This window comes from Devosia beringensis (assembly GCF_014926585.1).
In the GTDB taxonomy this organism is placed as follows: Bacteria; Pseudomonadota; Alphaproteobacteria; order Rhizobiales; family Devosiaceae; genus Devosia; species Devosia beringensis.
The window spans coordinates 450,084-672,831 of sequence record NZ_CP045422.1; the positions used below are offsets into that span (position 1 = coordinate 450,084).

A 222,748-nucleotide genomic window follows, 5' to 3' on the forward strand; every position below is an offset into this window, starting at 1 on the left:
GCCGTCACCTTGGCGGTCGATGCTATACCCACCCGTTTCAACACCGTCACCCGCGCCAGCCTGATCCAGGCCGCCGCGCCCGACATGCCCACCTGGCCAAGCCAGACCGTGCCGGCCGGGGTGCATGGCACGCTGGCGCTCGAAGCGGCGCCGGATAGCCTGTGGACGACCATTGCCCAGCGCGGCGGCATTGCCTTTGCGCTTGCCGGCCTGCTGATCGCCCTGGCCTGGCGCCGCACGCAGCGCGAGCTGCCCGACAGCCAGCAGCGCCGCAATTACCAGACGCTGGCCGCCGCCATTCCCATGGGCGTGGCATGCTGGACCCGCGATGGCGCGCTGGTGGTGTGCAATGAGCAATATCGCGCCCGGCTCGATCTGCGCGGCCGCAGCGTCACCTATCACGACGCGGTCAAGCGGATGATCGAGGGCGGCTATATGAAGCTGCTCAATGAGGACGAGAACAACCGCCTGCTCGAGCTGCACCGGCAGGACGGCTCCTGCCTGCTGATCGACGAGCGGCCCCTGGCCGATGGTGGCTTCATGACGCTGGTCAGCGACGTGACCGAGCGCAAGAAGACCGACACCATGCTGCATTCGATCCGCGAGGAGCAGCGCCAGCTGGCCCGGCGCTATCATGAGGAAAAGCTCAAGGCCGAGGCGGCCAGCCGCTCCAAGACCAATTTCCTGGCCCATCTCAGCCACGACATCCGCACCCCGCTCAACCACATTATCGGCTTTGCCGACCTGATGCGGCATCAGGCCTATGGCCCGCTGGGCGATGCCCGCTATGCCGATTATGTGCAGTCGATCAAGAGCTCGGGCGAGCACCTGCTGACTTCGTTCGCCACCATTCTCGACCTCGCCGAATTCGAGAGCGGTCACAAGGCCTTGCGGCAGGATCCGGTGGCGGTTGACGAGCTGCTCGACGGCGTCATGGAGCGATTTGCCGGGCCAGCGGCGCGGGCGCGGCTGCGGCTGACCGTCAGCCAGACCTGCAATGCCACCATAGAAGGCGACCAGCTGGGCCTCGTGCGCATGATCTCCAATATCGTCGAAAATTCCCTGCGCTTCACCCCGGCCGGCGGCCAGATAACCCTGGCGGCCTTTGCGGCACGCGACGGCGTGGTGATCGAGATCACCGATACCGGGCGCGGCATGAGTGAAGAGCGTCTCGCCAGCCTGGCGCAGCCCTTTGCCCTGGGCGACGCCACCTTCACCCGCGAGGGCATCGGCCCCGGGCTGGGCATTTCCATCGCCCGCGCCATTGCCGAACTCAGCGGCGGGCGGCTGGCCATCGATTCCAGCCCGGCTCTGGGCACTACCGTGGCCATTTCCCTGCCACTGCATGTGGCCGATATGTCGGTCGCCGCCTGATGATGAACCTGGAATGGCACGAAGCCCACAAGATGCCCGACAATCCCACGCTGGAGCAGCGCATCGAATGGCATCTCGACCACCGGGCCCATTGCGACTGCCGCGATATACCCGACAGCATCAAGCAGGCGCTGGCGGAACGCGGCGTGGCTCTGCCTCAGCCTCCAACACACTAAGCTTAAAGCGTGCGTGCCTTGTCGTACCAGGCGGCCGCGGCCGCAGTGACTTCGGCGCGCATGGCGGCCAGGTCGAGTTCGAGCCGGCCGAAATCGGGATAATGTGTCAGGCCGGCCAGCAATTCCTTGAAGGCGTCCGGCCAGGGCTCGTCCTTGAGCGGGTGGATCAGGGCTGAACTCATCACCTGCAGCACGGTGGCATAGGTGCGGTGGATTTCCGCCAACCTGGCGCCATCGGGCACCAGGCCCAGCGCCCCGAGGCGCAGCAGTACCGGCGCCGTGGCCGCCTGCGGCAAGGCGATGTCGAGCCCAGCCACCAATTGCGCCGACTGGGCGATGAATTCGAGGTCGACCAGCCCACCCTGGGCCATCTTGAGATCGAAGGCGTGCCGGGCCGGCCGTTCCTTGGCCATCAGGGCGCGCATGGTCACCACGTCGTTGATGGCCTTGGCGGCATCGCGCGGGCGCGACATGACCTCGGTAATGGCAGCATCAACGACAAAGCCAAAGCTGTCATGGGCCAGCACGACGCGGGCGCGGGTGAGCGCCAGATGTTCCCAGGTCCAGGCATTGTCGCGGTGATAGGAGGTAAAGCCGCTCAGGCTCGTCGCCAGCGGCCCGGCATTGCCCGATGGGCGCAGCCGCATGTCCGCCTCGTAGAGCACGCCCTCGGCGGTCGGCGCGGTGATGGCGGCGACAAGGCGCTGGGTCAGGCGGGTATAGTACTGATTGGTGCTGAGCGGCTTGGCACCATCGGATTCCCCGTCCGGCGCGTCATAGAGCAGGATGAAATCGAGGTCGGAGGCGACGGTCATTTCCCGGCTGGCCATCTTGCCGAAGGCCAGCAGCGCCACCTTGCCGCCCGCCAGGACACCGTGGCGCCGCTCGAACTCGGTGCGCACGCTGCCGAACAGGCGGTTGAGCAGGGTCTCGGCCAAAGCGGTGAACTGTTCCCCTGCCCCGCGCGCCTCCACCGTGCCCGAGAGCAGGCCGGCGGCGATGAGGAATTTCTGCTCCTGGCCGATGATGCGGGCGCGGTCGATGACTTCCTCATAGGAGCGGGCATCGGCGAGGAAGGCATCGACCTTGGCGACCAGCACGTCGCGATGGGTGACGTCATTGGCAAAGGCCGGGTCGATCAGCCCGTCCATGACATGGGCGCGGTGGATCACCGCCTCGGACATGCGCGGCGCCGAGGCCATCAACTGCACCAGCAGGGTGCGCAGATTGGGGTGGTTGCGCAGCAAAGCGAAGAGCTGCACGCCAGTGGGCAGACGGGACAGGAAATTGTCGAACTTGGCGAGCGCCTCGTCGGCATTGCCGGCATTGCTCAGCGTGGTCAGCAGCGCCGGCAACAGCTCGGTCAGGTGGCCACGCGCCGCGGCGGCGCGGGTCGCCGGATAGCCGCCATAGTGCCATTTGCGCACGGTCTCGATGACCTTGGAAGCGTCGGCAAAGCCCATGGTGGTAAGAGTTTCGAGCGTGCCCGGATCATCGTCGCTGCCGGTAAAGACCAGGTTGCCGGTGCCGCTGCCCAGCGTCTCGCCTTCGGTGAACAGCTCGGCATAGTAGGACGCGACGCGTTCGAGCGCCGAGCGATAGTCGATCTCGAAGGCGCGCAGGTCTGCCTGGCCCATCAGCCGGCCGATGACGGCGACCTCGGCGGGCGTGGCCGGCATCACATGGGTCTGCTCGTCGGCAAGCATCTGCAGCCGGTTTTCCACGGCGCGCAGATACCAGTAGGTCTGCGTCAGCTCGGTGGCGGCGCGCGGGGTAATCCAGTTGGCGTCGGCCAAAGCGGCCAAGGCATGGGCAGTCGGCTTGACGCGCAGCGTCTTGTCGCGGCCGCCGGCGATCAGCTGCTGGGTCTGGGTGAAGAACTCGATCTCGCGGATGCCGCCGCGGCCCAGCTTGACGTTGTGGCCCTCGACGCGGATATCGCCGACATTCTTGGCGATATTGATCTGCCGCTTCATGGCCTGGATGTCGGCAATGGTGGCGAAGTCGAGATGCTTGCGCCAGATATAGGGCGCCAGTTCCTTGAGGAAGGAATGGCCGACCTGGCGATCACCGGCGCAGGGCCGGGCCTTGATCCAGGCGGCGCGTTCCCAGTTCTGGCCGCGGCTTTCGTAATAGGCGAGCGCGGCATCAAAGGAGATGGCGACCGGGGTCGAGCCCGGGTCGGGGCGCAGGCGCAGGTCGGTGCGGAACACATAGCCATGCGTCTGGCGGTCCTCCATCAGCCCGACCAGCTTCTGCACCATGCGCGAATAGGTCTTGGTAGCCTCCTCGGGATCCTTGAGCACGCCTTTTTCGAGATCGTAGAACACCACGATGTCGATGTCGGAGGAGTAGTTGAGCTCCTGGCCGCCATGCTTGCCTAGGGCAAAGATGGCGAGGCCGGAATTGGCCGCGGTAGCGTCTTCGGGTGGCAGCGTCAGCAGGCCCTTTTCCGAAGCCTGGCGCATCAGCAGGTTCAGCGCGGCGTCGAGGGCGGCATCGGCCAGGTCAGAAAGCGCCGCCGTGGCCTGGGCGGTGGTCCAGGCGCCGCCGGTCTCGGCTATGGCGGCGATCAGGGCCGTGCGGCCCTTGGCAATGCGCAGCACCGGGCCGAGCGCGGCTTCATCGGCGGCGGACGCGCCTGCCGCATCGACCGTGGCCAGGATATCGATGAGGGCGCCATCCGGATTGTCCCGCAGCGCGGCAATCAGCCAGTCGACATTGGCCTGGGCCAGGCCAAGCAGATAGGGCGCCGATTCCAGCAGCGGCCCAATGGCGGCGCTGCTCTTGATGAGCGCGGCACTCTGGGCCCCTGGCAACTGCCCCATCCAAGCAGCAAAGACCGGCATGTCGATCGTCGGGAGGGCATTGAGCTTTGTCACCATGCCAAAGCGATAGCGCGGCGGCCCCAGCGGGGCAAGGTCGGGGCAAGTCACATCCGTTCGCCGAGGCGGCGGGGATAGTGCTAGGCGGCGGGCAGATCGATCACGGCGCGGACGCCGGGTGCATTGTCCTCGACGCGGAACTCGCCGCCATGCAGCCTTGCCACGGCATTGACCAGCGACAGGCCGAGGCCGGACCCATTGTCGGAGCGGCTCTTTTCCAGCCGGACAAAACGCTCGATCACCCTTTTGCGGTCGGGCTCGGCAATGCCGGGACCGTTATCGGCCACCTCGATCAGCACGCGGGTGCCGGCCTGGCGCAGGCCGACCATGATGCGCCCCTGCGCCTGTCCCTGCCCCTGGCCCTCGGGCCGGGCATATTTGACGGCGTTTTCGAGCAGGTTGACCATGGCCTGACCGATCAGCTCGCGATTGGCGCGCAGGTGCACGCCCGGGACAATGGCGGTCTCGACCAGGATGTTCTCGTCTTCGGCCACGGGGCCGTAAAGCTCGGCGACATCGGCGACGATGGTGCTGACATCGATATCGCTGAGCGCGCCGGAAGGGGCGCCGGCTTCGACGCGGGCGATCATCAGCAGCGCATTGAAGGTCTGGATCAGCCGGTCGCTCTCGGCAATGGTGGTTTCGAGCGCCTGCTGACGCGACTGGTCGCTGGCACCCTCGCGCAAAGCCGACTCGGCCTGGTTGCGCAACCGGGTCAGCGGCGTCTTGAGATCGTGGGCGACATTGTCGGTGACCTCCTTGAGCCCCTGTAGCAGCTGCTCGATGCGGTCGAGCATGGCATTGAGGTTGGTGGCCAGGCCATCGAACTCATCGTTGCGCTTGGTGACGGGCACGCGTTCGGAGAGGTTGCCCGACATGATCTTGGTGGACGTATCACGGATGGCGTCGATGCGGCGCAGCACGCGCTGGGCGGTGATGCCGCCGGCAATAAGGGAAAAGAAGATGATGCCGAGCACGCCGAGCAGGAAGCTCTGCACGATGATGGCGGAAAAGCCGCGCCGCTCGACCACGTCGCGCCCGACCACCAGGCGCATGCCATTGCTCAGCTCCACCGAGCGCACCACGGCATAGCCGGCATTAGGCGGCGGCGGCATGCGGCCCTCGAGCTGGTCGGGGGATTCGGTGAGGGCATCGGCACGCTCATAGTCAAAGCCATAGGTGCCCGGCGTCAGCAGCACCTCGACGGGCACGTCGGTGACATTGCCCAGCAGGTACTGGCCGGTGGCGTCGCCCAGATAGTAGACGCCCGGGCCGGGCGAGCGCGAAATGCGGTCGACGGCGAAGGCCAGGGCGCGCACGCCCTGATTGGCATCGATGCGCTGCAGCGCCCGCACTTCCCGGTCGATCTCGTCGGCCTGCTGGCGCTGGATCGAGACGCTCGACTGCCAGCCGATAAAGCCGAGCAGTAGGATGGAAAACAGGCAGAAGATCAGGATGAAGGTCGCCGTTAGGCGGACGGTGGAGGTGCGCCAGAGCTGGGCGAAGCGGCTGAACCGGAGCACGGGCCTACTCGCGGATCATGTAGCCGGCGCCGCGCACCGTGTGCAGCAAGGGGCTGGCATGGCCCTTGTCGATCTTGGAGCGCAGGCGGGACATGTGGACGTCGATGACATTGGTCTGGGGGTCGAAATGATAGTCCCAGACATTTTCGAGCAGCATGGTGCGGGTCACCACCTTGCCGGCATTCTTCATCAGATATTCGAGCAGGCGGAATTCGCGCGGCTGCAGCAGGATGGCCTCGCCATCGCGCTCGACCTTGCGGGACAGACGATCGAGGCTCAGCCCACCCACGGCATAGCTGGTGGCGGCTTCCGACGGGCTGGAGCGGCGCGCCAGCACCTCGACGCGGGCGAGCAGCTCGGCAAAGGCATAGGGCTTGGTGAGGTAATCGTCGCCACCGGCGCGCAGCCCGGTCACCCGATCATCGACCTCGCCCAGGGCGGACAGGATCAGCACGGGGGTCTGGTCACCTTCGGCGCGCAGCGATTCGACAATGGAAAGACCGTCGCGGCGCGGCAGCATGCGGTCGACGATGAGCACGTCGTAATCCATGCCCGAGGCCATGGCATAGCCGGTTTCGCCATCGGCGGCGTGGTGGGTGATATGGCCGGCCTCGTCGAGCGCCTGCATCAGATAGCTGGCGGCTTCCCGGTCGTCTTCGATCAGCAGAATCTTCACCGGAGCCCCCAAGGCTAATGTGAACGACGCGCGGCTGCGCGGGTGCAGCATGTCGGGCATCTAGTCCCCTCTGCCCGAAGGGGCAAGAGGCGGGTGTGGCCAGGGCAGCGCGCTGCCCTGGCCAGGATCATTACTCGCTCAGCGGCAGGCCGATGAAGCGGGCTTCGCCATCGCGGCTGGCCTTGATCAGGGCGGTGTTGCGCCCCGCTTCCTTGACAGCGGCGATGGCTGCCTCGAACTCGTCAAGCGTTGCCACCGGCGTGTTGTTGACCTCGGCGATGGTGTCGCCAATGGCCAGGCCCTTTTCGGCCGCGGCGGAGTCTTCCTCGACGTCCTGGATCAGCAGGCCGCCCGAACCATCGGCATTGGGCACCAGGGTCAGGCCGACGCTGGACTTGCCGGGCAGTTCAGCCGGCGGCATGGGCTGAGCCGGCTGTTCGGGGGCGGCAGCTTCCTCGGTGAGGGTCTGCAGCTGGACCGACAGCGTGGTCTCGGCCCCGTCGCGCCAGATGGTCAGCTCGACGGTGGATTCGGGCGCCTTGCCGGCAATGGTGCGGCTGAGGTCGAGCGCGTCATCGATGGGGTCGCCATCGACGGCGGTGATGATGTCGCCCGACTTGACGCCGGCAGCACCGGCAGGGCCGTCAGAGGCCGGCTCGCGCACGATGGCGCCCTTGGCATCGGCCAGGCCAACACCATCGGCGATGTCGCGCGTCACGTCCTGGATGGACACGCCGAGATAGCCGCGGGTCACCGAGCCGTCATTGATCAGCTGGTCGACAATGCCCTTGACCGTGGCGGCCGGGATGGCAAAGGCGATGCCGACATTGCCGCCATTGGGCGAATAGATGGCGGTATTGACGCCGACCACTTCACCCTTGGTGTTGAAGGCCGGACCACCGGAATTGCCGGTATTGACAGCCGCGTCGATCTGCAGGAAATCGCCATAGCTGGAGCCGCCGATATTGCGGCCCTCGCCCGAAATCACGCCGACGGTGACAGTGCCGCCTAGGCCGAAGGGATTGCCCACGGCCACGACCCAGTCGCCGACGCGGCTGGATTCGGTCTCGAACTGCACGAAGGGCAGATCGGTGCCCTCGATCTTGAGCACGGCCAGATCGGTGCGCTCGTCGGTGCCGACAATGGTGGCTTCCGTTTCGGTGCCGTCATCGAACACGACAGTCACCTTGGTCGCGTCTTCGACGACGTGGTTGTTGGTGACGACATAGCCGTCAGCCGAAATCACGAAGCCCGAGCCGGCCGCCATGTACTGGCGGGGCTTGGCGCCGGGACCATCGCCGCGCGGGCCCTGGCCGTCTTCGCCGAACTGGTCAAGGAAATCGCGGAAGGGGTGGCCTTCAGGCAGGTCGGGGAAGTTGAAGTCGAACTGGCGACCGCCGCGCTGCATCGGGCTGCCGGCTTCCTGGGCTTCAACGAGGATGGAGACCACGGCTGGCTTGACCGCCTCCACCAGGTCGGCAAAGCCGGCATGGGGCTGGATGGCATCGGGCACGACGATCTGCGCCGCGTTCTGCACCTGGGCATTGGCGGCCTGGCCGGTAATGACATAGGCGGTCGAAACACCGCCAATACCAATCAGCAGCGCCAGGGCCGAAACCCCGAGCCAGCGACCGGTACGCTTCATGATGGATGAACGCATCGCGAATTCTTCTCCTTCGGACAAGCCCTCAACAGCTTGTGGGCCTCTTATGCAACAGCCCAGCTTGCTGGCAGGTTGCAGTCACATTAAGGTTTGGCAATGTTCACGCCAGCATTGTGGCAGCGTCGGCGCTAATGTGGCGGATCGAGGGCGTCGAGCGCGGCCTGTTCCTCGGGGCTCAGGGCCTCCGGCTCGGGCGCGGTGCTTCGCTGACGTCCCTGCAAAAGCAGCACCAGCAGTCCAGCCAGCAGCAGGGTTGGTGCGGCAATCCAGAGCAGTACGGTGTGACCGTTGACCCGGGGGTTGAGCAGCACGAACTCGCCATAGCGGTCGACCAGATATTGCTGCACCGCTTCGTCGCTATCGCCGGCGACCAGACGCTCGCGCACCAGCAGGCGCAGATCCCGGGCCAGTTCGGCATCGCTGTCGTCGATCGACTGATTCTGGCAGACTAGGCACCGCAGCCCGGCCGAGAGATCGCGGGCGCGCTGTTCCAGCACCGGATCGCTCAGCACCTCGTCAGGGCTGACGGCCAGGGCGCTGCCACTGAGCAGCAGCGCCATGGCCAGCATGAGCGCACGCAACCAGCTCATGGCGCGGCCACCGTGGCCCTGGCAGCGCGGCGCGGGGCGCCGACGCGCACCTTGCGGTCGGTCAGCGAGATGACGCCGGCCAGCGCCATCAGCAGCGCGCCCAGCCAGATCAGGGTGATGTAGGGCTTGTGCCAGACGCGCACGATATGGGTGTCGTCGAGCGGCTCGCCCAGCTGCAGGTAGAGCTGGGAAAAGCCGTAGGTTTCGATCGCCGCCTCGGTGGTGGGCATGCCGCTGGCCACATAGGTGCGGCGGTCGGCCATGGTGGTGCGCGTCTTGCCGTCGGGCGCGGTGATGGTGAAATGCCCCTCATCGGCAAGGAAATTGGGGCCCGGCACCTGTTCGAAACTGTCAAAGGCAATGGTATAGCCCGACAGTTCGGTGGTCTCGCCCGGATTGAGCGTGGTGACCCGCTCGGTTTCCCAGGCGCTGGTGGCGACGATGCCCAGCACCGTGACGCCCATGCCGAAATGGCCCAGGGCGGTAGAAAAGGCCGAGCGGGGCAGACCCACCAGGCGCCGCCAGCTTTCCTGCACCGGCAGGCGGCCCAGCCGCGTACGCTCGACCAGCTCGGCAAAGGCACCGAAAGCGACCCAGAAGCCGAGCAGCAGGCCCAGCGGGGCCAGCGAGATGGATACCCCGCCCAAAGCCGAGATCAGGATGGTGAAAAAGATCGCCAGCGCTGCCGCCCACATCAGGCGCTGCGCCGCGGCGAGCACATCGGCGCGTTTCCAGGCCAGCAATGGACCAAAGGGCAGCACCAGCAGCAGTGGCGCCATCAGCGCACCAAAGGTCAGGTTGAAGAAGGGCGCGCCCACCGAAATGGAGGTACCCATCAGGGCGTCGAGCAGCAGCGGATAGAGCGTGCCGACCAGCACGGCGCCGATGGCCGTGGCCAGGAACAGGTTGTTGAGGATCAGCGCGCCTTCGCGGCTGACCGGGGCGAACAGGCCGCCCTGGCGCAGGGATGATGCCCGCAGGGCAAACAGGAAGAAGGCGCCGCCGATGACCAGCGCCAGCAGGGTCAGGATGACAAGGCCGCGCGTGGGATCGCTGGCAAAGGTATGTACCGAGGTCAGGATGCCCGAGCGCACCAGGAACGTGCCCAGCAGCGACAGCGAAAAGGTGATGATCGAGAGGAAGACCGTCCAGATCTTGAGCGCATTGCGCTTTTCCATCACCAGGGCCGAATGCAGCAAGGCGGTGCCGGCCAGCCAGGGCATGAAGCTGGCATTTTCCACCGGATCCCAGAACCACCAGCCGCCCCAGCCGAGCTCATAATAGGCCCAGTAGGAACCCATGGCGATGCCCAGGGTGAGGAAGATCCAGCTCAGCATGGCCCAGGGCCGCACCCAGCGGGCCCAGGCCTGATCGATGCGGCCGGAAATCAGCGCGGCGATGGCAAAGGAGAAGCAGATCGAAAAGCCGACATAGCCGGCATAGAGTAGCGGCGGATGAATGGCGAGGCCGATATCCTGCAGCACCGGGTTGAGGTCATTACCCTGCAGCGGCGCGGGAAAGACCCGGACGAAGGGATTGGACGTAAAGAGGGTAAAGCCGACAAAGGCGGCGGTCAGCATGCTCTGGGTGGCCAGGACCAGGGTCAGCAGGTCATCGGGCAGGCGACGACCGAAGGCGGCGACCATGGCGCCGAAGGTGACCAGGATGAAGATCCACAGCACCAGCGAGCCTTCGTGGTTCCCCCACACCCCGGAGATCTTGAAGATCAGCGGCTTGAGCGAATGGGAATTGTTGACGGCCAGCAGCAGCGAGAAGTCGGAGGTGACAAAGGCCTGGATCAGCGCCAGGAAGGCTACCGCCACCAGCACGAACTGCAGCACGGCGGCCTGGCTCAGCACCATGGCGATGCGCGTGCCCGAGCGCCAGAACACATAACCGCCAACCGTGGTCATGGTAGCAATGGCAAAGGCGAGGATGAGGGCGAAGTGGCCGAGTTCAATGCTCATGGCGTGGCCGTCTCCGGCCGCCATTCGCCGCTCGCCTTGAGCGCGTCAACGACTTCCTTGGGGATGTAGTTCTCGTCATGCTTGGCCAGCACATTGGTCGCGGTAAACGCACCATCGGGGCCCATGCTGCCCTCGGCGACCACCCCCTGCCCTTCACGGAACAGGTCGGGCAGCAGGCCGGCATAATGGGCGGTGACGTCGGTGGCGCCATCGGTGACGACAAAGGTATTGTCCTGGCCGTCGCGCAGCCAGCTGCCCTCCTTGACGAGGCCGCCCAGGCGGATCGGCTGGCCCACGGCAACCTCGCGGGCGATGATGTCGGAGGGCGAATAGAAGAAGACGATCTGGTCGCGCAGGGCGACCAGCACCAGGGTGGTGGCCAGCGCCAGCACCAGCGCCAGCCCGCCGATCACCGCCAGCCGCTTCTGTTTGCGGCTCCAGCGGGCCTTGCGAACGCCGATGGGCATGGTCATGGTTGAGCTCCCGTGATGGTGAGGCCGGCTTCGAGCGCAATGGTATCGAGATCGCCCCGGTCGAAGGCCTGGGGATAAGCGGCGACGGCGGCGTCAAAGGCGGCCTGGGCCTTGGCCTTGTCGTTGAGCACCAGATAGGCGCGCACCAGCTGGGTCCACTCCTCGACGGAGCCGCCGCTGGCGGCCAGTCGACTGGCAAGGCCGGTGACCATCTGGCCGATCATCTCGGTTTCCTCGGCGCTGAAGGCCTGGGCCGGGGCGCCGGCCGGAACCGCGCCGTCATTCTGCGCCACGGCCAGGCCCTGCCGGGCCGAGGCCAGCCAGGGCTCGTCGCCGACCGACAGCGCCAGCGCGGCATTCCAGGCGTCGACGGCGGCAGTGAATTCCCCCTGCCGGGTCAGTTCGGATGCCAGATAGAGCCGCGACATGACATGGCGCGGATCGCTCTGCGCGGCGGCGCGCAGCAGGGTCATGGCGGAAGGCGAGCCGGCGCCCTCTGCCGCCAGCAGCAGGGCTTCGGCCTGCCGCGTCTGAAGGTCGGGCGTCGGCACAGACAGCGCGATGATGCGGCCATAGGCATTGGCGGCATCGGCATAGCGGCCGATCTGGAGATAGGCCGGGGCGATTACCGTCCAGCCGCGCAGGTCATCGGGATTGTCTGCAAGGGCGGTTTCGATGCGGGCAATGGCGGCATCGAGGTCAAGACCACCAGCGGCCAGGGGATCGGGGCTTTCGGCCATGGCGCGCGTGGCCAGCGGCTGCGATGGCAGGTCCGGACTGCCCAGCATGGCGTAGAGCGCCAGGGCGAGAATGGCCATGGCGCCGAGCCCGGCCAGCAAGGGCGTGCGACCCAGTTCGGGGCGGGGCCCGGTGGCAGGCCGGCTTTCGGCCTTGAGGCGCAGGATTTCGCGGGCGAGCTCGGCCTTGGCGGCCAGCGCATCGGCCTCTTCGAGCTTGCCGGCGGCAAGGTCCGCGTCAATGCCGGCCAGCACAAGGGCGAATTGGTCATTGCTACCGGCCATTTCCGCTCGCGTTGCGTTGACCGTCCGCGGGCCGGCTGCGTAAACAAGGGCAGCGCACGCAATGGCGGTAACAGCGATGGCGATAAACCAGAAAATCATGGGTCCCGGATGCTGGGCGCCGGCATGGCGCAACTGGGTTCCATCTATAACCGGAATGCGGCGGAAAACTACCCGGACAGCGCCCGGAACAGGGGACGCATTGCCACAGGCAGGCGCCGGCGCATGAGCCAGCTCAAGGCCGACTTCCTGATCATCGGCAGCTCGCCGCTGGCGCGCCTGCTGGCCGGCCTATTGGCCTCGCGCCATGGCAAAACCGTGCTGCTGCAGGCCCGGCACCTGGCGGGCCGGCGCGTGCGGCCGGGCATGCATCTGTCGGTGGGGGCGATCACCCGGCCGGAGAGCTGGGCGCTGCTGGCCGCCACCGTGCCGGAAACCACGCGGCTGCTGCGCCGGATCGGCACGCGCGGGGTCCTGAGGCGACTCGACCCGATCCTGTTTGCCGATCAGGCATGGGGTCAGGCGGCTCTGGGCCATATCCGGCATATGGCGGCAGGCTTCGGTCTCGCCGCCGAGCGGCTGCCGCTGCACAGAATGGGTCCCGACCGCGAAGGCCTGGTGCTGCGCGATGCCGTCCTGCTGAACCGGCCGGTACTGGAGCCGGCGCTGGATCGCTGGCTGGTCCAGCTGGGGGTGCGGCGGCTCGATCCGGATATGATCATAGACGTCGCCGGCGACGGAAGGGCGGTGGTGACACTGGAGGACGCGCGCATCGAGATCGGCCAGACGCTGCTGGCCGATGACGCGGCCATCCTCAACCATGTGCCCGACTTCGCCTGGCCGGCGCTGCTGCACCGGCAGGACGCCAGCCTCATTCTCACCCGGCCCGTGCCACCCATCGCGGCCCCGGTAATGCTGGCGCTCGATGCCGGCATCGTGCTGCAGCAGCAGCAGGAAGGCGGCGTGCTGGGCCAGGGCAAGGGCGACATTGTCGGCCTGGCGGGTCAGTTGGGCGTGCTGCTCGGCCTGCCCGATGCCTTCGAACAGGCGGGTCAGGCCAGCATTGTCAGCGTCAGCACCCGTGACGGCGCCCCGGCTTTGGGCCGCGTGGGCGGCGTGGGGCCCGATATCCTGGCCGGCTTCGGCCCTGTCGGGGCGTTTCTGGCTCCGGCCCTGGCGCGCTGGCTGTGCGGGGTGGCCAGTCCGGCGGAAAACGCCTGGTGCGGCGCGCGTCTGGTCAATCGCGATGGCGGCATGGCCCCGGTCAGCGACATCGGAGCCATGCCATGAGGGGACAGCCCAATCGCCTCGCGGCTGAGACCGCCGGCTCCTTTGCCGGCAGTGCCATCGACCGCGCCCAGCCGCTGCAGTTCCGCCTCGACGGGCGCGTCATCCATGGCTTTGTCGGCGACAGCGTGCTCAGCGCCGTGCTGGCAGCCGGTGTGGACAGGATCGGCCGGCGGGGCGACGGGCCTGTCGCGCTGTCGAGCCGCTTTGCGCCCTCCATCCTGCCCTCGTCGCTGGCGCATGACCCGCAGCAGGCGCTGGCCATGGCCCGAACCCCGGCGACCGCCGGCGCGGATTATGTGACGCTGCCGCACCAGAAGCGGCCGGCCTGGCTGGCGGGACTGCGCCGCGTGCTGCGGCCGCGCGATACGCTGGGGCTGGACCTGAGCGAAGGCGCCGCCCCGCCCCTGCCCTACATGGAGAGCCTCGGCACCCTTGAGGCGCCGGCCGATCTGATCGTGGTGGGCGGCGGCGTGTCGGGCATGGCCGCAGCGGTGGCGGCAGCCCAGGCCGGGTTGCGCGTCATCCTGCTCGAGGCGGCGGCCCGGCTGGGCGGCAGCGCCCAGCTGTTCGGCACGCTGGAGGGCGAAGAAACCGCCGATGCCAGCCTGTTGCGGCTGGGCACCGCCATTGCCGGCTCCGGCGCCATTACCGTGCTCACCCGCGCGGCAGTGTTTGCCGCAAGGCCGGGCGCGGTGCGTGTCCACATTACCGATACGACAGATGGGCAACCCACCGGCCGCGTGACGGAACTGCACGCCCGTTACATCGTGCTGGCCACCGGCGCCAGCGAGCGGCTGCCGGTCTTTGCCGGCAACCGGCTGCCCGGTACGGTCGGGGTGCGGGAAGCCTATGACCTGGCCCAGCATTACGGGGTCTGGTGCGGCCAGTCGGCGCTGGTTGCGACAGCCAGCAATGTCGCCTATCGGCTAGCCATGCTGGCGCGCGATGCCGGTATTGCCGTGCCGCGCATCATGGACAGCCGCACCCAGCCGCAGTCGCGCTTCATCGAATATTCCAAGGCCTATGGCATCACCCTGGCAGCGGGCACCAGCCTCGTCGAGGCGCGGCCGGGTCCCCAGGGCCGCGGCCTGACCGTCGCCCCGCATCTGCGCGTCGACCGGTTCAGCCGCGACGAGCCCCTGCTCACTGCCGATCGCCTCATCCTTTGCGGCGGCTGGCAACCGGCGCTTGACCTGTGGCACATGGCCGGCGGCACCAGTGTGTGGAACGCCGAGGCGCAGGTGCTGACGGCCAGCCATGGCCCCGACGGCCTGGTGCTGGCGGGCAATGCCGCGGGTCATCGCGGCCATCACGCCTGTCTGGCAAGCGGGGCGGCGGCGATTGATCGCCTGCTCGGCCGGCCCGAGGCGGCTGTCACCGAACTGGAAGTCGATCCGATCTATGAAAGCCGCGATGGCGCAACGCCCGTGGCGCCGGCGCCGGTTGGGGGCGGCGGGGCCGCTTTCCTCGATGCGGAACGCAGTGGCGTGGTGCGACCGGCGGCGCTGCCGTTGCGCTGGTCCGAGCGGTTACCCTGGGCCCGGCGCACAGTCGCATGGGCGCTGGCGGACGGACCGCTGGCCCTGACCTGCAGTGATATCGCCGCCGGCGTGCAGCTGGGCCTGATCGCGCCCGAACGCGCCGGGGCCGTGGCGCGGGAGCGGGTGGCCATGGTCGCCATGGCGACTGCGGCGGTCAATGCGTCAGCGCTCGTTCCCCTGCCCGCGCCGCCGCTGGTGCCGGACTTCCTGAGCGGGCGGTTTGGCGCGGACGCGCAATTGTGGCTGATTGCGCCCGATGAAGCCCGTTTGCTTGAGCCGGGCGCGCTCATCCAGGCTAATGTGGACAGTCTTGATCCGCTGGGTGCCATCGGGGTGGTGCTGCGCCAGACCGAGGCCGGTGCCGTCGCGCTGATCGCCGCCAGCCATGTCCGGGTCGAGCAGAGACTGGTCGTGCGCGAGCCCGGTCGCGCCACCGCCATACGGCTGCTGGCAACCTGGGACGGGAAAGCTGGCTAGCTGGTGCGTTCGGCCGAGGCGCGGGCGCGCCGCAGGGTTTCGGCATATTCGGGATTGAAGCGGACTTCGGCCATCTTGATGCCGGCGTCGAGGCGGGCGGCGATCACCGGATCGGCCGGGTTCTGGCGGATCAGCTCGAGATTGCGCTGCAGCTGCATTTCCAGCGCCTCGCCCGACTGGCTCCAGGCCTGGTCGAACACGGCATTGAGCGCCATGGAGGCGCGGCAGTCGCGCACCGTGGCCAGGAGGTAAATGCCGTTGATAGCGGCCAGGATGCGATCGTCGTCGAGACGGTCGGCGCTGGCGTCACGACCGCGGCGCAGCGCCTGGTTGAGATCTGGCACCACTTCTCGCAGGCGCGGCTCGATGCGGTCGGACACCTGTTTGGTGAGGCCCGACAGCACGGCGGCCCACTGGCTGCCACGTTCGAATTCAATATAGCCGGTCAGGGCGCGCACCAGGCGGTGGAAGCGCTCGAGCCCACGGCAGACCAGGTCGATATCGGCGAAGGGCCCGGTGGGCTGCAGCAGATGGATCTGGTTTTGCGCATGGGCCAGCATGGCGTCGATCACCGGCGAAAAGCCGCTGCGCGATACCGACAGCTCATTGGCATTGCCGGACAGCTTGATGACGGTGGTGATCAGCCGGGTCGGATTGGCGATCTGCCCCATGGCGGCATGGAACAGCAGCGCGGCCAGCGGCTGGTCATTGAGCGGCATGGATTGCAGGGCGGTGCCCAGGGCGGAATCCTCGCCGATGGCATTGATGGCCTTGCCGAAGGCGACGGCCTTGGGCAGCAGCGGCCGGCCGCGCAGGGCATTGAGCAATTGCGGCAGGGCGGCGCGAGCTTCGTCGCTGCCCAGCATGGCGCGCAGGCGACGGCCGACCTCGGGATCGGCCTCGGCGGCAGTCAGTGCTGCCTTCATCCGCGCCATGACCTTGGCCATTTGCGGCTCGAGCGCGGCGGCAGTCAGGCTGCCATCGGCAATCTCGTCGGCCGAAATGAAATCGCCGCAGAGGTCACGATAGACCCAGGTCCAGCCGGCCACGATGCTGCTGCGCCGAATCGATCCCTGAAACGAAAATGTCGCAGGATCTTCGACGACCACAACATCGAGCATGCCGGCAAAAGGCCGCACGACCGGGCGCGCGGCGCGGCTGGAGGAGCGGGCAGCGGGGACTGCAGGTTCGGATCGATTGGCAGCTTGGGACATATAAGCAGTCGGTCTGGGAAGCGATACTGGCCCAAGCCTATCTGCCGTTGGTAAATAATCCTTACTGCCCGAGCCGAAGGATCGTGTTTATGCAGCGCCTTTTTCGACGGTCCAGTTGCCGGTCTGCTCGCGGCAGGCAGTACCCTTCTTGACGAAGTCCTGGCCACCGATCTTGACGGTGTGGGTGAAGTCGCGGCAGTCGAGATTGTTGACGCGGACATAGGGGCCGACGGCAACAGAGCCCGACGTGCCGGCAGTGCCGGTCCAGGCGCGGGGGGCGCCGGGGCGGCCAAACTGCAGCGCATAGAACTGGGCGGTATTGGCGGCTGCCGTGTCGGCGCTCGACATGCGGGCCGCGGCGGCAGCATCGACAAAGCCGCTCGACACACTCGTTGTTGCCAAAGCCTGCTGGGTGGTCTGGGCCGGGCTGGCAACCATCGGGGCGGCAAACAGCGGCGCGGCCGCGACGACGGGCGCCTGAACCACCTGAGTCGTACCGGTGCTGCTGCACGCAGCCAGGGTCAGGGCGAGCAGTGGCGTGGCAAGGATGGCGAAGCGGTTCATATTTTCAGGCCTCTGGATGGTTGGATGCGTCATGTTGTTGCAATAAGGCGAAAGTGCGTCAGCCTGCAGCCCGGGCCACCCCGCCCTGGCGTGCCGTCGGCAGCCGCAGCTCGACCTGCAAACCGCCCAAGGTCGAGCGTTTCAAGGTCAGCGTGCCGCCGTATACATCCACCAGTTCCTTGACGATATCGAGCCCCAAGCCGCTGCCGGGTGTTTTCTCGTCCAGCCTGACACCGCGACGCAACACTTTTTGCGCGTCCGCCTCGCTGAGGCCGGGGCCATCGTCGTCAATGCGGATCAGCAGGCTGGTGCCCGAGGTGCCGCGTTCTGCATCAAGGCGCAGTTCGACCCGTCCGGCAGACCACTTGCAGGCATTGTCGAGCAGGTTGCCCGCCATTTCCTCGAGGTCGGCTTCATCGCCGCGGAACCAGGGCAAAGCGGCATCGATCGGCGGCTGGGTGATGGCAACATCGGGATGGATCTTGGCCATGACCCGGCTCAGGCGCAGCAGAACCTGGGCAGCATCGGCCTTCTTGCCGACCAGGTCGGTGCGGGCCGTCAGCCGGGCGCGGTCGAGATAGGTGCTGACCATGGCGCTCATCTTGGCGCTTTGCGCCAGCACCACATCGGCGAGGCCGCCCTTTTGCGCCCCGGCCTCGTTGCGCAGCACGGCGAGCGGCGTCTTGAGCCCATGGGCCAGGTTGCCCACCTGGTTGCGCGCCCGCTCGATGATCTGGGCATTGGAGGCCAGCAATTCGTTGACCTCTTCGGCCAGAGGCGCAATTTCGCGCGGATACGATCCGGTCACCGCCACGCTCTCGCCCTCGCGCACACTTTCGATGGCGGCACTCAGCCGGTCGATGGGCCGCAGGGCAAAACGGGCGATGATGAAGCTCATCACCGCCAGCATCACCCCCACCGCGCCCAGCACGATGAAGGCCTGACCGCGGAAATCGTCGACGAGGCCGAGGATTTCGCTGAGATTGCCGGTGACGACGATTTCATAGGTCTGGGGGGCCACTGTCACCCGCCGCTCGACGACGCGAACGCGCGTGCCGAAGGCATCGTCGGTGATGGCGGTGTCGCGGCCGGTGGCGCTGGCCGGGCCGGCAATGTCGGGCATGTCGATGCCGACCACCGAAGGGGAGAGGTTGTAGAGCGTGCCGTCGGTGTCGCGGATGATCCAGTACCAGCCCGAGCGCGGCCGGCCGAAGCGCGGATCGGTCAGTTCGATGGCGTCGCTTTGCGGATCGCCGGTTTCCAGCAGCGCCCCGGTCAGGCTCTCGATATGGAAGTCCAGCGTTTCGGTCAGCGAGGTGTCGAGCGCCCGCGAATAGAGGTCGGTCAGCAAAAAGCCGGTGGCCACCAGCGCCACGATCAGCCAGCCGGCCGACAGCCAGAGCAGCGATGCGGCAATCGAGCCCTTGCGCATGGATCGCGTCACGACGCTAATCTTCAGCGATCTGGTAGCCCAGCCCGCGCACGGTCTGGATGCAGTCCTCGGGCAGTTTCTTGCGCAGCCGGCCGACAAAGACCTCGATGGTGTTGCTGTCGCGGTCGAAGTCCTGGTCGTAGAGGTGTTCAGTCAGCTCGGTGCGCGAGATCACCTTGCCCTTGTGGTGCATCAGATAGGTGAGCAGGCGCAGTTCGTGGCTGGTCAGCTTTACAGACTGGCCATCGACCGTCACCTTGCCGGAACGCGCGTCGAGCCGGACGCTGCCCGAGACGATTTCGTTGGAGGCCAGGCCCGCCGCGCGGCGCACCAGAGCACGGATGCGGGCCAGAACCTCTTCCATGTGGAAGGGCTTGGCGACATAGTCGTCGGCGCCGGCATCGATGCCCTGCACCTTGTCGCTCCAGCGGTCGCGCGCCGTCAGCAGCAGCACCGGCATGGTCTTGCCGGCCCGACGCCAGGATTCGAGCACAGAGATACCATCCATCTGCGGCAGGCCGATATCGAGCACCACGGCGTCATAGGGTTCGGTTTCGCCGAGGAAGTGTCCCTCCTCACCGTCAAAGGCCACGTCGACGGCATAGCCGCCCTCGGTCAGGGCGTCCTTGAGTTGGCGATTGAGGTTGATGTCGTCTTCGACAACGAGAATGCGCATATCCGGCCCCGCGGCGTTGGCTTGGTCTATTGGGCGCTCAGCACCAGGTTCTGGGCTTCCCCGGAAGCGGCCAGCACGCCGATATGGTAGACGAGACGCCCACCCTCGTCACACACGGCGACATTGAGCACCTTGGCGCTGCCATCGATGCCGGCCGAGGCCAGCACGGCATCAAGCGACATGATCTGGCCGGAGGCCACCGCCTCCTGGATCTGGCGATTGTCGAGACAGGCCTGCGCCTGGGCTGCGCCGGAGCCCAGCAAAGCAAGCGCCAGCGCCAATGCAAGCGGGGCCAGACGGAGGGGAAACAGTGTTTTCATGGGCGCAATCTAGGGCAGCATTGCTGAATGGGACATGAATGGGGCGCCTTGGCCAATATGTCAAAACTTCAATGAGCTGCCGGCATCGCGCAGGATGGCATTGGCAGTGTGCCGGCTTTTGAGGTTGCGGGGCACGATCAGTGTCCTGACGGATAAATTGATCCACTTTTCGTGTGATCCCTTGGCATTGACCAGCTTGTTGTACCCCAGCTGGCGGAGTTCGCTGACAACCGCCCTATAGTAGCCGTCAACCAATCACGCCGCCTGGATCGCTGGACGCTGCCAGATGATGGTCGGAATCAGGTCTTCGGGTGCCGCCGAGCGCAGTTCCTCTTCGGTAAAATGATTGGCCATGACCAGGCCCGGGCCAAGCTCCAGCATCACCGCCTCGAAGGCGTCAACGGTGGGCGCCTCGATGTGGAGGCCGATAATGTCACTCTGGGCATAAAAGACCTTTGCCTCATCGTCCCAAAGCGCGGTCACCGTAAATACGCGTTTTGCCATTTTCGCCTCGCCTGGAAAGAAAGCCGGTGGGTCCAAATATCGCTCCCACCGGCCCGCATTGCAAGGCGGCCCCTACGCCCTGGCAATATCCCCCTTGAGCCCCTGGCGCAGGAAGATCACCGCCAGGGATTCCATGATCAGGTGCCCGGCCGAGCCGCTATCGAGCGCCGGTAGGTCCACGCCCAGCACCTGGGCGAGGCCGGCCAGCAGCATGAAACCGGCGGTGATATAGGTCTTGTAGCCACTCAGAATATCCATGATCGAGCTCCATTGATCGGGTTTGGATGGGGATGTGGGCGTGGCGGCGTCAAGCAAGGCCGCAGCCCGGACGGCGGCGACGCGGGCGGACCAGCCCTTGCCAAAGGTGGCAAAGGTCGTGAGCCGGTTGAGAAAACCGAGGCGGCTGTCGCAGAGCGACCCGATCAGCCCGGCCGCGCCCTCGCGGTCGACGCGGCTGGTGATCGCTGCCAGAGTCAACGGGCCGATGACCCCGTCCGTCGTCACGCCCAGTTCGGCCTGCAGCGTGGCGATAGCGCGGGCCGGGCCGGAATTGACGGCGAAATCGAACAGCGCCAGGTCGAGCCCGGCCGGCAATTGCCCCGCCTTGCTGGCGTCCCAGTAGAGGGCGCGATAGATGCGCGCCGCCTCGTCCCGCCCCAGGCCCTGCACAGCGCTTTTGGGCAGCGCCCACCAGGGCGAGACCTGACGCCGGCGCGCCAGCGTCTTGCGGGTAATACCCAGATTGGTGGCGCCGCCGGGATCGCTGGGATGGTCGGCATAGCCGCCTTCATGAAGCAGTACCGCGTCCAGACAGATGTCAAAGCGGGTTCTAGCCATGGAAATCTCCTGATGCGGCATGGCCCGCGCCCAGCACGGGGCTGAGCTGGGCGACAGAAAAGCTGAAGGCGCCGGGCAGGCCGCCGAAATCGAGCAGCTGCTCGGCGCTGGAATAGAGGGCTGTGGGCGATCCCACGTCGATGACGCGCCTGACCACGCCGCCGTCGAGAATGGTCAGGCGATAGGCCTCGGGCGCATGCTCGAGCGGCGCATCAGCCAGACCCCAGCCATCGCCATCGGCGCGGCTGCAGCGGGTCCAGGTCAGGACAATATCGCCGTCCGGCTGGCGCCGCGCCCGCAGATGCACCGGCGGCAGCGGCAAAGCCGGGCCCAGATCGACCGCCAGGGTCAGCGGAGTCCCCTCGACGTCGCCGCTGCCGGCATAGAGCCGGAGCGCCCGCGTCTCGCCCAGCCAGGCTGTTTCGATCGGCAAGGTGGCTACCCGGCTATCGAGAATGATGACCCTGGCGCCGATGGCGGCAGGTCCGATGGCCGGTCCCGTGCTCTCGAGCCCGCGCAGCAAGCCCGTCAGCCGATAGCGCCCCGGCGCCACCAGGCTGGCAGCGGCAAAGCCGATCACCTCCCAGGCGCCAACATCGGTCTGCACCGCCAGCCGGTTGCTGCCAGCGAGCACAGCGAGGTCTTCCGCCGAGGCTAGGTGCCCTTCATGCAGGGTCACCTCGACGCCCGGCCCGCGATCCCAGACCGCGCGCGGCCCGGCTGCCAGCGGCGTCGCCAGCACGCCCAGCTCGCCCCGGCGCGCCAGGCTTGCCAGACTGGTCCCGGTGGTCTCGTCCACCAGTTGCAGCGCGCCCGGCCAGGGCTGGGCATAGCCGGCCAGCGCCAGCCGCGCGCGGGTCGGCTCGGCCGGCAGCGGCGGCAGCTGCGCCAGCGCCAGCAGCGGCACGGCGCGCACTGCATTGTCGCTGCCGCCGCGCAGCGAGCGATCGCCACCCACCGCGACTGCGGCAAGAGCCGGCAGCGCCTGGACCGTCACTTTTCGGGTCAGGCGATCGTTGATGGCGGTGATCTCGAATGGGCCTTCGGCGAGGCCCGCGATCGCGACGACATCGCCGGGCTCCAGCGCCAGTTGCGCCGGTGGCAGCTCGAACTCCAGGGTTTCGCGCCGGGCGCTCTGCCCGTCGAGCAGGCGTTCGGCCGCCAGCCTTGCTGCGGCGCCATCGAGCACCAGCGCCATGCTCTCGCCCGCCAATGGACCGTCGGCCTGAGCCAAAGCTGTCACCGTGCCGGTCAGATAATCGCGCTCGCGGTCGACAAAGCTCAGCGCCAGCCGCCCCGGCTTTTCTGCCGGATCGCCGCGGCGCCGCGACAGCGTCGCGCCCTCGCCCTGCGCCAGCAGCGCCGGCTCCAGCGTGACTGCCGCCTGCCGGCTGGCCGCGCCCAGATGCAGCCCGTCAGGCCCATGCCGCAGCCCCTGCCCCGTCACGGCGATCAGCGGCTCCAGCGCGGCGCGGCCGGTGGTGGCCGTGCCCAAAGTGTAGCCGCTGACAAAGGGCAGGCTCGCCTCCGCCGTCAATGTCACGCCATGCTCGGCCGCCAAAGCCACCGCCAGTTCGTCGCTGGACAGCCCGCCGAGCCGCCCGGTCAGCCAGTGGCCGGTGCGGTGGTTGGCGCCGTCCGACCACACCTCTGTGAGCGCCGGAAAGGCCGGCCAGGGCCGCGCGTCCCAGGTCCAGTGATAGATGCGGTCGATGTCCACCATGCCGGGCGGATTGTTGGCCGGGTCGCGCCAGAAGGCCTGGTGGGCGCGCAGAGCCTGGCGCTGCATCAGCGGATCGGCCATGCCGGTGGAAAAATGCGGCCCTCCGCTTTCGGCGCTCTTGTCGTCGCCAAAGATATTGGGCTGGTTGGCCCCCTTGTCGACGGCGCCGGAGCCCAGCTCATCACACCAGGCCGCAGCAAATTGCGGTCCCCGGAATCGGTCGGGGTCTGACGCCGACATCACCATGTCCCGCACCCCGTTGGGCCAGTACAGTTCATTGTCCTTGAGCCTTGGGCGTTCCTTGTCGGGATGAACGCCCAGGATGCCGCTGTCGCCCCGTACCATGATGGACGCGGCTTCGGTCATGGTTTCCCCGACCAGCGCGATCGGACTGACGCCCCTGGCCGCCAGGCCACGGACCCATTCGGCACCGGCCCGCGTCTTGCCGGCGCCGCGCCCGCCCAGCAGCAGCCAGGTTGTCCAGTCGCCTGCCGGGGGGCGCTGTTTATCCAGCGCCCATTTGTGCCAGTTGAAATAGAGCGCCTCGGCGTCTTGCTCGGTTTTGGAAAAGGCCAGCTCCTGGGGGCTGGCGGGGCCATAGAGTTCGTCATCGGGCGCCGGGGCCTCAGCGGTTTCTGAATTGCTCAATGCGCTTGGCCAGTTTGTTGCGCAGGTCCGTCATGTCCTTCTTGCTGGCCGGCTCGGCATTGCGCTGTGCAGCGCCCATTTCGAGCAGTGCGTCCAGCGTACGCACCTCCAGGCTGAGTACCCGTGCCTGCCGGTCGATTGGTTCATCTGTGGCCATTTCCAATTGCCTTACCTGTTTGTCGAGCACCTTGAGCATCCGCGCGACGAGGTCGTCATACCGGACGATGCGGGCGCGGGCACTGAGCCAGCCTTCCACTTCCCTGCGGTAGCGCAGTTGCGCCAGGGTGATGCCATAGCGCTGGCAGATGGTGGCGGGGTGGAACTGACGGCCCTCATATTCGGCGCGGATCGCATCCCAGCGAATGCCGGGCGGTTCGGTCAACAGGCTGTCGCTATCCATGTCCATGACTCACTTGTGAATCGCCGCCGCGCCATGGCCTGGAACCAGATGAATCCGTCGCGGATTCACCTGCAAAGCCGTCCACCCGGGAGGACCCGATGTCCGCCGTGATCCGCCATATCCACTACAAGCCCGAAAGCCGCGAGCTCTCGATCTGGTTCGGTCCCGAGGGCCGGCGCTATAGCTATTTCGATGTGCCCGAAGCCATCTTTGCGGGCCTGCGCAACGCCGAGTCCCGCGGCCGGTTCTTCAACCAGGCGATCCGTGACCGCTTCGCCTGCGTGCTCGTCGATCCGTCCGCCGTGCGCAACCGGCGCTGGCGGGCGCTGCATCCGGGTTCTTTACCCACTTCTTCGACTGTGCCTGAACAATAGCATGCCAGCGTGACGCGGGGATAACTGGGATAAGTTGGCGGTAAAAAACGGCGCGGATGACGTGCTGATCGCGGCGAAGCGCGCGGGCAGATCAGCGAATACAACCGACACTGCCTCAACGGCCCGGGACAGCTGGCCAAAGCCACGCCGCATCTGCACGAAATATGCGAGCACCCGTCCGGATTCGAAAACCTGTCGACTAGCTACGTAAAAGGCCCATAGGGTAAGCAAGGCAGGCGCCTTTCCAGAACACCGGCAAGGCAGCAAGGAGTACATGAATGAGAAGCTTGACGATTGCCGTGGCGTTGACGGTCTCCTGCAGCCTTGTTGTGCCTGCGGCCGCGCAGAAAAGCCCCATCAAGGAAGGCGATTATGTGTGCCGGAACAACGGGCAGATCACCGGCTCCTTCCAGATCGACAGCGCCTCGACCTATGTCGATGGCGCGGGCCAGCAGCGCAGCTATCAATATGACCCTTCGCTCAACGTCCTCAATTTCGATACCGGCAAGCAGTATTTCATTGGTCGGGAGAACCTGCTCATTCTGCTTGAAAACGGACAGATCGGAAAGCACGGCTGCATCAGGCAGATCAGGTAACAGACCAGGTGTTCAGTAGCCGGCAATTACTGGCCCGACGGCAGCAGTCGACCCGGTTGCGGTCGTTGGTTCCTATCTGAGGCTTATCTGAAAGCGGCCGTTGCCAGTGTCTGGAGAGAAGATGCGCCAGGCAGTTCTCGCTGGCGCATCTTCTGCTGATTACTGACTTGTCGATTCAGCCGCTGCTACCAGGGCGCGTTGCCCGCTGGCTCAACGAAGCGGCCCGACACAGTGTCATCCTCAAACAGGGCATATTCAACCGGCAAGCGGGCCCCTTCTTCGGCAGTCATGAAGCCATTGTTGCCGGTCAAGTCTGTTTTGACATAGCCGGGCGCCACAGAGTTGACTGCAATTCCGGCACCTTTCAGTTCTGCGGCCAATTGCACGGTGAGCATGTTGAGCGCGGCCTTTGAGGCGTTGTAGCCAATGAGACGAGCCTCATAATAAGGCGAGGACGGATCGCCATTGATGGAAAGGGACCCCAGCATAGTGGCCAGGTTGACGATGCGCCCGGCGGTAGAGCTGCGCAAAAGTGGCAGCATGGCCTGTGTCACTGCCAGCGTGCCGAGGAAATTGGTTTCCATAAGCCGGCGTGCAGCCCCGATTGTCGCAACGGAGGGCGGACCATCTTCCGCATCTACGATGCCGGCATTGTTGACCAGAATATCGAGCCGACTATATCGTCCCCCGATCATCTGCGCCGCTGCCTCGATGGTCGCTTCGTCATTGAGGTCGATCTGGACGGCCTCAACATTAAGTCCGTCCGAGCGGAGCGCCGCAACCGCTTGCTGGCCCCGGGTGAGATCGCGTGATCCGAGTAATACCGTGACCCCGGACTGGGCCAGCTGACGAGCAATCTCCAGACCGATGCCCTTGTTGGCGCCGGTCACCAGCGCGATTTTCTGTGTCGTCATCATCAATACCCTTCAGAAATTGGCCAAATGCCTGACGTCAATATATGAAGGATCATTCGAGTTTTGGATTCGCATATGGATGTTGCAGCCCCGGGTCACCTAAGTGCCCGCAAAGTGCCGCGTCAGGCGCGTTCCGCGGTGACGGTCGACGCCATTTTCGAGGCGACCATTCAGGTTCTGCTTGCCGAGGGAGTGCACCGGTTGACCACCACGCGCGTGGCGCAACGCGCCGGCGTGTCTGTGGGCACTATGTACCAATATTTCCCGCACAAGCAGGCGTTGCTTTACGCACTCAACGAGCGCTACCTCGATCGGCTCGCCGATCGGGTGGAGGACGTATGCCTGCACCATCACGGCAAGCCGACCGGCATCATGGTAGCGGCCCTGGTAACGGCCTACTGGGAGGCCAAGACCGAGCGCGCCGATGTCACTCGGGTGCTCTACAGTTCTGCCGTCGAGCTCGATAACGAAGCGCTCATAGACGCGTTCGCCAGGCGTATGGACCAAGCAACAATGACAATGCTTGCCACGGCCCCTGGCGCTAAATACGTCCACCTCGAACTGGTGAATGCCACCCTGTTATCGGTCATTTTTGGCACCGTGCGGAATGTCTTTGAGCGCAATATGCCGTTGACGCTTCAAGTTGATATCCGAAAACAATTGGTAGCGATGTGCATGTCTTATCTTCAGGGATCTGGCGGCTAGCGACTAAACGATCAAATTAGGTCACGTCAGCTTTCTTTGTCGTTCCGCCAAAAAAGCAGCCAGTCCGCTCCCCACCCCATAACCGCCCCCTACCCCTCCCGCGCAAAATCCATCGCCGCCTCCAGCGCCGCCAGGTCGCTCTCGGCGGTCATGGCTTGCCGGGCGCGGGCGGCGACGTCCCGGGCCATGGCCAAGGCCGGCGCCCGGAGATCGGGACTGGCAAAGGCCAGTGTCCTCAGCCCCACCAGCAGGCGCTGCACCACCTCGATGGTGGCCGCGCCGTCGCGGGCAATGGGGCGGAAGCCGTCACTGATCAGGTCGGTCGGATCGAGCGGCGGCACCGAAATCCGGTCATGGCGCGGCTGCCAGTCGGGATCGGCGGCGGGACGGTCGATCAGCACGCGCACCAGCGTGCCGACCACGTCGATGGCGGTGCCCGGATCGTTGATGCCGGGCGATAGCGCCTTGGAGGCGATCTCGCCCAGCACGACGAGGCCAAAGCGCGGGTCGCTGTAAAAGGTGCGACGGTCGCCCACGACAAACGCCGCCTGCAGTTCGTCCACCGCCTCGGCGGGCACCACGCCCTCGATCCGCATGAGCGGGCGGTCGGGCGAGACATAGGTGCCCGGCCGGGCCGTGATGGCGATGGTCAGGTCATGCGCCTGGGCCAGAGCCTGCAACTGGCCGGCATCGACATGCTGTACATAGCCGACTTTGACAGCATTGATGGGCATGCCCTGGGGCGCGATGATCTGCACCCGACAGTCAAAGACCGGATGTTCACCCGACAGGGTAAAGGCCTCGCGCGTTGCGCGCTCCACCCGGTCAATGGTGTGGCCGACCCGGCCAATGGCTGAAATCTGGCCGATCCAGCGGATCAGGGCGGTCACCACCAGCACCACCACGGCCAGGGTGACGGCAAACAGGAACAGCCGCCCGGCCTCGCTATAGAAGCCGGCCGAGAGGCCGATAATGCCGACAATTGCAAAGAGGAAGGCGCCGATGAACATCGAGATGGCGGTCTGGGCGCCGCGATCGGCGGTGATCAGCGCCACCGCCCGCGGCGAGGTCGCACTTGAGGCGCTCGACAAGGCGGCCACCATGGTGGAGAGGGCAAACACCGCCACCGTCAGCAGGCTCGAGGCCAGGATGGTCAGGATCGACACCACCGCATCGGACGGCATGGTGAAGGGCAGGTTTTCGGGGGCAAAGCGCGCCAGAAACCAGGCAATGACGATGCTGAGCACCGCCAGCAGCGAAAAGGCCGCCGGCAGAAACCACATGCGCTGGGCGATCTGGCGAAGATGAAAGGTAAGCTGGCTCATAAAGTCCCCCTGCCCTCAGTAACGCGAAGCGCGGGCAAAGGGTTGTCGAAAAGATCCCGCCCTAGATCCGGACGAACTCAACCTGCTGGCAGGCGATGAACTGGCAGCCGCGCAGCGATAGCCGGTCCTCGTCGACCAGGGTCAGCGATCCGCCGGCGACAGCGCCGCCATAGGTTACCACGCCGCGCCACTGATTGTCAGCGACCGGCCCAGCCTCCCGCACCACGAGCGTATTGAGCTGGGCCAGGTTTTCGGGCGATCGGGCATCGGCGCGCAGCCAGGTCAGCCGGGCGCAGAGTTCGGTGCCGTCGCCGCACAGGCTCACCGCATAGCGCGACTCGCCGGTCGTGGTCTGCCAGCTGCCCACCGGGCTGGGGTCCTCGGCAAAGACCGGGGCCAGGCTGGCCAGCAGCAGCACCAAAGTGGGCAATGTGTCGTTGAGCATGATGGGTCTCGACTAGCAGGTCTGGCCATGCCCCGGCCCGAAGGCGCCGCGCGGCAGCATGATGGATTGGGGTCGGGTTGGCGTCGGCGCAGCCCGCCAATCACCCCAACAAACGCCATCGCCGTGGCCATGATGTGGCAGACGTGTGGGCGTCAGGCCGAACCGCCCCCTGCCCCTCAGCCGAACTTTCGCGCCGCGTCCAGCGCCAGGCCCAGCCCGACGCTGCCCAGCACGTCGGTACGCACCAGTTCGGCATCGGGAAACAAAGCCACCAGCCGGCTGGCAATGGCCGGCACCTGGGTGGAGCCGCCGGTCAGGATCAGGCTGTCGACCTGCGCGCTGCCGATGCCGGCGCGGCGCAGGGTCTCGGCAATGGTGGTCTCGATGCGCTCCACCGAATTGGCCAAAGCCGCAGTGAAATCGGCGATCGAGATGTCGGCGGCCAGGACCTGGTCGCGCACCGGAAAGGCAAAGTCGGCGCGGTCGGCATCCGAGAGCGCGATCTTGGCGGTCTCGACGGCGCCGATCAGGCGATGGCCCAGCCGGTCCTCGATCAGGGCGATCATGGTGCTCACGCGCTCGGGCGCCTGCGCCTCGCGGCCGGTGCCGCGCAGGTCGCGCAGCGCCTGGGCGGTATAGAGCCGGTTGATGCGGTGCCAGGTGGAAAGGTCATAATACGGCGCCACCGGCAGATGGCGCTTGCCGTCGCGGGTCAGCGTGCCCAGGCCCAGTTCGGGCATCACCCTGGCCATGGACAGCAGGCGGTCAAAATCGGTCCCACCGACATGCACGCCCGCCGTGGCCAGGATATCGGCGCTGCGGTCACTGGAGCGGGCGCGCTCGGGCGAAACGCGGACCAGGGAAAAGTCCGAGGTACCGCCGCCCAGATCGACGATCAGCGCCAGCTTTTCGCTTGTCACCTGCCGCTCATAGTCAAGCGCGGCGGCAATCGGCTCGAACTGGAATTCGACATGGCGGAAGCCCTGCGCCCGCACCGCGCCCTCGAGCTGGCCCTGCGCCGCCGCATCGGCCTGGGCATCGTCATCGACGAAATGCACCGGGCGGCCGCAGACCACGCTGTCGACCGGCGCGCCCAGTTCGGTCTCGGCCCGCGCCTTGAGCGCGGCGATGAACAGGCCGATGATCTCGACAAAGCCATAGCTGGTCGCCTTGACCCGGGTGCTGTCGCCGATCAGCGCGGTGCCGAGCACGCTCTTGAGCGAGCGCAGCAGGCGGCCATCGGCGCCGCTGACATATTCGGCCACCGCCTGGCGGCCGAAATAAAGTCGGTCATCCTCGAAGCCGAAGAACAGCACGCTGGGAATGGTGGGCTTGCCGTCTTCGAGCGCCAGCAGGTGCGGCACGCCATGGGCGTCGACCCGGGCAAAGGTGGAATTGGACGTGCCGAAGTCGAGGCCGCAAGCATTGGTCCAGGTGGGGGTCATCGCCGGTCATCCGTGGGAGGGCGGGCATGCTGCCGCCTGAGGGATGGCCGTCTTAAGGGGTCAGCGGTAGGGACGCAACCCGGCGCCGGGCTACCTGTCAGCGCTCAGGCTGCCTTTTCCGCTTGCGCTCAGGCTGCCTTTTTCCGCTTGCGCTCCTGGGCCGGGCGCAGGTCGATGGTCTCAAGCCGGCCGATGCCCTTGCGCTGCGCCTTCTTGAGAGCCTCCAGCGCCGTCTGGAAGAGTTTGCGGTCATAGGCGCCGCGCGGATTGTTGACCGCCAGGCCGATGCTCACCGTCACCGTGCCGGCATGGCTTTCCTTGTGCTCGAGCCCGAGGCGGCGCACGCCGTCATGCATCTTGGCGGCGCTGGAACGGGCCATCAGCACGGGCAGGTCGGGCAAGACCACCACAAAGGTCGAAGCGCCCCAGCGCAGGCACACATCGCTGTCGCGCGGCAGCATGTCGGCCACGGCCTGCATGACGCTGGCGACGCAGTCGTCGGCGGCCGGCTTGCCATAGGCGGAGAGATAATCCTGCATGCGGTCGATCTCGACCACCAGCAGGGACAGCGACACATGCCGGGTGGCTGCGCTGGTCCAGCCATTGGCCAGTTCCTGCTCGATGCGCAGGCCGGGCTTGGGGCGCTTGCCGATGGCGCGGGCCATGGCGGGGAGATCGTCAGTGAGCGCATCGGCGCGCGGCGCCGGTCGCAGCGCCTCAAGGGCCCCGCGCACCCGCGACCAGAAGGGTTCGCCGATATCCTTGTCGATCATGGCGTCTGTCATTTGGCTGCCCATCCTAGGCCCAACAGTGGCTCTGCACGCCACGATCAGGTCACAAGATGGTTAACGAGTTGTAAAGATAGACAGGGAAGCTGGTCCTGGCGCGCGCCGACTGCGGCGATCAAGACGGCTTTCCACATGCAAATGGTTGCAGGATCAGAGCCGGACACCAGGCTATGGCCTGGTGCTGCTGGCTTTCCTGCGCAACTAGATCTCTTCGGGCGGTTCCCATTCGGGCCAGTCGACCGCGTGGTCTTCCCAGGTGTCGGGTTCGACATCGCATTCGAGCACGGTGCGGCCCGAAATCGAGACGCCGACATCGACCACGGTCTGCGGATCGCCCGAAACCAGCGGGTGCCACCAGGCCAGCCCCTTGCCCTCGGCAATGCGGCGATAGGCGCAGGTCGTGGGGATCCAGGGGATTTCGCGCACATTCTTGGGCGTCAGCTTGATGCAGTCGGGCACCTTGGCCTGGCGGCCGGGATAATCGGTGCAGGCGCAGGTATCGCCGTCGAGCAGCTGGCAGCGTACGTCCGAGGTGATCAGGATGCCGGTGTCCTCGTCCTCGAGCTTGAGCAGGCAGCAGCGGCCGCAGCCGTCGCACAAAGCTTCCCACTCGGTCTCGGTCATTTCATCGAGGGTTTTTTCGTCCCAGAAGGCCATCTTAATCCACAGCTGATACGCAAGGGGTCGGTTTGCGCTTGTCTGGCGCAAGGCGCAATCATATTCCAGCGACCACGTTGCATTGCAGCGCGCTGGCGGACAACATTCTCGTGACACGCCGTTTGAGGAAATCTGGTGCAGGACCCGTTCTATACCAAGGAAAAGCGCAAGAAGAGCTCGGGCCTGCTGGCTGCCGATGCCTGGCTCGATTCCTCGCTCTATGAAAGCGGCCAGTCCATGGGCCGCGGTTGGACGCGCTTCCAGGACGTGATGTCGGTCTTCCATGTCGCCGGTTTCAAGCGCCTGGTGGTGGAGATCTTGTCGGACGGATTTTCCTTCCTCGCCATCGGCTGCGGGCTGATGGTGGCCCTCGCCCTGCCCGCCTTTGACGCCACCGCCACCGGCGAGTTCAACAAGGCCGAAGACTATTCGGTCGTCTTCCTCGATCGCTTCGGCACCGAGATCGGCCGCCGCGGCATCCGCTCAGACGATTCCGTCGCCCTGGCCGACATGCCCGACTATCTGATCAAGGCGACGCTGGCGACCGAAGACCGGCGCTTCTACGAGCATTTCGGCATCGATGTGGTCGGTACGCTGCGCGCCCTGGTCAGCAATGCCGGCGGCGATGGCGGCACCCAGGGCGGCTCCTCGATCACCCAGCAATTGGCCAAGAACCTGTTCCTGAGCTCGGAACGCACTATCGAGCGCAAGGTCATCGAGGCGTTTCTGGCCGTCTGGCTGGAATGGCATTACAGCAAGGACCAGATCCTCAAGCTCTATTTCGACAATGCCTATATGGGCGGCGGCAATTTCGGCGTGGTGGCGGCGGCCGACTATTATTTCGGCAAGAAGGTGCAGGATATCGGCCTCGCCGAAGCCGCCATGCTGTCGGGCCTGTTCAAGGCGCCGACGCGCTATGCGCCGCATGTCGATCTGGCGGCGGCGCGCGGCCGCGCCAATCTGGTGCTGAGCAATCTGGTGGCGGCCGGCTTTCTCACCGAGGGCCAGGTGACCGCGGCGCGGCGCCATCCGGCCACGCCGATCGACCGGGTCGCCGATGCCAATTCGCCCAATTACTTCCTCGACTGGGCCTTCGAGGAATCCAAGACGCTGATCGAACAGTCGGCGCACAACACCAACAATTTCGTGGTCCGCACCACCATCGACACCACGCTGCAGAAATATGCCGAGGAGGCGGTGATCTCCACCGTGCGCGAAGGCGCCGAGCAGTATGACGTCGAACAGGCCGCCATGGTGGTGACCGATACCAAGGGCGCCATACGCGCCATGGTGGGCGGCATGGATTACGGCAAGAGCCAGTTCAACCGCGCCATCGTCTCCACCCGCCAGCCCGGCTCGGCCTACAAGATCTTCGTCTATTCGGAAGCCTTCGAGCAGCTCGGCCTCACCCCGGCCGACATGATCACCGACCGGCCGGTCTGCATCGGCGACTGGTGCCCGCAGAACTATGGCCGCAGCTACAAGGGCAGCGTCACCCTGGCCAGCGCCTTTGCCCAGTCGCTCAATACCGTGCCGGTGACCCTCTCGATCAAGACCGGGCGCGACACCATTGCCGCGCTCAGCCACCGCATGGGCCTGCAGGCCGACTATCCGGTGACCCGCTCGCTGGCGCTGGGCGTGGCCTCGGTCTCGGTGCTGGACATGACGTCGTCCTATGCCGTGCTGGCCAATGGGGGCCTCAAGACCAAGGCCTTCGGCATTACCCAGATGGCGACGCTGGCTGGCGAGCCGGTGTTCGACTATGACGAAGAGGCCCCCACCGAGCGCATTCTGAGCGAGACCACGGTGGCCAATATGAACACCATGCTGCGCGGCGTCGTCACCGGCGGCACCGGCAGGCGGGCCCAGGTGCCCGGCGTGCCGGCTCTGGGCAAGTCGGGCACGACCTCGTCCTATCGCGACGCCTGGTTCTGCGGCTTTACCGGCAATTACGTCGCCGCGGTCTGGTTCGGCAATGATGACTATCATCCGACCAACAACCTGACCGGCGGTACCCTGCCCGCCATGGCCTGGCAGAAATTCATGGCCTATGCCCATACCAATATCGAGATCAAGCCGGTCTTCGGCGTCGATTTCGTGCCCGAGCCGGTCATTGTCGCCGATGCCGATGCCGATGCCGCCGCGGCGGCCGAAATCGTGCAGCGTCCCCCCAGCCTGACGCCGGATGCCGCGCGCAAGCTGGTGGTCCTGGCCAGCATGTTCCGCGCCAGTCTGGCCGAAGGCAGCGTTACCACCGAGGCCAGCACGCCGGTCCCCCTGGCCCGCGAGGCGCTGTAGCGTCACCCTCGACGATCTGGCCTGAGCGCCTGATCCGCCCTTCCGCCTCGGGCACCCCCTTGCTATAGGCTGGGGGGCAAGCCCCTCTCGCGCAGGTTCGTCTCGCCCATGCCGATTTTGACTCCGAGCCGCTAGACCGTGCGCTTTGTCCTCTATCTGCTGATGATGATTGCCGTGGCGCTCAGCGTCGGCTTCGGGCTGAGCTATTATGCGCTGACCGACGGCAGGCTGTTCGGCGCGGTGCAGGTCGGCCCCTGGGTCGCCTGGCCCGATGTCGGCGCCGCCGCCCCCAATCCCTATACAAGGGGCCTCCTGGCCCGCGAGGCGCAGCTGCAGCTCGGCCAGGCCGAGGGCCTGCGCTTTGTTGCCAGCATGGATGGCGACGACCAGCCACTGACGCGCAGCTGCAGCTATCGCGTCGCCGGCATGACGCCGCTGGCCACGGCCTGGACGCTGGTGGCGCTGGATGAAGATGGCCGCAATGTCGCCGCGCCGGATATGCCTCAGGCCATGCGCTCGAGCGGCCTGGTCCGGCGCAATGACGGCAGCATCGAGATTGCGGTGGGCACGCGGCTGATGGACGGCAACTGGCTTGAGCTGACGGGCAACGGTCCGTTCAGCCTGGTGCTGACGCTTTATGACACCGCCGCCTTTTCCGGCTTTTCCAGCGATGCGGCCATGCCCATCATTGTGCGGGGGCGCTGCTCATGACGCGCTTCCTGCTCTGGCTGCTGGGTGGCGTGGTGCTGGGCGGCATCATCCACCTCATCGTCATCCTCACCCTGCCGCTGCTCGATGAGGAGACGGTCTGGACCCGGCTGGAAGCGATCGGCGTCGATAACAGCATGGTCATCCTGCCGACCATTGCGGCGGGTCAAGCCAATCCGCTGGGGCTCGATCCCGAAGTGATCTATGGCCTGTGCCGGCTCGATCTTGCCCAGGGGCCGGGCTATCTGCGCGGCGTGCTGCCCGATGCCCCCTGGTCCGTGGCGCTGTTCAACGCGGCGGGCCTCGTCACCTATTCCACCACCAATCGCGACGGCATCGGCCAGACGCTGGACCTGGGCATTTTCAACGCCGCCCAGACCCGGCTACTGGCGCAGCAGCAGCTCGATGTCGCCGAAGGGGTGCTGGTGGTGGAATCGGCCAGCGACAGCCTGTTCGCCGTAGTCCGCCTGCTGCCGCCGCACCAGGCCATGCGCGCCCGCTTTGCCGACATGCTGGCACAGGCCAGCTGCGGCAACCGGGGCTGAACCCGGGCGGTGCCTCCTGCTTTGCTGGGGTCTTTGACATTGCCGAAACAATATTGCGGTGTCAGATGATCCGGACCGGATCATGGCCCGTAAGCGATTGTTGAAGATGGACAATTGCCCTGCGCAAGAAACGCACCCGGCGGTTTGCGTTAATTTCTTGGTTATATTCCTCGGCTAGACTTAATCGATATTTCTTTGAACCAGTGGTCGCGTCAATGGGCTTTTTTACATCGAAATCAAAGGCCTCGACGGCCCATGCTGATCACGCGACCCTGGCCGCCCTCTCAGCCTCGCAGGCGATGATCGAGTTCGACCTCGATGGCACGATCATCACCGCCAATGCCAATTTCCTTGCGGCCATGGGCTATGAGCTCGCCGAGGTGCAGGGCAAGCACCACCGGATGTTCGTCGAGCCGGCCGAACTCAATGCGCCGGCCTATCAGCAATTCTGGGACCGCCTGCGGCGCGGCGAATTCCAGGCGGCCGAATACAAGCGTATCGGCAAGGGCGGCAAGGAAGTCTGGATCCAGGCCTCCTACAATCCGGTAGTCGACTCGGCCGGAAAGCCCTTCAAGATCGTCAAGATCGCCACCGACGTGACCGCGCAGCAGCTGGTCAATGCCGACCGGACCGGCCAGATGGCCGCGATCTCGAAATCGCAGGCCGTCATCGAGTTTGACCTCAACGGCACCATTCTGAGCGCCAATGACAATTTCTGTGCCGCCCTGGGCTACCGGCCCGACGAGATCGTCGGCCAGCATCACCGCATGTTCGTGCGGCCCGAAGAGGCCGCCGGCGATGATTATCGCGCTTTCTGGCAGCGTTTGGCACGGGGCGATTTCGAGGCCGCCGAATATATGCGCATCGGCAAGGGCGGCAAGGAAGTCTGGATCCAGGCCTCCTACAACCCGATCATGGACATGAACGGGCGCCCCTACAAGGTCGTCAAGTTCGCCACCGACATCACCGCGCGCAAGGCCTCGGTCAGCCTGATCGGCGCGGGCCTGGCAAAGCTGGCCGAGGGCGACCTGACCGCGCGCATCGACAAGCCGCTGGTCGGCGAACTCGAATGCATTCGCAGCACCTTCAACGACACGGTCGAAAGGTTCGCCGACATTGTCAGCCAGTTGCGCGACACCTCCTCCATTCTCAAGACGGCCACGGGCGAAATCCTCTCGGGTGCCAATGATCTGGCCGACCGCACCACGCGCCAGGCTGCCGCGATCGAACAGACCAGCGCGACCATGGAGCAACTGGCGGGCACGGTGCGCGAAAACGCCAAGCGCACCGAGGAAGCCAGCCGCACCTCGCTGGGGGTCTCCGAGGCCGCCAGCAGCACCGGCCAGGTGATGAGCGAGGCCAATCTGGCCATGGAGCGGATTTCGCTGTCGTCGGCCAAGATTTCCAACATCATCGGCATGATCGATGACATCGCCTTCCAGACCAACCTGCTGGCGCTTAACGCCTCGGTCGAAGCGGCCCGGGCCGGCGATGCCGGCAAGGGCTTTGCCGTCGTCGCCGTCGAAGTCCGCCGCCTGGCGCAGTCCGCCGCCGGCGCCTCAGCCGACGTCAAGGTCCTGGTCGATCAGTCCGCCATCGAGGTGGCGACCGGCTCGCGGCTGGTGTCGGACGCGGCCGAAAAGCTCCATGCCATGGTCGACAGCGTGCAGGAGAGCACGGGGCTGATCGGCCAGATCGCCAGCGCCACCCAGGATCAGTCCACCGCCATTGTCGAGGTCACCACCGCGGTGCGCGAGATGGATGAGATGACCCAGCACAATGCCGCCCTGGTCGAGGAAATGAATGCGTCCCTGGAACAGACCGAAACCCAGGCCCGCGAACTCGACGAGATCGTCGAGGTCTTCGTGCTCGACGCCCGCCCCGGCGGCGCGACCCGCAGCGCACGGCCGCGCGTCGAAGGCCCCGCCGCCAGGCCCCTGCCGGCGCGTGCCGTCCAGGCGGCAAAGTCCTATGGCGTCCAGGGCAATACCGCGATCAAGCAGGACTGGAACGAGTTCTAGCCACTCGCCTGCCCCCAGCTCCTCCCTGCGCCACCGTGACCGATCTGGTTACGGTGGCGATTTTGTCGGCAGGTGGCGCAGCAAAGCCTATTGCTGGTTCTGCGGCACGCCGTCGGTGAGTTCGTAATAGTCGCCCTTGTCGGCGACAAAGATATGCAGGCCGATCCTGGTTTGGGTCGGCCCGTCGAACGACCCCAGCATGAGGCCGATCCAATCGCGTTCGACCGGATCGAAAAACAGCGACGAGCCGCAGGTGGCGCAGAAGCCGCGCCGCACTTTTTCCGACGAGAAGAACCAGGTGAGCCGGTTCTCCCCGGTGATGCGTACCCGGTCGCGCGGCAGGTCGACGCCCGCCTCATAATGCCCGGTATGCTTGCGGCACTTGCTGCAGTGACAGGCTGAGCCCTCGGGCAGTTCACCGTCCACGGTAAACCGCACCGCGCCGCACAGGCATGATCCCTGGTGCATCACCATTGCCAACCCTCCCCAGCCTGGCCCATCTGGCCTATCTGGCCCGGACGTAAACCATATTGCAAGCTTGCCCCGGACTCGTGCCCGCGCTCTGCGTTAAGGTTTGGTAAACCATGCGGCGGAGGCTTTCATGCGCGTACCATCCATCGGCCTGCCCCTCGACGAGCGTCGCATCGTGCGCGAAGGCTACCGTATCGCCGAGCGCATGCTGGCCGGCTACCAGGATCCGCCAAGCCTGCTGGAGACGCTGGCGTCCTGGCTGGCCATTGCCCGACAGCAGCTGCACGGCGTCTATCAGGCCATGCTGCGCAACTGAGGCCGGCGGTTCGCCGCCGCGCCGGCCCCGGGTGACCAGAGTCAGGGCTGCATGACCATGGTCTCGGCAACCTCGATGGTGCCGCGCGCCGAAAAGATCGGGCAGGTCTTGGCGTGCATGAGCGCGGTGGCCATGCTGTCGGCCTCCACCAGCATATACCCCGACACCGGATCGCCGACCGGGGCGGTCTTGCCATCGGCATCGAGGAAGCTCGATTTGCCGAGGCCCGCGCCGGGATCGAGCACCGCCTTGCCCATGCCGGCCAGCCAGGCATTCCACTCTGTCATCATCTTCTGCCCCGCTTCCGGGCTGTCAGGCATGCCGCCGCGGAAGACGAATATGAACTTGCTCATGGCTATTCCTTTCAGGTTTTGCTGCCACTGGCCCGAGGATAGGCGTGGTCAAAATATGCTCAAGAACATATTCTGACGCGGTTTAGGGTCACCAGACAGGAGGCCGACATGCCCTATGCCAAGGACCACAAGCTCAATACCCGCGCCCGCATCGTCGAGGCGGCGCGGCGACTGTTCAACACCCATGGCTATGACCGGGTGACGCTCGACATGGTGATGGCCGAAGCCGGCCTGACCCGCGGCGGCTTTTATGCCCACTTCCCCAGCAAGGAGGCGCTGTTCGCCGAAGCGGTGGACAGTTTCCTGATGGGTCGCGGCCTGCAATGGCGCAACGAGGCCGGGATCGACCCGACCCGGGGCGAACGCGTCATGGCCGAGCGGATGATCGACGCCTATCTCAGTGACGCGCACCTGACCGATCTGGCGGGGCAATGCCCGATGATCGCGCTGTCCTCCGATGTTGCGCGCGCCTCCGGCGAGGTGCGCGAAAGCTACCAGAAGCTGCTGGCGGCGATGATCTGGCTGTTCGAGGTCAATAGCGACGACCAGGGGCAGCGGGCGCGTGAAAAGGCCATGGCCATCGCCGCGCTCTGCGTAGGCGGCATGATCCTGGCCCGCACCCTGCCCGAAAGCCGCCTGGCCGACGAGGTGCGCCACGCCGCCCACGCCATGGCCCGCGATTTTTGCGCCGCGCCCGAAACCACGGTGGCCGCGACGGGCTGACCGGGCGGCAGAAACTTTCCAATCCCGGAAAGCATCTTGCTTTCGCGTCCGGACGCGGCTAAAAACTTTCCATCATTGGAAAGTTTAGAGTCCGCCATGACGCTCACCCTCTATATCCATCCCCTCGCCTCGTTCTGCCACAAGGTGCTGATCGGGCTTTACGAGAACGCCACACCCTTCGAGACGGCAATCGTCGATTTTGCCGATCCCGGCTCGGCCGCTTCGCTGTTCGACCAGTGGCCGGTGGGCAAGATCCCGGTGCTGCGCGACAGCGCCCGGGACCAGACCGTGCCTGAAACCAGCATCATCATCGACTATCTGCAGGCCCATTATCCCGGCCCGTTGCGCCTGCTGCCCGACGATCCGGACGCCATGCTGCAGGTGCGGCTCTGGGACCGGTTCTACGATCTCTATGTCAGCGTGCCGATGCAGAAGATCGTCACCGACCGCCTCCGCCCCGCCGGCGCCAGCGATCCGCATGGCGTCGCCGAGGCGCGAGCGACGCTGGATATGGCCTATTCCATGATCGAGACCCAGCTGCAGGGCAAGAGCTGGGCCTGTGGCGAGGACTTCAGCATGGCCGACTGCGCCGCCCTGCCGGCTTTGTTCTTCGGCCATATCGTCCAGCCCTTCGCCCCTGACCAGACCAGGCTCGCCGCCTATCTCGAGCGCCTGCTGGCGCGGCCGTCGGTGGCGCGGGTCATTGCCGAGGCGCAGCCGTGGTTCACCTACTTTCCCTATCACGACGCCATGCCGGCGCGGTTTCGCGCGGCCAAGCCATGACCGCCCTTGCCCCCAACCCGCCCGACCACCTGTTCCAGGCGCTGGCTGATCCCTATCGCCGGAGCCTGGTCGAACGGCTGTCGCGCGGCCCGGCAACGGTCAGCGCCCTGGCGGCGCCAAGCGAACTGGGCCTGCCGGCCGTGCTCAAGCAGTTGCGCATTCTCGAAGCGGGCGGCATTGTCGTTTCGACCAAGGCTGGGCGCGTCCGCACCTATCGCATGCAGCCAAACGCCTTTGCCGGCGTCAGCAGCTGGATCGCCCAGCGCGAGGCCGAGATGGGCCAGGCCTTTGACCGGCTGGAAGCGCTGATGGCCGACATCCCAGAGGAGAAAACCTGATGGGCGTCGCCGTCGATCACCGCAGCTTTGTCATCACCCGCGACCTGCCCGGCAGCCCGGTCCATGCCTTCCGCTTCTGGGCCGAACACGCGCTCAAGCGCCGCTGGTTCAGCTGCCATCCCGATTGGGACATGCTGGAGGATCGCTTCGATTTCCGCCGCGATGGCGGCGAGACCCTGCGCTGGCGCATGCCGGACGGCACCGAGCAGGCCATGCTGGCCCATTTCCTCTAAGTCCATCCGGCCGAGCGCCTCGTTTATGCCTATACGATGCGGACCAATGACCAGCCCATCTCCTCCTCGCTGGTCACCGTCGAGTTCACCCAGACCGGCCCACGCGCCAGCCGCATGACCTTTACCGAACAGGCCGTGTTCGGCAGTGCCCGCGATGGCGAGATCCGCGAAAACGGCACCGGCATCGGCTTTGATCGGCTGGTGGCGGTGATGGCCGAGGGCTGAAACGCCTATGCCGCTGCTGACCGCGCCGCCGTCATTTCCGCCAGGCCCTGCTCGATGCTGATCACGGGCCGGTAGCCCAGTTCGCGCTCCGCCTTGGATATATCGAGGCTGATCTCCACCGCCGAGGTGGCATAGGCCTGCATGGTGATCGGCAGGGTCACCCTGCCCCCGCTCAAATTGGCCAGCGCATCGCCGACCCGCGCCATGGCATAGAGGAGCCCGCGCGGCACCGTCTTGTCGGTCACCGCCACGCCATTGGCCTTGAGCAGGCCACTCACCAAAGCCCGGAACGTCCAGGGCGCGCCGTCGGTGATGAAATAGGCCTCGCCCCCGCGCCCCTTTTCCAGCGCCAGTGCCACGCCGGCACAAAGATTGGCGATATGGGTGCTGGAATTGGCGTAGTTGCCCCCATCGATCCAGGCCAGCTGGCCCGACCTTGCTGCACCCAACAGTTGCGGCAGTGCCGTGGTGTCATCGCGGCCCCAGACCATGCGCGGCCGTACGGCGATGACGGCAAAGTCCGGCCTGCTGGCCGCCAATGCCAGCCGCTCCGCCGCGCCCTTGCTGGCAGAGTAACTTCCGGCGGGGTGGCGCGGATAGGGCTGGTCTTCCGTCACATTGACCAGCGGCCTGCCATCGAGCAGCACGGATTCGGAACTGATATGCACCACCCGGCTCACCCCGGCGCGCTGCGCCGCGTCGAGCACATTCGCCGTGCCGTCCAGGTTGGTCGCCAACTGGCCCGGTGTGCCGCGGCCATGGTCGGTATCGGCCGCCGCATGGATCAGGGCGCTGCAGCCCGCCATGCCTTCAGCAAGATCGGGTGCGAACAAGTCGCCGCGCCAGTACTGTGCCCCGAGGGCCGTGACCGTCGCCGCGGCGGCATCGGTGCGGGCCAGCGCCACGACCGGCCAGCCCAAAGCGACGAAATGGCGGATGAGGTTGCGGCCGACATAGCCGCTGCCGCCGGTGATGAAGAGTTTTTCGACTGTCATGATCGGGTCTTTCCGGAAGGAGGGCAAGGCGGTGCCCGTGCCGGAACGGGTCCGGTCTGGGCAGGGTCAGCAATGGTCGGAAGGCTTAGTCGGGCGGCGGAGGCCTAGGCGCGCCGGGCTCGGCATCGACCAGCCAGGCGATATCGCCCAGGATGGCGGCGCGCTCGGCCTTGGGCCAACTGTGATAGTCCAGCGATTCCAGCAGTTTGAGCCCTTCGAGCGCCAGATAGGCCAGCAGCGCGCCGCGCGGATTGGCCGAGCTGGCCATGATGTCCGAGATCACCGCAGCCTGGTTGGCCTGGATGGTCCGGCGCAATTCGGCGTCCTGGGCCAGGGCGGCGCAGAGGTTGAGCGCCACGTCGCGGAAGGCGTCCGGCAGCGGCTGTTCGGCCGCCAGGATGCGCCCCCTGATGGTGGCATTGTCCACCGGCCCGAGGCTCTCGATCTTGCTGTGGTTGAACGCATTGTCGGCGGCGACGCTGCGCTCGACCAGAGCGGCGATCAGCGCCGGCTTGGACTTGTAGTCATAGAGCACGCTGGCCTTGCTGATGCCGGCCTCGCTGGCGACGGCATCGAGCGTCAGCCGCGCCGCCCCGTCCCGCGCCACGACCCGCTCGGCAGCGTCGAGCACCGCTCCCTGATCGATACTGCGCCTGCGGCCCATATTGCATCCCGTCGTTTATTTCCGACCGGATGGTTATAAATAAATCAGACGCGAGTCAACACCCTCCCGAGCGCGATTTGCGCCCAGAGAGAGGGCTGCTCTGTCAACCCCAGGTTATCCCTGTCGCGCTGCGTCAATGGCGGCGACATCGATCTTGCCCATGGTCATCATCGCCGCGAAGGCGCGTTTTGCCTCATCGCCGCCGGCGGCCATGGCCTCGACGAGCGTGCGCGGGGTGATCTGCCAGTTGACACCCCAGCGGTCCTTGCACCAGCCGCAGGCGCTTTCGGCGCCGCCATTGCCGACTATGGCATTCCAATAGCGGTCGGTCTCTTCCTGGTCGTCGGTGGCGATCTGGAAGGAGAAGGCTTCGCTCTGGGTGAAGGCCGGTCCGCCATTGAGCCCCAGGCAGGGAATACCACAGACGGTGAATTCCACGGTCAGCACATCGCCTTGCTTGCCGGCTGGATAGTCACCCGGCGCCCGGCTGACGGCACTGACCGCCGTGTCCGGTAAGACCGTCGCATAAAACCGCGCCGCCGCCTCGGCCTCGCTTTCGTACCAGATGCAGATGGTGTTCTTGGGTATCGTCTTGGCCATGGCCGGTCCTCCCTGTGGATGCGATGGCGTAACTATACCCCCACCCGACCTCCCCCCGAAGGGGGAGGAGCGCCCAAGAACAGCGCACCCACTTGCCAGGCGCCGGGCGGTCCCTCCTCCTTCAGGGGGAGGCTAGGTGGGGGTGGTCAGGGGCCCGGATGCTGGTCTGCCCGATCAGCCGACGGCACGCTCCTGCCGGCCACCCGCCCTTGCAGCAGGACCAGCGGGATCACCAAGGCCAGCACGCCGACCAGGGCGCCCAGCGCCAGGCGCAGGCCGAAGCCGTCGGCCACCAGGCCCAGCAAAGCCGGTCCGGCAAAAAAGCCGGTATAGCCAATCACACCGACGGCCGCGACGGCGGCGCCGCGCCGCTCCGGTGCCGCCAGGCGCCCGGCCAGGCTCAGCGCCGAGGGCGCGATCACGGAGACGCCGGATGCGGCGATGAACAGCGCCAGCAGTGCCACAACCGGCCCCGTCGCCAGCGCCAGCAGCAGCCCGCCCGTCATGGCGAGCAGCGTGGCGCCCACCAGCATGGTGCGGTCGCTGACCTGCTCGGCCACGGCCTGTCCGCCCAGCCGCCCCACGGCCAAAGCCAGGCCCACAACAGCCGGTCCAGCGCTGCCCAGCCAGGGCTCAGCGCCCAATTCGCGTTCGAGAAACAGCGCGCTCCAGGATTGCCAGCCATTCTCGGCAATGAAGGCGGCGCAGACGATCAGCCCGAGCAGCATGACCGTGCCGTCAAAGCGGCGCAGTGCGGGCTTGCCCGTCTCGGGCAAGGCAGCTGCGGCCTGCCCCGCCCCGCTCCACATTCCCGACAGCAGCGCCAGACCGGCCATGGCGGCGCCGGCCAGCAGCAGCACGCTGAGCGGCGCGATACCGGCGCTGCGGGCAAACCCGGTGGCGAAGGCGGCGATCAGGTACATGGCCGCGAACAGCCCATGGGCCAGATGCATCGCGCGGCGCCCGGTCGCCGCCTCGATGGCGCTGATGCGGGCATTCATCACCACGTCCATCAGGCCCGAGCCCATGCCGACCAGCAGCAGTGCCGCCCCCAGGGCAAAAGGCGTCTGGGCCAGGCCGGGCAGCAGCACCGCCAGGGCAAACAGCAGGACGCTGACCGGCAGCAGGAGCGGACCGATGCGGTCGATCAGCCGCCCGCCCACCAGCATGGCCGGCACGGCGCCCAAAGCGACGCAGAGCAAAGCTAGGCCGAAGGCCCGGTCATCGGCGCCGACCATTGCCTTGATGGCGGGGATCAGCGCGCCCCAGACGCCCCAGAAAATGCCCATGGCCAGAAAGCCCATCAGCGGGGCGGCAATGGCCCGAAGGGCGGCAAAGGTGCGCATGGCAATACCAATCTATAAATGTATGCGCATAGGCTTATGTTAAAGTGCAGAGCGAGTCCACCCGCGACAGGCGCGGGTTAGCATGATCGACCTAAAGGGTGGTCATGGTTGCGGCCAGGCGCTGCAGAGCCGGCTCATTGCGCCGGTAATAGGCGAACTGCCCCTGGCGCGTGACCTGCACCAGCTCGGCCTGGCGCAGCCGCGCCAGATGCTGGGATACGGCCGGCTGTGTCATGCCCAGCTGGCGCGCCAGGTCGGAGACGTGGATGCCGACATAGCCCTCGATATGGCGGCAGCTTTCATGGCCCAGCCGCAAAGCCGCCAGAATGCGCAAGCGCGTCGGATCGGCCAGGGCCATCAGCCCATTGACCAGCAGTGGGTCGGGCGCGACCACGTCAAGCGTAGTCGGCAGGCTGGCAATGGCGGCGGGGCTGCGGGTCATGGCCTTCTTTTCGACCCTGGGCGCGACAGCGTCAACAGCCTGCCCGATAGTCGGCACGTCGTGCTGGCGCCGTCCCCGGCTCGAGGCCCGCCGCCGGGTTGCACCGACAGCGGAGCTCGAGAGGACAGCCTAGTGCGCGGCGCGAGCCTCGGATGCCGCAATGGCGTCGGCGCCGGCGGGCAGGTGCATCGGGGCACTAGCATCGGTTGCGGCGCGCCAAACCGCCTCGGCCACGTCGGTCGACTGGGTCAGCGTGCCGGTCATGTTCTGCATCTGGCCCATCACGGTCTGGGCATAGTCGGCATAGGCCGCGGGAAAGCCGCCGCGGTCCTGGATTCGCCCCCGCGCCGTCTTGCCGAAGCTGGTGCCGGGCGCGGCGCCAGGCAGCACGATGCGGACGGAAATATCGAATGGGGCCAGTTCAAGCGCCAGGGATTCGGTAAAGGCATTCACCGCCGCCTTGCTGGCCGTATAGACCGAGAGCAGCGGCAGGGGTCCAAAGGTGACGCTGGAGGTGACATTGACGATCATCCCTTCCCGGCGTTCGCGAAACTGCGGCAGCACCGCCTGGATCATGGCCATGGTGCCAAAGGTATTGGTCTCGAAGACATCGCGCACCACCTCGAGCGGGGTGCCCTCGAGGGCATTAAGCCAGCCGATGCCGGCATTGTTGACCAGCACGTCGATCGGCCCCGCGTCGGCGACAGCCCGGTCTATGCTGGCCGCATCGGTCACGTCGAGCGACAGGATACGCAGCTTGTCCGAGACTGGCAGGATATCGTTTTGCGGCGTCCGCATGGTGGCGATGACATTCCAGTCCTGCGCCAGAAAGTGCTTGGCGATGTCGAGCCCGAAGCCGGACGAGCAGCCGGTAATGAGAACGGTTTTCATGAGGCAATTCCTTGCTTGCGTTGAACACCTCTGATGTGGACCGCCCCTGCCAGACTTGCTATAATGGATAATCCAGTATTCATTTGAATTAGTCCGGCATGATCGATCCATTCGCCGAAGTCGTTGCCCTGCTCCAGCCCAGCCTGCCCTTTTCCAAAGCGACCAGTGGCTCAGGCACCTGGCGCATCGAAGGCCGCGGCAATGGCGTGCCGTTGTTTTGCGTGCTCCTCGAGGGCTCATTGCAGATGACAATCAATGGGCAGGAGCCGATGACCCTGGAGGAAAACGACTTCATCCTGGTGCCGGCCACCGAGAGCTTCACCACGAGTAATACCGGGCCGGATGCGGGTGGCGGCTTCGGACCAACGCGGACCACCCAGTTGACCGACGAATTTCGGCACGGTGACCCGGACGGTCCCCCCAATATGCGCGCGCTTGTCGGTCATCTGCAGTTTGGCTCGCCCGATGCCGGCCTACTGCTCGCTTTGCTGCCCAGCATCATCCATGTGCGCGGCCTCAAGCGGCTGGCCACGATGGTGCAACTGATCCGCAACGAGGCGCAGGACACCAGGCCGGCCCGCGACATGATCATTGAACATTTGCTGCAGGTACTGCTGATCGAGGCGCTGCGCTCGGCCTCGGATTCCATTGCCAGCCCCGGCCTGCTGCGCGGCTTGGCAGACGCGCGCCTTGCCACCGCCATCCGGCTGATGCACCAAGCGCCCGAGCGGGACTGGACCATCGAGCAACTGGCCAACGAGGCGGCCCTGTCGCGTTCGGTGTTCTTTGACCGTTTCCGCCGCGAAGTCGGGATTGCGCCGATGGGCTATCTGCAATCCTGGCGGATGGCCATGGCCAAGAACCTGCTGCGCCGCCGGGAGGGTGGCATCAAGGAAATCGCGCAACGCGTCGGCTATGGCTCGGCCAGCGCATTCAGCGTCGCCTTCACCCGCCTGGTTGGCATGCCGCCCACGCAATATGCGCGCGAGACGGGGGCGTAGTCTTGCCTGTCATGGGCTTGTCGGGCATGTGCTTTATCAGGCGCGGTATCGCCGGCTAGATGCTGCCATCACCAAACCGCTAACTGGCCGATGACCGGCAAGGGACCGACATGACCGAACCCGCCCAGCCATCCCCCTTGCCTCTCGTCGCCCCGCCCCATCCGAGCCTGGCCGAGGCGACGGCCGTCTGGGCGCGAATTGGCCTGCTGAGTTTTGGCGGTCCGGCCGGGCAGATCGCCCTGATGCACAAGGAACTGGTCGAGGAACGGCGCTGGATTTCCGAGAGCCGGTTCCTGCATGCCCTCAATTTCTGCATGCTGCTGCCCGGCCCCGAGGCGCAGCAATTGGCCACCTATATCGGCTGGCTGCTGCATGGTACGCGTGGCGGCATCATTGCCGGCACGCTTTTCGTGCTGCCAGGCCTCGTCGTCATCCTCACCCTCTCGACGCTTTATGCCAGCCTCTACGAGGCCAGCTGGGTGGCCAGCCTCTTTTTCGGCCTCAAGGCGGCGGTGCTGGCCATCGTCATCGAAGCGCTGATCCGGGTCGGTCGCCGGGCCCTCAAGAATGGCGTCATGCTGGGCCTTGCCGGGCTCGCCTTCGTGGCGCTCTTTGCCTTCAACATCCCCTTCCCGCTCGTTATCCTGGCCGCCGGGCTGGCCGGCTATGTCGGCACCCGCATCAATCCGGCCATTTTTGCCGCCGGGGCACATCGGGCGGCGGTGCCGGATCTGCCCTCGGTGATCGGCGACGGCTTTATCGAACCGCGCCCGCCGCTGGCCGTGGCTGTCCGCACCGTCCTGCTCTGGCTCGGCCTCTGGCTGCTGCCGCTGGCGCTGATCCTGCCCGTAATGGGCTGGTCGGGCACGCTGGCCGGGCTGTGGCTGTTCTTCTCGCAGATGGCCGTGGTCACCTTTGGCGGCGCCTATGCCGTTCTGGCCTATGTGGCCCAGGAGGCGGTGCAGAATTTCGGCTGGCTGCAGCCCGGCGAAATGCTCGATGGCCTGGCGCTGGCCGAGACGACGCCGGGGCCGCTGGTGCTGGTGCTTAGCTTTGTCGGCTTCCTCGCCGCCTATCGCGATCCCGGCGGACTGACGCCACTGCTGGCCGGGCTGCTGGGCGGCATGCTCACCACCTGGGTGACCTTCGTGCCCTGCTTTTTGTGGATCTTCCTTGGCGCGCCCTATATCGAGCGGCTGCGCACCAATGCAGCGCTGTCCGGCGCGCTCAGCGCCATTACCGCCGCCGTGGTGGGGGTGATCCTGAACCTGGCCGTCTGGTTAGGTCTGCATGTCAATTTCGCGCGCGTCGATACGCTGCAGCTCGGACCGCTCAATCTGGCCAGCCCGGACTGGTCCTCGGTGAGCTGGATGGCACTCGCTCTAACCGCGCTGGCCATGCTCTGCGTCTTCCGGCTCAAGCTGGGCGTGCTCTGGACCCTGGCCATATGTGGCCTGGCCGGATTGCTGGTGCAGCTGCTGCCCTTCTAGCCACTGCCGTCCTACTTGATCTGGATGATCTCGTTGTCGCCGCTATGCTGGAAGCGTGACGGGATGACGACAGTGCCCCGGCTTTGCTGGCCGTGGCCGTCGCCGCAGAAATCGCGGCGATTGGCGCGCACGACAAAGATGGACATGCGTTGCAGCGCATCATCGACGGCCAGCGACTGCTCGTGCGGGGTTTCGACCACGAGGCTATCGAGCGCGAAGGCATAGCTCTCATGGCGGTAGTTCAGCGCCCGCACGAACCAGGCGATGAAGGCGTCATTCTCGTATTTGCGGGCGGCGACGTCCGAACCGGCACTGCCCGGCAGGTCATTGCGCAGGCTGGCCAGGGCCATGGCCCGCTGGCGATCGACCTCGATCACCGCGCAGATGGCGGCAAAGGTGGTCGGTATCGTATCGATATCGCTGGTGATATTGGCGCCCACCGTGCTGTAGCGGGTGCGCGAGGACTGGTACGGGGTGCCCTTGAGCCAGGCGTAATAGCGGTCGGTGCGATAGCGCTCGTCCTTGGGCGGCACGATGCGGGTGCGCTGCAGTTCCACCGAGGTGTCGAACAGCCAGTCCTTGGCATGGGGGGCAATCAGGAACCGCCAGACGCGGTCATGCATCAGCTTTTCCTGGTCGGTCTGGTTGAAGTTGGAGACCGGGTCGCCGCGCAGTTGCGCGATCCTGTCCCCGGCATAGGGCATCATGGTATCATGCAGCACGCCGGGCTGGGCGCGGCCGAAATCGCCCGTCGGGCGGGCGACGCAGGCGGCCAGCAGGCCGGTCAGGGCGACAAGGGTGACCAGGCGCAGAAAAGGGCGACGACGATCAACCACGCTTGCGCTTGGGCCGGGGGTCAACGGTCTTGCTGGGCAGCGATGGCGTCCCGCGTTCATAACGCACCCCGGTAAACATCAGTATCTGGGCGTCGGCAGGGCCGGGTTTGCCAGCGGCGCGCAAGCTGCGTCGACCATCGAATTTGACGAGCTTTCCCAAGCTATTCTCCAATCGAACTCGCTTCCCCTTCCCTGGAGACAGCGTCTCGTGTTGCAAACCGGTCCGCACGACGCCCCTCGTGCTCCTTATCCCCATTAAGAGATCGTCAAGGTTAACAGTCTGCTAACGAATTGGCGGCAAAGGTGGTCACACATCGAATGTGATGCGATTCCGAAGTGACGGTTGTGCAAATGCTTGGTTTTCAGCCCTACGAGACGTTCAATCTGCTGATCGAAAGCGGCGGCATCGACCGGACGAACACGCTTTTGATCGCCGCTTGCGACGCTTATACCCGCCGCGGCAAGGCCACTTCTCCCGAAATGGAACAGTTTGAGGCCCTGGCCAGCCGGCTGTTCCCCATCGCCGGGCCCCAGGCCAAGGCCAAGGGTGCCGCCATCCTGGGTCGCGCCGATGTCCTGTCGCCGGCGCTGGAGCGCCTCGTGGTCGACAATATCGGCGAGGACCTCAACACATTCCTCAGCAATGCCAAGGAATTGAGCGAGCAGACCATGCTGGGCATCGTCGCCCGCTATGATGTCCCCGGCGCCGCCACCATCGCCGCCCGCCCCGACCTTTCCAATGCGGTGCTGGCCAAGCTCTTCCAGATGAATTCGCGCAAGGTCTATCGTGCGCTGGCAGGCAATGACCACATCGTGCCGCGCGGCGCCTATCTCAGCGCCCTGGCCCGCTCGGCCCAGATGGACCACATGGTCGCCGAATCGCTGGCCAAGCGCAGCGATTTCGACGCCGCCCTGCTGGCCCCGGCCTTCTTTGATCTCTCCGATGCCGACCGGCTCAAGGTCATCCAGGCCTTTGCCCATCGCGAAACCCCCGTGGCGCCGATCCGCAAGACCATCGAGCAGCTGACGGTGGCCAATGCCGAGCTGACCCGCGCGCTGATGAAGCTCTATTCGGAAAATCGCCGTCCTGAGGTCACCAAGCTGCTCAGCCAGATCACGGGCCTCGACGAAGTGCGCTGCGGCCAGATCGCCCATGACGTCACCGGCGCCGCCCTCTTCGTCATCCTGCGCGCATTTGGCTGCAGTGCCTATGACGGGCTCAAGGTACTTATCCACGCCACCAGCCACGACGCCGACCGCTCGCGGGCCCTGGCCGATTTCGCCACCATGTTCGGCAATGTGACGCCCGATTCAATGGCTTACCTGATGAGCGCCTGGCGCGGCGAGGTGAACCTGCTCGATCTGGCCAAGCCGGAATACAAGCCCTTCACCGAAGTCAGCCGCCGCACGCCGCAGAGCCTGGCTCCGGCGCACAATCCCGTGGTGGAACAGGCCATCGAGGCCCTGGCCCGCATCGGCATCAAGCGCGCCAGCTAGATCTGTCCCCGCCCTGCTGGGGCGGGCTAGACTGTGCCGGTCAGTTGGCGAGATCGATGCCGATATCGTCGCCGCGCAGGTCGAGGCTGAGCACCCATAGATCGGGATCGAACTCGACCTCGCGTGCAATGCGCTCGCGCACCTTGGGCGGCTCGACGCGGTGCAGCCGGCGCTGGAATACCAGGCCGGCAGTGTCGTCGCTGCGGCTGAGCAGCGGCGCGGGCGTATAGAGGGACTGCGTCCCGTCGAGGTGATCGACTTCGATGAAGACCTGGCCCGCAATGGGGTCGCCGCGGCGGGAGACCACGCACATATGGCCCAGGTCATTATGGCGCCTGACAAAAACCCCGCACCAGATATCGCTGCGCAGCAGGCTCACCTAAAGCGCGGCGCCGGCGTCGCGCAGCAGCACCACCAGGTCGGGCTTGACCTGGCCGGTCAGCTTGTAGCTGTGGAAGTTCTCGAATTCGCGAATGGCGCGAGCGGTGGAATCGCCGGGATGGCCGTCGATCGAGCCATGATAGAAGCCCAGGCTGGCCAGGCCGCGCTGGATCTTGCTGACCAGTTCGACATCATTGGCCGGGGCCAGCGTGGAGGCCGTGGTCGTGGCGACCTGCTGCGGCGCCACGTCGGCGACGGGGGCGGCGACCGGCGCTGCGGCCGGGGCCATCATGGGCTCGAGCGAGGCGACCTGGATCGGCTTGGGCTGGGGAGCCACCGGGGCAGAACTGCCCAGAGCCACGGCCGGACGAGGCGTGGTGCCCTGGGCGGCGGGCGTCGTCGTGGTGACGGCGGCCAGGATGGAATCAATGGTCTGGGCGGCAGCATTGCCCACCGTATCCACGGCGGTGTCGACCGGGGTGAGGCTGGCGACGCGGGCAACCACCTCGACCTTTTCGGGCGGGGTCACGGCGGCCTGCTGCACCGGGGCGGGCCTTGCGGTGACGGGCGCCGGCGGGGTCGCAACGGCGGCCGCCTGTTGGGGCGCCGGCATGATGCCGGCGGCATCGGCCTTGAGGATGGCATCGACCACGGCCGGGTTCAGCGCGCCGGTCGGCTCGAGCCCGTTGCGTTCCTCGAAGGCGCGGATCGCATTGGCGGTCATGGGGCCGTAAAATCCGTCCACGGTGCCGTTGAACAGGCCCAGTTCGGTCAGCTTCTTCTGCACGGCAAAGGCGTCGCGATTGCCCACCGGCGCGGCGGGAACGACCGGGGCCGGCGCGGCAATGCCGCCCGTGGTCTCGGTCGTCGTCGCCGACGCGGGCAGCGGGGCCAGCACGGCGCTGCGCTCGGTCGGCAGCGGTGGCAAAGCGGGCGCGTCAGCCGGCGCGGTGACGGCGACGGGCACGTCGCGGGCCGGGGCGAAGAACGGCGCGGGGTGGCGCGCGGTCTGGAAGTAGAGGGCGTTGCTGGCGGCCAGTGCCGTCAGGCTGACCAGCACCAGCAGGCCGGTGGACGCCAGGGGCGCCCGCATGTAGCGGGCCAGCAGCCACAGACCGGCGCGACCGAGTGAGGCCGCGACAGCGCTGCCTGCCGCCAGGGGCAAGTGAGTGAAGGTGGTTGCTGTCATTGCGCTCTTCTTTTTACGTCTGGCCATGGGGTACTGCGTTCGGCGGCTGATTCTCTGCGGAAGGGGGTGATGGTGGCAGTCTCTTCGGTCTTTATTGCCGGACCGTTTAACGGAAGCAAGACCGTCAGGGTTGTCCCCGAGCCAATCTCTGACATGGCGCGCAGCGTGCCGTCATGCAGATCGACCAGGCCCTTGACGATGGACAGGCCAAGCCCGGTGCCCTCATAGGGGCGGGTATGGCCGCTCTGTGCCTGGAAGAAGGCTTCGCCGATGCGGGCCAGCGATTCGGGCGCCATGCCGACACCCTGGTCGATGACCGACAGGTTCAGGCTCTGCCCCTGCCGCCGCATGGTAACGCTCACCGTGCTGCCGGGATAGCTGAACTTGATGGCATTGGAGACCAGGTTGAGCAGGATCTGCCGGCAGGCCCGTTCATCGGCATGCAGCAGCGGCAGGTTGTCCTCGATGGAGCTGATCAGCCGCACTTCGCGCTCCTTGGCCATGGTTTCAACCATGGCAAAGCAGGGCTCGACAATATCGTCTGGCCGGAACGGCTCGTTCTGCAGCTCGAACTTGCCCGCCTCGATGCGCGACATGTCGAGCAGCATGCGCACGACTTCGAGCAGGTGCTTGCCGCTCTGGTGGATCAGGCCGGCATATTCCTGGTGCGTGGGCGACAGCTCCCCGCCGATGCCGGTGCTCATCATTTCGGAAAAGCCGACAATGGCATTGAGCGGGGTGCGCAATTCGTGGCCCATGGTGGCAAGGAAACGCGACTTGGCGCTCGAGGCCTCCTCGGCGGCACGGCGGGCCTGCAGCATGGCGGCCTCATTGTCCTTGCGCTCGGTAATGTCGCGGAACAGCGCCACCACTTCATGGCGCAGGCCAGCGGTCTGCTCGTCGATGACCGGCGACAGGCTGATTTCCACCCAGAGAAAGCGCGGCACCGAACCGGCCGCATGCGGGTCATCCTGGCGCATGCGCACTTCGATCAGCCGCGTCTCGCCGCCCTGGTTGGCATCGGCAAAGGCGGTGAGATAGGCGGGCCGGTCCATGACATGCATGCGCTCGCCCAGGCTGGCGCCGGTCAGCTCATAGCGGCGGCAGCCGAACAGGGCCTCCGAGGAGCGCGAGGCCAGCAGCACTTCGCCATCGCTGGAAAAGCGGATGACGGCGTCCTGCACGTGCTCGATCAGATGGCGATAGGCGGTCATCTGCGCCTTGTCATAGACCTCATAGGCCGAGTTGATGCGGTTGGCGGTGTGGATGACCACGCCGACGCTGAGCAGGAAGGTGACGGCGGCGGCCAGGGTCAGGCTGCCAGATAGCGGCACCGAACCGGGTATGCCGAGCGCTGCGGCGATGATGCCCAGCGCCACGACCGCGACCAGGGCCAGCCAGCTGTGCCGGCGCAGTGCAGCGCGGCCAAGCAAGGCGGCCAGTACCGGGCCCATCAGCGCCACGGCCATGCCGGTATCGCCGATCTGGCCGTCGGCCAAGGTGAGCAGCAGGCCGAGCCCGAGCAGGGTATAGACCTGTCCGGCCGCCGCCAGTTCAAAGGCGTGGCGCTGGTGCAGGGAAAGGGTGATGAGACCGCTGGCCAGGGCGGCAGCGGCGAGCAGGAAGGGCAGTACGGTGCCGGTCACCAGCCAGTAGATGGCCAGCGGCATGACGAGGGCACTGGCGGCAATGGCAATGCGTGAATTGTTGGCGAGCGTCTTGCGACGCAGCATTTCCGGCCGATGGCCGGAGCCAGCGATGGCCAGGGGCATCTCTTTGCTTGCGCCGAAAGAGAAGAGGCTACGCATATACACAATACTCACTATCACGACGCCTGCGGTGACGGTGCTGAAGCACCCCCGAACCCGGCGCACCGCGCCCGACCCGGCCCGAATGAACTTCGGGTCCTGTTGCCAGTCACACTGGCGCCCAAGAGCTAAGGCGAGCTTAAATCTGGGCCTGCCAAAGGCTTGGCCCGCCCCCTGGAGGGTCCTTTCTGGGGTTAGCGTAAACAAGGTGTTGCAGAGGCTGCCAAAGCCATTGGCATTTGCCTCAAATTTTATCGAATTGTCCCAGCCTGGCTTAATCGGGCCCGCTTAGCTTGGATACTGCAGGACCGCATAACCTGCAGGAATCAGGATTTGTCATGTTTGTCGTTGTTCGTTCCGTCTTCTGGCTCACAGCCGCCTATATGGTGATTGCGCCCGGCGTTGACCTGCCCGATGGCCAGGCGCTGGCGGCGCAGGCCATGGCAGCCGGCACAAAGGCGGTGAGCCAGCAGATCGACAAGGTCGAGTGCGCCGACATTGCCTGCCTCGGCGGCAAGACGGTGATCGCCGCAGCGCTTAACGCTTCCCCGCCGGTCGGCACGCCCATGCATGCCTCGTCGACCACACGTCTGGCCCCCATACCCCGGCCCCGGCCGGACTGGGCGGGTTAACGGGCGCCCCGCGCCCGATATCGACACCAGGGTTCGCCTCGCTTCCCCAAGCGGGTCACTCCAGCAACCCTGGCCCTGCCCCAAGCACGCTGCCCCGTGCTTGGGGCTTTTCTTTGCCTGCCGATCGGATCACGCGACCCATCGCCGCCGCGCTTGCCGCTTGCGGGTCCGGCGCGCGCGACCTAGATAGGTTTCATGACCGAACCCGCTGCCTTCCAGGACATTGCCGAAAACCTCTCCTTCCTCGACGACTGGGAGGATCGGCTGAATTACCTCATCGAGCTGGGCCAGGCCCTGCCCCCGATGGCCGAGACCGACAAGACCGACGCCAACAAGGTCAAGGGCTGCGTCTCCAATGTCTGGCTGGTGTCGAGCGCCGACCATTCGGGCGCCACGCCGGTAATGAGCTTTGCCGGCCAGTCCGATGCCATCATCACCAAGGGCCTGGTGGCGGTGCTGCTGGCGCTCTATTCGGGGCGGCCGGCAACGGAGATCGCCGAGACCGATGCCATCGAATGGTTCAAGAAGGTCGGGCTCAGCGAGCATCTGGGCATGCAGCGCTCCAATGGCCTGGTCGCCATGGTCAACCGCATCCGGTCCGAGGGCAAGGCGCTGAGCTGAGCTATTCGGCCGCCGCGGCCGCCATCGCCGGCTTGCGTCGCCCGCCGAGCAGGCGGCTGACCCGCGCCAGCAGCGGCTGTTCCACGCGGCGATAGAGCACCCAGCCAACCGCAACCCCACCGGCAAGGGTCAGGGCGGCAATGGCCAGGTCGACCAGCAGATTGCCGGGGTCGAGCAGCTTGAAGGCAATGCCCGACAGGATGGCCACGACATAGATATGCGACAGGTAGATCGAGTAGGAGGCGTCGCCGATCTGCTCGAACAGCGCCAGGCGCTTCAGGCGCGGCTCCAAGCGCACCGCCAGCAATACCAGCGCCGCGGCAAAGACCAGCAGGCCGACAAAGGCGCCGCCGTCTTCGACCAGGTGGCGATCCCAGACAAAACCCTCGACAAGCGCCGCCAGCCCCAGCACGGCGATGGCGGCGGTGACTTGCCTCGACAACCGGCCCAGCGTGCCGCGCAGGGTGGCCAGGCCCAGCCAGGCCCCGGCGCAGAAGGCCAGCGGCATGAAGCTGGTATAGAACTGGGGAATGGCCGCCTGCGGCTGCAGCAGCAGGCCCAGCCCCGCCAGGCCGGTAAAGGCCAGCGTCAGCCAGAGCACCCGCGGCCCGACACGCAGGAAACCCAGCAGCGCGAAACAGACATAGAAGAACATCTCGTAATTGAGCGTCCAGCCCAGCTTGTAGAGCGGATGCAGCCCGCCGCTGGCCGGGTTGTAGAAGGGGATGAACAGCAGCGACAGCAGCAGTTGCGTGCCGTCATAGACGGTGGTCTTGAACAGCTGCGGGGCGGCAAAGGCCAAAGCCGCCGCCAGCAGTGTGGCGATCCAGTAGAGCGGCACGACGCGGATGAAGCGGCGGCGCAGGAAATCGCGCGCGGAAAAGCGCTCCTCGCCGGTCACCACCACCATGATGAAGCCCGAGATGACGAAGAATAGAATCACGCCGAGCCAGCCGAGCCGGCCATAGCCAAGATGTTCGCCGACCAGCGGATAGAGCAGCGCATGCGATGCCAGCACGAGCATCGCCGCCAGACCGCGCAGATATTGGATCGTCAGAAACCGGTGTCGCATGCAAAACGCCTAGCATGAGACCGGCGAAAACCGACATTACCGATCATGACGTAGTTAAGAACCGGCGTAAGAGATAATGGGCAGCCGCTGACTGCGCCAGCCGCGTACCGTGCCCTGCTCGGCGCCCTGCGCCTGAGGCATCAGCCCCCAATGGGCAGCCAGCTGGCTGAGGCCGATGCGCAGCACCAGCTTGGCGCTGCGGCGCGGCCAGCGCCGCTCGGTCTCGACCAGCTGCAGGCCCTTGCCTAGGCCGCAGACGTCAAACAGCACGTTCCAGCAATCGTCCGGCAAAGCCAGCGCCAGCTGGTTCAGCATCTGGCGGGCATGGCTGGCGCTGTCGGCAATGTCGGCAGCGCTGCTGCCGGCCTGCCGGTGCTCGCCGGTGCGGCCGGGGTCGTAGGACATGGTCAGGCGCGGCGCCAGCTGGGCCTTCCGGATCAGCCGCTCCAGCCGGCTGGCCGCCAATACATGATGGGGCTGCAGAAAGGACGTGCCGTCGCTATCGCGCGTGCCGGCCAGCGGGGTCATCGGGCTCTCGTCAGTGGGCATGGAGGATCTCCCCGTCGCGCCGGGCTTCCAGCTGATGTTCGAGCGCGGTGACCTCGGCGTCAAACTGCTGATCGTCGCGCAGGTCCTCGATGACGGCGCAGGCATGGGCCACCGTGGTGCGGTCGCGGCCAAAGGCATCGCCGATCTCGGTCAGGCTGCGCCCGAGCACGACATGGGAGAGATACATGGCCAGCTGGCGGGCGCGAGCCGTCTCGTGGCGGCAGCGCGACGGGTGGGTCAGCAGGCGAATCGGCACCTGCCTGGCGCGGGCAATCAGCGCGATGACGTCGTCACAGGCGCAGGGGCTGACCGGTGGGCGGACAATGGCTGTCGTGGCAATGGAAGGAAACATGAGCGAGCCTCAGCGAATAAAGGAATTAATTCCTATATTCTGAAGCTTGGCAAGCGGGCGGTGATAAGTGGCACAAGCTGTTCAGGCCAATGCATAAAATCACAAGGCCGCCCTTTGGGGGGCGGCCTTGTGAACAGCGTTATCGCCGGGGCCCGACCGCAACTTGGGATGCGGACAACTGGGCGCGACGTCTCGGTGCGGTAGCCTGAAGATGGGCTCAGGCGGCCTTGCGGCCCAGGCCATTGTCCTTGGCCAGCTTGGAGCGGGTGGCCGAATAGCTCGGCGCCACCATCGGATAGTCGGCTGGCAGGCCCCACTTCTCGCGATATTCTTCGGGCGAGAGGTTGTAGTGCGTGCGCAGGTGGCGCTTGAGCGACTTGAACTTCTTGCCGTCTTCCAGACAGATGATGTAGTCGGGCGCAACAGACTTGCGGACCGGCACAGCTGGCTTGAGTTCTTCGACCTGTAGCGGGACTTCATTGTTCGACAGCGTGCGCAACGCACCATGAACATCAGCGATCAGCTTGGGCAGATCGCTTGGGCTCAAGGCGTTGTGGCTGACATAGGCAGAGACGATTTCGGTGCTGAGCTCGATCAGGTCTTGCTCATATCCGACCGTCGCGCCGGTGGTGTCACTCATATTTCAACCTTCCAATTTTTTCTGGGCAATGACCTTCCGATCACGCCGATACAAGACTACTAAGACTGTTTATTAATCACTGCAACCCGATTAACCGACGCTGTCCTGCTACTAACTGCTAAGCCTATGCAGGAGGATTTGGGCTCCTTTGCGACGTCAACTCATCTGATATCATATTCACTGCATTATGGTCTTTGCTGCTGTGGTGGACGCGCGCCAGCAGGTGGGCAGAAACGGGTGTAGTGAGCAGCAGGAAGCCGGTGCCCAGGATGGCGCGCAGCGCCACGGCACCGTCAAAACTGATCAGCGCCACGGCCAGCAGAATCAGTCCGCCGCCGACGGCGCCGGCCTTGGATGCGGCATGCATGCGCGTATAGAGATCGGGCAGGCGCAGCACGCCGATGGCCGCCAGCAGGGCAAAGCTGGCGCCCAGCAGCAACACGGCGCAGCCCAGATAGGTGAAGAAGGCGGCGATCATGATGGCTGCTCCTGCTTGCTCAGGCGCGACAGCATGTAGCGGGCAAAGGCCACGGTGGCGAGAAAGCCCAGCAAAGCCAGGCTGAGCGCGATATCGAGATAGAGCGTCAGCCCGGTGCGGATGGCGATGGCGCCGACAAAGCCCATGGCCAGCGTGGTCAGCATGTCGAGCGCCAGCACGCGGTCGGCCAGGGTCGGGCCGATCACCACGCGTATCACCGCGATCAGCAGGGCGATGGTGAGCAGCACCAGCGCAATCATGGTGCTGAGGTCAACCAGGGCGGCGGGGGTCATCGGAATATCTCCGCAATCCGGCGTTCAAAGCCATTGGCGATCTCGGCGATCAGCGCCTCGCGATCCCCCAGCTGCAACACATGCACATAGATTACGCTGCGGTCCTCGGCGACATCGATGCTGAGTGTGCCCGGGGTCAGGGTGATCATATTGGCCAGCAGCGTGATTTCGGCATCGGATTTGACGCTGAGCGGAAAGGCGATGATGGCCGGGCGCAGCGCCGATTTGAGGTCGGGCGTCAGCACGATGATGGCAACCCGCACCGCGCTGGCCATCAGCTCCCAGACAAAGACCAAAGCCAGCGCCACGATGCGCCGGAGACGACGCAGCAGGCGCGGCGAGGCAAAGGAATTGCGCAGCAGCAGCGCCGTCAGCGCGCCGATGACGGCGCCCAGCAGCAGGTTGAGGGCAGAAAAATTGCCGGTAATGGCGGCCCAGACCAAAGCCAGGCCGGCGACCATCAAAGCCAGGTTCATGGGGTCACCTCCGCCAGGCCGAACGCCGCGCTGTAACGGGCCGGATCCACCATGTCGCCGGCGCCGATGCGCACGGCCTCAAACAGCGGATTGGGCCAGAGCCCGGCCGCCACGATCATCAGCGTCAGCGCGCCGGTGGCCAGGTAGTGCAGTCGGTTGGGCCCTGTGACGACCATCGTTGTTTCGGGCGTGAAGTCATTGCGCCAGAAGATATGCGCCCAAAGCCGCGAGCCGGCGATCATGGTCAGCACGGCATTGGCCAGCAGCGCCGCGACCAGCACGCCGCCGCTCCAGTTCCCCTCGGCCAGCCCCGCCTCGATCAGCAGCAGCTTGGGCCAGAAGCCGAGCAGCGGCGGCACGCCGGCCGCGCCCAGCATCAGCACCAGAAACAGCAGCGAAAGCGGCGCGCTGCTGGCATAGAGCCCGCCCATGCGGCGGCTGTCGACCTCGCCGGTCTGCTTCTCGATCAGGCCGGCCACCAGGTAGAGCGCAGTCATGGTGAGCATGGCGTGGAAGATGTAGAGCCCTGCCCCGCCGACGCCGTCCAGCGAAGGCATGGCGATGCCGGCCAGCACGGCGCCGATGCCGCCGATCACCACAAAGCCGATGGCGCGACGCAGATTGGTTTCGGCGATGGCGCCCAGCGGCGCGATCACCAGCGTGGCCACGGCCAGTACGACCAAAACCGGTTCGAGCACGTCGCGCGTGGCCGGCAGGACCACGACCAGGGTGCGCAGCAGGGCGTAGATGCCGACCTTGGTCAGCAGGCCCGCCATCAGTGCCGAAATCGCGGCCGGCGGCGCGTGATAGGCGGCCGGCAGCCAGGCATTGACCGGGAAGGCGGCCGCCTTCATGCCGAAGGCCAGCAGCATCAACGCGGCGACGCCGACCATGGCGGCCGGATTGGCCAGCGGCGCCACAAGCATGATGTCGGCCATGTTGAGCGTGCCGAGCAGGCCATAGAGCAGGCCGAGCGACAACAGGAAAATGCTGGTGGCGAGGAAATTGAGGAAGCCGTATTTGACCGCCGCATCGAGCTGGATGGGCCGGCCACCGATGACCAGCAGGCCGAACGAAGCGATCAGCATCACCTCGAACCAGACATAGAGGTTGAACATGTCGCCGGTCAGGAACGAGCCGGTGACGCCGCAGAGCAGCATCAGCACGAGGGAATGAAAGCCATCGCCGGCAGAAGCGGCGGGGCGGTCGGCCTCGGCATAGAGCAGCACGATGAAGGTGACCACGGACGCCGCCAGGGCGAAGCTGGCGCCAAAGGCGTCGGCGGTGAAGCTGATGCCGAACGGGGGCAGCCACTTGCCCATGGTCATGCTGACCGGGCCGGTTTCCATGATGGTCAGCAGCAGGCTGATCTCGCAGGCAATGATGCCGGCAACCACGGCCAGGGCCGTGACAAAGCCCAGGCCCGCGGCCTTGCGCAGGATCAGCGCGAGCGCCGCGCCCATCAGCGCCAGCACGATGGGCAGCACGATGACCCAGTCACCCGGGCGGGTGACGGTCTCGATCATGGCTTGTGGCAGGATGGCAGGCTCCATCTCAGTAGCTCAAGGGTGGTTGGGGCGCATGCTCGGGCTCGGCCACGCGCATGGTGTCGGTATTGTCGGCGTCCAGCGTCTGGTAGGCGCGATAGGCCAGCACCAGCAGGAAGCAGAACATGGCAAAGCCGATGACGATGGCGGTCAGGATCAGCGCCTGCGGCAGCGGATTGGCAATCGGCCCGGCCGGCTGCTCAAGCCCCTTGGGGACGATCGGGGCCACGTCGCGCATCAGGCGCCCGGCGGTGAAGATCAGCAGGTTGACGCCATTGCCCAGCACCACCATGCCGAGCAGCATGCGGATCAGCGAGCGCGACAGGAGCATATAGATGCCCATCGCGACAAAGCAGCCCACCAAGGCGGCGATTACATAATCCATCACAACTCTTCCGTGTCGTCGCCCTCGAGTGCCAGGGCAATCGAGGCGATGGTGCCGAACACAACGCAATAGACGCCGAGGTCGAAGATCAGGGGGGTGGAAAGCGGCACGGTCGACCCGCCAATATCGAGATAGAGCCAGATGCTGGTCAGGAACGGGTTGCCGTTGAAGATCGACAGCAGGCCTGACAGCGCTGCCATCAGCACGCCGAAGCCGGCAATGGCGAGCGGATCGATATGCAAGGCGCGGCGCGCCTTGGCGGCGCTGGTGGCCATGCCCAGAATGGCGATGGCCGACGCGGCGATCAGACCACCGATGAAGCCGCCGCCGGGCTCGTTATGGCCGCGCAGGCAGATGTAGAGCGAAAACACCAGCACGGTGGCGACGATCATCGGCGCGATGGTGCGGAAGATGACCGTGTTCATGGCGTGGTCCTCTTGCGACGGGTAGCCGTCGGCTTGGGCGCCTTGGCCGGCCCGGCTTTGGCGGCTTTGGCCGTGGCTGCAGGCTTGGGCCTGGCGGCTTTGGCTGCCTTGACCGGCCCCGCTTTGGCGGCGGGGACCTCACGTTTGGACGGCACCGGTTCGGCGCTGGCCAGGCTGACCCAGCCGCGGACCGGCGCGGGCGGCGGCGTGGACGGCGACAGCAGCCTGCCCTTGCGGCTGCTGCGCACCAGCACCAGGATGGCAGTGCCGGCGGCCATCAGCACCGAGATTTCGCCCAGCGTGTCAAAGCCGCGATAGTCGACCAGGATGACGTTGACGATATTGGCGCCATGGGCGATCGGCACGCTGGTGGCGATGAAGAAGTCGGAGAGGCGCGTGTCGAGCGTACCCGACAGCACCACCATCAGCAGCAGGCTGACGCCGGCGCCGCAGACCAAAGCTAGCGTACCGTCGCGGGCCCAGTCCTCGAAGGGGCGGTGATCGCGCTCGTCCAGATTGAGCCTTGTCATCACCAGCGCCAGGATAACCACGGAGAGGATTTCCACCATGAGCTGGGTGAAGGCAAGGTCGGGGGCGCCGAAGATCAGGAAGATCAGCGCCACGGCCGTGCCCTGGATGCCGACGGCGAGGATGGAATAGAGCCGGTTGGGCGCGGCCACCACGGCGCCGAGGCCGGCCAGCGCCAACAGGATCACGCCCCATTCGTGCAGCTGCATGTCCGGCCAGGCCAGCTTGGCGCCCCAGTTGCCCAGTTCGGCCGTCGGCCACAGGGCACCGATGGCGCCCAGGCCGAACAGCGGCACGACCAGAGCCAGCGCCAGCATGGAAAACACGGTGACCAGATAGACTTCAAGGCGCCCGTGATGCAGCAGCCGCGTCACGGCGCCGGCAAAGCGGATCAGCCCGAACATGACGGCGTCGAACTTGGTATCGGCGGTCCAGCCCAAAGCCGTGTCGAAGCGGCGCAGCAGGGTGCGCAGCTGGGACGCCCGGCGATAGACCAAAGCGGCCAGCAGCCAGGTAAAGACCGACAGCCAGATGACCGGATTGGCAAAGTTGAGCAGCCAGGTCAGGTGGCTCTCAAAGGGTTCGCCGAGAATGGCGGTAGCCGCTGGCTCGAGCACGATCATGCCGAAGCCGTCCAGCCAGAGGGCCGCGACGACGCCGGCAATGCCGAGGATAACCGGCCCGGCCAGCAGGCCGAGCGGAGCTTCATGCGCGCTTTTGGGCGTGGCGGTGGCGGGGCCGAGAAAGGGCTTGAGCACCACCAGCGCGCCGACCGCGGCCAGCAGCGCATTGCCGGCGATCAGCACAGCCAGCACGGCCAGAGCCTGCCAATCTGGCGAGAGCAGGTAGAGATACATTTCCTCCTTGGCAAAGAAGGCAATGGTGGGTGGCAGGCCGAACATGCCCAGCCCGGCAAAAGCAGCGGCGGCAAAGGTGACGGGCATCTTGCCTGCCAGCCCGCCCAAAGCGTTGATGTCGCGGGTGCCGGCTTCATGGTCGATGGCGCCGACCACCATGAAGAGGCCCGCCTTGTAGAGCGCATGGGCGACGAAATAGATCACCATGCCGGCAATGGCAGTCTCGGTGCCCAGGCCAATCAGCAATACCAGCAGGCCCAGCGAGGCAATGGTCGATTGCGCCAGCATCTGCTTGAGGTCGGTCTGCTTGAGCGCGCCCAGCGCGCCCCAGATCAGTGTGACGCTGCCGAAACCGACCAGGATCGTGGTCCAGGCGACCGTATCGCCCAGCCAGGGCGTGGTGCGCGCCAAGAGGTAGACACCAGCCTGCACCATGGTGGCCGAATGGAGGAAAGCCGAGACCGGGGTCGGCGCCTCCATGGCATTGGGCAGCCAGAAATGCAGCGGAAACTGCGCCGATTTGGTGAAGGCGGCGACAAGGAAAAAGGCCAGCACCAGGCCATAGAGTCCATGGCTCTGCAACCCGCCCTCGAGTGCGCTGAGGCCGCTCAGTTCCCACTCGCCGGTCAGCTGCTGCACCAGGATGACGCCGGCCAGCAGCGCCATGCCGCCGATATTGGTGATGACCAGAGCCTGGATGGCGCCGCGCCTTGCGGCGGCCCGCACGGCGTCAAAGCCGATCAGCAGGAAGGAGGTGACCGCCGTCAGCTCCCAGAACATGAAGAGGGCCAGCATATTGTCGGCCAGCACCAGGCCCAGCATGGCGCCCATGAAGGCGAGCAGGAAGGCGAGGAACCGCCCGAGATGGGGGTGACCGGCCAGATAGGCGCCCGAATAGACGACAATCAGCGCGCCGATGCCCGAAATGGTCAGCGCGAAGGTCAGGCTCAGCCCATCGACATAAAAGGACAGATCCAGACCATAGGCGGGCACCCAGCCGATTCGCGCCGAGATAGCGCCCGTCGCCAGCACTGGCTCAATCAAGCCGAGCAGAAAGACAAATATGGCGGCCGGCACCAGCGCTAAAATCCAGCCCGTCCAAGGCTTGGTGAAGCGATGCAGCAATGGCGCCAGCGCAGCGGCAACAAATGGCGCGATGGCCACCAGCGCGATGCTCGCGTCAATGTTTGGCACCAAGGGTGAAACTCCATATTTTATCAGGCCTTGTGGCCGCTTTGTTGGGCAGCAACCTTAACGATTGAGCGCGCTGGGACAAGACTAAACGGCCCGGGTGCGACAATGGGACGGCTTCAGCTGGGGAAATCGTCGGACTGGCAATCGGCCCGGGCGCACCCTATGTCTGGGGCCGACGCTTCCCCTCGGCTTGATCCTTCCCGGTTCCGCCGCCCTGCCACCAGCCCGGATCTGCAATGACCAAGACCAAGCCCCCGATTGCTGCCCGCAAGTCCCATGTCGTCACAGTGCACGATATCGAGCGCGACGATCCCTATCACTGGTTGCGCGCGCTCAACTGGCAGGAGGTGATGCAGAAGCCCGAGACGCTCGATCCGGAAATCCGGGCCTATCTCGACGCCGAAAATGACTTCTATGAAGCCGAGTTCGGTGGCCCCACCGCCGACCTGCAGGAGAAGATCTACAAGGAGATCCGCGGCCGCATCAAGGAAGACGATAGCGGCATCCCGAGCCCGGATGGCCCCTATGCCTATAATTCGCGCATGCTGGAGGGCCAGCAATATCCGCAGATCGTGCGCACCGCCCGTGACGGTGGTCCCGAAACGGTGCTGCTCGATTGCAATGTCGAGGCCGGCGAGGGTTATTTCGGCTTTGCCGGCGCCGAGCATGACCGCGGCCACCGCTATCTGGCCTGGGCCGCCGACCGCGCCGGCTCGGAATATTATGACCTTGTCATCCGCGATCTCGAAACCGGCCTGGACAGTGCCGAAGTCATCACCGAGACCGCCGGTTCCTATGTCTGGAGCAATGACAGCACGGCCATCTACTATACCGAATATGACGACAATCACCGCCCCTATCGGGTGCGGCTGCACGTGATCGGCACCGATCAGGCCAGCGATCCGATCGTCTTCGAGGAACAGGACCCCGGCTTTTTCGTCGGCGTCGGCCGCACGCTGAGCGACCGGTTCATCGTCATCGACGCGCATGACCACCAGACCAGCGAATGCTGGCTGATCGATGCCGAACTGGGCGGCGCCCCCCGCCTGGTCGCGCCCCGCGTCACCGATCGCGAATATGATATCGAGGAGCGCGATGGCCTTCTCTACATCCGCACCAATGCCGACGGGGCCGAGGACTACAAGATCGTCACCGCCCCGGTGGACAATCCCGGCGCCGAGCACTGGACCGACCTTGTGCCGCACCAGCAGGGCGTGCTGATTCTGGACACCATCGTCATCAAGAACCACCTGCTGCGGCTCGAACGCTTCGAGGGCCTGCCGCGCATCGTCGTGCGGGACCTGCGCACGGACAAGGAAGAGACCGTCAATTTCGACGAGGAGGCCTATAGCTTGGGCATGTCGGTGGGCTACGAGTTCGACACCGCGGTGTTCCGCCTCTCCTATTCGTCACCCACCACGCCGTCGCGCACCTATGATGTCGATCTCGACACCGGCATCCGCACCCTGCTCAAGGAGCAGGAAGTGCCCTCGGGCCATAATCCGGACGACTACGAAACCCGCCGGCTCTTCGCCACCGCGCCCGATGGCGAGCAGGTGCCTGTCACCGTGCTCTATCGCAAGGGCACGCCGCTCGACGGCACCGCCCCCGCTTTGCTCTATGGCTATGGCGCCTATGGCATGTCCATGCCGGCCAGCTTTTCCATCTCGGCTTTGTCGCTGGTCGATCGCGGCGTGGTCTATGCCATCGCCCATATCCGGGGCGGTATGGAAAAGGGCTATCGCTGGTACGTTGGGGGTCGCCGCGAGCACAAGAGCAATACCTTTACCGATTTCATCGCCGCCGCCGACATGCTGATCGAGACCGGGCATACGGCCAAGGGCCGCATCGTCGCCCAGGGCGGGTCGGCCGGCGGCATGCTGATGGGCGCCATTGCCAATCTGCGCCCCGATCTCTGGGCCGGCATCCTGGCCCAGGTGCCCTTTGTCGACGTGCTCAATACCATGCTGGACGAAACGCTGCCGCTGACCCCGCCGGAATGGCCTGAATGGGGCAATCCGCTGGCCTCGGCGACCGACTATGCCCGCATCGCCGCCTATGCTCCCTATGAGCAGGTCGCCGCCCAGGCCTATCCGCCGATCTTTGCCCTGGCCGGCCTCACCGATCCGCGCGTCACCTATTGGGAACCGGCCAAGTGGGTGGCCCGGCTGCGCGCAACCAAGACCGGGACTGCCCCGTTATACCTGCGCACCAATATGGGGGCCGGCCATGGCGGCGCCTCGGGTCGTTTCGAGCGGCTCAAGGAAACGGCAATGTGCTACGCCTTTGCCCTCAACGCCGTCGATCTCGACGGATCATTGCCGTCCAACTGATTGTTGTGTCGTCACAATCGGCTTATAGCTTAGCCCGAATTTACCAGCGTCTTCACCCCATCGGAGGTCTCCATGTCCACCAAGTTCATCCTGCCACCCCTGCCCTATGCCTATGATGCCCTGGGCCCCTACATGTCGGCCGAAACGCTGGAATTCCACCACGACAAGCATCACCAGGCCTATGTGACCAATGGCGAGAAGCTGCTGGAAGGTTCGGGTCTGGAGATCCTGCCGCTTGAGGACATCGTCAAGGAATCGCATGGCAAGAATGCGGGCCTGTTCAACAATGCCGGCCAGCACTACAACCACGTGCACTTCTGGAACTGGATGAAGCCCAATGGCGGCGGCAAGAGCCTGCCTGCCAAGCTGCAGGCCGCCATCGACAGCGATCTGGGCGGCTTTGACAAGTTCCGCGCCGATTTCATCGCCGCCGGCACGACCCAGTTCGGCTCCGGCTGGGCCTGGCTCTCGCTCAAGGATGGCAAGCTGGAGGTCTCCAAGACCGCCAATGGCGAGTCGCCGCTGATCCACAATGCGCACCCGCTGCTGGGCGTCGACGTCTGGGAACACTCCTATTACATCGACTACCGCAATGCCCGTCCGAAGTATCTTGAAGCCTGGTTCGATAATCTGGTGAATTGGGAACATGTCGAGCAGCTGTTCGACGAAGCCCGCTAAGCGTTTCATTTCGCTTGCGTTTCAGCCCGTCAGCGCCCCGCGCTGGCGGGCTTCTTGCTGCCCGGCGACCGGGTTTTCCCCACTGATTTTGCCTGATTGATCCGCCCCCCTTCTACCGGCCGACAGAGCATGGTAACGCTTTGTTTACTATTGAAGGGATGCCCGTGACACAGCCAGCCAAGGTCGTTGCCATCATTGCGGCAAGCCCAGCCCTATCGTCCCTGCTGGGAATGGTGGTTGGCGGAGACAGCCAGCTCAAGGTCCGCCTGTTCGAGAACGAGCTGGAGCTGATCGCCTATATGCGGCTGGCGCCCATCGACATGCTGGTCTGCGATTTCGACCGCGAGGAACGTCCCGCCCATGAGCTGGTCGAGAGCATCAGGCTCAATGGCGACCTGCTCAGCCAGGACGTGCCGGTGATCGCCCTGACCCGTCGCATCACCCCGCCCATGCGCCACCAGGCGATCAGCGCCGGTATCGACGAAGTCATCATCAAGCCGATGTCGCCGCGCCATCTGCTGTCGCGTATCCAGATCCGGCTGCGCAGCCGCAGCGTGGTGGGCGTCCTTGGCGGCTATCGCGGGCCCGAGCGTCGCGACCGCATCTTTGCCCCGATCGCCACGACGGCCCCGAAGCGCCGCGCCAGCGACAATGTAGTGCCGCTGTTCCCCGATCGCCGCCGCCCGCTGCATCCCGGGCTCGAGCACTAGGCACGCTGCCGCCCCTGCGGGCGGCAGATTAGGCCAGCTTTGGTTCAGCGCGCCTCGACCATGCGGCTGATGCGGCTCCACAGATCCTCGATATTGTCGGCAAACTGGATGGCCCGGTCATAGCCCTTGAGGCCGGGCGCCAGCACGTCCAGCGCATAGCCGCGCATCACCTCGAAGGCCTTGTGGCGGTTGAGCATGATCACCGGCCGGTTGCGGCCTGCCGTCTTGCCGGCCGACCAGACGCCGAACATTTCGGTGGCGGAGGCCAGCGAGCCGGGCAGCGCCACGAGGCCCTCGGCCAGTTCGGAGACCCGCTCGAAGCGCGCCGGCTGATCGGCGATAACCTGCATGTCGACCCCATGCAAAGCCGGCGGCAGCACGATCGTGCTATCGGCCACGATCTGCACCATGCCGCCGGCGGCGCGTGCCGCCGTGATCAGCGGAATGGGCAGGTTGCCATTCTCCGCCAGGCAGACCAGTTGCGCCCCGCGCTTGGCGAAATAGCTGCCGGCCTGGCTCATCAGCGAGGCGCGCTCAGCGTCGCCGGGGCCCTTGCTCGAGGCAAAGATCGCCAGGATCGGTCCGCTCTTGATCGCTTCCATGCTCATCGTCCCCGCTTCAGGCTGCCCAGGATACCGCGCACCAGCGCCGAGCCCAGCCGGTTGGCCACGGTACGGGCCAGCGAGTTCATCGCCGCCTCGGCCGGGGTCTGGCGGGTCGAGCGGCGCGGCGCCGCTGCGTCCTGATAGGTCCGCTCCGCCGTCTTGCGATCGGCTTCCTCGAGTTGCTGGCGCTCTTCGGCCAGCTGCTTGTCGCGCGCCTTGCGCGACAGCGCCTCAAAGGCGGAGTCGCGATCAATGGCGGTGTCATAGAGTCCAGCTACTGGTGAGCCGGCGATGATCGCAGCGCGCTCGGCGGGCAGGATCGGGCCGACCTGGGCCGAGGGCGGCCTTATCAGCGTGCGGCCCACCATGGAGGGCACGCCCTTGGCTTCGAGCACCGAGACCAGGGCCTCGCCGATGCCGAGCTGGGTGATGACCTCTTCGGTGGAAAAGGCCGGATTGGGGCGGAAGGTTTCGGCGGCGACGCGCACCGCCTTCTGCTCGCGCGGCGTATAGGCGCGCAAGGCGTGCTGCACCCGGTTGCCCAGCTGGGCCAGAACCGATTCGGGGATGTCGACCGGGTTCTGCGTCACGAAATAGACGCCCACGCCCTTGGAGCGGACCAGCCGCACCACCTGCTCGACCTTGTCGATCAGCGCCTTTGGCGCATCGTCGAACAGCAGATGGGCCTCGTCGAAGAAGAAGACCAGCTTGGGCCTGTCGAGGTCGCCCACCTCGGGCAGCTCCTCGAACAGCTCGCTCAGCAGCCAGAGCAGGAAGGTCGAATAGAGCCGGGGCGCCTGCATCAGGTCGTCGGCCGCGAGGATGGAAATGAAGCCGCGCCCGTCGCTGTCGGTGCGCATCAGGTCGACAATATCGAGCGCCCGTTCGCCGAAAAAGTTCTCGCCGCCCTGCTGTTCGAGCACCAGCAGCGCGCGCTGGATGGCGCCGATCGAGGCGGTCGAGACATTGCCGTAGCGGCTCGAAATCTCGGTGGCCCGTTCCTGCACCTCCACCAGCAAGGCCCGCAGATCCTTGAGGTCGAGCAACAGCATGGCTTCGTCATCGGCCAGCTTGAAGGCGATGTTGAGCACGCCTTCCTGGGTGTCGTTGAGCGAGAGCAGCCGGCTGAGCAGCAGCGCGCCCATTTCCGAAATCGTTGTGCGGATCGGGTGGCCCTGGCGGCCGAACAGGTCCCAGAACATGACCGGGAACACGGCATCCTTGAATTCGGCAAAGCCGATATCCTGGGCCCGCTGGGTCTGCCAGCCCTGCGCCTGACCCATCTTGCCGACGCCGCTGAGATCACCCTTGATGTCGGCGGCAAAGACCGGGACGCCAGCGCCGGAAAATCCCTCGGCCATCACCTGCAGCGTCACCGTCTTGCCGGTCCCCGTCGCGCCGGTCACCAGGCCATGCCGGTTGCCATATTTGAGCGCGATATATTCGGGCTGCGTGCTGGTGCCCAGAAAGATCTTGTCGTCAACGAGCATGGACACCACCTTGAAAGTTGCGCCCTTATAGCCGCCTGCGCTGGCGGGCGACAACTCGTAAACGGGTTTTTCTGGGGCCATGGCCGGGGCGGCGGGGCAGTGCCGGGCGCGCGGCGTCAGCCCTGCCGCACAACGGCGCGCAGGTCGCCCACTACAGCGCCGCGCACGCTCTTGATCGGCTGGTTGGCAAAACCCTCGAGCAGCTTGCGCTGGTCGGCATCGGGTTCGGCGATATCGAGCAGCAGGGCGGACACCATGGCCAGCGAGGCGGCGATATTGCCGTCATCGCATTTGAGCGCATAGCCCCAGCCCTTGTCGCTGATGGCGCCGCACTGCACGCCGTCGGCGCCATATTTCTGCATCACCCGCCCCTTGAAGGCGGTCATGATCAGCGTATCGGCATGGCCGGTGCCGGCCACGAGATGGGGATGGGTGGTGGCGGCATCGAACAGCCGTTGGGACGCCGTGGCCAGTTCGGTCGAGAGGCCATGGCCGGTGGCCATGCGGGCAAAGCCGCGGGCAAAAGCGCGCAGCGGCGCCGCATAGGTGGGAATGGAACAGCCATCGGTGCCGCATCTGGCTTCGCTCAGCGGCTCGCCGATCACCGCCTCGATCACCGCGCGCACCTGTTGCTGCACCGCGTGGTCGCGATTGACATAGCCCTGGGTCGGCACCCCCATGGCCCGGGCGACGCTGAGCATGCCCGAATGCTTGCCCGAGCAGGAATTGTGCAGGCTCGATGGCGCCTCGCCCCGTTCCCGCAAAGCGGCCCGCGCCGCCGCATCGAGGGGCTGGTGGGCGCCGCATTCGAGATCGTCTGCCGACAGGCCCAGCCGCGCCAGCAATCCGTTCGCCACCCCGACATGCAAGTCCTCGCCGGTATGGGAGGCGCAGGCCAAAGCCAGCTCCTCTTGGGTGTGATGAAACTGGCTATCGGCATGGCGGGCAAAGATGGCCAGAGCCTGCATCGACTTGATGGCCGAGCGCGGAAAGATCGGCCGCTCGATATCGCCGGCCGAGGCGATGATGATGCCATCGGCATCGATCACCACATAGGCGCCGCGATGGCGGTTTTCGACCCAGTTGCCCCGCATGGTCTGGGCGAGAATGGGGTTGGCATCCATCAGCATGATCTCCGGTCCACGCCTCTGTCAGAACGGGCGGGGCGCCAAAAGTCAACATGGTTGGATGGCGCATCCGTTCCCGCCATCATGCGTTCATCGTGATGACCCAATGGCGGCAGCCTGGTTGGCAGCGCCCGGCTTCCATGCCACCCTGACGGCAATGGGAAGAACTAATCCCCGATTGATAGAGGAGGCGGATATGGCCAAGGTTTTGGTGACGGGTGGCAGCGGCAAGCTTGGGCAGGCGGTGCTGCGGGATCTGGTGGCGCATGGCTATGACGTGCTCAATCTTGACCAGCACGCTTTGCCCGACAAGATCTGCCCCAGTATCAAGATCGACCTGACCGATTTCGGCCAGGTGGCCGGCGCGATCATGGGCGGCGTCGACGAGCGCGGCGGGCCGTTCGATGCCGTGGTGCATCTGGCCGCCATTCCCGCCCCCGGCATTGCCCCCAATTCCACCACCTTCGCCAACAATGTCCCTTCCACCTACAATATCCTCGAGGCCTGCCGGCTGGCCGGCATCACCAATATCACCCTGGCCTCCAGCGAGACCGTGCTGGGCCTGCCCTTCGACACCCCGCCGCCCTATGCCCCGGTGGACGAGGACTACTATCCCCGCCCGGAATCGGCCTATTCGCTGGGCAAGCTGCTGGACGAAACCATGGCCGCCCAGTTCTGCCGCTGGAACCCCAAGCTGCGCATTTCCTCGCTGCGGTTCTCCAACGTGATGAACCCGCAAGACTATGAAAAGTTTGGCAAATTCGATGCCGACCCGATGGCGCGCAAGTGGAACCTGTGGGGCTATATCGATGCCCGCGACGGCGCCCAGGCGGTGCGGCGCTGCATCCAGGCGGAGTTTACCGGCTTTGAGGCCTTCATCATCGCCAATGCCGATACGGTGATGAGTCGCTCGAACATGTCGCTGCTGGCGGAGGTGTTTCCCGGCGTTGAGATCAAGGGGAACCTTACCACCAATGGCACGCTGCTCTCGATCGAAAAGGCCAAGCGCATGCTGGGCTTTTCGCCCCAGTTCAGCTGGCGCAACGAGGCTGCTGCCACAACTGCATAGGAAATGTGCAGAATCCGGGCTTGCGAAGATTGCGGGCATTGCCCTAACTGTCCGCAATGTCCAAGCCCGACCTGTCCATTCTGATCATCGATGAAAACCGCATCCGCGCCGCCATCATCGAGGATGGGCTGCGCGATGCCGGCCATACCCGCGTGGCCACAATCCACGACGTCAACGAGGTGGCGCGCACCATTGCCGCGACATCGCCGGACGTCATCGTCATCGATCTGGAAAACCCCAAGCGCGACACGCTGGAGCATTTCTTCTCGCTGTCGCGCGCCATCCAGCGGCCGATCGCCATGTTCGTCGACCGCTCCGACACGAGCATGATCGAAAAGGCCGTCGAGGCCGGCGTCTCGGCCTATGTGGTGGACGGGCTCAAGAAGGAGCGCGTCAAGCCCATATTGGATATGGCGATTTCGCGCTTCAACGCCTTTGCCAAGCTGACGCGCGAGCTCGAACAGGCGCGCAGCGAGCTGGAAGACCGCAAGCTGATCGACCAGGCCAAGGCCATCCTGATCAAGAATCGCGGCCTCAGCGAGGCTGATGCCTATGCCCTGCTCCGCACCACCGCCATGAACCAGAACCGAAGGATGGTCGACATCGCCCAGAGCCTGGTCACCGCCGCCGACCTGCTCGGCCCATAGGATTGTCCCCCATGTCCACCACCCACCTCACCGCCGGTTTCCTGCCCCTGCTCGATAGCGTGCTGCTGGTGCTGGCGCGCGAAAAGGGCTTTGCCGAAGCCGAAGGGCTCGACCTGCACCTGGTGCGTGAAACCAGCTGGGCCAATATCCGCGACCGCGCCGAGCTGGGCCATTTCGACATTGCCCAGATGCTGGCGCCCATGCCGCTGGCGGCGAGCCTAGGGCTAACGCCACTGGCGACCCCGATGATTGCGCCCGTGGTGCTCGGCCTGGGCAACAATGCCATCACCGTCAGCGCGGCGCTGTGGCGCCAACTGGCCGATCAGGGCGCGCCGGGCGATCTGGCCGCCGGCCCGGCCGGGACGGCCCTGGCCAAGGTGGTCGCCGCATCGCCGCGCAAGCTGCGCTTTGGCGTGGTGCACCAGACCTCCTCGCATAATTACGAGCTGCGCTACTGGCTGGCCGCCAGCGGCATTCGCCCGGACCGGGACATCGAAATCGTCGTGCTACCCCCGCCTTTGCTGCCCGATGCGCTCGAAAGCGGCGGGCTGGATGGCTATTGCGTCGGCGAGCCGTGGAACAGCATCAGCGTCGCCAGCAAGGGTGCCCATATGCTGACCACCAAGGCGTCGATCTGGCAGTCGAGCCCGGACAAGGTGATCGGCATGCGGACGACCTGGGCCGCCGAGCATCCCGACACCGTCGCGGCCGTCATCCGCGCCATCTACCGCGCCGGACAATGGTGCGCCGACCCGGCCAACCATGCCGAGACGGCGCGGATCATGGCCGCCCCCGCCTATCTCGATGCCAGCCCCGACATTGTCGGGCGGGCGCTGAGCGGGCAGTTCGATGTCGGCAATGGCGCCCTGGTGCAGGTGCCGGACCACTTCATCCCCCATGCCAGCGCCGCCAATTTCCCCTGGAAGAGCCATGCGCTCTGGTATTATGCGCAGATGGTCCGCTGGGGTCAGGTTTCGGCCAGCCCGGCAAACGCCGCCATCGCCGAGGCCAGTTTCCGCCCCGATCTCTACCGCGCCGCCCTCGCGCCGCTGGGGGTCAATGTGCCGCTCGGCGACGACAAGACCGACGGCACCCATGCCCAAGCCTATGAGATCGCCGGCACGAACGGGCCGCTAGCCATGGGCCCTGACCGTTTCTTTGACGGGCAGGTCTTCGATCCAGCCGCCCTCGATGACTACATCGCCCGCCAGGCGCCGAAGTAGACCTGCCATTATTTAGGCTGCACCGCCATCTGAACACAAATTGTGCAGTGCGGCGCTGTTTTGAGCCACCGTGTCGCTGCTACGGTTCTTCAGGAGAGTCGGCCGTTGCGGCCAAGATACTGACTGTAAACGATTAAGTAGCGCCGCACTGACTTGGCACGCTTCGTGCAATGTTCTCGTTACAAGGCGCTCCTCCCAAGACGGCTCCTTAGATCGACGTCCAGAGCTGGGCGTCTCCAGGCAAAGCTGCCAACCGGTTTCGTCCGTGGTCCCCTCGACCCGGCGTCATCCAGTTGGCAGCTTTTTTGTTTTTCCGATGGGTGAAATGGAGAACTCGATGACGCAGACCAGGACCACACGGCGCGGTTTCCTCAAGGGTGCGACGGCCACCGCCGCCACGCTGGCCGCGGCCAAAGCCCTCTTCCCCTCGGGGGCCTTTGCCCAGGGCGCCGGCCCCGAAGTATCGGGCGCCAAGCTGGGATTCATCGCCCTGACCGACGCCGCGCCGCTGATCGTCGCCCTCGAAAAGGGCTTCTACGAAAAGCATGGCGTGCCCGGCGTCGAGGTGCAGAAGCAGGCGTCCTGGGGCGCCACGCGCGACAATCTGATGCTGGGCGGCGCCGCCAATGGCATTGATGGCGCCCATATCCTCACCCCCATGCCCTATCTGATGAGCCTGGGCACCGTGACCAATGGCGTGCCCGTGCCGATGTCGATCATTGCCCGCCTCAACTATGACAGCCAGGGCATTTCCGTGGCTCAGGAATACAAGGATGTCGGCGTCGGCCTCGACAGCTCGCCGCTCAAGGCGGTGTTTGCCGAGCGCAAGGCCGCCGGCCAGGAGGTCAATATCGCCATGACCTTTCCCGGCGGCACGCATGATCTGTGGATCCGCTACTGGCTGGCTGCCGGCGGCATCGATCCCAATGCCGATGTCTCGGTCATCACCGTGCCGCCACCGCAGATGGTGGCCAATATGAAGGTGGGCACCATGGACGCCTTCTGCGTGGGGGAACCCTGGAACGAGCAACTCGTCAACCAGGGCATCGGCTTTACCGCCACCACCACGGGCGAGCTCTGGAAGCACCATCCCGAAAAAGCACTCGGCCTGCGCAACGATTTCATCGAGGCCAACCCGATCGCCACCCAGGCCATCCTGATGGCCGTGATGGAAGCCCAGCAATGGTGCGATGCCACGGAAAACAAGGATGAAATGGCCCAGATTCTGGGCAAGCGCAGCTGGTTCAACGTGCCGCCCGTCGATGTTGCCGGGCGCCTCAAGGGCGATATCAACTATGGCAATGGCCGCATGGAGACCGCGACCGGGCTGGAGATGAAATTCTGGAAGGATCACGCCTCCTATCCCTTCAAGAGCCATGACGCCTGGTTCCTCACCGAGAATGTGCGCTGGGGCTATCTGCCCGCCACGACCGACATCGTCGCGGCCGTCGATGCGGTCAACCGCGAGGATATCTGGCGTTCGGCCGCCGCCACGCTGGGCATTGCCGCCGCCGACATTCCGGACACCACGTCGCGCGGCCCCGAGACCTTCTTTGACGGCAAGGTCTTCGATCCGACCGACCCGTCGGCCTATCTCGACAGCCTCGCCATCAAGGCGCTGGCCTGATCTGCCACGCTGGTGCGGGGCCCTCCCCCGCGCCCTTTCCCGGACCCGTCCCCGAAAGGACCGCTCATGAGTGCCACCATCCAGTCCCTGCCGGCCCCGGCCAAACCGCAAACCATCACCAAGGCAGAAGTCTTCACCCTGCCCAAGCCGGCCTCGCGGCCCAGTTCCTGGTCCAAGACCCTGGCGAGCGTGGCCGCCAATGTGGTGCCGCCTTTGGTCGTGCTGACGCTTATCCTCGTCGTCTGGCAGATCCTCTGCGCCAGCCCCGGCGCCAACCTGCCGGCGCCCAGCCAGGTCTGGGCTGATTCAGCCGAGCTGATCGTCAGCCCCTTCTTTGACTATGGCCAGGGCGATATCGGGCTGGGCCTGCGGGTGCTGACCTCGCTGCAGCGGGTCGCCATCGGCTTTGGCATTGCCGCCGTGGTGGGCGTTGCCGTCGGCGCGGTGATCGGCCAGTCGATCTGGGCCATGCGCGGGCTCGACCCGATCTTCCAGATCCTGCGCACCGTGCCGCCTCTGGCCTGGCTGCCGCTGTCGCTGGCCGCCTTCATGGATTCAGGACCCTCGGCGATCTTTGTCATCTTCATCACCTCGGTCTGGCCGGTGGTCATCAATACCGCGGTGGGCGTGCGCAATATCCCGCAGGACTACCGCAACGTCGCCCGCATCCTGCAGCTCAACCAGGTCGAGTTCTTCTTCAAGATCATGATCCCGGCCGCCGCCCCCTATATCTTTACCGGCCTGCGCATCGGGGTGGGCCTCTCCTGGCTGGCCATCGTCGCCGCCGAAATGCTCACCGGCGGCGTCGGCATCGGTTTCTTCATCTGGGATGCGTGGAACAGCTCGCGCCTCTCCGACATCATCGTGGCCCTGGCCTATATCGGGGTCGTGGGCTTCATCCTCGATCGTCTCGTCGCCGCCGTCGGCAGCTTTGTCACCCGCGGCACCAGTGCCGGCTAAGGAGCGCTCCCATGTCCTATCTTCGCATTGAAAATGTCGACAAGCACTTCGACCGCGGCGGCCAGCGCTCGGAGGTTCTCAAGGATATCTCGCTGGATATCGCCAAGGGCGAGGTGATCTCCATCATCGGCCATTCCGGCTGCGGCAAGTCCACCCTGCTCAACCTGATTGCCGGCCTGACCGAAGTCTCCTCGGGCGGCATCCAGCTCGAGGGCCACGAGGTCAACGGGCCTGGTCCCGACCGCGCCGTGGTCTTCCAGAACCATTCGCTGCTGCCCTGGCTCACCGTCTATGAAAACGTCAACCTGGCCGTCACCAAGGTGTTTGGGCGCAGCAAGAGCGGCGCCGAGCGGCATGACTGGATCATGCAGAATCTCGACCTGGTGCAGATGAGCCATGCCAGGGACAAGCGCCCCACCGAAATTTCCGGCGGCATGAAGCAGCGCGTCGGCATTGCCCGCGCCCTCTCCATGCAGCCCAAGATCCTGCTGCTCGACGAGCCCTTCGGGGCGCTGGATGCCCTCACCCGCGCGCATCTGCAGGATGCCGTCATGGACATCCAGAAGCGGCTGGGCTCGACCATGATCATGATCACCCATGATGTCGACGAGGCGGTGCTGCTCAGCGACCGCATCGTCATGATGACCAACGGCCCTTCTGCCCGGATCGGCGAAGTGCTCGACGTGCCGCTGGAGCGGCCGCGCCATCGCATCGAGCTGGCTACCGACCGCACCTATCTCAAGTGCCGCGAATCCGTGCTCAAATTCCTCTATGAGCGGCATCGCTTCGTCGAGGCGGCGTAACCGCCATGACGATCCCCGTCGCCAGCCCGACCGTGCGCACCACCTGCCCCTATTGCGGGGTCGGCTGCGGCGTGCTGGCGACGCCAAAACCCGATGGCAGCGTCGCCATTGCCGGCGATCCCGAGCATCCGGCCAATTTCGGCCGGCTCTGCTCCAAGGGCTCGGCCCTGGGCGAGACCCTCTCGCTCGAAGACCGCCTGCTCTATCCGGAAAGCGATGGTGCCAGAGTCACTTGGGACATGGCGCTCGACCGCGTCGCCAATACCTTCACGCAGACGATCCGCGATTTCGGCCCGAACTCGGTGGCCTTCTACGGCTCGGGCCAGTTGCTGACCGAGGACTATTACGTCGCCAACAAGCTGATGAAGGGCTTTATCGGCTCGGGCAATATCGACACCAATTCGCGGCTCTGCATGGCCTCCTCGGTGGCCGGGCACAAGCGCGCCTTCGGGTCCGACACCGTGCCGGGCAATTACGAGGATCTCGAGCTGGCCGACCTCATCGTGCTGGTCGGCTCCAATCTGGGCTGGTGCCATCCGGTGCTCTACCAGCGCATCGTCAAGGCCCGGGCTGAACGCCCGGACATGCGGGTCGTGCTGATCGACCCGCGCCGCACTGTCAGCGCCGACCTTGCCGACCTGCACCTACCCCTGCAGTCCGACGGCGACAGCGCGCTGTTTGTCGGGCTGCTGGCTTACCTTGCCGACCGGGGTCTTGTCGCGCCGGACTTCGTCACCGACCATACCAATGGCGTCGATGCAGCCCTGCTGGTCGCCGCCGACTGGAGCATTGCCCGCGTCGCCGAAGCGACCGGCTTGGCCGAAGCCGCCATTGCCCAGTTCTATAGCTGGTTCGGCGCCACCGAAAAAACCGTCACCGTCTATTCGCAGGGCGTCAACCAGTCCGCTTCCGGCAGTGACAAGGTCAATGCCATCATCAACTGCCACCTGCTCACCGGCCGCATCGGCCGGCCCGGCATGGGGCCCTTCTCGGTCACCGGCCAGCCCAATGCCATGGGCGGGCGCGAGGTCGGCGGCCTGGCCAATACGCTGGCCGCGCATATGGATTTCACGCCCGACGCCATCGACCGCGTCTCCCGCTTCTGGGGCAGTACCAGCGTGGCCACCCAGCCGGGCCTCAAGGCCGTCGATCTCTTCGCCGCCATGGGGCGCGGCGAGATCAAGGCGATCTGGATCATGGCGACCAACCCGGTCGATTCCATGCCCGAGGCCGATCTGGTGCGCGCGGCCCTGGCCGCCTGCCCCTTCGTCGTGGTCTCCGACATCACCGCCCGCACCGATACCGGCGTCACCGCCCATGTCCGCCTGCCCGCGGCCGGCTGGGGCGAAAAGGATGGCACCGTCACCAATTCCGAGCGTCGCATCTCGCGCCAGCGGCCCTTTTTGGCCTTGCCCGGCCAGGCGCGACCCGACTGGTGGATCGTCAGCGAAGTGGCCCGCCGCATGGGCTTTGCCGAGGCCTTCCCCTATGCCGGGCCGGGCGAGATCTTTGCCGAGCACGCCGCCCTCACCGCCTACGAAAACAACGGCAGCCGCGACCTCGACCTCACCGGCCTGCTCGGCGCCGACTATGCCAGCCTCAAGGCGACGCAATGGCCGGTGCGCCAGAAACCCACCGCGCGCCTCTTCGGCACTGGCCAGTTTTTTACCCCCGATGGCAGAGCGCGTTTCGTTCCGGTGCAGCCGCCGCCGCCCTTTGCGCCGGCGCCGGGCCGCTTCATCCTCAATACCGGCCGCGTGCGCGATCACTGGCACACCATGACCCGCACCGGCAAAGCCGCGCGTCTCTCCGCCCATTATGCCGAGCCCTTTGTCGAGATCCATCCCGCCGACGCCGCCCGCCTCAATATCCACCGCGCCACCCTGGTCCGCCTCTCCAACCGGCACGGCAGCGCGGTGGTGCGGGCTCTGGTCACCGACCGGCAGCGGCGCGGCCATCTCTTCGTGCCGATGCACTGGACCGACCAGTTTGCCTCCCATGGCCGGATCGATGCGCTGGTCTCCGCCAAGGTCGATCCCCTCTCGGGCCAGCCGGCGCTCAAGATGGCGGAAGTTCATGCCGAACCCCTGCAGACCCACCTCTACGGCTTCTTCGTCGCCACCACCCGCCCCGTGCTCGACACAGTCTATTGGGCGATTGCTGAAGCCCCTGGCGGGATACGCGGCGAGCTGGCCTGGCGCGACGAGCCCGCCGACTGGACCGCCTGGCTACGCCACGCCTTTGCCCTGCCGGAAAATGCTGAGATCGAGACCATGCGCGATGAACGCTCCGGTCGCCGCAACTTTGCCGTGCTGCAGGACGGTCGCCTGATCCTGGCGCTCTATACCGCGCCCGATCCCGTCCTGGTCTCGCGACAATGGGCCGTTGACCTGCTCGCGACCGAGGTCCTGCGCGCCGGCGCCGTGCTGGCCGGTCGCCCCGGCGCCGACATGCCCGATCGCGGCGCCATTGTCTGTGCCTGCTTTTCGGTGGGCGCCAATACCATTGCCAGTGCCGTCACCGGTCAGGGCTGCGTCAGTGTCGAAGCCGTCGGCGCCTGCACCAGAGCCGGCACCAATTGCGGCTCCTGCCGCGCCGAAATCAGGGGGATCATCGATGCACATCGTCTCGCCGCCGCCGAATAGACCCCGCATTGCTCCGCTTGCCGTGCTGCCGGTCTTCTTCGATCTCGTCGACAAGCGCGTTATCGCCATTGGCGGCTCCGAGCCCGCGACCTGGAAGATCGAGCTGCTCGCTGCGGCCGGCGCGCATGTCCAGGTGCTGGCACCCGTGGAGGACTGGTGCGATGCGCTGATCGCTCTGGCCGAGAGCGGCGCCGTGGCCGGCACGATCAGCCTCGTCGATTGCCACTGGGCGCCGTCGGACCTTTCCGGCGCCGCCATGGCGGTGGCCGATATCGAGGACGATGCCGAGGCCGAAGCCTTTGTCGAGGCGGCGCAGCGTCAGGGCGTGCCCTATAACGTCATCGACCGGCCGGCATTCTGTCAGTTCCAGTTCGGTGCCATCGTCAACCGCTCGCCGCTGGTCATCGGCATTTCCACCGCCGGCGCCGCCCCCATTCTCGGCCAGGCGGTGCGACGCCGCATCGAAACGCTGCTGCCCACCACGCTCACCGCCTGGGCCCAGCTGGCGCAGCGCCTGCGCGGCGACGTGATGGAAAAGCTCGCCGCCGGGCCGCAGCGCCGTGCCTTCTGGGAGCGCCTGGTCGAACGCGCCTTTGGCGACACCGCGCCCTGCGCCGACGATTTCGACATCGACGCCATCTGTGAAGCGCCGCCGACCGGCCGCGTCACCCTGGTCGGCGCCGGTCCGGGCGATGCGGACCTGCTCACCATCAAGGCCGTCCGCGCCCTGCAATCGGCCGATGTGATCCTCTTTGATGACCTCGTCTCGTCCGAGGTGCTCGAAATGGCCCGTCGCGAGGCCAGGCGGATGCTGGTGGGCAAGCGCGCCGCGCGCGACAGCTGCAAGCAGGAGGACATCAACGCCATGATGCTCAGCCTCGCCCGGCAGGGCAAGCATGTGGTGCGGCTCAAGTCCGGCGATCCGATGATCTTCGGCCGCGCCGGCGAGGAGATCGAGATGCTCGAGCGGCATGGCATTGCCGTCACCGTGGTCCCCGGCGTCACCGCCGCTCTGGCTTTGGCCAGCCGGCTCGGTCTGTCGCTGACCCATCGCGACCACGCCCAGTCCGTGCGCTTCGTCACCGGCCATTCGCGCCAAGGGGTGCTGCCCGACACACTCAACTGGCAGGCTTTGTCCGACCCGGCCACCACCAGCGTCTACTATATGAGCCGGCGCACCCTGCCCCAGATCGTCGATCAGCTGACAGCCCAGGGCATGGCGCCCTGCACGCCTGCCGTGATTGCCGGCAATGTCGGCCGGGCCGACGAGCAGGTCTGGCGCGGCACGGTCGGCGAGGCCGTCGCGGCCGTCACCGCCTTCCCGCTCTCGGCCCCGACCATCTTTGCCGTGGGCAATGCGCTGGCTGAACGGCACTTGGCCGTCCAGGCCGTGGCCGTCAGCGCCTAGGCCGTGGCCCGACGCCCCTGCCCGGTGCGCGCCATGAGGAAGCGCTCCAGCGCGGACAGTCCATCATAGATCAGCACGGCCAGCACGCCGACGATCAGCCCGCCCTGCAGCACGAAGGCGGTATTGCCCGACAGCAGGCCGGCAATGATGACTTCGCCCAGCGTCCGGGCGGCAACGGTGGAGCCGATCGTCGCTGTAGCCAGCGAAATCACTACCGAGAGCCTGATCCCAGCCAGGATCACCGGTAGCGCCAGCGGCAGTTCCACCTTGATGAGGCGCTGCCAGCCGGTCATGCCCATGCCGCGTGCCGCATCGACGACGCTGGCCGGCAGATTGGTCAGCCCGGTCAGCGTATTCTCGAAGATGGGCAGCAGGCCATAGAGAAACAAAGCCACCAGCGTCGGCGCCGTGCCGAAACCCAGCATGGGCACGGCCAAAGCCAGTACCGCCACCGGGGGAAAGGTCTGGCCGATATTGGCAAGGCTGCGCGACAGCGGCAGGAATTCGGCGCCATAGGGCCGGGTGACGAAGATGGCCAGGCTCACGGCAATGATGGTCGCGGCGGCCGTCGCGGCGGCGACAATGCCCAGATGGTTGAGCGTGATGTCGAACAGGCTGCCCTGGTTATAGATGGCGGGCTGGCCATTGGTGGTGAACAGCCCGAAAAAGCCGGCAAACAGCGCCGGCTGCGCCAGGAACAGCACGAGCACCAGCAGCGCGGCGAGGCGGATGAGATTGCCGACCTTCATTGCGGGCGGGCCGCCAGGCGCGCCAGTGCGTCGAGCGTCACGCGCCCGACAATCTGGCCATCGCGCTGTACGGGGAGGTCGGGGCGACCCGACCACAGCAGTTCGGCATAGGCATCGCGCAGCGAGGCACTGGCCTCGATGGGCTTGCCTTCGGCCTCCCCCGGCTCGATATGCTCGGCCACCTTGAACAGCGACAGCAGGCGGAACGGCCGCTCGCTGGTGCCGATCAGCTCGGCGACAAAGGGCGTGGCCGGTCTGCCGATGATCTCGGCCGGGCTGGCCGATTGCAGCAGCTTGCCCTGGTCCATCACGGCAATGGTATGGCCAAGGTGGATGGCCTCCTCCATGTCATGGGTCACCAGCACGATAGTGGTGCCGAACTGGCGCTGGATATTGAGCAGGTCCTCCTGCGCCTTGGCGCGGATCACCGGGTCGAGCGCGCCATAGGGCTCGTCCATCAGCAGGATATTGGGCTTGGCCGCCAGCGCCCGCGCCACGCCGACGCGCTGCTGCTGGCCGCCGCTGAGCTCATGGGGCAGCCGGTCGCGGAACTCGGCCGGGTCGAGCTGGAACAGCGTCATCAGCTCGTCGACGCGGTCGCGCGTCTTGGCCTTGGTCCAGCCGAGCAGCTTGGGCACGGTGGCGATGTTCTGCCCGACGCTGCGATGGGGAAACAGGCCATGGCCCTGGATGACATAGCCCATGCGGCGGCGCAGCTCATAGGCCGGCATGCCGGCAATATCCTCGCCATCGATGCGCACCGAACCCGATGTTGGCTCGACCAGCTTGTTGATCATGCGCATCAACGTGGTCTTGCCCGAGCCGGAGGTGCCGACCACGACGCAGATAGTATGGGGCTGGATGGTCAGGGTCACCCGGTCCACCACGGCCTGGCCATTATAGGTCTTGGTGATGTCGTCGATCTCGATCATGGACGCTTTCCTTCGCGACTCGTCATCTCGCCCATGGCGTCCAGCACCACGGCGGCGACAAAGGCCAGGACCACTGTGGGCACCGCGCCCAGCAGGACCAGGTCCATGGCCGTCTGGCCAATGCCCTGAAACACAAAGACGCCAAAGCCGCCGCCACCGATCAGGGCGGCAATGGTGGTCAGCCCGATATTCTGCACCAGCACGATGCGGATGCCGGTGAGGATGACCGGAAAGCCCAGCGGCAGTTCCACGGCGATCAGCCGCTGCCACACCGTCATGCCCATGCCGCGGGCAGCATCAATGGCAGCAGGCGAGACATTGTTGAGCCCCACCACCGTATTGGAAACGATGGGCAGCAACGAATAGGCGAACAAAGCGACCAGAGCCGGCGCCGTGCCGATGCCGGAAATACCGATCGCCGAAGCGCCCGGCACATTGGCGGCGATCCAGGCCAGGGGCGCGATCAGCAGGCCAAACAAGGCGATGGAGGGAATGGTCTGGACGATATTGAGCACGTTGAGCACGCCGGCCCGCAGCGGTCTGACCTTGTAGCAGAGCAGGCCCAGCGGCACGCCGACCAACGTGGCAATGGCCACCGAACCAAAGGCCAGCACCAGATGCGCCCGCGCCTCAGCCCAGAAGGCGGGCGCGCGGTTGGCATATTCCTTGAGCAGGGAGAGCTGGTTCCAGCCGCCACTCCAGAGCAGCAGCGCCATCGCCGCCAGCACAGCTGCGAGAATAGCGAGGCGCCACAGCGGCGCCAGCCGCAGCCTTGTTAGCGCATCGGTCACCAATAGGGCGAAAGCAAAGGCCAGCAGCCAAAAGCCGGCGCCGGGCGAGACGCGGGCAAAAGTGTCATCGGGCGGCGTGAGAAAGGCGGCCGATTGCCCCATCAGCACGAACAACACACCCAGAACTACAAAGCCGACCAGCAGCTTGGTCAGTGCCGGAAAGCGCAGCAGCGCCACGGCAAAGCCTGCCAGCAGGCTAAGGGCCAAAGCCATGGCGAGACTGCCCGGCAGCGCCAGGGCCAGGGCCACGGTATCGCCCGGCACGATTCGATTGGCGCGGAACAGGGCAAAGGGCAGCGCGGCGCCAGCTGCCGCAATCAAGGCAATCAGCACCCCGAGCTTGTCGAGGGCGAGCCAGGCGGGACGCGACGACACCGGGGCAAGTTCAGCAATGGACATGCAGCCTCCGGTGTCGCTCAGCGGTCAGGCGAGCCCCTCCCCAACGGGGAGAGGCGATCGCCCTAGTCCAGAAAACCGCCCTGGGTCAGGTAGTCGGTCGCCACGGTGTCAGAGGCTTCGCCGCCCACCTGGACGCGGCCATTGAGTTCCTGCAGCACTTCGAGCGTCAGGCCTTCAAAGACGGGCTTGAGCAGCTCTTCGATCTGCGGGTACTGAACCAGCACATCGCTGCGGATGATCGGGGTCGGCTGATAGACCGGCTGCACGCCCTTGTCGTCCTCAAGCACCTTGAGGCCGGACGGGGCAATGCCGCCATCGGTGCCATAGACCATGGCAGCGTTGACGCCATTGGTCTGCTGGGCGGCAGCGGCAATGGTTGCGGCCGTGTCACCACCCGACAGGGTGATCAGCTGGTCGGGCGTCAGGGTGAAGCCATAGACTTCCTGGAACTTGGGCAGGGCGCCGGGCGAATTGACGAACTCGGCTGATGCAGCAAGCTTGACCTCGCCGCCACCGGCGACCCAGGCGCCGAACTCGCTGAACGTATTCAGGTTGTTGGCTTCGGCCACGTCATCGCGCACGGCCACGGCCCAGGTATTGTTGGCGGGCGACGGCGTCAGCCAGACGATATTGTTGGCCTCGAAGTCGAGCTTGGCGGCCTCGGCATAGGCCAGGGCCGCGTCGTTCCACAGCGGGTCATCGGCCTTTTCAAAGAAGAAGGCGGCATTGCCGGTATATTCGGGATAGATGTCGATTTCGCCGGCAGTGATGGCCTGGCGCACGATCGGCGTACCGCCAAGCTGGATGCGGTCCTCGACGGCGATATCATTGGCCTCGAGCACCTGCTTGATGATGTTGCCCAGCACACCGCCTTCGGTATCGATCTTGGACGACACCACCACCTGCGCGCTGGCGCCGGTGACGGACAAAGCGAGCGCGGCGACGGCGCTCAATAGCGTGGTTGTGAGGCGCATTGGTTTCTCCGATTTGTCCATGACTGGCCGGGGCCAGCAAATTTGATCTGTCCGAGCGGGGACAGGATAGGTCGCAATCAGCAAAAGGCCCGCGAGACGGGTCTATTCAAATGCGCTGGACGCAAGCGAATGCTGGTCCAGCAAAAGTGTCCAGCTGCAGCAAAGGTTCCCGCAGCCGTGTGCATGTAGCGGCAGCTGCTGACAGCCCATGTCAGCATGCCCGCACCAGCGGTCGGGTTCAAGGTTTGTTACGGAAAGCGGGAACGACTGGATCAGCCGGTAGACCGGCCTATTTCATCCAGAACATGGGCGTGAGATCGGTCGCGATCGGCTCGCTCTTGTCATTGGTCGCCATGACATCGGCCATATGCGCCCACCAGCGCTGCATTACCGCCGTGGCGGGCAGGTCCGCCATGGTGTGGTCCTTGCGGCGCCAGAGCACGCCGAAGAGGATATTGGTCGCCTCGTCGAGGTGGATGGAATAGTCCTTCACCCCGGCTTCATGCAGCAGGTCGACGAGTTCAGGAAAGATCGCGTCATGGCGCCTGCGATACTCGTCCGCCATGCCCGGATTGAGCTGCATCTTGAAGGCATGCTTTTCGTAGCCACCATCGGAAATGATCACGTGCGCTGCCTCCACATGCGGAACAGGATGGGCAGCGCGATCACCACGATCAGCAGGCCCCCGATAAAGATCGACATGACGATGCCGGGCACATTGAGCAGGCCCAGGCCAAAGGTCACCAGCCCCATGATCAGCGCTGCCAGTACCACGCCGATGATCGAGCCGGCGCCGCCCAGGATGGAGACGCCGCCCAGCACCACCATGGTGATGGCCTCGAGTTCCCAGCCCTCGGCAATGGACGGCCGGGTCGAGCCCAGCCGCGCCGTCAGCAGCACGGCGGCAATGCCGCTCATCAGGCCGGTGAGGCAGAACAGGATGAACTTGATATTGTCGACCCGCACGCCGGAAAACTGCGCGGCGACATCATTATTGCCGATGGCAAAGACCCGCCGGCCGAAATTGGTACGGTGCAGCAGCACCCAGTAGAGCACGGCAAAAAAGGCAAACAGCACCAGTTCGAACGAGATCACCCAGAACACATAGCCCTGGCCGAACCAGGCAAAGCTCGGCGGATAGCCCTTGAAGCTCTGGTCGCCCAGGATGATGAAGCTGATGCCACGGAACAGGCTCATCGTGCCGATGGTGACCACGATCGAGGGCAGCTTGAGCCTGGTGACCAGCAGGCCATTGAAGGCGCCGCACAGCAGGCCGGCACCGACGCCGATGGCCACCAGCACGGGCGTATCGGCGCCATATTGCAGCGCCAGGCCCATCAGGGTGGAGGCCAGCGAGATGATCGCGGCGACCGACAGGTCGATTTCGCCCGAAATGATCAGCAGCGCCATGGCCAGCGCGATCAGCGCCTTTTCGGTGAAGTTGAAGGTGAGATCAGAGAGGCTCCAGGCATTGAGGAAATAGGGCGAGGCAAAGGAATTGGCGATAAAGATCGCCACCGCCACGAGGACAAGCAGGCTCTCCCAGCTCAGCACGGCTGACTTGAGCGGATTGTCGAGGCGATCGGGCAGCTGGCGGCCGGTCGAGGAACTATCGGTCATGCAGCTTCCGCCTTCTTGAGAATGATCCGCCCCTTGCTGGCTTCGCCGCGCGCATTGAGCACCACGGCCAGCAGGATGGCCGAGCCGGAGATCGCCATCTGCCAGAACGGGCTGATATTGATCACCGGCAAAGCGTTGTTGATGACGCCGAGGAAGAGCGCGCCGAGCAGCACACCGGCCACGCTGCCAATGCCGCCGGCAATCGAGACGCCGCCGATGACGCAGGCCGCGATGATGGTCAGCTCATAGCCGCCGGCCACTTCGGTCGAGGCGATGACATAGCGCGAAATCCAGAGATAACCGCAGAGGCCGGCCACCGCGCCGGCAATGACAAAGGCATAGAACTTGGTCTTGCCGACATCGATGCCGGTATAGACCGAGGCTGTCGGGTTGACGCCGATGGCGTAGAGCGAGCGCCCCAGCGGCGTGCGCGTCATCAGCACATAGAACAAAGCCGCCACCACGATGGCAAACCAGCTCAGCACCGGCAGGCCGAGAAACACGCCGCGCTGCAAGGCGATGAAATCGGGGCTCATCTGGGCCGCATTGACCCAGGCGCCGCCGGAAATGACAAAGACCAGGCCGCGGAAAATGGTCAGCGTGCCCAGGGTCACGACGATGGGCGGAATATTGAGCTTCCACACCAGCACGCCGTTGAAGGCGCCCAGACCCGCGCCGATGACAACACTGAGGCCGAGCAGCAGCGGGATCGGCACGCCGGGAAAGGCGGCGTTGAGCATGGCCACGATCATGCCGGTCAGCGCCAGGTTGGACGCCATGGAGAGGTCGATCGAGCGGGTGAGGATCACCGCCATCTGCCCCAGCGCCAGCATCATCAGGATCGAGGTGTCATTGAAAATGGTCAGCAGGTTGGCGGGCTGGGAAAAGCGAGAAAAGCGCAGCGTGACCAGCACGATGACCAGCAGGATCGCCAAAGCCAGCCAGGTTTCGCGCTGCTTGATCAGGTTTTTCATGCCGCCTGCTCCTCGAGGATACCGGCAGCCAGGCGCACCAGCGTTTCGGGCTTGAGCCCTTTATTGTCGATGGTGTCGACCATGCGGCCCTCACGCATGACGACGATGCGGTCGCTCATGCCCAGTACCTCCGGCAGTTCGGAGGAGACCATGATGACGGAAAGGCCCTGGGCCACCAGCTCGGCCATGAATTCATGCACCGCCGCCTTGGAGCCGATATCGATGCCCTTGGTGGGTTCGTCGAGAATGATCACCTTGGGCAGCGTTGCCAGCCATTTGGCGATCACCACCTTCTGCTGGTTGCCACCCGACAGGGTCGAGACATTCTGGCTCAGCGAGGAGGCGCGCAGGTCGAGCCGCTCGGTGTAGGTGCGGGCGAGCGCGAATTCCTCGGCCATCCGCAGGAAACCCGATTTGGAGGTCTTGCCCAGCGAGGGCAGCGAGACATTCTTGAAGATGGGTTCGCCGGTAATGACGCCCTGCTTGCCGCGCTCTTCGGGCACATAGACGATGCCGGCCTCGACCGCATCGGCCGGCGAGCGCGGGGTGATGGTCTGGCCATCGAGCACCAGGCTGCCCGCACTGGGCTGGGTCAGGCCGAACACGGCCTGCATGACCTCGCTGCGCCCGGCCCCGACCAGGCCATAAAAGCCCAGGATCTCGCCCTTGCGCACGGCAAAGGAGATGTCGTCGAATTCAGTCGGATGGCTCAGGCCCCTGGCCTCCAGCACGACGTCGCCGATCTGCGCCTGGCGGGCCGGGAAAATGCCTTCGACCGGGCGGCCGACCATGAGCTGGACGATCTCGGACTGGCTGGTGTTCTTGATCATGCCCTTGCCGACCTGTTCGCCATCGCGGAACACGGTGAAGCGGTCGGCGATGCGGTAGATCTCGTCGAACTTGTGGCTGATGAACAGGATCGCCTTGCCGTCTTCCTTGAGCAGTTCGATGAGCACATAGAGCTCCTCGATTTCCTTCTGGCTGAGCGCGGCGGTCGGCTCATCCATGATGACCACGCGGGCATCGATGGAGAGCGCCCTGGCCACGGCCACCAGGTGCTTTTTGGCAATGCCCAGTTCCTTGAGCTTGATATCGGGGCCGATGCCGGCACCCATGGCGTCGAGCGTCTCGCGCGCCTCGGCCCGGATCTTGCGCCAGTCGATCAGGCCGAAGCGATTGCGCGGCGCGTGGCCGAGATAGATGTTTTCGGCGACCGTCATCTCGTCGAACAGCACGGTTTCCTGATGGATGGCGGTAATGCCGACGGCGGAAGCCGAATGGGCAGTCGGCAGGGTCACGAGCTCGCCAGCCACGCGGATTTCGCCGGCGTCGGGCTGGTAGATGCCGGTCAGCGTCTTGACCAAAGTCGACTTGCCCGCCCCGTTCTCGCCGATCAGCGCGGTGACCTGCCCGGCATAGAGCTCCAGCGACACGTCATTGAGGGCTTTGACGCCGGGGAAACTCTTGGTGATGCCGGTCAGCGTCAGGATGGGGTCGGTCATAAGTTTGGTCTCGCAATACCCCCAAAGCCAGCATTGAGGGTGGAGGTGGCCTTGTTCCTCTCCCCATCGGGGAGAGGGTGGATCGGCCGCAGGCCGAGACGGGTGAGGGGGAGGTCTGGCTTGCCCAATAACCTGGGTGAGCCACCCCTCCCCCTCATCCGGCGCTGCGCGCCACCTTCTCCCCGATGGGGAGAAGAATAGGGCGAGCGCCTAGTAGATCTTGGAGAACTCTTCGATGTTGGACTTGTCGAAGGTGAAGGGTGCCGCCATGGCGCCCGAGCTGGTGTCGTCAAGGGTCAGATCGCCCATGCGACCCATCGAGAGGGTTGCGCCGGGACCGGCTTCGGCGCCCTCGACCAGGTCATTGGCCAGCATCACGGCCGAGTAGCCCAGATCGATCGGGTTCCACAGCGCCACGGCCTGGCTTGCGCCATTGTCGATGAACTGCTTGAACTCGCTTGGCAAAGCCAGGCCGGTCACGTTGATCTTGCCGATCAGGTTCTGGTCGGTCACGACCTGGGCTGCCGCCACGACGCCGACGGTGGTCGGGGCAATGATGGCCTTGAGGTCGGGATAGGAGGCGATCAGGCCCTTGGCTTCGTCGGTCGACTTGACCGAGTCATCGTCGCCATAGACCACGGCGACGAGGTTGATATTGGCGAACTTCTCGGGCAGTGCGGCCTTGGCGGCTTCGATCCAGGCATTCTGGTTGGTCGCGGTGGAGGCAGCCGACAGGATGGCGACATCGCCGCCGTCTGGCAGGTAATCGGCAGCCAGCTTGATGATGGTCTCGCCGATCAGGTTGGTTTCCGACGGGTTGAGGTGCAGCTGACGGCCTTCAGGCGCAACGCCCGAATCCCAGCTGATCACCTTGATGCCGCGTTCCATGGCCTTCTGCAAAGCGGGCACCAGGGCGTCCGGATCATTTGCCGAAATGGCAATGGCGTCGACCTGCTGGGCGATCAGCGCATTGATCACTTCGATCTGGGCTTCAGCCGTGGCGGCGGTCGGGCCGGTATAGATGACTTCGACGTCACCCAGTTCGGCGGCCGCTTCCTGGGCGCCCTTGTTGGCGGCGTCGAAGAAGCCGTTGCCGAGCGACTTGACGACCAGCGCGATGCGGGTCTGGGCGAAGGCCGGGCTGGCCAGCAGAGCGGCGATGGCGGTGCTTGCCGCCAGGATTTTCAAGAGTTTCATAAGGTAGTCCCTCCCTGGGATGGTTTTTCGTCTTGTTGTCTCAGGCCACGAAGGCTTGTCGGTCGGCCTGAGCAGTCGTCTCCGCCACGATGAGCCGCACGCCTGCCGTTTCCAGCATTTGTCGGTCTTCGTCGCGGATGCCGGCGTCGGTGACGACGGCGGCTATTCGGTCGAGGCCACACAGAATGAGGCTCGATCTGCCCGAAAACTTGGATGAGTCCGCCAGCACGATCAGCTCGTCGGCCTGGCCGATCAGGCCGAGCTCAGACTGGACGACCATTGGGTCGGCCTCCATCAGTCCGTGCGCGCCGATGCCCTGGCAGCCGATGAACATGCGCTTGGCATAAAAATGCGATGCCACCACGCCGCCAAAGGGCGAGAGGATGACATTCTGCTCGCGATAGACCGTGCCGCCCGGAATGACGACCGAATTGCGCGAATTGTGAATGAGATATTCGGCGATGGCGAAGCTGTTGGTGAAGACCGACAAGCGCCGCGAGGTCAGGAAATGCACCATCTGGTAGGTGGTCGTGCCGCCATTGATGATGATCGGCTCGCCATCGGCGCAGAGCTCGGCCGCGGCCCGGGCAATGGCGCGCTTCTGCTCGATATTGATGGTCTCGTTGACCGAGAACGGCCGCCCCATTAGTGCCGACTGCTCGGGCGGGTTGATGGCTTCGGCGCCGCCGCGCACCCGCCGCACTTCGCCGCGCAGGTCGAGCGCGGCAATGTCACGCCTGATGGTCGCCTCGGACGAGCCCGTGACCTCGCAGATGTCCGCCACCGTCACGACGGGACGCGTCTGGACGGCTGCAATGATCACTCTGTGGCGTTCGGTTTCGTGCAAGGCAGCCATCCTCCTGGCGCATTACTACTCATCCATTTCAATCAGTGTCAATCATCAAACCGTCAACTTCGAAACATGTCAGTCGCTCATGCTTGCTTATGATCGTTTCTGATTGACAGCTTGGCGCGATCGTGGCCATGTCCGGGCAATATTCATAACCGCTACCCTCTGGGAGGAGTCTCATGTCCACTTCCGCGCCCAAGCGCCTCGCCAACCTCTGGGACGACGCCACGGCCGCCGCCATGAGCGAGCCGGAACGTCTCGTCTATCGCTCAAACCTGCTGGGATCAGACAAGCGCGTCACCAATTACGGTGGCGGCAATACCTCCTCCAAGATCATGCAGAAGGACCCGCTGACCGGCGAAACCGTGGAAGTGCTGTGGGTCAAGGGTTCGGGCGGCGACAGCGCCTCGATCAAGCTCGATGGCTTTTCCACCCTCTATATGGACAAGCTGCGCGCCCTGAAGGGCCTCTATCGCGGCGTCGAATTCGAAGACGAGATGGTCGGCTACCTGCCGCACGCCACGTTCAACCTCAATCCGCGCGCCGCCTCGATCGACACGCCGCTGCATGCATATGTGAACCACGCCTATGTGGACCACATGCATCCCGACGCGATCATCGCCATCGCTGCATCGGTCAATTCGAAAGAACTTACCCAGCAGATCTTCGGCGACAGCATTGGCTGGCTGCCCTGGAAGAAGCCCGGCTTCGAGCTGGGCCTGTGGCTGGGCAAGTATTGCGAAGAGAACCCCAATGCCAAGGGCCTGATCCTCGAAAGCCATGGCCTCTTCACCTGGGGCGATACGCCCAAGGAGTGCTACGAAACCACGCTTGCCATCATCAACCAGGCCATCGAATGGTTTGAAGGCCAGACGGAAGGCAAGACCATCTTTGGTGGCGAGGCCGTCAAGGCCCTGCCCGCCGAGCAGCGCCGTGCCATCGCCGCCAAGCTGATGCCGAAAATCCGCGGCCTGATTTCCGAAGACAGCCACAAGCTGGGCCATTTCGATGACTCGGCTGCCGTGCTGGAATTCGTCAATTCCAATGATCTGCGCCCGCTGGCCGCTCTGGGCACCTCCTGCCCCGACCACTTCCTGCGCACCAAGATCCGCCCGCTGGTGATCGACTTCGATCCGGCCAATCCCGATATCGACGCCGTTCTCGCCAAAATTCCCGCCGACATCGCCGGCTATCGCGCCGACTACCAGGCCTATTACGACCGCTGCAAGCATGACAATTCGCCCGCCGTGCGCGATCCCAATGCCGTGGTCTATCTGATGCCGGGCGTCGGCATGTTCACCTTCGCCAAGGACAAGGCCACCGCCCGCATTTCGGGCGAGTTCTATGTCAACGCCATCAATGTGATGCGCGGCGCCTCGACCGTTTCCACCTATGTCGGCCTGCCCGAGCAGGAAGCCTTCGACATCGAATACTGGCTGCTCGAAGAGGCCAAGCTGAGCCGCATGCCCAAGCCCAAATCGCTGGCCGGCAAGATTGCTCTCGTCACCGGCGGCGCCGGCGGCATCGGCAAGGCCACGGCCGTGCGCCTCTTGCGTGAAGGTGCCTGCGTCGTGCTGGCCGATATCGACGAGACGGCTCTGGCCGCGGCCAATGACGAGCTCGCCGGCGCCTTCGGCAAGGACTTCGTCCGCCCCGTCATCGTCAATGTCACCAGGGAAGAGGCCGTTATTGCCGGCTTTGCCCATGCCGTGGTCGAATTCGGCGGCCTCGATATCCTCGTCTCCAATGCCGGTCTCGCCTCTTCGGCGCCGATCGAGGAGACGACGCTCGAGCTGTGGAACAAGAACATGGACATCCTCAGCACCGGGTATTTCCTTGTGTCCCGCGAAGCCTTCCGCCTGTTCCGCAGCCAGAAAATCGGCGGCAATGTCGTCTTCGTCGCCTCCAAGAACGGTCTGGCCGCTTCGCCCAATGCCTCGGCCTATTGCACCGCCAAGGCCGCCGAGATCCATCTCGCTCGATGCCTCGCCCTCGAAGGCGCCGGCGAGCAGATCCGCGTCAACGTGGTCAATCCGGACGCCGTGCTGCGCGGCTCCAAGATCTGGGCCGGCGAATGGCTCGAGCAGCGCGCCTCGACCTACAAGACCGACAAGGATGGCCTTGAGGAAATGTATCGCGAGCGCTCGCTGCTCAAGCGCAGCGTCTTCCCCGAGGATATCGCCGAAGCCATCTACTTCTTCGCCTCGGACGCCTCGGCCAAGTCGACCGGCAATATCATCAATGTCGACGCGGGCAATGCCCAGTCGTTCACGCGGTAAGGATCAAGCGATGACCGAACACATCATCGACGCGTCCGTCGTCGAGGCGGAAAATGCCAAGCGCATTGCCGATCTCAATGTCGATTACGACACGCTGGGCGAACGCCTCGACCGGCGCGGCGTCGACATCGACGCCATCAAGGCCAAGGTGGCCGGCTTCAACGTCGCCGTTCCCTCCTGGGGCGTCGGCACCGGCGGCACCCGCTTTGCCCGCTTTCCGGGCCTGGGCGAGCCGCGCGACATTTTCGACAAGATCGAGGACTGCGCCGTCATCGCCCAGTTGACGCAGGCGACCAATACGGTCTCGCTGCATATCCCCTGGGACAAAGCCGATCCCAACCGCCTCAAGCAGGCGGCCAGCCGGTTCAGCCTCGGCTTTGACGCGATGAATTCCAACACCTTTTCGGACGCGCGCGGCCAGTTGCAGAGCTACAAGTTCGGCTCGCTCAGCCATGCCGATGCCGGCACCCGCAGCCAAGCCATCGAGCACAATATCGAATGTATCGAGATCGGCCAGACGCTGGGTTCGAAGGCCCTCACCGTCTGGATCGGCGATGGCTCGAACTTCCCCGGCCAGGTCAATTTCGCCGACCAGTTCGGCCACTATCTCGACTCGATGAAGGCGGTCTATGCCGCCCTGCCCGATGACTGGCGCATCTATACTGAACACAAGATGTACGAGCCGGCCTTCTATTCCACCGTCGTGCAGGACTGGGGCACCAATTACCTCATCGCCAAGGAACTGGGCGACAAGGCATTCTGCCTGGTCGATCTCGGCCACCACGCGCCCAACGTCAATATCGAGATGATCGTCAGCCGGCTGGCCCAGTTCGGCAAGCTGGGCGGCTTCCACTTCAACGACAGCAAATATGGCGACGACGATCTCGATGCCGGCGCCATCGACCCCTATCGCCTGTTCCTGGTGTTCAACGAACTGGTCGATATCGAGGGCAAGGATGCCAATTTCCATCCCGCCCACATGCTCGACCAGTCGCACAACGTCACCGACCCCATCGAGTCGCTGATGCTGTCGGCCTCGGACGTGCAGCGCGCCTATGCCCAGGCCCTGCTGGTCGATCGCAAGGAACTGGCTGCGGCGCAGCAGGGCAATGATGCCCTCGCCGCCACCCAGGCTTTGCGCCTCGCCTATCGCACCGATGTCGAGCCGATCCTGGCCATGGCCCGCTATGACCATGGCGGCGCCATCGACCTGCTCGGCAGCTATCGCGCATCGGGCTATCGCGCCAAGGTCGCCGCCGTGCGTCCCGCCGTTGAAGGCGGCTCCGGCGGCATCGTCTAGCTTCCAACGCTCCTCCCAGAGCGAAAGGCCCGGTGCGCAATCACCGGGCCTTTGTCATGGCCGGATCAGGCCGCCGAAATAGTCGAGGGCATAGGCCTGTTCGCCCTGCACAGAGATGGTTTCGCGGCCATGGAAGTGGCGCGCGTCGCCGGTGCTGGTGTCCACATAGTGCCCATGTGGCCCGGTCCAGTCGAAGCCGCCGAGGAAGCGCCCCTCGCCATACAGTGCCGACAGTGCGCCCTTGATGGTCTCGCCAGCGCGCTGGCCGTCGATCAGGTCGGGCCGCAGGATATGGCCGTAGTAGTTCATGGCCCAGACCGGCGCGTCGTCCAGCCAGATGGTTTCCTGCCCCAGGAAGTCGGTGCCGCCGAAATAGCTGTCGAGATAGCGCCAGCGACCCTGGCTCCAGCCCAGATCATGCGATCCCGGGCGCGAGGACGCCGCCTTGGCGCCGCCCCCCATATAGGTGGCCGCCTTGGCCGCTACGATGATCGATGTCAGTTCCTCGATAGTCATTTTCGCCCCCAGCCTGTTGCTGGAGGCGATCTAGCCTGCGCCGCTGTCAAGCTGTGTCAGCAGGCCAGAGCCCCTACTTCATCGTGGGCATCTGGAATTCCGCCCCGTCCTTGATGCCGCTGGGCCAGCGGGCGGTCACCGTCTTGGTGCGGGTCCAGAAGCGGATGGCGTCGGTGCCGTGCTGGTTGAGATCGCCGAAGGCGCTGGCCTTCCAGCCGCCGAAGCTGTGATAGGCCAGCGGCACCGGCACCGGCACATTGATGCCCACCATGCCGACATTGACCCGCGCCGCGAAATCGCGCGCCGCGTCGCCGTCGCGGGTGAAGATCGCCGTGCCATTGCCATAGGGGTTGTCCATGGTCAGCTTGAGCGCGGCTTCATAGGTCTGGGCACGCACCACGCTCAGCACTGGCCCGAAGATTTCTTCCTTGTAGATATCCATCTCGGCGGTGACATTGTCGAACAGCGATGGCCCGACAAAATAGCCGTTCTCATAGCCCTGGAGGGTAAAGCCGCGACCATCGACCGCCAGCGTCGCGCCCTGGGCCAGGCCACTCTCGACGAGGGCGGCGATGCGCTCCTGGCTGGCCTTGGTGATCACCGGGCCCATTTCGCTGGCCGGATCTGTGGCCGGGCCTACCTTGAGCGCGTCGATGCGCGGCTTGAGCGCGGCGATCAGTCGGTCCGCCGTGGCATCACCCACCGGGACCGCCACCGATACCGCCATGCAGCGCTCGCCGGCCGAGCCATAGCCGGCGCCCATCAGCGCGTCGGCGGCCTTGTCCATGTCGGCATCGGGCATGATGATCATGTGGTTCTTGGCGCCACCAAAGGCCTGCACGCGCTTGCCCTCGCCTGCCGCCGTTGCATAGACATAGCGGGCAATGGGGGTGGAGCCGACAAAAGTGACCGCGCCGATCTGGTCGTGGTGGAGAATGCCATCGACCACGGCCTTGCCGCCATGCACGACATTGAGGATGCCCTTGGGCAGCCCGGCCTCGATGGCCAGTTCGGCCAGCATGACCGGCACCGAGGGGTCGCGTTCGGATGGTTTGAGGATGAAGGCATTGCCGGCGGCGATGGCGGGCGAGAGCATCCAGAGCGGGATCATGGCCGGGAAATTGAACGGGGTAATGCCGGCGCCGATGCCGACCGGCTGGCGCATGGAATACATGTCGATGCCCGGCCCGGCCCCGTCGGTGAACTCGCCCTTGAGCAGGTGCGGCGCCCCGGCGGCGAATTCGGCAACCTCGAGGCCGCGCAGGATATCGCCCTTGGCGTCTTCCACCGTCTTGCCGTGCTCGGCGCTGAGCATTTCGGCCAGTTTGTGCATGTCGCGGTTGATCAGCGCCACGAAGTTGAAGAAGACCCGGGCGCGGCGCTGCGGATTGGTGGCGGCCCATTTCGGCTGCGCTGCAGCGGCCGAGGCCACGGCGGCATCGAGATCAGCCTTGGTCGCCAGCGCCACGCGCGCCTGCACCTCGCCCGTAGCCGGGTTGAACACGTCTTGGAATTCGGCGCTGTTGCCGGTGGTCTCAGTGCCGTCGATGAAGTGGCCAATGGTGCGCATGCGGGTCTCCCTTGTTGCCGGGGAGACTAGGCGCTACACTTTGCGCATCGCAACGCGATAGATTTTGCATCGGTTGTGCAGGAATTATAGCTCGATGAACTGGGACGACGTCCGCATCTTTCTGGCCGTGGCCCGCAATGGCCAGATCCTGGGCGCCGCCAAGGCGCTCAACCTCAACCATGCCACTGTCGCCAGGCGCCTCAGCGCGCTCGAAGCCGCGCTGGGCAGCACGCTATTCACCCGCAAGACCAATGGCTCAGATCTCTCGGGTGCCGGCGAGCGCTTTCTCGTCCATGCCGAGGCGATGGAAAGCGCCATGCTGGCGGCGAGCGCGTCGGCGGGGGCCGATAGCCGCATCGAGGGTACGGTGCGGGTCGGCGCGCCGGACGGCTTCGGCGTCGCCTTTCTCGCCCCGCGCCTCGGGGAACTGACCGCACGCCACAAGGGCCTGCGGGTCGAACTGGTGCCGGTGCCGCGCGCCTTTTCGCTCTCCCGCCGCGAGGCCGATATCGCCGTCACGCTGGAGCGCCCGCGCGAAGGCCGGCTGGTGGCGCGCAAGCTCACCGATTACCGCCTCGGCCTCTATGCCGCGCAGAGCTATCTCGACGCGCAGGGCATGCCCGCCGAACTGGCGGCGTTGGCCGATCATGCCCTGGTCGGCTATGTCGATGACCTGCTGTTTACCGCCTCGCTCGACTATACCGGCGAATTCCTCCGCGGCTGGCGCTCAAGCCTGGCGATTTCTTCGGCCATGGGCCAGACCGAGGCCGTGCGCGCCGGGGCCGGCATCGGCATCCTGCATGCCTTCATGGCACAGCGCGATCCCGACCTGGTGCCGGTACTGCCGGCCCATAGCCTGACCCGCAGCTACTGGACGGTGGTGCACGAGGATCTACGCGCCGTCCGCCGGGTGGCGCTGGTGGCCGAGTTTCTCGCCGAGATCGTGGACCGCGAGCGGGCCATCTTCTAGCTCTGCTCCAAAGCCCGCAATGGCGCCGTGGCGTCAATGATCCAGTCGCGGAAGGCCTTGATCTTGGTCCAGTTGCGGCGGCTTTCGGGATAGACGAAATAGTAGTGATGCCCGACCCAGCCGACCCGGTCGAAGGGCTGGGCCAGCAGCCCCGCCGCCACTTCATCGGCGTAGAACAGCGGCGTCAGCATGGCCACGCCGCTGCCGGCAATGGTGGCGCGCGATTCCAGATATTGCGAGCCGAGGCCGATAAAGGGCTTCTGCACCGCCGCTGCGGCCGGCACGCCGGCCATTTCCAGCCAGGCGGGCAGCCAGGGGTCGTCGGGCGAGATCTGCGGCACGCGCAGCAGATCGGCCGGCTCTCTTATGTCGTAGCGCTCGATCAGGCTGGGCTTGAGCATGGGGGCGAATTCGACCTTGGCCAGCGGATGGCCGATGAGCCCGGGCGGGATATGGCCCGTGGCCCTTATGCCGGCGTCGAACTCCTCCTGGGTGAAGTCGACCAGCACATTGCTGGTATCGATCTTGACCGCGATATCGGGGTGGCCGAGCTGGAACTGGCCGATCTGGCTGGCCAGCCAGCCGGTGGCAAAGGTATTGGTCACCGTCAGCGACAGCATGCCCTCGGCCCGCTCGCCGGTCTCGGCAAAGCTGGCGCGCAGCAGGTCAAAGGCCCGGCTGACCTCGGGCGCCAGCCTTGCGCCGGTCTCGCTCAAAGCGATCTGGCGCGGGCGGCGCAGGAAGAGCGGCGTCCCCACACGCTCCTCCAGTATCTTGATCTGATAGCTCACCGCGGCCTGGGTCATGCCCAGCTCGGCGGCCGCCCTGGTGAAGCTCAGGTGTCGGGCCACGGCCTCGAAGGCGCGTATCGCGGTCAGCGGCGGCAGTGCGCTCATGGATCAAATCTCCTTATGCCCACCCCTTGAGCTTTAGTTGGAAAATCCCCGCTTTTCCAGCCATTTTGCAATGACCATAAGCCAACAGGAGGCATCCGCATAAGGATGTTCATGGCCATGATCACACTGACAAAGCCTGTCCATGCCCGCCGTTCGCGCCTGCTTGCCGCCCTCTCTATCCTGCTTGACCAGTTGGGCCGGCATGTCACTTCGCGACGCCGCCGCCAGACCACCATCGACCTGATCCATACCTCGCCACATCTGCGCCGGGACATCGGATTGGTGGAGGAGCACTTTTCGGTGCGGGGCCGCTAGGCTGGCACGGATGGACGGGCCGACTTCCTCTCCCGTTCACGGGAGAGGATTCCCACTGTCGGTTCGGCGCCACATCTTGCCTTCGCCGACGCCTGCCCTAAAACTGCAGCCATGTCCAAGACCACGCCCGCCACGATCGCCCTGAGCAAAGCCGGCTTTGCCTTTGCCACCGCCACCTATGACTATGATCCCGATGCCGACCGTGTCGGGCTGCAGGCGGCCGAGGCCATGGGCGTGCCGCCGTCCATCGTGCTCAAGACGCTGATGGCCGAGGTCGATGGCAAGCCGGTCTGCGTGGTGGTGCCCTCCGACGAGGAGGTGAACATGAAAAAGCTCGCCGCGGCCTTTGGCGGCAAGTCGGCGCATATGATGAAGCCGGCGGATGCCGAACGCCTGACCGGCTACAAGGTGGGGGGGATCAGCCCCTTCGGGCAGAAAAAGCTCGTGCCGACGGCGATCGAGGAACTGGCGACGCTGGAAGACGAAGTCTTCCTCAATGGCGGGCAGCGCGGCCTGCAGATCCGCATGAAGCCGGACGATCTCCTGGCGGCCCTGGGTGGCAAGGCGGCGGACCTGATCCGGTAGGCCCACAACCCCGACCTGGCCGGCGCCCTGTCGGGCACCACGGGTGTATTGAGCTTCGGGTGAGGATGATGATGAGGCGAAAATGCCGGGGGGCGAGAACCGGAGCGGAGCGTACGTTCAGGTACGTGAGAACCGGAAGCGCAGGCCACCGGCATTTGCAGCCCATCATCGCCCGAAGATCGATGCACCCGCCGGACAGACAAAAGGCGCCCAAGTGGACGCCTTCATCTCAAGTCTAGTTTTTGCGACAGGCTCGATTAACGAGCGTAGTTGCCGCTGGCGATGTTCTTGATGTCGCCCTTGGTGATGCCCAGGTCATTGAGCTGGCGGGTGTCGAGAGCGTTGAGCTCGCGGACGGTGCGCTGGTACTGGGCAAACTGTGCGATTTTCTGGCGGATGTTCATTTTCGGTTCCCCTTCGTTTTCGATGTCCAATATCTATAGTCAGGGGGTCGTGATTAGAAGATGGTCTTTGTGCACATCCGTTATGCACTGCGTGCAAACAAAACAGGCAGTTCTGTCACGATCCCGCCGCAGGGGTTAACAGCCGCAGCGGGCGTTTCGCGCAATATCTGGGCCGTAACATACTGACAGTCCATAACAAAAATGGGGCCGCGCCTTTGCGCGACCCCGTTCATGCTTTCTTGACCATCTGGACAAGAGCCATGCATCTAGCGCTTTGCGGGCTGCCCCGCTTCCCGGGCCAGCCGCCGGTCTTCGCGCATTTCAAACCACATGGCGTTGAGGATGGCGAAGCTGCAGGCCAGTCCGAGGCCGAGAATCCAGGCGAAATACCACATAGCATGCCTCCTAATAGGCGTTGGGGTTCTTGTTGAGCGACTGCGTCGTCACCGGCCCGCGCATCACGCGGAAGACGAAGGCGGTGTAGGCCAGCACGATGGGCAGGAAGACCAGCGTCGCCAGCAGCATGATGAACAGCGTCAGGTGGCTGGACGAAGCATCCCACAGCGTCAGGCTGGCATTGGGCACTGTCGATGAGGGCAGCAGGAAGGGGAACAGCGACAGGCCGGCCGTGGCGATGATGCCGAAAATGGCAATGCTTGACGCCACCAGCGTGGGCACGCCGGCCCGCGCCTGCAGGCCCAAAACGGCCCCGACCAGACCGAGGAAGCCCAGCACGGGCGCCGCGATCATCCAGGGATAGAGGCCGTAATTGCTGACCCAGCCGCCCTGCACCAGTTCCACCGTCTTGCCCAGCGGGTTGATCGCCCCATTGGGGTCGACGGTGCTGGTAATGGCGTAGCCCTGCATGAAGAAGGTCACCCAGAGGCCACCCAGCGCGAACAGCACGATGGTGGCCAAAGCCGCCCAGGTGCCGAAGGTGCGGGCCCGCTCGGCGATCGCGCCATCGGTGCGGCCGGCAATGACGGCAGCGCCCTGGGTGACGATCATGCCCAGGCTGACGAGGCCGCCCACCAGAGCGAAGGGCATCAGCAGCTGGAAGAAGTTGCCGGTATAGAAGGAGCGCAGCGTGTCATCGAGGTGGAAGGGCGCGCCGAGCAGGACATTGCCCACCGCCACGCCGAAGATCAGCGCCGGCACGAAGCCGCCGACAAACAGCGCCCAGTCCCAGGTCGAGCGCCAGCGCGGGTCGGTGATCTTGTTGCGGAACTTGAACCCCACCGGCCGCAGGATCAGCGCCAGCAGGATCACGATCATGGCCAGGTAGAAGCCGGAAAAGCTGACGGCATAGAGCGGCGGGAAGGCGGCAAAGATGGCGCCGCCGCCCAGCACGAGCCAGACCTGGTTGCCTTCCCAGGTCGGGCCGATCACGTTGATCACCACGCGCCGTTCGGCGTCGGTGCGGGCGACGAAGGGCAGCAAGGCCCCCACGCCCAGGTCGCGGCCACCCATCACGGCAAAGCCGATCAGCAGGATGCCCAGCAGTGCCCACCAGATCAGGCGGAGCGTTTCGTAGTCGAGCGGTAGCGTGCTCATGATACCAGATCCTTGTTGGCTGGGGTGGCAGGCAGGGCGGCGATGACAAAGTCATTGTCGTCGCCTTCATCAAGGGCGGAGAACAGCTTGTCCTGCGGCCCGGCCTTGATGATCTTGACCATCAGCATGACCATGATGATCAGCAGCACGGTGTAGAGCGCCACAAAGAAGGTCAGCGAGATGACCAGGTCCCAGAAGTTGAGGCTCGAGGCGGCGTAGAAGGTTGGCAGCACGCCTTCGACCACCCAGGGCTGCCGGCCATATTCGGCGATGAACCAGCCGCCTTCGATGGCCAGCCAGGGCAGCGGCAACACGGCCACGCCGATCCACAGCATGGTCCGGTTGGTCCCCAGCCACCCCTTGGACGCCCGATAGAACCAGACGGCGAAGAAGGCGATGAAGAAGAAGCCGATCCCCACCATCAGGCGGAAGCTCCAGAACAGCGGCCAGACATCGGGCACGGTATCGAGCGCTGCCAGGGCGATTTCTTCGCCGGTGGCGTTGTCGACATCGTCACGATACTTCTTCAGCAGCAGGCCATAGCCCAGATCGGCCCAGTGTTCGTCAAAGGTGGCGCGGGCAGCCATATTGGTGCCGTCGGCCCGGATTTCCTGCAGCGCCATATAGGCAATCATGCCGGACTGGATGCGGATGGCGGCGTGTTCGGTCAGCTCGGTAATGCCGGGCAGATCGCGGTCGATCGAGCGCGTGGTGATGATGCCGAGCAACCAGGGCAATTGCACCTGGAAGGCCGGTTCACCGGGCGTGTCGCCGGGGATGGCGAACAGGGTCAGCGCCGCCGGCGCCGGCTCAGTGTGATACATGGCCTCCATGGCCGCGATCTTCATCTGCTGGTGTTCTGTGGCGACATAGCCGCTTTCGTCACCCAGCACGACAACCGACAGCGCCGACGCCAGGCCAAAGCTGGCCGCCACGACCATCGAGCGCTTGGCCAGCTCGACATGCTTGCCGCTGAGCAGAAACAGGCAGGAAATGGCGAAGATGAAGACGGCGCCCGCCACATAGCCGGCGCTGACGGTGTGCACGAACTTGGCCTGCGCCACCGGGTTGAAGATCACCGCCATGAAGTCGGTGACTTCCATGCGCATCGTGTCGGGGTTGAACTTGGAGCCGACCGGGTTCTGCATCCAGCCATTGGCCACCAGAATCCACAGCGCCGAGAGGTTGGCGCCCAGGGCGGTCAGCCAGGTCACGGTGAGATGGCCGACCTTGGTCATGCGGTCCCAGCCGAAGAAGAACAGGCCGACAAAGGTGGCTTCCAGGAAGAAGGCCATCAGCCCTTCGATGGCGAGCGGCGCGCCGAACACGTCGCCCACATAATGGCTGTAATAGCTCCAGTTCATGCCGAACTGGAATTCCATGACGATGCCGGTGGCAACGCCCATGGCAAAGTTGACGCCGAACAGCGTGCCCCAGAACAGGGTCGCCTTGCGCCAGATGTCGCGCCCGGTCATCACATAGACGCTCTCCATGATCGCCATCAGGAAGGAGAGGCCCAGGGTCAGGGGCACAAAAATGAAGTGATACATGGCGGTGGCGGCAAACTGCCACCGCGAGAGTTCGACGACAGTCATGTCGATCATAGCGATTATTGCCTTTGCGCTGGTGGGCACGCCGAGTCAGGCGTTGGGCCTTGTTTGCGCCGCAAGTGCCCCTTGCGCATTGACTCAGATCAATGCGGTCCGGGGGACAAAACCTAGAGTGCGGCCATGTCCAAGATTCCCGCCCCCACCATCACCCCAACACTCTCCCAGCCCGAACAGGCCGCCGCGCAGACGGCGCGCGAGACCGGCAGGTCGCTGTCCGGCCTGCGCCGCTGGAGCGGCCCATGGCTGGGGCTGGCGGTGGTTGCGCCGCTGCTCGGCGGCGGGCTGCTGGTTCTCCAGGCCTGGACCCTGGCCGCCATTGTCGGTCCGGTGATCGAGGGCGGCGCCGCCATCGACACGCTGACGCCCTCCATTATCCTCGTCGCCCTGCTGCTGCTGGCCCGCGCCGGTCTGGCGGTGCTCGGCGATCGCGCCGGCACGGCGGCGAGCGAGGCCATCAAGGCGCAGCTGCGCCAGGCGCTGTTCGCCCAGTTGCTGGCCCGCTCGCCCCGCGCCGACGACCAGCCGCCATCGGGCGCCGCCTCATCGGCCATTATCGACCAGGTCGAGGCGCTGGACGGGTTCTTTGCCCGCTATGTCCCGGCCATGGTGCAGGCGAGCCTGCTGCCGCTGGCCTTTGCCGTCTTCATCCTGCCGCTCGACTGGGTCGCGGGAATGCTGTTCCTGGTCACGGCGCCGCTGATCCCGCTCTTCATGGCCCTGGTCGGCTGGGGCGCCCAGGCCGCTACCACGCGGCAGGCCCGGGCCCTCTCTTTGCTCAATGGCCGCTTTGCCGACCGGCTGCGCGGCCTCACCACGCTCAAGCTGTTCGGCCAGGCCGAGGCGGAAACCGCCGGCATCGTGGCGGCCAGCGACGAATTGCGCCGGCGCACCCTGCGCGTGCTGCGCATCGCCTTCCTGTCCTCGGCGGTGCTCGAATTCTTTGCCGCGCTCGGCGTCGCCGGCATTGCGCTTTATGTCGGGCTGACCTTCATCGATTTCCTGCATCTGCGCAGCACGCCGCTGAGCCTCGAGCTCGGCCTCTTCCTGCTGCTGATGGCGCCGGAAATCTACAATCCGCTGCGCCTGCTGGCCGCCCACTATCATGACCGGGCCTCGGCCAAGGCCGCCATTGGCGAGATCGAGGCCCAGCTGGGCAGCATCCCCGACAGCGTGCAGCCGCTCGGCTTTGCCGCGGCCGGTATCGGCGCGGGCCCGCTCGGTCTGGCGTTGGCCGACCTGACCCTGCGCACGCCCAACCAGTCGCGCCTCATCCTGCAATCGGCCGCGCTGGCCATCGCGCCGGGCGAGCATATTGCCATTGTCGGCCAGAGCGGCATCGGCAAGTCGACCCTGCTCGAAGCCATTGCCCGGCTGCGGGTGCATGAGGGCTCGATCGCGCTGGGCGGCACCGAACTGGCCGACTGGTCGGAAGCCGATCTGCGGCATCGCGTCACCATGCTGGGCCAGAAGCCGCGCATCTTTGCCGGCTCCATGGCCGACAATATCGCCTTGGCCCGACCCGACGCCACGCGCGCGGCGATCTGCAGCGCCGCCGAGCGCGCCCATGTCATGGGCTTTGCCGATGCCCTTCCCGAGGGTCTTGATACCGTGCTGGGCGAAGGCGGGCTGGGCATTTCCGGCGGCCAGGCGCAGCGCATTGCGCTGGCGCGCATCTATCTGCGCAATCCGGGCCTCATCCTGCTCGACGAGCCGACGGCTCATCTTGATGCAGAACTTGAACAGAGCGTGCTCGATGAGCTGCTCGATTTCGCCCGAGGCCGTACCCTCGTCATCGCGACCCATTCGCTGGCTGTCGCCGCCCGCATGACCCGCGCCTACCGCATCGTGGGCGAGAGCCTCCTCGTCACGCCCGTTGCGGGCAAAGCCGACAGGAGTGTCGCATGACCGCCTTGCTCGCCTTCCGGGGCCTCTTTGCCAAACAGGCCAAGGGCTTCATCATTGCCCTCGTGCTCTCGCTGATAACCCTCGCCGCCGGCGTGGCCCTGCTGGGCACCTCGGGCTGGTTCATCACCGCCACGGCGCTGACCACGGCGGGCCTCGCGTTCAACCTCTTCGTGCCCTCGGCCGGCGTGCGGGCCTTCTCTTTCATCCGCATTCTCGCCCGCTATGGCGAACGCCTCAGCGGCCATGACGCGACGCTCCGCCTGCTCGCCGATATTCGCGGCTGGCTGTTCGGCCGGCTGTTCCCCCGCCTGCCCTTCAATGATCGCAGCCTGCGCCATGGCGATCTGGTCAGCCGGCTCACCGCCGATGTCGATGCGCTCGACACGGCTTTCCTTGTCGCCATCGGGCCGATTGCCGCTGCCGTGGTCATTGGCGGCGGCCTGACCGCCGTGCTGGCCTTCCTGCTGCCCGCCGCCGCCTGGGTCTATGGCGTCAGCTTTGCGCTGGCCGTCATCGCCGTACCGGCTTTGCTGGTCCTGGTCAGCCGCCAGGCTGGCACGGCCGTCGTGGTCCGGGCTGCTGCCGCCCGCACCGCCGTGCTGGACGGCATCGAGGGCCATGCCGATCTCGTCCTGTTCGGCGCCCTGGGCGATATCCAGGCCCGCTTTGTGGGCACGGCCGACCGGCTGGCCGCCGCCCGCTCGCGTCTGGCCACCCTAACGGGTGTGGCCGGCTTTGCCGTCCAGGCTCTGGCCGCCCTGGCGCTGACCGGCTCGCTCTGGCTGGGCTTGCAGGCCTATGCTGCCGGCGCGGTCGATGGTCCGGTGCTGGTCGGCCTGCTGCTGGCGATCCTGGCCAGCTTTGAGGCCAGCAGCGTCATCGTGCGCAGCGTCGCCAAGCTGACCACCGCCATGGCCGCAGCCGAGCGACTGATGGCCATTGCCGAGGCCCCGATCAGCATTGCCGACCCGGTCCATCCCGTCGCCCTGCCCGCCAGCCTGCCGATCGGCCTGTCGCAGGTCAGTTTTGCCTATGACGGCGGTCCGCCGGTGCTGTGCGACCTCGATCTGAGCGTCGCGCCGGGCGAGCATATCGCCATTGTCGGCGCCAGCGGCATCGGCAAGTCGAGCCTGCTCAACCTGCTGCTGCGCCTCGCCGAACCGCAAGCCGGCCAGATCACCCTGGGCGGCGTGAACCTGGACCAGCTGGCGCTGGCCGATGTGCATGCCAGCATGGCCCTGCTCAGCCAGGACAGTCCGCTGTTCAACGACACCATCCGCGCCAATCTGCTGATCGGCCGGCCCGATGCCGACGAGCCGGCTTTGTGGACCGCCATGGCCGCCGCCGGCATTGAGGGCTTCGTCAACGCCTTGCCCCGCGGGCTCGATACGCTGGTGGGCGAAGGCGGGCGGACGGTGTCGGCTGGCCAGGCGCGCCGGCTGTGCCTCGCCCGTGCCCTGCTCAGCCAGGCGCCGATCCTGCTGCTTGACGAGCCGACCACCGGCCTCGACCGGCCGGCCGAGCTGGCCTTTTTCGAGATCCTGCGCAGCGCCGCGGTCGGGCGCAGCGTCATTCTGGTCACCCATGCCGGCCTCCCCGAGGGCACGGTGCAGCGGGTGCTCAGCCTGCGCGACGGGCAGTTGCATGCCGACCTGCGCCCCTCAACCCATACACATTGACGTCAATACAGGAAACGCCTTGACCTTACCATGATGGGAAGGTCTATATGTTGCTGGACGAGGTGATTGAAATGAACGAACACGTCCATCCGAAGTCCATCAGCATCGATATCGACGGCATGACCTGCGCCTCCTGCGTGGCGCGTGTGGAGAAGGCCCTGAGCAAGGTGCCGGGCGTAGAGCGCGCGGCGGTGAACTTTGCCACTGAACGCGCCAGCGTGACGCTGGCCGATAGCGGCAATGTCGCCGCCCTGCTGGCCGCCGTCGAGAAGGCCGGCTATGGCGCCCACCAGACGCCCATGGCCAGCGCCCATTCCGGCCACCAGCATCATGACGAGGACGCCGCGCTGCTGCGCCGCGACGTGATCCGCGCCGCCGTGCCGACCCTGCCGCTCTTCGTGCTGGAAATGGGCAGCCATCTTTACATGCCCTTCCATATGGGCCTGACCGCCCTGGTCCCGACCCAGATCCTGCATATCGTCTATTTCGTGCTGGCCAGCTATGTGCTGTTCGGGCCCGGCTGGCGCTTCTTCAAGGTCGGCATTCCCGCCTTGCTGCGCGGCGCGCCGGAGATGAATTCGCTGGTGGCGCTCGGCGCCGGCGCGGCCTGGCTCTATTCGGTGGTGGCGACCTTTGCGCCGCAGGTGCTTCCGGCCCAGGCGCAATATGTCTATTACGAAGCCGCCGCCGTCATCGTCACGCTGATCCTGGTCGGCCGCTGGCTCGAGGCCATTGCCAAGGGCCGTACCGGCGACGCCATCCAGCGCCTGGTGCGCGAGCAGGCCAAGACGGCCCGGGTGCAGCGCGATGGCGTGGTCAGCGAGATCGCCATCGAGCAGGTCAAAGCCGGCGACATCATCCTGGTGCGGCCGGGCGAGAAGATCGCCGTCGATGGCGAGATCACCGAAGGCGCCAGCCATATCGACGAATCTATGATCTCGGGCGAATCCCTGCCGGTCTCCAAGAGTGTCGGCGCCGGCGTCATTGGCGGCACGCTCAATACCTCGGGCAGCTTCAGCTTCCGCGCCACCAAGGTGGGCGGCGATACCATGCTGGCGCAGATCATCCGCATGGTCGAGGAAGCCCAGGGTGGCAAGCTGCCGATCCAGGGCGTGGTCGATCAGATCACCGCCTGGTTCGTGCCGGCCGTCATTGCCCTTTCGGTTTTGACCTTCGGCATCTGGATGCTCTGGGGGCCCTCGCCCGCCTATGTCTTTGCGCTGGTCAATGCCGTGGCCGTGCTGATCATCGCCTGCCCCTGCGCCATGGGCCTGGCCACCCCCACCTCGATCATGGTGGGCACCGGCCGCGCGGCCGAACTGGGCGTGCTGTTCCGCAAGAGCGAAGCGCTGCAGCAATTGCGCGACGTCGCCGTGGTGGCGCTGGACAAGACGGGCACGCTGACCGAGGGCAAGCCCACCTTGACCGATCTGATCCTGGACGATGACTTCGAGCATGACGAGGTGCTGGCCTTGGTTGCCGCCGTCGAAGCAAAATCCGAGCATCCCATTGCCACGGCCATCGTCGCCGCAGCCGAGAAGGCCGGCCTCGCCCTTGGCGCCGTTACTGAGTTCGCTTCCGATCCCGGCGGCGGCGTCACCGCCCGCGTCGATGGGCGGCTGGTCAGCGTCGGCTCGCAGCGTCATCTCGGCCATCTCGATTTCAGCGACTTCAAGGACGCCATCGAAAAGCTCGCCGACCAGGGCAAGACGCCGGTCTTTGTCGCCATTGACGACAAGCTCGCCGCCGCCATCGTCGTTGCCGATACCATCAAGCCGACCAGCGTGGCGGTGATATCAGCGCTGCACGCCATGGGTCTGAAGGTCGCGATGATTTCGGGCGACAATCGGCGCACTGCCGAGGCGATTGCCCGCCAGCTGGGCATTGACGAGGTACGCGCCGAGGTGCTGCCGGCCGACAAGGTCGCCGCAATCAAGTCGCTGCGGTCGCTGGGCAAGGTGGCCTTTGTCGGCGACGGCATCAATGACGCCCCGGCTTTGGCCGAGGCCGATGTCGGCATTGCCGTGGGCACCGGCACCGATGCGGCCATTGAAAGCGCCGACGTGGTGCTGCTGGGTGGCGACCTCAAGGGCGTACTCGATGCGCTGCGCCTCAGCCGGGCGACCATGCGCAATATCTGGCAGAACCTGTTCTGGGCCTTTGGCTACAATGTGCTGCTGATCCCGGTCGCGGCCGGCGCGCTCTATCCGGGTTACGGCATCCTGCTCTCGCCGATGATCGGGGCCGGCGCCATGGCCCTGTCCTCAATCATGGTGGTTTCCAATGCCCAGCGCCTGCGCGCGGTGAAGGGGGTCACGCTATGAATATCGGGGAAGCCGCCAGCGCCTCGGGCGTTTCGGCCAAGATGATCCGCTATTACGAATCCATCGGCCTGATCCGCCCGCCGCATCGCACCGACAGCAATTACCGCATCTATGGCCAGGACGAGGTGCACGTGCTGGCCTTTATCCGCCGCGCCCGCGACCTCGGTTTTTCGGTGGATGAAACCGCCACCCTGCTCGGCCTCTGGCAGGACAAGAGCCGCGCCAGCGCCGAGGTCAAGGACATCGCCGTCAGCCATATCGCGGCGCTGCAGGGCAAGATCGATGCGCTGCAATCAATGGTCCGAACCCTGCAGCACCTGACCCATTGCTGCGGCGGCGACCACCGCCCCGACTGCCCGATCCTCGACGACCTGGCCGGTACCCCACCCCGTTCCAAAGGACACTGACATGACCGACAAGACCACTTTCGCCGTCAACGACATGACCTGCAACCACTGCGTCGGCACAGTCCGCCAGGCGCTGGAACAGGCGCTGCCCGGCGCCGATATCACGGTCGACCTGGCCACCCACCGCGTGGAATTCACCGGCGACCGCGCCACGGGCGAAGCGGCCATCCGCGAAGCCGGCTACACGCCTGAGGCTGGCTAAGCAGCAAAAACAAAGGGCGCCCCGAGGGACGCCCTTTGCCGGTCCGTTCTTTGGGAGGCCTAGAACGGGCTGTCGGGGAAGTAGAACTGGGCGGCGTTTTCCTGGGTGATCAGCGGCGAGCCCAGGATATAGGAGCCGGTGACCGGGCCGTTGGAAGTGAAGTGCGCGACGGTCACGTCCATGGCCGTGGCGATCTGTGCCGGCGGATAGAGCACGTCGACGGGCACCAGCGGATCGCCATCCATCACGCCCTTGATGATTTCCTTCATGCCGGCGCCCCCGACCACGAACATCTCGCTTTCGCGGCCAGCCTGCTTGATGGCCTCGACCACGCCCAGCGTGATGTCGTCATCCTGGGCCCAGACGCCATCGATATCGGGGAAGCGCGAGAGGAAATCCTGCATCACTTCAAAGCCGTCATCGCGGTTCCAGTTGGCGAATTCATCATCCAGCACATTGATGCCGGTGCCTTCCATGGCGCCCATGAAGGCGTCGAAGCGCTCGGTGTCGAGCACGGTGGGAATGCCGCGCAGGATAACGATATTGTCGCCATCGCCGAGACGGGTCTTCATGTACTCGGCCGAGTTCACGCCCATTTCAGTGTTGTTGCCCGACACATAGACATCCTGGATGGTCGGGTCGGTGAGACCGCGATCAACCACGGTGATGAAGGCGCCGGTATCGGCAACGGCGCGGACCGGTTCGGTCAGCGGCTCGGATTCAAACGGCAGCACCACCAAGGCGTCGATCTGCTGCACCGAGACCAGGTCCTCGAGATCGGAGGCCTGGTCTTCCGGACCATCGGCGGTGACGATGATCAGGTCGATATTGGGATGGGCCGCTTCGAGGCGCTTTTCGGCCTCGGCGGCGTGCCAGTTGAGGCCGCCCATGAAGCCATGCGTTGCGGCCGGAATCGATACGCCGATGACGATCTTTTCATCCTGCGCGACGGCGACGCCGCCCAGGGCGCTGGTGGCCATCAGGCCCAGCACGATTGCCTTAAGAGACATATTGTAGTCCTCCCTACCATTGGGGCATCCCGTTGGAATGCCGGTGATCCCGCCCGTTCGGGGCGTGGAATTCAGTTAGGCGCTCTACTCCGCCGCTTTCTTGCGCCGGGCGCGGAACGAGCCGCGCTGCAGATAGACCGCCGCCACGATGATCACGCCCTGCACTGCCCCGTTGAGGTAGTTGGAGATGATCTCGGTGAGATTGAGAATATTGCCGATCGCCGTCAGGATCAGGGCGCCGATCACGGTGCCGCCGACCCGGCCGAAGCCGCCCTTGAGCATGGTGCCGCCGATGATCACCGCGGCAATGGCCTCGAGCTCCCAGAGCACGCCGGTGGCCGAGGAGGCCGAGCCGAGGCGCGGCACATAGATGATGGTGGCCAGCGAAACGCACAGCCCCTGCAGGATATAGGTGGCGGTCTTGACCTGGTCGACCTTGATGGCCGAATAGCGCGCCACATGCTCATTGCTGCCAATGGCCATGCAATAGCGGCCAAAGGCGGTGCGGTTCATCAGCACCCAGCCGACTATGGCCACGGCGATGAACACCCAGACCGGATAGGGAATGCGCAGGAAGCTGTCGTAATAGACCGGGCGATAGAAATCGCGCGCGCCATTGTTGAGCGACAGCGTGCCGCCATCGGCGAAATAGGTCACCAGCGAGCGGTAGATGCCCATCGTGCCCAGCGTGACGATAAAGGCCTCGATCTTGCCTTTGGTGGTGAGAAAGCCGTTGATGAAGCCGGCGCCCACGCCCAGGATCAGCGAACAGCCGATGCCCAGCAGCACGGTCCAGATCGAGGCGCCCATGGCGTCGACGGCGCTGTTCATGATGATGATCATCACGCCGGCAATGAAGGCGGCCATGGAGCCCACCGACAGGTCGATGCCGCCGGCGGTGATAACGAAAGTGGCGCCCACCGCGATGATGCCGATAAAGGCCGAGCGGGTCAGGATATTGGTGACATTGCCCTCCCCCAGAAACAGCGGGTTGAGACTATAGCCCAGGATGACCAGCAGGATCAGCGCCAGCAGCGGCCCCGCCGTCTTGAGGTCGATCCTGAAGCCCTTGCCCGGCTTGGCTGCTTCATGCGCTGATACGCTCATCGTCCCCATCCTGCTTGATGCCTGCGGCGTACCGCATGATTTGTGCTTCGCCGATTTCGGCGCCCTCGAGCATGCCGGCCAGACGGCCTTCGCGCATGACCAGCACGCGGTGGCTGAGCCCGATCACCTCCTGCATCTCCGAGGAGATGAGGATGATCGATTTGCCCTCGGCCGCCAGCGCCGCGATGATGTGATAGATCTGCTGCTTGGTGCCCACATCGATGCCACGCGTCGGCTCATCCATGATGATGATGTCGGGTTCGCTTTCCATGGTCTTGCCCAGCATCAGCTTCTGCTGGTTGCCGCCCGAGAGCTGGCCGACCCGCACCGAGGCGTCGCGCGCCCGGATGTCGAAGCGGCGCGTGGCGCGCTCCAGCGCCGCTGCCTCGCTCTTGCCGTCGAGAAAGCCATGCTTGAGGTGCTTGCTGAGCGTCAGCAGCGTCAGGTTGGGTTCAAGGCCCACATTGAGCAGCAGGCCCCGTCCCTTGCGGTCCTTGGTCATATAGGCCAGGCCCGCATCGACCGACTGGGCCACTTCGGTAAAGTCCTGCGCCACGCCGTTGACGCTGATCTCGCCGGCCACGCGCTGGACGAGGCCCACCACCGCTTCGGCCACCGCCGTGCGGCCCGAGCCGATCAGGCCGGCAAAGCCGAGAATTTCGCCGCGGCGCAGGTCAAAGGAGAACTCCTTGACCCCGGGCGCCACCAGGTTGCGCACCGAAAGCACGACATCAGCATCGACATCGGGCTCGTGCTTGGGCGGATAGAGGTTGGAGAGCTCGCGCCCCACCATCATCTGGGCGATGGAATCGGCGGTCAGCGCCTCGGTGCCGACGGTGGCGATCAGCTGGCCGTCGCGCAGCACCGTAACCCGGTCGGCCAGTTCCATGATCTCGCCCAGCTTGTGGGAAATAAAGACCACCGCCACGCCACGCGCCGTCAGGCGACGGATCTGGTCGAACAGGGTCGCCGTCTCGCCCGCCGACAGCACCGCCGTCGGTTCGTCCATGATCAGCACCCGCGCGTCGCGGCTGATGGCCTTGGCGATTTCCACCATCTGCTTGTCGGCGACCGAGAGCGTATGGATGCGCGCGTCCGGATCGACATGGACATGCAGCGTCTCAAGGATCGCCGCGGCCTGTTCGCGCATCTCCTTGAGCTGCAAAAAGCCGTGCTTGGTCAGTTCGCGGCCGAGAAAGATCGAATCGGCCACCGTCAGGTGTTCGGCCAGCAGCAGTTCCTGGTGAATGACGACGATGCCCATGGATTCGGCCTGGCCATTGGGCGGCAGCACCACGGTCTTGCCGTCATAGGCAATCGAGCCCGATGTGGGCTGTTCGAGGCCGGACAGCACCTTGATGAGGGTGGATTTGCCGGCGCCGTTCTCGCCGATAATGGCGTGCACTTCGCCCGGCTTGATGTCGAAATCCACGCTGAACAGCACCGGGATTTCGCCAAAGGACTTGGAAATGCGGTGCGCCGTCAGAATGGCGGGCGTGGTTGCGCCGTCAGCGATGGACATCTCGAACCCCTCCCTCGAACGCGGCGGGGTTGACCCCATCTCTTCGTTCACTGCTCCATGATGTAAAGGTTTTCATGGATCATGTAAAGGTTTACAAGGATGGAAACGGCACAAGCCGTGCGGAGGGGTCTGGCGCTGCCCGCGCCATCTGCTACAGGCAGCACAGGCGGGCGCCAGGGGGCGTGCGAGGCACAGATTGCAGCACCGGAAACTGGCCACCATAGAAGACGTCGCGGCGATCGCCGGCGTATCCATCGCCACGGTCAGCCGCGCCATCAATGAGCCCACCAAGGTCGCCGTCGAAACCCGCCGGAGGGTGACCGAGGCGGTGGCCCGCACCGGCTATACTACCAATGCCATGGCGCGCTCGCTGCGCATGCGTCGCTCCAACATGATCCTGATTCTGGCGCCCGATGTGGGCGACCCGAACTTTTCCAATATCCTGGTGGGCCTTGAGACCGAGGCGAGCAAGCGCGGCTATGGCGTGCTGATCGGCAATACCCAGAACGATCCGGCGCGCGAGACCGACTATCTGCGCTTCATCAATTCCAACCAGGCCGACGGGCTGATCCTGTTCACCGGCCACCTGCCCTATGGCATTGCCGCCGCCGGCAGCGAGCTGCGCCTGCCGCCCATGGTGGCGGTCAACGAGCCGGTGGCCAATAGCGAGGTGCCCTTTGTCGGCGTCGACAATTTCGAGGGGGCGCGCCTGGCCGCCGAGCACCTGATTGCCCAGGGTCATCGCCGCATCGCCTTTATCGGGCACTCTACCGCCAAGGCCGTCAACCAGCTGCGCGAAGCGGGCTACCGGGCAGCGCTGGCCGGCGCCGGGCTGGCGCTCGATCCGCGCCTGGTGCTCGATGGCGACGGCACCACCGAAAGCGGCCGCGCCGCCACCGAGCATATGTTTGTGCGCGATGTGCTGCCGACCGCCTTCCTCTGCGTCAACGACGCCACGGCCCTGGGTGTCATCATCTCGCTGAGTGCGCGGAAATATGATCTGCCGCGCGACTTCTCGGTAATGGGCTTTGACGACATTTCCTTTGCCAGCTTCGTCACCCCCTCGCTGACCACGATGAAGCAGCCGCGCCTCAAGATCGGCGAAGAGGCGATGGACCTGCTGCTGGCTTTGCTGGCCGGCGACACGCCGGCCCGGACCGAGGTGCTGCTGCGCGCCGAACTGATCGTGCGCAACTCGGTCAGCGGTCCGCGCCGGACCTAGGGTCCGGCTGGATCAGAGCCCCTTCTTGGCCAGCCAGGCCTGCATCCAGGCGATCTCGCTTTCCTGCGCGGCGATCACTGCTTCGGCCAGGGCTTTGACCTCGGGATCGGCGCCATGCTCGAGCACGATCTTGGCCATGGCCACCGCCCCCTGGTGGTGCGGGATCATCGACTTGATGAAGTCGACGTCCGCGTCGCCGGAAAACTCGATCGCCATGTCCGCATGCATCTGCATATTGGCCTCCTCATAGGCCATGGTCGCCGGGTTGTCGGAAGGCGCCATGCCCGCCATGGCGGCGTGATCCTGCCCGATTGCGGGCAGCGACAGGGTCAGGGCAATCGTGGCGGCGGCAAGAAGCAGTTTCATCGTGGGATCCGTTCGCTTGGAGACGGAACCAGCTTGGCGGCTTGCCATCTGGGAAGGTCAAGCCGCTGCCGCGCCGCGCGCGCAACCGTGATCGAAGGCCGCGCCTAGCGGCCGCCCAGTCGCCGCAGCAGTTCGTCGACCTTGGCCATGGAGGCATTGGCGCCCTGTTCCATGCCGCTGTCGATGACGCCCTGGCGGGCCTCGAAGCTGTCAAGCTTGGACACCGAGCGGTAGAACACCTTGCCGTCGCGTTCCTCGAAATTGTGCTCCTCGTAGAAGCGATCGTCCTCCTCGAACATGCCCTCGACCACAAAGGTATTGCGGATCATCGTCTTGGGCGTGACGGCCAGATAGGTGCCGAAGAACACGACCTCGGTGCCATCCCCCATGGAGGAGACGATGCGCCATTTGCCGCCGGTGCGGACGTCGAGCTCAACCACGCGATTGTCCTCGCGCGGCCCCCACCAATAGGCGACGTGTTCAGGCTGCGTCCACACCGTCCACAGCAGGTCGAGCGGCGCGTCGAAGGTGCGCGTCATGATGATCAGCGGTTCGTCGGCTGGCAGTTCGGTCTTCAACAGGTTCGGTTTCAGGGCGTCATGCATGGGTCGTCTCCTCTGCTGGGGTTCAGTTCTTGCTGTCCGATTTGGGGGTCTGCAGGGTCTTGAGATAGCCATCGAGCTGGTCGAGGTTCTGTTCCCAGAACTGCCGGTAGGACTGGATCAACGCGGCGACATCGCGCATCGGCGCGGCCTCCAGCCGGCAGGGGCGCCATTGCGCCCGCTTGCTGCGGCTCACCAGCCCGGCGGTTTCGAGCACCTTGATATGCTTGGACACAGCCGCCAGCGTCATGTCGAAGGGTTCGGCCAGTTCGTTGACGCTGGCTTCGCCCAGCGCGAGACGGGCCAGGATGGCGCGTCTTGTCGGGTCGGCCAGGGCGGTCAGGGTGGCGCTCAGCGAGTCGGACATTTGTATTCTACCATTTTGTATAATACTAATTGGTTTAATACAGAGAGATGCGCCGCTTGTCAACGGTCCTGCCCTGGGGCAGAACGCCAGCCATGAAGACAGTTCTCGTCGTGGGCATCGGCGCCGGCCATCCCGAGCACATCACCATGCAGGCCATCAATGCGCTCAACCGCGCCGATGTGCTGTTCATCCCCGACAAGGGGGCGAGCAAGGCGGACCTCGCCGACCTGCGCCGCGACATCATCGCGCGCTATGTCACCAATCCGGCCAGCCGCAGCCTCTCCTATGCCGTGCCGCAGCGCGATGCCGCCCATCCCGATTACGCCGCCGGCGTCGATGCCTGGCACGCGGCGCTGGCGCAGCGCTTCGGCACCCTGCTCGACGCTGTTCCCGAGCATGGCCATGGCGCCTTCCTCGTCTGGGGCGATCCCAGCCTCTACGATTCCACCATCCGCATTCTCGAGCGGCTGCGCGCCAGCCGGGATTTTGTCATGGAAGTCATCCCCGGCATCACGTCGGTGCAGGCGCTGACCGCCGCGCATGGCATCGCGCTTAACCGCATCGGCGAGCCGGTGCTGATCACCACCGGGCGGCGGCTCGGCCCGGTCACGGACGACACCGTGGTCATGCTCGACGGCCAGACGGCGTTCATGGACGCCGATCCCGACCTCTTTATCTTCTGGGGCGCCTATCTGGGCACGCCCGACCAGATCACCATTGCCGGTCGCCTGGGCGATGTGCGCGACGAGATCGTCGCCACGCGAAAAGCCGCCCGCGCCCGCCATGGCTGGATCATGGACACCTATCTGCTGCGGCAGGCGGAATAGCGGACAAACCGGATATTCCCCCGCCCGCCTCAATGGGCTAAACCACTGAACATGTCCCACGCTCTCCCCCTTGCCCCCAGCCGGCGCGGCGCCTGTCCGACGCTGGAGGCGCCCATGCAGACCGGCGATGGCCTCCTGGCCCGGCTGCGCGTCGTCGATGGCATGCTGACCCCGGCGCAGCTGGGCGAGATCGCCCGTCTCGCCGCCCTGCATGGCAATGGCCTCGTGGAAGTCACCGCGCGCGGTAATCTCCAGGTGCGCGGCCTTACCGAAGCCAGCACGTCCCCCTTTGCCAATGCGGTGCGCGCCGTGGTCGAGATCGAGACCGGCCTTGTGGTCGAAACCCCGCCTTTGGCCGGCGATGACCCGACCGAACTGGCCGACCCGCGCCCCCTTGCCGCGACGATCCGCGCTCTGGCCGCGCCGCTGGGCGAGCGGCTCGGCCCCAAGGTCACCGTGGTGGTTGATGGCATGGGCCAGCTCAGCCGCGCCGCGCTCAAGGCCGATATCCGCCTTACCGCCAGCGCCGCCGACAGCTGGGCGTTGGCACTGGCCGACCAGAAACAGGCCAGCCTGAGCACGGACGAGGCCGCCGCAGCGGTCTTTGCCATCCTCTCCGAACTGGCCGCGCGCGGCCCGACGGCCCGGGCCAGCGACCTGGTGCCGGCCACTCCCGCCGCGACGCAAATCACCCGGCCGCCCATTGGCAGCTTCACCCGCCGCAGCGGCACCGCTAGCGGCATTGCCCTGCCCTTTGGCGCCAGCGACAGCACGGCGCTGATCGCTCTCGCCGCCTTGGCGTCCCGCCACGGTATCGGGGCCTTCCGGCTCGCGCCGCAGCATGCGCTGCTCGCTTTGGACGCGCCACCGGCTTTCGCGATCGACGCCGCGGCGCTTGGCTTTGTCACCGACCGGGCCGATCCGCGCCTGCGCATCAGCGCCTGCATCGGCAGCATGGGCTGCGCCTCCGGCCACATCCCGGCGCGCCTCCTGGCCGAAAAGCTGGCGCCCGCTTTGCCCGCCGACCGGCAGCTGCATGTCTCGGGCTGTGCCAAGGGCTGCGCCCATCCGCGGCGTGCCGCATTGACGCTGGTCGGGCGGGACGACGGTTACGGTCTTGTCATCGATGGCACGGCAGGCGATACGCCACAGTCAGTGTTGCGCCCGGACGCCAGCGAGTCCGTTCTGGCCGCAGCCATCCGGCAAGGATGACGATGATCGACTACGACTATATCAAGGACGGCGACGCCATTTACCGGCAGTCCTTCGCCATTATCCGCGCCGAAGCGGATCTGTCGGCCTTTGCGCCGGCCGAGGCGGAACTCGCCATCCGCATGATCCACGCTGCCGGCGCGGTCGAGGCGGCGCAGCATTTCGAATTCGGTCGCGGCTTTGTCGCCGCCGCCCAGGCGGCTCTGGCTGCCGGCGCGCCGATCTTCTGCGATGCCGAAATGGTCGCGCGCGGCGTCACCGCCGCCCGCCTGCCCGCCAACAATGAAGTGCTCTGTACGCTGCGCGATCCGCAGACCCCGGTCATCGCCGCCGAGATCGGCAATACAAGATCGGCCGCCGCGCTCCGCCTCTGGCTGCCCCGTCTTGAGGGCGCCGTGGTGGCCATCGGCAATGCGCCCACCGCCCTGTTCTACCTGCTCGAACTGCTGCGCGACGGCGCGCCCAAGCCGGCCGCCATCATCGGCATGCCCGTGGGCTTTGTCGGCGCCGCCGAATCCAAGGCGGCCCTGGCCAGCCATTCCTATGGCGTGCCCTATGCCATCGTCCGTGGTCGCCTTGGCGGCTCCGCCATGACGGCCGCCGCGCTCAATGCCTTGGCGAGGAGCGGCATATGACCGGCAGGCTGATCGGCGTCGGCACCGGCCCGGGCGATCCCGAACTGCTCACGCTCAAGGCGGTGCGGGCGATTCAGACCGCCGATGTGGTGGCCTATTTCGCCAAAAAGGGCAATTCCAGCAATGCCCGCGCCATTGTCGCCGATCTCATCACCACCCAGATCGAGGAACAGCTCGGCTATCCGGTGACCACCGAGATCGACCGGCGCCACGATGACTACAAGAGCGCCACTGCCGGCTTTTATGCCGAGGCCGCCGCCCGCGTCGCCGCCCATCTCGATGCCGGGCGGACAGTGGCCGTGCTCAGCGAGGGCGATCCGCTGTTTTACGGCAGCTATATGCATATCCATGTCCGGCTGGCCCATCTCTACCCCACCGAGGTGGTGGCCGGGATCACCGCCATGTCGGGCTGCTGGTCGCAGGCTGGCCTGCCACTGGTGCAGGGCGACGATATCCTCGCCGTCCTGCCCGGCACGCTGGAAGAAGCCGATCTCACCGCCCGCCTCGACAATACCGATGGTGCCGTCATCATGAAGGTCGGCCGCAACATGGCCAAGATCCGCCGCGCCATTGCCGCCGCCGGTCGGCTCGACACCGCCGTCTATGTCGAGCGCGGCACCATGGCCAATGGCCTTTCCATGCTGCTGGCCGACAAGCCGGACGATGTCGCCCCCTATTTCGCGCTGATCCTGCTGCCCGGCTGGCGCACCAAGCCCCTGGCCGAGGGTGCAGCATGACGGGTAAACTCACCGTCGTCGGCACCGGTCCCGGCAATCCCGATCAGGCCACGCCCGAAGCGCTGGCCGCCATTGCCGCCAGCCATGTCTTCTTCGGCTATGGCCCCTATCTCGATCGCCTGACCCTGCGCGATGACCAGCGCCGCGTCGCCTCGGACAATCGCGAGGAACTCGCCCGCGCCAAGGATGCGCTGATGACCGCCGCCTCCGGCGAGCAGGTCTGCGTCGTCTCGGGCGGCGATCCCGGCGTCTTTGCCATGGCGGCGGCGATCTGCGAAGCCATCGAGGCCGGCCCGCCGGCCTGGCGGGCGCTGGACGTGGTCATCGTGCCCGGCGTCACCGCCATGCTGGCCGTTGCCGCCCGCGCCGGCGCGCCCCTGGGCCATGATTTTTGCGCCATTTCGCTGTCGGACAATCTCAAGCCCTGGACCGTCATCGAGGCCCGGCTGCGCGCCGTGGCCGGGGCGGGCCTCGTCATCGCGCTCTATAACCCCATTTCCAAGGCGCGCCCCTGGCAGCTGGGCAGTGCCTTTTCCATCCTGCGCGAGGTGCTGCCCTGGACCACGCCGGTGATCTTCGGCCGCGCCGCCGGCCGGCCCGACGAGGCGATCAGCGTCGTCACCCTGGCCGATGCCGATCCCGCCAAGGCGGACATGGCCACCTGCGTGATCATCGGCTCGCCCGAAACCCGGGTCATCGAGCGGCCAGGCTTGGCCCCGCTGGTCTATTCGCCGCGCTCCACTGGTGAAGCCAAATGAGCTGGCTGTCGGTCGTGGGCATTGGCGAGGATGGCCTCGATGGTCTCGGCCATGCCGCCAAGGCGGCCATTGCCGAGGCCGAACTGGTGTTTGGCGGCGTGCGCCATCTCGAGCTCGCCGCGCCGCTCATCACGGGCCACAGCCAGCCCTGGCTGTCACCGTTCTCGGCCTCCATCGACGCCGTCCTCGCGGCACGCGGGCGAAAAGTCTGCGTGCTGGCCTCGGGCGATCCGTTCCATTTCGGCGTCGGCGCCACCCTGGCCCGCCATATCGATGCCAGCCAGATGGCGGTTTATCCGCATCCCTCCTCCTTCAGCCTCGCCGCCGCCCGCCTCGGCTGGCCGCTGCAGGAGGTCGTGACGCTGTCGCTGCATGGCCGCCCGCTCGAGCTGATCCGCCCGCATCTGCATGCCGGGGCGCGCATCCTGGCGCTGACCTCGGACGAGCATGGCCCGACGCTCTTGGCGACCCTGCTCACCCAAACCGGGTTCGGCATTTCCATCATCAGCGTGCTCGAGGCTTTGGGTGGGCCCGATGAGCGGGTGCGCAGCCAGGTGGCGATGAGCTTTGGGCTCGATGATATCAACCCGCTCAATATCTGCGCCATCAGCGTCGTCGCCCTGCCCCATGCCCGCGTGCTGCCGCTGACGCCGGGCCTGGCCGACAGCCTCTTCGAGCATGACGGGCAGATTACCAAGCGCGAGGTCCGCGCGCTGACCCTCGCCGCCCTCGCCCCCCGCCGCGGCGAAACCCTCTGGGATATCGGCGCCGGTTCGGGTTCGGTCGCCATCGAGTGGATGCTGGCCGATCCGAGCCTTTCTGCCGTGGCCGTGGAAGCCGATCCCGAGCGCGCCGCCCGTATCGCCCGCAATGCCAGCGCCTTCGGCGTGCCGGATCTAGCGATCACCGTGGGCAAAGCGCCCGAAGCCTTGGTGGGCCTCGCCCCGCCCCACGCCATCTTCATCGGCGGCGGCGGCTCCGATCCCGGCGTGCTGGACGCCGCCATCGCCGCCTTGCGGCCGGGCGGACGGCTGGTGGCCAATGCGGTGACACTCGAACTCGAAGCCCTGCTTCTGGCGTGTCACGCCGATCTCGGCGGTAGCCTCAGCCGCATTGCCATTGCCCGCGCCGATGCTGTGGGCAGCATGACCGGCTGGCGCCCGTCCATGCCGATCACCCAATGGGTCTGGAGCAAGCCATGACGGTCCATTTCATCGGCGCCGGTCCGGGCGCGGCCGACCTCATCACCGTGCGCGGCATGAAGCTGCTGCAAAGCTGCCCGGTCTGCCTTTATGCCGGCTCCATCGTGCCGCCGGACATGCTGGCCTGGTGCGGTCCGGGCACGCGCCTGGTCGATACGGCGCCAATGTCGCTCGACGAAATCGAGGCTGAATATGTCGCTGCCCAGGCGGCCGGCCAGGACGTGGCGCGGCTGCATTCGGGCGATCTCTCCATGTGGAGCGCCGTGGCCGAGCAGATGCGCCGGCTCGATGCCCTCGCCATCCCCTATACGCTGACGCCCGGCGTGCCCGCCTTTGCCGCTGCCGCCGCCGCTTTGGGGCGCGAACTGACCCTGCCCGCCACCGCGCAGAGCCTGGTGCTGACCCGCATTTCCGGCCGCGCCTCCGCCATGCCGGCGGGCGAGACACTGGCCGGTTTCGGCGCTACCGGGGCGACACTGGCCATTCACCTCGCCATTCATGCGCTCGATCGGGTGGTTGGGGAGCTCACGCCGCATTACGGCGCCGACTGCCCGGTGGCGATCGTTTTCCATGCCTCCTGGCCGGACGAAAAAATCATCCGCGGCACGCTGGGCACTATCGTGGCGCTGTTTGCCGCCGATCCGGTGGAGCGCACGGCGATCATCTTTGTCGGCCGTACCCTCAGCGCCGCCGATTTCCGCGACAGCGCGCTCTACGATCCGGATTATCAGCGCCGATTCAGGGACCGCAAGGGCGTGATCTGAGCGCTGGGCAGGCCGGCGATTTCGGCGCTGCTCCAGGTCATGGCGCCCGGCCGCCCGAGCAGGAAGCCCTGGGCCTCGGTGCAGCCCTCGGCCCGCAGCACGGCGAGCTGGGCAGCCGTCTCGACGCCCTCGGCCAGCACCGGCATGGAGAGGCTGTTCCCCAGCGCCAGAATGGCCCGCACGATGGCGCGCGACTGGTCGTTGTGGTCGACCGAGGTCATGAAGGAGCGGTCGATCTTGATCTTGTCGAAGGGGAAGCTGCGCAGCGTGTCGAGCGAGGAATAGCCGGTGCCGAAATCGTCGATGGCGATGGAGACGCCCATGGCCTTGATCTGGCGCAGGATATGGAGGGCACGCTGCTTGTCGGCGATGATCGAGGTCTCGGTCACTTCCAGTTCCAGCCGCGACGGCGCCAGGCCACTGAGCAGCAAAGCGTCGCGCACGGTCTCGATCAGCTCGGGCTGGCCGAGCTGGACGCCCGAAATATTTACGGCGATCTTGTAGGGCTCCGGCCAGCTCGCCGCGTGCTGGCAGGCGGTGTTGAGCACCCAGGCGCCGATGGCGCCGATGGCGCCGCTCTCCTCGGCGATCGGGATGAAATCGCCAGGTGACACCAAGCCATGACCGGGGCGCTCCCAGCGCAGCAGCACCTCATAGCCGGTGATCTGGCTGGTCTCGACCGATTTCTGCACCTGGTAGACGAGGTGAAAGCCCTGCTCCTCCAGCGCCACCCAGAGATCGCGCGCCATGGCGCGGCGCTGGCGAGCATGCTCGTCCATGTCCTCTTCATAGTAGCAAAGGTGCCGCTCGACATCGGCCTTGGCGCGATACATGGCCAGGTCGGCATTGTTGAGCAGGCGTGAGCGGTCGCCGCCATCATCGGGAAAGATGGATACCCCGATGCTGGCCGCGGTGGAGATCACCACCTGGCCGGCGGGAATGCGGGCAAACAGGGCCGCTTCGATACGCGCGAGGAACTCGCGCAGGCTGTCCATGGAGCTGAAGCGCTTGAGCGCGGCGAATTCATCGCCGCCCATGCGCGCCACCACTTCGCCCTCCTTGAGGCCGGCACTCAGCCGTGTCCCCAGGGCCTGTAGCACCTGGTCGCCGACGGCATGGCCATAGGTGTCGTTGATGTCCTTGAAACGGTCGAGATCGATGGCGACCACGGCAAAGTTGAGGTCATTGGCATCGGCCTCTTCGAGCGCCAGGTCCAGCTCGTCGTTGAAGGCGGCACGATTGAGGATATTGGTCAGCGAGTCGCGATAGGCGAGCCGGGAAATCTCGGCCTGGGCGCGCTGCTGATCGGTCACATCGTCCAGCGTGGTCACCCAGCCGCCGGCGGCAATGGGGATGTGCAGGAAGCGGATGATGCGGCCGTCATTGAGGGTCCGCAGATAGTCGAGGCTCTCGCCGCTCTCGATCTTGGCAATCATGCCCTCGATGCGCTGCGCCGCGGCAGCTTCGGCCAGGTGCAGGTCGCCGGCGGTGGTCTGCAGCGCCCGTGACAGGTCGCGGAAATGCCAGCCCACCATCGAGCGGCGGCCCATGGATGGGCCGATGAGCTCGCCGACACGGACATTGTGGAACTGCATGATGCCGGCCGGGCTGAACAGGCACAGGCCCTGCGCCATATGGGTGGTGGCCAGTTCGAGGATGACGCTGACCTCGGCCAGCCGCTCGGCCGTATGCACCCGCCGCCGGTCGGCCTGGTCGAGCAGGGCACTGCCGGTGGCGGCGCCCAGCACCAGCAACGAAACCAGCGCAACACCCACCGAAAGCAAGCCATTGTCGACGCCGCCGGCCCCGTTGAGCGGGAAGCAGCGCGACAGGTCGGCCGCGCCCATGGCGGTGAAATGCATGCCGCAAATGGCCAGGGTCAGCAGCACGGCGCCGAGCAGCAGGCGGTCGCGATGCGCCGCCCAGAACGAGAGCGCCCCCAGGCCCATGCCGGCCAGGACCGACAGCGCCACCAGGCTCATGTTCCAGCCGATCGCGCCGCCCATGACCAAGGCGGCGATGCCGGTAAAGTGCATGCCGGCAATGGCGATGCCGACGACGGCGCCGCCCAGCAGATGATCGGCAGCGGTGCGGCCGCGCGCCGCCAGCGCAATGCCCAGGCCGCAGATGGCAATGGCGATCAGCAGCGAGACAGCCGTCAGTGCCAGATCGTAGCTCAGGGTGAAGCCCGGCCGCAGCGCCAGCATGCCGATGAAATGGGTCGACCAGATGCCCAGCCCGACCGCCACGGCGGCTACCCCGACCCAGACCAGCCGCAGCCGGCTCGTCGCGTGCCGGGCATGGCGCAGCAGGCTCATGCAGGCATAGGCGGCCATCAGGCATACCAGGGCGGCAAGGCCGACATAGCGCCAATCGTGCTGCCGCAGAAGAAAATCGAACAGATATACCACGGCATTGATCCGGTGGACGATGTGCCAGCATAGCGCCCGCCGCTTAAGCCAGCGTTGCGGATCAGGGTTTCCTGTACGTTAACGTACAGTGCAAATCTGCAGGTATCGGCAATGCCCCCGGCGCGCTCAATGCGCGGCCGGGCCGATCAGCCGCGAGCGGATGGCGTTGGAGAGGTTGTCGAACAGGAAGACCACGCCCAGGATCAGCAGCACCATATAGGCCACCTTGTCCCAGTCCGAATTGGTGCCCATGGCTTCGAGCAGCTTGAGGCCGATGCCGCCGGCGCCCACGGCACCGATGACGGTGGCCGAGCGGGTATTGCTCTCCCAGAAATAGAGCGACTGCGAGACAAAGACCGGCAGTACCTGCGGCACGACCCCGAAGCGGTTGACCGCGGCCGGGCTGGCGCCGACCGACTGGATACCCTCGCGCTGCTTGTCATCGACATTTTCCAGCGCCTCGGCATAGACCTTGCCCAGGGCGCCGGTATCGGTGAAGAAAATCGCCGCAATGCCCGGAATCGGACCCGGCCCGAAGCCACGGGTAAAGAACAGCGCCCAGATCAGCATGTCGATGGAGCGCAGGAAGTCAAAGCTGCGCTTCATCATCCAGTTGGCCGTGCGGTTTGGGGTAATGCTGCGCGCGGCGATGAAGGCCAACGGGAAGGCCACCAGGGTTGCCAGCAGCGTGCCGACAAAGGCCATGACCAGGGTCTGCATCAGTTTGGCGAGGATGTCGGCATGCTGCCAGGCGCGGTTGCCCAGCCACTCGTCAAGGATCAGATGCGCATTGGCCCGGGCCGGATCGACGCGGTCGCCGCTAAAGGCCAGGCCGATGCTGCTCAACAGGTCATTGCCCCAGAGCGGGGAAGCCGGATCGTAGAGGAAATTGGCCCAGCCCAGGAAACGGCGCTGCACCACGACCTGGTTGTTGCGGATTTCCGCCTGCCCGGCAAAGCCATAGTCGACCAGCACCTTGGCGCCATCCTGCTCGATCGCCGGCGGTGCGCCTGCCGGCGCCAGGGCGGCATTTGCGGTGATGGCGATGGGCCAGACCACGCCGTCGACATAGACATCGACCGCCGTGGTGGCGATCTCGAGCCGGTCGGCTTCATTGCCGAAGGTGGCGGTCATGCTGCCATCGGCATGCGGGGTGAGCCAGTCGATGGTGGCGCCATCGGCATATTGGCCGCGGCTCGACCATTGCGGCACCACGGCGCCGCCCTCGAAGCGCAGGCGTGGCTGGGCGCGCCAGGAATACCAATCCTGGACATAGATGGCGGCGCGGTCCCATTTGCCGTTTTGCAAGGCGGGGCCGACGCTGAAGAAGAACCAGCAGAAGGTCAGGTAGAGCAGCGCGGCGCCCAGGCCGATCAGCAGGCCCCAGCGCTGCAGCAGGTTGGGGCGGAAGACGTCGGGATATTTCTTTTCGAGGCGGTGACGTTCGCTGAGGCTGATCGTGCTCATCATGCCGCTCCCCTTCCCAGTTCGAAGCTCTGCTTGCCCACCAGCTTGTAGCGCAGCCAGCCCGAGAACTGGTCGATGCAGACAATGGTAATCAGCAGCAGGATGACGATGGCATAGGTCTTGGCGGCATGGTCGCGGCCAATGGAGAGGCGGAAGACCTCGCCGATGCCGCCGCCGCCGACCGCGCCGATAATGGTGGAGGCGCGCACATTGATCTCGGTGCGCAGCAGCGCATAGGAGACGAAATTGGGCATGACCTGGGGCACGATGCCAAAGCGCACCCGCTCCAGCCAGGTGGCGCCCACCGAGCGCAGCCCTTCCTCGGGCTTCATGTCGGCATTCTCGACCACTTCGAAGAACAGTTTGCCCAGCGCGCCGATGGTGTGAAACGAGATGGCGGCGATGGCGGCAATCGGACCGATCGAGAGCACGGCAGTCAGCAGGCCGGCAATGACGATCTCGGGAAAGGCGCGCATGATTTCCATGATGCGCCGCACCACGAAGCGCAGCGGCCCGGCGCCGACCAGGTTGGTGGCGGCGAAAAAGCAAAGGATGAAGGCCAGGCCGCCGCCGATAATGGTCGAGACAATGGCAATATTGACCGTGACGATGAGCTGGTAAATGAAGTTGGGAATATAGAGGCTCTCGGTCACATAGACCCGGTCCGAGGTATAGTCGAACTTGAGCGAGCCATCATAATAGGGTGACTCGATATCGAACATGGCGCGCACGATCTCGAAGGGATCCTCGGGCACGAAGTTCTTGAGAAAATCGAACATGTACGGAATACGGTCGAAGAACTTGCCCGAATTGGCGGCATTGGCGTAGTTCATCGCCGCGCCCAGCGCGACCAGTACCAGCACGACCCCGATGATCGAATAGACCCGCCGCGTCAGCACCTGGCTGCGATAGTGGCGCAGCAGGGTCTGGCTGGCGGCGCTGAGGCCGGATGTCGGGGCGATATCGGTCATGGGCAAACTGCTCGCTGAGGTTTCAGTCGTCTCCCTCCCCCTTGTGGGGAGGGATAAAGGGTGGGGGTATCTGTCCGCGCATCCGGTGCACGGCTCCCCCACCCTCATTCCCTCCCCACAAGGGGGAGGGAAGCCCGTCTCTTGCTTGTTGGACGTTCAGAAATCAGCCGCCGATGACCGACTTACGGGCGTCGATGATGGTCTGGTACATGGTCTGGTCGGCGTCGACGAAGTTGGTGTAACCGCCGGCGGTGAAGGCGTCGAAGCACTCGAAGTCGGCTTCGGGCAGGCCCTTGAAGAAGGCGGTGACCTTTTCCTTCATGTCGGCGCTGAGCTTGTTGGAGACCATGAGCGGGCCGTTCGGGATGATTGGCGACTGCCAGACTTCCACCAGGTCGTCCATGTCGAGCAGGCCCTTGTCGACCATGATCTTGAGGTTGCCCGAGGTATAGCCTTCGGAGAATTCACCCTGGCCCGAGCCGAAGGTGGTGCCGGCATCCCAGGTGCCGTCGAGCACGCCGAGAACCAGGTTTTCGTGACCGCCGCCGAAGCCGGTTTCGCTGTAGAATTCAGCGATGGGGGCGCCGAGCTCGGCTGGCAGGGCGACGTTGGGAACCAGGTAGCCCGAGGTCGAGTCAGGATCGGCAAAGCCGAGCTTCTTGCCCTTGGTCGAGGCCAGGTCGGTGATGCCGCTGTCCTTGCGGGCAACCATGATCGAGTGGTAGCCGGTCGAGCCGTCTTCCTGCTGGGTGGTCAGGACCGGATCAACGGCCTCTGGGTCCGACAGGTAGATCGAGGCATAGGACGAGGCGCCCATGATGGCGATGTCGATGGTGCCGCCGAGCAGGCCCTGGATCACGCCATTATAGTCGGGCGATGGGAAGAACTGGACTTCGGTGGCGCCGGTTGCGGCCTTGAGCGGCTCGGCAACGCATTCGGAGCGACGCAGCTGGTCGCTCTCGTTCTCGCCGCCATCGAGGCCGATGCGCAGGACGGTGGCGTCCTGGGCGAAGGCTGCAGTGGTCATGGTGAGGGCCACGGAGGCCAGCAGGATTTTGCGGATCGCGGTCATGGATATCTTCCTTTGGTGACGCGGGTTGGTCGGCGGGCCCGAAAAGGGCCGCGGAACGGGGTTACGAAGCGGGATTGGCGCTTGCGGGATGGATGACGGGCGGCGCCAGCGGCGCCAGCGATGTCGAGGTCATGGCTTCCGAGAAAGCCTCCTTGAGCCCATCGGCGCCGTAGAGCGTGCGGGCGACATCGGTGGTCAGCTCGTCGGGCGTGCCGTCGAACACCACCTTGCCCTGCGCCATGCCGATGATGCGCTCGCAATAGGCGCGGGCGGTGTCGAGCGTGTGCAGGTTGGTGATGACGGTAATGCCCTCGGCATTGATGTCGCGCAGGCTGTCCATGACGATCTGGGCATTGCGCGGGTCGAGGCTGGCGATCGGCTCGTCGGCCAGGATCATCTTGGGCCCCTGCATCAGCGCCCGGGCGATGGCGACGCGCTGCTGCTGGCCGCCCGACAGGGTCTGCGCCCACTGCAAGGCGGTCGGGGCGATGTCGAGGCGCTCGAGCGCCTTGAGCGCCTCGAGCTGCTCATCGGCGGAAAAGATCTGCAGCAGGTTGAGCAGGGGATGGCGGCCATTGAGGCGGCCGAGCATGACATTGGTGATGACGTCGAGGCGGGGCACCAGGTTGAACTGCTGGAAGATCATGGCGCAGTCGCGCTGCCAGTTGCGCAGGGCCTGGCCGCGCAGCTCGGAGGTGCGCACGCCGTCATATTCGATATAGCCCGACGAGACGTCGGCGAGGCGGTTGATCATGCGCAGCAGGGTCGACTTGCCGGCGCCGGAGCGGCCGATGACGCCGACCATCTGGCCCTGCGGGATTTCGAGGCTGACGCTGTCGACAGCGAGCTTGTCACCAAATCGTCGCGAAACATTGGAGATCTTCAGCATCAGGACGCCCCACTTCTCGAGTGTGGCAGACCTAGGGCGGCCAGATTACGTGCGCATGTAGATTTGGTGACGGTTCGATGACTGTGAACAGGGGGGTGTGGTGGGTTTGCCGAGTGCCCGGAAGCACGTGATGCAATGCAGCCACCGGCCGTCACCCTCGGGCTTGACCCGAGGGCTCTATACTGGCGGCGCGCGGGTCAAGTGCAGTGCCCTCGGGTCAGGCCCGAGGGTGACGATCGCGGACGGTCGCCCTACCCCTCATACTTCTCCAGAAACGCCTCGATCCCCAGCTTGCGGAAATCGGGCAGCGCCTGGTGCAGCTTGTCGTGGCTCCAGTCCCACCACTTCATCGCATCGAGCCGTGATGCCACGTCGTCGGAAAAGCGCTGCTTGATGGTCCGGGCGGGAACACCCACGGCAATGGCGAAATCGGCGACGTCCTTGGTCACCACCGCATTGGAGCCGATAATGGCGCCATTGCCGATGGTGATGCCGGGCATGATCACCGCGCCATGGCCGATCCAGGTGTCGTGGCCGATGCTGATGGGCGTGCTCTCGCGCCAGTCGAAAAAGCTCTGATCATCCTCCTCGCCCTCGAAATACTGCGCCGAGCGATAGGTGAAATGGTGCAGCGAGGCGCGTTCCATCGGGTGCATGCTGGCATAGATGCGCACATGGGCGGCGATATTGGCGAACTTGCCGATGCTGGAATAGGCGATCTGGGTATTGCTGACGCAGTAGGAATAGTCGCCCAGGCTAGAATAGGCGACGGTGCAGCCGGCGCCCACTTCGGTATAGCGGCCAAGGGTCGACTCCATGACATGGGCGGTCGGATTAATGGAGGGTTCGAGACCAAGCTTTTTCATGCTGCCATCCTCGGGGCAAAGGCGGTGACGTCGAGAATGCGGTCGGCGACTGCCTCGCGCACTTCCTCGTCGTGGAAAATCCCCAGCAGCGCCACGCCGGCCGCCTTCTTCTCGCCGATCATGGCGACGACGACAGCGCGATTGGTGGCGTCGAGCGAGGCGGTCGGCTCGTCGAGCAGCAGCACCGGATGATCGGTGATGAAGCCGCGGGCAATGTTGACGCGCTGCTGTTCGCCGCCCGAAAAGGTCGCCGGCGGCAGGCTCCAGAGCCGTTCGGGCAGGTTGAGCCGGGCCAGCAAAGCGCGCGCCCTGCCCTGCGCCTCGCCCTTGTCCACCCCGCGGATCACCAGCGGCTCGGCCACGACGTCGAGCGCCGAAACGCGCGGCACGGTGCGCAGGAACTGGCTGACATAGCCGATGGAGTCCCGCCGCAGCGTCAGCACGGTGCGCGGATCGGCCGTGGCCAGATCCACGGCCTCGCCATGATGCTGGATGACGATGGCGCCGGCATCGACGCCATAATTGCCATATACCATTTTGAGGATCGAGCTCTTGCCGGCCCCTGACGGCCCGCCCAGCACGACGCATTCGCCGGGCTGGACGTGAAAGTTCACATTCTCCACCACCGGCAGCACGACCCCGTCGCGCAGATGCATGGTAAAGGTCTTTGAGAGATTTTTGACGGTAAGGGCGGTCATCATCACACCTGCAGGATCGAGGAAACGAGCAGCTGGGTATAGGGTTCGCGCGGATCGTCGAGCACGCGGTCGGTCAGGCCCGCCTCGATGACATAGCCGTCCTTCATCACCATCATGCGGTGGCTCAAAAGGCGCGCCACGGCCAGGTCATGGGTGACGACGATGGCCGCCAGCCCCAGTTCGCCCACCAGGCCACGCAGCAGATCGAGCAGGCGCGCCTGCACCGACACGTCGAGCCCGCCGGTCGGCTCGTCCATGAAGACCAGCCGTGGCCCGGTCACGAGGTTACGGGCGATCTGCAGGCGCTGCCGCATGCCGCCCGAGAAGGATCGCGGCTGGTCGTCGATACGGTCGGCGGCGATTTCCACGCGACCCAGCCAGTCGAGCGCCGTGTCGCGGATATGACCATAGTGGCGGTCGCCCACCGCCATCAGCCGCTCGCCGACATTGGCGCCGGCCGAAACGGTCATGCGCAGCCCGTCGGCCGGGTTCTGGTGCACGAAGCCCCAGTCCGTCCGCACGAGAAAGCGCCGCTCGGCTTCGCTGAGGTCATAGATATTGCGCCATTCCCCGTCCCGCATGCGGTAATGCGTCTGGCCCGACGTCGGCTCGAGCGTCGCCGACAGCGAATTGAGCAAGGTGGTCTTGCCCGAGCCGGATTCCCCGACAATGGCCAGCACTTCGCCGGGCCAGAGCTCGAAGCTGACATCGGCGCAGCCGAGGCGCGAGCCGTAATATTTGGTCAGGTTGTCGACCTTGAGGAGGGGTTCAGTGCTCATGGCGTTGCTCCTTCAGTACCGCTGCCAGTCGACGCAAAGTGTTGCCCCATCCCCGATCGTCACCCTCGGGCTTGACCCGAGGGCTCTGCACTTGCGGTGCGCTGGCGAAGTGAAGTGCCCTCGGGTCAAGCCCGAGGGTGACGCGCGGTGGGTGTGAAAGATACAGCATCATTCCGCTGCCTCCTGGGCCACGCCCAGCGTGCCCACATGTCCCGCCGCGCGCCGTTCCTCGCAATTGTCGGTATCGGAGCACACATACATATGCCCGCCCTGGTCATCGAGAATGACCTCGTCGAGATAGACCTGCTCGGCGCCGCAGAGGGCGCAGGGCTGCTCGAAATGCTGGATGGCGAAGGGATGGTCCTCGAAGTCGAGGCTCACCACTTGCGTATGCGGCGGCACGGCATAAATCCGGTGCTCGCGCCCGGCGCCGAACAACTGCAGCGCCTCTGACATGTGCATCTTGGGATTGTCGAATTTCGGCGTCGGACTGGGGTCCATGACGTAACGCCCCTCGACCTTGACCGGATAGGCATAGGTGGTGGCGATGCGGCCGTGCCGGGCAATGTCCTCATAGAGCTTGACGTGCATCAGCCCATATTCCTCGAGCGCGTGCATTTTCCGCGTTTCGGTTTCGCGCGGTTCGAGGAAGCGCAAAGGCTCGGGGATAGGCACCTGGTAGACCAGGATCTGCCCGGCCCCGAGCTTCTTTTCGGGAATGCGGTGGCGGGTCTGGATGATGGTCGCCTCGGCCGTATGGGTGGTGGTGGCCACCTGCGCCACCTTGGCGAAGAAGGCGCGGATCGAGACCGCATTGGTGGTGTCGTCGGCGCCCTGGTCGATGACCTTGAGCACGTCATCGGGTCCGATGATCGAGGCCGTCACCTGCACGCCGCCGGTGCCCCAGCCATAGGGCATGGGCATTTCGCGGGAGCTGAATGGCACCTGATAGCCGGGAATGGCAATGGCCTTGAGAATGGCCCTGCGGATCATCCTTTTGGTCTGCTCGTCGAGATAGGCAAAGTTGTACTGGGCGACGGCGTTCATTCCGCGGCCTCCTTGAGTTCGGCAGCTTCATGCTCCGCGCGCATGCGGCGGATCATGTCGAGCTCGGCCTGGAAATCCACGTAATGGGGGAGTTTGAGATGTTCGACGAAGCCGGTCGCCTGCACATTGTCGCAATGGGCAATGACGAATTCCTCGTCCTGGGCGGGGGCCACCAGGTCCTCGCCAAATTCCCGCGCCCGCAGCGCCCGGTCGACCAATGACATGGCCATGGCCTTGCGCTCGGCCTGGCCGAAGACCAGGCCATAGCCGCGGGTGAACTGCGGCGCCAGCTTGGCCGAGCCCTTGAACTGGTTGACCATCTGGCATTCGGTGACGCGGATGCGCCCCAGATTGACGGCAAAGCCGAGCTCGGGCACGTCGAATTCCACATCGACTTCGCCGATGCGGATTTCGCCGACGAAAGGATGGCTGCGGCCATAGCCGCGCTGGGTGGAATAGGCCAGAGCCAGCAGGAACCCCTCGTCGCCGCGGGCCAGAGCCTGCAGCCGCAGGTCGCGGTTGAGCGGAAAGTCCAGGGGTTCGCGCGTCAGGTCGCCCACTTCGGCATCGGGGTCGGTGTCGCCATCGGGCTCCATCAGCCCCTGGCGGCCCAGCAGGTCGGTGACCCGGGGTGCGGCTTCGACCTCGGCCGGGCGGGTCACCGGCGCCGGCACGGTGCCGCCCACCAGCGAAGCGTCGAGCAGGCGGTGGGTATAGTCGAAGGTCGGGCCCAGCAGCTGGCCGCCGGGCAGGTCCTTGAAGGTGGCCGAGATGCGGCGCTCGATCAGCATGGCCCCGGTATCGATTGGCTGGCTATAGCCAAAGCGCGGCAAAGTGGTGCGATAGGCGCGCACCAGGAAGATCGCCTCGATCAGGTCGCCGCGCGCCTGCAGCAGCGCCAGGGCTGCCAATTCGGTATCGTAGAGCGAGCCCTCGCCCATGGTGCGGTCGACGGCGAGGCCGAGCTGCTCGACGATCTGGTCGAGCCGCAAGCCGGGCACCGAGCGGTCGCCGCGACGGCGGTCGGCCAGCAAGGCATGGGCATTGGCAATGGCGGCTTCACCGCCCTTTACGGCTACATACATCTTAGTGTCCTTCCGCAATGCGCGTCGAGCGCGGTAGGCCCATGACTTGGCCATCAGCCACCAGCAGCAGGTCGACGCCGCGCGGAAATAATTCGCGGTTGGCGCTCCACTGCGCGATGAAATCCGCGGGCAGCCCCTGTGGGCTAATATGGAGGTGATCCTTGATGCCGGGTCCGCGCAGCACCAGCATCTCGCCGCCACTCAGTGAAGGCACGGCCAGCACCACTGTGGTCGAGCGATCGGGATATTCCTGGGTCCCGAGGTTGAACTGGTCGAGCGCCGGCAACTGCCCTGCCCCGCTGGCCGCGGCAAAAGTCGCCTTTTCCGGCGCATCCACCAGCGGCGCGCCGCTGTGAAAGCCCAGCCATGTTCCGATAGTACCATCGGCGCGCAGGCGCGCATCCAGCCAGACGGGGGTGTCATGGTCGCTCAAGGTTAACAGTGTGCTAACCAATTCGGGGGACAGGCTGTGCGAAATCGACTGCGGTGTGACGAGGTCTTGCGGCGTGCCGGGATTGGCCAGCGCGTCCATGATGGCGCGGAAACTGGTCTGGCTGTTCAGCACCGGATCGGCGAAACCGCCCTGAAGTAGGCTATCCATCTCAGTTATCCCCGCGCACCATGGTGAAGAAATCGACCCGCGTGGCCGCCGTCTCGTCGCGCTTGTGCTGGTCGCCGCGCTGCGCCAAAGCCGCCAAAGGCGCGACAATCTCGGCCTCGACCGCCTCGGGCGCGCGCTGGAACAGCGCATCGATCACCGCGATGACTTCTGCCTTGGCGAGGTCACGACCCAGGCAATACCCATGCCCCACCTGCCCGGTTACAATACGCACGCTGGCGCGGCTGACCGAGGCTTCACCCATATTGAAAGGCGCACCACCGCCGCCGGCCCGGCCGCGCACCATGACCAGGCCCGTTTCGGGGCCGCGGATGCGGGTAAAGTCGGGCTTGTCGGCCCAGGCGTCCCAGACGGCGGCCAGTTCGCGCGCCGGCGCGGCAGCCAGCACGTCCAGCGCCGCCTTGCGACGGCCGATATCCTTGGGGTCAGTGTGCAACATGCTTGCCTCTATTTGTCTAATGGATTAGACAACTAATGTCCTGATTTCCGTCTTAGGCTTTCCATGTGACTTTGCAATGACAAAAACCAGGGATGAACTGGGCGGGGTCGCGCTGTGGCGCCGCATCGCTGACGCCATTCGCCTCGATATCATTGGCGGCAAGCTCGCCAGTGGTGACAGGCTTCCCACCGAAGCCGTTCTGGCAGCACGCTTTTCCGCCAATCGTCACACCGTGCGGCGGGCCTTGGCCGTGCTGGCCGAAGAGGGGGTGGTGGGGGCCGAACAGGGGCGCGGCACCTTTGTGCGCAGCGCCAGGCGGCTGAGCTATCCGATCGGCCGGCGCACCCGATTCTCCGAAGGCCTGGCCGGCCAGGCCCGCAGCATCAGCACGCAGCATCTGGGCGACAAGATCGAAAATGCCAGCGCTACGGTAGCGGCGGCGCTGGGCATCAAACCGGGCGCCAAGGTGGTCCGCATCGACGGCCTGTCATCGGCCGACGGGATACCGCTGTCGCGCGCCACCACCTGGCTGGCCTACCGGCAATTTCCCGATGTGGCGCAGCGGCTGATCGAGAGCCACTCGTTCACGGTGGTCTTTGCCAGCTATGGCATTGCCGATTACGCGCGGGCCACCACCCGCATCTCCGCCCGGCACGCCGATGTCGAGGAAACCCAGCTGCTGGGCCTCTCGGCCGGAGCGATCCTCTTGGTCTCGGAAGCCATTGACGAGGATGGCGCGGGCAATCCCATCTCCTACGCCCTCAGCCGCTTTCCGGCCGAACGGATGGAGCTGGTGGTGTAGTTCCCCCACCTGACCTCCCCCTGAAGGGGCTTGAGAGCGACCCGAAGGGACAAATCGCTCCAGTGGAGCGATTTGAGCGAACAAGGCCATGAGAGCTGCGCTCGAATGGCCGGTTAGGTGGGGGTTGCTCGGGGGAGGCTAGAGGGGGCATTTCTCCGCTCATCAGCCCGCGGCAGCCCCGCAACATCTTGCAGCAGCTGCACGAACTGCTCGCCCGCCGTTTCCAGCGCGCCGGAATTGTCGATGCGCACCGTGCTGGCCGGCAGGCGGTCGGCAACCTGGCGCGCGATACGCTGCTGGATCGATTCCGCCGTTTCACGGCCCCGTCCGGCCAGCCGCCGCGCGATGACATCGCGGTCGGCCGATACCGCCACGACCACCGTATCGGGATAGCGTGCGACCAGCGCCGGGATCATGGCGCGTGACAGGTTGGCCACCACCACCCTGCCCGCGCGCAGATCGTCTTCCAGCGAAATGGGCAGGCCATAGCGCAGGCCGTGCGCCTCCCAGGTCAGGGCAAAGGCGCCGTCCTGCTCGGCCTGGGCAAAGCTGGCCTCGTCCATGCTGTCATGATCTTCGCTGCCGCCATCGGCCAGCCGCGTCACCACGCGACGCACGACATGGATCAGCCCGGTGGGCTCAAGCCGCTCGCGGGCAAAGCCGATCAGGCTGTCCTTGCCGGCGCCGCTGGGCCCGACCACGGCGACAAAATTGCCCTTCATATGACGCGGCGACCTTCCCGATAGACGGTAAGGACGATGGGAATACCGTCCTCGATGCGCAGATGCACGAAATCGGCGCGCTTGCCCACTTCGATCTCGCCGCGATCACTGAAACCACCGGCCTCGGCCGGGCGCTTGGTCACCAGCTGCACCGCCTTGGGCAAACTTATCCCCTCCACGTTCTCGGCGAGCGAAAATGCCGACTGCAGCATGGAGAAGGGAATGTAGTCGGACGACAGAATATCGAGCAGGTCGGCCTCGGCCAGAACCCGCGCCGAGACATTGCCGGAATGCGATCCGCCACGCACCACATTGGGGCCGCCCATCAGGATGGACATGCCGGCCTGGCGCGAGGCCCGGGCCGCTTCCAGCGTGGTGGGGAATTCGGCAATGTGCAGGCCCAGATCGACGGCTTCCTCGACATGGGCGCGGGTGGCGTCGTCATGGCTGGCCAGTACGATGCCCTTGTCATGGCAGATGTCGGCGATGGCGCGGCGGAACGGGCCGGCATGGGTCTGGGACTGGCGGTTGCGGCGCTCGGAAAACTCGTCGAGCTGGGCGTCGCTCATCTTGGTCTTGCCCTGGTAATAGGCCTTGTAGGCGTCGAGGCTGGCGAACTGGCGCTGGCCGGGGGCGTGGTCCATCAGCGAGGCCAGGCGCACCTGCGGATCGTCGATGATGGCGAGGAAACTGTCGAGGCAATCGGGGGCCGAGACCTCGCAGCGCAGGTGGATGAAGTGTTCCGCCCGCAGCCGACCGGCTTCGTTGCCGGCGCGGATGGCGCCAGCCAGGGTGCGCATGTCCTCGGCGCCGATATCGGTCTGCTCGTCCAGCCCGATGCGGATGGCGTCGAGCACGGTGGTAATGCCCGAGGCGGCGATCTGGGCGTCATGCGCCTGCACCGCGGCGACGGGGTTCCAGCGCACCTTGGGGCGCGGCGCATAATGGGTCTCGAGGTGGTCGGTATGCAGCTCCACGAGACCGGGAATCAAATAATCCCCGTCGAGGTCAGTGCCGGTGCGGCTGGGCGTGCCGATATCGGTGATGACGCCGCCGTCCACGCGCACGGAGCCCTCCAATACCTCATTGGCCAGCACGATGCGGGCATTGGTGAGGACGAGTTCTCCGAGGGCGACACTGTTCATGGGCGGATCATTTCTGCGTTCTTTTGACGGGCATGGGCGCCCCTGCGCTAGCGCAAGATGATGACAGTTTGGCGACTGAGGCACGTTCATCGACTCGTCATGCAACTGTCGGTGAACAGTCACTAATCCGCAAGGGAACTGTCAAACAGGGGTTCTAGGAGTCCGCCCGCCAACCCTTGGCACAAGCTTTCCCGGAGACGTTCCACAAATGACACGCAACACGCTGCTCGGTGCAGCCTCAACCCTCGCCGTAATCGCGCTGACCGCGTCCCCCGTCATGGCTCAGACCAAGTTCGAGTTCTGGTATGGCTTGTCGGGTGACCTGAGCGATCGCATTCAGGACATGTGCAAGACCTTCAACGAGTCGCAGGCCGACTACGAGATCGTCTGCATCAGCCAGAACGACTACGACACCAATCTGCAGAACACGATTGCCGCCTTCCGCGCCAACAAGCAGCCCACCGTCACCCAGATTTTCGACGCCGGCACGCTCGACCTGATGCTGAGCGAGGCCTATCTGCCGATCGGCCAGCTGATGACCGACAATGGCTTCGACATCGACTGGTCGAACTATTTCTCCGGCATCGCCTCCTATTATTCGACCTCGAAGGGCGAACTGCTGTCGATGCCGTTCAACTCCTCGACGGCGATGATCTATTACAATACCGACGCGCTGGCCAAGGTCGGCTTTGACGGCCTGCCCACCACCTGGACCGAAGTCGAAGACATTGCCCGCAAGATGAAGGCAGCTGGCTACGAGTGCCCCGTCGCGTTTGACCCGGCTGGCGCCTGGCAGTGGTTCGAGCAGTTCTCGGCCATCCACAACCAGCCCATCGCCACCAAGGGCAATGGCTTTGGCGGCCTCGACGCCGAAATGGTCGTCAGCAAGGGCCTCTTCGTGGACCAGCTGACCTGGTTCAAGGCCATGTATGACGAAGGCCTGTTTGTCCATAAGGGCAAGGATGTCGGCGAGGGTGACCTCGACTCGTTCGCCAATGGCAATTGCCAGATCTTTTCGGGTTCGATCGCCAGCCATGGCAGCGTCACTGCCAAGGCCATCGACGGCCTGAACTGGGACGTTGCCATGCTGCCCATGCTCGAAGGTCATGAGCGCACCAACAGCCTCGTGGGCGGCGCTTCGCTGTGGACCCTCAAGGGCAAGTCGGAAGAAGAATACAAGGGCGCTGCCGCGTTCTACAACTTCCTGGCCACCCCTGAGCAGACCGAATGGTGGTCGACCGTGACCGGCTATATCCCCGTCACCAATACCGGCTTTGAAGCCATGACCGAAAAGGGCTTCTACACCGAAGCTCCCTATAAGGGCCGCGAAAAGGCCATTGAAAGCCTGACCTTCACCCCACCGACCGAAAATACCCGCGGCATCCGCCTGGGCAATTACGCCTCGATCCGCGCCGAGATGGTCAAGACCATGCAGGACGTGATGTTCAACAATGCACCGGTCCAGGCCGCGCTGGAAAGCTTCGATGCCAAGGGCAACGACATCCTGCGCCGCTTCCAGGCCACCTACAAGGACGCCGTTCTCCCCTGATCGGTTCACCACAGGTGCGGGCGACGAGGTCGCCCGCACCTTTTCTTGTTGTTTTCAAAGCGGGTGCCCCATGGAACGTCGCGCATTTTTCAACAATGGCTCCCTGCCCTGGCTGCTGATCGGGCCGCAATTGCTGCTGGTCATGGTATTTTTCTACTGGCCCACGACGCAGGCGCTCTATTGGGCGTTCACGCTCGAGCAGCCCTGGGGCGGCGGCAATAGCTGGGTCGGCTGGGAGAATTTCCTCAACATCTTCCGCGACAGTGACTACTGGAGCACCGTGATCCGCAGCGCCTTTTACGCCAGCTGCACCACCGTGCTGTCCATGGCCATGGCGCTGACCCTGGCGGTGTTCGTCGATCGCTCGCTCAAGGGCACACGGCTGTTCCAGTCGGTCTTTGTCTGGCCCTATGCCATTGCCGCCCCCGCTGCCGGGGTGGCCTTCCGCTTCATCTTTGCCCCCGAGGCCGGTCTCGTCGGCGCCATCAACGACGTCTTTCCCGGCATCTGGAACCCGGCCATCAATGGCTTCCAGGCGCTGGCCATGATCATCGTCTGCCATTCCTGGCTGGGCATCGGCTACAATTTCATCTTCTTCCTCGCCGCCCTGCAGATGATCCCGCGCTCGATTTCCGAGGCCGGGGCCATGGACGGCGCGCGGCCCTTTACCCGCATGATCGACCTGCAGCTGCCGCTGATCGCACCGACCGCCTTCTTCCTGCTCATCATCAACCTGATTTCGAGCTTCACCGACAGCTTCGGCCTGATCGACACCATGACCGAAGGCGGCCCGTTCGGGAGCACCGAGGTGATGGTCTACAAGATCTATTTCGACGGCTTCAAGGGGCTCGACTATTCGGGCGCCGCCGCCCAGTCGATCGTGCTCATGCTGCTCGTCATCTCGCTCACCTTCGTCCAGTTCAAATGGGTCGAAAAGCGCATCCACTATACCTGAGGTCCGGTCATGATCGAACGTTCGCCTTTCTTCGACTTCGTTACCTATGCGGTGATGGTGTTCGGCATGTTCTTCGTGCTGGTGCCGTTCTGGATCACCTTCGTGGCCGGCTCGCAGTCGCTGCAGGAAGTCAGCCAGGTGCCGATTTCGCTGCTGCCCTCGAGCCATCTGCTCGACAACCTGCAGGCCGCCTGGGCGCGGGCCGATCTCGGCCCGAAAATGCTCAACAGTTTCATCGTGGCGGTCGGGGTCACCACCGGCAAGATCATCCTGGCGGCCCTGTCGGCCTTTGCCATCGTGTTCTTCAACTTCCGCGGCCGGATGATCTGCTTCTGGCTGATCTTTGCCACGCTGATGCTGCCGCTCGAAGTGCGCATCGTGCCGACCTATGCCATCGCCGCCAATGCGCTGCAGCCCTTCCAGTTCATCCTCGACACGCTGGGGCTGACCGGGCTGGTCGAGACGCTTTCGGGGATCCGCATAGGGCTGGAATGGAACCTGCTCAACTCCTATCCCGGGCTGATCCTGCCGCTGGTGGCCACCGCCACCGGCACCTTTCTCTACCGCCAGTTCTTCATGACCATTCCCGACGAGCTGGTGGAAGCCTCCAAGATGGATGGCGCCGGGCCGATGCGCTTCTTCTTCGAAGTGCTGATCCCGCTCAGCCGCACCAATATGCTGGCGCTGGCCACGATCATGTTCGTCTCGAGCTGGAACCAGTATCTGTGGCCGCTGCTGATCACCACCGACCGGGCCAATTTCGGCACCGTGGTGATGCAGCTCAAGGCCCTGATCCCCGATCCCAATGGCACGCCCGACTGGAACGTCACCATGGCGGGCGCCCTCATCATCATGCTGCCGCCTTTGCTGGTCGTAGCCTTCATGCAGCGCTGGTTCGTGCGCGGCCTCATCTCCAACGACAAGTGAGACAATCCATGTCAGCCATCAGCATTTCCGGCGTCAAGAAGCGCTATGCCAAGAGCAAGGCCCATGTCATCCATGGCGTGGATGTCGAGATCGAAGCCGGCGAATTCGTCGTCATCCTGGGGCCATCGGGCTGCGGCAAGTCCACTTTGCTGCGCATGATTGCCGGGCTTGAAGAGATCAGCGAAGGCGAGATCGCCATCGGCGGCACCGTGGTCAACAAGCTCGAGCCGCGCGAGCGTGGCTGCGCCATGGTGTTCCAGAACTATGCGCTCTATCCGCATATGACGGTGCGTCAGAATGTCGGCTATGCCCTCAAGGTGGCCGGCATGAAAAAGCCCGAGCGCGAGATCAAGGTGATGAAGGTCGCCACCTCGGTGGGCCTTGAACCCTATCTCGACCGCAAGCCGGGCGAACTGTCGGGCGGCCAGCGCCAGCGCGTCGCCATGGCCCGCGCCATGGTGCGCGAGCCCAAGGTGTTCCTGTTCGACGAGCCCTTTTCCAACCTCGATGCCAAGCTGCGCGTGGCCATGCGCGCCGAGGTGCGGGGCCTGCATCGCAGCCTTGGCGTCACCTCGGTGTTCGTCACCCATGACCAGACCGAAGCCATGACCCTGGCCGACCGGCTGATCATCATGAACCAGGGCGTGGTCGAGCAGGTGGGCCGGCCCAGCGAGGTCTATCACCGCCCCGCCAGCCTCTTTGTCGCCGATTTCATCGGCTCCCCCGCCATGAACCTGATCCGCGGCTTTTTCAGCGATGACGGCTATTTCCGCCATGGCCAGGGCGGCATGATCCATCTGCCCAGCCTCTCGTCGGGCCTGGCCAGCCAGGAAGTGTCGCTGGGCGTGCGGCCCGAGCTGGTGCGCCGCGTCCCCGCCGGCACCAAGGGCGCCATCGCCGCCGTGGTCGATTATACCGAAGAGCTGGGCGCTGCCCGGCTGGTCTATGCCAATGCCGATGGCAGCCGCATCATCGCCATCGATACCGGCAATGACGCGCTGGGCACCGGCCTGCCGATCCACCTGAGCTTCGAAGCCGTCGACACGCATGTCTTCAGCCACGATACCGGCCGCCGCGTCGATCTGGGCGCCGCCAATACGTCTGCCACCAATGCCCGCATCAACGCCTGATCTGGAGATTTTTCATGAGCAATATCATTGCAACGGGTTTCAATGCCGGTTCGGATGACGGCGAACTGTTCAGCCTCGAGGCTGACCTGCGCCGTCTGGCCGATATCGGCGTCGACACGGTCGAGCTGGGCTTGACCAGCATTGACCTCATCACCGGCGGCCGCATCCTGCCCGAGCGGCTCGAGCGCCTGCTCGCCATCACCAGCCAGTTCGATTTCCGCTACACCGTGCATGGCCTGGTCTCGTCCAACTTCATGGACCCGGACACGCAGAAGTACCAGTTGGCCGCCGCCAAGGCGCTAGTGGAAGTCTGCGACCGCCTTGACTCCCGTATCCTCGTGCAGCATGGCGGGTGCCTGCGCGCCGACCAGATCCATGAGCGTGCCGGCGCCGACCAGCGCGAGCGCGAAGCCCTGACCGAGCTGGCCGATTTTGCCCGCCCCTATGGTGTGCGCATTGCGCTGGAAAACATCTTCACCACCGAGCTGGGTCAGTATCGCCAGACCCCCAGCGAAGTGGCCGCGACGGTCAAGGCCGTCAACCACCCCCATGTCGTGGCGCTGATCGACTTCAGCCACGCCTATATCGAGAGCACCTATAAGGGCCTGAGCTTTTACGAAGAGATCGCCGCCATGGCGCCGGTCACCGGCCATCTGCACGTGCATGACAGCTTCGGCCGCCCGCAGGGCTTCTACAAGCCGTTCTTCCCGCAGGAAAACACAGCCATGGGTATTGGCGACCTGCACATGCCGCTGGGCTGGGGCGATATCGACTGGGACCGCATTTTCGGCGGCCTGCAGTTCCTGCCCGAGACCGTGATGATGATGGAAATCGGCCACCGTCACCGCAGCGAACAGCCCGAAAGCCTGCGCCGCGCCCGCCAGCTCGCCGGGCTGGATCAGCCGCAGTCTGTCGCGGCACAGTAAGGCCCAAAGGCCCCCACCTAGCCTCCCCCTGAGCAACCGTGTTTGCGGTCAAGCTGTGTTGGTGTGCCAGGGGGTGTTGTTGGCAAGGACGGCATTGGCTGTCGTGATGAGTTTGCGCATGGCGGCGACGATGGCGAGCTTTCCCGGTTTGCCCTGGGCGCGCAGCCTTTTGTAGAAGTCGCGGATGGGCGGGTTAGCACGGATGGCCGACAGGGTGGCCATATAGAGAGCGCAGCGCACCGAGAGGCGTCCGCCGGCGATATGGGCCTGGCCGCGCATCTCACCACTATCGCGGTTGAAGGGGGCGACTCCGGCCAAGGCGGCCGCCTGCTTGTTGCCGATGCCGCCCAGCTCGGGCATTTCGGCCAGCAGCACGGCGGCCGTAGTCTGGCCGATGCCGGGGATGGTGGTGAGTAGTTCGGCCCGGCGCCGTAGCGTCGCATCGCTATCGATCTGGCGGGTAATGGCCCGATCCATCTCGCCGATCTGGCTGCTCAAGAAGCCTATATGAGCATCGATGCTGGCTTGCGCCAGCGCAGCTTCAGGGTGCTCGCGACGCTGCTTTTCCATGGCCAGCATATCCACCATCTGGCGGCGCCGGCGCACCAGATCGGCCATTTCCACGGCATTTGGATCGTAGAGGGGGTCGGGATCTGGGTGCATCAGGTGAGCGAAGCGCAGGATCGCCGCGGCGTCAATCGCATCGGTCTTGGCCAGCAGCCCGTCGGCCCGAGCCAGATCGCGCACCCGGCGCGGGTTAATCGTGCTCAGCGCGATGCCATGCTGGCTGAGCGAGCGGGCCATCAGCCGCGTATAGCTGCCGGTGGCCTCACAGACCAGATGGGGCCGGGTCAGGCTGGAGATCTTTTGCACCAACCGAGCCATGCCAGCCGGATTATTGGACACGCGCAACCTGCTCGAGCCGGTGATGGCCAGATCCAGGTGCTTCTTGGAGACGTCGACACCAACATAGTCTGGGGAAAAAATCATGATCGCTCTGCCTTGTATGCGGGCATGTCGCCCAACCAACCGTTCGAGACAGTCAAGATGGGCCGGACGCGTCTGCTCAGGGGCGAGCTTGCTGGCTCTTGGGGGACACACGCTATCCAGCCCGGGAGCCCGGTAAACCCAAAGCTCCCAGGCCGATCATCGCCAATCACGGCCTCCAAGCAAACATACAAGGGGGAGGAACCGCACAGTGGATTTGGCGAGATCTTGCCTCCACCCCCGATCTGTCCCTCCCCCTCAGGGGGAGGCTAGGTGGGGGCCCCTTCAGGGGCTTGAGAGCGACCGAAGGCAAATCGCTCCGGTGGAGCGATTTGAGCGATCAAGGCCATGAGAGCTGCGCTCGAATGGCCGGTCAGGTGGGGGTTGGAACCTCTTCCAGCTCGATCAGCGTGCCGTCGAAATCCTTGGGATGCAGGAACAGCACCGGATTGCCGTGTGCCCCGGTCTTGGCTTTTCCATCGCCCAGCACCCGCGCCCCGCCGGCGGTGAGCGCCGCCGCCGCCACGGCGATGTCGGCCACCTCAAAGCAGATATGGTGCATGCCGCCGCTCGGGTTCTTGGCGAGAAACGCCGCAATTGGTGAGGTGGCGCCCAGCGGCTCGAGCAGTTCCACCTTGGTATTGCCGGTATCGATGAACACCACAGTGACGCCATGCTCGGGCAGTGCCTGGGGCTGGCCGACATGGGCGCCCAGCAGGTCGCGATATTTGGCCGAGGCCGCTGCCAGGTCCGGCACGGCGATGGCGATATGGTTGAGCCGGCCGATCATCGATTGCTCAGCCTTCCCTCGATCTGGCTGAGCACCGAAAAGGCCGCGCTCAGCACATTGGTCCCCGGCCCGAAAATCGCCGCAACGCCGCAATCGAGCAGGAAGTCGTAATCCTGCTCGGGGATGACGCCGCCGACGATGACGGTGACATGTTCGAGTTCGCGATCCCTGAGCGCCGCGATCAGTTCGGGCACCAGCGTCTTGTGCCCCGCCGCCAGCGAGGAGACGCCCACCGCATCGACCTTGAGATCGTCGGCATGGGCGGCCACTTCGCCGGCGGTTTCGAACAGGTCCCCCATATGGACGAGGAACCCCAGATCGGCGAAGGCGCTGGCAATCACCTTGGCGCCGCGATCATGGCCATCCTGGCCCATCTTGGCGATAAAGATCGAGGGCGCCCGGCCCCGTGCCGCCTTAAAGGCGGCGATGCGGCCGGCAATGGCGGCAAATTCGGGGTCGTCGCCATAGCCCTTGGCATAGACGCCAGAGATCACGCGCGTGACGGCATGGTGGCGGCCAAACACGTCTTCGAGCGCCAGGCTGATCTCGCCCAATGTCGCCCGGGCCCGCGCCGCGGCCACGGCCGCTTCGAGCAGGTTGCCCTCGTCCATGGCCGCATATTCGCGCAGCGCATCGAGCATGGATTGGCATTTCTCCTCGTCGCGGCCGGCGCGGACGCGGGCCAGCAGCGCGATCTGTTCGAGGCGCACCTTGGCATTGTCGATGTCGCGCACCTCAAGGGCGTCCTCGACATCGAGCCGGTAGCGGTTGACGCCGACAATGACATCCTCGCCCCGGTCCACCCGGGCCTGGCGCAAGGCCGCAGCGGTTTCGATGGCCAGCTTTGGCCCGCCGCTCTGCACCGCCTTGGTCATGCCACCTTCGGCCTCGGCCTGGGCGATCAGTTTTTTCGCCCCCTCAACCAGCTCTGCGGTCAGCGCTTCCACATAGTAAGACCCTCCTAGAGGGTCGACCACGTCGGTGATGCGGCTTTCATGCTGCAGGATCAGCTGGGTATTGCGGGCGATGCGGCTGGAAAACTCCGTCGGCAGCGCGATGGCTTCGTCAAAGCTGTTGGTATGGAGGCTCTGCGTGCCGCCCAAAGTCGCGGCCAACGCCTCGATAGTGGTGCGCACGATATTGTTGTGCGGGTCCTGCTCGGTCAGCGACACGCCCGAGGTCTGGCAATGGGTGCGCAGCATCTTGGACCGCGGGTCCTTGGCCCCCAGCCCGGTCATGATCCCGCTCCAGAGCTGGCGCGCGGCGCGCAGCTTGCTGACTTCGAGAAAGAAGTTCATGCCGATGCCGAAAAAGAAGCTCAGTCGCCCGGCAAAGGCGTCGATATCGAGCCCGCGGGCCTGGGCGGCGCGGACATAGTCCATGCCGTCGGCCAGGGTAAAGGCCAGCTCCTGCACCGCCGTCGCCCCGGCCTCGTGCATGTGATAGCCCGAAATCGAGATCGAGTTGAACTTGGGCATGTGCTGGGCGGTATAGGCGATGATATCGCCGACGATGCGCATGCTGGGTTCGGGCGGATAGATATAGGTATTGCGGACCATGAACTCCTTGAGCACATCGTTCTGGATGGTGCCCTCGAGCTTGGCCTGGCTGACGCCCTGCTCTTCGGCGGCGACGATGAACATGGCCAGCACTGGGATCACCGCGCCATTCATGGTCATGGAGACGCTCATCTGGTCGAGCGGAATGCCGTCAAAGAGAATCTTCATATCCTCGACGCTATCGATGGCGACGCCCGCCTTGCCGACATCGCCGACCACGCGCGGATGGTCGCTGTCATAGCCGCGATGGGTGGCCAGGTCGAAGGCGACCGAGAGCCCCTTCTGCCCCTTTTCCAGCGCCTGGCGGTAGAAGGCATTGCTCTCCTTGGCCGTCGAGAAGCCGGCATATTGCCTGATGGTCCAGGGCCGGTTGGCGTACATGGTCGCCCGCACACCGCGGGTAAACGGCTCGGCCCCCGGCACCTCGCCGCCGTCGCCGAAATAGACCGGCTTGACGGCCACGCCACCATAATCGCGATCAAGCGACGATAGCGGGGTGTCCCGCAATTCCTTCTGGGCGAGCTCGGCCCAGCGGGCGAAATTGGTCTTGTCGCTCATGCCACCGCCTCAAATTCGAGGATCACCTGATCGACCGCCAGTACCGACCCAGCGACGGCATGGACCTTGCTGACGCGGGCGCGCTTTTCCGCCTTGAGCACGTTTTCCATCTTCATGGCCTCGACCACCGCCAGCGTCTGGCCGTCCTCGACAATGTCTCCCTCGGCCACATCGATCCGCACCACCTGCCCCGGCATGGGGCAGAGCAGATATTTGCTCATGTCGGGCGGCACCTTGACCGGCATATGCTTGAGCAGGCTCGCCACATGCGGGGCCAGCACCTGCACCTTGAGGTCGGCGCCGCGATAGCGGATACGGAAACCCGTCGTCGTCGCCTTGACCTTGAACACCGACTGGCGGCCATCGGACCACTCGACCCGGGCTAGGCCGGCCCCGGGCACCCAGTCGAGCCGCGCCGCGATACTCCGCCAGTCGGCGCCCACCGTATAGCCATCGGCCGTCTCGCCCACCGTCACCGGCAGTGCCTGCTCACCGATCTGCACATGCCAGTGCCACTCGCTCGCGGCAAAGCCGTGCCGCGCCTCGCGCCGGCTCATCAGCAGCGCCGCCGCGGCGGCCACATCGAGCTGGTGCTGTTCGCTCAGTGTGGCGCCGCTAAACCCTTCAGGGAATTCCTCGGCAATATAGCCGGTGGTCAGCCGGCCTTCGCGGAACCGCTCCTGCTCCATTACCGTGGCGAGGAAGGGCAGATTATTGCCCACGCCCTCGACCTCAAAACTGTCCAGCGCCACAGCCATGGCGTCGATGGCTTCGATCCGGGTCGGCGCCCAGGTGCAGAGCTTGGCGATCATCGGGTCGTAAAAGGTCGAGATATCCCCGCCCTCGAAAACCCCGGTATCATTGCGCACATGCAGCGTCTCGGACGCGCTTTCGGCCGGTGGCCGATATTTGGTGAGACGACCGGTGGAGGGCAGGAAGTTGCGATAGGGATCTTCGGCATAGAGGCGGCTTTCAATGGCCCAGCCCTTGCGCTGTACCTGGTCCTGCGTCAGCGGTAGTTTTTCACCATTGGCAGCGCGCAGCATCAGCTCGACCAGATCCAGTCCGGTGATCAGTTCGGTGACCGGATGCTCCACCTGCAGGCGGGTGTTCATTTCGAGGAAGTAGAATTTTCTATCCTTGTCGACGATGAACTCCACCGTGCCGGCGCTTTGGTAGCCGACGGCCTTGGCCAAAGCCACCGACTGCTCGCCCATGGCCTTGCGCGTCGCCTCGTCGAGAAAGGGTGATGGCGCCTCCTCGATGACCTTCTGGTTGCGCCGCTGGATCGAGCATTCGCGCTCGTTGAGATAGAGCACATTGCCATGACTATCGCCGATCAGCTGGATCTCGATATGGCGCGGCTCGGTGACGAATTTCTCGATGAAAATACGATCGTCGCCAAAGCTCGCCGCGGCCTCCGACTTGGAGCGGGCAAAGCCCTCGCGCGCCTCTTCGTCGTCATGGGCAATGCGCATGCCCTTGCCGCCGCCGCCGGCCGAAGCCTTGATCATCACCGGATAGCCGATGGAGCGGGAGATGATCACGGCATGTTCGGCGTCGTCGATCAGCCCCATATGGCCGGGCACGGTCGAGACCCCCGCCGCCGCGGCGAGCTTCTTGCTGGTAATCTTGTCGCCCATGGCCTCGATCGCCTTGACCGGCGGACCGACAAAGATAATCCCCGCCGCCTCCAGCGCCTCGGTAAACTTTGGATTTTCGCTCAGAAAACCATAGCCGGGATGCACCGCCTGCGCTCCCGTCGCCTGACAGGCCGCGATGATCTTGTCGATCCGCAGGTAAGAATCCTTGGCCGGCGACGGCCCGATATGCACCGCCTCGTCGGCCATGCGCACATGCAGCGCTTCCCTGTCGGCGTCCGAATAGACGGCGACGGTGGCAATGCCCATCTTCTTGGCCGTCTTGATGACCCGACAGGCAATCTCGCCCCGATTGGCGATGAGGAGTTTGGTGATCATGCTGTCGCTCCTCACAGTGGGATATTCCCGTGCTTCTTCATCGGTCCCTGCACGTTTTTCGTGCGCAGGGTCGACAGCGCCCGGATCACCCGCCGTCTCGTGCCATGCGGCATGATCACGTCGTCGATGAAGCCCCGCTCCGCCGCCACGAACGGGTTGGCGAAGCGCGCTTCATAGTCCGCCGTGCGCTGGGCGATCTTTTCCTTGTCGCCGAGTTCGGAGCGATAGAGGATTTCGGTGGCGCCTTTGGCGCCCATGACGGCGATCTCGGCCGAGGGCCAGGCATAGTTGACGTCGGCCTTGATGTGCTTACTGGCCATCACGTCATAGGCGCCGCCATAGGCCTTTCGCGTGATGACGGTGACCAGCGGCACAGAGGCCTCGGCATAGGCGAAGAGCAGCTTGGCGCCATGCTTGATGATGCCGCCATATTCCTGGGCCACGCCGGGCAGGAAGCCGGGCACGTCGACCAGGGTCAGGATGGGGATTTCAAAGCTGTCGCAGAAGCGGATGAAGCGGGCGGCTTTCTTGGAGGCATTGATATCGAGGCACCCGGCCAGCACCAGCGGCTGGTTGGCCACGACGCCCACCGGGTGGCCGTCCATGCGGATGAAGCCGATCAATATATTGCCGGCATGGTCCTTCTGCAGCTCCAGGAAATCGCCCTCGTCGGCGATCTTTTCGATCACCTCGCGCATGTCATAGGGCTGGTTGGCGCTGGCGGGGATGATGGTGTCGAGGCTGGCATCGTCGCGATTGGCGGGGTCCGCCGTCACCCGATGCGGCGGCTTCTGCCCCGCCATGAGCGGCAAAAATCCATAGAGCCGGCGCACCTCGGCCAGGGTCTCGATATCGTTGTCGAAGGCCGCATCGGCCACCGAGGAAATCTTGGTATGGGTCGACGCGCCGCCCAGCTCTTCCTGGGTCACGCTCTCATTGGTCACCGTCTTGACCACATCGGGGCCGGTGACGAACATGTAGCTGGTGTCTTTGACCATATAGATGAAGTCGGTCATGGCCGGCGAATAGACGGCGCCGCCGGCGCAGGGGCCCATGATGACCGAGATCTGCGGCACGGCGCCCGAGGCCTGGACATTGCGCCAGAAGACGTCGGCATAGCCGCCGAGGCTCGCCACACCCTCCTGGATGCGGGCACCACCGCTATCGTTCAGGCCGATCACCGGCGCGCCATTCTGCATGGCCAGGTCCATGATCTTGCAGATCTTCTTGGCATGGGTCTCGCTCAGCGAGCCGCCGAAGACGGTAAAGTCCTGGCTGAAGACATAGACCAGGCGCCCGTCGATCGTGCCCCAGCCAGTGACCACGCCGTCGCCGGGAATGATGGTGTCGGCCATGTCGAAATCGGTCGCCCGATGGGTGACGAACATGTCGTATTCTTCGAAACTGCCCGGATCGAGCAGCACGCTCAGCCGCTCGCGCGCCGTCAGTTTGCCCTTGCCGTGCTGGGTATCGATGCGGCGCTGGCCGCCGCCCAGCCGCGCCTCGCCGCGCTTGGCTTCCAGTTGGGCAATGATTTCCTGCATGCGCGCATCTCCCCTGCTGGCGCCACCCTAGCGCGTCAGTTCGCTTCTCCCAAGACAGCAAAGCGCGCGGCTGTTACAATCGCACAACCCCATCGTTGCAATGTTGTGGAGTTGTGTGAATGGCCAACCGCAAAGTCTTTGCCGGCGCCCGGTTGCGGGCGCTTCGGGCGCAACACAAGCTCACACAGGGCGAGCTGGCGGCGCGGCTCGATATCTCGGCCTCCTATGTCAACCAGATCGAATCCAACCAGCGCCCGCTGACCGCCTCGGTGATGCTGGCCTTGGCCGATGGCTTCAATCTCGATCTGACGAGTCTGATGACCGATGGCTCGGATCGCCTCTTGGCCGACCTGCGCGAGGCTTTGGCCGATCCGGTCTTCGGCGAGACCATGCCCAACCTGCAGGAACTCAAGACCGTCACCGCCAATGCCCCCGACGTGGCCCGGGCCATGCTCTCGCTCTACGAAACCTATCGCAAGACCAATGAGCGGCTGGCCAGCGTCGATGCCGAATTGACGCGCAATCCGCAGGCGGGGCTGCAGACCGCCTATGAGGAGGTGCGCGATTTCTTCCACTATGCCGACAATTATTTCGATCCGCTCGACCGCGCCGCCGAGGCTTTGGCCGCCGAGCTGGGCATTTTCGCGCCTGACCGGCTCAGCCGGCTGATCGCCTATTGCGGCGAAGCGCATGACCTGCGGGTGGTGCTGAGTGCCCCTGCCCGCGCCGACCTGATCAAGGACTATGACCGCTCGACCCGCACACTGGCCATCAATGCGCGGCTCGAACCGGCGACGCAGTTCTTCCAGATTGCCGCCCATCTGGCCGGCATCGAACAGACGACCCTTTTGGCGCAACTGCTCGACGCGGCCAGCTTCAAGACCGAGGAGGCGCGCTCGATTGCCCGCATGGGCCTGGCCAATTATTTCGCCGGCGCGCTGCACATGCCCTATGGCGCCTTTCTCAAGGCGGCCGAGGCCCATCGCTACGATATCGAGGAACTGGCCCATCTGTTCGGCGCCAGCCTCGAACAGGTGGCGCATCGCCTCTCCAGCATGCAGCGGCAGCGCGAAAAGGGGGTGCCGTTCTTTTTTGCCCGCGTCGACGCCGCCGGCACCATTACCAAGCGCCATTCAGCCACGCCGCTGCAGTTTGCCCGCTTTGGCGGCGCCTGTCCGCTGTGGAATGTGCACCGGGCCTTCGAGGCGCATGGCCAGATCATCCGGCAGCTGGCCGAGACGCCGGATGGCAACCGCTATCTGTGCCTGGCCTGGTCGAGCGAGAAGCGCAGCGGCGGCTTCAACGGGATTACCCGCCGCTATGCCTATGCTTTGGGCTGCGAAATCAGCCATGCCAGCCGGCTGGTCTATGGCAGCGATGTCGACCTGGCCCGGGCCCGTTTCGACCCCATTGGCGTCGCCTGCCGCATCTGCGAGCGGCGCAGCTGCCCCCAGCGTTCGGTGCCGCCGCTGGCGGTCGATATCGTCGTCGACGCCGACCGGCGCAGCATCGTGCCCTACCAGATCGGCTGATCCCGGCCGGGCAAGGAACTCCTACGGCAAGTCCCTGATACGATTTAAACCCTTGCCGTCGGCCACGAAGTGGTCAGACTGCCGGTTGCAGGAGTCTTCCTGTTGCTTGGACTAACTGTCGAGAACACCATGCATACTGGCGACAGCGCACCGACGACAATTTACCTGGTGGATGACCATCCCCTGGTGATTGAAGCGTTGCGCGCGCTGATCGGACAGGCCGAGGATCTGGCGGTCATCGGCGCCACCACCTCCGGGCGGCATGCCATGTGTGAAATTCCCATGCTCCTTCCGGATATCGTGGTGGCCGACCTGGGCATGCCGGACGTGCCGGGCGAAGAGGTGATCCGCTGGATGCGGGCCAACCATCCCGACATTGCCATCATCGTGCTGACGGCGCGGCGCAATCTGGCGGCCCTGCGCCCCCTGGTGGATGACGGGGTCCTGGGCATTATCGGCAAGACGGCAGTGGGCAGCGAATTGCTCAACTGCATCCGCACCGTGGCGGCCGGCGAGGTGTTTCTCGAAATCGAGCACACTGCCAATGAGGCGACGCCCACCAGCGCGAGCGTCGAGGCGCTGAGCAAGCGCGAACTCGAAGTGCTGCAGATGGTGGCACGGGGACTGTCGGGCAAGCAGATTGCCGCCCAGCTCGGCATTGCCGCCAAGACCGCCGAGACTCACAAGGCGCGGGGCCTGGCCAAGCTCGGCCTGTTCAGCCGGTCCGACATCTTTCAGTTCGCTCAGAACGAGGGCTGGCTCGACAACAGCTGACCGGCAGCCTGCTCGCACGCGTCAGGAAAAACCTGACGCGCTCTTGGTGCCGATTAGGGCATGATCAGTTTGTGGGGGGCGCGCGCTGCGTCAACATCCGTATGGATCGAATATGACTGAGCCAATACCCTTCGACATCAGAATGGCAGCGCTGCGCGCCCATTTCACCACGCGTGCCCGTCGGGAAGGTGACGAACTGAAAGAGCTGGCGACCCGGATGGACGCTGACGACGAGGCCCGCAGCCGGATCGGCCATATTGCCCATGGCCTGGCTGGCGCCGGGGCTATCTTCGGCATGCCGCAGGTATCGACACGGGCCGCAGAGCTGGAAGAGGCGATACTCGCCGGGGCGGCACCGGGTGACGTCGCCAGCCAAAGCCTGGCGCTGGCCTGCATGCTGTCCAAGCTGGGCTTTCAGCCGTCAGCCTGATCCTCGCACAGCACTGGACTTTGCTGGCCCCCTAACGCCGGTAGTCGGGCTTAGGCGGCGCGGTACCATCATGGACATAGCTGTTGGGGCCGATATCGGGACCCGGGCGCTGGGGCGTGCCGCCGGGATGAGGCACCTTGTCAGTGTCTTCATGCACTTCGGGGTGCGGATCGGCGACATCCGTGCCGGACGCCGTATCGGCGCCGGTGGGCAGGCTATTGGGCCGGACGGGCGATTTCTCGGTCATGGTCGAACTCCAGCATGATCACGATTGATACAGGGACGATGGATCGCGTTGTTGTCGGGCAGAAAGGCATTCGGCCCGACACCGCAGATCGAAATCTGTTGCGCCGGGCCGAGCACTGCACGGTTTGGAGGTCGGCAGTTCAGTGAAGGGCAGTCGGAATCATGATGGCGCCCAGCGGGCTGACGGCAACGCTGGCATTCCTGATTTCGGCCAGCCCCAGATTACGCAATTGCTCGACGAGCTCGAGATCAATGCCGCTCTGGCCAGCGCACAGGGCACTGAGGGCCTGCTGCTGCGGAAAAGTCAGTTGGGTCCAGGACAGGGTCATCGTGCTCACCAGAATGTTTGTGCACGATAAACCACTGAGCGCCGCAAGAGTTCCCGGCGCGGCGATCACTTCGGCAATCGCGGGACGATTGGTGTGTGAAGTCCCGATCGCGCATCGTGGCGCGTGCGGCCGATCCAGGGCGGGCCAAGTCCAGCGCAGTTGATCGGGGTCAAAAAGTCCCGGTCCGGCGATGCTATCATGCCGGTTCACCCAGGAAACCGGATTCCGCGATGAGCGAACCCCACCACCGCCTAGAGGCGCTGGAACAGACTTATGGAGAATTGCTGGCGCTCTGCGACGGCCTGGAAACCGTGGCTGACAGCCTGCCCCATGCGGTGACGCCTCGGATGTGCCTGACCCTGGCCGCCAGCCTCGAACCGCTGGTGGCGCGGACGCACCGGCTGGAAGAGGAAGGCCTGTTTCCCCTTCTGGAGGCCAGTCAGGGCCGGCAATGGGGCCCCACGCTGGCACGGCTGCGTGCCGAACACCTGGCCGATCAGAGCGCCACGGCAGAGGTCAGCGAAGCCCTGCACGATCTGGGCAATGGCCGCTCGGCCCTGTCGCCCGATGCCATGGGCTATCTGCTGCGCTCGTTCTTCGACAGCATGCGGCGGCATGTGCAGAGCGAGCAGGAACTGATCGCCATGGCGCGGCGCGACCCCGGCAACGCCCCGGACTGAGCGGAAGACGGCGGCGGGATTGCGCCCGCCGACTTTTTTATTCCGCCATGGCGTGGGCGCGCTCGATGGCCTTTTCCTCGGCGGTCATCTCCCGCGCCGCCTTCTTGGGGCCGCGCATGAGCAGGATCAGCGGCAGCACGGCCAGACTGAGCAGCAGCATGAGCCAGAAGTCGTCGAGATAGGCCAGCATGGCCGACTGCTGCGTGACGAGGCCATTGATGGTGGCGATGACGGTTGGGTTGCCGGTCAGCAGGCTTGGCATCTGGTTGATGACATTCTGCGAGGTTGCCGTCAGGCGCGTGGCCAGTTCGGCGTGGTTGATCTGCATCATGGCGGCAAGAACCGCGGTGACCAGCGAGATGCCGACGCCCTGCCCCATATTGCGCACCAAAGCGAACATGGAGGTGGCGTCGCCGCGGAAGCGCGGGGCGATGGTTGAAAAGGCCATGGTCGAGAGCGGCACGAAGAGGAAGCCCATGCCGAAGCCCTGCATCACGCCGGTGGTCACCACCGGCCAGTAATCCATCTCCAGGTTGAAGCTGGTCATGCCATAGAGCGAATAGGCCATGCACAGCGTGCCGAACAGCATCATGATGCGCGGATCCACCTTGCCGCTGAGGCGGCCGACCACCACCATGGACAGCAGCGTCGCCACGCCACGCGGCGCCATGATGACGCTCGAAAAGATCACCGGATAGCCCATTAAGGTCTGCAGCAGCGGCGGTAGCAAAGCGAGGCCCGAGAACAGGGTGATGCCGACGACGAACATCATCACCGAGGCCAGCACGAAGTTGCGGTCCTTGAAGATGCGGATGTCGATGAAGGGATTTTCCGCGGTCAGGCAGTGGACGATGAAGACCCAGAGACCCGAAATCACCAGGCCCAGCTCGATCCAGGTTTCCACCGAGGAAAACCAGAAATTGTCGGCGCCGCGGTCGAGCATGAGCTGGAGCGCGCCGACGCTGATGGCCAGCATGGCAAAGCCGAAAAAGTCGAAGCGTCTTATCTTGATATCGGTGGTGGGCATGAAGGCCCACAGCATGAAGGCGGCGGCGATACCCACCGGCAGGTTGATCAAAAACACCCAGCGCCAGTCAAAGCTTTCGGTCAGCCAGCCGCCCAGAGTTGGCCCGATAATGGGGGCCACCATGATACCCATGCCGTAGATGGCCATGGCCTGGCCGATCTTTTCGCGCGGGTTGATGTTGAGCAGCACGGTCTGGGCCAGCGGCGCGATGACGGCGCCGAACAGGCCCTGGATCAGCCGGAACACCACCATTTCGGGCAGGCTGGTGGCAATGCCGCACAGCGCCGAGGCCACGGTAAAGCCGATCACGGCGATCAGGAACAGCCGCTTCTGCCCGAGCCGGTCGGCCAACCAGCCGGTCAGCGGCGTGGCGATGGCGGCGGCCACGATATAGGAAGTCAGCACCCAGGTGATTTCGTTCTGCGCGGCGCCCAGCGAGGCAGCCATATGCGGCAGCGCGACATTGGCGATGGTGGTGTCGAGCACCTGCATGATCGTCGCCAGCATCAGGGCCGCGGTGAGCATGGCCTTGTTGCGGACGACGACGCTGGGGGCAGAAAGAGCAGGCGCGGCTGTGCTGGCCATGATCGGCTTCCAAAAAGGGCGGGGCGAGAGAGGCGCGGCCGCAGCCGCGCCGCCTAGTTGCCGGCGAGCTTGTCGAGCGTGCTGCGGCCGGTATCGACCGTCACCATGGCGCTCATGCCAGTCTTGAGCACCGCGTCGGCCGCTTCGGAGAGAGCAATGCGCACCGGCAGGCGCTGCACCACCTTGACCCAGTTACCGGTAGCGTTCTGCGCCGGGATCAGAGCGAATTCGGAGCCGGTGGCGGCGCCGAAGCTCTCCACCGTGCCATGCATGGGCGCGCCATAGGCATCGACCTTGATCTCAACCGGCTGGCCAACCTTGAGCTCGGCCAGCTGGGTTTCCTTGAAATTGGCCTGGATCCAGGTGTTGTCGGTTTCCACCAGCGAGGCGATCATCGAGCCGGCGGCGATGAACTGGCCGACATTCAGACTGGATACATTGGAGACCACGCCGCCGGCCGGGGCGGTCACTGTGGCATGGGTCAGGTTGCGCTGGGCCTGCTCGACGGCAGCCAGAGCGGCCAGCACGGCGGGATGGGCGTCGGTGGCAATGGCTGGGTCGCCGGCCAAAGCCGCCGTCGCCGCGGCCACCTGCTGACGGGCGAGGTCGACGGCGCTCTGGGCCTGCTGCAGGGTCAGCTTGGACTCATCGAGCGAGGCATCGGCCGACACGCCTTGGTCGACCAGGGCCTGCTTGCGGTCATAGGCGGCCTGGCGGATGGCCAGGGTCTGTTCATTGGCCTTGAGCTGAGCCTGCGCCGTGCCAAAGCTCACCTTGAGCTGCTCGACATTGACGCGGGCCGAGGCCAAAGCCGCATCGGCCTGGCTGAGGGCGATCTCGAAGGGCTGCGGGTCGATGGCAAACAGGACGTCGCCGGCGGCAACGACCTGGTTGTCATGCACCTTCACGTCGGAGACGCGCCCCGAGACATCAGCGCTGATCGACACCTTGGCCTGCTGCACATAGGCATTGTCGGTTTCTTCGTAGCGCCCGCCAGTCAGCCAGAACCAGCCGCCGCCGGCGACCAGCAGCAGTGGCACGCCAGCCATCAGCAGGATGCGGCCGGCGCCAGACTTGCGGGGCGCGGCGGTCTCGACCGCCGGCTTGGGCGCATTGGCGGCAACCGGGGGCGGCACCGGGCGCAGCTTGGTATCGGCGATCTTTCCGGCGGCGGCCGGTTCGGTGGCGCGAGCGTTCATTTCAGGAGGCTTTCCCTGGTTCGGCATTGTCTTGGTCAAAATTGCTCAGATTGGTGCGGATACGCGTCAGGTGCTCGATCAGCTGCGCCAGATCGGTCGGGGTCAGCCCCTCCATTGCCTGGCCAAACACGGTCGCGCCGACATGGCGGGCCACGCCGACGATCTCGATCCCTTCGGGGGTGAGGCGCGTCAGCTTGGCGCGGCTGTCATCGGGATGGACGAAACGTTCGACCAGGCCGCGCTTTTCCAGCCGGTCGAGAATGCCGCTGAGCGTCATGGCGTCGATGTCGAGCGCGCTGGCCAGCGCCACCTGGGTGATGTCGTTTTCCCGGTGGATGGCGCCAAGCGCCTTCCACTGCGGCAGCGTCAGGCCATAGGCCTTGGCCTCGACGTCAAAGCGGCGGCGCAGCAGGCGCGTCGTGTCATGGAGCAGGGTCGCGATCTGCCGGGGCTGCTCCTGCAGCAATCCGGCAATGATGGGCTCCCGGTCGGGCTTGGTTTCCATGCGGCGCAATCCATAAGCGTACTTATTATAACCGCACATATAGTAAGTGCACTTTCTAAGTCAATCGGCCGTGGTTGTAGAACAGCCATGCGCGGCGTGCAGCTAATGGAATGGTGAATGATCCGGCATGCACAAGCCGCCATTTGTGCCGATCGGCTATGCCGGCGATCAGCCCAGTTCGAGGCTGGTAATGCCGAAGACCTGCTGCATGGCCATGTCTGGCGGCGTGCCGCGATACATGCGAGCGGTGGCAAAGCCGGGTGTGAAGCCGCGCTGCGCCAGCAGTCCCATCCAGGCGGCCTGCGCCTGTGGCACGTCGATCTGCACCGGCCCCTCGATCTGGTCGAGCAGGGCGGTAGCCGCGTCAGAATCGCGGGCGAAGACCGGCCCGAGCTTGCTGCCTTCCCGGCAGGGCCGCAGCACGGCATAGCCGGCTAAGGCCCCGTCGCGCATCACCGTCAGCAGACGGTGCGGCGGCGCCAGCCAGGCGCGCAGGAAATCCGGTCGCGCTGCCGGAAAGCAGGCCGCGTCATAAGCCAGGATCGCCTCGGTCGGGACGGGCGCCACGACCGCCCCTGTCACGCCCTGCCCCGCCAGCGTCCCGCTCATGCGCAGGCTCTTATAGGCGGTGACGAAACCCATGCTGGCATAATTGGCCTGCTGCTCCGGCACGCCGTCGAGGCCGATGGTGCGGGTGTCGAGATAGGCCATGCCGGCGTCCCACACTGCCTTGCCATGCCCCTGCCCGCGCCAATGCGGATGGCAGATATAAAGCCCGATAAAGCCGAAGCGATCGTCATAGGCCACGGCGGCAATGCCGGCGACCATTGTGTCGCCGGCAAAGGCCCCGAAGAAACCAGCGGGGTCAGCGGCGTGGAAGGCGGCAGCATCAGCGAGGCCGGGGTTCCAGCCCTCGGCCGCCGCCCAGTCGAACAGGGTTTCGATCTCGGCCAGCGTCAGGGTGCGGAAGGTGCGGCTCATGCCGGGGCAAAATCCTTGAGCGCGCCGGCATAGGGCTTGGCCAGAGGCGCGGCATAGGCGCCGCGCTTGCTGGTGCGCAGGCCCAGGGCCACCAAAGCCTCGGCCTGTTTGACCGCGGCACCGACCCCGTCGATCACCGGCAGGCCGAATTCCCCGCTCAGCGTATGCGCCAGGTCGGCCATGCCGGCGCAGCCCAGCACGATGGCCTCGGCATTGTCCTCGGCGATAGCGCGGACGATCTCGTTGCGCAGCTTGTCGCGGGCGCCCGAATTGGGGTCTTCCAGCGCCAGCACGGCGATATTGGCGGCGCGCACCCGCGCCCGGCCTGCCACGCCATAGCGCTGCACCAGTTCCTCGATGGGCACGCGCGAGCGCTCCATGGTGGTGACCACGGTAAAGCGCTTGGCGATGAAGCCGGCCACGGTCAGCGCCGCTTCGCAGATGCCGATGACCGGGATCTGTGCCATGGCCCGGGCCGCATCGAGGCCGGTATCGTCGAAACAGGCAATGACGGCCGCCTGGGCCCCTGCCCGTTCGGCGGCGGCGATTTCCCTGAGCAGGCCGGGCAGCGCGAACGCCTCGTCATAATAGCCTTCGATGGAGGCCGGCCCCATGCTGGACGTGGCGGCGATAATCTCCGTCCCCGGCGCCGCCACCAGTCGCGCGGCGGCGGCTATGGTCAGTGTCATGGAGGCCGTGGTGTTGGGATTGACGACGAGGATGCTGGTCATGCGCGGGCCCGACGCCGGCCCATCAGCAGGATCACGCCGACGGTCACCAGGATGATGAGGAAGGAAAACACGGTGGTCACCGTACCCAAAGCATAGAGCACGGGCGTCGTCACATTGGTGGTCATGCCGTAGATTTCGAGCGGCAGCGTATTGGAACTGCCCGAAGTCATCAGCGTGCGGGCGAATTCGTCATAGCTCAGCGAAAAGCCGAACAGGCCCACCCCGATCAGGCTGGGGGCGATCATGGGCAGCACGACATGGGCAAAGGTCTGCCAGGAACTGGCGCCGAGGTCGCGCGCCGCCTCCTCATAGCTGGGCGAGAAGCGGTTGAAGACGGCGAACATGATCAGCACGCCAAAGGGCAGCGTCCAGGTGAGATGGGCGCCAAAGGCCGAGCTGAACCAGGCGGGCCGGAAGCCGAGCTGCTGGAACAGCACGCCAATGCCCAGCGAGACGATGATGGAGGGGACGACGAGGCTCGCCACCGTCAGGTAGAACAGCGGCGTGGCGCCGACGAACTTGCGGCGGAAGGCCAGGCCCGCCAGCAGCGAGACCAGCACGGTCGAGGCCATGACCAGCAGTCCGAGCAGGAAAGAGCGGGTGAAGCTGGCGCCGAAATCACCCACCGCCTGTGTTTCGAACAGGTTCTGAAACCAGCGCAGCGACACGCCATTGAGCGGAAAGGTCAGCCCGCCCTGCGGCCCCTGGAAGCTGAGGATGAACACAGCCGAAAGCGGCCCATAGAGGAACAGCACGAAGAGGCCGAAAAAGGCCGCGAGGACGTAAAAACCGAAACTGCGTTTTTCCTGGCCCATGTCACAGCTCCTTGCGAATATCGACGATGCGCAGGATGCCGGCCACCATGAACAGCACCAGCACCAGCAGCACGATGGCATTGGCCGCGGCGGCCGGATATTGCAGCAGGCTCATCTGGTTGCGCATCATCAGCGCCACCGAGGCGGACTGGCCGCCTGACATCACCTGCACGGTGGAAAAATCGGCCATGACCAGCGTCACCACGAAGATCGAGCCGATGGCGATGCCCGGCTTGGCCAAAGGCAGGATGACGTTCCAGATGATCTGCCAGTCCCGCGCGCCGGCATCGCGCGCGGCCTCGACCAGGGAATGATCGATACGCATCATGGTGTTGAAGATCGGGGTCACCATGAAGAGCGTATAGAGATGCACCATGGCCAGGATCACCGCGAAGTCCGAATAGAGCAGCCATTCGACCGGCTGCTCGACAATGCCGGCGCCGACCAGGCCCGAATTGATCAGGCCATTGCGCCCGAGCACGGGGATCCAGGAAATCATGCGGATGATATTGGAGGTGAGGAAGGGCACGGTGCAGACCAGGAACAGTACCATCTGCGTCGTCGCCGAACGGACATGGAAAGCCAGGAAATAGGCGACCCAGAAGCCGACAAAGGCGGTGATGGCCCAGACAATGGCGGCGAATTTGAGCGTGTTGAGATAGGTCTTCCAGGTGACCCAGGAGCCCAGGCTCTCGGCGTAGTTCAGCGTCATGAAGTCCGGATACATGCCAGCAAAGTCATAGTCCCAGAAGCTGACGACCAGCAGCAGCAGGATGGGCAGCGCCAGAAAGAAACCCAGGATCAGCAGCAGCGGCGTGGCCTGCAGATAGGGCGTAGCGCGGCTCAACAGCGTGTTCATGTCTGATCGTTCTCCTGCTCGCAGTCTATGCCTCGCCCTGGCGGGGAGGATAACGCCGTGGCTCCCCTCCCCCACACGGGAGAGGGAAGCCGAGTGTCGGGGCTGCGTTTAGGCCGCGATGAACTCGTTCCAGCGGCGGACCATGTAGCGGTCTTCGTCCATCACCGAGTTCCAGCAGGCGACCTTGCCCATGCGTTCCTCGAAGGAGCCGCCGTCGCGCACGGCGCCGGCCTTTTCCATCACCGTGCCATCGGGAGCGAGGATATCGCCCTGGGCCGGCTTGCCTTCGATCCAGTAGCCCCATTCGTCGGGCGACATGTGTTCCTTGGCGGTGTCCATGGCCGCCGAGTAATAGCCCTGGCGGTTGAGATAGCCGCCGACCCAGCCAGAGGTGTACCAGTTGATATATTCATAGGCGGCGTCGAGCTGGGCGCCCTCGAGATGGGCAGCCAGGCCGAGGCCACCGCCCCAGGAGCGATAGCCTTCCTTGAGCGGCTGGTACTTGCAGGCAATGCCCTTGGAGCGCACGGCAGCGACAGCCGGCGACCACATGGACTGGATCACCACTTCGCCCGAGCTCATCAGGTTCACGCTCTCGTCAAAGCTCTTCCAGAAGGCGCGGAACTGGCCGTCCTGCTTGGCCTTGATCAGAAAATCGATGGTGGCATCGATCTCGGCGGTGGTCATGTTGCCCTTGTCGCCATAGGTGATATTGCCCATGGCTTCCATGATCATGGCCGCATCCATGATGCCGATGGACGGCACATTGATGATGGCGGTCTTGCCCTTGAAGGCCGGGTCCATGATGTCGGCCCAGGTGGTGATGTCGCGGCCGACCAGGTCGGGGCGTATGCCCAGCGTATCGGCATTGTAGATGGTGGGGACCATGGTGAACCAGCCGGTTTCGCCGGCGGCGAAGGTGGTGCTGTCGGGGCCATCGACAAAGCCCACGGTATGGGGCGCGGTGCCTTGGGCGATGACGCTGTCGGGCAGCAGTTTGCCGGTTTTGAACAGCGGCACGATCTTGTCGTAATAGGTCAGCTTGGACGTATCCATGGGCTGGATGACGCCCGAGGGGAACACCTTCTTGAGGATCCAGTATTCGATATCGGCAATGTCATAGCTGTCGGGCTGGGTGACGGCGCGCTGGGCAGCGGCGTCGGAATCGGTTGCCGTCATTTCCAGCGTGATGCCGAGGTCTTCCTTGCACTTTTCAGCAATGGCATTGAGGTTGGACACGCCGGTGCCGAACTGGCGCAGCGTGATCGGGTTCTGCGCCCAGATGGTGGGGAAGCCGGTAATGGCGCCCGTGCCCAGGGCCGTACCGGCCACGGCGGCAGCGCCGGTCTTGAGCAGATTGCGGCGGGTAATGCCGGTCGTCTTGGTGGTCTCTGTCATAGCCTTAACGTCCCTGTTTGCTTTGCTGAGATCTAGGAATTGAGCGTGCCGAGGATGATGGCGTCCTCGGCATCCCAATGGAGGGGCACCGCATCGCCCACCGCGACGGGCGTCGCGTAAAAGGCGCGGTCGGTGATGATGGCGGTGAATTCGGCAATGCCGGCGCCTTCGATGGTCAGTTTGACAGTGGCGCCGCGATATTCGAGATTGGTGACAAGGCCGGTAAAGCCGAGCCCTTTGACGGGGCTTTCGCCGATGCGAACGTGATCCGTGCGGATGGCGGCATCGACATTGCTGTCGGCCGGCACGGGCGCACCCGAGGCCGTGAAGGTGCCGCCGCCCGACACTTCGAAACTGACCAGCCCATCGGCCGCGCCAATGGCCTTGCCGGCAATGACATTGTGGTCGCCCATGAAGCGGGCGACGAAGGCGGTGGCCGGGCGTTCGAAGACCTCGCGCGGGCTGGCCGCCTGTTCGATCCGGCCATCGTTCATCACCACGACCAGGTCGGCCAAAGCCATGGCCTCTTCCTGGCTATGGGTGACGTGGACAAAGGTGATGCCGAGCTGCTTCTGCAATTTCTTGAGTTCGGCACGCATGCGGATCTTGAGGAAGGGATCGAGTGCCGAGAGCGGCTCGTCGAGCAGCAGAGCTTCGGGGTCGGTGATCAGCGCGCGAGCCAAAGCCACGCGTTGCTGCTGGCCGCCCGAGAGCTGGGCTGGCCGGCGGTCGGCATAGGCCTCCATCTGCATCAGCTTGAGCATGTCGAGCGCCCGCGCCCGGCGGGTGTCCTTGTCGACGCCACTCATCTTGAGGCTGAAGGCCACATTGTCGACCAGGTCGAGATGGGGAAACAGCGCATAGGACTGGAACATCATGGCCGTGCCGCGGCTGGCCGGCGGCAGGTCGGTCACTACATTATTGCCCAGGCGGATATCGCCGATGGAGACGCTCTCGTGCCCGGCGATCATGCGCAGGGTCGAGGATTTGCCGCAGCCGGAGGGCCCGAGCAGGCAGCAATAGCTGCCCGCAGGGATGCGCAGCGAAATGGCGTCGACGGCGGTCGTCTTGCCGTAGATCTTGGACACCAGCGCCATCTCAATCTCGGCAGCTTTGGTCATGCAGCACTCCCCGGGTTGCGGGGATTACCATGCATCTGTCATGCCAATCCGAGAGTGGCGCCGCAAGTTATTGATTGTGAATGATAATTTCTAGATCGATAAATGCCGATAGATTGCGCACTCTGATCCGCCGCCCATATTTTGCTCAATTGGACGCAAGGCGCGCTGAAATTGTATGCAATCCGTGGGCGGATCGTGTGCGACAATTTTCTTTTACATGGGCGCGATTGTTTCTATGAAGGAGCCAACAGGTGATTTCATGACGCTCGACGACTCCCCTATTGCCTCTCCCTTTGCTGGCGAAGATCGCGCTGCCACCATCCGCGATCATCTGCGCGACGCCATTGTGGACCGAAGGCTGGCGCCGGGGACAAAACTGTCGGAAGCCGAAGTGGGCGTGCTGTTCGATGTCAGCCGCACCGTGGTGCGCGCGGCCCTGCAGGCGCTGGCCTTTGAGGGTCTGGTCAAGACCGAGCGCAATCGCGGCGCCTTTGTCGCCAATCCCTCGCCCGAGGAAGCCCGCCAGGTGTTCGACTCGCGCCGGCTGATCGAACCGGGCATTGCCCGCGCCGCTGCGGCAGCCGGCCTCACCCCAGCAGATCGCGACCTCTTCACCACCCTGCTGGCCGAGGAAACCCGCCTGCTCGACGAACGCGGGCCGGTTGCGCGGCGGGCGGAAATCCGCGCGTCAGGGGATTTTCACCTGTTGCTGGCCAGCGTGGCGGGCAATGTCATCCTGCTGCGCTTCATGGAAGAACTGGTGGCCCGCTCGTCGCTGGTCATCGCGCTCTATGGCAATTCGGGCGCCTCGAGCTGCGGCCATGGCGAGCATGCCGAAATCCTGGCGGCGCTGGAAGCCGGCGATGGCGAGCGGGCGGCGGCGTTGCTGGTCAGCCATATCGACCATATCGAGGCCGATCTCGACCTGCGCAGCACCACCGGCCTGCCGCTGCGCGAGGCGCTGGCGCGCTAGCCGTTTTTAGTCATCATGCATTCATGGTGGTGACCGATTGGCGGCAGAACGGGTCTAGAGCTTGTAGATGCGCTCGGCATTGCCATGCAGCAGTCTGGCCTTTTCGTCGTCGCTGGCGCCGGCAATAATGGCCTGCGTGGCCTCGACCCAGCGGGTCAGCGAGCCGGTCAGGCAGACCACCGGATGGTCCGATCCCCAGACCACGCGATCCCAGCCAAAGGCGTGGATAATGTGCTCGACATAGGGGCGGATGGTGTCGACGCTCCAGTCGGCGCCGGCATAGGCCACTACACCCGAAATCTTGGCCATCACATTGGGCAGCCTGGCGATTTTGCTGATATTCTCACGCCATGGATCAAGTCCGGTGCCGGTGACGTCGGGTACGCCGCAATGGTCGAGGATAAAGGTGACGTCCGGCGCGCGCTCGGCCAGCATCTGGCCGATGCGTAGCTGGTCGGCGCGGACACAGAGGTCAAAGCTCAGGTCGTAATCGGGCAGATGGCGGATGTTCTCGACGAAGAGGTCGGACTGGCTGAGGTCGTCCGGCGCTTCATGCAGGATGCGGCGCACGCCCTTGACGTGGGCATGGTCGCTAAGTCGTTCAATCTGATCGACAAAATTCATGTGCTCGGGGCGGCAGGCGGCGATGGCGCCGGCGATGCGCGGCAGGGTGAGGACGAATTCGGTCTCGGCCAGCATGTCGGCTTCGGCGACATCGACCTCCATATGCAGCGCGGATTGAATGCCCAGTGGGAGCGCCTCGGCGAAATAGTCGTTGATATTCCATGGCTTATCGATGCTTGGTCGCCTGCTGAGCCAAGGATAGTGGAAGCGATCCGGATAGATCAGGTGCAGGTGCGTATCGATAATGCGCATGGTTTTTCTTCCTCCGGGGGTGCCGGACATTCGATCTCACACACCCTTTTGCTGTTAAGTGTTAGCACATAGTGAGCATTGAGCATGACCTATCGCGCATAGTGCTACGTCGGGGTCCCAACCGACGCGCAGCCGACAAGAGGAAATCAGCATGGCCGACCTGACCGGTAAAACCGTTCTCATCACTGCCGCCGCGCAGGGCATTGGCCGGGCTTCCGTGGAAGCCTTTGTCGCGGCCGGCGCCAAGGTGATAGCCACCGATGTGAACGAAGCCAAGCTGGCCGAGCTTGCGGGGCTGGCGAATGTGACGACACGCGTGCTCGACGTGCTGTCGGCCGAGGCCGTACAGCAGGCAGTGGCCGAGATCGGCCATATCGACGTGCTGTTCAACTGCGCCGGGGTGGTGCATTCGGGGACGGTGCTGGAGATGAGCGACGCCGATCTCGACTTCGCGTTCAACCTCAACATCAAGGCGCAGATCCGCACCGTGCAGGCGGTGCTGCCGCAGATGCTGGCGCGGCGGGACGGCGCCATCATCAATATGGCGACGGTGGCCAGCTCGGTCAAAGGCGTGCCCAACCGCGCCGCCTATACGATTTCCAAGGCAGCGGTGATCGGCCTGACCAAATCGATCGCCGCCGATTTCACCACGCAGGGCATTCGCGTCAATGCCATCTGCCCGGGCACGGTGGACAGCCCGTCTCTGCATGAGCGCTGGCACGCCACGGGCGATTTCGAAGCGGCCAAGGCGGCCTTTATCGCTCGCCAACCGATCGGCCGCATTGCCCGTCCGGAGGAAGTGGCGGACCTAGCCGTCTACCTGGCAGGCGCCACCTATACGACAGGCCAGATCCACATTATCGATGGCGGCTGGACGGCCTGAAAGCCGCAGAAATGCTGGGGACTTGCCGCGTGAACCGGCCTGTCGAGCAGCTGGAAAGCCGGGAGAAAACCATTCTCCCGCCGCCGCCACAATCCATCTTTACATATAATAGTACTTTATATAGCGTCCCCTCATCGCCGCAGGTGAACACACCGCAGCGACCATTTTTGGGAGGACATCGTGACCATCATCACCAAGCTTGCCATCGCGGCAAGCCTCGCTACCGCTTTGACTTCTGTCAGTATCGCTCAGGAAAACCTCAACGGCCTCGTCGTCGGTTTCAGCCAGATCGGCTCGGAATCGGGCTGGCGCGCCGCCGAGACCTCGGTGACCAAGCAGGAAGCCGAAGCCCGCGGCGTCGACCTCAAGTTTGCCGATGCGCAGCAGAAGCAGGAAAACCAGATCAAGGCCATTCGCGGCTTCATCGCCCAGGGCGTTGACGCCATCATGGTGGCGCCCGTCGTCGCCACCGGCTGGGACGATGTGCTGACCGAAGCCAAGGAAGCCGAAATTCCGGTGATCCTGCTCGATCGCGGCGTGGACTCGGCAGAAGACCTTTACCTGACCTCCGTGGCCTCCGATCAGGTCAAGGAAGGCCGCGTTGCTGGCGAATGGCTCGTCGCCGAAGTTGGCGATGCGGATTGCAAGATCGTCGAGCTGCAGGGCACCGTCGGCTCGACCCCGGCGATCAACCGCAAGCAGGGCTTTGAAGAGGCGATTGCCGGCCATGCCAACCTGACCATTGCCCGCAGCCAGACCGGCGACTTCACCCGTTCCAAGGGCAAGGAAGTGATGGAAGGCTTCATCAAGGCGGAGAATGGCGGCGCCGATATCTGCGCGGTCTATGCCCATAATGACGACATGGCCGTTGGCGCCATCCAGGCGATCAAGGATGCCGGCCTCAAGCCCGGCACCGACATCAAGGTGGTTTCCATCGACGCCGTGCCGGACATCTTTGCCGCCATGGTGGCCGGCGAGGCCAATGCCACGGTCGAGCTGACCCCGAACATGGCCGGCCCGGCCTTCGATGCGCTGTCTGCCTACCTGGCCGACGGCACCATGCCCGCCAAGTTCATCATCACCGAGTCCAAGCTCTATACGCCGGCTGACAATCCGCAGGGCGAATACGACACCCGTAAGGGTCTGGGCTACTAATCGGGCTGGCCCAAACCGCTGGTTTGAAACCACGGTGTCATTCCGGCACAAGCCGGGATCCGTCCAGAAATCTCAGGATGGATCCCGGGTCGAGCCCGGGATGACACCGTGCCTATGGGTAGCGCGGTGACGGGCATGAGGAGGGACAGCATGGCCGACAGCCAATACGTGCTGCAAGCGCGCGGCATCAGCAAGATTTTCGGCGGCCACATGGCGCTCGACAATATCGACTTCGGCCTGCGCGCCGGCGAAGTGCATGCGCTGCTGGGGGAGAATGGGGCCGGCAAATCCACCCTGATCAAGATCCTGACCGGCGCCTATCAGCCCGATGGCGGCACGGTGCTGGTCGATGGCGACGTGGTGACGCTGGACAATCCGCTGCATGCCCAGACCCATGGCATTGGCACCGTCTACCAGGAGGTCAACCTGCTGCCCAATCGCTCGGTGGCGGAGAACCTTTACCTCGGGCACCAGCCGACGCGTTTCGGCCTGGTCGACTATCGCAAGATGGAGGCGGACGCCCGGGTGCTGCTGACGCGCTACGGGCTCAAACTCGACCCCGGCAGCGAGTTGGGCAGCCATTCGGTGGCGGTGCAGCAGATCGTAGCCATTGCCCGCGCCGTGGCGCTGTCGGGCAAGGTTCTGATCCTGGACGAACCAACGGCCAGCCTTGACCGGCACGAGGTCGAACGCCTTTTCGAGGTGATTGGCGAGCTCAAGCGCAGCGGCCTCGCCATCATTTTCATCACCCATTTCCTCGACCAGGTCTTTGCCATTGCCGACCGCGTGACGGTGCTGCGCAATGGCAGGCTGGTGGAGACACGCATGCTCGATACGCTTAACCGCACCGATGTGGTGCGGCTGATGCTGGGCAAGGATATTGCCTTCAATGGCGCCACCGATCTCGAGCCGGAGACGGCCAATCAGGAGGTGCTGCTCGACTTTGTCGGCTTTGGCCGCAAGGGCAGCGTGCACCCGTTCGACCTGACCATTCACAAGGGCGAAGTGATCGGGGTGGCGGGCCTGCTGGGGTCGGGCCGGACCGAGCTGGCGCGCATCATGTTCGGCGCCGATCCGGCCGACCAGGGCAGCGTGACAATCGCCGGTAAGCCCGGGAGCATCCGCCATACCAGCGACGCCATTGGCCACCGCTTTGGCTTCTGTCCGGAAGACCGCAAGGCTGAGGGCATATTCGGCGACTTGTCGGTGCTCGAAAACATCGTCATCGCGCTACAGGGCAAGCTGGGTTGGTTCCGCGCCCTCAACCGCGACGAGCAGCTCGAAATTGCCGGCGCCTTTGCCGAGTCCATGGATATCCGCGCCGCCTCGCTCGACATGCCGGTCAAGCTACTGTCGGGCGGCAACCAGCAGAAGGTGATCCTGTCGCGCTGGCTCGCCACCGACCCGGCCTTCCTGATCCTCGACGAACCGACGCGCGGCATCGATGTGGGCGCGCATGCCGAAATCGTCCGCACCATCAACCGGCTGCGCGACGACGGCATGGCCATGCTGGTGATCTCGTCCGAGCTGGACGAGGTCGTCGCCTATAGCTCGCGCATCGTGGTGATGCGCGACCGGCAAATGGTCGCCGAACTGCGCGGCAAGAACATCAATCCCGGAGTCATCGTGCAAGCCATCGCCAATCACCCCGACGAGGCCTTGTCATGAAGCGTCTCCGCCTCGAGCGCCTCGCCAATCCGCAGCTGATCGCGCTGGTCAGCGTGCTGCTGCTGAACTGGCTGCTGTTTCCCAATTTTTTCAACGTCACCTGGCAGGACGGGCGCTTTTTCGGCAGCTTCATCGACGTGCTCAACCGCGGCGCGCCGGTGGCTATTCTCGCCGTTGGCATGACCGGGGTGATCGCCACCAAAGGCGTGGATCTCTCCGTCGGCGCCATCATGGCGGTGTGCGGCGCGGTGGCCGCGACCATGGTGGTGTCCGGCTATCCGGCGCCGTTGGCCGTGGCGGCCGCGCTGTCGGTGGGCCTGGCCTGTGGGCTGTGGAACGGCTTTCTGGTGGCAATTCTGGATATCCAGCCCATCGTCGCCACGCTGGTGCTGATGGTGGCCGGGCGCGGCATTGCCCAGCTGATCACCGAAGGCTCGATCGTCACCTTCAATGACCCGACGCTGATCTTCATCGGTACCGGCTCCTTCCTCGGCTTTCCCATGGCGGCCGTGATTGCCGTGGTGCTGATGGTGCTGGTGACGCTGCTGGTGCGGCGTACCGCCATTGGCCTCTTCGTCCAGGCCATCGGCGTCAACCGCGCCGCCGCCTCGCTGGCCGGCATTCGCAGCCGCATGCTGCTGATGCTGGTCTATGCGCTGTCGGGGTTCTGCGCCGCGATTGCCGGCGTCGTGGTGGCCGCCGACATCCGCGGCGCCGATGCCAACAATTCCGGGCTGTGGCTGGAACTCGACGCCATCCTTGCGGTGGTGATCGGTGGCACCTCGCTGCTGGGCGGCAAGTTCTCCATTCCCATGGCGGTGGTCGGCGCGCTGATCATCCAGGCGATGAATACCGGCATCCTGGTGTCGGGCTTTCCGCCCGAATTCAACCTGGTGGTCAAGGCCGGGATGATCATCCTGATCCTGCTGATCCAGTCGCCCTATGCCGCCCTGCCCTTCCAGCGCCGGTCCGCCCTTTCGAGCAAGGCAGTCTCCAAATGAAACGCAGCCTGCGCCCCCTTGCCGCCACGGCGGTGATCTTCGTGATCGCCTATGCCTTGAGCGTGCTGCAGTTTCCCAACATGCTGTCGACCCGCGTGCTGGGCAATTTCCTCACCGACAATGCCTTTTTGGGCATTACCGCGGTGGGCATGACCTTCGTCATCATTTCGGGCGGCATCGACCTGTCGGTGGGCGCGGTGATCGGCTTTACCGGCGTGCTGATTGCCGTGCTGGTGAGCTGGCTGGGCTTTCACCCGCTGGTGGCCTTCGTCATCGCGCTGGGCGTGGCCGGCCTGTTCGGCGCGGCGATGGGCTTTACCATCCACTATCTGCAGGTACCGCCCTTTATCGTCACGTTGGCGGGCATGTTCCTGGCGCGCGGCGGTGCCTCGATCATCACCCAGGATTCAGTGCCGATCCGGCACGAATTCTATGACACGCTGGGCGATCTGATGATCCGCCTGCCCGAAGGCGGCAGGCTGAGCTTTATTGGGCTCTTGATGATCGCGGTGTTCCTGGGCGGGGCACTACTGGCGCACCGCACCAAGTTCGGCTCCTATGTCTATGCGCTGGGCGGCAATCCCGTATCGGCCTCGCTGATGGGCGTGCCGGTGGCGCAGACCACGGTGCAGATCTATATGCTCTCCAGCATGCTGGCGGCCTTGGCAGGAATCGTGTTCTCGCTATACACCTCGGCCGGATATCCGCTGGCTGCGGTGGGCGTGGAGCTGGACGCCATCAGCGCGGTGGTGATCGGCGGTACGTTGCTGACGGGTGGGTATGGGTTTGTGCTGGGCACGTTTGTGGGCGTGATGCTGCTGGGCCTGGTGCAGACCTACATCATCTTTGACGGCACGCTGTCGAGCTGGTGGACCAAGATCGTCATCGGCGTGCTGCTGTTCCTGTTCATCGTGCTGCAGCGTATCATATTCGCGGCCTCCACCCCCGGAGAGAAGTCGCCCGAGAAAGCGTAGCATGATCGAAGCAGGCAGCCTTATTCGCTCCCTATCCGGGCGACCCGCTGCACGGAACTTCCATACCTTCGTCATCAACGAAATCGGGCTGGGCATTGTTACGGGCCAGTTTCCGGTCGGCTCGATCCTGGCCAATGACGCGGTGATGATGGAGACCTATGGCGTGTCGCGCACGGTGCTGCGCGAGGCGCTCAAGACGCTCGAGGCCAAGGGCATGGTGGAGGCGCGGCCCAAGGTGGGCACCCGGGTCACCCCGACCAGCCGCTGGAGCTTTTTCGATCCCCAGGTGCTGAGCTGGCACTTCTATGCCAAGCCGGACCAGCGCTTTTTCGAGAGCCTGTTCGATGTCCGCGGGGCGCTGGAAAGCCGGGCCATTGCCCTGGCCAGTGCGCGGCGCACCGCCGAGCATGTGCGACTGATGAAATACTGGCTGCACCAGATGGACCTGGCCGAGGGGAATCTGGAAGCCCATGGTCTGTCGGCGCTGGAAATCCACCGCACCATTGCCGAGGGCTCGGGCAATGCCCTGCTCCGCTCGGTGACCGGTATTGTCGAGCTGACGCTGGCGCTGGCACTCAAATCGCTGGATGAGGCCAGCACGGCGCCCTATTGCGCGGCCTCGCTGGCGGCCCATACGGCGCTGGTCGGTGCCATCGAAGCGGGGACGGCAGCGGCGGCCGCCCTGGCCGGCGAGGCGGTCATCGTGCTCGACAATGCGCGGGCGATGACGCTGTGCTGAGGCCGCGCAAGCGGCTCCACACCAGCTTTTGCAAGCCGGTCATGGGGTTGCGCCAAGCGTCCGCGCCCGTCCGTATCGGCCACATGGGGGCGTTTTGCATACGAATGCAAAAAGCAATTGCATTCGTATGCAGGCTCCCTTACCAATTGTGACGTGCGGAAGACAAAGGGCCGGTGCGGGACCGATTGGACTTGTGTCAGCCGCGGGAGCGTAGATCATCAAACAGGGGATGGCGGGCGCATCTGGCCGTTGGACAGTGCAGACCGCTCATCAGGAGAACCAAATGAAGCTTATGTTGAAGACGACTGTCTGCCTGGCTGCCATGTGCCTCAGCGCCGGCGCGGCCTTTGCAGACTGCGGGATCGAAGGCACCGGTTCGGTGCGGATCCTGTCCAACGATTTCGAGGCACTGCGCCTGATCAATACCACGGCTGAAGAGTGCGCTGCCGAGGGCATCACCGTTACCGCCAATGCCAATGCCGAGCACAAGAACCTGCAGGTTCCCGCGCTCTCGATCAACCCGGCCGAATATAGCGTTGCCGTTGTTGCCAACAATTCCATCGTGCCGCTGCTGAACGACGACCTGATCCGTCCGCTCGACGATCTGGTGGCCCAGTATGGCCAGGCGCTGCAGCCCAACCAGCTGATCACCATCGACGGCAAGGTGATGGCCGTGGCCTTCATGGGTAATGCCCAGCACCTGTTCTACCGCAAGGATATCCTTGATGCAGCCGGCGTTGCCGCACCAATGTCCTATGAGGACATGCTGGCGGCTGCCGAAGCGATCAAGGCCTCGGGCGCCATGGACTATCCCATTGCCGCCTCGGTCAAGCCCGGCTGGGATCTGGCCGCCGAATTCGTCAACGCCTATCTCGGCACCGGTGGCGAGTTCTTCGCGCCCGGCACCGCCGAGCTGGCCATCGACAACGAGAATGGCCTCAAGGTGCTCGAGACCATGCGGGCGCTGACCGCCTATATGGACCCTGACTACCTGACGTTCGATGCCAACTCGATCAAGGCCGAATATGAAGCCGGCAACACCGCCATGATGGTGGAATGGGGCTCGCTGGCCGGCGCTACCATCGACGCGGAAGGTGCCGCCGAGGGCGTGGTCGAAAACACCGTGCTGGCGGCAGCGCCGACCATTGGTGGCGGCACGATCCCGGCCGTGGCTCTGTGGTGGGACGGCTTCACCATTGCCAAGAATATCTCGGATGAAGACGCCGCCGCCTCGTTCCAGGCCATGGTGCATGGCATCAGCCCGGAGATGGTTGCCGCCAATCCTGGCGTCGCTACCTGGCTGGTCGCCGGCTACGAGCCCGGTCCGGCTGCCGTGGGCGTGATCGCCACCGCCAATGCCGGCGCCCGTGCCTATCCGATGCAGCCCTATATGGGCCTGCTGCACACGGCGCTGTCGAGCGAACTGGCCGAGTTCATGGCCGGCACGGAAGACGCTGCCCAGGCCCTGGCCGACGTCAAGGCAGCCTATGACACGGCTGCGCGCGAAGGCGGCTACCTGTAAGCCTAGCATGACCGGTGGGGCGCTCCAGCGCCCCACCAAGCCGTTTGCGCCTCCCTAGAGGAGGGGCGTCGACTGAGCGTTCAGCTCAGCGCGTACTCGCCAGTTCGCTTTTGGAGAGGCTTGATGCCACACAAGACATTCTTTGCCTTCATCCTGCCCTCGCTAATCGCGATGGTGCTGTTCATCGCCCTGCCGATCGTCTCGGTGGTGATCCAGAGCCTTTATGTCGAGCATCCGCAGGCGCTGGTCGAGGTCGAAAACTGCCAGCCCTTCGGTGGCTGCACCAAGGAAGTGCGGGTCGATACCGCCGCCATGGCGCAGATTCAGCAGGAGCAGCCGCTGGGCCAGTTCAACGGCTTTGGCACCTATCTCAATCGCGGCCACCTGGCGGTGGCGGAAATCGGCGCGATCCTCACGAGCAATAGCGGCCTGGGCGATGTGGTGAACCGCATCTACAACCTGCCCTTCTACAAGGCGCTGGCCTTCACGCTGGTGTTCTGCTTCGTGGTGACGCCGCTGGCCATGGGCCTGGGCTTTCTCATCGCACTGGCGGTCAATGCCATTCCCAAGATGATCAAGGGGCCAGTGATCTTCTTTTCGCTGCTGCCGATGATCATTACCCCGCTAGTGGGCTCCCTCATCCTCTACTGGATGATTCAGTCCAATGGCATCATTGGCGCGAGCCTGCAGCACCTGTTCGACGACCCTACCCTGTCGCTGCGCCAGTCGCCGGCGCTGACCTGGGCGTCGCTGCTGTTCTATGGCGTCTGGACAAATGCCCCGTTCAGCTTCGTGGTGTTCTATGCCGGGCTGCAGACCGTGCCGCACGATACGGTGGAATCGGCGATGATCGACGGGGCCAGCCGCTGGGAGCGCATCCGCTATGTCATCATCCCCCATCTGATGCCGCTGGCGACCTTCGTGGCGCTGGTACAGCTGATGGACAATTTCCGCGTCTTTGAACCCATTGTCGGCTTTTCCGCCGAGTCCAGCGCGACCTCGCTGAGCTGGCTGATCTTCAACGACCTCAGCGGCGATGCGCAGCTGTTCGGCTCGGCCGGCGCCACCTCGGTGCTGACCATTGCCGGCGTCATCGTCCTTCTCATGCCGGTGCTGATCCGCACCTGGCGCGACTTCAACCACAAGGTGGTGTGACCATGTCCGACGCTGTACAGGCCCAACGCCGCCCGCTGCCGCTGCTGCTGATCATCAGCGCCTTCCTCGTCATCTGGGTGATCCTGGCCGCCTTCCCCTTCATCTGGACGGTGTGGGGATCGTTCAAGGTCGAGCCGGATTTCTTCTCCCGCGAAAGCTGGTGGCACGCCATTTTCGGCACCTATACGCAAAGCCAGACCGGCAGCGCCTTTACCGGCGACGGCTATCACGGTGCCTGGGTGACGCGCGAATTCTGGCGTGCGGTGATGAACACCGCCATCGTCACCGTCTCGGTCACGGTGATCTCGTTGACGCTGGGTACGCTGGGCGGCTATGCGCTGGCGCGGTCCGGGCACCGCTATGCCTTCTGGATCCTGATCGCGGCTTTGGTGTTCCGCGCCATGCCGCATATCACCCTGGTCTCGGGCTATCTGCTGCCCTTCTTCCAGCTCAATATCTGGGGCGTGCTGCCGACCTCGATCATCGTGCTGGTGGCGATCAACCAGCCGTTCACGCTGTGGATGCTGCACTCGTTTTTCCTGTCGATCCCCAAGGATCTCGACGAGAGCGCCATGGTGGACGGCTGCACGCGCTTCCAGGCCTTCAGGCTGGTTATCATCCCGGTAATGTGGCCTGGCGTGGTAACGACGGGGCTGTTCAGCTTCCTCCTCGCCTATAACGACTTTGCCGTCACCTCGATGCTGCTCAGCGCCGACAACCAGACCATGGTGCCCAAGATTTCCAGTTTCCTCGGCTCGGTGCAGGAACAGGGCAATGTCATGTATGCCGTGGCCGCGGTTGTCTCGGCGACGGTGCCGCTGTTCATCCTCGTGCTCTTCTTCCAACGCCAGATCGTCAGCGGATTGACCGCCGGCGCAGTGAAAGGCTGATCCCATGGCTCAGATCCGTCTCAAGAACGTCTCCAAGCGCTGGAACAGCTTTGTCGGCGTCAAGGATTTCAACCTCGACATTGCCGACCAGGAATTCCTGGTGCTGCTGGGGCCCTCGGGCTGCGGCAAGACCACGACCATGCGCATGATCGCCGGCCTCGAGGACATCACCGAAGGCGAGATCTGGATCGGCGACCGGCTGGTCAACAAGCTCGAGCCCAAGGACCGCGACATCTCGATGGTGTTCCAGAGCTATGGGCTCTACCCCAACATGACGGTCTACGAAAATATCCGCTTCCCCCTCAAGGTGCGCAAGGTTCCCCAGGACCAGCATCATGAGCGGGTCATGGCGGCCAGCAAGATGGTCGAGCTCGACGACTTCCTGCAGCGCCGGCCGGCAGCCCTGTCGGGCGGCCAGCGCCAGCGCGTGGCTTTGGCCCGCGCCATCGTGCGCGAGCCCAATGCCTTTCTGATGGACGAGCCGCTGAGTAATCTCGACGCCAAGCTGCGCGTCTCGACCCGGGCGCAGATCAAGAACCTGCACCACACGCTCAAGCGCACCACCATCTATGTAACGCATGACCAGATCGAGGCCATGACGCTGGCCGACCGCGTGGTGGTGATGAGCAAGGGGCTGATCCAGCAGGTCGGCACGCCGATGGACATCTATGACCGGCCGGCCAATACCTTCGTGGCCAGCTTTATCGGTTCGCCCGCCATGAACCTGATCAAGGGCACGATCAGCGATGGCGTGTTCACGGCAGAGCGGATCCGCATCGAGGGCCTGTCCAAGGCCGTCAACGGCCCGGTGACGCTGGGCTTCCGCGCCGAAGATGCGAGTCTCGCCGAGGCCAATGGCCAGATCGAGGCGCCGATCTATACGGTCGAGCTGCTGGGTGAGGCCACCATGCTGTCGATGCGGGTGGCCGGCGAGCTGATTTCGATCAAGGTGAGCAAGGACTATCGCGCCGAGATCGGCGAGCTGGCCCGCGTCAACATCGCCGCCAGCGCCTGCCACCTGTTCGACCAGGCCAGCGGCGTGCGGCTGGAGCATGCCCAATAATGCCTTGTGCGGAGCGCCGGCCGTGAGCCCCCTGCCCCCGGACGGCATTGCGGCCCTGCGCGCGCAGCTGGAAGCGGCCGGCATCAGCCTGTCGGCGGCCGAAACCGACAGCGTCGCCACGCTGGCCGACTGGCTGCATGACGGGCTTGCCCGGTTGGATACCGATGCCCATGAGGCGGCGCCCGAGCTTATCGTGCCGGCCCTGGATGCCGACACCCTGCTGGACTCCGACCTCTTTGCCCAGAGCCAGGCGCTGCGCGACGGCAGCATCACGGCCGTAGCGCTGACCCGCGCCTATCTCGCGCGCATCACCCTGCGTGAACCGGCTTTTCGCGCCTTCTACGCCATCAGCGATACGCGCGCCCTGGCCGATGCGGCGCAGGCCGATGCGGACTTTGTAGCGGGCCTGGATCGCGGCCCGCTGCAGGGTATTCCTGTCGGCATCAAGGACATGATCGACGTGGCCGGTGTGGCAACCACGGCCAATGCGCCCGGTAGGGCCGAGGCGATTGCCGAGCGCGACGCTGTGGCCGTGGCGCGGCTGGCCGAGGCCGGCGCGGTGCTCATCGGCAAGACCGCCACCTATGAATGGGGCACGGTGGGGCCCGACAGTCGCGGGCTGTTTCCGCCCGCGCGCAACCCCTGGAGCCTTGAGCATATTACCGGCGGCTCGTCCTCGGGCAATGGCGCTGCGATTGCCGGCGGCATGCTGCGCGTGGCGCTGGGCGGGGATACCGGCGGCTCGCTGCGCGGGCCCGCCTTCTATTGTGGCGTGGTCGGGCTGAAACCCACTTTTGGCAGCGTGCCCGTCGACGGGGCGCTAACCATGTCGCCGAGCATGGATCATGTCGGGCCGATGGCCGCCAGCGTCGCCGAGGCGGCGGTCATGCTCGACGCCATTGCCGACACGGGCGCAGCGCCCGCGGCTGCCGCCTGGCTGGGGCGACCGGTCACCGGGCTGCGTATCGGCTATGCCCGCAACTGGTTCGCGCATGATTCGCAGATCATGCCCGCCGTGCTGGCCGCCATGGATGCGGCGGCATCGACGCTGTCGCAGCTGGGCGCGGCGATCGAGGAGATCGAGCTGCCCGACTATGCCGCCATCGAAGTGGCGGCAGCGGCGATCCTGCACAAGGAAAGCTTTGACTATCACGCGGCCGCGCTCCGCGATCATCCCGAGGCCTATGGACGGCGCGCATTTCTCAGCCTCGTGACGGGCGTGGCTATCAGCGATGGCGAGCTCGTCGCGTCGCGCCAAGCTGGACGCGCCTTCAGCGCCGCGGTGGATCAACTGCTGGGCCAGCATGACGCCCTGCTCACGGTCGGCGCGCTGACCACGGCCTTGCTGGCGGCGCCGTTCGAGGAAGAGGCCGTGTGGACGCCGATGCGCACCATTGGCTTTAATGTCAGCGGCCACCCGGTGCTGGCCATGCCCATTGGCCTGCATGAGGGCCTGCCCATCGGCATGCAGCTGATCGGCAAGCATCATGACGAGGCGCGCATCGTGCAGATCGGCCACGCCTTCGAGCGGGCCACCGATCATGCCGTGCAGCGGCCACCCAACCTCACCTGACACATCGCCGCCAGTTCGGCGGTTTCCATTTGCATACGTATGCAAGAATGCTATAACTGACGAAAAGGGAGCGCTTCATGGCGATTTGGCTCAAACGCGGCAAGGATGTTGAGGCACGCGCCGAGGCGGACCGCCAGGTTCGTATCACGGTCGAGACCATTCTGGGCGATATCGAAAAGCGTGGCGACGCTGCCGTGCGCGAGCTCAGCCAGAAGTTCGACAAATGGGACCGCACTGACTTCCGCCTCAGCCAGGCCGAGATCGACGACTGCCTGCACCAGCTGACCGACCAGGACCTGATCGACATCGAGTTCGCCCAGACCCAGGTGCGCAATTTCGCTCAGGCGCAGCGCGCCACCATGACCGACCTGACGGTCGAGACCCTGCCCGGCGTGACGCTGGGCCACAAGCATGTGCCGATCACCAATGTCGGCTGCTACGTGCCCGGCGGCAAATATCCGCTGCTGGCATCAGCGCATATGTCTGTCATCACCGCCAAGGTGGCCGGCTGCGCGCGCGTCATCACCTGCGCGCCGCCCTTTCACGGCAAGCCGGCTCCCGCCGTGGTCGCCGCGCAGGCCATGGCCGGCGCTGACGAAATCTATGTGCTGGGCGGCATCCAGGCGATCGGCGCCATGGCCATCGGCACCGAGAGCATCGAGCGCGTCGACATGCTGGTCGGGCCCGGCAATGCCTTTGTCGCCGAGGCCAAGCGGCAGCTGTTCGGCCGGGTCGGCATCGACCTCTTCGCCGGCCCGACCGAGACGCTGGTGATTGCCGACGAGACAGTGGACGGGGAAATCTGCGCCACCGACCTGCTTGGCCAGGCCGAGCATGGCCCGACCTCGCCAGCCATCTTGCTGACCAATTCGGAAAAGCTGGCGCGCGATACCATGGCCGAAATCGAGCGGCTGCTGACCATCCTGCCGACGGCCGATATTGCCCGCAAATCCTGGGACGATTTCGGCGAGATCATCGTCTGCGATAGCTATGACGAGATGCTGGCCATCGCCGATCACATCGCCTCGGAACATGTGCAGGTGATGACCGACCGGGACATGTGGTTCCGCGACAAGATGAGCAATTACGGCGCATTGTTTCTGGGCCCGCGCACCAATGTCGCCTATGGTGACAAGGTCATCGGGACCAACCACACACTGCCCACCATGAAGGCAGCGCGTTATACCGGTGGCTTGTGGGTGGGGAAGTTCATGAAGACCTGTACCTGGCAGACCGTCACGACCGACGCGGCTTCGGCCATGATCGGCGAATATGGTTCGCGCCTGTCCATGCTGGAAGGCTTTGTCGGCCACGCCGAGCAGGCCAATGTGCGCGTGCGCCGCTATGGCGGCCGCAACGTGCCCTATGGCACCGGGGCGACGCCCCGCACGGAGGCCGCAGAATAGATGACCCTGCCCCGTACCCCCAGTTTCCGGCTTGATGGACGGCGTGCCCTGGTCACCGGTGGCACGCGCGGCATCGGCCTGGGGGCGGCGGTGGCCCTGGCCGAGGCCGGCGCAGCGGTGACCATTGCCGCGCGCACGGCGGCGGATGTGACACTGGTGGTGGACCAGTTTGCCGAGGCGGGCCTGGCGGCCGAGGGCGTGGCCATCGACATTACCGATACCGACGCCGTCCGTGCTTTCGTGGATGAGGTCGAGCCATTCCAGGTGCTGGTCAATTCGGCCGGGACCGGTCGGCATTCAAGCTTTGCCGAGATCACGCCGGACGGCTACCAGGCGGTGATGAACCTCAATGTCGCGGCGACCCTGTTCGTGTCGCAGGCCGTGGTGGGGCGGTTGCGCGCAGCCGGGCTGGCCGGGTCGATCATTCACATCTCATCGCAGATGGGCCACGTGGCCGGGCCCGACCGGGCCGTCTATGCGGCCAGCAAATTTGCCGTGGAAGGCCTCAGCAAGGCCATGGCGATCGAACTCGGGCCGGATAATATCCGGGTCAATACGGTGTGCCCGACCTTTATCGAGACCGACCTGACGGCCAAGAACCTCAGCGATCCCGATTTCCGCGCCTGGGTGCTGTCCAAGATCGTGCTGGGGCGGCTGGGCCGCATCGAGGACCTGATGGGGCCGATCGTCTTCCTGGCCTCCGACGCGTCGGCATTGATGACGGGATCTTCTCTTCTGGTGGATGGCGGATGGACTTCGGCGTAAAAAAACCGGGCGTCACCTCCTCCCAGGTGGCCGAGCATGCGGGCGTGTCGCAGTCGGCCGTGTCGCGCACGTTCACGCCTGGCGCGTCGATCTCCCCCAAGACGCGGCAGAAGGTACTTGCCTCGGCCAAAGTGCTTGGCTACCGGCCCAATGCCATTGCCCGCTCGCTGATCACCAGCCGTTCGCGCATCATCGCCGTGGTGATGGCGTATCTCGAAAACCTGTTCTACCCCGATGTGCTCGAAGAACTGGGCCGGGCACTGGCGGCGGAGAATTATCACCTGCTGCTGTTTACCGGCTTCATGGACCGCGACAGCGATCCGGTCTTTGACCAGCTGATGCAGTATCGCGTCGACGGCATCATACTGGCGTCAACCTCGCTGTCGTCCGAGCTGTCGGAAGAATGCGCCACGGCCGGCATTCCCGTCGTGCTGTTCAACCGCACCACCGAGCGCGACGCCGTATCGAGCGTCACTACCCGCAACAAGGAGGGCGGCAAGCGCATTGCCGAATTCCTCGTCGCCGGCGGGCATAAAAGCTTCGGCTATATTGCCGGGCTCGAAAACTCCTCGACTAATCGCGACCGCCAGCAGGGCTTTGTCGAGGCCCTGGCGGCGCATGGCTTTGACGATGTCATCATCGAGACCGGCAATTATTCGCGCGATGACGCCCAGGAGGCGGCGCGGGCCATGCTGTCGCGCCCCGAGCGGCCAGAGGCGCTGTTCGTCGCCAATGACCATATGGCCGTCGCCGTGATGGACGTGGCGCGCTACGAATTCGGGCTCAAAATCCCCGAGGACCTGTCGATTGTGGGCTATGACGATGTCGGCCCGGCGCGCTGGACCTCCTATGGCATCACCTCGATGAGCCAGCCGGTCAAACGCATGGTGGAGGCCACGGTCGATATCCTGATGGACCAGATCGCCAGCGGCGAGATCGAGGCCGAGCACCGCATCCTCAATGGCGAGCTGATCGTGCGGACCTCGGCACGGCTGCCGAGCAGCGGCATTGTCGAGCGCGACGGCCAGCAGATCTACCGGCCCAAGGAGGCATAATGACTGTCCTGCTCCCTGCCCGACCCGCCCGGCCCGGAACCAACAACCCTGCAGCGTGCTTAGCGCGCGCTGTGCATACGAATGCAAAATCTATCCCCGTTTGCGCGTGAAAGGACGACCCCATGACCAAGTGGACCCAGACTGAAATGGAAAAGCGCCTGGTGCGCTATGCGGACCTCAAGGGCCTGCGCAATGCGTTTATCGACGCGCGCACGCCCGGCTCCGACCGCAAGGAAAACTTCACTATCATCGGACCGGGCGTTTCCGAGAACAAGGCGCAGGTGGTGCATATCCCCGAGGCGCACGGCTTCAATTTTGGCGCGGCGCGCCAGCCCTTCGGCTGCACCAATAGCCAGCACAGCCACCTGACAGCCGAGACATTCCTGGTGCATACCGGCAAGTGGCGCTTCGTCTTTGGCGCCAACAAGGACGAGGGCTATCTCGATGTCGAGCCCGGCGATGTGGCAACTGTCCCCACCCACATGTTCCGCGGCTTCGAAAAGCGCGACGAGGGCACCGGTTTCCTCGCCGTTGTGCTCGGCCATGACGATCCGGGCAAGGTGGTCTGGGCGCCGAGCGTGTTCAAGATGGCCGAGGATTTCGGGCTGAAACTGCTCAAGGGCGGCAAGCTGGTCGATACCACGCTGGGCGAAACCGTGCCCGAGGGCGCCGAGCTCGAACTGCCGCCGGACGCGGCCAAGATGGCTGAACTGGCGACCCCGCCGATGGAGGAACTGGCCAAGTATTACCTGCCGCATGCCAAGATGGCGGGCAATCCGAACTCGCCGCTGGCCGGCGAAGGCGTCGAGGAAGCCGCGCTGATCGGCGATGTGGAAGCCGCGGACGGCTTTGCGGCCGGCCCGATCGTGGGCCACTGGCAGCATGGCTTTGCGCTGCGCCGGCTCAAGCTGGAAACTGGGGCCAGCATCGCGCCCCATAGCCGCAGCGAGCAGGAAGTGGTCTTCGTGCAGTCCGGCACGCTTGAGTTCAACTGGGAAGAGGGCAAGCTGATCCTGGGCGCCGGCGATACGCTGACCGTGCCGGTGGGCCTGGTGCATGGCTTCCGCAACCCGGCTTCGGCCGATGCCATTGCCTTTGTCATCCGTGGTTCGGCAGCCCCCGCCGCACCGCAATTCGCCACCGCCCAGGCTGCAGAGTAAGCAATATGACCCACAAGATCCTCACCACCCATGTCGGCTCGCTGCCGCGTTCCAAGCAGGTGACGGACCTTGTGTTCGCGCGTGAGGCCGGCGTCCCCATCGAGGAGGCCGGCTTCAACCAGATCATTGCCGCCGCGGTCGACGATATCGTCGCCCGGCAGAAGGCGGCGGGCATTGACCTGCCGTCGGACGGCGAGATGAGCAAGATCAGCTACGCCACCTATATCAAGGATAGGCTGACCGGCTTTGACGGGGACAGTTCGCGCCAGCCCCCCGCGGATCTCGAGCTGTTTCCGAGCTTTCTCAAGCGGCAGGCCAGCAGCGGTGGCACGCCGAGCTATCGACGCCCGAAATGCGTCGGTGCGATCACCGTCAAGAGTCTGGAGCCGCTCAAGGACGACGTGGACAATTTCCAGGCGGCGCTGAGCACCCACGGCTATGCCAAGGGCTTCATGAATTCGGCGACGCCGGGCGTGATTGCCCTGTTCCAGCCCAATGAGTTCTATGCCAGCCAGGACGACTATCTCGAGGCCGTGGCCGAGGGCATGCGGGTGGAATATGAGGGCATTGTCGCGGCCGGCTTCATGCTCCAGCTCGACGCGCCCGATCTCGGCCTGGGCCGGCACATGATGTACAAGGACCTCGACGATGACGGCTTCGTTGTCGCTGCGGGCCGACATATCGAGGTGATGAACCACGCGCTGCGCAATATTGCCGGCGACAAGGTGCGCATGCATGTGTGCTGGGGCAATTATGAGGGCCCGCATGTCTGCGACATTGCCCTCAAGAAGATCCTGCCCAGCCTGCTCAAGGCCAAGCCACGGGCGCTGCTGTTCGAGGGCGCCAATCCGCGTCATGCGCATGAATGGATCGACTGGAAGAATGTCCACCTGCCGGACGATTATGTGCTGATCCCCGGCGTCATCGACTCGACCTCCAACTTTGTCGAGCACCCCGAGCTGATCGCGCAGCGGCTCAGGAATTTCACCGACACAGTCGGCGCCGAGCGGGTCATCGCCGGCACCGATTGCGGCTTCTCCACCTTTGCCGGGTTCGGCGCGGTGGATAGCGAGATCGTCTGGGCCAAGCTCAAGGCCCTGGCCGAGGGCGCAGAGATCGCCAGCAAGGCGGCGTAACTTTCGGCCCTGCGCCGGCCTCTCCCTAAGGGGAGAGGTAATCTAGTGCTTGAGGAGAAGCCTATGCCCATGATCGATCCCGACGTCCTGGCCGCGCTGCGCGGCGCTGATACCCCGACCGTCTGCAATGCGCTCGAGCATGTGATGGGCGGCCGCACCGCCGAGGGCTTTACCAAGACGCCGGTGGTCTGCGCCGATCCGGCTTTACCGCCGGTGGTGGGCTTTGCCCGCACCGCCAAGATCCGCGCCTCATCGCCGGCGCAGAAGCCGGCTGCCGAGGTGCGCGCGCTGCGCATGGGCTATTATGAATATGTCGCGGCCGGCGCCGGCCCCAATCTGGTGGTGATCGAGGACACTGACTTCCCCCATGCCATTGGAGGCTTCTGGGGCGAGATGCAGGTGGCCCAGCACAAGGGCCTCGGCATTGCCGGCACGCTGACTAATGGCGTGCTGCGCGATCTGGGCATGCTCGATGAGGGCTATCAGGTGATCGCCGGCTCGGTCGGCCCCAGCCACGCCTTCGTGCATGTCACCGAGCTCGACTGCCCGGTGACTGTGTTCGGCATGACAGTGCGCCCCGGCGACCTGGTGCATGCTGACCGGCATGGCGGCGTCGTCATCCCGGCCGAGCATATCGCCCGCATGAAATGGGCCATCGACGTGGTGATGCGCAAGGAAGTGCCGGTGCTGACCGCAGCCCGCGCGCCGGGCTTTACCGTCGAAAAGCTCAAGGCGGCGTGGCTTGAGGCTGACAAGATCAGCTGAGATCGCAGGGCTTTCCTCCCCCGCAAGCGGGGGAGGAAAGAAGACTGCTAGATCTTGACCTGCATGCGATCCAGGCGCAGCTGGGCTGCCCGGCGGTGGCCTTCAAGGCCTTCGCTGGCGGACTGGCGGGCGGCGGGCGGGGCGACCTGCTTGACGCCCTCTTCGCTCAGCCACTGATGGGTGGCGATCTTGACATAGGCGCCGACCCAAAGGCCGCCGGTATAGGCGCCCGCGCCCATGGTAGGCAGGGTGTGGTTGGTGCCGCTGCACTTGTCGGAATAGACCACGCTGGCCAGTTCGCCGATGAACAGGCTGCCATAGTTGCGCAGCTTGAGCGCGAAGGCTTTGGCGTCGGCCGTGTGCACCTGCAAGTGCTCGGCCGCGATCAGATCGGAATAGGCGATCATGGCCGCCTCGCTGTCGCAGACTGTGATTTCGCCATAGTTGATCCAGGCTTCGCGGGCCGTGGTGGCGGTGGAAAGCGTGGCCAGTTGCGCCTCGATCTGCAGCAGGGTGGCCTCCGCCAGCGCGCGATCGGTGGTGATCAGGCCGACGCGGGTGCGGATGTCGTGCTCGGCCTGGGCCAGCATGTCGGTGGCGATCATCTCGGCATCGCCGGTGGCGTCAGCGACGATGAAGATCTCGGAAGGACCGGCCAGCTGGTCGATGCCGACGGGACCAAACACCTGGCGCTTGGCCTCGTTGACGAAGGCGTTGCCGGGGCCGACGATCTTGTTGACGGCCGGCACGCTCTCGGTGCCATAGGCCATGGCAGCGATGGCCTGGGCGCCGCCAATGCGGAAGATACGATCGGCGCCCGACAGGTGGCAGCCGGCGATCATGGCCTTGTGCGCATTGGGTGGCAGGCAGGCGATGACCTCGTCGACGCCGGCAACCTTGGCCGGGACAATGGTCATGATCGGCGCGCTGAGCAGCGGATAGCGACCGCCGGGCACGTAGCAGCCGACGCGCTGGATGGGGATGACACGGTGGCCCATATGCACCCCGGTCAGGGTCTCGACCTCAAGCGGCAGGATGGTGGCCAGCTGGGCCTGGGCGAACTTGCGCACATTATCGATGGCAAATTCGGTGTCCTTGCGGGTCTGCGGATCGAGCTCGGCCACGGCCTGCTGGCGCTCGACCTGGGTGACCTCGAAGACGGCTAGGTCGGACTTGTCGAACCTGGCCGAGTATTCGCGCACGGCGGCGTCGCCGTTCTTGCGGACATTGGCGATGATCTCGCTGACCAGGGTTTCGACCGGCGCATTGTCGCCGAGCGACGAGCGCTCGGGCGCCTTGACATAGGTGACGCCGGGAAAGGGCGAAGCGGGATTTAGGGTCATGCGGGGTCACTCCGGAAAGCGTAGCAGACGGTGCGAATGCGTTAGCAGACTGCTAACATCGAGCGTCACGTGAAGGTGTCGTTTTGATCTTGCATACGTATTCAAAATTTGCCAGAGTTTTTTGGCAAATTGGTCTCGGCCTTTCGTCGAGACATGTGGATCGTGATGAACCAGATTATTTTCGCTCCGGCCGAAACGGTGGGTGCCGCCACGGCGCCGGTGCCGCTCGTGCTGCTGGGCGGCACGGCCTGCGACGACAGATTGTTCGCGCCGCTGCTGGAGCGGTTGGGCTGGCCACTGACGCAGGTGATGGCGCTGGAGGGGGCAGCGACAGCGCCGGCCCTGGCCGCGCACCTGCTGGCGCAGGCGCCGCCGCGCTTTGCCCTGCTGGGCTTTTCGCTGGGTGGCATCGTGGCGCTGGAAATGATCGCCCAGGCGCCCGAGCGGATTGCCGGGCTGGCGCTCATCGGCACGACCCCCCTGCCCGATCCGGCCGACAATGCCGGCCAGCGCCGCGCTGCGGTGGCAACTGCCCGTGCCGATGGGATGGACAGCTTTATTGTCGACAGCTGGGACAAACTGGTGTCCCCCGCCCATGCTGACAATGCCGCGCTGCGCGCCCTGATCACCGCCATGGCGGCCGACACCGGCGTCGACCTGCTCGCTGCGCAGATAGAAGTCGCCATTCACCGGGCCGATAGCCGGCCCCGATTGTCTGCCATCGCCGTGCCCACGCTGATCCTGGCCGGGGCCGACGAGGCGGTGTGCCCGCTGTCGGCGCACCAGGAACTGGCCGACGGCATTGCCGGAGCGCGCTACTTTACCATTCCACAAGCGGGCCACTTTGCGCCGCTTGAAAATCCTGCCAGCGTGGCGCGTCATGTACGCGACTGGCTGGCCCTGTGCACGACCGATCCAGCCATTCCGGCAGAACCTCAAGGAGCCATCATGAACGACGCCCCCAACCCAACCAAGAGCAAGGGCAGTCCCGCCATGGCGGCCGCGGAATCCGTGCTGCAGGTCGAACGCCGTGACTACAAGGATCTGGCGCCGACAGACCGGCCGCGCAGCCAGTCGCTGGACGGCTTCGACGACATCTATACCGACATCGTCGATTACATCATCCGCTGCACCCACAAGATCTGGGACGAGCGCGATATCGGGCTGATCTATACCCATTACACGCATAACTGCGTGCTCTATGGCACGACCGGCAATATCTACAATCGCGAAGATATCGTGCGCGACACGATCCAGCGGCTGGTGAGCTTTCCCGAACGGCGCGGCATGGGCACCCAGGTGATCTGGAATGGCAATGATCAGGACGGCTTCTATACCAGTCATCTGGTGACCGGTTCGGGCCGCCACACCCAATATGGCCATCTCGGCCAGCCCACCGGCAAGCCCTTTGTCAGCCGCACGATTGCCGACTGCATGATCCACCGCAACATGATCTATCGCGAGTGGGTGGTGTCGGACCAGATGGCCATCATCAAGCAACTCGGCCTCGACCCCAACCACTTTGCCATGCGCACCGCCAAGGCCAAGTTCGATGCCGGCCTGACCTCGCTGGATATTGGCGAAAACCGCCGTGTCCTTGGCCAGACACGACCGACCGAGAAAGCCGATGTGAGCCTGGCGCATAACGATATCGAGGCGCAGACCATCGAGATGCTGCACGAGATTTTCGTCAAGCGCATGTTCGGCAAGATTGCCGAATGCTATGCGCCCAATGCGCAGTATCACGGCCCGCTGATGAAGGAGCTCTACGGCGTTGCCGCCATCATCCACCAGCATCTGGGGCTGATCGGCTCGCTGCCCGACGCCAGCTACGAGATCCAGCATGTCGCCTCCAATCCCTGCGAAGAGGGCGGCACCAAGGTGGCCGTGCGCTGGATCATGGAAGGCCACCATCTGGGCTATGGCATTCTGGGCGAATTGGGCGACCCGACCGGCAAGCGCGTGCAGGTGATGGGCATGAGCCATTATCACTGGAAGGACGGCAAGGTCGTTGACGAGTGGAATGTCTATGACGAGCTGAGCCTGCTCGTGCAGATCAAGCTGGGCCAGTTGGCCGAAGCCGCCTGATCGAGTCCGACGAAGCGATCGGCCGAGCCCCGTCGAGACGACGCGGCTCGGCCTTTTTTCGACACGGTCCCGGCGCCGCCCTGCTGCGCCGGAAAGCTTTGTCCATCGGGCGGAACGCCCATGGTGACTGTCACGTTAGCCCTGCAACAAGAGGGCAAAGCATGACACATCACTGGGGCGCCGTTCCCCATGACGACGGCACCTGGTCAGTCGCGACCTGGGCGCCATCCGCCAAGGCCGTGACCGTCGAGCTCAAAGGCGGCAAGCAGGCCATGGTGCCCGATGGCGATGGATGGTGGTACGCGCGCGTCGGCGCGTCGCCCGGCACGTCCTATCAGTTCATCTCCGACGGCCAGACCATGCCGGATCCGGCCAGCCGGCTGCAGGCGGGCGGCGTACATGCTCAATCGGTGCTGGTCGACCACCGGACCTATCCATGGCGCTCGAGCTGGCAGGGACGTCCCTGGCCCGAGGCGGTGATCTACGAATTGCATGTCGGCACCTTTACGCCGGAAGGCACCTTTGCTGCGGCCATGGACAGACTGGACGAACTGGCGGATCTGGGGATTACCGCTATCGAGGTGATGCCGGTCGGCCAATGGTCGGGCAAGCGCGGCTGGGGCTATGACGGCGTCCTGCCCTATGCGCCCCACCCCGCCTATGGCACGCCGGACGCGTTCAAGGCCTTTGTCGACCACGCACATGGTCTGGGCATGATGGTGATCCTGGACATTGTCATGAACCATTTCGGGTCCGAAGGCGCTCATCTGCACAGCCTGGCGCCGGAATTCTTCGCGCCCGAGCGCCATACGCCCTGGGGGGCGGCCATCCATTTCGACCTGCCGGCGGTGCGCGAATTCTGGATCGCCTGCGCCAGCATGTGGATTGCCGATTACCGGCTGGACGGGCTGCGCTTTGACGCGGTGCACGAAATCACCGGCCCGGGAGCCGACGACTTCCTGGCCGAGATGGCGACCCGGCTACGGGCGCTGGACCCGGCGCGCCGCATTCACCTGATCACCGAGGATGATCGCAATAGTCCGCGCTGGCGCGAGGACGGGCTTTATGATGCCAGCTGGAACGACGATTTCCACCACGCTATCCATACCGCGCTGACCGGCGAAGACCACGACTACTATGCCAGCTATGCGGTGGACCCGATCGGCGACCTGTGCCGCGCGCTGGCGCATGGCCAGGTCGAGGAAGGGCAGGAGCGCCAGGGACGCGATGGGCCGCGCGGGGAAAAAAGCGATCACCTGCAGCCAACCGCCTTCGTCAACGCCATCCAGACGCATGACCAGATCGGCAATCGTCCGCATGGCGAGCGGCTGATCACGCTGGCCGATGCAAAGGCTGTGGAAGTCGCCTATGCCATGCTGCTTGTGGCCCCCTATGTGCCGATGATCGTGATGGGCGAGGAGCGGGGCGAACAGGCGCCGTTCCTGTTCTTTGCCGATTTTCACGGGGAGTTGGCCGACAATGTCCGCGAGGGACGGGCCGCGGAGATCGGCGCGATTGCCGCGGCCGAGGAACCACCCCCCGATCCGCTGGCCGTGGACACCTTTGCCGCCTCCAAGCTGACCTGGAAAACCGATGCGGCAGCGCAAAGCTGGCTGGCGCTGACACGGCAAGCCCTGGCCTTCCGCCGGGACTATGTCGTGCCGCTGCTGAAATCGGGGCGGGTCGGCGCGGCGCAGGCTCGCCGGATCGGCGGCAGTGCCATTGAGGCGAACTGGCGGTTTGCTGCTGGCTCGCTGCATCTGGCGGTCAATTTCGGCACTGTCGGCGCCTTCCCTCCGGGGGCGCAAGAGCCCCAGTTCACGCTCAACCGTATCGAGAGAGACAATTTTGCGCTCTCCGTCCAAGGCCATTTCCATGATTGATCCGATCCCGACCGCGACCTACCGCATCCAGCTGCGCGAGGGCGTCGGCTTTGCCGAGGTTGCCGCGCAGCTCGACTACTTTGCCGCGTTGGGGATTTCCCACCTCTACCTGTCGCCGATCTTTGCTGCGGCAGCCGGCTCCACGCATGGCTATGACGTGATTGATCCGACCGCCATCGAACCAAGCCTGGGCGGCCGCGCCGGGTTCGAGGCGCTGGCCGCTGCAGCGCATGAGAAGGGGTTGGGCGTGATCCTCGACATCGTGCCCAACCACACGGCGTTCACGCTGGACAATCCCTGGCTGGCCGACGTGCTGGCGCATGGCGAGGAGAGCCGCTATGGTCGGCATTTCGATATCGACTGGGCAGCGGGACTGCTGGCCCTGCCCTTCCTGCCAGAACCCTTTGCCGCAATGCTGGCGGCCGGGGCGTTTTCTGCATCGGACGGCTTTTGGCGCGTCGGCGAGATGGAAATCCCGCTGGCAGCCGACGGACGCCAGGGCGCGAGCACCGTCGATGACCTGCAGGCGCTGCACAAGCGGCAGCACTGGCGGTTGCGGCACTGGGAGACCGAGCGCGACAGCATTACCCATCGGCGGTTTTTCAACGTCACCGGGCTGATCGGCATGCGGGTGGAAGACGAGGCGGTGTTCGCCGACACGCATAGCCTGATCCTCGAGCTGGTCCGCGCTGGCCATGTCGACGGGCTGCGGGTGGACCATATTGACGGGCTGGCCGACCCAAGGACCTATCTCGAGCGGCTGGCCGCCGCGCTGCCGGGGACGCCGGTCTGGGTCGAGAAAATCCTGGTCGGGCGCGAGACACTGCCTTCGGGCTGGCAGACGGCCGGCACCACCGGCTACGAGGCCGGACGACTGCTGGCGCGGGTGCTGACCGATAAAGATGGGCGGGCGCGGCTGGAGCAGAGTTGGCGGGCCTATACCGGCCAGGCCGGCGACTTTGCCGATGTGCTGACGCAGGCCAAACTGGATATCCTCCATAATGAGCTGGCGGCCGAACTGCATCAGCTGGTCCGACTGGGCGCGGCGGCACTGGCCGACGATGGGACGGTCGAACCGGGGCCGGAAAGCCTGCGCGATGCGGTGACGGCGCTGCTGACCGGGATGACGCGCTACCGCACCTATGTGGATGGCGACGGCGCCGATGCGCAGGACCGCGCGCTGATCGACGACATCGTGGAAGCCGCGCGGCCAGGACTGCGCTCCGCGCGGGTGCTGGAGCATCTGGCGGCCAGGCTGGTGACGCCGGCATCGGCGGCGGCCTTGGCCTTTGCCGTGCGTTTCCAGCAGGTGTCGGGGGCGCTCTTGGCCAAGGCACAGGAGGACACCGCCGGGTTCCGCTGGACGGCCTATCTGGCGGGCAATGATGTCGGCGCCGAGCCGGCCGAGGCGACGATCGAGGCGGATGAAGTCAATGCCTTCCTGGCGCAGCGCCGCCCGTCGGACATGACGCTGAGCACCAGCCACGACACCAAGCGCTCCGAAGACGCAAGGATGCGGCTGGCGGCGATCAGCCACTTGCCGGACGAGTTTGCCGGACTGGTGGAAGCGGCCGGCATGCTGCCGGAAGCAGCAGACGTATCGCCGCGCTGGCGCTGGTATATTGCCCAGTCGGCCCTGGCCATCTGGGGAGCCGAACCCGAGGCGCTACAGGAACGGCTGGCGGCGCATATCGTCAAGGCGATGCGCGAGGCCAAGGAGGTCACATACTGGACCCGGCCGGTGGCCGCGATCGAGGATCCGGCGATCGCTTTTGCCGCGGCGCTGAGCGCGCAGTGGATCGAGACCAGGCCGGCGGCGCTGGCGCGGCTGCTCGAGACCGGCGACGCCCTCAGCCTGACGCAGCTGACGCTCAAATGCCTGATGCCGGGCTTTCCCGACATCTATCGCGGCTGTGAGGCGCCTTATTACACGTTAACCGACCCCGACAGCCGGCTGCCGGTGGACTGGGATGGGTTGCACGGGGCAGCAGAAGCGGAGGGTTTTGTCGGCGACAAGGCGCGGCTGACGCAGACATTGCTGGGGCTGCGGGCAGAGGAGCGGGCGTTCTTCGACACTGCCGATGCGCGGATGACGCTGGAGGATGACGGGCTGAGCCTGGTGCGGACAATGGGCTCACGAACGCTTATCTGCACGCAGAGCGCCGGGCCGCATGCGCCGCTCAGCCAGACCGTGTGGCAGAGCCAGTATGGCGGGCGCCGGCTGACCATTGGCTGGCAGAACGGCTAGGACGCTGTCGCGACCAGCCGATAGCCGACCCCGGCCTCGTTCTCGATGAGGCGGGGTTCGGCATTGTCCGAGAGCTTGGCGCGCAGCTGGGCGACGAGGACGCGCAGATATTGCGTGTCCTGGGCATGGGCAGGGCCCCAGAGGCGCTGCAGTGCCATGCCATGAGTAACGACGCGGCCGGCGTGATCGGCGAGCAGGACGAGCAGGTCGTATTCCTTGGGGGTAAGGTGCACGGGATCGTCGCCCACACGTACGAGTCTAAGCTGCCGATCGAGGGTCACCCGACCGAAGTGCTGCGGACCCGGGGGCGCGTCGCCAGGCTCGGCGTGGCGCAAAGCCACGCGGATACGAGCCAGCAGCTCGCCGATGCCGAAGGGCTTTTCGATATAGTCATTGGCGCCGGCATCGAGGGCGGCGATCTTTTCGATTTCCTGATCGCGGGCGGACAGGACGATAATGGGGACCGACGAGAAGGCGCGCACGGCGAGGATGACATCCTTGCCGTCGCCATCGGGCAGGCCCAGATCGAGCACGATCAGCGCCGGCGCGCGCGTCGCGGCCATCCGCCTGGCCATGGCGGCGGTGTCGGCGGTTTCGACATCGAAATCGCTGGCTTCGAGCGCCGGCCGCAGGAAGCGCTGGATCTGTGGCTCGTCATCAACGACGAGGATACGCGGCTTCATGGCGCGGCCGGCCCGGCCAGCGGCAGGCGGATGACAAAGCGGGTGCCGCGCCGACGCATGGCCGGGCTTTCCGCGGTGATGGTGCCGCCCATGGCGGTGAGCAGGCCGCGGGCAATGGCCAGGCCCAGACCGGTGCCGGCCTGGCGGCCATCGCCCTTGGCGCGGCGGTAGAACTTGTCGAAGATGCGCTCCAGGTCGGCCGCAGCAATGCCCTTGCCCTGATCGGTTACCGTGATCATCACACTGTCTTTCTCTGCGCGCGCATAGATCGTGAGCGGGCTGTCGCCGGCATATTTGGCAGCATTGTCGAGGAGATTAAAGAGCACCTGTTCGAGCAGGACCGGGTCGGCGCTGGCGACGGGGGTCGGATCGGCGAGGCTGACCTCAACCTCCAGGCCGGGATGGGGTCGCCGTGCCCGGCCGACCGCCGCGGCAATGACATCGGCTACGATAGTGGGCTGGCGTTTCGCCCGGATCATGCCGGATTGGATGCGGGTCATTTCGAAGAGATTGGCAACGAAGCGGTTGAGGCGGCCGGCCTCCTCCTCGATCGAGAGCAGGAGATCGGCCCTGGTGGCGGCGGGCATGCGCTCGCCCAGTTCGCGCAGGCTGGTGACCGCGCCGGTAATGCTGGCCAAGGGCGTGCGCAGATCGTGCGACAGCGAAGACAGCAGCGCCGCCTGGACCTTTTCGCTTTCCCGGGCAATGGAGGCCGCATTGCTCTCACGCGCTAGCTGGGCGCGGTCGAGGGCAATGGCGGATTGTTCCAGAATGGCGTTGAGGGTGCGCTGTTCCTCATCGCTTTCGGGTCCATTGGCCGCTTGCATGGCCAGACCCACCACGGCGAGCACGCGCTGGCCCGAGCGGACCGGATGAAACAGATAGGGCACCTGGGGCAGCGTGCCGGTCATGAAGCCGGCCGGCTCGCGCTTGTCGCGGGCCCAGAGCGCCGCCATCATCGCGGTGGCGTCGAGATCCTGATCGGGCGGCCAGGCAGCGGCCAGTGCAAGCTCGCCCGCCTCGTCAGCGGCCAGGACCACGGTGGGCGAGCCCAGCGCAGCGTGGATGTGGCTGGCCATGGCATCAAGCACCTGGTCGCGGCCGAAGGCGCCAGCCATCTTGCGGGCGAAATCGAGCAAAGCCTGGGCCTGGCTGGTCTGCTGCCGGGCGCGGTCGATGCTCAGCCGCAGGCGGGCAGCGAGCTGGCCGGCGGCCAGAGCAACGCCGACAAAGATCACCAGCGACAGCACCTCTTCGGGCCGGGCAATGGTCAGCCGCCCGGTGGGGGTGATGAAGAAGAAATTATAGGCCAGGAAGGACAGGACCGAGGCCAGCAGGGCCGAAAAACGCCCAGCCACCACCGCCGATAGCAGCACGGCGGCCAGGTAGAGCATGGAGAGGTTCTGCAGCGCCACGATGGCCGACAGGCCAAAGCCGAGCAGCGTGGTGGCGCCCACCGCCAGCACGGGCGTGGCGACGACCAGTGCCCATTCGGGGGCGGTGCGGCGGCGCGAAGCGGCATTCCGCTCGGCCCGCTGGCCAGCAACGATATGGATGCCGATATCGCCAGCCTGATGCAGCAGGGCATCGGGAAGGGAACGCTGCCAGAAATGGCGGCGCCGGCTGCGGCCGATGACGATCTGGGTGATGTTTTCGCGCCGCGCCAGCCTGAGGATAGCGGCGACGAAGTCGGTCGCGGATTCGCGCCGCGTCTCGGCGCCGAGCCGTTCGGCCAGCTGGAGCGTGGTTTCGAGGCGGGCGCCGGCCTCGGCATCGGGTGGCATTCCATGCGGATTGGCGAGCGAGAGCACCAGCCAGCGGGCATTAAGCCCGGAGGCGAGGCGGCTGGCCTGCCGCACCACGCTGTCGGACATGTCGTCGGGACCGACGCAGACCAGCAGGCGCTCGCCGCTGGCCCAGGGCCCCTCGATGGCGCCCTGGCGCAGCAGATCGACCATCTGGTCATCGACCCGGTCGGCGGCACGGCGCAGCGATAGCTCGCGCAAGGCGGTGAGGGTGGCCGGGGTGAAGAAGCCGGCCAGGGCGCGGTCGGCATTGTCGGGCAGATAGACCTTGCCGGCCCGCAGGCGTTCAATCAGCTCGTCGGGTGGCAGATCGACCAGCACGATATCGTCGGCCGTCTTGAGCACCACGTCCGGCACCGTCTCACGCACCGGCACGCCGGCAATGCGGGCGACGAGGTCGGAGAGGCTTTCGAGGTGCTGGATATTGAGCGCGGTCCAGACATTGATGCCGGCAGCGGTCAGCTCGGCAATGTCCTGGTGGCGCTTGGGATGGCGCGAACCGGGCGGATTGGAATGGGCCAGCTCGTCGACGATGAGCAATTGCGGACGGCGCTGCAGCGCCGCATCGAGGTCAAAGCCGCCATATGCCCCTGCCCCGTCACGGCGCGGCAGGATCTCAAGACCGTCGGCCAGCGCGGCGGTCTCATCCCGGCCATGGGTTTCGACGAGGCCGATGACGACATCGACGCCCTTGGCCTGGAGCGCGCGGGCGCGCTCCAGCATGGCATAGGTCTTGCCGACGCCGGGGGCCATGCCCAGGAAGATGGTGAGCTTGCCGCGCCCTTCGCGGGCGGCAAGCTGCAGCAGCGCGACGGGATCGGGGCGGAGCGGGTCGGCGGCGCGCTGCATGTTACCTCGCCAAGGGCGCCTGCTGATCGAGGGCCAGATTGAGCGCCAGGACATTGACGCGCGGTTCGCCGAATATAGCCAAGATCGGCAGCGCCGTCTTGTCTGCCAGCAGCGCTTCGAGCGTGGCCAGCGGCACGCCGCGGGCGGCAGCAATACGGGGCAGTTGCTGGCGGGCATTGGCCGGGGAGATATCGGGATCAAGCCCCGAGGCCGAGGTGGTGGCGGCGTCAGCCGGCAGCGGCGCACCGCCCAGGCTGGCCACGGTGTCGTCGACGCGCGCCACGAGACGGGCATCGGTGGCGCCAAGATTGGAGCCGCTGGAGGCCGCGGCATTATAGGGCGCGGGGCCGGTGGCGGAGGGCCGCGGCCAGAAATAGCCGGGCTGGGTGAAGTCCTGGCCGATCAAAGCCGAGCCGATGATGATGCCGTCGCGATCGAGGCGACTGCCATTGGCTTGGGCGGGGAAGGCCAACTGGCCGAAGCCGGTGATGGCGAGGGGATAGACGAGGCCGGTCAGCAGGGTGAAGAGGACGGTCATGACGATGGCCGGGCGGATTTGGTTGAGCATGATCGGTTCCTAGATGATGCCGAGGGCGGTGATGGCCATGTCGAGCAGCTTGATGCCGATGAAGGGGGCAACGAGGCCGCCCAGGCCATAGACGAGCAGGTTGCGCGACAGCAAAGCCGCGGCGCCGACGGGGCGATAGGTGACGCCGCGCAAGGCCAGCGGGATCAGGGCGATGATGACCAGGGCATTGAAGATCACCGCCGAGAGGATGGCTGATTGCGGCGAAGTCAGGCCCATGACGTTGAGCGCGCCGAGGCCCGGATAGGTCACGACGAACAGAGCCGGGATGATGGCGAAATACTTGGCCACGTCGTTGGCGATGGAGAAGGTGGTCAGCGCGCCACGCGTCATCAGGATCTGCTTGCCGATCTCGACGATCTCGATGAGCTTGGTGGGGCTACTATCGAGATCGACCATATTGCCGGCCTCGCGCGCCGCCTGGGTGCCGGACTGCATGGCGACGCCGACATCGGCCTGGGCCAGCGCCGGCGCGTCATTGGTGCCGTCGCCGCACATGGCGATCAGCCGACCCCCGACCTGTTCGCTGCGGATATAGTCGAGCTTCTGCTCGGGGGTGGCTTCGGCGATGAAGTCATCGACGCCGGCTTCCGAGGCGATGGCGGCGGCGGTGACGGGATTGTCGCCGGTGACCATGACGGTCTTGATGCCCATGGCGCGCAAAGCGGCAAAACGCTCCTTGATGCCGGGCTTGACCACGTCCTTGAGGTGAACGACGCCGAGCAGGCGATCGTCTTCGGCTACGGCCAGCGGCGTGCCGCCGGAGCGGGCAATGGTGTCCACCGCCCTGGAAAAGTCCGAAGCAGCCTGGCTCTTGTCGAGGCTGACAAAGCGCAGCACGGCATCGACGGCGCCCTTGCGGATGCGGCGGCCGTCGATGTCGATGCCGGAAATGCGGGTCTGGGCCGAGAATTCAATCGTGGTGTTGCCGTTGCCGGTGAGGACAGGCTCGACCAGGCCGAAATCGGCCTTGGCCAGGGCCACGATGGAGCGGCCCTCGGCGGTTTCGTCGGAGAGGCTGGCCAGCAGCACGGCCTCGGCCAGGTATTTCTCGCTTACCCCGGCGACGGGCAGGAATTCGGTGGCCATGCGGTTGCCGAAGGTGATGGTGCCGGTCTTGTCGAGCAGCAGGGTATCGACGTCGCCGGCCGCCTCGACGGCGCGGCCCGAGGTGGCGATGACATTGAAGCCGATAAGGCGATCCATGCCGGCAATGCCGATGGCCGAGAGCAGGCCGCCAATGGTGGTGGGGATCAGCGTGACCAGCAGCGCTGCCAGCACGGCGACGGAGAGCTCGGTGCCGCCGTAGAGCGCCAGACCGTAGAGCGTCACCACGGCAATCAGGAAGATCAGGGTCAGGCCCGAGAGCAGGATGGAGAGGGCGAGTTCATTGGGCGTCTTCTGGCGGGTGGCGCCCTCGATCAGGCCGATCATGCGGTCGACGAAGCTGTCGCCGGGCTTGGCGGTGATGCGGATGCGCAGCCAGTCGGAAATCACCTGGGTGCCGCCGGTGACGGCGGAGCGGTCGCCGCCGGCCTCGCGAATGACGGGGGCGGATTCCCCGGTAATGGCGCTTTCATTGACCGAGGCGACGCCGGCAATGATCTCGCCATCGCCTGGGATGATATCATTGGTTTCGACATAGACAATGTCGCCCAGCTTGAGCGCGGTGGCCGGGATGACTTCGCTGGCGGTGTCTCCCGCCCGTTCGGGAAACAGCAGTTTCTTGGCCATCAGATCGGTCTTGCCGCGGCGCAGGCTTTCGGCCTGGGCCTTGCCGCGCCCCTCGGCCACGGCTTCGGAGAGACAGGCGAACAGCACGGTGAACCAGAGCCAGAGGGCGATCTGGCCGGAGAAGCCGGCTTCGGCCGACCCCACCAGGAGATCCTGGACGAAGATGGCGGTGACCAGGGCGGCCACAACCTCGGTGACGAAGATCACCGGATTGCGGAAGAGCTGGCGCGGGTCGAGCTTGAGAAAGGCGTCGCGCAAAGCCGGCAGGAGAATGGCCGGGCTGAAGACGGAGATGCGTGGGGTGGATGTGGACATGAAATGGGGTCCTAAAAGCTCTGGCCGGACAGCATGGCAAAATGCTCGACGATGGGCCCGAGAGCGAGAGCGGGGAAAAATTGCAGCCCGCCCATGATGAGGATGATGCCGATCAGCAGGCCGACAAAGAGCGGGCGATCGGTGGGGAAGGTGCCGGCGGAGGCCGGCAGGCGCGGCTTGGCAGCCAGCGCGCCGGCAATGGCCAGCACCGGCACGATATAGGCGAAGCGCCCGAGCAGCATGGCGATGGCCAGGGTGGTATTGTACCAGGGCGTATTGGCCGAGAGGCCGCCAAAGGCCGAGCCGTTATTGCCGGCGGCCGAGCTATAGGCATAGAGGATTTCGCTGAGGCCATGCGGGCCGGGCGTGGTGACGGCGCTGATGCCGAAGGGCAGGATGGCCGAGACAGAGGTAAAGCCCAGGATGACCAAAGGCAGGATGAGCACGGCCAGCATGGCCAGCTTCATTTCGCGCGCCTCGATCTTCTTGCCGAGGAATTCGGGCGTGCGCCCCACCATGAGGCCGGCGACGAAGACGGCGAGAATGGCAAAGACCAGCATGCCGTAAAGCCCCGAGCCGACGCCGCCGGGCAGAACTTCGCCCAGCTGGATCAGGAACATGGGCACGAGGCCGCCTAGCGGGGTCAGCGAGGAATGCATGGCGTTGACGCCGCCGTCGGACAGGCCGGTGGTGACGGCGGCATAGAGCGCGGTCATGGCCTGGCCGAAGCGGACCTCCTTGCCCTCCATATTGCCGAGCGCCGGATCAAGGCCCGCTGCGTGCAGCAGCGGATTGCCGGCGGTTTCGGCCCAGTAGACGGCGCCGGTGCCGACCAGCAGCAGGGTGACGGTGACCGCGATCAGCGCCCAGCCCTGGCGTCGATTGCCGACCAGCTGGCCGAAGGCATAGACCAGGGCCGTCGAGATGGAGAGCATGGCGATGATATTGAGATAATTGGCAAAGGCGTTGGGGTTCTCAAAGGGATGGGCGGCGTTGACGTTGAAGAAGCCGCCGCCATTGGTGCCCAACTGCTTGATGGCTTCCTGGCTGGCCACCGGGCCGATGGCGATGGTCTGCTGGGCGCCTTCGAGCGTGGTGGCGGCAAAGCTGGGATCGAGGGTCTGCGGCAGGCCCAAGGCGATGAAGGCCACGGCGACGACGATGGCCAGCGGCAGCAGCACATAGAGCGTGGCGCGGGTCATATCGACCCAGAAATTGCCGATCGCCGTAGCGCCCGAGCGCATGAAGGCGCGGGTGACGGCGATGGCCACGGCCATGCCGGTGGCGGCAGAGAGGAAGTTCTGCACCGTCAGGCCCGCCATCTGGCTGAGATGGCTCATGGTGGTTTCGCCGGCATAGTTCTGCCAGTTGGTATTGGTGACAAAGCTGACGGCGGTATTGAAGGCCAGATCGGGCGCAAGGCCGGCAAAGCCCTGCGGGTTGAGCGGCAAAAAGCCCTGCAGGCGCAGCAGGGCAAAGAGCGCGAGAAAGCCGGCAAGGCTGAAGGCGAGCACGCCAAAGGCATAGGCTAGCCAACCCTGTTCGTGGTCCTGGCGAATGCCAGCGAGGCGATAGAAGCCGGATTCGAGGGGGCGCAGGACGGGCGAGAGGAAGGTGCGTTCCCCGGCAAAGACGTGGGCCATGTAGAGCCCGAGCGGCTTGGCGAGCAGCAGGACTGAGAACAGCACGAGGCCGATCTGCAGCCATCCGATAATAGTCATGAGGGTTCTCCGCTCAGAACTGTTCGGGGCGCAGCAGCGTCACGAGCAGATAGATGGCGAGCGCTAGGGCGATGATGAAAGCGATGAGCAGCATGGCCGGCTCACAAGCGGTCGAGCGCAACGGCATAGGCGGCAAGGGCCGCCAGGATGCCGGCGCCGGCGAGAACAAAGAGAACGTCAAGCATGGCGAGATACTCCAGAATGGAGTGCCGTGATGCGCCCTGGGGCCATCAGGTTTCCATGCGGAAGGCAGGCGCTGGGTATAAAATTGTCATAAGTTCGGCAGCGCGGGCACGATGATGCTGGCTAGAGGCACATCGAGACGAAGGTTACCGGGGCCAGTGTGACCAGGGTGGCCGCCAGGGCGGCAATGGTGGCGCCGACTCCGATGCGGTCGATGGCGGTGGGTGCCGTCTGCGGCCGGCGCAGCGCCCTGAGCTGGAAGGCGAGGCAACCGGCCAGCAGGGCGAGCGAGACGATGGCGGCGGCGATCAGCAGTGTGCGGTGCAGGGCCGGATCCCAGGCATAGTAGCAGCCGAGATATTGCATTGCGTAGAGCACGATGAACGCCAGCGCCCAGAGGGTGAAGCCAGGCAGGATGGGCCAGAGGGTCCTGCTCATGCCGGTCCTCCCGCATTGGCCAGCAGCAGGATCAGCGCCCAAGCCGGCAGCAGGGCCAGGGCGGCGTAGTCGGTCCAGAGTACAGACAGGCGCAGATCGGTGGCCCGGGCCGCCGAGACATAGCCCTGGTGCCAGCGCCAGGCGGCGTGACCGGCAATCAGCATGGCCACGGTCGTGTGCACGGCACAGTAGAGATAGAGCGCGAAGCGCAAAGCCAGGTTGGCGTGAACGGTGGAGTCACCCAGCAGCACCATGCCCACAATGCAGAACAGGGCCGTGGCTCCCGAAAGGCCGGCGGCGCCGAGCAGAAAGGCGGGGGGCGGCTGGCCCGTGGCGTTGAGCGCGCGGGCCCGATGCGCGAGGAATGAGGCAGCGAAGGCGGTGACCAGCCCGAGGGCTGGCAGCCAGTTGGTGGCGGGCGCGGCGCCCTCCCAGCCCGGCGCGACAACGGCCAGGTAAAGCCCGCCAAACAGCAATGACGCGTAGAGCGTGGAATCAACGGCGACGGCAAAGAGTGACGCCCACCAAGTGACATTGTCGGTGACCTCGCCATCGGCGGGGACGGCAGTGTCCTGGCCGATTTCGATGGGGCCGATATCGCGTTGGGCGCCCAGGTCCCGCGGCCAGAGCAGGAACAGCCCTACCACCAGCGCGGCCCCGATGGGCACGATCCAATAGACCTTGAACAGCAGGCCGAGAAAGAACACGCCGGTGGCCAAAGCCGTCCAGAGCGGCATGAAGCTCGAGCGCGGCAGGATGATGACCTGATCGGGAATGCCGGTCATCATGTCGACGCCGAGCGTCTCCTGGCGGTTGGCGCGGGGGAAGCCGAGATAGCCCTCGCCGCCCGCCAAAGTGGCGCCAAGGCTATCGGGATCGAGATCATCGGCGCGCTTGGTAATGGCAGGCAAAGCAGCGAAATTATAGGAGGGCGGCGGCGTGGGCGTCGCCCATTCCAGTGTCCGCGCGCCCCAGGGATTGCGCGGCGATGGCACGCCAAAGCGGAACTGCATGATGATGTCTATCAGCACCAGGGCAAAGCCCATGGTCATGATGAAGCCGCCAAAGGAGGACAGCAGGTTGAGCCAGTCCCAGCCCCAGTTGGATGGATAGGTGGAGATGCGGCGCGGCATGCCCATCAGCCCGGTGACGTGCATCAGGAAGAAGGTGAGGTTGAAGCCGATGATGATCAGCCAGAAGGCGGGCACGGAAAGCCGATAAATGCTGGAGCGGCCGGTGAAGTGGGGCAGCCAGTAATAGAGCGCGGCCAGCATGGGGAAGACGAAGCCGCCGACCAGCACATAATGCAGGTGGGCGACGACGAAATAGCTGTCATGCGCCTGGCTGTTGAACGGCACCATGGCCAGCATGACGCCGGTCAGCCCGCCACAGACAAAGACGATGAAGAAGCCCACGACATAGAGCATGGGAATATCGAATTTGGGCTTTCCGGAAGCCAGCGTGCCGATCCAGGCAAAGATCTGCACCGCCGTGGGAATGGCGACCAGTGCACTGGCCGCCGAAAAGAAGGCCAAGGCCAGATGGGGAATACCCACCGTGAACATGTGGTGGACCCAGAGGCCAAAGCTCAAAAAGGCCATGGCGACGATGGCGACGATGATGGCGTTGTAGGCGACCAGAGTCCGCCGGGCGAAGGTGGGGATGATGGTGGACAGCACGCCGGCGGCCGGCAGGAAAATGATGTAGACCTCCGGATGCCCGAACAACCAGAACAGGTGCTGCCAGAGCAGCGGATCGCCGCCGCGCGTGGGGTCGAAAAAAGGCAGATCGAAAGCCCGCTCCATTTCGAGCAGGATGGAGCCCAGGATCAGCGGCGGGAAGCCGATCAGCATCATGCCGGCGGTGACCAGCATGTACCAGCCGAAGATGGGCATGCGGGTCAGCGACATGCCCGGGGCGCGCATCTTGAGGATGGTGACCATGATCTCGACGGCGGCGGTAATGGCCGAGATTTCGACAAAGGTGATGCCGAGCAGCCAGACATCGGCATTGATGCCCGGCGTGTAGGTGCCCGACGACAGTGGCGTATACATGAACCAGCCGGCATTGGGCGCATAGCCCGTCACCATGGCGACGATCAGGATCATGCCGCCGAACAGGTAGCACCAGAAGCCATAGGCGGTCATGCGCGGGAACGCGAGATCGCGCGCACCCAGCAGCTTGGGCAGCATGTAGATCGCCAGGCCCTCGAACATGGGAATGGCAAACAGGAACATCATCACCGTGCCATGCATGGTGAAAAGCTGGTTGTAGAGTTCCGGGCCGATAAAGGCGCTGTTGGGCGTGGCCAGCTGCGCGCGGATCAGCATGGCCAGCAGGCCACCAATGGTGAAGAAGATCAGCGCCAGCACCATGAAGCGCTTGCCCAGAATGGTGTGGTTGACCGAGGACAGCCGGCCCCAGCCGGGTGGCGTATCCCAGATGGCCGACAGCGCCTTGTGCAAAGCGATGGGCGAGAGCGGCTCGCCACCTGTCTCGGGGCTGCGCGTGTTGCGGCTCATGGTGCGCCTCCAATGACAGCGGCGTAATCGGCCGGGGCATGCGCCTCGACCACAAAGCCCATGGTCTCGTGCCCCTGCCCGCAATATTCGGCGCAGATGCCGCGATAGATGCCCGGCTCGTCGGCCTGCAGGCGGATGACATTGGTGTGACCGGGAATAGCGTCCATCTTGCCGCCCAGGCGCGGCACCCAGAAGGCGTGAATGACATCTTCGGCGGTGACGACGATATCGACCGGCTCGCCCGCGGGCAGATGCAAGGTTTCAGTGGGGGCTGCACCCGGACTATCGGGATAACTGAAACGCCATTGCCACTGGCTGGCATGGGCCTCGACCCGAACGGTCGATCCGCCCGGCTTGGGCAGCAGTTGCTCACCCAGGACCAGAGCGGCGATCAGCAGGCCGATCAGGATCGGGATGGGCATGAGCAGGCCGCCGCCGATGATCCAATGCGATGGCTTGATCGACGCAATGAAGGCGGGACGGATGAAGCTGAGGGCCAGCAGGGACAAGACCAGGACAAAAAGGACGGTGGCGCCCCAGAACATCACCCACCACAGGGTGGCGATATTGGCGGCTGCAGGGCCGGCGGGATTGAGGGCAGACAGGGGCGTGGCGCAACCTGTGAGCGCCAGCGGCGTTGCTGCAAGAGCAGCAAACCGCAAAGCCAGGGGGCCAGCTTGTCCGAACAAGACGCCAAACAAGCCGAAGAAGCCGAAATGCAGTCCGAAGAATCGACGGGAGAGGCCGACGCCTCGCATGCCAATCCGCGCATCCGCGACATGGCGCAGCAGGATGTCGGCTCTGCCGTTGCGGTGGCCGGCCACCCCATTCATGCCATGCTGGTGCATTTCCCCATTGCTTTGGTGATCTGCACCCTGGGCGCCGACGGCATGTACTGGATCACCGCCGACCCGTTCTGGGTGCAGGTTGGATTGTGGGGAGCCGGCGCGGCCTTTGCCTTCGGTCTCCTGGCGTCCGCCGCCGGCACGGTCGAACTGCTTGCAGTACCCGGCATTCGCGTGCGGGTGGCCAGCTGGAACCATGCGATTGCCGCGATTACCCTGATCGCCATGATCGGCGCCAATTTCGGCCTGCGCATGACCGCGCCAGAGGCCATTCTGCCGCACGGCTTGTTGCTGTCCCTGCTCTCGGCGGTGCTGACTGCGCTGGCGGGCTGGCATGGGGGCAAGCTGGTCTTTGATCATGGTGTGGGTCTCATCATCTCAACCAAGCACTAAGGAAGGGGAGCATCTCGCCCAGGGCGCCGGGGGCAAAAAAATCGTTGATCCAGCCGGCGGTCACCCATTGCGGCTTGCCCAGCACCGTCACCAGAATGGCGGCGATGACGGTCGCCGTCAGCGTGATGACGATGATGACGCGGCTGGTGGGGTAGGTCTGGCCCGGCTCGAACAGGCGCAGGATGACGAGGCCACTCAGGACATGGATGAAGACCATGGCACCGACCAAAGCCAGCTTGACCGAGAACCACGGCACGAAAGTGGACTCGACAAAGATCAGGGCCGTGCCCGTCACCACGGCGACGAAGGCCGCCGGGGACACGAGCTTGATATAGAAGAAGCGCACAAAATTGTGCAGACTGAACAGCGCTTTGTCCTTGAGCTGGCGCCGCTGGCTGTAGAGAAAGGGCAGGCTCAGCAGCCCGACCGACCACATGGCAATGGCCAGGACATGGACGAATTTGAGGAGAATCGCGGTCACGCCTGTCGCGCCTCGCTCTGGCGCAGCCAGGCTGCCAGGCGCCAGACGGCGACCAGCAGATAAGGCAGGCTGGCCGGGACCCACATGATGAGGCCGGCCAATTGCTGATCGTCAAGGGCGCCCAAGCCGAAAGCCCCGGTGGTGGCGAAATGGGGCACGTAAAGCGGCTGGCCTGAAAACACCAGCAGCGCCCCGAGCAGGCCCATCTGGATGGTGACGGCGACGAGCGCCACGATGGCACGGCCCGGCGAGGCCAGCAGGACGGCGCCCCAGAACAGCATGGCGCTGCCCAGCAATGTCAGCTGCATCAGCCAGTAGACGCGCGTACTGGTCAGGGCCAGCAGATAGGCATCCGGCGCGTGCCAGAGCCAGAAGATGACCGTGTGCAGCACCAGGAGCGGGGTGGCCAGGCGCGGCAAGGCTGACGCCAAAAATGCGAGCCCGGACCGCTTCTGCTGGATCAGCGCCCAGGCCAGCAGCGGCGCGGCCACGGCGACCAGCAGGACATGATGCACGACCCGGGCGGAGAACAGCGCCACCGTGAGGGCGCAGAGCGGGCTGATGAAAATGATCGCCAGTACGCCCATGCCGGCAGCGAAGCTGGCACTGGCGCGGCTGCGCAGGGGCCGGCCGAACCAGAACAGGACTGCGGCGGCAAGCACGACTGAAAGCAGGACCGGATCAAAATTCCACCGCTCCCAGAGGTTTTCCGGGAGCGGCGACGGGCCACAATAGCTCATGATGGACAAGGCGTTTTGCATGACGGTCCTGACGCTTGAACCAGAATTCTAGTCTGCTCTTTGCGGAGAGGTGAAGCCACCTCTCCGCAAAGGCGCTTTAGGGCGTAGCGCTCTCCGGCAGGGCATAAGCGATGAAGTAGTCGCCTATGGGGGTCTCCATGAAGTCATGCCCGCCGGCATTGATGACGACGATCTGGCGACCCTCGGCCTCATAGGTCATCGGCGTCGCCTGGCCGCCGGCTGGCAGCACGACACTCCAGACTTCCTCGCCCGTCTCGATATCGACGGCGCGCAGGATGTCGTCGGTTGCGGCAGCGATAAAGAACAGGCCCGAGGCGGTAACAAAGCCGCCGCCATTATTGGGCGTGCCGATATCGATGGGCAGCATGGAGGGGATGCCAAAAGGACCATTCTTGCGGGCCGAACCGAAGGGGCGGTCCCACAGCACTTCACGGGTTTCCAGATCGATCGCCGCGATTCCGCCATAGGGTGGCTGCTTGCACAGCAGGCCGGTGAAGGGCACGCGCCAGCCCGCATTCACCCGGATACCATAGGGCGTCAGAGCCTGCGGGCTCAGGCTACCATGCGAGCCACCACCGGCATCGGCGTCATAGCTCGGGTCGGTGATCGGCACGACGCCTAGTGCATCGACTTCCTCACGGGGTACCAACTGGTTGTAGTTGGGCATATTGTTATAGTTGGTGATCATGATGTTGTTCACCGGATCGACCGCAACGCCACCCCAGTCCACGCCGCCATTATAGCCAGGGAACTGGATCCAGGGCTGATCGACGGTGGGCGGGGTGTAGACGCCGTCATAGCTGGCCTGACGGAACTGGATGCGGCACCAGAGCTGGTCGAGCGGCGTCATGCCCCACATGCTGGCCTCGGTGAGGTTTGGCTTGAGCAGATTGGGGAAGTCGGTGACATAGGGCTGGGTCGGCGACAGGCGCTCGGGCTCGACGCCACCCTGGGGGGCGGGACGGTCCTCGATATTGACGAGCGGCTCGCCGGTTTCGCGGTTGAGAATATAGAACTGCGCCTGCTTGGAGGGCATGATGATGGCCGGAACCGGGCCGTCAGCGGTGGGGAAGTCCACCAAAGTGCCCTGCCCGCCGAGATCGTAATCCCAGACGTCGTAATGCACGGTCTGATAGCTCCAGGCGACTTCACCGGTTTCGACGTCGAGCGCGACGATGGCGGTTGAATAGGTGTTTTCGGCCTCGGAGCGATCACCGCCCCAATAGTCGACGGCAGAATTGCCCATGGGCATATAGACCAGGCCCAGTTCGTCATCACCCGAGGCAATGGTCCACATATTGGGCGTGCCGGGGGTATAGACTTCGCCTTCTGGCGGCAGACCGGTTTCGCCGGGACGGCCCATATCCCAGGCCCATTCCAGCTCGCCAGTGACGACGTTGTAGCCGCGGATCACGCCCGAGGGCGCTTCGCGGGTCTGCCCATCGCTGACCTGGCTGCCGACGACGAGGACGTCCCGCACGAGAGTTGGCGGCGAAGTCGGCGCATAAAAGCCGGGCGCGGTATCGCCAATGCCTTCGAGCAGATTGACGGTGCCGACATTGCCGAAGTCGGCGCAGGGCTGGCCGGTTTCGGTGTCGAGCGCGATCATGCGCGCATCGTGGGTGAGGTTGACGACGCGGGTGGCGCAGAGATCGGTTTCATCGGCCGCCGGATCGGCAAAATAGATCAGGCCGCGGCAGGAGGCATTGTAGCCAACGGCGTCGACGGGCGTTTCCGGATCATAGGTCCAGAATTCGGCGCCGGTAGCGGCGTCGAGCGCGCTGATCTTGTTGAGTGCCGAGCACAGATACAGGCGATCGCCCACCTTGATCGGCGTGTTCTGGTTGCCGAAGGGTTCGTCATTCTCTGGCAGATCGCCGGTGCGGAATTCCCAGATCTGCTCAAGTTCGCCGATATTTTCAGGGGTAATCTGTGCGAGCGGGGAATAGCGCGCGGCGCGGTGAGTGCCGCCATAGGCGGGCCAATCCACACCGGTTTCGAACTGATTGTCGACAACTTGTTCGGCCACTGACTGTTCGGCTGCAGGCGCGAGATCGCCAGTCGGAGCAGCGCCCTCTGCGGGCGCATCCGGGGCAGGTGCATCGGTAGGCGGAACCGCGGGCTCAGCCGGCGACAGTGGCGCGGTCGGCGCTGGCGCGGGAGTCTGCTCAGGGGTGACTGGAGCAGCCGGCGTTTCAACCGGTGCAGGGGTTTCGGTGACCGGTGGCGGCGTCGTTTCCTGCGCCACAAGATTGCCATCGCGCACGGCGCTCAGGCCCAGCAGGGAGGCGCCCACGGCGACAACTGCGGCGGCCGCTGCGGCCATGGCACGGCGCGGCGCTGCTGTGCGGCCTTTCAATGCCGGGATGGTCAGCAGCACTAGAACCAGAATCACGGTCGGCGCGACCAGGCGCGGCACCTGGGCCCAGCCGTCGAGCCCGGCTTCCCACAGTGCCCAGACCAGCGTGCCGAGATAGGTAACGAGATAAATCCACACGCCGGTCATTTGCTGACGGAACAGGAACCAGGCAGAAGCCAGCAGGCCGAGACCGGCCAGCGCATAGTACCAGGAGCCGCCCAGCGTGATGAGATAGAGGCCGCCGAGCATTATTGGCAAGCCGAACAGCACCATCACGACAGCCAGCGCCACCGTCCCCCAATAACCGAATGAGTGACTGGGATTGGACATGTTGACGCTCCTCAGATTTTTGGCTGACCTTGACCAACGCCACGCGGGGTCGAAGGTTCCGTCCCGGCTGTCCATGATGTCTTCCGGCCATGACAGAGGCGGCGGCGGCGCGCGGGGCCGACGGACCTCACCACAGGACGTCGGCGCGCACAGGGAACAATCGCCCTGCCCTGTCGTTGAGACTGGACCGCGGCAGCAGCGCGCGGAGAGCGCAGGACAGGCCCCTATGTTGCCAATGTCCATCAATGCAGGAGGAGAGATTAATGGCTGAACTTGACCAGAACGAGATCCGCGTCGTCGCCCATCAGCTGTGGGAGCGCGACGGTCGCCCCGAGGGAAAGGCCGATGACTACTGGCATGCGGCGGTCAAGCTGCTGTCTGCTGAGAGCCATGCCGATGAGACGGAAACGCCCGCGCCCATCCTGCCGGTACCGCCGGCGCCGGTCTGAGCTCATAAATGGCGCTTGCCTGGCCAATCCCAGGGATGGTCAGGCAGGCCCATCGGCGGGCAGATTGTAGCGTTCGGCGATCTCGGCGCGCAGTAAAGCCCGGCTGGCCGCGGCTGTGGACGAGCCGGCGTCCCGGATGGCATCGGCTACCCTGACGAGGGCCTGGTCGCGGATCACGCTGGTGAACCAGCGGCTGACGTCGCCATTGTGCAGATGATGGGTCCATACTTCGTCTGCCACCGCATCGCCCTTGGACAGGAACTCAAAGAGGTTCCTCGCCTGAACGCAGACCCGGTTGTCCGGTCCGCGAAAATAGAAGCTGCGTTGGTCGCCCACATCGCCGGTGGCATATTTGCCGGCATGGCGCACATGCGTCTGGAGCGGTGCATGAGGCCGCACCACTACCCCGACAAAATTGCGCCGCCAGACCAGCATCTCGCCCGGCTCCGGCACGGAAGCGCCGTTCATGGCGGGTGCTTCCAGACCGGCCAGTGAACAAAAGTCCCTGACCATGAATTCAGCGCTCGCCCCCAGCGCGCAGACCGTGCCGACGCTGGCCAGCACGTCGGCGCTCAGCAGCCGGGGAGAGACGGTGATGAAGATGACGCAGGGCTGCTCGCCAAACTCCACCCCGTTCGACACGGCAAAGCCCTGATGGGCCTCGTCAATGATAACAAAGGCCGGTGCGCCCATGTGCTCGCGCCGGGCACTGGCGGCGGCCATGGCATCGAGCATGAAGTGCCGCCGGACCTCATGCTTCATGCCGCGCAGGACCACGACCGGATTGAGACCGGCGGCCAGCAGGAGCTCGAAATCGGCGACATTGACGGCAGGATTGCTGGCATCGAGCACGCTGGTGCCGCTGATGGTGTGATAGTCGCCCTCCGGGTCGAGCACGGCCAGGCCGCAGTCATGGGTCAGCATCTGTTCGATCAGCATGGTGGCAAAGGTCGATTTGCCGATCTGCGACGGGCCGACCACCAGCACATTGCCCTGATGGACCGGCATGCTGATGCGCTTGCCGCTGCGCGCCGTGCCGATGGCCAGATCGTGTCGCCCGGCGGGCAGCAGGTCGCCGTCGAGCTTGTGCAGGGCTTCGGCCAGAAAGCGCACGCCGGCCCCGTGATCCTGCCCCAGCACCAGGTCGGCCTCGGCCTTGATGGAAGGCACGGCATTGGCCACCGCCACCGAGCAGCCGCAGATGGCCAGGAAGGAGTGATCGTTCTCGGCGTCACCCACGCCGACCAGGGCGCTTGGCGACAGGTTGAGGTCACGTGCAGCGGCCCGCAGGCCGCTGGCCTTGTTGATCCCGGTGGGCAGCACCATCAGGGCGCCCTTGTTGAAGGTGATCTGCAGCTCGAGCCCCGACTGGCGGATGGCATCGAGTACCTTGCCCTGATCGGGTTCCCAGGCGGCGATGATCGCCTGCCCGACGGACAGGCGCTCCACGCCCAGTCCGCGAAGATGCTGCACCAGGTCCGGATCGGGCGGTGGCGCCAGGACGCGCGTCTGCCCGCTGGCAGGGTCATGCAGCACGGCACCATTTTCGAGGACCAGACGATCAAACATGCCATAGTCGGGGAAGGTGGTGGCCAGGTCTCCCAGTTCCCGCCCCGTCACCAGGATCAGCCGCCTGCCGCTGCGCTGCAGCGCCGCCAGGGCGTCCCGCGTGGCGGCTTCGACCTTGCCGTCGGTGGCGATGGTTCCATCAAAGTCAGCGGCCAGCCCCAGAAAGTACATGACGTCACCATGCCGGTCTCTCGATGGCGCGCAGCTTGCCGCACAATGGCGCCGGGCTTCTTGACCGAAATCAACGCACTGCCACCCTGGGCGCGATTTCGCTGCGCTGGCGGCATCTGGCCCGCATGCGCCGGGGTGACGACCGGCGAAACAGCGAAAAAAGCTGGCTGGGGCGCTAGGATTCGAACCTAGGGATGCCGATACCAAAAACCGGTGCCTTACCACTTGGCGACGCCCCAACTGGCGCGGTTCGTACACGGTTTGCCCCGGGTTCGCAACATGGTCCACGAGCTCGCAAAAAGCCTTTTGCAGACGCTTGAACGGCGCCGTCAGCGGGTCTATAACGCCCGCCGTCGCGTGTGGCACAGCGGGCTTTGCAGCCCGCTGCCAGCCAGAACAAGCCCGAGATCGCGACACCTGACGGAGTATAGCGCAGCCTGGTAGCGCACCTGCTTCGGGAGCAGGGGGTCGAGTGTTCGAATCACTCTACTCCGACCAATCAGCCCGGCCTCCTGCGAGGTCGGGCTTTTTTCTGCCGAGAGGATGGCCCCTGCGCGTCCTGGCCGGCCGGCCGGTCGGCCGTGGTGTGCGCGGCGAATGGCCTGCGATCAGGCGGGATTTTTCGGCGGGACCGGGTCGAGATGGGGCCGCAGAAAAGCGTGGGTGGCCTGGTTGGCGACCAGCAGGACGCCACTGCGCTCGAAATGCTCGGGGCCGCGACCCCACCAGTCCGTCACCACGCCGCCGGCCTCTTGCACCATCAGGATGCCGCCTGCCGTGTCGACAAAGCCGGTTTCCTCGAAATAGCCGGTGAGCCGGCCGCAGGCGACGAAGGCGCAGGACAAAGCGGCGCTACCGATGATGCGCACGGCGCCGATGGGCGCGCGGATGGCATCGAGGCGCTGATAGGCACCCGGATAAAGCGAGAGGTTCGGCGTGGGCAGGCCGGTGCCGACGCACATCATGGCGACAACGGTGCTGGCGCTGACGCGCATGGGCTCACCATTGAGCCGGGCCCCCTGCCCCTTGATGGCGGTGAACATTTCGTCGACCACGGGATTGTAGATCAGCCCGCACATGGTCTGGTTGCCGCGGCGCAGGGCGATGGTGATGGTATAATCGAGGCCGTTGAGGAAATTGGTGGTGCCGTCGATGGGGTCGACCAGCCAGCGATGCTCGCGGTCGCTGCCTTCGACCGGGGCGAATTCCTCCCCAGTAAAGCTCCAGTCCGGATAGGCGCCGAGCAGTTCGGCGCGGATGAGCTGCTCGGATTCCCGGTCGGCGTCCGAGACGAAATCGCCCGGTCCCTTGACGCCGATCTCGAGCTCGCGATGGCGCTGGAAATAGCCCTGGGTCAAGACGCCGGCGCGGCGCGCCACGGCCACCATATGGGCGAGAATATCGTCGTAGTTGTCGGTCATGATTGCAGCGCCATTGCCAGGCCCTCGGGATCGTCTGTGGTGATTTGGTCAACCTTGAGCGCCAGGAGGCGCTCGACCTGGGCCAGGCTGTCGGGATTGACCTCACGGATGGTCCAGGCGTCGACGCGTTTGCCGGCGGCATGGAAGGCCGCAATGATGTCAAAGCCATCCTCGGCAAACAGCAGCGGGATCTGCCAGTAGAGGTAGATCAGGTCGGCGGTTGGCGCCGCCGCCAGCGTCTCGGCGACGAAGGCGGCATGGCTGCCGCTGGCGCGGGCAGCGTTGACCCTCGCCTCGTCGCTGGGATCAAAGCCGACCCTGATGCCGGGCACCTCGGCGGCCAGCATGGCGATGGCCTTGGCATTGCCCGAGGAGAGGATGAGATTGCCGGCAACGGGCCTGGTGGCCCGGGCGAAATTGGCCAGCGCCGTGGCGTCGAGGACGGAGTCGTCCTCCTTGTAATCGAGCTGCAGCAGGGCATCGGGATGGACGCTGCCCGAGACCATCAGCGCGCAGAGGTCATCGAGCAGCATGACCTTGTCGGGGATCGGTGCGCCGTCATTGTCGCGCAGCTGCAGCTGGCGCAGAGCGGCGTCGCTGGTGTCGGCGACCAGGCCGATGCCGGTGGTTTCCTCTGACAGGTCGAGATTGTGCAGCACGGCAAAGCCCTTGTCGCCGGTCACCACCAGGTCGACCTCGATCGAGGCGCCCAGCGCCATGCCCTCGAGAATGCGCTGGCCGGTAAAGACCGGATCGGCCCGGCGGCGGCGGCCGCGATGCCATTTCAGCCAGGTGCGGTGGCCGTTGCGTTCAACATGGACAGGGTCGTGCATCAGGTGATGGCCTTTTTGTCGGCAAGGAGAAGCGGCGCGGGTGCCGGGTCGACTGGTCAGGCGTCGAGCGGCTCGGGCTGGTTGATGAGCTCGGCAGCAACCGCCGTGCGGTGCAGCAGCACGCCATGGCGGTAGGCGGCCATTGCCTTGGGGTGCAGCGCCACGCCCTGCCCCAGCTGGAACAGGTCGGGATGGGACACCATGGCCTTGATGCGCGTGCCGTCGGGCAGCGCCAGATCGACGAGGCCATGGGTGCCGAAATCGGTAACGCGGTGCACCGTGCCGTGGCCGCCCTGCGGCGCGACGCTGAGCTCGAGCGCCTCGGGCCGGACGCAAAGCGTGGTCGGACCGTTGCTGACCGGCAGCGGAATGGCAAAATTGGCGGTGCGGAAGACGCCGTCGGTGACCTCGCCCTCAAGCGTATTCATCGAGCCGATGAAGCCGGCAACGAAGGGGGTGAGTGGGGCGCGGTAGACCACGTCGGGCCGGTCGATCTGCTCGGTGCGCCCGTCGCGCATGACGACGATACGGTCGGCCATCGAGAGCGCCTCGTCCTGACCGTGTGTGACAAAGAGGGTGGTGATCTTGAGGCGCTGCTGGATGTCGCGCACTTCTTCGCGCAGGCGTTCGCGCAGATGCTGGTCCAGACTGGCAAAGGGTTCGTCGAGCAACAGGATCTTGGGCTCGAGCACCAGCGAGCGGGCCAGGGCCACGCGCTGCTGCTGGCCGCCGGAGAGCTGGGTGACGCTGCGCAGGCCATAGCCGCCCAGCCCCACCAGGTCGAGCACACCCTCGACGCGCCGCTTGATCTCGTCGGCCGGCACTTTGCGCAGCTTGAGGCCGAAGGCGAGGTTCTTGAAGACGTTCATATGCGTCCACAGCGCATGGCTCTGGAACACCATGCCGGTGGGGCGGCGCTCGGGCGGCAGGCGGGTAATGTCCTCGCCATCGATGGTCATCGCGCCGCTGGTGGGCGTCTCGAAGCCGCCGACCATGCGCAGCAGGGTGGATTTGCCCGAGCCGGATGGCCCCAGCAGGCAGACCAGCTCACCATCGGCCACGTCGAGCGAGAAGCTGTCCACCGCCTTGGTGCCATTGGGGAAAATCTTGGAGATATCGTTGATCTTGAGAACGGACATGGGTCTTCCTAGCCGCCGAAGCCGCGGGCGAACGAACCGGAATTGACGACCCGGCGCGCGAACAGCAAAGCGATGAAACTGGGCACCCAGAGCAGCACGGAAAGCACTGCGCCATACTGGATGACCGGCTGGTTATTGATAAAGGAGATCATCAGCACCGGCAGGGTACGCACTTGTGGCGCGCCGATCAGCCAGGCGCCTTCGGTTTCGTAGAAGGTGCCGACAAAGCTGAGCAGGATCGCGGCTGCGATGGTCGGGCCGGCCTGTGGCAGGGTGATCGACCAGAAGACGCGGAAGGGGCTGGCGCCGACATCGCGGGCCGCCTCCTCCATGCGCCGGTCGACCGACTGGAAGGCGGCCACCGGAATCCAGATCATGAACAGCAGCGTGCCCACCAGCTGGATCAGCACCACGCCCCAGAAGGTGCCGATGAGGTTGAGCTGCAAGAAGATACCCGCAATGGCGACCAAGAGGCCGAATTTGGGAAAGGCATGGCCGGCCAGGAACGAGAAGAACAGCAGGTTGCGGCCGGGGAAATCGAGCCGGGCAAAGGCATAGGCGGCCGGCAGGCAGATGGCGGCGGACAGAGCGGTCACGGTGAAGGCCAGCGTCAGGCTCATGGAAATCGAGCTCCAGACGTCGGCGCGGGCCAGGGTCTGGTTCCAAAAGCGCAGGCCGAATTCCTGCGGGATCACCGAGGGATAGCGCCAGACATTGGTGAAGGCCCAGGTGCCCACGACCAGCAGCGGGAAGACGATGACCAGGGTCAGCACGGCGGCAAAGGCGATGCCGGTCCAGTCGATCTTGCGATGGATGAGTGTTGCAGCCATTTATGCGGCCCTGTTCTTGGCGACGGAGCGCACATAAAAGAGCCCGAAGACGATGCAGAAGCCGAAGGTGACCACGGCCTGGGTAATAGCGGTCTGCGGATCATAGAGATCGCGGAAGGTGCGCTGCATGAACGGGCCCATCATTTCGGGCGCGGCCGGGCCCAGGATATAGGGCAGGGTGAAGGCCGAGAAGATGCCGAGCACGGCAAAGGAAATGGCCACCAGAATCGAATTGGAGAGGCGCGGCAGGATAATGTGCCAGAGCAGCGCGATCCGGCCGGCGCCGACATCGCGCGCAGCCTCGACCGCCTGGTTGGAGACATTGCCCAGGCCCGAGAGCAGGATCAGCACGGTGAGCGGGATATTGTCCCAGACGAGGCCGATGACGGGCCCCCAGGGCGTCAGATAGGGCGAGCGGATATGCGGCAGGCCGACGGCATTGAACAGCAGGTCGACGGTCCCATTGGGGCCCAGCACGCGGATGAAGGCAAAGCTCAGGATGATCGAGGGTACGAACATCGGAAAGATGGCCAGGCCCTGCACGTAGGCGGCCACTTTGGTGTCGGAAAAGCGCAGGTAAAGCGCGATGGGCAGGCAGACCAGCAGCAGCAATATGGCGCAGACGCCCGTGGTCCACAGCGTCATCGACAGGTTGGAGAGGCTATAGCCATCGGAAAAAAAGAACCGGTAGGTCTCGACGGAAAAGGCATTGCCCTCCGGCGTCTTGACCCAGAGCGTGGTGATGATCGCCGAGATGATCGGCCAGATGATCAGCCAGAGCACCAGCAGCACCGGCGTGGCGACGAGCAGGAGGCCATAAGGCCTCCTGCGGATGGGTGTAACGGACCCGATCTGGTCCGGGGCGGTCATGGTCACGAAGCGGGGTCCACGTTTGGTGCCACGGCGCGATACCAGCCGTCATTGATGGCCGCTTCCCAATCGCCGCTCGGGAAATTGGGAATGGTCTGCGGGATCAGGTCGGCGAACTTCTCGCGCAGTTCAGGCGCGACGTGATCCCAGCTGACGCCGGGGAAGCCGCCCAGTTCGGTCAGCACGGCCGACTGGATTTCTTCGGTCAGCAGGAAGTCGGCGAGCTTGAGGGCTGCATCCTTGTTGGCACCATTGCTGAGCACGCCAAGCTTGGTGAAGCCGCCGGGCAGGCCGAGATCCTGGAGCTGCACGAGACCGGTGGTCTCAGGCAGCACGCCCTGGGCGATGGCCGACAGGGCCTGATCGGACCAGGCCGGGATCATGGTGACGGCCGACTGGCCGAGCAGCTGCAGCGACTGGGTATTGCCCGAGGTATAGGCGCCGCCGTCGAACAGCGACGGGGCCAGATCGAGCAGCATGTCAAAGGCGGGCTTGAGCATGGTGTCGTTCTTGTCGGCGCTGTAATTGTCGACGGTGAACTGGCTGGGGTCCTTGCCGTTCACTTCATAAATGGCGCGACGGACGAAATTGCCGCCCGAACCGCCCTTGTTGGGACGGTTATAGATGAACTGGCCAGGATTGGCCTTGATCCAGGTGACGAGGTCGGCAAAGGTCTTGGGCGCGTCGGCTGGCGCCAGCTTGGTGGTGTCATAGGCCAGCAGCACCTGCGACCCGCGGTAAGGCAGGTTGGTGGGAATGTCGAAGGCCAGCGGGTTGATCTTGGAATAGTTGGACAGACCAGCTGCCTCGAAGTCGACATAGAGGCCCTTGGCAATGCCATCGACCGTGACGCGGGTGTCGAAGCCTTCGAAGAGGTCAGCCTGGGGATCGGTGCCCGAGGCCAGAGCGGCCAGAGCGCGGTCGCCAATGGCGGCGACACCGGCGCCGTCGCCACCGTCAACCAGGTTGAGCGTGATGCCGGCATTGGCGGCTTCAAATTTGGGCTTCACCACATTGGTCCAGAAGTCGATGACGTTCTGGTCCGAGCTGAAATAGACGTCGATGACGCCCTCGGCAGCGAAGGACATGCGGGGCAGGACCAGCATGCCGGCGGCGGTACCGGCAGCCGAGATCATAAAAGCACGACGTTTCATCATATTCTCCCATCTAGGCGATCCCGGGCGGGACCACGGCGCTGTCTCACCGGTCGCGGAGGCGATGCGGGATCGGACGATCACATGGCGTGCCGGGACCGGTCCCGACGCGCCCACCTCATGGGGCTCCTCCCCAGATTGCGGCAGCAATCGGCAGGCATCCCAATCTTTGTCGGGGTTCGCCAGCCTGCGTCGCAATGCAGACCAGAAAACACCGGATGGCGACTGCACACAAGTGCATTGGCCAAGAAATATGGGAGCTTCCTTAGGGGGACTGCATAACGCTTTGATGACAATTATGACGTTGCTCAGCTGTGCAAGATTTGCACATCACTGCGCAGAAGGGCGAACCGACTGGCGCCAAACGGGGACCGGTTCGAAGACAATGCGCCGGGAACTGCCGGATTCCGGGTGCAGCAGCAGCTGCACCACCTGGTCGGCCATGGCCTCGAGCGGCTGGGCAAAGGTGGTCAGCCGATAGGCCGACCAGCCGGCCTGTTCAATATCGTCAAAGCCGATAATGCACAGGTCCTGGGGGATGCGGAGGCCGAATTCGTCGCGCGCCACATCCATGAAGCCGAGCGCCAGCAGGTCGGTGACGCAAAAGACTCCGTCCGGACTATTGGAGCGGCCGAAGACCAGCCGCGCCGCCTCGGCCCCCGACTCGTAGACGGTGGGACCGGCTCGGGTGACCGCCACGTCGACGCCGGCCGCGGCGGCGGCGGCGAGGAATACGGTTTCGCGCTCAACCAGGCTGGCCGTGCGGGCGGTGGAGCTGATCAGCCCAAGCCGCTGGCAGCCGGCCCGGCGCAGCAGGTAAAAGGCCTCGCGCCCGGCCAGGGCATTGTCGACACCCAGATTGTTGGAGCCGCTGAGCTGCTCGTCGCGGTTGATCAGCACCACCTGCTGGCCATTGGCCAGGCAGGTTTCGATCAGCGAGGCCGAGGGCGTGCCCGAGAGCACGACGGTGGCGTCGGCCCGATAGTTGAGGGTCTGGCGCAAAGCCGTCGAGACGCTGGCGGTATCGGTTTCGGTATTGATCACCATGGTGATCTTGCCCACGGCCTGCAGTTTGCGGGTCATGACGTCGACCATGCGGGCGCGAATCGGCGTGGTCATGTTGGAGACCACCAGGCACACGATATTGCTGCGTTCGCGCAGGCCGCGGGCCAGGTGGTTGACGTGATAGCCCAGGGCCTCGGCGGCTTCGAGCACCTTGCGGCGCGTCGCCTCCGACACGCTGGCCCCGGCGGTGAAGGTGCGCGACACGGCCGAGCGCGACACGCCGGCACGTTCGGCCACGGTTTGTGCGCTGACGAAACCGGGAGTCTTCAGATCGCTCATGGCGGCATGCTTCCTGCGGCAGAGCAGGCAGATAGTGGGAAGAATCGCGCCAGCGTCAAGCTGCAGGCGGGCCGGACGGGGTCTGGGGTTTGGCTGCCGGCCGTCTGGCGAGCCAGATATGGTGGCGCTCGCCGCCCTTGTTGCCGCGGGCCCGGACCTTTTCCTCGCGCACGGCAAAGCCGGCCGTGGCCAGCCGCTTGGTGAAGGGGGCGCTGGTATGGGAGGACCATACGGCCAGCACCCCGCCGGGGCGCAAAGTGGTCAGGGTGCGGCGCAGGCTTTTGACGCTGTAGAGCTGCTGGTTGGAATCGCGCGTCAGCCCCTCGGGGCCGTTGTCGACATCGAGCAGAATGGCATCATAGCGGTTCTCGCCGGCCAGAGCCGTGCCGACATCGCCCAGGCGGATGGTGACGCGCGGATCGTCGAGGCTGGTGCCGAACACGTCCGCCATTGGCCCGCGCGCCCAGGCGACCACGGCGGGCACCAGTTCGGCCACGGTGATGCGGGCATCGGCCGGCAGGATGGCCAGCGCCGCACGCAGGGTAAAGCCCATGCCCAGCCCGCCGATCAGCATATGGGCTTGCTTGTGCGTGTTGATGGCGGCCCAGCTGAGACTCGCCAGCGCCTCTTCCGAGCCGCTCATGCGGCTGTTCATCAGCGCGGTCGAGCCGGTCATGATGCAGAATTCACTGCCGCGCTGCATCAGGCGCAGATCGCCTTCGCCGCCAGGCACCGTGGCCGTATCGAGCAGAGTCCAGGGGGTGACGGCCATGCATACTCGCAAAAACAGAAAGCCGGCCGCGGGGGCCGGCTTTCGTTGAAAATGTCGACCAGCGTCTAGCGCTTGGCGATGAGCGTCCAGGCACCGGTAACGGTGAGGGCAGCCAGAGCCATCTTGAGGATGTCCCAGACGATGAAGGGCTGCACGGCGCCGGCAAAGGCGGATGCCACGACATTGTTCTGGTCAATCCAGCCAGCCTGGCCGGACATGGTCAGCAGCCAGGTAAATCCCAGGGCATAGAGGACAACATTGCCGACGATCATGGCGCCAAACAGCGCGATCGGCTTGCCGGATGCGCCACGATCGGCGGCCCAGCCGATGATTGCCGCCATCAGCGGATAACCGATAAGAAAACCGCCAGTGGGACCAGCCATATAGGCGAGACCGCCGCCGCTAATGAAGACCGGCAGACCAAATGCGCCTTCCAGCAAGTAGAGCGCCACTGTGGCGACGCCGATGCGCAAACCAAATGCCGCAGCGATGGCGGCAATGGCGAAGCTGCCCATGCTGATCGGCACGGGCCAGACCGGTACACTGATCTTGGCGCAGATGGTGATGAGCAGCGTGCCGAGCACGACGGTCACCAGATTGGACACCAGCTTGGCAGTGTCACCCTTGGGCTGATAAAGGCCAAGCAGCGTGTTGGGCGTGGTCAAAGTGACGGCCATTTCTTACCTTCCATGCATTCGTGGAACCGGCATCCCTGTGCCGGGACGCTCACCAATTCGTAATGTCACTTCATAATCTGCTGTCCCCGAGAGCGCAATGGCCGCCCCTATCGCCTTCAAACGCCAATTTGAGCCGCAGACCGGCATGGCCGTGCCGGTGGCCCCCGGGCTGGTGCGGGTGACCGCGCCCAATGCCAGCGCCTATACCTTTACCGGCACCAACAGCTTTCTGATCGGCCATGAACGGCTGGCTTTGCTCGATCCCGGCCCGGATGATGAAGCCCATCTCGATGCGCTGCGCCGGGCCATCGGCGGCCGGGCGCTCGAAACCATCATCCTGACCCATACCCACCGCGACCACAGCGCCGCGGCGGCGCGGCTGGGTCGGGAATTTGGCGTGCCGATCTGGTTCGGCGGGCCGCACCGCCTGTCGCGGCCGCTGCACCGATTCGAGCGCAACCGGCTGGCGCGTTCCTGCAACTGGGACCTGGTGCCCGACCGGACGCTGGTCGATGGCGAAACCATTGCGGCGGGCGATGTCAGCCTCAGCGTCCACACCACGCCCGGCCATTGCGCCAATCATCTGGCCTTCGGCCTGGGCGATGTGCTGCTGAGCGGCGATCACGTCATGGGCTGGAACTCCACCCTGGTCTCGGTGCCCGATGGGTCGATGGCGGATTATCTGGCCTCGCTGGACAAGGTCATCGCCCTGCCCCAGCAGCTTTACGTACCGGCGCATGGCGGGCCGATCGCGCATGGCCCCGTCTTTGCCGCAGCGCTCAGGGCGCACCGGCAGCAGCGCAATGAACAGGTGATTGCCGCGGTCGAGGCTGGCGCGCACCGCGTCGGGGCCATCGTCGACGCCATCTATCCGCAGCAAAACCTGCTGGTGCGGCGGGCGGCCAGCATGACGATCATGGCGCATGTGGAATATCTGGCGGGTCTGGGCCGGGTCAGCCTGCGCCGGAGCCTGTTCGGCGTGCGGATCAGCCCGGCGCCGAAAGACTGAACAGGGTCTGGACTAGTTTGCGGGCGGCGCGTCATCCTCGACCACGACGTCCGCATCCGGTTCGATCTCGGGCTGGTTGATCGTGGGATTGTCGCGCAGCAGCACGGTCACGGCGGTGTCGAGATCGGCCAGGAAACGCTCGATGCGGCGGCCATTGGCGCCGAAATCGTGCGGGGCATGCAGCGAGGCCGAGCGCATGTCCACCACGGCGCTGGCCTCGTCGCCGGTGACGCGCAGCACCACCTCGTCGCGCCAGCCCGGCAGCGTCACGATCTGGGCATTGAGCAGCGCCGGATCGAAGGCCGCATCGGGCGCCCGGACACGACGCACGTCCCAACCGGCATCGGCAACCAGCTGTTCGACCAGGGCAAAGACCTGGGCCTGGCTCAGCGGATAGATGCGGGTCTCGGCGCTGGGAAACAGGGTTTCGGCCTGTTGCCGTGTCAGCAGCAAAGGCGGCGGCATGGAGACGGTGCCGGGCTCAAAGACCAGCGGCAGCCCGTCGCGGGCGGTGGTGGCGAGGTCGGTGACCGGCGGATAGGTGAGCGCCAGGCTGCCATACCAGGCATAGGGGACCAGACAGAGCAGGCCGAGGAACAGGCCAAGCAGCGAACTGCCCCAGCCGCGATCGCCCGTCTGCCACAGCCGAGCCAGGGCGATGATGCCGGCCAGCACTGCCAGGCCGGCGACCAGTGCCCCCCCCAGCGCGGCATTGACGAAGGCCTCGCTGCCGATCAGGCGCAGGTGGTGCAGCAGCACCGACAGGACGACGAGCGGCACCGCGACGCTGCCCAGTCGGCGCGCCCAGATGGCCCATCGCGATGTCCGGATCAGTATGCGCATGGTGCCGCCATTGCTTGGATGCGCCCAGACATAGCGGCAAGTTCTTGCCCGAATTTGAAGATTTGGCCGTGGCCGGTCATTTCATCAGGGTTTTACCCACATCGATGGGGGTGCTGCGCCGCTCGAGGTCGCCGCCGCACATGGTCTTGATGGCGAGCCACTCGGCCAGGCTGAAGGGACGCGCAAGCCCGGCGGGCCGTCCGAGGCTCAGCTGGTTCAGCGCCGCCTTGCGGTCAGCGGTCAGCGGATGGCTGCTGAGCAGGGCCAGGGCGCGGGCGAAATCATCGTCGCGGCCAACGCGGTCGAGCAGATCGGCCAGGCCCGCCGGCTCGAAATCGAGGCGCTGGGCCACCTGGGCGGCGAAGACGTCGGCCTGACGTTCGGCCTGCCGGGAAAAGCGGGTATCGATGATGGTGGCGCCCAGGCCCGCCGCCACGGAAATCCCGGTCATGTCGCCCAGGATGAAGCCGATCAGCGCGCCGGTGCCGGCCGAGGAGAGCAGCTGCTCCATGCCGTGGCGATGGGCGACGTGGCCGATCTCATGGGCCAGCACGCCGGCGAACTCGTCCTCGGTCCGGGCCTGATCGAGCAGCGCCGAGAGGAAATAGACCTGCCCGCCCGGCAAGGCGAAGGCATTGGGAACATCGGAGCGAGCGATATTGATGGTCAGCGTGAAGGGCGTGTCGCTGCCCGCCAGCGCCGCCTGACCAAAGCGGGCCAAAGCGCGGTTGGCGAGACTGTCGGGATCGGGGTCGCAGAGTTCGAGCCCGCCCAGGCTGGACTCCATCTGCTCGGCAAGCGTGGCGCCCAGACGCTGCTCCCAGGCGGGCGGCACCAGAGCCACGATGCGGCTGGCCAGCAGCGGCACGCCGAACAGATAGGCCAGGATCACCGCCGCCAGCGCCAGCGTGGCCATGACCGCCAGGCGCATCTGGCGCCCGGCCTCGCGCCGCTGCCGGGACTGCAGCGCCGGCAGGGTGGCGCGGATGCGGGCAATGGTGTTGGTGCCCTCGACCACCACCTGGGCGCCATCGGGCTGGCCGGTGGCGGCAAGGCGCAGCCGGTCGTCGCTGCCATGGCGCTGATAGAGGTCGCTGGCGGCCCAGCGGGCGACCTCGCTACCATCGATGGCATCATTGATCAGCAGCGCGCCGGATTCATATTCGGCCAGATAATGCAGATGCACCGGGCGCACCGCGGCGACCTTGCCGTCGTAATAGCGCGCCAGCACGGGCATCAGTAGCCCCCCACATTGAGCGCATCGGCCAGGCCCTCGCCGGCCAGGGCCTTGTCCTCGGCGCGGGCACGTACGGTGCGGAGGCTCTCGACCCCGGCAATACTGGCGCTGCTGGCCAGCAGCCGCCACAGGCCCAGGCCGATGAACAGCTCGGTGATCGCAGTAAAGGCGCCCAAGAGCAGCAGGTAGCCGGTGATGATGGCGCCCAGGGTAAGCAGGCTCCCCTGCATCTGCTGGAAGAAGATATCGGCGTCAAAGCCGCCACCGGCAAAGGCCTCGCGCGCGACGAGGCCGAGCACGACCACCCCGCCCAGGGCCAGGGCAGCAAAGGCGACGAGCAGGGCCAGGCCGCACAGCACATATTGCCAGAGGAGCGCGCGTCCGCGCAGCCGCACAGTCAGCACCGCATCGCCCAGCCGGACGGAAGAATAAAACAGACTGAGCTGGCGCGCCTGGTAGCGCAGCGTCAGCGGCCCGATGATCAGGGCGGCGGCGGCCAGCGGTAGAAAAGCCAGTGGCTCAACCGGCCCGCCATCGGGCAGCGCGCCCATGCTGATGGCCAGGGTCGCGCCGGTGCCGCCGATCAGGACGATGGCGGCATAGGTGACGTAGAACGGTGCCGCGAGCTGCTGCCAGCGACCGGCAAAGCCGAAGCGGCGATCGCCATACCAGGTATGGTCATAGCGATAGCGCCATAGGCTGGTGGCCATCAGCGGATAGACCAGGCCCAGAGTGGCCAGCATCAGCAGGCTCCAGCCGAAGCGGCGCAACCCATAGGCCCAGCCATTGCCTGTCTGGTCGAAGCGGATGCCGCGCCAGAGCGTGCGCGACAGGCGGAAGTCGCGGGCCCGGTAGATGGCGTAGCCGGAGAGAAACCACAGGCCCAGGGCAATGCCGGCATAGCCGATAATGGCTGCGTCGCGCGCCAGGGTGGAGAGATAGAACAGCAGGCCATAGAGCGGCAGGAAGACCGCCAGCGCCATGAGGAAGCCGACCAGCAGCTGCATGGCATTGCCGGTATATTCCAGGCTATCGCCGTCGATATCGGTATGGCCCCAATAGAAGCGCCGCTTCCAGGTGAGCAGCCAGAAGCGATAAAGCCCGATGGTGGGCACCAGCAGCAGATAGCCGCGCAACAGCAGGAGGGCCAGGTCGCCTCGCCTGCCCCGGAACCGCACTGGCACCGGCTGGCCGGGCCCCTGCTGCATGGCCATGGCAGCCCGCCCTAGGGGTAGAGCCGCGCGCTGGTCCAGGCCTGGCCAGCGCCGGTGCGGGTGAAACGCACCCGGTCATGCAGGCGGAATTCGCCATCCTTCCAGAACTCGATGCTGGTGGGCACGAGGCGGAAGCCGGACCAGTGCGGCGGCCGCGGCACCACGCCGTCATCGATCT

The 222,748-nt window shown here is 65.2% G+C and carries 217 protein-coding genes and 2 tRNA genes (2 of these 219 only partly in view); 87 read left to right on the plus strand and 132 right to left on the minus strand.

What is annotated here, in order from left to right; genetic code table 11:
* A protein-coding gene (locus tag GDR53_RS02210) for a sensor histidine kinase (protein ID WP_193336487.1) crosses the window boundary here: on the plus strand, positions 1-1,374 show its 3' portion. 279 nt of this gene lie to the left of the window's left edge; 1,374 of the gene's 1,653 nt are visible here — the last part of the coding sequence; its start codon lies off the left edge, out of view; it ends in the stop codon at positions 1,372-1,374.
* Positions 1,374-1,550: a hypothetical protein gene (locus GDR53_RS02215; RefSeq protein WP_232846706.1), complete on the plus strand. Its 177-nt coding sequence runs from the start codon at positions 1,374-1,376 to the stop codon at positions 1,548-1,550. Before GDR53_RS02210 ends, GDR53_RS02215 begins: the two co-directional genes overlap by 1 nt.
* Before the next feature lie 2 nt (positions 1,551-1,552).
* Here the strand turns inward: GDR53_RS02215 and GDR53_RS02220 are convergent, their stop codons facing one another.
* The 8 genes from GDR53_RS02220 to ccmI form a co-directional block, all read right to left on the minus strand.
* Positions 1,553-4,486 (minus strand): bifunctional [glutamine synthetase] adenylyltransferase/[glutamine synthetase]-adenylyl-L-tyrosine phosphorylase, encoded by a 2,934-nt coding sequence (locus tag GDR53_RS02220; protein ID WP_193336488.1) that lies wholly within the window; start codon positions 4,484-4,486, stop codon positions 1,553-1,555.
* 29 nt (positions 4,487-4,515) lie between these two features.
* On the minus strand, positions 4,516-5,958 hold the full coding sequence (locus GDR53_RS02225) for a HAMP domain-containing sensor histidine kinase (protein ID WP_193336489.1): 1,443 nt from the start codon (positions 5,956-5,958) through the stop codon (positions 4,516-4,518).
* 4 nt (positions 5,959-5,962) lie between these two features.
* Entirely contained in the window at positions 5,963-6,634 is a 672-nt protein-coding gene (locus tag GDR53_RS02230; protein ID WP_193336490.1) for a response regulator transcription factor, read from the minus strand.
* Positions 6,635-6,764: 130 nt separating this feature from the next.
* The gene (locus tag GDR53_RS02235; protein WP_232846707.1) at positions 6,765-8,294 is read right to left on the minus strand and encodes a Do family serine endopeptidase; all 1,530 of its coding nucleotides are present in this window, start codon (positions 8,292-8,294) and stop codon (positions 6,765-6,767) included.
* Positions 8,295-8,425: 131 nt separating this feature from the next.
* A complete protein-coding gene (locus GDR53_RS02240; RefSeq protein WP_193336491.1) occupies positions 8,426-8,887 on the minus strand; it encodes a cytochrome c-type biogenesis protein in 462 nt (153 codons plus the stop codon).
* Positions 8,884-10,854: a heme lyase CcmF/NrfE family subunit gene (locus tag GDR53_RS02245; RefSeq protein ID WP_193336492.1), complete on the minus strand. Its 1,971-nt coding sequence runs from the start codon at positions 10,852-10,854 to the stop codon at positions 8,884-8,886. The genes GDR53_RS02240 and GDR53_RS02245 overlap by 4 nt, the downstream gene beginning before the upstream one ends.
* Positions 10,851-11,327: a cytochrome c maturation protein CcmE gene (gene ccmE, locus GDR53_RS02250; RefSeq protein ID WP_232846708.1), complete on the minus strand. Its 477-nt coding sequence runs from the start codon at positions 11,325-11,327 to the stop codon at positions 10,851-10,853. Before ccmE ends, GDR53_RS02245 begins: the two co-directional genes overlap by 4 nt.
* Positions 11,324-12,448 (minus strand): c-type cytochrome biogenesis protein CcmI, encoded by a 1,125-nt coding sequence (ccmI, locus tag GDR53_RS02255; RefSeq protein WP_193336493.1) that lies wholly within the window; start codon positions 12,446-12,448, stop codon positions 11,324-11,326. The genes ccmE and ccmI overlap by 4 nt, the downstream gene beginning before the upstream one ends.
* 123 nt (positions 12,449-12,571) lie before the next feature.
* Between ccmI and GDR53_RS02260 the strand changes: the two genes are divergently transcribed.
* Together GDR53_RS02260 and GDR53_RS02265 are read left to right on the plus strand one after the other, a co-directional pair.
* On the plus strand, positions 12,572-13,636 hold the full coding sequence (locus tag GDR53_RS02260; protein WP_193336494.1) for a hypothetical protein: 1,065 nt from the start codon (positions 12,572-12,574) through the stop codon (positions 13,634-13,636).
* Positions 13,633-15,654, plus strand: a complete 2,022-nt coding sequence (locus GDR53_RS02265; protein ID WP_193336495.1) for an FAD-dependent oxidoreductase — start codon at positions 13,633-13,635, stop codon at positions 15,652-15,654. Before GDR53_RS02260 ends, GDR53_RS02265 begins: the two co-directional genes overlap by 4 nt.
* On the opposite strand, the gene GDR53_RS02270 is transcribed toward GDR53_RS02265, so the two are convergent.
* From GDR53_RS02270 to GDR53_RS02315, 10 genes are all read right to left on the minus strand, one after another.
* Positions 15,651-16,868: a hypothetical protein gene (locus GDR53_RS02270; protein ID WP_193336496.1), complete on the minus strand. Its 1,218-nt coding sequence runs from the start codon at positions 16,866-16,868 to the stop codon at positions 15,651-15,653. The genes GDR53_RS02265 and GDR53_RS02270 overlap by 4 nt on opposite strands.
* An 87-nt stretch (positions 16,869-16,955) precedes the next feature.
* Positions 16,956-17,432: an RT0821/Lpp0805 family surface protein gene (locus tag GDR53_RS02275; RefSeq protein WP_193336497.1), complete on the minus strand. Its 477-nt coding sequence runs from the start codon at positions 17,430-17,432 to the stop codon at positions 16,956-16,958.
* Positions 17,433-17,490: 58 nt separating this feature from the next.
* Positions 17,491-18,876: a sensor histidine kinase gene (locus tag GDR53_RS02280; protein WP_193336498.1), complete on the minus strand. Its 1,386-nt coding sequence runs from the start codon at positions 18,874-18,876 to the stop codon at positions 17,491-17,493.
* Positions 18,877-18,880: 4 nt separating this feature from the next.
* Positions 18,881-19,540 (minus strand): response regulator transcription factor, encoded by a 660-nt coding sequence (locus GDR53_RS02285; RefSeq protein WP_193336499.1) that lies wholly within the window; start codon positions 19,538-19,540, stop codon positions 18,881-18,883.
* A 26-nt stretch (positions 19,541-19,566) separates the two neighbouring features.
* The gene (locus GDR53_RS02290) at positions 19,567-19,860 is read right to left on the minus strand and encodes a hypothetical protein (protein WP_193336500.1); all 294 of its coding nucleotides are present in this window, start codon (positions 19,858-19,860) and stop codon (positions 19,567-19,569) included.
* Positions 19,861-19,920: 60 nt separating this feature from the next.
* Positions 19,921-20,115: a type II toxin-antitoxin system HicA family toxin gene (locus GDR53_RS02295; protein WP_193336501.1), complete on the minus strand. Its 195-nt coding sequence runs from the start codon at positions 20,113-20,115 to the stop codon at positions 19,921-19,923.
* Positions 20,116-20,364 carry a DUF1902 domain-containing protein gene (locus GDR53_RS02300; protein WP_193336502.1) on the minus strand — a complete coding sequence of 83 codons (249 nt, stop codon included), beginning with the start codon at positions 20,362-20,364 and terminating at the stop codon, positions 20,116-20,118.
* Positions 20,365-20,436: 72 nt separating this feature from the next.
* Positions 20,437-21,201, minus strand: a complete 765-nt coding sequence (locus tag GDR53_RS02305; RefSeq protein ID WP_193336503.1) for a glycoside hydrolase family 108 protein — start codon at positions 21,199-21,201, stop codon at positions 20,437-20,439.
* Positions 21,194-23,572, minus strand: coding sequence for a baseplate megatron protein TIM-barrel domain-containing protein (locus GDR53_RS02310; protein ID WP_193336504.1), 2,379 nt, complete (start codon positions 23,570-23,572; stop codon positions 21,194-21,196). Before GDR53_RS02310 ends, GDR53_RS02305 begins: the two co-directional genes overlap by 8 nt.
* Positions 23,550-23,972: a hypothetical protein gene (locus GDR53_RS02315; protein ID WP_193336505.1), complete on the minus strand. Its 423-nt coding sequence runs from the start codon at positions 23,970-23,972 to the stop codon at positions 23,550-23,552. Before GDR53_RS02315 ends, GDR53_RS02310 begins: the two co-directional genes overlap by 23 nt.
* Positions 23,973-24,070: 98 nt before the next feature.
* On the opposite strand from GDR53_RS02315, the gene GDR53_RS02320 reads away from it, so the two are divergent.
* Positions 24,071-24,346: a KTSC domain-containing protein gene (locus GDR53_RS02320; protein WP_193336506.1), complete on the plus strand. Its 276-nt coding sequence runs from the start codon at positions 24,071-24,073 to the stop codon at positions 24,344-24,346.
* Between the two features lie 278 nt (positions 24,347-24,624).
* Positions 24,625-24,942, plus strand: a complete 318-nt coding sequence (locus GDR53_RS02325; RefSeq protein WP_193336507.1) for a hypothetical protein — start codon at positions 24,625-24,627, stop codon at positions 24,940-24,942.
* A gap of 185 nt (positions 24,943-25,127) precedes the next feature.
* Here GDR53_RS02325 and GDR53_RS02330 read toward each other — a convergent pair whose 3' ends face one another.
* Complete coding sequence (locus tag GDR53_RS02330; protein WP_210321381.1) at positions 25,128-25,859, minus strand: SDR family oxidoreductase; 732 nt, start codon at positions 25,857-25,859, stop codon at positions 25,128-25,130.
* Positions 25,860-25,931: 72 nt separating this feature from the next.
* On the opposite strand from GDR53_RS02330, the gene GDR53_RS02335 reads away from it, so the two are divergent.
* The gene (locus GDR53_RS02335; RefSeq protein ID WP_193336508.1) at positions 25,932-26,561 is read left to right on the plus strand and encodes a TetR/AcrR family transcriptional regulator; all 630 of its coding nucleotides are present in this window, start codon (positions 25,932-25,934) and stop codon (positions 26,559-26,561) included.
* Positions 26,562-26,650: 89 nt separating this feature from the next.
* On the opposite strand, the gene GDR53_RS02340 is transcribed toward GDR53_RS02335, so the two are convergent.
* From GDR53_RS02340 to GDR53_RS02360, 5 genes are all read right to left on the minus strand, one after another.
* On the minus strand, positions 26,651-27,886 hold the full coding sequence (locus GDR53_RS02340; protein WP_193336509.1) for a DUF2254 domain-containing protein: 1,236 nt from the start codon (positions 27,884-27,886) through the stop codon (positions 26,651-26,653).
* Between the two features lie 61 nt (positions 27,887-27,947).
* A complete protein-coding gene (locus GDR53_RS02345) occupies positions 27,948-28,331 on the minus strand; it encodes a DUF2147 domain-containing protein (RefSeq protein ID WP_193336510.1) in 384 nt (127 codons plus the stop codon).
* Between the two features lie 176 nt (positions 28,332-28,507).
* Entirely contained in the window at positions 28,508-29,776 is a 1,269-nt protein-coding gene (locus GDR53_RS02350; RefSeq protein WP_193336511.1) for an Hsp70 family protein, read from the minus strand.
* A 128-nt stretch (positions 29,777-29,904) separates the two neighbouring features.
* Positions 29,905-30,561, minus strand: a complete 657-nt coding sequence (locus tag GDR53_RS02355; RefSeq protein WP_193336512.1) for a diguanylate cyclase domain-containing protein — start codon at positions 30,559-30,561, stop codon at positions 29,905-29,907.
* A 204-nt stretch (positions 30,562-30,765) separates the two neighbouring features.
* Positions 30,766-31,221 (minus strand): YcgN family cysteine cluster protein, encoded by a 456-nt coding sequence (locus tag GDR53_RS02360; RefSeq protein WP_193336513.1) that lies wholly within the window; start codon positions 31,219-31,221, stop codon positions 30,766-30,768.
* Positions 31,222-31,356: 135 nt separating this feature from the next.
* Between GDR53_RS02360 and GDR53_RS02365 the strand changes: the two genes are divergently transcribed.
* From GDR53_RS02365 to GDR53_RS02380, 4 genes are all read left to right on the plus strand, one after another.
* Complete coding sequence (locus GDR53_RS02365; protein WP_232846709.1) at positions 31,357-33,519, plus strand: transglycosylase domain-containing protein; 2,163 nt, start codon at positions 31,357-31,359, stop codon at positions 33,517-33,519.
* A gap of 138 nt (positions 33,520-33,657) precedes the next feature.
* A complete protein-coding gene (locus GDR53_RS02370; protein WP_193336514.1) occupies positions 33,658-34,230 on the plus strand; it encodes a DUF1214 domain-containing protein in 573 nt (190 codons plus the stop codon).
* Positions 34,227-34,772 carry a DUF1254 domain-containing protein gene (locus GDR53_RS02375; protein ID WP_193336515.1) on the plus strand — a complete coding sequence of 182 codons (546 nt, stop codon included), beginning with the start codon at positions 34,227-34,229 and terminating at the stop codon, positions 34,770-34,772. Before GDR53_RS02370 ends, GDR53_RS02375 begins: the two co-directional genes overlap by 4 nt.
* A gap of 215 nt (positions 34,773-34,987) precedes the next feature.
* Positions 34,988-36,793: a methyl-accepting chemotaxis protein gene (locus tag GDR53_RS02380; RefSeq protein WP_193336516.1), complete on the plus strand. Its 1,806-nt coding sequence runs from the start codon at positions 34,988-34,990 to the stop codon at positions 36,791-36,793.
* An 87-nt stretch (positions 36,794-36,880) separates the two neighbouring features.
* Here the strand turns inward: GDR53_RS02380 and GDR53_RS02385 are convergent, their stop codons facing one another.
* The gene (locus tag GDR53_RS02385; protein ID WP_193337932.1) at positions 36,881-37,261 is read right to left on the minus strand and encodes a GFA family protein; all 381 of its coding nucleotides are present in this window, start codon (positions 37,259-37,261) and stop codon (positions 36,881-36,883) included.
* Positions 37,262-37,394: 133 nt separating this feature from the next.
* Between GDR53_RS02385 and GDR53_RS02390 the strand changes: the two genes are divergently transcribed.
* Positions 37,395-37,580 (plus strand): hypothetical protein, encoded by a 186-nt coding sequence (locus GDR53_RS02390; protein ID WP_193336517.1) that lies wholly within the window; start codon positions 37,395-37,397, stop codon positions 37,578-37,580.
* A 41-nt stretch (positions 37,581-37,621) separates the two neighbouring features.
* On the opposite strand, the gene GDR53_RS02395 is transcribed toward GDR53_RS02390, so the two are convergent.
* Positions 37,622-37,933: a YciI family protein gene (locus GDR53_RS02395; protein ID WP_193336518.1), complete on the minus strand. Its 312-nt coding sequence runs from the start codon at positions 37,931-37,933 to the stop codon at positions 37,622-37,624.
* 108 nt (positions 37,934-38,041) lie between these two features.
* Here GDR53_RS02395 and GDR53_RS02400 point away from each other — a divergent pair, with 108 nt between their 5' ends.
* The 5 genes from GDR53_RS02400 (at position 38,042) to GDR53_RS19700 (ending at position 40,235) form a co-directional block, all read left to right on the plus strand.
* Entirely contained in the window at positions 38,042-38,656 is a 615-nt protein-coding gene (locus GDR53_RS02400; RefSeq protein ID WP_193336519.1) for a TetR/AcrR family transcriptional regulator, read from the plus strand.
* Between the two features lie 96 nt (positions 38,657-38,752).
* Complete coding sequence (locus tag GDR53_RS02405) at positions 38,753-39,439, plus strand: glutathione S-transferase family protein (RefSeq protein WP_193336520.1); 687 nt, start codon at positions 38,753-38,755, stop codon at positions 39,437-39,439.
* Positions 39,436-39,777 carry an ArsR/SmtB family transcription factor gene (locus GDR53_RS02410; protein ID WP_193336521.1) on the plus strand — a complete coding sequence of 114 codons (342 nt, stop codon included), beginning with the start codon at positions 39,436-39,438 and terminating at the stop codon, positions 39,775-39,777. Before GDR53_RS02405 ends, GDR53_RS02410 begins: the two co-directional genes overlap by 4 nt.
* Positions 39,777-40,010, plus strand: coding sequence for an SRPBCC family protein (locus tag GDR53_RS19695; protein ID WP_232846710.1), 234 nt, complete (start codon positions 39,777-39,779; stop codon positions 40,008-40,010). The genes GDR53_RS02410 and GDR53_RS19695 overlap by 1 nt, the downstream gene beginning before the upstream one ends.
* Positions 40,011-40,046: 36 nt before the next feature.
* Positions 40,047-40,235: an SRPBCC family protein gene (locus GDR53_RS19700; RefSeq protein ID WP_232846711.1), complete on the plus strand. Its 189-nt coding sequence runs from the start codon at positions 40,047-40,049 to the stop codon at positions 40,233-40,235.
* A gap of 5 nt (positions 40,236-40,240) precedes the next feature.
* Here the strand turns inward: GDR53_RS19700 and GDR53_RS02420 are convergent, their stop codons facing one another.
* The 6 genes from GDR53_RS02420 to GDR53_RS02445 all read right to left on the minus strand — a co-directional run bounded on the left by GDR53_RS02420 (position 40,241) and on the right by GDR53_RS02445 (position 45,173).
* A complete protein-coding gene (locus GDR53_RS02420) occupies positions 40,241-41,230 on the minus strand; it encodes an NAD-dependent epimerase/dehydratase family protein (protein ID WP_193336522.1) in 990 nt (329 codons plus the stop codon).
* Positions 41,231-41,315: 85 nt separating this feature from the next.
* Entirely contained in the window at positions 41,316-41,894 is a 579-nt protein-coding gene (locus tag GDR53_RS02425) for a TetR/AcrR family transcriptional regulator (RefSeq protein WP_193336523.1), read from the minus strand.
* A gap of 114 nt (positions 41,895-42,008) precedes the next feature.
* Complete coding sequence (locus GDR53_RS02430) at positions 42,009-42,482, minus strand: VOC family protein (RefSeq protein ID WP_193337933.1); 474 nt, start codon at positions 42,480-42,482, stop codon at positions 42,009-42,011.
* Positions 42,483-42,640: 158 nt separating this feature from the next.
* A complete protein-coding gene (locus GDR53_RS02435) occupies positions 42,641-43,840 on the minus strand; it encodes an MFS transporter (protein WP_193336524.1) in 1,200 nt (399 codons plus the stop codon).
* A 91-nt stretch (positions 43,841-43,931) separates the two neighbouring features.
* The gene (locus GDR53_RS02440) at positions 43,932-44,282 is read right to left on the minus strand and encodes an ArsR/SmtB family transcription factor (protein WP_193336525.1); all 351 of its coding nucleotides are present in this window, start codon (positions 44,280-44,282) and stop codon (positions 43,932-43,934) included.
* 129 nt (positions 44,283-44,411) lie between these two features.
* Positions 44,412-45,173 (minus strand): SDR family oxidoreductase, encoded by a 762-nt coding sequence (locus tag GDR53_RS02445; protein WP_193336526.1) that lies wholly within the window; start codon positions 45,171-45,173, stop codon positions 44,412-44,414.
* A 98-nt stretch (positions 45,174-45,271) separates the two neighbouring features.
* Between GDR53_RS02445 and GDR53_RS02450 the strand changes: the two genes are divergently transcribed.
* Both GDR53_RS02450 and chrA read left to right on the plus strand, forming a co-directional pair.
* Positions 45,272-46,174, plus strand: a complete 903-nt coding sequence (locus GDR53_RS02450; RefSeq protein WP_193336527.1) for an AraC family transcriptional regulator — start codon at positions 45,272-45,274, stop codon at positions 46,172-46,174.
* A gap of 110 nt (positions 46,175-46,284) precedes the next feature.
* The gene (chrA, locus tag GDR53_RS02455) at positions 46,285-47,664 is read left to right on the plus strand and encodes a chromate efflux transporter (protein WP_193336528.1); all 1,380 of its coding nucleotides are present in this window, start codon (positions 46,285-46,287) and stop codon (positions 47,662-47,664) included.
* 11 nt (positions 47,665-47,675) lie between these two features.
* On the opposite strand, the gene GDR53_RS02460 is transcribed toward chrA, so the two are convergent.
* The gene (locus GDR53_RS02460; protein ID WP_193336529.1) at positions 47,676-48,500 is read right to left on the minus strand and encodes a hypothetical protein; all 825 of its coding nucleotides are present in this window, start codon (positions 48,498-48,500) and stop codon (positions 47,676-47,678) included.
* 351 nt (positions 48,501-48,851) lie between these two features.
* On the opposite strand from GDR53_RS02460, the gene GDR53_RS02465 reads away from it, so the two are divergent.
* On the plus strand, positions 48,852-49,997 hold the full coding sequence (locus GDR53_RS02465; protein WP_193336530.1) for a DUF2336 domain-containing protein: 1,146 nt from the start codon (positions 48,852-48,854) through the stop codon (positions 49,995-49,997).
* A 40-nt stretch (positions 49,998-50,037) separates the two neighbouring features.
* Here the strand turns inward: GDR53_RS02465 and GDR53_RS02470 are convergent, their stop codons facing one another.
* The 3 genes from GDR53_RS02470 to GDR53_RS02480 are packed head-to-tail and all read right to left on the minus strand — an operon-like array spanning position 50,038 to position 53,339.
* On the minus strand, positions 50,038-50,376 hold the full coding sequence (locus GDR53_RS02470) for a DUF1491 family protein (protein ID WP_193336531.1): 339 nt from the start codon (positions 50,374-50,376) through the stop codon (positions 50,038-50,040).
* Positions 50,377-51,567, minus strand: coding sequence for a peptidoglycan-binding domain-containing protein (locus tag GDR53_RS02475; RefSeq protein WP_193336532.1), 1,191 nt, complete (start codon positions 51,565-51,567; stop codon positions 50,377-50,379). It abuts the gene before it with no gap.
* Positions 51,564-53,339: a PAS domain-containing sensor histidine kinase gene (locus GDR53_RS02480; RefSeq protein ID WP_193336533.1), complete on the minus strand. Its 1,776-nt coding sequence runs from the start codon at positions 53,337-53,339 to the stop codon at positions 51,564-51,566. The genes GDR53_RS02475 and GDR53_RS02480 overlap by 4 nt, the downstream gene beginning before the upstream one ends.
* 374 nt (positions 53,340-53,713) lie before the next feature.
* Here GDR53_RS02480 and GDR53_RS02485 point away from each other — a divergent pair, with 374 nt between their 5' ends.
* Positions 53,714-54,007 (plus strand): hypothetical protein, encoded by a 294-nt coding sequence (locus GDR53_RS02485; protein ID WP_193336534.1) that lies wholly within the window; start codon positions 53,714-53,716, stop codon positions 54,005-54,007.
* Between the two features lie 195 nt (positions 54,008-54,202).
* Positions 54,203-54,628, plus strand: coding sequence for a SufE family protein (locus tag GDR53_RS02490; protein ID WP_193336535.1), 426 nt, complete (start codon positions 54,203-54,205; stop codon positions 54,626-54,628).
* Between the two features lies 1 nt (position 54,629).
* On the opposite strand, the gene GDR53_RS02495 is transcribed toward GDR53_RS02490, so the two are convergent.
* The 11 genes from GDR53_RS02495 to mbhE all read right to left on the minus strand — a co-directional run bounded on the left by GDR53_RS02495 (position 54,630) and on the right by mbhE (position 63,424).
* Positions 54,630-55,700, minus strand: a complete 1,071-nt coding sequence (locus GDR53_RS02495; protein WP_193336536.1) for an acyltransferase family protein — start codon at positions 55,698-55,700, stop codon at positions 54,630-54,632.
* Between the two features lie 54 nt (positions 55,701-55,754).
* Complete coding sequence (locus GDR53_RS02500; RefSeq protein WP_193336537.1) at positions 55,755-56,249, minus strand: DUF6456 domain-containing protein; 495 nt, start codon at positions 56,247-56,249, stop codon at positions 55,755-55,757.
* On the minus strand, positions 56,239-56,601 hold the full coding sequence (locus tag GDR53_RS02505; RefSeq protein ID WP_193336538.1) for a helix-turn-helix domain-containing protein: 363 nt from the start codon (positions 56,599-56,601) through the stop codon (positions 56,239-56,241). Before GDR53_RS02505 ends, GDR53_RS02500 begins: the two co-directional genes overlap by 11 nt.
* A gap of 217 nt (positions 56,602-56,818) precedes the next feature.
* Complete coding sequence (locus GDR53_RS02510; protein WP_193336539.1) at positions 56,819-57,241, minus strand: MucR family transcriptional regulator; 423 nt, start codon at positions 57,239-57,241, stop codon at positions 56,819-56,821.
* A 124-nt stretch (positions 57,242-57,365) separates the two neighbouring features.
* A complete protein-coding gene (gene mnhG, locus GDR53_RS02515; RefSeq protein ID WP_193336540.1) occupies positions 57,366-57,719 on the minus strand; it encodes a monovalent cation/H(+) antiporter subunit G in 354 nt (117 codons plus the stop codon).
* Positions 57,716-58,012, minus strand: a complete 297-nt coding sequence (locus tag GDR53_RS02520; protein ID WP_193336541.1) for a cation:proton antiporter — start codon at positions 58,010-58,012, stop codon at positions 57,716-57,718. The genes mnhG and GDR53_RS02520 overlap by 4 nt, the downstream gene beginning before the upstream one ends.
* Complete coding sequence (locus tag GDR53_RS02525) at positions 58,009-58,488, minus strand: Na+/H+ antiporter subunit E (RefSeq protein WP_193336542.1); 480 nt, start codon at positions 58,486-58,488, stop codon at positions 58,009-58,011. Before GDR53_RS02525 ends, GDR53_RS02520 begins: the two co-directional genes overlap by 4 nt.
* Positions 58,485-60,041 carry a proton-conducting transporter transmembrane domain-containing protein gene (locus tag GDR53_RS02530; RefSeq protein WP_193336543.1) on the minus strand — a complete coding sequence of 519 codons (1,557 nt, stop codon included), beginning with the start codon at positions 60,039-60,041 and terminating at the stop codon, positions 58,485-58,487. Before GDR53_RS02530 ends, GDR53_RS02525 begins: the two co-directional genes overlap by 4 nt.
* A 1-nt stretch (position 60,042) precedes the next feature.
* Complete coding sequence (locus GDR53_RS02535; protein WP_193336544.1) at positions 60,043-60,420, minus strand: Na+/H+ antiporter subunit C; 378 nt, start codon at positions 60,418-60,420, stop codon at positions 60,043-60,045.
* A complete protein-coding gene (locus tag GDR53_RS02540; RefSeq protein WP_193336545.1) occupies positions 60,420-60,845 on the minus strand; it encodes an MnhB domain-containing protein in 426 nt (141 codons plus the stop codon). The genes GDR53_RS02535 and GDR53_RS02540 overlap by 1 nt, the downstream gene beginning before the upstream one ends.
* A complete protein-coding gene (gene mbhE, locus GDR53_RS02545) occupies positions 60,842-63,424 on the minus strand; it encodes a hydrogen gas-evolving membrane-bound hydrogenase subunit E (RefSeq protein WP_232846712.1) in 2,583 nt (860 codons plus the stop codon). Before mbhE ends, GDR53_RS02540 begins: the two co-directional genes overlap by 4 nt.
* Positions 63,425-63,660: 236 nt before the next feature.
* On the opposite strand from mbhE, the gene GDR53_RS02550 reads away from it, so the two are divergent.
* From GDR53_RS02550 to GDR53_RS02560, 3 genes are all read left to right on the plus strand, one after another.
* Positions 63,661-65,757, plus strand: a complete 2,097-nt coding sequence (locus GDR53_RS02550) for a S9 family peptidase (protein WP_193336546.1) — start codon at positions 63,661-63,663, stop codon at positions 65,755-65,757.
* 72 nt (positions 65,758-65,829) lie between these two features.
* Complete coding sequence (locus GDR53_RS02555) at positions 65,830-66,435, plus strand: superoxide dismutase (RefSeq protein ID WP_193336547.1); 606 nt, start codon at positions 65,830-65,832, stop codon at positions 66,433-66,435.
* A 164-nt stretch (positions 66,436-66,599) separates the two neighbouring features.
* Positions 66,600-67,145, plus strand: coding sequence for a response regulator (locus tag GDR53_RS02560; RefSeq protein WP_193336548.1), 546 nt, complete (start codon positions 66,600-66,602; stop codon positions 67,143-67,145).
* A gap of 44 nt (positions 67,146-67,189) precedes the next feature.
* Here the strand turns inward: GDR53_RS02560 and GDR53_RS02565 are convergent, their stop codons facing one another.
* From GDR53_RS02565 to GDR53_RS02575, 3 genes are all read right to left on the minus strand, one after another.
* Positions 67,190-67,747 carry an LOG family protein gene (locus GDR53_RS02565; protein WP_193336549.1) on the minus strand — a complete coding sequence of 186 codons (558 nt, stop codon included), beginning with the start codon at positions 67,745-67,747 and terminating at the stop codon, positions 67,190-67,192.
* A 2-nt stretch (positions 67,748-67,749) separates the two neighbouring features.
* Positions 67,750-69,240 (minus strand): helicase HerA-like domain-containing protein, encoded by a 1,491-nt coding sequence (locus GDR53_RS02570; protein ID WP_193336550.1) that lies wholly within the window; start codon positions 69,238-69,240, stop codon positions 67,750-67,752.
* A 116-nt stretch (positions 69,241-69,356) separates the two neighbouring features.
* Complete coding sequence (locus tag GDR53_RS02575; RefSeq protein ID WP_193336551.1) at positions 69,357-70,364, minus strand: asparaginase; 1,008 nt, start codon at positions 70,362-70,364, stop codon at positions 69,357-69,359.
* Between the two features lie 199 nt (positions 70,365-70,563).
* On the opposite strand from GDR53_RS02575, the gene GDR53_RS02580 reads away from it, so the two are divergent.
* The 8 genes from GDR53_RS02580 (at position 70,564) to cysG (ending at position 80,749) form a co-directional block, all read left to right on the plus strand.
* On the plus strand, positions 70,564-71,436 hold the full coding sequence (locus GDR53_RS02580) for an NAD-dependent epimerase/dehydratase family protein (RefSeq protein ID WP_193336552.1): 873 nt from the start codon (positions 70,564-70,566) through the stop codon (positions 71,434-71,436).
* Positions 71,437-71,492: 56 nt separating this feature from the next.
* Positions 71,493-72,083 (plus strand): ANTAR domain-containing response regulator, encoded by a 591-nt coding sequence (locus GDR53_RS02585; protein WP_193336553.1) that lies wholly within the window; start codon positions 71,493-71,495, stop codon positions 72,081-72,083.
* A gap of 11 nt (positions 72,084-72,094) precedes the next feature.
* Positions 72,095-73,306, plus strand: coding sequence for a CmpA/NrtA family ABC transporter substrate-binding protein (locus GDR53_RS02590; protein ID WP_193336554.1), 1,212 nt, complete (start codon positions 72,095-72,097; stop codon positions 73,304-73,306).
* A 337-nt stretch (positions 73,307-73,643) separates the two neighbouring features.
* Positions 73,644-74,933 carry a CmpA/NrtA family ABC transporter substrate-binding protein gene (locus GDR53_RS02595; protein WP_408639779.1) on the plus strand — a complete coding sequence of 430 codons (1,290 nt, stop codon included), beginning with the start codon at positions 73,644-73,646 and terminating at the stop codon, positions 74,931-74,933.
* Between the two features lie 66 nt (positions 74,934-74,999).
* The gene (gene ntrB, locus GDR53_RS02600) at positions 75,000-75,893 is read left to right on the plus strand and encodes a nitrate ABC transporter permease (RefSeq protein ID WP_193336556.1); all 894 of its coding nucleotides are present in this window, start codon (positions 75,000-75,002) and stop codon (positions 75,891-75,893) included.
* A gap of 11 nt (positions 75,894-75,904) precedes the next feature.
* Positions 75,905-76,696: an ABC transporter ATP-binding protein gene (locus GDR53_RS02605; RefSeq protein WP_193336557.1), complete on the plus strand. Its 792-nt coding sequence runs from the start codon at positions 75,905-75,907 to the stop codon at positions 76,694-76,696.
* A 5-nt stretch (positions 76,697-76,701) separates the two neighbouring features.
* The gene (locus GDR53_RS02610; protein WP_193336558.1) at positions 76,702-79,341 is read left to right on the plus strand and encodes a nitrate reductase; all 2,640 of its coding nucleotides are present in this window, start codon (positions 76,702-76,704) and stop codon (positions 79,339-79,341) included.
* On the plus strand, positions 79,313-80,749 hold the full coding sequence (gene cysG, locus GDR53_RS02615; protein WP_193336559.1) for a siroheme synthase CysG: 1,437 nt from the start codon (positions 79,313-79,315) through the stop codon (positions 80,747-80,749). Before GDR53_RS02610 ends, cysG begins: the two co-directional genes overlap by 29 nt.
* Here cysG and GDR53_RS02620 read toward each other — a convergent pair.
* The 10 genes from GDR53_RS02620 to GDR53_RS02665 form a co-directional block, all read right to left on the minus strand.
* Positions 80,746-81,498 (minus strand): ABC transporter permease, encoded by a 753-nt coding sequence (locus GDR53_RS02620; protein WP_193336560.1) that lies wholly within the window; start codon positions 81,496-81,498, stop codon positions 80,746-80,748. The genes cysG and GDR53_RS02620 overlap by 4 nt on opposite strands.
* Positions 81,495-82,430, minus strand: coding sequence for an ABC transporter ATP-binding protein (locus tag GDR53_RS02625; RefSeq protein ID WP_193336561.1), 936 nt, complete (start codon positions 82,428-82,430; stop codon positions 81,495-81,497). Before GDR53_RS02625 ends, GDR53_RS02620 begins: the two co-directional genes overlap by 4 nt.
* On the minus strand, positions 82,427-83,620 hold the full coding sequence (locus GDR53_RS02630) for an ABC transporter permease (RefSeq protein WP_193336562.1): 1,194 nt from the start codon (positions 83,618-83,620) through the stop codon (positions 82,427-82,429). Before GDR53_RS02630 ends, GDR53_RS02625 begins: the two co-directional genes overlap by 4 nt.
* 62 nt (positions 83,621-83,682) lie before the next feature.
* Positions 83,683-84,594: a glycine betaine ABC transporter substrate-binding protein OsmF gene (gene osmF / locus GDR53_RS02635; protein WP_193336563.1), complete on the minus strand. Its 912-nt coding sequence runs from the start codon at positions 84,592-84,594 to the stop codon at positions 83,683-83,685.
* Between the two features lie 289 nt (positions 84,595-84,883).
* The gene (gene rhaM / locus GDR53_RS02640) at positions 84,884-85,177 is read right to left on the minus strand and encodes an L-rhamnose mutarotase (protein WP_193337934.1); all 294 of its coding nucleotides are present in this window, start codon (positions 85,175-85,177) and stop codon (positions 84,884-84,886) included.
* 38 nt (positions 85,178-85,215) lie between these two features.
* Entirely contained in the window at positions 85,216-86,214 is a 999-nt protein-coding gene (locus GDR53_RS02645; RefSeq protein ID WP_193336564.1) for an ABC transporter permease, read from the minus strand.
* A complete protein-coding gene (locus GDR53_RS02650; protein ID WP_193336565.1) occupies positions 86,211-87,188 on the minus strand; it encodes an ABC transporter permease in 978 nt (325 codons plus the stop codon). The genes GDR53_RS02645 and GDR53_RS02650 overlap by 4 nt, the downstream gene beginning before the upstream one ends.
* Positions 87,185-88,690 carry a sugar ABC transporter ATP-binding protein gene (locus GDR53_RS02655; protein ID WP_193336566.1) on the minus strand — a complete coding sequence of 502 codons (1,506 nt, stop codon included), beginning with the start codon at positions 88,688-88,690 and terminating at the stop codon, positions 87,185-87,187. The genes GDR53_RS02650 and GDR53_RS02655 overlap by 4 nt, the downstream gene beginning before the upstream one ends.
* 210 nt (positions 88,691-88,900) lie before the next feature.
* Positions 88,901-89,887: a rhamnose ABC transporter substrate-binding protein gene (gene rhaS / locus GDR53_RS02660; protein WP_193336567.1), complete on the minus strand. Its 987-nt coding sequence runs from the start codon at positions 89,885-89,887 to the stop codon at positions 88,901-88,903.
* Positions 89,888-89,927: 40 nt separating this feature from the next.
* Positions 89,928-90,734 carry a DeoR/GlpR family DNA-binding transcription regulator gene (locus GDR53_RS02665; protein WP_193336568.1) on the minus strand — a complete coding sequence of 269 codons (807 nt, stop codon included), beginning with the start codon at positions 90,732-90,734 and terminating at the stop codon, positions 89,928-89,930.
* Between the two features lie 182 nt (positions 90,735-90,916).
* Between GDR53_RS02665 and GDR53_RS02670 the strand changes: the two genes are divergently transcribed.
* Together GDR53_RS02670 and rhaI are read left to right on the plus strand one after the other, a co-directional pair.
* Positions 90,917-93,016 (plus strand): bifunctional rhamnulose-1-phosphate aldolase/short-chain dehydrogenase, encoded by a 2,100-nt coding sequence (locus GDR53_RS02670; protein WP_193336569.1) that lies wholly within the window; start codon positions 90,917-90,919, stop codon positions 93,014-93,016.
* Between the two features lie 10 nt (positions 93,017-93,026).
* Positions 93,027-94,316 (plus strand): L-rhamnose catabolism isomerase, encoded by a 1,290-nt coding sequence (rhaI, locus tag GDR53_RS02675; RefSeq protein ID WP_193336570.1) that lies wholly within the window; start codon positions 93,027-93,029, stop codon positions 94,314-94,316.
* A 54-nt stretch (positions 94,317-94,370) separates the two neighbouring features.
* On the opposite strand, the gene GDR53_RS02680 is transcribed toward rhaI, so the two are convergent.
* Together GDR53_RS02680 and GDR53_RS02685 are read right to left on the minus strand one after the other, a co-directional pair.
* Complete coding sequence (locus GDR53_RS02680) at positions 94,371-94,832, minus strand: DUF5680 domain-containing protein (RefSeq protein WP_193336571.1); 462 nt, start codon at positions 94,830-94,832, stop codon at positions 94,371-94,373.
* Positions 94,833-94,905: 73 nt separating this feature from the next.
* Positions 94,906-96,402, minus strand: a complete 1,497-nt coding sequence (locus tag GDR53_RS02685; RefSeq protein ID WP_193336572.1) for a CoA-acylating methylmalonate-semialdehyde dehydrogenase — start codon at positions 96,400-96,402, stop codon at positions 94,906-94,908.
* A 94-nt stretch (positions 96,403-96,496) separates the two neighbouring features.
* Between GDR53_RS02685 and GDR53_RS02690 the strand changes: the two genes are divergently transcribed.
* The gene (locus GDR53_RS02690; RefSeq protein WP_193336573.1) at positions 96,497-97,372 is read left to right on the plus strand and encodes a LysR family transcriptional regulator; all 876 of its coding nucleotides are present in this window, start codon (positions 96,497-96,499) and stop codon (positions 97,370-97,372) included.
* Here the strand turns inward: GDR53_RS02690 and GDR53_RS02695 are convergent.
* Positions 97,369-98,268, minus strand: a complete 900-nt coding sequence (locus GDR53_RS02695) for a LysR substrate-binding domain-containing protein (protein WP_193336574.1) — start codon at positions 98,266-98,268, stop codon at positions 97,369-97,371. The genes GDR53_RS02690 and GDR53_RS02695 overlap by 4 nt on opposite strands.
* Positions 98,269-98,385: 117 nt before the next feature.
* Between GDR53_RS02695 and GDR53_RS02700 the strand changes: the two genes are divergently transcribed.
* Both GDR53_RS02700 and ybaK read left to right on the plus strand, forming a co-directional pair.
* Complete coding sequence (locus GDR53_RS02700; RefSeq protein ID WP_193336575.1) at positions 98,386-98,583, plus strand: hypothetical protein; 198 nt, start codon at positions 98,386-98,388, stop codon at positions 98,581-98,583.
* A 111-nt stretch (positions 98,584-98,694) separates the two neighbouring features.
* A complete protein-coding gene (ybaK, locus tag GDR53_RS02705; RefSeq protein WP_193336576.1) occupies positions 98,695-99,168 on the plus strand; it encodes a Cys-tRNA(Pro) deacylase in 474 nt (157 codons plus the stop codon).
* Positions 99,169-99,425: 257 nt separating this feature from the next.
* Here ybaK and GDR53_RS02710 read toward each other — a convergent pair whose 3' ends face one another.
* From GDR53_RS02710 to GDR53_RS02725, 4 genes are all read right to left on the minus strand, one after another.
* Positions 99,426-99,572: a DUF1127 domain-containing protein gene (locus tag GDR53_RS02710; protein ID WP_193336577.1), complete on the minus strand. Its 147-nt coding sequence runs from the start codon at positions 99,570-99,572 to the stop codon at positions 99,426-99,428.
* A 266-nt stretch (positions 99,573-99,838) separates the two neighbouring features.
* Complete coding sequence (gene cydX / locus GDR53_RS02715) at positions 99,839-99,967, minus strand: cytochrome bd-I oxidase subunit CydX (protein ID WP_193336578.1); 129 nt, start codon at positions 99,965-99,967, stop codon at positions 99,839-99,841.
* A gap of 10 nt (positions 99,968-99,977) precedes the next feature.
* Positions 99,978-101,126: a cytochrome d ubiquinol oxidase subunit II gene (cydB, locus tag GDR53_RS02720; RefSeq protein ID WP_193336579.1), complete on the minus strand. Its 1,149-nt coding sequence runs from the start codon at positions 101,124-101,126 to the stop codon at positions 99,978-99,980.
* The gene (locus tag GDR53_RS02725; protein WP_193336580.1) at positions 101,123-102,730 is read right to left on the minus strand and encodes a cytochrome ubiquinol oxidase subunit I; all 1,608 of its coding nucleotides are present in this window, start codon (positions 102,728-102,730) and stop codon (positions 101,123-101,125) included. The genes cydB and GDR53_RS02725 overlap by 4 nt, the downstream gene beginning before the upstream one ends.
* A 126-nt stretch (positions 102,731-102,856) precedes the next feature.
* Between GDR53_RS02725 and cydD the strand changes: the two genes are divergently transcribed.
* The 5 genes from cydD (at position 102,857) to GDR53_RS02750 (ending at position 109,253) form a co-directional block, all read left to right on the plus strand.
* A complete protein-coding gene (gene cydD, locus GDR53_RS02730) occupies positions 102,857-104,641 on the plus strand; it encodes a thiol reductant ABC exporter subunit CydD (protein ID WP_193336581.1) in 1,785 nt (594 codons plus the stop codon).
* Positions 104,638-106,320 (plus strand): thiol reductant ABC exporter subunit CydC, encoded by a 1,683-nt coding sequence (cydC, locus tag GDR53_RS02735; protein ID WP_193336582.1) that lies wholly within the window; start codon positions 104,638-104,640, stop codon positions 106,318-106,320. The genes cydD and cydC overlap by 4 nt, the downstream gene beginning before the upstream one ends.
* A gap of 71 nt (positions 106,321-106,391) precedes the next feature.
* Positions 106,392-108,644: a heavy metal translocating P-type ATPase gene (locus GDR53_RS02740; RefSeq protein WP_269802200.1), complete on the plus strand. Its 2,253-nt coding sequence runs from the start codon at positions 106,392-106,394 to the stop codon at positions 108,642-108,644.
* The gene (gene cueR, locus GDR53_RS02745) at positions 108,641-109,051 is read left to right on the plus strand and encodes a Cu(I)-responsive transcriptional regulator (protein WP_193336583.1); all 411 of its coding nucleotides are present in this window, start codon (positions 108,641-108,643) and stop codon (positions 109,049-109,051) included. The genes GDR53_RS02740 and cueR overlap by 4 nt, the downstream gene beginning before the upstream one ends.
* A gap of 1 nt (position 109,052) precedes the next feature.
* The gene (locus GDR53_RS02750) at positions 109,053-109,253 is read left to right on the plus strand and encodes a heavy-metal-associated domain-containing protein (protein WP_193336584.1); all 201 of its coding nucleotides are present in this window, start codon (positions 109,053-109,055) and stop codon (positions 109,251-109,253) included.
* A 59-nt stretch (positions 109,254-109,312) separates the two neighbouring features.
* Here GDR53_RS02750 and GDR53_RS02755 read toward each other — a convergent pair whose 3' ends face one another.
* The 3 genes from GDR53_RS02755 to GDR53_RS02765 all read right to left on the minus strand — a co-directional run bounded on the left by GDR53_RS02755 (position 109,313) and on the right by GDR53_RS02765 (position 112,892).
* Positions 109,313-110,263 (minus strand): substrate-binding domain-containing protein, encoded by a 951-nt coding sequence (locus GDR53_RS02755; protein ID WP_193336585.1) that lies wholly within the window; start codon positions 110,261-110,263, stop codon positions 109,313-109,315.
* A gap of 84 nt (positions 110,264-110,347) precedes the next feature.
* On the minus strand, positions 110,348-111,370 hold the full coding sequence (locus GDR53_RS02760; RefSeq protein ID WP_193336586.1) for an ABC transporter permease: 1,023 nt from the start codon (positions 111,368-111,370) through the stop codon (positions 110,348-110,350).
* On the minus strand, positions 111,351-112,892 hold the full coding sequence (locus GDR53_RS02765; protein ID WP_193336587.1) for a sugar ABC transporter ATP-binding protein: 1,542 nt from the start codon (positions 112,890-112,892) through the stop codon (positions 111,351-111,353). The genes GDR53_RS02760 and GDR53_RS02765 overlap by 20 nt, the downstream gene beginning before the upstream one ends.
* 196 nt (positions 112,893-113,088) lie before the next feature.
* Between GDR53_RS02765 and GDR53_RS02770 the strand changes: the two genes are divergently transcribed.
* Positions 113,089-114,114 (plus strand): LacI family DNA-binding transcriptional regulator, encoded by a 1,026-nt coding sequence (locus GDR53_RS02770; protein WP_193336588.1) that lies wholly within the window; start codon positions 113,089-113,091, stop codon positions 114,112-114,114.
* Between the two features lie 12 nt (positions 114,115-114,126).
* Here the strand turns inward: GDR53_RS02770 and copM are convergent, their stop codons facing one another.
* The 3 genes from copM to GDR53_RS02785 form a co-directional block, all read right to left on the minus strand.
* Positions 114,127-114,480, minus strand: coding sequence for a CopM family metallochaperone (gene copM / locus GDR53_RS02775; protein ID WP_193336589.1), 354 nt, complete (start codon positions 114,478-114,480; stop codon positions 114,127-114,129).
* A 104-nt stretch (positions 114,481-114,584) separates the two neighbouring features.
* Positions 114,585-115,085, minus strand: a complete 501-nt coding sequence (locus tag GDR53_RS02780) for an SRPBCC domain-containing protein (RefSeq protein ID WP_193336590.1) — start codon at positions 115,083-115,085, stop codon at positions 114,585-114,587.
* 22 nt (positions 115,086-115,107) lie between these two features.
* Positions 115,108-115,449 (minus strand): ArsR/SmtB family transcription factor, encoded by a 342-nt coding sequence (locus GDR53_RS02785; RefSeq protein ID WP_193336591.1) that lies wholly within the window; start codon positions 115,447-115,449, stop codon positions 115,108-115,110.
* 92 nt (positions 115,450-115,541) lie between these two features.
* On the opposite strand from GDR53_RS02785, the gene cobF reads away from it, so the two are divergent.
* The 7 genes from cobF (at position 115,542) to cobM (ending at position 121,584) form a co-directional block, all read left to right on the plus strand.
* On the plus strand, positions 115,542-116,276 hold the full coding sequence (cobF, locus tag GDR53_RS02790; protein WP_193336592.1) for a precorrin-6A synthase (deacetylating): 735 nt from the start codon (positions 115,542-115,544) through the stop codon (positions 116,274-116,276).
* Between the two features lie 114 nt (positions 116,277-116,390).
* Positions 116,391-117,488 carry a precorrin-3B synthase gene (locus GDR53_RS02795; protein ID WP_193336593.1) on the plus strand — a complete coding sequence of 366 codons (1,098 nt, stop codon included), beginning with the start codon at positions 116,391-116,393 and terminating at the stop codon, positions 117,486-117,488.
* Positions 117,489-117,490: 2 nt separating this feature from the next.
* Positions 117,491-118,123, plus strand: coding sequence for a precorrin-8X methylmutase (locus GDR53_RS02800; protein ID WP_193336594.1), 633 nt, complete (start codon positions 117,491-117,493; stop codon positions 118,121-118,123).
* On the plus strand, positions 118,120-118,860 hold the full coding sequence (locus tag GDR53_RS02805; RefSeq protein ID WP_193336595.1) for a precorrin-2 C(20)-methyltransferase: 741 nt from the start codon (positions 118,120-118,122) through the stop codon (positions 118,858-118,860). The genes GDR53_RS02800 and GDR53_RS02805 overlap by 4 nt, the downstream gene beginning before the upstream one ends.
* Complete coding sequence (locus GDR53_RS02810) at positions 118,857-119,618, plus strand: precorrin-3B C(17)-methyltransferase (RefSeq protein WP_193336596.1); 762 nt, start codon at positions 118,857-118,859, stop codon at positions 119,616-119,618. The genes GDR53_RS02805 and GDR53_RS02810 overlap by 4 nt, the downstream gene beginning before the upstream one ends.
* On the plus strand, positions 119,615-120,820 hold the full coding sequence (cbiE, locus tag GDR53_RS02815) for a precorrin-6y C5,15-methyltransferase (decarboxylating) subunit CbiE (protein ID WP_193336597.1): 1,206 nt from the start codon (positions 119,615-119,617) through the stop codon (positions 120,818-120,820). Before GDR53_RS02810 ends, cbiE begins: the two co-directional genes overlap by 4 nt.
* Positions 120,817-121,584, plus strand: a complete 768-nt coding sequence (gene cobM, locus GDR53_RS02820) for a precorrin-4 C(11)-methyltransferase (protein ID WP_193336598.1) — start codon at positions 120,817-120,819, stop codon at positions 121,582-121,584. The genes cbiE and cobM overlap by 4 nt, the downstream gene beginning before the upstream one ends.
* Here cobM and GDR53_RS02825 read toward each other — a convergent pair.
* The 12 genes from GDR53_RS02825 to phnG all read right to left on the minus strand — a co-directional run bounded on the left by GDR53_RS02825 (position 121,548) and on the right by phnG (position 133,927).
* Positions 121,548-123,995: a bifunctional diguanylate cyclase/phosphodiesterase gene (locus GDR53_RS02825; protein ID WP_193336599.1), complete on the minus strand. Its 2,448-nt coding sequence runs from the start codon at positions 123,993-123,995 to the stop codon at positions 121,548-121,550. The genes cobM and GDR53_RS02825 overlap by 37 nt on opposite strands.
* Positions 123,996-124,121: 126 nt before the next feature.
* Entirely contained in the window at positions 124,122-125,462 is a 1,341-nt protein-coding gene (gene phnE, locus GDR53_RS02830) for a phosphonate ABC transporter, permease protein PhnE (RefSeq protein ID WP_408639780.1), read from the minus strand.
* A complete protein-coding gene (phnE, locus tag GDR53_RS02835) occupies positions 125,462-126,433 on the minus strand; it encodes a phosphonate ABC transporter, permease protein PhnE (RefSeq protein WP_193336601.1) in 972 nt (323 codons plus the stop codon). The genes phnE (GDR53_RS02830) and phnE (GDR53_RS02835) overlap by 1 nt, the downstream gene beginning before the upstream one ends.
* A 163-nt stretch (positions 126,434-126,596) precedes the next feature.
* On the minus strand, positions 126,597-127,505 hold the full coding sequence (gene phnD / locus GDR53_RS02840) for a phosphonate ABC transporter substrate-binding protein (protein WP_193336602.1): 909 nt from the start codon (positions 127,503-127,505) through the stop codon (positions 126,597-126,599).
* Positions 127,506-127,566: 61 nt separating this feature from the next.
* The gene (gene phnC / locus GDR53_RS02845) at positions 127,567-128,397 is read right to left on the minus strand and encodes a phosphonate ABC transporter ATP-binding protein (RefSeq protein WP_193337936.1); all 831 of its coding nucleotides are present in this window, start codon (positions 128,395-128,397) and stop codon (positions 127,567-127,569) included.
* 248 nt (positions 128,398-128,645) lie between these two features.
* Positions 128,646-129,260 carry a DapH/DapD/GlmU-related protein gene (locus GDR53_RS02850; protein WP_193336603.1) on the minus strand — a complete coding sequence of 205 codons (615 nt, stop codon included), beginning with the start codon at positions 129,258-129,260 and terminating at the stop codon, positions 128,646-128,648.
* The gene (gene phnL, locus GDR53_RS02855) at positions 129,257-129,961 is read right to left on the minus strand and encodes a phosphonate C-P lyase system protein PhnL (protein ID WP_193336604.1); all 705 of its coding nucleotides are present in this window, start codon (positions 129,959-129,961) and stop codon (positions 129,257-129,259) included. The genes GDR53_RS02850 and phnL overlap by 4 nt, the downstream gene beginning before the upstream one ends.
* Entirely contained in the window at positions 129,961-130,737 is a 777-nt protein-coding gene (gene phnK / locus GDR53_RS02860) for a phosphonate C-P lyase system protein PhnK (protein WP_193336605.1), read from the minus strand. Before phnK ends, phnL begins: the two co-directional genes overlap by 1 nt.
* 168 nt (positions 130,738-130,905) lie before the next feature.
* Positions 130,906-131,784, minus strand: coding sequence for an alpha-D-ribose 1-methylphosphonate 5-phosphate C-P-lyase PhnJ (locus GDR53_RS02865; protein ID WP_193336606.1), 879 nt, complete (start codon positions 131,782-131,784; stop codon positions 130,906-130,908).
* Positions 131,781-132,869 (minus strand): carbon-phosphorus lyase complex subunit PhnI, encoded by a 1,089-nt coding sequence (locus tag GDR53_RS02870; RefSeq protein ID WP_193336607.1) that lies wholly within the window; start codon positions 132,867-132,869, stop codon positions 131,781-131,783. Before GDR53_RS02870 ends, GDR53_RS02865 begins: the two co-directional genes overlap by 4 nt.
* Position 132,870: 1 nt before the next feature.
* Positions 132,871-133,470, minus strand: a complete 600-nt coding sequence (gene phnH / locus GDR53_RS02875; protein ID WP_193336608.1) for a phosphonate C-P lyase system protein PhnH — start codon at positions 133,468-133,470, stop codon at positions 132,871-132,873.
* Between the two features lies 1 nt (position 133,471).
* Positions 133,472-133,927: a phosphonate C-P lyase system protein PhnG gene (gene phnG, locus GDR53_RS02880; RefSeq protein ID WP_193336609.1), complete on the minus strand. Its 456-nt coding sequence runs from the start codon at positions 133,925-133,927 to the stop codon at positions 133,472-133,474.
* A gap of 76 nt (positions 133,928-134,003) precedes the next feature.
* Between phnG and phnF the strand changes: the two genes are divergently transcribed.
* On the plus strand, positions 134,004-134,729 hold the full coding sequence (gene phnF / locus GDR53_RS02885) for a phosphonate metabolism transcriptional regulator PhnF (RefSeq protein ID WP_193336610.1): 726 nt from the start codon (positions 134,004-134,006) through the stop codon (positions 134,727-134,729).
* A gap of 113 nt (positions 134,730-134,842) precedes the next feature.
* On the opposite strand, the gene phnN is transcribed toward phnF, so the two are convergent.
* Together phnN and GDR53_RS02895 are read right to left on the minus strand one after the other, a co-directional pair.
* Entirely contained in the window at positions 134,843-135,451 is a 609-nt protein-coding gene (gene phnN, locus GDR53_RS02890) for a phosphonate metabolism protein/1,5-bisphosphokinase (PRPP-forming) PhnN (protein ID WP_193336611.1), read from the minus strand.
* Entirely contained in the window at positions 135,448-136,596 is a 1,149-nt protein-coding gene (locus GDR53_RS02895; RefSeq protein WP_193336612.1) for an alpha-D-ribose 1-methylphosphonate 5-triphosphate diphosphatase, read from the minus strand. Before GDR53_RS02895 ends, phnN begins: the two co-directional genes overlap by 4 nt.
* A 208-nt stretch (positions 136,597-136,804) precedes the next feature.
* Here GDR53_RS02895 and GDR53_RS02900 point away from each other — a divergent pair, with 208 nt between their 5' ends.
* The 5 genes from GDR53_RS02900 (at position 136,805) to GDR53_RS02920 (ending at position 142,083) form a co-directional block, all read left to right on the plus strand.
* Entirely contained in the window at positions 136,805-138,145 is a 1,341-nt protein-coding gene (locus GDR53_RS02900; RefSeq protein WP_193336613.1) for an extracellular solute-binding protein, read from the plus strand.
* A 70-nt stretch (positions 138,146-138,215) separates the two neighbouring features.
* Complete coding sequence (locus GDR53_RS02905; RefSeq protein WP_193336614.1) at positions 138,216-139,100, plus strand: ABC transporter permease subunit; 885 nt, start codon at positions 138,216-138,218, stop codon at positions 139,098-139,100.
* Between the two features lie 9 nt (positions 139,101-139,109).
* Positions 139,110-140,027 (plus strand): ABC transporter permease subunit, encoded by a 918-nt coding sequence (locus GDR53_RS02910; RefSeq protein ID WP_193336615.1) that lies wholly within the window; start codon positions 139,110-139,112, stop codon positions 140,025-140,027.
* 8 nt (positions 140,028-140,035) lie between these two features.
* On the plus strand, positions 140,036-141,157 hold the full coding sequence (locus tag GDR53_RS02915; RefSeq protein WP_193336616.1) for an ABC transporter ATP-binding protein: 1,122 nt from the start codon (positions 140,036-140,038) through the stop codon (positions 141,155-141,157).
* Between the two features lie 14 nt (positions 141,158-141,171).
* Positions 141,172-142,083 carry a TIM barrel protein gene (locus GDR53_RS02920; protein ID WP_193336617.1) on the plus strand — a complete coding sequence of 304 codons (912 nt, stop codon included), beginning with the start codon at positions 141,172-141,174 and terminating at the stop codon, positions 142,081-142,083.
* Between the two features lie 48 nt (positions 142,084-142,131).
* On the opposite strand, the gene GDR53_RS02925 is transcribed toward GDR53_RS02920, so the two are convergent.
* The 5 genes from GDR53_RS02925 to GDR53_RS02945 form a co-directional block, all read right to left on the minus strand.
* The gene (locus GDR53_RS02925; protein WP_193336481.1) at positions 142,132-143,073 is read right to left on the minus strand and encodes an IS110 family RNA-guided transposase; all 942 of its coding nucleotides are present in this window, start codon (positions 143,071-143,073) and stop codon (positions 142,132-142,134) included.
* Positions 143,074-143,443: 370 nt separating this feature from the next.
* Complete coding sequence (mce, locus tag GDR53_RS02930; protein WP_193336618.1) at positions 143,444-143,860, minus strand: methylmalonyl-CoA epimerase; 417 nt, start codon at positions 143,858-143,860, stop codon at positions 143,444-143,446.
* Entirely contained in the window at positions 143,857-145,977 is a 2,121-nt protein-coding gene (scpA, locus tag GDR53_RS02935) for a methylmalonyl-CoA mutase (RefSeq protein ID WP_193336619.1), read from the minus strand. Before scpA ends, mce begins: the two co-directional genes overlap by 4 nt.
* Complete coding sequence (locus GDR53_RS02940; RefSeq protein ID WP_193336620.1) at positions 145,974-147,956, minus strand: acetyl-CoA carboxylase biotin carboxylase subunit; 1,983 nt, start codon at positions 147,954-147,956, stop codon at positions 145,974-145,976. Before GDR53_RS02940 ends, scpA begins: the two co-directional genes overlap by 4 nt.
* 11 nt (positions 147,957-147,967) lie before the next feature.
* Positions 147,968-149,500 carry an acyl-CoA carboxylase subunit beta gene (locus GDR53_RS02945; RefSeq protein WP_193336621.1) on the minus strand — a complete coding sequence of 511 codons (1,533 nt, stop codon included), beginning with the start codon at positions 149,498-149,500 and terminating at the stop codon, positions 147,968-147,970.
* A gap of 119 nt (positions 149,501-149,619) precedes the next feature.
* On the opposite strand from GDR53_RS02945, the gene GDR53_RS02950 reads away from it, so the two are divergent.
* From GDR53_RS02950 to GDR53_RS02960, 3 genes are all read left to right on the plus strand, one after another.
* Positions 149,620-151,032, plus strand: a complete 1,413-nt coding sequence (locus GDR53_RS02950; RefSeq protein WP_193336622.1) for a helix-turn-helix domain-containing protein — start codon at positions 149,620-149,622, stop codon at positions 151,030-151,032.
* Positions 151,033-151,134: 102 nt separating this feature from the next.
* Complete coding sequence (locus GDR53_RS02955; protein ID WP_193336623.1) at positions 151,135-151,806, plus strand: response regulator transcription factor; 672 nt, start codon at positions 151,135-151,137, stop codon at positions 151,804-151,806.
* Between the two features lie 112 nt (positions 151,807-151,918).
* Entirely contained in the window at positions 151,919-152,236 is a 318-nt protein-coding gene (locus tag GDR53_RS02960; RefSeq protein ID WP_193336624.1) for an Hpt domain-containing protein, read from the plus strand.
* A 31-nt stretch (positions 152,237-152,267) separates the two neighbouring features.
* Here the strand turns inward: GDR53_RS02960 and GDR53_RS02965 are convergent, their stop codons facing one another.
* Together GDR53_RS02965 and GDR53_RS02970 are read right to left on the minus strand one after the other, a co-directional pair.
* Complete coding sequence (locus GDR53_RS02965; protein WP_193336625.1) at positions 152,268-152,483, minus strand: hypothetical protein; 216 nt, start codon at positions 152,481-152,483, stop codon at positions 152,268-152,270.
* 139 nt (positions 152,484-152,622) lie between these two features.
* Positions 152,623-153,021: a hypothetical protein gene (locus GDR53_RS02970; RefSeq protein ID WP_193336626.1), complete on the minus strand. Its 399-nt coding sequence runs from the start codon at positions 153,019-153,021 to the stop codon at positions 152,623-152,625.
* Positions 153,022-153,041: 20 nt separating this feature from the next.
* Between GDR53_RS02970 and GDR53_RS02975 the strand changes: the two genes are divergently transcribed.
* Positions 153,042-153,491, plus strand: a complete 450-nt coding sequence (locus GDR53_RS02975) for a hemerythrin domain-containing protein (protein ID WP_193336627.1) — start codon at positions 153,042-153,044, stop codon at positions 153,489-153,491.
* A 37-nt stretch (positions 153,492-153,528) separates the two neighbouring features.
* Here the strand turns inward: GDR53_RS02975 and GDR53_RS02980 are convergent, their stop codons facing one another.
* The 9 genes from GDR53_RS02980 to GDR53_RS03020 form a co-directional block, all read right to left on the minus strand.
* Complete coding sequence (locus GDR53_RS02980; protein WP_193336628.1) at positions 153,529-155,103, minus strand: DHA2 family efflux MFS transporter permease subunit; 1,575 nt, start codon at positions 155,101-155,103, stop codon at positions 153,529-153,531.
* A gap of 53 nt (positions 155,104-155,156) precedes the next feature.
* Positions 155,157-156,302 (minus strand): HlyD family secretion protein, encoded by a 1,146-nt coding sequence (locus GDR53_RS02985; RefSeq protein WP_193336629.1) that lies wholly within the window; start codon positions 156,300-156,302, stop codon positions 155,157-155,159.
* A 1-nt stretch (position 156,303) separates the two neighbouring features.
* The gene (locus tag GDR53_RS02990; RefSeq protein WP_193336630.1) at positions 156,304-156,807 is read right to left on the minus strand and encodes a MarR family winged helix-turn-helix transcriptional regulator; all 504 of its coding nucleotides are present in this window, start codon (positions 156,805-156,807) and stop codon (positions 156,304-156,306) included.
* A 168-nt stretch (positions 156,808-156,975) separates the two neighbouring features.
* Positions 156,976-157,788 (minus strand): GNAT family N-acetyltransferase, encoded by an 813-nt coding sequence (locus GDR53_RS02995; protein WP_193336631.1) that lies wholly within the window; start codon positions 157,786-157,788, stop codon positions 156,976-156,978.
* On the minus strand, positions 157,785-158,519 hold the full coding sequence (locus GDR53_RS03000) for an aspartate/glutamate racemase family protein (RefSeq protein ID WP_193336632.1): 735 nt from the start codon (positions 158,517-158,519) through the stop codon (positions 157,785-157,787). The genes GDR53_RS02995 and GDR53_RS03000 overlap by 4 nt, the downstream gene beginning before the upstream one ends.
* A complete protein-coding gene (locus GDR53_RS03005; protein ID WP_193336633.1) occupies positions 158,516-159,334 on the minus strand; it encodes an ABC transporter permease in 819 nt (272 codons plus the stop codon). The genes GDR53_RS03000 and GDR53_RS03005 overlap by 4 nt, the downstream gene beginning before the upstream one ends.
* Position 159,335: 1 nt before the next feature.
* Positions 159,336-160,193, minus strand: coding sequence for an ABC transporter permease (locus GDR53_RS03010; protein WP_193336634.1), 858 nt, complete (start codon positions 160,191-160,193; stop codon positions 159,336-159,338).
* Positions 160,194-160,301: 108 nt separating this feature from the next.
* A complete protein-coding gene (locus GDR53_RS03015) occupies positions 160,302-161,591 on the minus strand; it encodes an ABC transporter substrate-binding protein (RefSeq protein WP_193336635.1) in 1,290 nt (429 codons plus the stop codon).
* A 32-nt stretch (positions 161,592-161,623) separates the two neighbouring features.
* Positions 161,624-162,712 (minus strand): ABC transporter ATP-binding protein, encoded by a 1,089-nt coding sequence (locus GDR53_RS03020; protein ID WP_193336636.1) that lies wholly within the window; start codon positions 162,710-162,712, stop codon positions 161,624-161,626.
* Positions 162,713-162,971: 259 nt separating this feature from the next.
* Between GDR53_RS03020 and GDR53_RS03025 the strand changes: the two genes are divergently transcribed.
* Positions 162,972-163,685: a GntR family transcriptional regulator gene (locus GDR53_RS03025; RefSeq protein WP_193336637.1), complete on the plus strand. Its 714-nt coding sequence runs from the start codon at positions 162,972-162,974 to the stop codon at positions 163,683-163,685.
* A 54-nt stretch (positions 163,686-163,739) separates the two neighbouring features.
* Here GDR53_RS03025 and GDR53_RS03030 read toward each other — a convergent pair whose 3' ends face one another.
* Positions 163,740-164,561, minus strand: coding sequence for an amidohydrolase family protein (locus GDR53_RS03030; RefSeq protein ID WP_193336638.1), 822 nt, complete (start codon positions 164,559-164,561; stop codon positions 163,740-163,742).
* Positions 164,562-164,712: 151 nt separating this feature from the next.
* On the opposite strand from GDR53_RS03030, the gene GDR53_RS03035 reads away from it, so the two are divergent.
* The 17 genes from GDR53_RS03035 (at position 164,713) to GDR53_RS03115 (ending at position 183,471) form a co-directional block, all read left to right on the plus strand.
* A complete protein-coding gene (locus GDR53_RS03035) occupies positions 164,713-165,444 on the plus strand; it encodes an SDR family oxidoreductase (RefSeq protein WP_193336639.1) in 732 nt (243 codons plus the stop codon).
* 180 nt (positions 165,445-165,624) lie between these two features.
* On the plus strand, positions 165,625-166,599 hold the full coding sequence (ytfQ, locus tag GDR53_RS03040; RefSeq protein WP_408639781.1) for a galactofuranose ABC transporter, galactofuranose-binding protein YtfQ: 975 nt from the start codon (positions 165,625-165,627) through the stop codon (positions 166,597-166,599).
* Between the two features lie 150 nt (positions 166,600-166,749).
* The gene (locus tag GDR53_RS03045) at positions 166,750-168,267 is read left to right on the plus strand and encodes a sugar ABC transporter ATP-binding protein (protein WP_193336640.1); all 1,518 of its coding nucleotides are present in this window, start codon (positions 166,750-166,752) and stop codon (positions 168,265-168,267) included.
* On the plus strand, positions 168,264-169,268 hold the full coding sequence (locus GDR53_RS03050; RefSeq protein ID WP_193336641.1) for an ABC transporter permease: 1,005 nt from the start codon (positions 168,264-168,266) through the stop codon (positions 169,266-169,268). Before GDR53_RS03045 ends, GDR53_RS03050 begins: the two co-directional genes overlap by 4 nt.
* A complete protein-coding gene (gene yjfF, locus GDR53_RS03055) occupies positions 169,265-170,242 on the plus strand; it encodes a galactofuranose ABC transporter, permease protein YjfF (RefSeq protein WP_193336642.1) in 978 nt (325 codons plus the stop codon). Before GDR53_RS03050 ends, yjfF begins: the two co-directional genes overlap by 4 nt.
* A gap of 1 nt (position 170,243) precedes the next feature.
* Positions 170,244-170,981, plus strand: coding sequence for a FadR/GntR family transcriptional regulator (locus tag GDR53_RS03060; protein ID WP_193336643.1), 738 nt, complete (start codon positions 170,244-170,246; stop codon positions 170,979-170,981).
* 283 nt (positions 170,982-171,264) lie between these two features.
* Entirely contained in the window at positions 171,265-172,503 is a 1,239-nt protein-coding gene (locus GDR53_RS03065; protein WP_193336644.1) for an ABC transporter substrate-binding protein, read from the plus strand.
* Between the two features lie 123 nt (positions 172,504-172,626).
* Positions 172,627-173,658, plus strand: coding sequence for a carbohydrate ABC transporter permease (locus tag GDR53_RS03070; RefSeq protein WP_193336645.1), 1,032 nt, complete (start codon positions 172,627-172,629; stop codon positions 173,656-173,658).
* 2 nt (positions 173,659-173,660) lie between these two features.
* Positions 173,661-174,548, plus strand: coding sequence for a carbohydrate ABC transporter permease (locus GDR53_RS03075; protein WP_193336646.1), 888 nt, complete (start codon positions 173,661-173,663; stop codon positions 174,546-174,548).
* Between the two features lie 4 nt (positions 174,549-174,552).
* Entirely contained in the window at positions 174,553-175,611 is a 1,059-nt protein-coding gene (locus GDR53_RS03080) for an ABC transporter ATP-binding protein (RefSeq protein ID WP_193336647.1), read from the plus strand.
* Positions 175,612-175,633: 22 nt separating this feature from the next.
* On the plus strand, positions 175,634-177,184 hold the full coding sequence (locus tag GDR53_RS03085; protein ID WP_232846713.1) for an amidase: 1,551 nt from the start codon (positions 175,634-175,636) through the stop codon (positions 177,182-177,184).
* Between the two features lie 77 nt (positions 177,185-177,261).
* Positions 177,262-178,590 carry a histidinol dehydrogenase gene (gene hisD, locus GDR53_RS03090; protein WP_193336649.1) on the plus strand — a complete coding sequence of 443 codons (1,329 nt, stop codon included), beginning with the start codon at positions 177,262-177,264 and terminating at the stop codon, positions 178,588-178,590.
* Positions 178,591-179,355, plus strand: coding sequence for an SDR family NAD(P)-dependent oxidoreductase (locus tag GDR53_RS03095; protein WP_193336650.1), 765 nt, complete (start codon positions 178,591-178,593; stop codon positions 179,353-179,355). It abuts the gene before it with no gap.
* Positions 179,340-180,410: a LacI family DNA-binding transcriptional regulator gene (locus GDR53_RS03100; protein WP_193336651.1), complete on the plus strand. Its 1,071-nt coding sequence runs from the start codon at positions 179,340-179,342 to the stop codon at positions 180,408-180,410. The genes GDR53_RS03095 and GDR53_RS03100 overlap by 16 nt, the downstream gene beginning before the upstream one ends.
* 122 nt (positions 180,411-180,532) lie before the next feature.
* Entirely contained in the window at positions 180,533-181,570 is a 1,038-nt protein-coding gene (locus GDR53_RS03105; RefSeq protein ID WP_193336652.1) for a cupin domain-containing protein, read from the plus strand.
* A gap of 5 nt (positions 181,571-181,575) precedes the next feature.
* The gene (locus GDR53_RS03110; protein WP_193336653.1) at positions 181,576-182,706 is read left to right on the plus strand and encodes a cobalamin-independent methionine synthase II family protein; all 1,131 of its coding nucleotides are present in this window, start codon (positions 181,576-181,578) and stop codon (positions 182,704-182,706) included.
* Positions 182,707-182,769: 63 nt separating this feature from the next.
* Positions 182,770-183,471: an RraA family protein gene (locus GDR53_RS03115; protein WP_210321382.1), complete on the plus strand. Its 702-nt coding sequence runs from the start codon at positions 182,770-182,772 to the stop codon at positions 183,469-183,471.
* Between the two features lie 47 nt (positions 183,472-183,518).
* Here the strand turns inward: GDR53_RS03115 and hisD (GDR53_RS03120) are convergent, their stop codons facing one another.
* A complete protein-coding gene (gene hisD / locus GDR53_RS03120; protein ID WP_193336654.1) occupies positions 183,519-184,814 on the minus strand; it encodes a histidinol dehydrogenase in 1,296 nt (431 codons plus the stop codon).
* Positions 184,815-184,979: 165 nt separating this feature from the next.
* Here hisD (GDR53_RS03120) and GDR53_RS19705 point away from each other — a divergent pair, with 165 nt between their 5' ends.
* The 3 genes from GDR53_RS19705 to treY all read left to right on the plus strand — a co-directional run bounded on the left by GDR53_RS19705 (position 184,980) and on the right by treY (position 191,033).
* The gene (locus GDR53_RS19705; protein WP_232846714.1) at positions 184,980-186,902 is read left to right on the plus strand and encodes an alpha/beta fold hydrolase; all 1,923 of its coding nucleotides are present in this window, start codon (positions 184,980-184,982) and stop codon (positions 186,900-186,902) included.
* A gap of 161 nt (positions 186,903-187,063) precedes the next feature.
* Complete coding sequence (gene treZ / locus GDR53_RS03135; RefSeq protein WP_193336655.1) at positions 187,064-188,785, plus strand: malto-oligosyltrehalose trehalohydrolase; 1,722 nt, start codon at positions 187,064-187,066, stop codon at positions 188,783-188,785.
* Positions 188,778-191,033 carry a malto-oligosyltrehalose synthase gene (treY, locus tag GDR53_RS03140; protein ID WP_193336656.1) on the plus strand — a complete coding sequence of 752 codons (2,256 nt, stop codon included), beginning with the start codon at positions 188,778-188,780 and terminating at the stop codon, positions 191,031-191,033. The genes treZ and treY overlap by 8 nt, the downstream gene beginning before the upstream one ends.
* Here treY and GDR53_RS03145 read toward each other — a convergent pair.
* From GDR53_RS03145 to kdpF, 6 genes are read right to left on the minus strand one after another with little or no spacing between them, the layout of a single operon-like run.
* Positions 191,030-191,716: a response regulator gene (locus GDR53_RS03145; protein WP_193336657.1), complete on the minus strand. Its 687-nt coding sequence runs from the start codon at positions 191,714-191,716 to the stop codon at positions 191,030-191,032. The genes treY and GDR53_RS03145 overlap by 4 nt on opposite strands.
* The gene (locus tag GDR53_RS03150) at positions 191,713-194,370 is read right to left on the minus strand and encodes a sensor histidine kinase (RefSeq protein ID WP_193336658.1); all 2,658 of its coding nucleotides are present in this window, start codon (positions 194,368-194,370) and stop codon (positions 191,713-191,715) included. Before GDR53_RS03150 ends, GDR53_RS03145 begins: the two co-directional genes overlap by 4 nt.
* A 1-nt stretch (position 194,371) precedes the next feature.
* Positions 194,372-194,938 carry a potassium-transporting ATPase subunit KdpC gene (gene kdpC, locus GDR53_RS03155; protein WP_193336659.1) on the minus strand — a complete coding sequence of 189 codons (567 nt, stop codon included), beginning with the start codon at positions 194,936-194,938 and terminating at the stop codon, positions 194,372-194,374.
* Positions 194,939-194,947: 9 nt separating this feature from the next.
* Positions 194,948-197,005, minus strand: a complete 2,058-nt coding sequence (kdpB, locus tag GDR53_RS03160; protein WP_193336660.1) for a potassium-transporting ATPase subunit KdpB — start codon at positions 197,003-197,005, stop codon at positions 194,948-194,950.
* 11 nt (positions 197,006-197,016) lie between these two features.
* Positions 197,017-198,726 (minus strand): potassium-transporting ATPase subunit KdpA, encoded by a 1,710-nt coding sequence (gene kdpA, locus GDR53_RS03165; protein WP_193336661.1) that lies wholly within the window; start codon positions 198,724-198,726, stop codon positions 197,017-197,019.
* Positions 198,727-198,739: 13 nt separating this feature from the next.
* Positions 198,740-198,820: a K(+)-transporting ATPase subunit F gene (gene kdpF / locus GDR53_RS19910; protein WP_408639794.1), complete on the minus strand. Its 81-nt coding sequence runs from the start codon at positions 198,818-198,820 to the stop codon at positions 198,740-198,742.
* On the opposite strand from kdpF, the gene GDR53_RS03175 reads away from it, so the two are divergent.
* On the plus strand, positions 198,798-198,941 hold the full coding sequence (locus tag GDR53_RS03175) for a hypothetical protein (RefSeq protein ID WP_193338189.1): 144 nt from the start codon (positions 198,798-198,800) through the stop codon (positions 198,939-198,941). The two genes, kdpF and GDR53_RS03175, sit on opposite strands and share 23 nt — an antisense overlap.
* Before the next feature lie 91 nt (positions 198,942-199,032).
* Here GDR53_RS03175 and GDR53_RS03180 read toward each other — a convergent pair whose 3' ends face one another.
* From GDR53_RS03180 to coxB, 3 genes are read right to left on the minus strand one after another with little or no spacing between them, the layout of a single operon-like run.
* Complete coding sequence (locus GDR53_RS03180) at positions 199,033-199,347, minus strand: hypothetical protein (protein WP_193336663.1); 315 nt, start codon at positions 199,345-199,347, stop codon at positions 199,033-199,035.
* Positions 199,344-201,869 (minus strand): cytochrome c oxidase subunit I, encoded by a 2,526-nt coding sequence (gene ctaD / locus GDR53_RS03185; RefSeq protein ID WP_193336664.1) that lies wholly within the window; start codon positions 201,867-201,869, stop codon positions 199,344-199,346. The genes GDR53_RS03180 and ctaD overlap by 4 nt, the downstream gene beginning before the upstream one ends.
* The gene (gene coxB / locus GDR53_RS03190) at positions 201,866-202,558 is read right to left on the minus strand and encodes a cytochrome c oxidase subunit II (RefSeq protein WP_232846715.1); all 693 of its coding nucleotides are present in this window, start codon (positions 202,556-202,558) and stop codon (positions 201,866-201,868) included. Before coxB ends, ctaD begins: the two co-directional genes overlap by 4 nt.
* 27 nt (positions 202,559-202,585) lie before the next feature.
* Between coxB and GDR53_RS03195 the strand changes: the two genes are divergently transcribed.
* A complete protein-coding gene (locus tag GDR53_RS03195; protein ID WP_193336666.1) occupies positions 202,586-203,107 on the plus strand; it encodes a DUF2231 domain-containing protein in 522 nt (173 codons plus the stop codon).
* Here the strand turns inward: GDR53_RS03195 and GDR53_RS03200 are convergent.
* From GDR53_RS03200 to GDR53_RS03210, 3 genes are all read right to left on the minus strand, one after another.
* Complete coding sequence (locus tag GDR53_RS03200) at positions 203,088-203,588, minus strand: CopD family protein (RefSeq protein WP_193336667.1); 501 nt, start codon at positions 203,586-203,588, stop codon at positions 203,088-203,090. The two genes, GDR53_RS03195 and GDR53_RS03200, sit on opposite strands and share 20 nt — an antisense overlap.
* Positions 203,585-204,349 (minus strand): cytochrome c oxidase assembly protein, encoded by a 765-nt coding sequence (locus GDR53_RS03205; RefSeq protein ID WP_193336668.1) that lies wholly within the window; start codon positions 204,347-204,349, stop codon positions 203,585-203,587. Before GDR53_RS03205 ends, GDR53_RS03200 begins: the two co-directional genes overlap by 4 nt.
* 76 nt (positions 204,350-204,425) lie before the next feature.
* A complete protein-coding gene (locus tag GDR53_RS03210; protein ID WP_232846716.1) occupies positions 204,426-207,038 on the minus strand; it encodes an outer membrane protein assembly factor BamB family protein in 2,613 nt (870 codons plus the stop codon).
* Between the two features lie 263 nt (positions 207,039-207,301).
* On the opposite strand from GDR53_RS03210, the gene GDR53_RS03215 reads away from it, so the two are divergent.
* Positions 207,302-207,487 carry a DUF2934 domain-containing protein gene (locus GDR53_RS03215; RefSeq protein WP_193336669.1) on the plus strand — a complete coding sequence of 62 codons (186 nt, stop codon included), beginning with the start codon at positions 207,302-207,304 and terminating at the stop codon, positions 207,485-207,487.
* Between the two features lie 39 nt (positions 207,488-207,526).
* Here GDR53_RS03215 and GDR53_RS03220 read toward each other — a convergent pair whose 3' ends face one another.
* Positions 207,527-209,227, minus strand: a complete 1,701-nt coding sequence (locus tag GDR53_RS03220) for an HAD-IIB family hydrolase (RefSeq protein WP_193336670.1) — start codon at positions 209,225-209,227, stop codon at positions 207,527-207,529.
* 164 nt (positions 209,228-209,391) lie between these two features.
* Positions 209,392-209,466 (minus strand) — tRNA-Gln (locus tag GDR53_RS03225).
* A gap of 182 nt (positions 209,467-209,648) precedes the next feature.
* Here GDR53_RS03225 and GDR53_RS03230 point away from each other — a divergent pair.
* Positions 209,649-209,725, plus strand: a tRNA-Pro gene (locus tag GDR53_RS03230).
* A 110-nt stretch (positions 209,726-209,835) separates the two neighbouring features.
* Here GDR53_RS03230 and GDR53_RS03235 read toward each other — a convergent pair.
* The 9 genes from GDR53_RS03235 to GDR53_RS03275 all read right to left on the minus strand — a co-directional run bounded on the left by GDR53_RS03235 (position 209,836) and on the right by GDR53_RS03275 (position 218,267).
* Complete coding sequence (locus tag GDR53_RS03235; RefSeq protein ID WP_193336671.1) at positions 209,836-210,648, minus strand: inositol monophosphatase family protein; 813 nt, start codon at positions 210,646-210,648, stop codon at positions 209,836-209,838.
* Positions 210,645-211,481, minus strand: coding sequence for a glycerophosphodiester phosphodiesterase (locus GDR53_RS03240; protein WP_193336672.1), 837 nt, complete (start codon positions 211,479-211,481; stop codon positions 210,645-210,647). The genes GDR53_RS03235 and GDR53_RS03240 overlap by 4 nt, the downstream gene beginning before the upstream one ends.
* A gap of 56 nt (positions 211,482-211,537) precedes the next feature.
* Positions 211,538-212,620 carry an ABC transporter ATP-binding protein gene (locus GDR53_RS03245; RefSeq protein ID WP_193336673.1) on the minus strand — a complete coding sequence of 361 codons (1,083 nt, stop codon included), beginning with the start codon at positions 212,618-212,620 and terminating at the stop codon, positions 211,538-211,540.
* A gap of 8 nt (positions 212,621-212,628) precedes the next feature.
* Entirely contained in the window at positions 212,629-213,450 is an 822-nt protein-coding gene (locus GDR53_RS03250; protein ID WP_193336674.1) for an ABC transporter permease, read from the minus strand.
* Positions 213,451-214,320, minus strand: a complete 870-nt coding sequence (locus GDR53_RS03255) for an ABC transporter permease (protein WP_193337941.1) — start codon at positions 214,318-214,320, stop codon at positions 213,451-213,453.
* 2 nt (positions 214,321-214,322) lie between these two features.
* Entirely contained in the window at positions 214,323-215,474 is a 1,152-nt protein-coding gene (locus tag GDR53_RS03260; RefSeq protein ID WP_193336675.1) for an extracellular solute-binding protein, read from the minus strand.
* A 330-nt stretch (positions 215,475-215,804) separates the two neighbouring features.
* Entirely contained in the window at positions 215,805-216,818 is a 1,014-nt protein-coding gene (locus GDR53_RS03265) for a LacI family DNA-binding transcriptional regulator (RefSeq protein ID WP_193336676.1), read from the minus strand.
* A gap of 55 nt (positions 216,819-216,873) precedes the next feature.
* Positions 216,874-217,590 (minus strand): spermidine synthase, encoded by a 717-nt coding sequence (locus GDR53_RS03270; RefSeq protein WP_193336677.1) that lies wholly within the window; start codon positions 217,588-217,590, stop codon positions 216,874-216,876.
* A 65-nt stretch (positions 217,591-217,655) separates the two neighbouring features.
* Entirely contained in the window at positions 217,656-218,267 is a 612-nt protein-coding gene (locus tag GDR53_RS03275; RefSeq protein WP_193336678.1) for a biotin transporter BioY, read from the minus strand.
* Between the two features lie 97 nt (positions 218,268-218,364).
* Here GDR53_RS03275 and GDR53_RS03280 point away from each other — a divergent pair, with 97 nt between their 5' ends.
* Positions 218,365-219,276: an MBL fold metallo-hydrolase gene (locus GDR53_RS03280; RefSeq protein ID WP_193336679.1), complete on the plus strand. Its 912-nt coding sequence runs from the start codon at positions 218,365-218,367 to the stop codon at positions 219,274-219,276.
* Positions 219,277-219,288: 12 nt separating this feature from the next.
* Here GDR53_RS03280 and GDR53_RS03285 read toward each other — a convergent pair whose 3' ends face one another.
* From GDR53_RS03285 to pdxH, 4 genes are all read right to left on the minus strand, one after another.
* Positions 219,289-220,119: a DUF1499 domain-containing protein gene (locus GDR53_RS03285; protein WP_193336680.1), complete on the minus strand. Its 831-nt coding sequence runs from the start codon at positions 220,117-220,119 to the stop codon at positions 219,289-219,291.
* A gap of 76 nt (positions 220,120-220,195) precedes the next feature.
* A complete protein-coding gene (locus GDR53_RS03290; protein ID WP_193336681.1) occupies positions 220,196-221,356 on the minus strand; it encodes a M48 family metallopeptidase in 1,161 nt (386 codons plus the stop codon).
* Positions 221,356-222,570: a DUF898 family protein gene (locus tag GDR53_RS03295; RefSeq protein ID WP_193336682.1), complete on the minus strand. Its 1,215-nt coding sequence runs from the start codon at positions 222,568-222,570 to the stop codon at positions 221,356-221,358. The genes GDR53_RS03290 and GDR53_RS03295 overlap by 1 nt, the downstream gene beginning before the upstream one ends.
* An 11-nt stretch (positions 222,571-222,581) precedes the next feature.
* On the minus strand, positions 222,582-222,748 hold the 3' end of the coding sequence (gene pdxH, locus GDR53_RS03300; RefSeq protein ID WP_408639795.1) for a pyridoxamine 5'-phosphate oxidase. It continues 451 nt past the right edge of the window; the window shows 167 of its 618 coding nt (coding positions 452-618); its start codon lies beyond the right edge, outside the window; its stop codon occupies positions 222,582-222,584.

What these genes read in the sequence shown, in the direction of transcription:
- GDR53_RS02215 (WP_232846706.1), top strand. Translation starts at nt 1,374, where the DNA reads ATGATGAACCTGGAATGGCACGAAGCCCACAAGATGCCCGACAATCCC.
- GDR53_RS02235 (WP_232846707.1), bottom strand. Translation starts at nt 8,294, where the DNA reads ATGCGTTCATCCATCATGAAGCGTACCGGTCGCTGGCTCGGGGTTTCG.
- GDR53_RS02240 (WP_193336491.1), bottom strand. Translation starts at nt 8,887, where the DNA reads ATGAGCTGGTTGCGTGCGCTCATGCTGGCCATGGCGCTGCTGCTCAGT.
- GDR53_RS02245 (WP_193336492.1), bottom strand. Translation starts at nt 10,854, where the DNA reads ATGAGCATTGAACTCGGCCACTTCGCCCTCATCCTCGCCTTTGCCATT.
- ccmE (WP_232846708.1), bottom strand. Translation starts at nt 11,327, where the DNA reads ATGACCATGCCCATCGGCGTTCGCAAGGCCCGCTGGAGCCGCAAACAG.
- ccmI (WP_193336493.1), bottom strand. Translation starts at nt 12,448, where the DNA reads ATGATTTTCTGGTTTATCGCCATCGCTGTTACCGCCATTGCGTGCGCT.
- GDR53_RS02260 (WP_193336494.1), top strand. Translation starts at nt 12,572, where the DNA reads ATGAGCCAGCTCAAGGCCGACTTCCTGATCATCGGCAGCTCGCCGCTG.
- GDR53_RS02265 (WP_193336495.1), top strand. Translation starts at nt 13,633, where the DNA reads ATGAGGGGACAGCCCAATCGCCTCGCGGCTGAGACCGCCGGCTCCTTT.
- GDR53_RS02270 (WP_193336496.1), bottom strand. Translation starts at nt 16,868, where the DNA reads ATGTCCCAAGCTGCCAATCGATCCGAACCTGCAGTCCCCGCTGCCCGC.
- GDR53_RS02275 (WP_193336497.1), bottom strand. Translation starts at nt 17,432, where the DNA reads ATGAACCGCTTCGCCATCCTTGCCACGCCACTGCTCGCCCTGACCCTG.
- GDR53_RS02285 (WP_193336499.1), bottom strand. Translation starts at nt 19,540, where the DNA reads ATGCGCATTCTCGTTGTCGAAGACGACATCAACCTCAATCGCCAACTC.
- GDR53_RS02290 (WP_193336500.1), bottom strand. Translation starts at nt 19,860, where the DNA reads ATGAAAACACTGTTTCCCCTCCGTCTGGCCCCGCTTGCATTGGCGCTG.
- GDR53_RS02300 (WP_193336502.1), bottom strand. Translation starts at nt 20,364, where the DNA reads ATGGCAAAACGCGTATTTACGGTGACCGCGCTTTGGGACGATGAGGCA.
- GDR53_RS02305 (WP_193336503.1), bottom strand. Translation starts at nt 21,201, where the DNA reads ATGGCTAGAACCCGCTTTGACATCTGTCTGGACGCGGTACTGCTTCAT.
- GDR53_RS02315 (WP_193336505.1), bottom strand. Translation starts at nt 23,972, where the DNA reads ATGGATAGCGACAGCCTGTTGACCGAACCGCCCGGCATTCGCTGGGAT.
- GDR53_RS02320 (WP_193336506.1), top strand. Translation starts at nt 24,071, where the DNA reads ATGTCCGCCGTGATCCGCCATATCCACTACAAGCCCGAAAGCCGCGAG.
- GDR53_RS02325 (WP_193336507.1), top strand. Translation starts at nt 24,625, where the DNA reads ATGAGAAGCTTGACGATTGCCGTGGCGTTGACGGTCTCCTGCAGCCTT.
- GDR53_RS02330 (WP_210321381.1), bottom strand. Translation starts at nt 25,859, where the DNA reads ATGATGACGACACAGAAAATCGCGCTGGTGACCGGCGCCAACAAGGGC.
- GDR53_RS02335 (WP_193336508.1), top strand. Translation starts at nt 25,932, where the DNA reads ATGGATGTTGCAGCCCCGGGTCACCTAAGTGCCCGCAAAGTGCCGCGT.
- GDR53_RS02340 (WP_193336509.1), bottom strand. Translation starts at nt 27,886, where the DNA reads ATGAGCCAGCTTACCTTTCATCTTCGCCAGATCGCCCAGCGCATGTGG.
- GDR53_RS02345 (WP_193336510.1), bottom strand. Translation starts at nt 28,331, where the DNA reads ATGCTCAACGACACATTGCCCACTTTGGTGCTGCTGCTGGCCAGCCTG.
- GDR53_RS02350 (WP_193336511.1), bottom strand. Translation starts at nt 29,776, where the DNA reads ATGACCCCCACCTGGACCAATGCTTGCGGCCTCGACTTCGGCACGTCC.
- GDR53_RS02355 (WP_193336512.1), bottom strand. Translation starts at nt 30,561, where the DNA reads ATGACAGACGCCATGATCGACAAGGATATCGGCGAACCCTTCTGGTCG.
- GDR53_RS02360 (WP_193336513.1), bottom strand. Translation starts at nt 31,221, where the DNA reads ATGGCCTTCTGGGACGAAAAAACCCTCGATGAAATGACCGAGACCGAG.
- GDR53_RS02375 (WP_193336515.1), top strand. Translation starts at nt 34,227, where the DNA reads ATGACGCGCTTCCTGCTCTGGCTGCTGGGTGGCGTGGTGCTGGGCGGC.
- GDR53_RS02380 (WP_193336516.1), top strand. Translation starts at nt 34,988, where the DNA reads ATGGGCTTTTTTACATCGAAATCAAAGGCCTCGACGGCCCATGCTGAT.
- GDR53_RS02385 (WP_193337932.1), bottom strand. Translation starts at nt 37,261, where the DNA reads ATGCACCAGGGATCATGCCTGTGCGGCGCGGTGCGGTTTACCGTGGAC.
- GDR53_RS02390 (WP_193336517.1), top strand. Translation starts at nt 37,395, where the DNA reads ATGCGCGTACCATCCATCGGCCTGCCCCTCGACGAGCGTCGCATCGTG.
- GDR53_RS02395 (WP_193336518.1), bottom strand. Translation starts at nt 37,933, where the DNA reads ATGAGCAAGTTCATATTCGTCTTCCGCGGCGGCATGCCTGACAGCCCG.
- GDR53_RS02400 (WP_193336519.1), top strand. Translation starts at nt 38,042, where the DNA reads ATGCCCTATGCCAAGGACCACAAGCTCAATACCCGCGCCCGCATCGTC.
- GDR53_RS02405 (WP_193336520.1), top strand. Translation starts at nt 38,753, where the DNA reads ATGACGCTCACCCTCTATATCCATCCCCTCGCCTCGTTCTGCCACAAG.
- GDR53_RS02410 (WP_193336521.1), top strand. Translation starts at nt 39,436, where the DNA reads ATGACCGCCCTTGCCCCCAACCCGCCCGACCACCTGTTCCAGGCGCTG.
- GDR53_RS19695 (WP_232846710.1), top strand. Translation starts at nt 39,777, where the DNA reads ATGGGCGTCGCCGTCGATCACCGCAGCTTTGTCATCACCCGCGACCTG.
- GDR53_RS19700 (WP_232846711.1), top strand. Translation starts at nt 40,047, where the DNA reads ATGCGGACCAATGACCAGCCCATCTCCTCCTCGCTGGTCACCGTCGAG.
- GDR53_RS02420 (WP_193336522.1), bottom strand. Translation starts at nt 41,230, where the DNA reads ATGACAGTCGAAAAACTCTTCATCACCGGCGGCAGCGGCTATGTCGGC.
- GDR53_RS02425 (WP_193336523.1), bottom strand. Translation starts at nt 41,894, where the DNA reads ATGGGCCGCAGGCGCAGTATCGATCAGGGAGCGGTGCTCGACGCTGCC.
- GDR53_RS02435 (WP_193336524.1), bottom strand. Translation starts at nt 43,840, where the DNA reads ATGCGCACCTTTGCCGCCCTTCGGGCCATTGCCGCCCCGCTGATGGGC.
- GDR53_RS02440 (WP_193336525.1), bottom strand. Translation starts at nt 44,282, where the DNA reads ATGACCCGCAGCCCCGCCGCCATTGCCAGCCTGCCGACTACGCTTGAC.
- GDR53_RS02445 (WP_193336526.1), bottom strand. Translation starts at nt 45,173, where the DNA reads ATGAAAACCGTTCTCATTACCGGCTGCTCGTCCGGCTTCGGGCTCGAC.
- GDR53_RS02450 (WP_193336527.1), top strand. Translation starts at nt 45,272, where the DNA reads ATGATCGATCCATTCGCCGAAGTCGTTGCCCTGCTCCAGCCCAGCCTG.
- chrA (WP_193336528.1), top strand. Translation starts at nt 46,285, where the DNA reads ATGACCGAACCCGCCCAGCCATCCCCCTTGCCTCTCGTCGCCCCGCCC.
- GDR53_RS02465 (WP_193336530.1), top strand. Translation starts at nt 48,852, where the DNA reads ATGCTTGGTTTTCAGCCCTACGAGACGTTCAATCTGCTGATCGAAAGC.
- GDR53_RS02475 (WP_193336532.1), bottom strand. Translation starts at nt 51,567, where the DNA reads ATGACAGCAACCACCTTCACTCACTTGCCCCTGGCGGCAGGCAGCGCT.
- GDR53_RS02480 (WP_193336533.1), bottom strand. Translation starts at nt 53,339, where the DNA reads ATGCCCCTGGCCATCGCTGGCTCCGGCCATCGGCCGGAAATGCTGCGT.
- GDR53_RS02485 (WP_193336534.1), top strand. Translation starts at nt 53,714, where the DNA reads ATGTTTGTCGTTGTTCGTTCCGTCTTCTGGCTCACAGCCGCCTATATG.
- GDR53_RS02490 (WP_193336535.1), top strand. Translation starts at nt 54,203, where the DNA reads ATGACCGAACCCGCTGCCTTCCAGGACATTGCCGAAAACCTCTCCTTC.
- GDR53_RS02495 (WP_193336536.1), bottom strand. Translation starts at nt 55,700, where the DNA reads ATGCGACACCGGTTTCTGACGATCCAATATCTGCGCGGTCTGGCGGCG.
- GDR53_RS02500 (WP_193336537.1), bottom strand. Translation starts at nt 56,249, where the DNA reads ATGCCCACTGACGAGAGCCCGATGACCCCGCTGGCCGGCACGCGCGAT.
- GDR53_RS02505 (WP_193336538.1), bottom strand. Translation starts at nt 56,601, where the DNA reads ATGTTTCCTTCCATTGCCACGACAGCCATTGTCCGCCCACCGGTCAGC.
- GDR53_RS02510 (WP_193336539.1), bottom strand. Translation starts at nt 57,241, where the DNA reads ATGAGTGACACCACCGGCGCGACGGTCGGATATGAGCAAGACCTGATC.
- mnhG (WP_193336540.1), bottom strand. Translation starts at nt 57,719, where the DNA reads ATGATCGCCGCCTTCTTCACCTATCTGGGCTGCGCCGTGTTGCTGCTG.
- GDR53_RS02520 (WP_193336541.1), bottom strand. Translation starts at nt 58,012, where the DNA reads ATGACCCCCGCCGCCCTGGTTGACCTCAGCACCATGATTGCGCTGGTG.
- GDR53_RS02525 (WP_193336542.1), bottom strand. Translation starts at nt 58,488, where the DNA reads ATGAACCTGGCTTTGATGGTCGCCGGCCTGGCTTTGGTCTGGGCCGCC.
- GDR53_RS02530 (WP_193336543.1), bottom strand. Translation starts at nt 60,041, where the DNA reads ATGGAGCCTGCCATCCTGCCACAAGCCATGATCGAGACCGTCACCCGC.
- GDR53_RS02535 (WP_193336544.1), bottom strand. Translation starts at nt 60,420, where the DNA reads ATGGATTATGTAATCGCCGCCTTGGTGGGCTGCTTTGTCGCGATGGGC.
- GDR53_RS02540 (WP_193336545.1), bottom strand. Translation starts at nt 60,845, where the DNA reads ATGAACACGGTCATCTTCCGCACCATCGCGCCGATGATCGTCGCCACC.
- GDR53_RS02550 (WP_193336546.1), top strand. Translation starts at nt 63,661, where the DNA reads ATGACCAAGACCAAGCCCCCGATTGCTGCCCGCAAGTCCCATGTCGTC.
- GDR53_RS02555 (WP_193336547.1), top strand. Translation starts at nt 65,830, where the DNA reads ATGTCCACCAAGTTCATCCTGCCACCCCTGCCCTATGCCTATGATGCC.
- GDR53_RS02565 (WP_193336549.1), bottom strand. Translation starts at nt 67,747, where the DNA reads ATGGAAGCGATCAAGAGCGGACCGATCCTGGCGATCTTTGCCTCGAGC.
- GDR53_RS02570 (WP_193336550.1), bottom strand. Translation starts at nt 69,240, where the DNA reads ATGCTCGTTGACGACAAGATCTTTCTGGGCACCAGCACGCAGCCCGAA.
- GDR53_RS02575 (WP_193336551.1), bottom strand. Translation starts at nt 70,364, where the DNA reads ATGGATGCCAACCCCATTCTCGCCCAGACCATGCGGGGCAACTGGGTC.
- GDR53_RS02580 (WP_193336552.1), top strand. Translation starts at nt 70,564, where the DNA reads ATGGCCAAGGTTTTGGTGACGGGTGGCAGCGGCAAGCTTGGGCAGGCG.
- GDR53_RS02585 (WP_193336553.1), top strand. Translation starts at nt 71,493, where the DNA reads ATGTCCAAGCCCGACCTGTCCATTCTGATCATCGATGAAAACCGCATC.
- GDR53_RS02590 (WP_193336554.1), top strand. Translation starts at nt 72,095, where the DNA reads ATGTCCACCACCCACCTCACCGCCGGTTTCCTGCCCCTGCTCGATAGC.
- GDR53_RS02595 (WP_408639779.1), top strand. Translation starts at nt 73,644, where the DNA reads ATGACGCAGACCAGGACCACACGGCGCGGTTTCCTCAAGGGTGCGACG.
- ntrB (WP_193336556.1), top strand. Translation starts at nt 75,000, where the DNA reads ATGAGTGCCACCATCCAGTCCCTGCCGGCCCCGGCCAAACCGCAAACC.
- GDR53_RS02605 (WP_193336557.1), top strand. Translation starts at nt 75,905, where the DNA reads ATGTCCTATCTTCGCATTGAAAATGTCGACAAGCACTTCGACCGCGGC.
- GDR53_RS02610 (WP_193336558.1), top strand. Translation starts at nt 76,702, where the DNA reads ATGACGATCCCCGTCGCCAGCCCGACCGTGCGCACCACCTGCCCCTAT.
- cysG (WP_193336559.1), top strand. Translation starts at nt 79,313, where the DNA reads ATGCACATCGTCTCGCCGCCGCCGAATAGACCCCGCATTGCTCCGCTT.
- GDR53_RS02620 (WP_193336560.1), bottom strand. Translation starts at nt 81,498, where the DNA reads ATGAAGGTCGGCAATCTCATCCGCCTCGCCGCGCTGCTGGTGCTCGTG.
- GDR53_RS02625 (WP_193336561.1), bottom strand. Translation starts at nt 82,430, where the DNA reads ATGATCGAGATCGACGACATCACCAAGACCTATAATGGCCAGGCCGTG.
- GDR53_RS02630 (WP_193336562.1), bottom strand. Translation starts at nt 83,620, where the DNA reads ATGTCCATTGCTGAACTTGCCCCGGTGTCGTCGCGTCCCGCCTGGCTC.
- osmF (WP_193336563.1), bottom strand. Translation starts at nt 84,594, where the DNA reads ATGCGCCTCACAACCACGCTATTGAGCGCCGTCGCCGCGCTCGCTTTG.
- rhaM (WP_193337934.1), bottom strand. Translation starts at nt 85,177, where the DNA reads ATGCAGCTCAATCCGGGCATGGCGGACGAGTATCGCAGGCGCCATGAC.
- GDR53_RS02645 (WP_193336564.1), bottom strand. Translation starts at nt 86,214, where the DNA reads ATGACCGATAGTTCCTCGACCGGCCGCCAGCTGCCCGATCGCCTCGAC.
- GDR53_RS02650 (WP_193336565.1), bottom strand. Translation starts at nt 87,188, where the DNA reads ATGAAAAACCTGATCAAGCAGCGCGAAACCTGGCTGGCTTTGGCGATC.
- GDR53_RS02655 (WP_193336566.1), bottom strand. Translation starts at nt 88,690, where the DNA reads ATGACCGACCCCATCCTGACGCTGACCGGCATCACCAAGAGTTTCCCC.
- rhaS (WP_193336567.1), bottom strand. Translation starts at nt 89,887, where the DNA reads ATGAAACTCTTGAAAATCCTGGCGGCAAGCACCGCCATCGCCGCTCTG.
- GDR53_RS02670 (WP_193336569.1), top strand. Translation starts at nt 90,917, where the DNA reads ATGTCCACTTCCGCGCCCAAGCGCCTCGCCAACCTCTGGGACGACGCC.
- rhaI (WP_193336570.1), top strand. Translation starts at nt 93,027, where the DNA reads ATGACCGAACACATCATCGACGCGTCCGTCGTCGAGGCGGAAAATGCC.
- GDR53_RS02680 (WP_193336571.1), bottom strand. Translation starts at nt 94,832, where the DNA reads ATGACTATCGAGGAACTGACATCGATCATCGTAGCGGCCAAGGCGGCC.
- GDR53_RS02685 (WP_193336572.1), bottom strand. Translation starts at nt 96,402, where the DNA reads ATGCGCACCATTGGCCACTTCATCGACGGCACTGAGACCACCGGCAAC.
- GDR53_RS02690 (WP_193336573.1), top strand. Translation starts at nt 96,497, where the DNA reads ATGAACTGGGACGACGTCCGCATCTTTCTGGCCGTGGCCCGCAATGGC.
- GDR53_RS02695 (WP_193336574.1), bottom strand. Translation starts at nt 98,268, where the DNA reads ATGAGCGCACTGCCGCCGCTGACCGCGATACGCGCCTTCGAGGCCGTG.
- GDR53_RS02700 (WP_193336575.1), top strand. Translation starts at nt 98,386, where the DNA reads ATGATCACACTGACAAAGCCTGTCCATGCCCGCCGTTCGCGCCTGCTT.
- ybaK (WP_193336576.1), top strand. Translation starts at nt 98,695, where the DNA reads ATGTCCAAGACCACGCCCGCCACGATCGCCCTGAGCAAAGCCGGCTTT.
- GDR53_RS02710 (WP_193336577.1), bottom strand. Translation starts at nt 99,572, where the DNA reads ATGAACATCCGCCAGAAAATCGCACAGTTTGCCCAGTACCAGCGCACC.
- cydX (WP_193336578.1), bottom strand. Translation starts at nt 99,967, where the DNA reads ATGTGGTATTTCGCCTGGATTCTCGGCCTCGGACTGGCCTGCAGCTTC.
- cydB (WP_193336579.1), bottom strand. Translation starts at nt 101,126, where the DNA reads ATGAGCACGCTACCGCTCGACTACGAAACGCTCCGCCTGATCTGGTGG.
- GDR53_RS02725 (WP_193336580.1), bottom strand. Translation starts at nt 102,730, where the DNA reads ATGATCGACATGACTGTCGTCGAACTCTCGCGGTGGCAGTTTGCCGCC.
- cydD (WP_193336581.1), top strand. Translation starts at nt 102,857, where the DNA reads ATGTCCAAGATTCCCGCCCCCACCATCACCCCAACACTCTCCCAGCCC.
- cydC (WP_193336582.1), top strand. Translation starts at nt 104,638, where the DNA reads ATGACCGCCTTGCTCGCCTTCCGGGGCCTCTTTGCCAAACAGGCCAAG.
- GDR53_RS02740 (WP_269802200.1), top strand. Translation starts at nt 106,392, where the DNA reads ATGAACGAACACGTCCATCCGAAGTCCATCAGCATCGATATCGACGGC.
- cueR (WP_193336583.1), top strand. Translation starts at nt 108,641, where the DNA reads ATGAATATCGGGGAAGCCGCCAGCGCCTCGGGCGTTTCGGCCAAGATG.
- GDR53_RS02750 (WP_193336584.1), top strand. Translation starts at nt 109,053, where the DNA reads ATGACCGACAAGACCACTTTCGCCGTCAACGACATGACCTGCAACCAC.
- GDR53_RS02755 (WP_193336585.1), bottom strand. Translation starts at nt 110,263, where the DNA reads ATGTCTCTTAAGGCAATCGTGCTGGGCCTGATGGCCACCAGCGCCCTG.
- GDR53_RS02760 (WP_193336586.1), bottom strand. Translation starts at nt 111,370, where the DNA reads ATGAGCGTATCAGCGCATGAAGCAGCCAAGCCGGGCAAGGGCTTCAGG.
- GDR53_RS02765 (WP_193336587.1), bottom strand. Translation starts at nt 112,892, where the DNA reads ATGTCCATCGCTGACGGCGCAACCACGCCCGCCATTCTGACGGCGCAC.
- copM (WP_193336589.1), bottom strand. Translation starts at nt 114,480, where the DNA reads ATGAAACTGCTTCTTGCCGCCGCCACGATTGCCCTGACCCTGTCGCTG.
- GDR53_RS02780 (WP_193336590.1), bottom strand. Translation starts at nt 115,085, where the DNA reads ATGCATGACGCCCTGAAACCGAACCTGTTGAAGACCGAACTGCCAGCC.
- GDR53_RS02785 (WP_193336591.1), bottom strand. Translation starts at nt 115,449, where the DNA reads ATGTCCGACTCGCTGAGCGCCACCCTGACCGCCCTGGCCGACCCGACA.
- cobF (WP_193336592.1), top strand. Translation starts at nt 115,542, where the DNA reads ATGAAGACAGTTCTCGTCGTGGGCATCGGCGCCGGCCATCCCGAGCAC.
- GDR53_RS02795 (WP_193336593.1), top strand. Translation starts at nt 116,391, where the DNA reads ATGCAGACCGGCGATGGCCTCCTGGCCCGGCTGCGCGTCGTCGATGGC.
- GDR53_RS02800 (WP_193336594.1), top strand. Translation starts at nt 117,491, where the DNA reads ATGATCGACTACGACTATATCAAGGACGGCGACGCCATTTACCGGCAG.
- GDR53_RS02805 (WP_193336595.1), top strand. Translation starts at nt 118,120, where the DNA reads ATGACCGGCAGGCTGATCGGCGTCGGCACCGGCCCGGGCGATCCCGAA.
- GDR53_RS02810 (WP_193336596.1), top strand. Translation starts at nt 118,857, where the DNA reads ATGACGGGTAAACTCACCGTCGTCGGCACCGGTCCCGGCAATCCCGAT.
- cbiE (WP_193336597.1), top strand. Translation starts at nt 119,615, where the DNA reads ATGAGCTGGCTGTCGGTCGTGGGCATTGGCGAGGATGGCCTCGATGGT.
- cobM (WP_193336598.1), top strand. Translation starts at nt 120,817, where the DNA reads ATGACGGTCCATTTCATCGGCGCCGGTCCGGGCGCGGCCGACCTCATC.
- phnE (WP_408639780.1), bottom strand. Translation starts at nt 125,462, where the DNA reads ATGAGCACGATCAGCCTCAGCGAACGTCACCGCCTCGAAAAGAAATAT.
- phnE (WP_193336601.1), bottom strand. Translation starts at nt 126,433, where the DNA reads ATGACCGATATCGCCCCGACATCCGGCCTCAGCGCCGCCAGCCAGACC.
- phnD (WP_193336602.1), bottom strand. Translation starts at nt 127,505, where the DNA reads ATGACCGCGATCCGCAAAATCCTGCTGGCCTCCGTGGCCCTCACCATG.
- GDR53_RS02850 (WP_193336603.1), bottom strand. Translation starts at nt 129,260, where the DNA reads ATGAAAAAGCTTGGTCTCGAACCCTCCATTAATCCGACCGCCCATGTC.
- phnL (WP_193336604.1), bottom strand. Translation starts at nt 129,961, where the DNA reads ATGATGACCGCCCTTACCGTCAAAAATCTCTCAAAGACCTTTACCATG.
- phnK (WP_193336605.1), bottom strand. Translation starts at nt 130,737, where the DNA reads ATGAGCACTGAACCCCTCCTCAAGGTCGACAACCTGACCAAATATTAC.
- GDR53_RS02865 (WP_193336606.1), bottom strand. Translation starts at nt 131,784, where the DNA reads ATGAACGCCGTCGCCCAGTACAACTTTGCCTATCTCGACGAGCAGACC.
- GDR53_RS02870 (WP_193336607.1), bottom strand. Translation starts at nt 132,869, where the DNA reads ATGTATGTAGCCGTAAAGGGCGGTGAAGCCGCCATTGCCAATGCCCAT.
- phnH (WP_193336608.1), bottom strand. Translation starts at nt 133,470, where the DNA reads ATGGATAGCCTACTTCAGGGCGGTTTCGCCGATCCGGTGCTGAACAGC.
- phnG (WP_193336609.1), bottom strand. Translation starts at nt 133,927, where the DNA reads ATGTTGCACACTGACCCCAAGGATATCGGCCGTCGCAAGGCGGCGCTG.
- phnF (WP_193336610.1), top strand. Translation starts at nt 134,004, where the DNA reads ATGACAAAAACCAGGGATGAACTGGGCGGGGTCGCGCTGTGGCGCCGC.
- phnN (WP_193336611.1), bottom strand. Translation starts at nt 135,451, where the DNA reads ATGAAGGGCAATTTTGTCGCCGTGGTCGGGCCCAGCGGCGCCGGCAAG.
- GDR53_RS02895 (WP_193336612.1), bottom strand. Translation starts at nt 136,596, where the DNA reads ATGAACAGTGTCGCCCTCGGAGAACTCGTCCTCACCAATGCCCGCATC.
- GDR53_RS02900 (WP_193336613.1), top strand. Translation starts at nt 136,805, where the DNA reads ATGACACGCAACACGCTGCTCGGTGCAGCCTCAACCCTCGCCGTAATC.
- GDR53_RS02905 (WP_193336614.1), top strand. Translation starts at nt 138,216, where the DNA reads ATGGAACGTCGCGCATTTTTCAACAATGGCTCCCTGCCCTGGCTGCTG.
- GDR53_RS02910 (WP_193336615.1), top strand. Translation starts at nt 139,110, where the DNA reads ATGATCGAACGTTCGCCTTTCTTCGACTTCGTTACCTATGCGGTGATG.
- GDR53_RS02915 (WP_193336616.1), top strand. Translation starts at nt 140,036, where the DNA reads ATGTCAGCCATCAGCATTTCCGGCGTCAAGAAGCGCTATGCCAAGAGC.
- GDR53_RS02920 (WP_193336617.1), top strand. Translation starts at nt 141,172, where the DNA reads ATGAGCAATATCATTGCAACGGGTTTCAATGCCGGTTCGGATGACGGC.
- GDR53_RS02925 (WP_193336481.1), bottom strand. Translation starts at nt 143,073, where the DNA reads ATGATTTTTTCCCCAGACTATGTTGGTGTCGACGTCTCCAAGAAGCAC.
- mce (WP_193336618.1), bottom strand. Translation starts at nt 143,860, where the DNA reads ATGATCGGCCGGCTCAACCATATCGCCATCGCCGTGCCGGACCTGGCA.
- scpA (WP_193336619.1), bottom strand. Translation starts at nt 145,977, where the DNA reads ATGAGCGACAAGACCAATTTCGCCCGCTGGGCCGAGCTCGCCCAGAAG.
- GDR53_RS02940 (WP_193336620.1), bottom strand. Translation starts at nt 147,956, where the DNA reads ATGATCACCAAACTCCTCATCGCCAATCGGGGCGAGATTGCCTGTCGG.
- GDR53_RS02945 (WP_193336621.1), bottom strand. Translation starts at nt 149,500, where the DNA reads ATGCAGGAAATCATTGCCCAACTGGAAGCCAAGCGCGGCGAGGCGCGG.
- GDR53_RS02950 (WP_193336622.1), top strand. Translation starts at nt 149,620, where the DNA reads ATGGCCAACCGCAAAGTCTTTGCCGGCGCCCGGTTGCGGGCGCTTCGG.
- GDR53_RS02960 (WP_193336624.1), top strand. Translation starts at nt 151,919, where the DNA reads ATGACTGAGCCAATACCCTTCGACATCAGAATGGCAGCGCTGCGCGCC.
- GDR53_RS02965 (WP_193336625.1), bottom strand. Translation starts at nt 152,483, where the DNA reads ATGACCGAGAAATCGCCCGTCCGGCCCAATAGCCTGCCCACCGGCGCC.
- GDR53_RS02975 (WP_193336627.1), top strand. Translation starts at nt 153,042, where the DNA reads ATGAGCGAACCCCACCACCGCCTAGAGGCGCTGGAACAGACTTATGGA.
- GDR53_RS02980 (WP_193336628.1), bottom strand. Translation starts at nt 155,103, where the DNA reads ATGGCCAGCACAGCCGCGCCTGCTCTTTCTGCCCCCAGCGTCGTCGTC.
- GDR53_RS02985 (WP_193336629.1), bottom strand. Translation starts at nt 156,302, where the DNA reads ATGAACGCTCGCGCCACCGAACCGGCCGCCGCCGGAAAGATCGCCGAT.
- GDR53_RS02990 (WP_193336630.1), bottom strand. Translation starts at nt 156,807, where the DNA reads ATGGAAACCAAGCCCGACCGGGAGCCCATCATTGCCGGATTGCTGCAG.
- GDR53_RS02995 (WP_193336631.1), bottom strand. Translation starts at nt 157,788, where the DNA reads ATGAGCCGCACCTTCCGCACCCTGACGCTGGCCGAGATCGAAACCCTG.
- GDR53_RS03000 (WP_193336632.1), bottom strand. Translation starts at nt 158,519, where the DNA reads ATGACCAGCATCCTCGTCGTCAATCCCAACACCACGGCCTCCATGACA.
- GDR53_RS03005 (WP_193336633.1), bottom strand. Translation starts at nt 159,334, where the DNA reads ATGGGCCAGGAAAAACGCAGTTTCGGTTTTTACGTCCTCGCGGCCTTT.
- GDR53_RS03010 (WP_193336634.1), bottom strand. Translation starts at nt 160,193, where the DNA reads ATGAACACGCTGTTGAGCCGCGCTACGCCCTATCTGCAGGCCACGCCG.
- GDR53_RS03015 (WP_193336635.1), bottom strand. Translation starts at nt 161,591, where the DNA reads ATGACAGAGACCACCAAGACGACCGGCATTACCCGCCGCAATCTGCTC.
- GDR53_RS03020 (WP_193336636.1), bottom strand. Translation starts at nt 162,712, where the DNA reads ATGACCAAAGCTGCCGAGATTGAGATGGCGCTGGTGTCCAAGATCTAC.
- GDR53_RS03025 (WP_193336637.1), top strand. Translation starts at nt 162,972, where the DNA reads ATGACGCTCGACGACTCCCCTATTGCCTCTCCCTTTGCTGGCGAAGAT.
- GDR53_RS03030 (WP_193336638.1), bottom strand. Translation starts at nt 164,561, where the DNA reads ATGCGCATTATCGATACGCACCTGCACCTGATCTATCCGGATCGCTTC.
- GDR53_RS03035 (WP_193336639.1), top strand. Translation starts at nt 164,713, where the DNA reads ATGGCCGACCTGACCGGTAAAACCGTTCTCATCACTGCCGCCGCGCAG.
- GDR53_RS03045 (WP_193336640.1), top strand. Translation starts at nt 166,750, where the DNA reads ATGGCCGACAGCCAATACGTGCTGCAAGCGCGCGGCATCAGCAAGATT.
- GDR53_RS03050 (WP_193336641.1), top strand. Translation starts at nt 168,264, where the DNA reads ATGAAGCGTCTCCGCCTCGAGCGCCTCGCCAATCCGCAGCTGATCGCG.
- yjfF (WP_193336642.1), top strand. Translation starts at nt 169,265, where the DNA reads ATGAAACGCAGCCTGCGCCCCCTTGCCGCCACGGCGGTGATCTTCGTG.
- GDR53_RS03060 (WP_193336643.1), top strand. Translation starts at nt 170,244, where the DNA reads ATGATCGAAGCAGGCAGCCTTATTCGCTCCCTATCCGGGCGACCCGCT.
- GDR53_RS03065 (WP_193336644.1), top strand. Translation starts at nt 171,265, where the DNA reads ATGAAGCTTATGTTGAAGACGACTGTCTGCCTGGCTGCCATGTGCCTC.
- GDR53_RS03070 (WP_193336645.1), top strand. Translation starts at nt 172,627, where the DNA reads ATGCCACACAAGACATTCTTTGCCTTCATCCTGCCCTCGCTAATCGCG.
- GDR53_RS03075 (WP_193336646.1), top strand. Translation starts at nt 173,661, where the DNA reads ATGTCCGACGCTGTACAGGCCCAACGCCGCCCGCTGCCGCTGCTGCTG.
- GDR53_RS03080 (WP_193336647.1), top strand. Translation starts at nt 174,553, where the DNA reads ATGGCTCAGATCCGTCTCAAGAACGTCTCCAAGCGCTGGAACAGCTTT.
- hisD (WP_193336649.1), top strand. Translation starts at nt 177,262, where the DNA reads ATGGCGATTTGGCTCAAACGCGGCAAGGATGTTGAGGCACGCGCCGAG.
- GDR53_RS03095 (WP_193336650.1), top strand. Translation starts at nt 178,591, where the DNA reads ATGACCCTGCCCCGTACCCCCAGTTTCCGGCTTGATGGACGGCGTGCC.
- GDR53_RS03100 (WP_193336651.1), top strand. Translation starts at nt 179,340, where the DNA reads ATGGACTTCGGCGTAAAAAAACCGGGCGTCACCTCCTCCCAGGTGGCC.
- GDR53_RS03105 (WP_193336652.1), top strand. Translation starts at nt 180,533, where the DNA reads ATGACCAAGTGGACCCAGACTGAAATGGAAAAGCGCCTGGTGCGCTAT.
- GDR53_RS03110 (WP_193336653.1), top strand. Translation starts at nt 181,576, where the DNA reads ATGACCCACAAGATCCTCACCACCCATGTCGGCTCGCTGCCGCGTTCC.
- GDR53_RS03115 (WP_210321382.1), top strand. Translation starts at nt 182,770, where the DNA reads ATGCCCATGATCGATCCCGACGTCCTGGCCGCGCTGCGCGGCGCTGAT.
- hisD (WP_193336654.1), bottom strand. Translation starts at nt 184,814, where the DNA reads ATGACCCTAAATCCCGCTTCGCCCTTTCCCGGCGTCACCTATGTCAAG.
- GDR53_RS19705 (WP_232846714.1), top strand. Translation starts at nt 184,980, where the DNA reads ATGAACCAGATTATTTTCGCTCCGGCCGAAACGGTGGGTGCCGCCACG.
- treZ (WP_193336655.1), top strand. Translation starts at nt 187,064, where the DNA reads ATGACACATCACTGGGGCGCCGTTCCCCATGACGACGGCACCTGGTCA.
- treY (WP_193336656.1), top strand. Translation starts at nt 188,778, where the DNA reads ATGATTGATCCGATCCCGACCGCGACCTACCGCATCCAGCTGCGCGAG.
- GDR53_RS03145 (WP_193336657.1), bottom strand. Translation starts at nt 191,716, where the DNA reads ATGAAGCCGCGTATCCTCGTCGTTGATGACGAGCCACAGATCCAGCGC.
- GDR53_RS03150 (WP_193336658.1), bottom strand. Translation starts at nt 194,370, where the DNA reads ATGCAGCGCGCCGCCGACCCGCTCCGCCCCGATCCCGTCGCGCTGCTG.
- kdpC (WP_193336659.1), bottom strand. Translation starts at nt 194,938, where the DNA reads ATGCTCAACCAAATCCGCCCGGCCATCGTCATGACCGTCCTCTTCACC.
- kdpB (WP_193336660.1), bottom strand. Translation starts at nt 197,005, where the DNA reads ATGTCCACATCCACCCCACGCATCTCCGTCTTCAGCCCGGCCATTCTC.
- kdpA (WP_193336661.1), bottom strand. Translation starts at nt 198,726, where the DNA reads ATGACTATTATCGGATGGCTGCAGATCGGCCTCGTGCTGTTCTCAGTC.
- GDR53_RS03175 (WP_193338189.1), top strand. Translation starts at nt 198,798, where the DNA reads ATGATGAAAGCGATGAGCAGCATGGCCGGCTCACAAGCGGTCGAGCGC.
- kdpF (WP_408639794.1), bottom strand. Translation starts at nt 198,820, where the DNA reads ATGCTGCTCATCGCTTTCATCATCGCCCTAGCGCTCGCCATCTATCTG.
- GDR53_RS03180 (WP_193336663.1), bottom strand. Translation starts at nt 199,347, where the DNA reads ATGAGCAGGACCCTCTGGCCCATCCTGCCTGGCTTCACCCTCTGGGCG.
- ctaD (WP_193336664.1), bottom strand. Translation starts at nt 201,869, where the DNA reads ATGAGCCGCAACACGCGCAGCCCCGAGACAGGTGGCGAGCCGCTCTCG.
- GDR53_RS03195 (WP_193336666.1), top strand. Translation starts at nt 202,586, where the DNA reads ATGCAGTCCGAAGAATCGACGGGAGAGGCCGACGCCTCGCATGCCAAT.
- GDR53_RS03205 (WP_193336668.1), bottom strand. Translation starts at nt 204,349, where the DNA reads ATGCAAAACGCCTTGTCCATCATGAGCTATTGTGGCCCGTCGCCGCTC.
- GDR53_RS03210 (WP_232846716.1), bottom strand. Translation starts at nt 207,038, where the DNA reads ATGTCCAATCCCAGTCACTCATTCGGTTATTGGGGGACGGTGGCGCTG.
- GDR53_RS03215 (WP_193336669.1), top strand. Translation starts at nt 207,302, where the DNA reads ATGGCTGAACTTGACCAGAACGAGATCCGCGTCGTCGCCCATCAGCTG.
- GDR53_RS03220 (WP_193336670.1), bottom strand. Translation starts at nt 209,227, where the DNA reads ATGTACTTTCTGGGGCTGGCCGCTGACTTTGATGGAACCATCGCCACC.
- GDR53_RS03235 (WP_193336671.1), bottom strand. Translation starts at nt 210,648, where the DNA reads ATGACCGACAACTACGACGATATTCTCGCCCATATGGTGGCCGTGGCG.
- GDR53_RS03240 (WP_193336672.1), bottom strand. Translation starts at nt 211,481, where the DNA reads ATGCACGACCCTGTCCATGTTGAACGCAACGGCCACCGCACCTGGCTG.
- GDR53_RS03245 (WP_193336673.1), bottom strand. Translation starts at nt 212,620, where the DNA reads ATGTCCGTTCTCAAGATCAACGATATCTCCAAGATTTTCCCCAATGGC.
- GDR53_RS03250 (WP_193336674.1), bottom strand. Translation starts at nt 213,450, where the DNA reads ATGGCTGCAACACTCATCCATCGCAAGATCGACTGGACCGGCATCGCC.
- GDR53_RS03255 (WP_193337941.1), bottom strand. Translation starts at nt 214,320, where the DNA reads ATGACCGCCCCGGACCAGATCGGGTCCGTTACACCCATCCGCAGGAGG.
- GDR53_RS03260 (WP_193336675.1), bottom strand. Translation starts at nt 215,474, where the DNA reads ATGAAACGTCGTGCTTTTATGATCTCGGCTGCCGGTACCGCCGCCGGC.
- GDR53_RS03265 (WP_193336676.1), bottom strand. Translation starts at nt 216,818, where the DNA reads ATGAGCGATCTGAAGACTCCCGGTTTCGTCAGCGCACAAACCGTGGCC.
- GDR53_RS03270 (WP_193336677.1), bottom strand. Translation starts at nt 217,590, where the DNA reads ATGGCCGTCACCCCCTGGACTCTGCTCGATACGGCCACGGTGCCTGGC.
- GDR53_RS03275 (WP_193336678.1), bottom strand. Translation starts at nt 218,267, where the DNA reads ATGGCCGTCACTTTGACCACGCCCAACACGCTGCTTGGCCTTTATCAG.
- GDR53_RS03280 (WP_193336679.1), top strand. Translation starts at nt 218,365, where the DNA reads ATGGCCGCCCCTATCGCCTTCAAACGCCAATTTGAGCCGCAGACCGGC.
- GDR53_RS03285 (WP_193336680.1), bottom strand. Translation starts at nt 220,119, where the DNA reads ATGCGCATACTGATCCGGACATCGCGATGGGCCATCTGGGCGCGCCGA.
- GDR53_RS03290 (WP_193336681.1), bottom strand. Translation starts at nt 221,356, where the DNA reads ATGCCCGTGCTGGCGCGCTATTACGACGGCAAGGTCGCCGCGGTGCGC.
- GDR53_RS03295 (WP_193336682.1), bottom strand. Translation starts at nt 222,570, where the DNA reads ATGGCCATGCAGCAGGGGCCCGGCCAGCCGGTGCCAGTGCGGTTCCGG.